The sequence below is a fragment of the Idiomarina loihiensis genome (assembly GCF_024584785.1).
Classification (GTDB): Bacteria; Pseudomonadota; Gammaproteobacteria; order Enterobacterales; family Alteromonadaceae; genus Pseudidiomarina; species Pseudidiomarina fusca.
Genome location: NZ_CP074112.1, coordinates 402,689 through 633,374 on the forward strand (window position 1 = coordinate 402,689; position 230,686 = coordinate 633,374).

Below are 230,686 nucleotides of genomic sequence, written 5' to 3' on the forward strand. Positions count from 1 at the left end.
GGTGATAGTGATGGCAAAAGTTCAGCACATTGATGAAATTAGTAAAGTGTTAGCTGCCGGCGGTAAACCGAAAGAAATTCAAACCAGTGAATTCTTTGGTGACTTTAGTTTACGTGGCAGTCTTAGTTTGGCTGAGGTAGCTAGCTTTTATCCGTTGGGAGAGCTCTCTGACGATTTGGCTGCGCTCACATTAAATGATTATTTTGACCGGAAATTCCACCGTCGTGTGGTGGTAGGTGACGACCTGAAGATTGGCCAAGTGCAATTAACGGTGCGCGAGTTAAATGAACATGGTGAGATCAGCCAAGTAGGGGTGAAGCTACTTGGCTAACTTGAGTTAATTAGCCCAAAACTCTTTGCTAAAACGTAGCTCTTGCTGTTGGTTACCCTGCTTAATAGTAATATAAAAGCGCAGTGTTTCTAGATGTGTGAACTCAACTTGAGTTAGATAATAGACAGCATCACCCTCTATGACCTCTTGAAATTCAAGAGTTTGCTGCATGCTCAACGGGTTCATCACATAACCACTAATAGCAACTTGTTGAGCCGGCTTACCTGCAATATCAGCAGCTAAAACTGCAATATTCACGGTGCCTAGGTACTTACTGCGTTGTAAATTGTACTCTTTAGCCATTTCGGGGCGCAGTAAGGTGGAGTTAAAGGCATTATAGTGAACTTCCCACGGCCCCAGTCGTTTACTTTGCTCAGCTTGGGCTGTTGCGCTTAACAGGGCCAGTAGCCCCAACACGGCAATGCTCAGCAAACGCACCCAGGTACAAGAGCTCAAACCACGGCTGGTACGATGGTAATTCATAATGCAAACCTCTCGATGATTTTTGTACAGCTAGTAATAAGCTTAAATCAGCATGTTACCCAGCAAAATGCGAACAAATTGAATACCTACGATGAGCACTAAAACCGATAAATCAAGCCCGCCAATAGGTGGGATGATACGTCGAATCGGCGCTAAAAAAGGCTCAGTTAACTGCGCGAGCATGGCTGTCATTGGATGATAACCTTGGCTAAACCAGCTCATTAAGGCACGGATCAGCGTGACCCAGAATAAGATCGACAGAAATTGAAACACCACTAAGAACAAACTCCTGATTAATGCTGTGACCACCATAGGTAAAGGCGCATTAATCAGTATTTGTACTAGATAAATCTTGGCTACGGCCACCAGTAACGCCAAGACCACAGCGGCTAAGTCCCACCAACCTATAGTCGGTAATACTGAGCGCAAGGGTAATACCAGCGGATTACTCACTTTGACCACAAACTGGCTCAGCGGATTGTAAAAATCGGCTCTTACCGCTTGCATCCATACGCGAAGAATCACCACCATCAAAAATAAGTCGAAAACAAAATCAACTAAAAAGGTTACGGCATTCATACTCTCAGTTTACCTTGTATTGGTGAGCCGCAACGTCATCGAGCTGCGGCTTTAGGGTCCGATTAAAACAGTTTAGCCATTTCTTGGTTACGTTGCACTGCTGCTTTGACTGCTTGCGCTGAAATCTTGTCAATCTCAGCGGCTTGATAAACCTCGATACCTTTTGCTGTAGAGCCGCCCTTACTGGTCACTTGCTTGCGTAAATCTTCCAACGAAAGCTCGCTAGCAATGGCCATTTCAGCTGCTCCTAGTGCCGTTTGTTGCACCATCGCTCGTGCTTTGTCAGCATCAAAACCTAATGCTGCTGCTGCTTTCTGTAAGCTTGCCATAAATTCAAAGAAGTATGCAGGACCACTGCCAGCTACAGCACCTAGAATGTCTAGTTGATCTTCATCGGCAACCCATAAAGTTGCACCTACGCCATTAAAGGCTGCAGTGATAAAGTCTTGGTCGGTTTGATCAACGCGGTCGTCAGCGACCAAGCCCGACATGCCTTGCCCTACGAGTGAAGGTGTATTAGGCATGACGCGAATCATACGAATCGAGTCACCTAAATACTGTCGATATTTTTCAATACGAATACCGGCGGCGATAGTAACAATCAGTTTGTCGCTAAGGTTAGGTACTTGCTCACGCAGCTGTTGGCAGACTTGCGCCATCAACTGCGGTTTTACCGCAAGCACAATAACATCGGCTTGCGTAGCAACCTGGATGTTATCTTGACTGGTATGAACCTTGAGTTTGTCTTGTAACAGCTGCAGCTTACCAGCGCTTGGGTTGCTAACGTAAATAAGCTCGTTGGAATACCCACTTCGGACCATCCCGCCAACGATGCTTTGGGTCATATTACCGGCCCCAATAAAGGCGATTTTGCGTGGCGTGGTTGTCATCTGTGTCTCCTTGATTATTTGATTGAGTTGGTTCTGGCACCAAAAATAGCGGTGCCAATACGCACCATGGTTGAGCCATGAGCGATAGCAGCCGCAAGATCATTACTCATCCCCATGGATAGTGTATCTATCTGATCATATTGGGTCTGTAACTGTAAAAACAACCGCTGCATGGCGGCAAAGCTATGGGCTTGTTGGTCAGCACTAGCATCGGCTTGGGGAATCGTCATCAAACCGCGCAGCTGCAACTGCGGCAAACTAGCAATCAGCTGAGCCATTTGTTCTAGTTGCGCCGGTGCGATACCCGCTTTACTGGATTCGTCGTCAATATTTATCTGAATCAACACTTGTAACGGCGGGAGATGCGCTGGACGCTGTTGGCTTAAACGACGTGCTATTTTTTCGCGATCAAGGCTATGTACCCAAGCAAAATGTTCAGCAATGTCTTTGGTTTTATTCGATTGAATGGGGCCGATAAAATGCCACGTAAGCGGTAAATGCTGCAACTGCGTAATCTTCTGTACGCCTTCTTGCACATAGTTTTCACCAAAGTCTACTTGGCCGGCGGCATGGGCAGCAGCAACATCAGCGGCTGGCTTAGTTTTGCTAACGGCCAGCAGTTGTACGCTATGCGGCTGGCGCTGGGCAGCTTGAGTTGCTTGCTTTATTTGGTTGCGGACTTCTTTTATCCGTTCAGCTATGTTATTTATCACTTGCTAACACTCACTATAAAGAGGCCGTTCAATGGATATCACTGAGTTACTCAGCTTTGCTGTTAAACATAAATCGTCAGACTTACATTTGTCAGCAGAGTCACCTCCTATGATACGGGTAGATGGTGACGTTCGTAAAATAAATATCCCGGCCTTATCGCACAAGCAAGTGCAAGAGCTGGTGTATGACATTATGAACGACCGCCAGCGTAAAGAGTACGAACAGAATCTAGAATGTGATTTCTCGTTTGAGGTACCGAGTCTGGCGCGCTTTCGGGTTAACGCATTTGTACAAAACCGTGGTGCTGGCGCCGTCTTTCGTACTATTCCTAGCGAGGTTCTCACACTGGAACAACTGGGTGCTCCAGAGATCTTTAAAACGATCTCCGATAACCCTCGTGGACTCGTGTTAGTGACTGGGCCCACCGGTTCAGGTAAGTCTACGACGCTGGCGGCTATGGTGGATTACATTAATGAAAATAAATTTCATCACATTTTGACCATCGAAGATCCCATCGAGTTTGTTCATAAGAACAAACGTAGCTTGGTTAACCAACGTGAAGTGCATCGCGACACCCACAGTTTTAACAACGCATTACGCTCGGCCCTGCGTGAAGACCCTGATGTGATTTTAGTGGGTGAGATGCGTGATTTAGAAACCATTCGGTTAGCCATGACAGCAGCTGAAACTGGACACTTAGTGTTTGGTACCTTGCACACAACCTCGGCCCCAAAAACCATTGACCGGATTGTCGATGTGTTTCCGGGCGATGAGAAACCTATGATTCGCTCCATGTTATCTGAATCACTGCGCGCCGTGATTTCGCAAACCTTGCTGAAAAAGGTGGGGGGGGGGCGAGTTGCCGCTCATGAGATCATGATTGCGACATCTGCCATCAAGAACTTAATTCGCGAAGATAAAATTGCACAGATGTATTCGTCCATTCAAACGGGTGCTGCCCATGGCATGCAAACGCTTGACCAGTCGCTGCAAAACTTACTCAACCAAGGCACTGTAACCCGTGCTGACGCTAAAGCTAAAGCGAATCACAAGGATGCCTTCTAATGTCGGTGTTGGATAAGCTCTTAAAACTCATGGTGGAACGACAAAGTTCAGATTTGTTTATTTCGGCGGGGTTAGCTCCTAGTGCCAAAATTAATGGTGAGCTGCAGTCGTTAGCAGAACAGAAGTTGAGTGATAATGCGGCCTTAGCCATCGTCAAAGAAGCTCTTGGGGAGGATCATTTAGAGCAATTTATTACCCATAAAGAAGCCAATTTCGCGATTTTCCGCGAAGGCATTGGCAGGTTTCGGGTGAGTGCATTCTGGCAACGCCAAAAAGCCGGCATGGTAGTACGCCGTATTGTTACCGAGATACCTACAGTAGAGCAGCTTAAACTTCCTAGTATTCTAACCCAACTCATTATGAGTAAGCGCGGTTTGTTGCTAGTGGTAGGGGGCACAGGTACCGGCAAGTCAACCAGTTTGGCGGCTTTGATTGGCTACCGCAACCAGCATTCAAAGGGGCATATTCTGACCATTGAAGACCCCGTCGAATTTGTGCATGACCACGCTCAATGCATGGTCACACAGCGTGAGGTGGGGCAGGATACAGAATCCTTTGAGGCAGCATTAAAAAGCTCGTTACGGCAAGCTCCCGATGTGATTCTAGTCGGGGAGATACGTTCTCAAGAGACTATGGAATACGCTTTAACCTTTGCTGAAACAGGTCATTTGTGTGTGGCTACGTTGCACGCTAACAATGCCAACCAAGCGATTGAGCGGATCATGCAACTGGTGCCGAAAGAGAAGATTCACAAGCTCATGTTTGATTTATCGCTGAACCTACGTGGTATTGTGGCGCAACAGTTAGTTCCCACTACCGATGGGGGGCGTACTGCAGCCATTGAAATTCTACTCAATAGTCCGATCATTGCGGAGAAGATAGCCACCGGTGACATGGGCGAGTTAAAGGAAATCATGGCGCGTTCGCGTGAATTAGGCATGCAAACTTTTGACCAAGCTCTTTATGATCTCTACAAGGCGGGCCGTATTACATACGATAATGCGATGCGTCATGCAGATGCACCAAATGACTTACGCTTGCGGATCAAACTCAGTGGTGAAAATCACGGTGATGATGACAGTTCATTGAAGGGTGTTACCGTTGATCTAGACTGACATCAGTTAGGCTTTAGGCTAAACTAGGCGCCTTTGGTTTGTAGTTAAAAAGGATAAGATTAGATGCGCGTGCTAGGTATTGAAACCTCATGTGACGAAACCGGAATCGCCATATACGACACTGAACAAGGTCTGCTGGCTCATCAACTCTACTCGCAAGTAAAGTTGCATGCTGATTACGGTGGCGTGGTACCAGAACTAGCTTCGCGTGACCATGTAAGAAAAACCCTACCACTTGTTCAAGCCGCATTGGCACAAGCAAATTTAACCGCAGCTGATATCGATGGGGTTGCTTATACCGCCGGACCCGGACTCGTGGGTGCATTATTAGTAGGTTCTTGTATTGGTCGCAGTTTGGCCTATGGTTGGCAGGTACCAGCGGTAGCGGTACATCACATGGAAGGCCATTTACTGGCTCCTATGTTAGAAGAAGATGTACCTGAGTTCCCATTTGTTGCTTTATTAGTATCGGGCGGACACACCCAATTAGTTCGGGTTAATGGTATTGGTGACTACCAGCTATTAGGTGAATCCATTGATGATGCGGCGGGTGAAGCTTTTGACAAAACAGCCAAATTGATGGGCTTGGACTATCCCGGCGGGCCACGATTAGCAAAACTGGCAACCCAAGGCCGACCACAGCAGTATCAATTTCCGCGGCCGATGACAGATCGACCTGGGTTAGATTTTTCATTCAGTGGTTTGAAAACCTTCGCTGCCAATACTATCGCGGCGTCCGATGGCTCCGAGCAAGCCTTAGCAGATATTGCTCGAGCCTTTCAAGATGCAGTGGTTGACACTCTATTGATCAAATGTCGGCGGGCGTTAGAACAAACCCAGCTTAAGCGTTTAGTGGTTGCTGGCGGGGTTAGCGCAAACCAACATTTACGTGAGCAACTGCAGCAATTTGCGCAGCGCATTGGTGGCAAAGTCTATTTTCCGCGCGGTGAATTCTGTACTGACAATGGTGCCATGATAGCTTTTGCCGGGGCACAGCGCCTGATGGCTGGCGAGCACGCAGATATTGCCATCAAGACCTTTCCACGCTGGCCATTAGAGCAACTTACGGCCATCACTCGCTAATTAAGATCGGTCGTTGTTGACCTCAGCGTTGTCATCAGGTGGCTGTTGTGGCCGCCTAATGCGACGCTCTTCGCCACTTCTAATACGCATAATATTGGATTGATGCCGCCATAGTATCAACAGCGAAATCATAATGACCGGTACTGTGTATTGTGGCTTGATAAAATAAGCAAAGAACGGCGCTAGGCTCACGGTGACGAGTGCCGCCACAGATGATACCCGGCTAATTCGAAACACCAAAATCCAGGTGGCAATCAGCAAGAGAGCCATTTCCCAAGCAACGGGAAACATCGCACCAAGAGCGGTAGCTACGGCTTTACCCCCGCGAAAGTGAAAGTACAACGGAAAGATATGGCCCAAGCAAGCGGCTACTGCAATAAGCCCCAGAAAAAAGGGCTCAATGCCGAGAAAATAAGAACCCCAGACCGGGATCATGCCTTTGAGCACATCAAACCACAGTGTTAATACTGCGGGTAATTTGCCCCCGATTCGATAAACATTAGTAGCGCCGGGATTATGGGAGCCGGCAGTGCGAGGGTCTGGTAAGCCGAACACGCGACATACCAAGACGGCACTACTGATAGAGCCGAATAAGTAAGCTGATAATATCGCCAGTACAATTAATGCACCCATGGTGATTTTTTTCCGGTCCGCTTTCCGTTACTATGCAAAGCCCATAGCATAAGCGCTTTACGCTTAAATTTCTATCAGTTACTGGTATGACAAATCATGGATAAAGTATTCGTAGAAGGGTTGGTGGTTGATGCCTACATAGGAGTGTACGATTGGGAGCATGAAAGCACCCAGCCGTTGGTCTTAGATTTAACTATGGCATGGGATAATGCCAAGGCCGCACGCTCTGAAGATTTGGCCGATGCACTTGATTACGACAGCTTGAGTAAAGCTGTTACTGCGCTCATTCAGCAGCGCCCCAGAGCTCTGATTGAAACCGTTGCAGAAGAGGTGGCTGAGCTTATTTTAACGCATTTCAAGGTGCCGCAAGTGACAGTAAAAGTAGGCAAGCCTCAAGCGGTTAAAGCTGCTCGCCAAACTGCCGTAGAGATCACTCGGAAGGCTTCGTGAGTAGAGTTTTATTAGGTATAGGTAGTAACAAGCAACGGCATCAGCATATTCAGGCTGGGGTGCTGGCGCTGTATCAACATTTTGCATCAGCAACGACGCCGATGCGAATCTCACGAGTATTTGAAAGTGCTGCAGTGGGTTTTGTGGGGCAGCCTTTTTTTAACTTAGTTGCAGAAGTTCAGACCCAGTTATCAGTAGCTGAGGTAAATCAAATCTGCAAAGAGATTGAACAGCAGTTTGGCCACAGCGCGGCAGCACCTAAATACAGTCCACGAACCTTAGATATTGATATGCTGTTGTTTGATGACCTGATAAGTCGAGAGCCAGTGCAACTGCCACGCGATGAGATTTTACATAATGCTTTTGTACTCTGGCCTTTAGCTGAATTGGTAGGCTCCTTGCCACATCCATGTACTGGTTTAACTTTTACTCAACATTGGCAACAATACAGTAGCTCTCAACAGTTACAACCTATATCATTTGACTTTGAGCAACTGCCTCATTTGTATCAGGTGACGCCATCAACCCTGATCACCAATAATTAAGCTATTAGCAAGGAACTAATCCCAGTGGATATTATTGAAGCTATTATTCTGGCCCTGGTTCAGGGGCTAACTGAATTTCTTCCGATTTCTAGTTCAGCGCACCTGATTTTGCCTTCGCAAGTTTTCGGTTGGCAAGATCAAGGTTTAGCCTTTGACGTTGCCGTGCATGTGGGAACCTTGCTGGCGGTCATCTTGTATTTTCGTCAAGAAGTAGGTCAGCTCCTGGTGGGCTGGGTAAATAGCATGCGTGGTCAACACAACGAACACAGCAGATTGGCGTGGTTAATTATTTGGGCCACTATTCCAGCTGGGTTGGCTGGCTTACTGGGGGGGGATTTAATTGAGAACTTTGCCCGTTCAGCGCTCGTGATTGCCACCACCACTATCCTGTTTGGTTTACTGTTATGGTACGCCGATGTGAAAGCTAGCGAGCGCCAAGGGTTAGCCGGATTGACCTTGAAACAAGCTATTTTAGTTGGTTTGGCTCAAGCATTAGCGCTTATTCCAGGTACCTCACGTTCCGGTATAACCATGACCGCAGGTATGCTGATTGGCCTAACCAAAACCGATGCTGCGCGTTTTTCGTTTTTGTTATCCATTCCTGTCATTATTATGGCGGGTGGCTACCAAGGCTTGAAATTAGTGCAACAACCCGCAGCGGTTGATTGGTTAGCCGTATTGACCGGGGTCGGGGTATCTTTTGTCGCGGCTTATTTCTGTATCCATTTCTTTTTACAGATCATTAGCCGTATGGGGATGCTGCCCTTTGTGCTTTACCGCCTAGCGTTGGGTATTATTTTGCTGCTATTTTTTATTTAACAGTAGATAACGTTATCCGCTGGCGAGCTGCCATTCGTTGATCACCTTCGCGTGGCGAGCTGATTGTAGCGCTGCTCCAATTTGAGGGCCTTGTAAAGCTTGGCCCTGAGCTTTGGCCGCGGCAATCACAGCAGCTGCGGATAACTTTTGAGCAGCCTCGAAACTGCGCTGAAAAGCTGCCAAGACGGGTTCCTTAATTCCGACACATTGCCACACCTTGAGCAGGTTAGTAAGCTGTTCGGGTTGCCGCCATAAATCAAACTGTCCCATGTAAGCGAAAGCCGCGTCGGCATTCCAAGTCGAGCTAGCACTGAGTTGCGCGCGACACAACTTGAGCGCCAGTTGACGATAGCTATTGGGAACCTTCAAGCGTTCACACAACTGCTGCGCTCGTTCAGGGTTCAGCGGATACAGGCTTAGGCAAAAGGCGATGAGAGGATCTGGGGTATCCAACTGACTCAAATAATGACGAGTTAACTTGATAATTGAAGCTGGTTGCAACTCGCTGAACCAAGGAGTTAAGGCGTGGGCATCGCTTAAGACCTGCCAGAATACCGCGGGGGTTGCACTGCTGAGTGCTTTTTCAGTTTCGCGCCAAACTCGCTCAGCACTTAAAGTTGCAAGTTCACCTTGGTCGGCTATGGTTCGCATTAACGCCATAGTTTCAGGAGCAACGGTAAAGCCATCAGCAGCAAAGCGAGCGGCAAAGCGCGCCACCCGTAATACCCGTAACGGATCTTCGACAAAGGCTGGAGAGACATGACGCAGTACCCGTTGCTGTAAATCTGCACGACCATGATAGGGATCAATCAACTCCCCGGAGTCACTTTGCGCTATGGCATTAATGGTCAGATCGCGGCGCATAAGATCTTGCTCCAAAGTCACCGACGGATCAGCTGCGATAGCGAAGCCTGTGTAGCCTTGGCCAGTTTTGCGTTCGGTTCTTGCAAGGGCATATTCGGCCTGCGTTTGCGGATGCAAAAATACTGGAAAGTCTTTGCCTACTTGGCGATAGCCTAAAGCCAGCATTTGTTGAGGAGTAGCACCAACTACCACATAATCACGTTCATGCACGGGCTTACCGAGTAACCTATCGCGCACGGCACCACCTACCAAATATATGTTCATGCCATACTCCCTTAATATTCTCGGTGCATCATCGCTAATCACTGGCAGTGATGCAAGTGAGTGGTTACACTGTAGCCATGCTCGACGCAAAACCTTACTTACAACCATCTAATTATAACAATAAGCGCAGCCGGTACGCCTTGGCTACCTTGATTTAATATAGTGATACAGACAGCATGTATTTGAATTATTTTGGTTTACACACAGAGCCCTTTTCGATCGCTCCAGATCCACAGTTTCTCTATTTGAGTGAGCGTCACCAAGAGGCGCTAGCGCATTTAAGTTATGGATTATCAGGTAGCGGTGGATTTATCTTACTCACAGGTGAAGTTGGTACCGGCAAGACGACGGTGTCACGTGCCCTGTTAGAACAATTACCAGAGCACACACAAACGGCATTTATTCTGAATCCGATGCTGAATTCACACGAGTTACTAGCTACGTTATGTGATGAGTTTGGGTTGCAATCAGCTGCTCAGCCAAAAAGCCGCAAAGACTCAGCATCCGGCCCATTAACGGACAAACAACTGACAGACTTGTTGAGTAAGTTTCTCCTGAGTGCACATCAAGCGGGTCAGCAATGTGTGGTGCTGATTGATGAAGCCCAACACCTACAACCCCAAGTATTAGAGCAACTGCGTTTATTAACCAATCTTGAAACCAATCAGCAGAAGCTATTGCGAGTTATTTTAATTGGTCAGCCTGAATTGCAAGATCTGCTGCGCCGTCGCGAGTTACGCCAGCTAGCACAGCGGATAACGGCTCGTTATCACTTATTACCATTACAATTAGCTGATACCGAACGCTATATTAATTACCGCTTGCAAGTTGCCGGAGCACAGCGCGGATTGTTTGAGCGCGCAGCGATACAGCGGGTTCATCAAGCAAGCGAAGGGATCCCTCGACGGCTGAATCTACTTTGTGATAGGGCGTTACTCGCTGCCTATAACGATCAAACGCAAACGGTGACGGTAAAACATATTAAGCAGGCCGTGCTGGAATTGGATGGGGCGCCTGCAGCCACAACCAATTCTCGTAAGTGGTGGATATTGCCGGCAGCAGCAATTCTTGGTGGCGTTAGTGCTTGGCTGGCATTGTATTTAATGAACCAAGTGAACACCCGAGTGAGCACAGATGGCTTAGCAGCGACTCCCATAGAGAGCACCATGGAAGTATCAGCGCCAAGTGTGTCGACACCCGCTGATTCTGCCGCTGTTCCAGCGATTGTGGCATTAACTCAGGTCTGGCAATTACCAGCACCACCAACAGAAGCAGCCGTGTGTAACTGGGTGGAGCAGTTCCAACTGATGTGTGTTACCGGTACCGCACGTATGGACCAACTGAAACAATTAAGTTGGCCATTATTGCTGCAGTTAGATGCTGGTCAGCACCAGTTTGTTGGCAGTATGGCAACCCAACCAGAAGCCGGCTGGAATGGTCGTTTTGTTGCCTTTATTCCGCAGCCACCGGGCTATGCTGATGAAGACTCGAGCCTGTACCAGCAATGGTTAGCGCAACAACTAAAAGAGTCTGGTAGTGCTGGTGTACAACCGCTGGTGCATCAGTTACGCCAGGTTCAAATGGCAGCAGGCTTGCCGGTTACGGGCGCGTTGGATGGTATCACTCTGGCTTGGTTAGCGGCGAACAGTCGGCTAGGCGGCCCGCGATTGCAAGAGGAGCAATAAATGTCTTCAGTATTAAAAGCATTGCAGCGCCAGTCATCGCCACTGGTGCCTCAACCCAATCCCATTTGGTTAGCTAGTGCTACTCAGCCTCGAGGACCTTATACAGGCCTAGTTGCAGTAGTCTTGGCGCTGCTGCTGTTTGTATTAAGTGCAGCTGCAGTTTGGTGGTGGTTACAGGATAATCAGGCACCTACGCAAGAAACATCAGCGCTGACGCCAATCCCCAGCTTAAACCAAGCAGCAACGCCGCCAGCAACGCCAGCGTATCGATTAGGCGAACCTTCGGCTATACGCGTTCCGGTTTGGCCAGAGCCAGTTGCAGTCACAACAGCCGAGCCAGCAACAGTAGCTGAAACCGCTGAAGCAACTGCGCTCATAACAGCTAACGAGGCTAAAGAAAAGGTGATTTCACAAGGGCAAGGATTGGATTTAAACGCGGTATCTCCCGAATTGCTGGCGGCCTTTGAAGATGCCTTAGCAAGTGGAGAGAATTCGGCGCAACAAAGTGTCGTTCCTACCATTTACGATTTAAACCTGAGTATGCAACGGCAAATTGGCAGTTTTAGTTACGATAGTCATCAATATTCATCTGATGCCACCGCACGCTGGATTGTTCTCGATGGGCGACGGCTCTTTGAAGGAGATAGCTTTGGTGCGGTGACGATTCTAAAAATTTCACCAGCTCATGTGGTGATGTCAATGAACCAACAGGCTTTTCAGTTACCAGCCTTAGAAGACTGGACAAGACCCTAGGAGATCTGATATTAAAACACCTGTTTAAATTCGTTGTTTGATTTTTTCTGCCAACTGATTGAGAGAGGTGTGGTCATGGCTGATTATCGTGTACCCCGTGAAGATATGCAGTTTGTACTGCAGGATGTATTTAAAGTTCATGAAGACTGGGCCAAAATTGAGGCCTTTGCTGACGTCGATATTGACACTGCAGTGGCTATTATTGATGAAGGCGCGAAATTGGCAGAAAGCTTGATTGCTCCTAATGCTCGGGCTGCTGATGAAGAAGGCGTGAGCTTCGATAACGGCGTGGTAACCACCCCGCAAGGCTACAAAGAAAACTTCAAGCAACTGGCTGAAGGTGGCTGGGTAGGGGTGACTGCCAATCCTGACTTTGGTGGTATGGGCCTACCAAAATCCGTATCAGCGCAATATGAAGAAATGCTCTGTGCAGCGGATATCTCTTTCTCATTATATTCAGGCTTGACTGCTGGCGCTATCATGACCATCGATCAGCATGGCAGTGACGAGCTAAAAGCCACTTATTTAGAAAATATGATCAGTGGTAACTGGGCAGGTTCGATGTGTCTTACCGAACCTCATGCCGGTACCGATCTCGGTATTATTCGTACCAAAGCCATTCCTAATGAAGACGGTAGTTTTGCTATCAGCGGGACCAAGATTTTTATCACCGGTGGCGAACATGACCTCACTGACAACATCATACATTTGGTGTTAGCTAAGTTGCCCGACGCACCCGCAGGTAGTAAAGGCATCAGCTTATTCTTAGTGCCGAAGTTTCTGGTAAATGCTGATGGTTCTATTGGTGAGCGCAATGGCGTGCATTGTGGTTCAACGGAACACAAAATGGGTATTCATGCCTCTGCTACTTGTGTGATGAATTTTGATGGTGCCAAGGGTTGGCTGGTAGGTGAGCCGCACAAAGGTTTACCAGCGATGTTCACCATGATGAACTATGAGCGGTTAGGTGTAGGTATCCAAGGCCTTGGTGCTGCAGCTCGCTCTTATCAAAATGCGCTAGAGTATGCCCAAGACCGCATTCAAGGTCGTGGCGCTAAAGCTACGCAGCAGCCCGAGAAAGAAGCCGACCCTATTATTGTGCATGGCGATGTGCGGCGCATGCTGCTTACCATGAAAGCTTTCGTTGAAGGTGGCCGAGCATTCTCAACTTATGTGGGGCAACAACTCGATTTAGCAAAATACGCAGCTGATGCAGAGACTCGCCAACGGGCCGAAGCGTTGGTGCAGTTGTTAACTCCAGTTGCCAAAGCCTTTTTAACGGACACTGGGTTTGAAGCCACTGTACTTGGTCAGCAAGTATTTGGCGGTCATGGCTTTATTCGCGAATGGGGACAAGAGCAGTTAGTTCGTGATTGTCGGATAGCGCAAATCTATGAAGGCACTAACGGCATTCAAGCTTTAGATTTATTAGGGCGCAAAGTTGCCGGTAGTCGAGGTGAACTCCTGAAACCACTCCTTGCGGATATCCAAGCGTTATTAGCTGAACCGTTAGCAGGATTTGAAGCAGAATATCAACAGCTTGCTGATGCTACGCAATTGGTACACCAAGTTACCGTGCAAGTATTAAGCAAGGTGATGGATGATGAAAATATCATTAACAGTGTCGCGGTAGAGTACCTGAACTTAATTGGTTACGTTGCTTTTGGTTACGTGTGGTTGCGTATGGCTGCGGCTGCTGCGCCGCAAGTTGCAGAAAAGCCACATCTAGCAAGTAAACTAAAAACAGCTAAGTTCTATATGGCGCGTATTTTACCGCGTATTGAAAGCCTAGCTACCACCATCAAAGATGGTAGCCAGAGCTTGTATCTACATGACTTGGGCGATTTTTAATCGCCCAACGATAGTAGGGTTGCATTGCCACCAACAGCAGTAATGTTGTTGGTGCGCGTTTTTTCAGTAACAAAACGGGTTAAGTAGTGTGGGCCACCAGCTTTTGGACCTGTACCTGACATACCACGGCCACCAAATGGCTGTACCCCTACCACCGCACCAATTTGGTTACGATTAATATAAACGTTACCGACATCAATCCGGCGGGCAATGTCCGCAGCAAAGGTTTCATTGCGGCTGTGAATACCAAAGGTCAAACCAAAACCAGTACCATTAATACTATCGATAACTTGATCTAAGCTGTCAGTGCTATAGCGAATAACGTGCAAGATCGGACCGAAGTTTTCTTTCACTAACTGATTAATAGAGTCAATTTCGATAGCCGTTGGTGCGACAAAAGTACCGCCTTGAGTGTATTCAGGCATCGGAGCACGCGCAATTAAGCGACCCGCTTGGCTAATATCGTTGATGTGCTGCTCAAGATTGTGTTTAGCTACGCCATCAATAACCGGACCTACGTCGGTTTCATGTAGCATAGGGTTGCCAACTTTTAGCTCGGCCATTGCACCTTTAAGCAGATCAATCACGCGATCGGCGATATCGTCCTGTACAAATAAGACGCGTAGGGCAGAACAACGCTGACCGGCACTCTTGAAGGCACTAGCAACGATATCGGTAACTGCTTGCTCAGGCAACGCAGTGGAATCAATAAGCATCGCGTTTTGACCACCGGTTTCGGCAACCAATGGCACTATCGCACCTGTTCGGGCGGCCAAGGCGCGGTTAATTGCTTGAGCGGTGTAGGTTGAACCGGTAAAGCAGACGCCACCGATATCTTCTTGGGAAACTAGGAACGAACCAACCTCGGCACCGCTGCCTGGCATAAAGTGCAACACATCACCAGGAATACCGGCCTCAAGCGCCAACTGCACGGCACGGAATGCAATAAAGCCAGTTTGCTCAGCAGGTTTAGCGATAACACAGTTACCTGTAACCAGTGCTGCAGCCACCTGCCCTAAGAAAATAGCTAGTGGGAAGTTCCACGGGCTAATACAAATAAAGGTGCCGCGGCCTTGCAAGAATAGCTCGTTCGTTTCGCCCGTCGGGCCTGGTAGCGTGGTCCCTTGACCCATGAGTTCACGCGCTTGGACAGCGTAGTAGCGGCAGAAATCGACAGCTTCGCGTACTTCATCAATACCATCTTGTAGACTCTTGCCGGCTTCTAGCGTACACAGAGCAATCAACTCGTTACGATTCGCTTCCATCAGATCAGCGAGCTTCTCTAATGCTTTGGCTCTGACTTCAACATCGGTATCGCGCCAACGTCGATAAGCAGCATTGGCACTGGTTAGTGCTTGTTCCGCAAGAGCTTTGTCGCCCCAGCAAATGGTGCCAATAAGGCGGTCGGTTTGTTGCGGGCTATGGATCGCAACCTGATGATGGGCATCAATGACATCGCCATTAACAATCGGTCCTGCTTGCCATTGTTTGTCTTGGTATTGTTGTACTGCTGCAATAAAGTCATCTGCTTGTGAATGAATGTTCATATTCAATCCTAACGAGTTTTTCCGATCTGCAAAGATCTGCGTCGGCAAAGGAATTTTGGCATTAGCGAAATGGTCATGCTGATGCATGGTCGTTAAAGGGTGCTCAATCAAGTCGGCTACTGGAGTTTCTGGGTCCACTAATTTGTGCACAAAAGATGTATTAGCACCATTTTCCAGTAGGCGGCGCACCAAGTAGGGTAACAAGTCTTTGTGTGCACCAACCGGAGCGTAAATTCGCACGGTGGTATTTTCATCCTGCTCTAAGATGGTGTCATAGAGATCGTCACCCATACCGTGCAAGCGCTGAAATTCTATCCGTCGCTGATACTGCTTATTGAGTTCCCGAATAGCGACAACGGTGTGTGCATTGTGGGTAGCAAACTGCGGGTAAATAGCCCCATCGGTCGCGGCACTCAATAAGTAGTGAGCACAGGCTAAGTAAGACACGTCAGTATTGGCTTTGCGGGTAAACACTGGATAACCAGTTAGACCATTCACTTGGCAAAGTTTGATTTCTGTGTCCCAATACGCACCCTTTACCAAACGCACCGGAATCTCGTCGCCACATTCGCGCGCCAGCGCGGTCACCCAACATAATGTAGGTAATGCACGTTTTGAATAGGCTTGCACCACCAAACCAAAACGTGGCCAGCCTTTACAGACGCCGCTTCGATACACTTTCTCAAATAATTCTAGCGAAAGTTCAAGCCGGTCTGCTTCTTCTGCATCAATGCTGACTCCAACATCGGCCTCTTTGGCTAGTTTAACGAGCTCAGTTAAGCTTTGTGCCAGCTCAGTCATAACGCGCTCGTGATTAGCCACCTCATAGCGCGGGTGTAGGGCTGATAATTTTATTGAAATAGTTGGGCGTGGAGCCTTCGGGTTATTGAAGTTTTCTTTGCCAACTATCTTAATCGAATTGACATAATCGGCGTGATAGCGCTGCGCATCACGCATGGTTAATGCCGCCTCGCCAAGCATATCGTAAGAGTGCGTGTAGCCTTTATCGCGATTAGCACGACTGTTTTTCAGCGCTTCTTCAATAGTACGGCCTAAGACGAACTGGGTGCCCATAATTCGCATCGCTTGATACGTTGCTTTACGAACTACCGGTGTACTTAAACGACGAGTCAGGCGCTTAAATACACCACGAGGCGTTTCCATCGGCTGGCCGGTAGGGTTTATCCGATTGTTAGCAAAGGCGATGCCCCAAGTGCCGGTATTCACTAACCAAGAGGTACTTTGGCCCATATGTTTTTGCCAATCACCACCGGAAAGCCGATCTTGGATTAACGCATCAGCTGTTGTTGCGTCAGGAATACGTAATAAGGCTTCCGCGAGGCACATCAAAATGATGCCTTCTTTGGTATCTAAACTGTATTCTTGCAGGAACGCATCAATACCGCTGTTGTCAGCACGCTCACGAACTTTACCCACCAGTGCCGCAGCAGCTTGGGTAACAGCGTCAATTTGTTCAGGTTGATTCGGTACCAGTGTCATCAACTCACGCAAATAGGCATCTTCATCAACTAAATAGTTGGCGGTAATGGCCTGTTGGAGTCGACCGAGGTCGGCGCCGGAATACTGAGCCGCAAGCACTTCACTCGCTTTAAACATAGATTCTCCTGTAAGACTCAGCCGATGGCTGGCGGGGACATATTTTCGGCGCAAGTATAGGGCTTTTTGAGCGCCAGTAAAGCCCACCCGATCAGAATTTTTGTCGCTTTCTTGCGGGCGTATCAGCGCTACATTTTCGAGCACCGCCGATGGCGCCCACGTTGCATTTTTTAACCGCCAGTGTCAAGCCCTGATCAGTTGACCTGTAAGGAGTCTGCGAGTACCGTATGAGGCCTAACTAATGATGCATAGATGGAACCATTCGTGAGTCACCAACACAGCCAAGAAATAGAACTCAAACTTATCCTTGAGCCGCAGCAACGAGCAGCTGTCTTGCAACTTTGTGAGCAATTGGCCAAAGGTGCTGAGCATGACATTTTTGAACTTAACAATGCCTACTTTGATACCGATGATTTGCGTTTGCGTGAATACGATATGGGATTACGCATAAGGCAGCGTGGTGAGCACTTAGAACAAACAATTAAACTTGCCGGGCAGGTGTTAGGTGGCATGCATCAGCGGCCTGAATACAACAGGGTGATTGCCCAGCCAGTGCCTGATTTGACGTTGTTCGAAGAAGATATATGGCCGGATGACTTTCCGTTGTTTGATATTCAGCGCGAGCTAAAGGAAATTTTTCGTACCGATTTCACCCGCCATCGTTGGCGAATTCCCCAGGGCGATGGAATGATAGAACTGGTGTTCGATGAGGGTGAAATCATTGCCGCTGAGCACCGCCAACCCATCTGTGAAATTGAATTAGAAGTACAAGGTGCAGATACGGCCGCAGCGTATAAATTAGCACGCCGTTTTATTACCCGCGTGAACGCGAGAGTAGGAACCTTAAGCAAGGCAGCTCGGGGCTACTTGTTAGCTGGCAAGTCGGTATTAGAACCCTACACCCATGCTGACTTTGTCAGTCAACAAGGCCAAGACGATGTTGGTCAAGGGTTATATCGAGCATTAACTTACGCCTTGCAATACTGGCAACACAATGATGCCTGTTTAACCCAGCAGCCGTGTGTGCAGGCAGTGGCTGGTATTACTGATGGAATTCGTTTAAGTAAAGTGGTGTTGCAACAATTGGCCTTATTCGAAATTGATGTGAGTGACCATATTTTACGGTTAGAACAGATGCTGGGGCACTTGGGTTGGCTCAGTAGGTTTGATGGTCTCAATGAGCTGATAGCTGAAGATGGAGCTTATCATCGCGCGTTAAAGCAAAATACCAAGCTGTATGAACACATTTTGGAGCAACAGCAACATGCTGTGCAACTTGAGCTGGTGGTAAATTTGAGTAAACGTGATGATTATCAACTGACCTTATTTGAGCTAGGTGAGTTGTGTGCCCAACAACCTCGCCATGAACAACTTATGCAGACCCCGTTAAAGCAATGGGCCGTGCAGCGCTTACGAGATGACTGGCAATGGGTTGCTGAACCTTTCACGCGCGCTGAAGAAATGCGTCCAGAGCAATATCTCAAACAGTTACCGCAGCTGCAAAGTTCATTGCAGCTGGGCTATTGTGTAGGAGCGCTATTTGATCAACAAGATCGTGAGCAATTCCGGGCCCCCTGGTTAGATATGCTGCGCGGCATCCGAGAAATATTGGCGCTAAAACTACTACGAGAAGCCATTAAAGATACGGATGATATTAACACCGAGCGTCTACTTAGTTGGCAAGAGGTACAGTTAGAGTCGTTGCTATATGCCCTGGAACGCTCTCGCCGCTCGGCTATCAAACAAGAACCTTATTGGATTTTATAATGATAGATGCATCGGCCTTTGTCGCCTCAATCAGCCCCTTTATTGCGCGTACACTAGAGCAACAACCGCAAGCTATCGAGTGGCGACAACAGCCGGGATACCCACATCAGGTGGTGCTTCCAGCGCCAGAGAACTATTTGACCCTGGTGCAGCAAGAGTTACAGCAATGTACCGATGAGGCTAGCGCACAGCGTCAACTGCGGCAATTAAGACAACGTTGGTATGCAAGTTTGGCTGCGGCAGACCTGCTGCAGCAAATTAGCTTGGCGGACATGTTGCGACATTTAAGCGCAACTGCCGATGCTTTTATCATCGCCGCCGTTCAATGGCTGCGACCGCGTTTAACTGAGCGCTATGGTGAATTACTGGATAGTCAGGGAGTACCGCAACAGCTGTATGTGATTGGCATGGGTAAACTAGGCGGGGGAGAATTAAACTTTTCGTCAGATATCGACCTTATTTTTTGCTATCCAGAGCAAGCCGAGACACAACATCCGCGACGTCCGCTTGAAGCCAGTGTGTTTTTTACCAAGTACGCCCAAGCTCTTTTAGCCTTGCTAGACACTCCGACTGCTGATGGTCGAGTGTTTAGGATCGATTTACGCCTGCGTCCTTTTGGCCAATCTGGCCCACTGGTAGCCAGCATGGCCGCATTAGAATATTACTACCAAGAACAAGGCCGTGATTGGGAGCGCTATGCTATGGTTAAAGCGCGTTTAATTGGTGCGAGCGAGGTTGCTCAACAGCAATTTAGTGCGCTGCTAAGGCCATTTGTTTACCGCCGTTATATTGATTTTTCAGCGATTGATGCGCTGCGTAAAATGAAGGCGTTGATCACCCAAGAAACCCGCCGTCAGGGCGTTCGGAACAACATCAAGCTTGGTGCTGGGGGTATTCGTGAAATCGAGTTTATTGCGCAAGTCTTTCAGTTGATTCGAGGTGGACAGCAACGTCAACTACAAACCCAATCTTTGTATCAAGCTTATGCCGTGATCAAACAACAACAGTTGCTGGAACCGGCAGTGGTGGATGAGCTGCTACAAAGCTATGAGTTTTTGCGTAAGGTTGAGCATGTCTTGCAGGAACTGAATGACGAGCAAACACAGACATTGCCGGACCAAAATGATCAGCAACAGGCTATGGCGCAGGTATTTAAAGTCAGTTGGCCGGCATTGGTTGATCGAATTGATCAAGCGATGCAAAAGGTTCACCAACATTTTAGAGCCGTTATTGGCGCAACGGATGAAGACGACGAAGAAGCTGGTGAGTTACAACTGTTGTGGCAGGATATGATCGAAGACGACGCTGCCGTTGCTATTCTCATTGATGCTGGTTTGAACGCTGCCAGTGCCCAACAAATGTGGGCGCACATCAGTCAACTTCGTCAAGAGGTTCGGCGCCGTGGGAGCGGCCCTCGAGGACGCCAAGCAATGGCTCGATTAGTCCCCATCTTGATTGAGCAACTACTGGCTTATGAAGACGCTGAAGCAGTCTTAGAGCGCGTATTGCTAGTACTTCGAAAAATTATGAGCCGCACAGCTTACGTGGAGCTACTGGTTGAGAACAAAGGTGCTCGCGAGCAACTGCTGAAGCTATGTCGTGCCAGTTCATGGCTAGCGACACAGTTAGCACAGTACCCACTTTTATTAGATGAATTGATCGACCCTCAGCATCTGTATCAGTTGCCGCAACTGGCCGATTATGGCCGTCTGGTCGATGAATACTTGTTGCGGATCCCCGAGCAGGAGGCTGATTTAGAGGCGCAAATGGATGCACTGCGTCAGGCGCGTCAGGTCTTACAATTACGTATTGCCGCGGCAGATATCAGTGGCGCTCTGCCACTGATGAAAGTCAGTGACCACTTAACTTATTTAGCTGAAGCTATCATTGCCAAAGTTGTTCGTTTAGCTTGGTATCAGATGGCTGAAAAATACGGTAACCCAGCTGGTCAAGACAGTGACAATATGGGGTTTGCAGTACTCGCCTACGGCAAGTTGGGTGGTTTAGAGTTGGGTTATGGCTCAGATTTGGATTTGGTATTTATCGCTGATGCAGACTACGGCGGGGTGACGCAAGGCCCAAGAGAAATCGAGAATCAGCAATTCTATTTACGCCTAGCGCAACGTATTTTGCATCTGTTAACTACCCGAACTATGGTTGGGGTGTTGTATGATACGGATATGCGTTTGCGTCCATCTGGTAAGGCTGGACTACTGGTTACTCGACTAGACACTTACGCTAAATATTTAGCTGAGGATGCGTGGACTTGGGAGTTGCAGGCCTTAGTTCGGGCGCGGCCTGTATTTGGTCGTGAGGAGATACGTCAGCAATTGATTCAGTTGCGCCTACAGCGCTTATGCCAACAGCGCTCAGAAGATGAATTACGCGAACAAGTGGTGAGTATGCGTGAAAAAATGCGTGAGCACACCAAGCTAGCGGTAAACGAACAAGAGTTTGATTTAAAACAGGGCTATGGCGGTATTACAGATATTGAATTTTTAGTGCAGTACCTTACCTTAAGGTATGCTCATGACTACCCAGAACTTGCAACTTACACTGATAATATTCGAATTTTAGAAACTGCAGGCCAATTAAACTTGATGCCGACCGAGCAAGCACAACAATTAATCGAGACTTATATTAGATTACGAGAGCTGTCGCATCAATTGGCATTAGCAGAGCAAAGCAGCAAGACCCATCAAGATGTATCTGCCGCCCGAGCTGTGGTTGAAACAGCTTGGCAGCAATGGTTAGCTGCCAAGCAAGGTTAGATGTTGAACACGCAGAATCGCGTTAGCGGTAGAGGTCAGGATCCGATGAATCTGGGCGTGTCTTGAAGCGTCGATGAATCCACATGTATTGCTCAGGTTTTTGCAAAATAGCATATTCAATCATACGATTAACACGCGTCACATCTGCAACTTGGTCTCCGGTTGGAAACTGCTCAAACTGCGGATAAAACGTCATATCATAACCACTACCATCGTCGCGCCGAAAGCAGGTTACAGGCAGCACCACACAGTTAGCATTTTCGGCAAACAACAAGGTGCCGGTGGTAGTACTTGCTTGCTCTACAGCAAACAACGGGGCAAATACGGTACGCTTGCGGCCGTAATCTTGGTCCGGCAAGTAGCCAGCAATCTCACCTTGGTCTAATGCTTGGAGCATGCTACGTACGTCAGTACGTGGGATCATGTACTTGTTGGAGCGTCCTCTACCACGGGTTTGTAAAAACTCCATAACGGCATTGTTATGAGGTCGATACAAGCCTACGGCGGGTTGCACGAACCCATGCAAGCGGGCATGAACTTCAAGACTAAGAAAGTGAAACAGCAGCAAGAGCACGCCTTTACCCTCGGCGAGCGGGGCTTGAATATGCTCAATGCCATGCAGATGAAGTTTGCGTTTTATACGCCAATCAGGCCACCACCATGCCATACCAGTCTCAAAAAAAGCGATACCAGTATTTTCTAGGTTGCGTTTTACCAACTGCTCGATATCTTCTGCACTTTTATTCGGAAAACAAAGCTCCAGATTACGGCGGGCAGTGTGTGCCCGTTTAGGTACAAAGCGGTAAAACAGGCGGCCTAGGCCGCGACCCATGGCAAGCTGCCATTTGTATGGCAGCCATGAAATACCATATAAAAAGCCGGCGCTGAGCCACGTTAACCAATACTTAGGTGATAGAAAACGTAGCTCAAACTTAGGTTTCTCAATTATTTTCATTCACAAGACTTGCGTTAATGGCGACTAAATCTTGTTCACTGATCAAACCTGATGCCTGTTTAAGAGCAAGATACTGACGGATATAACCATAGCGCGCACTCGATAAATTACGGCGAGCATTAAAGAGGTTACGCGTGCTGTTTAGCACGTCCACAATCGTACGGGTACCCACTTCAAAACCTGTTTGAGTAGCTTTCAAGGCACTTTCAGCAGAGATAACTGCTTGCTCAAAAGCTGTGATAGTAGAAATGGCTGCTACCACGTCATAGTACGCGCTGCGAACTTCGCGTTCGACATTACGGCGGACAAACTCTAATTGCTGACTTGAGGCTACGTAGTTTTCGCGTGCTTGCTCTGCTTGTGAGCTAGTACGGAACCCAGAAAAAATAGGTACGCGCACGTTTAGGCCAATTGAGTTGGTATCCATTCGTGGCAAATTGACAGTAATACCGCGAGTCGTTGATTCGGTATCGTTGGTGCTGTATTCACCAGACAAAGACACGGTTGGCAAATGACCGTTTTGGGCAACGTCAATTTGCTGCTCGGCAATTTCAACAGCGACTCGTTGTACCATCAACATTAAATTTTTGTCTTCGGCCGTTTTCACCCAGTTACTGGCATCTTGTGGATTAGGTGACTCGGGGCTAAATGATTGAGTATTTAACTGGGCAAGGTCGCTGTGATAACGGCCGGTTATTTCCCGTAAACTTTCTTGTGCAACTGATACAGCATTGCGCGCTTGGATTTCCGCTGCAACGGCAGTATCAAATTGAGCTTGTGCTTCGTGCACGTCGGTAATTGCGGTTAAACCAACAGAGAAACGCTGCTTGGTTTGTTCTAGCTGGCGCTCAATTGCTTTCTTTTCTGATTCTGCGAAAGCTAAATCATCTTGCCGTTCAAGTACGGTAAAGTAAGCATTAACTACGCGCATCATCAGCTGTTGACGCTCGCTCAAATAATTTACTTCGGCTTGATAAGCTTGTTTCTCGGAGATCTTTGCTTGATCCCAAACATTCATATCGAATAAGGTTTGGGTGAGTGATAGCCCAGCATTCCAGCCTTTGCTTTCTTGATCAAAAATAACCAAGTCGCCGCTGGTGGTGTCAAATTGTACGCGCTCGGCATCAGAACGGCTGTAGCCTGCGCTAAAGTTTAGCTGTGGCCAAAAGCTGGCTTTGGTGATATCAACACCTTTTTGGGCCGCGCGACGCTCGGCGTCAACACGTTGCAAGGTTGGATCATTTTGCAAAGCTAGTTGAAATACTTGTGCAAGGTCGTCGGCATAGGTGACACTAGAGCTTGCAGCAAAGGTTAAACCTAATAGAGCTGATAATACGTGCTTTTTCATGTTCTGGGGTGTCCTGAATTATTTGAAAGCATCATCATGCAAGTGATAACTGGCAATCATTTTACATACACTGGTGAATGATTACCAGTTTACTTTGTCTTTAACTAAATTTCATCGCAACAGTTGCAACGTTGTTGTTTCAAGTGTAACCAATTATGTGCAAAACGCTCATCTATTTACAATCAAAACTAAGCTAAATAGCGGTTAATTGAGTACAAAGAACGGTGAATCACAAATTATTCAAAAAAGCAGGTAACACGTGCAAAAGTTCTCACTTAAAGATGTCAAAATTATCGCAAAAGAAGTCGTTAGAGAAGGATTTTTAAGTATTTATCAGTACCAGTTGCAGCACCGTCTGTTTGCTGGAGGTTGGTCGCCTACCTTTACTCGCGAGATCATGGACCGTGGCCATGCGGTGGTGGTGTTGCCTTATGATCCCAAACTCGACGCCTTGGTCGTGCTTGAGCAGTTCCGCATAGGAGCGTTAGAGGATCCCCATAGTCCATGGCTGATAGAGTTTGTAGCTGGAATGATGGACCAAGAGGATGAGCAACCCGAAGAAGTTGCCCATCGCGAACTCATGGAAGAAGCAGGTTTAACTACCGATGTGTTGCATCATGCCATCACTTATTGGTCGACTCCTGGCGGCTGCACCGAGCAAATCACCGTCTATGTGGCTGAAGTGGATAGCAGTCAGGCGAGTCGGCACGGTGGCCTAGCTAGTGAACACGAAGATATTCGTGTGCATGTGCTGCCGTTTACTGATGTGGTAAGCTTATTGGAGCAAGGTAAGATCAATAATGCAGCCAGTGTGATTGGTCTGCAGTGGATGCAGTTGCATAAACGTAAGTTTGAGCAAATCTAATGGCTTAAATAGCGACAAGACATTTGGATAAGATAAAGAAAGACGATGATTAGTGATGTAAAGCGAACTCGGTATCAGTTTGATTTAGCTGCGCTACAACGCTTAGCTGCGGTTAACTATGCCTGTTTGCAGCCGTTAGTAAAAACCGCCCATAGGGTCGGGGCTTGGGTCGTGAAGATCAGCCCGCAACTCAGTTTTGTGCTCAGCGTCTTAGAGCAGGCGCCTTACACCACGGAAATTCGGATTCAACAGCAAGCTACCGCTGCTACGGCGCGTTTACCGCGTTGGTCTGAAGTTCAGTTAGATGTGCGTTTGTATCACGATGCACAACTGGCAGAAGTGATCCGTAGCCAAGGAGTAGAGCGGATACAAGCCCGGTATGAACAACCAAACGCAGCGATGCATCAGCGCAATGAAAAACATCAGATCAACCAGTTTTTGCAAGAGTGGTTACAGCTATTGCGACAGCAGGCGGTGGTACCACAGCCGTTACCAGGAGCGCGTTAGTGTTACTTTACATTCATGGTTTTGAAAGTTCACCAGCTTCGTTAAAAGCGCAACAATTGCAACAGTTTTTAGCCCAACACCAAGTTCCAGCAGCGTTATTGCCACAGATGCCTGCAACTATGGCAGCAGCTAAATCGATGCTGGATGAGTTTATTGAACAACAACCTATAACTGCGGTTATGGGCAGCTCTTTGGGAGGTTTCTGGAGCCATTACGTGGCATCACGTCTAGCTCAGCAGCAACGACCTGCTCGCGCTGTATTGATAAACCCAGCAGTGGCACCGCAGCATTGGATGCCCGAGCATCCGATTCAGCGCATACATCCCTGTACCCACGAGTCTTATCAACTAGACGCTGGTGATAAACAAGTGTTACAGCAAGTGGAGCAACAACTTGATAGCGCGCTCGAACTTTTAATTTTACTACAGCGCGGTGATGAGCAACTCGACTATCGTCAGGCACAGAACTTTTATCAATCGCAGCGCATGATTGTAGAGAGTGGAGGAGACCATAGTTTTGTAGATTTTCCGCGTTATCTTCCAGCAGCGCTTGAGTTTCTTAGCGTCCTGTAACAGTATAAGAAAATTGCATAATAATAAGAACGAACCAAGTCCTCATCCTTATCCATGGCGTTCATGAAAAGCGAGATAGAACCACGCATGTCAGATTATAAAGCCGATGCCATAGAGGTCTTAAATGGCCTAGAACCGGTCCGGCGCAGGCCCGGAATGTATACCGACACCACTCGTCCTAACCACCTTGGTCAAGAGGTGATAGATAATAGTGTGGATGAAGCCTTAGCTGGCCACGCTAGAGAATTGACGGTGATATTGCACCCTGATCAATCGCTTGAGGTACAAGATGACGGGCGCGGTATGCCAGTTGATGTGCATCCGGAAGAGGGGGTGCCCGGGGTTGAGCTGATCATGACGAAGCTGCATGCCGGAGGCAAGTTCTCAAACAAGAGCTATAAGTTTTCAGGCGGTCTGCACGGGGTTGGTATCTCGGTTGTAAATGCGTTATCAACGCGAGTTAACGTTACCGTAAAGCGTGATGGTCAGGTCTATCAAATGGCTTTTGAGCATGGCGATAAAGTATCAGACCTAGAAGTTACCGGTACTGTTGGGAAACGTAACACAGGGACCAATATTCATTTTTGGCCGGACCCCAAATATTTTGATTCGGCTAAGTTTTCGGTCTTAAAGTTAACGCATTTATTGCGAGCCAAAGCAGTTCTTTGTCCGGGTTTAAAAATCAACTTTCGCAACCTTGTGGATCAAACTGAACAAACTTGGTTATACGAAGATGGCTTGCGCGATTATTTAGTAGAAGCGGTACAAGAATTACCAACGTTACCAGAAGAGCCTTTTATTGGCGCTTTTGCAGGTAACGAAGAAGCGGTTGATTGGGCCGTTACATGGTTGCCTGAGGGGGGCGAAGGTGTTACTGAAAGTTATGTAAACCTTATCCCTACGCCGCTGGGTGGTACTCACGCAAATGGCCTCCGGCAGGGCTTGCTCGAAGCTATGCGTGATTTTTGTGAGTTCCGTAATCTATTACCGCGCGGCGTACGCTTAACTCCGGAAGATATATGGGACCGCTGTGCTTATATTTTATCGGTGAAAATGCAAGATCCGCAGTTTGCTGGACAAACCAAAGAGCGTTTGAGTTCGCGCCAATGTGCGGCGTTTGTCTCTGGCGTCGTGAAGGATGCCTTTAGTCTCTGGCTCAATGAACACACCGAGCAAGCGGAACAACTTGCTGAGCTTTGTATTAATAATGCCCAGCGCCGCATGCGCGCTAGTAAGAAAGTGGTGCGTAAAAAAGTGACTCAGGGTCCTGCATTACCGGGTAAGTTAACCGATTGCGCAACACAGGATCCAGCTCGTGGCGAGTTATTCTTAGTGGAAGGTGACTCTGCTGGTGGCTCTGCTAAACAAGCTCGCGATCGTGACTTTCAAGCGGTCATGCCATTGCGCGGTAAAATTTTAAACACCTGGGAAGTTGAATCGGATCAAATTCTTGGGTCACAAGAAATTCATGATATTTCGGTCGCGCTAGGGGTTGATCCTAACTCAGAAGATCTGGAGCAACTTCGCTACGGCAAAATCTGTATTCTGGCGGATGCAGATTCGGATGGCTTGCACATAGCAACCCTACTTTGTGCTCTCTTCGTTAGGCACTTCCGTCCGTTAGTAGAGCAGGGGCATATCTACGTCGCCATGCCACCACTTTACCGTATTGATGTTGGTAAGGAAGTTTTTTACGCCTTAGATGAAGGTGAAAAAAAGGGTATTTTAGACCGCATTGAAGCAGAGAAAAAGAAAGGCAAGGTAAACGTTCAACGCTTCAAAGGTTTGGGTGAAATGAATCCACTTCAGCTACGGGAAACAACCATGGATCCCAATACCCGACGTTTGGTTCAGCTTACGGTTGACGATAGCCAAGCGACAGATGAATTAATGGATATGCTGTTAGCAAAAAAACGTTCAGGCGATCGACGTGAATGGCTGGAAAGTAAAGGTAATTTAGTTGATTTAGCAGAGGTGGGCTAAGCCCATCTAGAAGCCTTAATCAGCCCACGCATGTAGGAGAATAAATGCAATGTCGATGGATACTGCAGAACAAATACCGCTAAGAAAATTTACCGAGGATGCGTACCTTAACTATTCAATGTACGTCATCATGGACCGAGCCTTACCGCACATCGGCGATGGTTTGAAACCGGTGCAGCGGCGCATCATTTATGCCATGTCAGAGCTGGGCTTATCAGCATTGGCAAAATATAAAAAATCAGCTCGTACAGTGGGCGATGTTTTAGGTAAATTCCACCCGCACGGTGACAGTGCTTGTTATGAAGCCATGGTGTTGATGGCCCAACCGTTTTCTTATCGCTATCCACTGGTTGATGGACAAGGTAACTGGGGTTCTCCGGATGACCCTAAATCGTTTGCGGCTATGCGTTATACCGAGGCACGTTTGTCGCGCTTCAGTGAGGTGTTGCTAAGTGAGCTCGGACAGGGAACAACCGACTGGACGCCAAACTTTGACGGGACGATGAAAGAGCCGTTGATGCTACCGGCTCGATTACCGCACATTTTGCTGAATGGCGTGACAGGTATAGCGGTGGGCATGGCAACGGATATTCCTCCGCACAATGCTCGTGAAGTAGCGCACGCTTGCGCGTTGTTGTTAGAAAAGCCTAGTGCTAGCTTAGCTGATGTAATGGAACACATGCGTGGTCCAGATTATCCCACAGATGCTGAAGTGATCACCCCCCATGACGACATCGTAAAGATGTATGAATCGGGTCGCGGTACCATCCGGATGCGTGCTAAATTCCATCTGGAAGACGGTGAAGTGGTGGTAACCGCATTACCTCACCAAGCCTCTGGTGCAAAAATACTAGAACAAATTGCTGGCCAGATGCAGGCAAAAAAATTGCCGATGGTTAGTGATCTGAGAGATGAGTCGGATCATGAAAATCCTACACGATTAGTGATAGTGCCGCGCTCTAATCGGATTGACATCGAACAGATGATGCAGCACTTGTTTGCGACCACCGACTTAGAAAAAAATTACCGGGTTAACTTGAACATGCTTGGGCTAGATGGACGTCCACAAGTTAAGCCAATCTTAAGTGTGCTGAAAGAGTGGTTAGAGTTTCGTCAGATCACTGTTACCAGACGGCTTAATTATCGACTAGATAAAGTATTAGCACGGTTGCATATCCTTGAAGGTTTACTGATTGCTTACCTGAACATAGATGAAGTGATTGCTATTATTCGCTACGAAGATGAGCCCAAAGCAGAATTGATGCGGCGATTTGCACTCTCGGATACCCAAGCTGAAGCCATCTTAGAGCTTAAATTACGGCATTTGGCCAAGTTAGAAGAAACCAAACTTACCGCTGAACAAAACGAATTGGAACAAGAGCGCGACCATCTGCAATTACTGTTGAGTTCAGACCGCCGTCTTAAGACGTTAATTCGTAAAGAAATATTAGCTGATGCTGAAAAGTATGGTGATGATCGACGTTCACCTTTAGTAGAGCGTCAAGAAGCGAAAGCCCTTAGTGAAAAAGACTTAACACCGGCTGAAGCTGTTACTGTTGTACTATCCAAAAAAGGCTGGGTAAGAGCAGCCAAAGGACATGATGTCGATGGAGCTAGCTTGACCTATAAAGCAGGTGATGAGTTTTTAGCATCTGCTCAGGGTAAGAGTAATCAACAGGTGGTGTTTATCGATAGTTCGGGCCGCAGTTTTGCCTGTGAAGCCCATTTACTGCCATCCGCCCGAACTCAGGGTGAACCCTTAACTGGACGCTTTAGTCTGGTTGCAGGGGAAACGGTTGACCAAGTGTTAATGGCCGCTGATGAACAAAGATATTTGCTGGCCTCGGATGCGGGCTATGGCTTTGTCTGTAAATTTGGCGACTTAGTAGGACGCAACAAAAACGGTAAAGCGGTGTTGAACTTACCAACCGGAGCTAAAATCCTTAAGCCGGTATTGGTACAAGATGTTGCCAGCGACTTACTTGCGGTTGTTTCAAACGAAGGTCGCATGCTGTTATTCCCGATCAAAGATTTACCAGAGCTAGCGAAAGGCAAAGGGAATAAGATGATAAGCATCCCGGCTTTACGTGCGCAGTCGCGCGAAGAGTATGTGGTAGCAACCGCAGTCGTACCCGCTGATGCGGCAATTACGCTCACTGCAGGTAAACGCAAGTTAACGTTAAAGCCAGCAGATTTAGAGCATTATCGTGGTGAACGAGGGCGTCGTGGTAATAAATTACCCCGTGGTTTGCAGAGAGTTGATGCAATATCTGTCGAAAGTCAAAACTGATCGGACGTTTTTTAAATGATAACAAGGTATAATGGCGGGCATTGAAAAAAGGAGAGAGCATGCTCGCTGTTGTACGTATTTTGCTACTAGGTCTATTCGTTATTATTGGCAGCACTTTATTGCTGCTCATTTGTATTTTTCGTCCTTTTCATCCCAATAACACCCCCTTGGCAGCCCATTGGTATGGTCGTATGCATAAGCTGTTGGGAGTAAAGCTGGACATTCGAATCCCTGACGCTTTAAAAAATTCAGGCCCTTTTGTTTACATTGCTAATCACCAAAATAGCTATGATATCTTTACCTTAGCTCGAGCTATGCCGATGCGGTCTGTCAGTATTGGCAAAAAAAGTTTGAAATGGATTCCTTTTTTTGGCCAACTCTATTGGCTCGCCGGCAACATTTTGATTGATAGAAAGAATACTGGTCGTGCTCGCGGTACTATTGAGCAAGCAGCACTAGCTATTCGTGAAAAGCAAATAAGCGTACTATTATTTCCGGAAGGTACTCGCAGTTACGGCCGTGGCTTACTGCCATTCAAGACGGGTGCATTTAGAACGGCAATGCAAGCTGGGGTAGATATCGTGCCTATTTGTGTGTCAAATTTACATGGCAAAATAAAGCTAAACCGTTGGAACAATGGCACTGTTATTATTGAGATGCTCAATCCTGTTAGAGTTTCGAATTATACCGCAGATTCTGTGCGAGCATTGGTCGCCCATTGTCACGAATTGATGTTGAACAAAATGAGTGAGCTTGATAGCGAGCTGCAAGGACAATCCGCATGAGCAATGATTTGAATGAGTTATTAGTGCAAAGTGATGAAACGGTTCAAGCATTACTTGCAGACGGTGCGCCACAAGACCAAAACTTTGTGATTGAACATCACCTCGCAAGCGCTGATTTTACAAAGTTAGAGAAGGCCGCTGTAGAGCTCGTGAAGGCAGGCTATCATGTTGATGATGCCGACGAATTTGAGCTTGAGGATGATAGCCGTTGGTACGCTTTTGTGGCAGTCAGTGAAGTGGTTCTAGATGCAAAAATTCTAGCATTACAAACCAAAGAAGTAGCAACAATCGCTGATTTAGCAGGGGTAGATTATGATGGTTGGGGCACTTACTTCGGTGATGATGACGAAGAAGAGTAATCTAGTTTTATCATCAAGTAACTCCTATTTATAGAAAAGCCCCGCGTTCACCTTTGATTGGTAAGCGCGGGGCTTTTAGTTAGCCTTATTATAACGCTATTCTACATCTCATAGTGCCGCAATTTTGTCGCGTTGATGCTGCAATTGCTCAAGAGTTTCTTGGCTTTCTTTGAGCTTCGCCTGCTCTTTCTCAATGACTGCAGCTGGCGCCTTGTCTACAAAGTTGCTGTTGCTCAGTTTACCTGCAACGCGTTGATACTCAGCCTTAGCTTTATCTATGGCCTTATCTAAACGTGCGAGCTCTGCGGCGGTATCAATTAAACCAGCCATCGGGATATGAATCTCCATCCGCCCTACAAGCGCTGTTGCACTCGCTGGAATAGCCGCTGCATCATCAACAAACTCGATACTTGTGAGCTTGGCCAACGAACTCAACAAACTCTGGTTTTGCTGTAAACGTTGCATTGCTAAATCATCGGCTTGATAGATTATAATTGGCAATGAGGTGTTCGGAGATAAATTCATTTCACCACGAATATTCCGAATCGCCACAATAACTTGCTTTAACCATTCCATGTCATCACGAGCTCCGCTAAAACGCTCGCTCTGCACCGTTGGGTAGGCCTGTAACATGATACTGCTACCACTTACGCCAGCGAGTGGAGCAACGCGCTGCCAAATCGCTTCAGTAATAAATGGTAGTAATGGATGCAACATGCGTAATAGCTGCTCAAGTACAGTAATGAGGGTATGTCGCGTGCCTCGCAATTGTGCCGCATTACCGTTTGAAAGAACGGGCTTAGTCAGCTCTAGATACCAATCACAGAACTGGTTCCAGGTAAATTCATAGGCAATACTTGCAGCATGGTCGAAACGATAGTTATCCAGCGCTTGGCGGAATTGCGCCAGGGTATCGTTAAAGCGCTCGATGATCCAGCGATCAGCCAGCGATAACTCAAGCTCAGAACCATCAGTACCACAGTCTTCGTTCTCAGTATTCATGATCACGTAGCGGCTTGCATTCCAGAGTTTGTTACAGAAATTACGGTAACCTTCTAGGCGCTTCATGTCCCAATTAATATCGCGTCCGGTTGAAGCTAATGCTGCAAGGGTGAAGCGGAGAGCATCAGTTCCATGTGCACTGATACCTTCAGGAAACTGTTTTTCAGTACGCTTAGCGATTTTAGCTTCTAATTGGGGTTGCATCATATTGGCGGTGCGTTTTCCCACCAGTTCAGACAACGAAATACCATCAATCATGTCTAGGGGATCAAGGACGTTACCCTTTGACTTAGACATTTTTTGGCCTTCTTCATCACGAATTAGACCAGTAACGTAAACCGTTTTAAAGGGTACCTGTGGCTTACCGTTTTCATCTTTGAGGAAGTGCATGGTCATCATGATCATGCGCGCTACCCAAAAGAAGATAATATCAAACCCAGTAACTAGCACGTCAGTTGGATGAAATGTTTTAAGGTCATCCGTTTGCTCTGGCCAGCCAAGAGTCGAAAAAGTCCACAGAGCTGAGCTAAACCAGGTATCTAACACATCTTCATCTTGTCTTAATTCACGGTCACCCAGATTGTGTTGTGCACGAACTTCAGCTTCATCCCGTCCTACGAAGACGTTACCATCATTATCATACCAAGCTGGAATACGATGTCCCCACCACAATTGACGAGAAATACACCAGTCTTGGATATCACGCATCCACGCGAAATACATATTTTCGTATTGCTTCGGCACGAACTGAATGTCACCGTTGGTAACAGCTTGTGTTGCAACCTCGGCTAATGGAGCGACCCGCACGTACCATTGATCGGTTAAGTGTGGCTCAATAGGAACACCACCACGGTCGCCATAGGGTACTTTATTGGTGTGAGGCTCGGTTTTGTCGAGTAAACCCAATTGCTCAAATTCAGCAATTAGCTGCTTGCGTGCCGCAAAGCGCTCTAATCCTTGATACCCCTCCGGTAAGGTACCATCAAACTCTCCAATGGCAGGCAGTGCTTCACCGGTAGGCGTATAGAGCCCTGCCACTTGGCGCACGTGGGCGAGGTCATCAAAAATAGCGATCATAGGTAATTGGTTACGTTTACCTACTTCGTAGTCGTTAAAGTCGTGCGCTGGAGTAATTTTGACACAGCCAGTACCAAATTCTTTATCAACATAAGTATCGGCAATGATTGGAATTCTACGACCCACAATAGGGAGCAGAACCTCTTTGCCAATCAAGTTTGTGTAGCGTTCATCGTCTGGATGAACCGCAACACAAACGTCGCCCAACATAGTTTCTGGGCGAGTTGTTGCTACGACCAAATAAGATAGTCCAGCAGCAGTAGTAACACCGTCAGCAAGAGGATAGCGTAAATGCCAAATGTGCCCTTGTTGCTCTTTGTTTTCTACTTCTAAGTCAGAAATTGCGGTTTGAAGTTTCGGATCCCAGTTAACCAGGCGTTTCCCACGATAGATAAGATTTTCTTGATGCAGGCGCACAAAAACTTCTTTGACAGCATTGGATAACCCATCATCCATCGTGAAACGCTCGCGCTCCCAATCCACTGAGTCACCTAAACGACGCATTTGCTGAGTGATGGTGCCACCTGATTGCTCTTTCCATTGCCAAATTTTATCGATGAAATCTTCACGCCCGATTTCTTGTCGAGTGATACCTTGAGCTGCTAATTGACGCTCCACGACCATCTGTGTAGCTATCCCGGCATGGTCGGTACCGACTTGCCAAAGGGTATTGTAGCCATCCATCCGCTTGTAGCGAGTGAGGGTATCCATAATCGTGTGCTGGAAAGCATGCCCCATATGCAGACTACCAGTCACGTTGGGTGGCGGTATCATGATGCAATAGGACTCACCTTGTCCCGAGGGCTTAAAATAACCTTGTTGCTCCCATTGCTGATAAAGAGCTTGTTCGATAGCGTTTGGGGAATACGTTTTGTCCATAGAAACCTTCATATCGTTCTATTTTCACGAAGAAAACTGCACATCTTTGGCTTGTATTGTAGATAAATTCAAACCTAGACTGCGATATTGTTTAAAGCGTTCACGAGCTAATTGACGACCTTCATCATCACTGGGAACACGCTCAATAATCCTATTTGCACCGTTTAGCGGTGGCATCTCACTCATTAAATTGACGATGACAGCGGTACGCCTATTGGATGCGTTGACACCTTGCCAGCAAATTTCAACGGGGGCCCCCTGAGTGGGGCCCTCGCCAACTAGGTTATGCGGCACAAAGGCATCAGCAGGATGCTGCCATAAGGCTTGATCGAGCTGTTCGGCCAATTGCTGCGTTTGGCACCACACCCTTACGCTGCGATAGTCGCGCCAATGGCTAGCAATATGCTCACAAAAAAATGTAAGTTGCTGCTGTTCGTCTAGACCATCAAGAACGTAAAAGATGCACTGGCTCATATTAATCCTGAGTTAAAGCTTGCGTACGATTGATTATAAACTGAGTAAGCAAAGGTACCGGCCGGCCGGTCGAACCTTTTTTAGCTCCGCCACGCCAAGCTGTTCCGGCGATATCTAAATGAGCCCAGTTATATTTTTTAGTAAAGCGCGATAAGAAACAGGCCGCAGTAATGGTGCCAGCTTCGCGTCCACCTAAATTAGCCATATCGGCAAAGGGGCTATCTAACGATTCTTGGTATTCTTCCCATAGTGGTAAACGCCAAGCTCGATCTCCAGTTTGCTCTGATGCAGATAGCAATTCATGAGCAAGTGGATTATGGCTACTCATCAAGCCACTAGCGTGTGCACCAAGAGCTATCACACAAGCACCTGTGAGTGTTGCTACATCAATTACTGCATCGGGTTCAAATCGTTCAACATAGGTAAGGGTATCACATAATACCAAGCGACCTTCAGCGTCCGTGTTCAATACTTCAACCGTTTGACCACTCATGGTGGTTAGAATATCACCTGGCCGATAAGCTTTACCATCAGGCATGTTCTCGCAACCGGCCAAGGCACCAATTACATTAATAGGTAATTGCAGCTCAGCAATCGCATGCATGGCGCCAAGTACCGCAGCAGCTCCGCCCATGTCGTACTTCATTTCATCCATAGCCGCGGAAGGTTTAATCGAAATCCCACCAGAGTCAAAGGTTAAACCTTTACCAACAAGCACAATAGGGGCTTGGTCTGGTGCGCCACCTTGATAATGCATCAGGCTGAGAATTGATTCATGCTCTGAGCCACGGCCTACAGCCAGATAAGCGTTCATCCCAAGCTCAGCCATTTCTTGTTCGGTGACTGCCGAGAATGTAACATTGTCATACTTATCAGCTAATGCGGCGGCTTGCTCGGCCAAATACTGCGGCGTACAGATATTGGGTGGCATATTGGCGACATCCCGACAAACATGCATGCCTCTGGCTACAGCTAGGCCATGCTGAATAGCTTTTTCGCTTAGTGGTAGTTCACGACGCGTTGGCACGTTGAAGACTAACTTGCGTAACGGTCGACGTGGTTCTTCTTTGCGTGTTTTGAGTTGGTTAAAAGTATATAGGCTTGATTGTGCTGCCTCGACTGCTTGACGGACCTTCCAATAGGTGTCGCGTCCCTTAACATGTAATTCACTCAAAAAACAAACGGCTTCCATTGAGCCAGTTTCATTTAAAGTATGGATGGTTTTTTCAATAATTTGTTTATACTGACGTTCATCGAGTTCACGTTCTTTACCACAACCAACGAGCAGTACTCGCTCGCTGAAAATATTGGGAACGTTGTGCAATAGTAACATTTGTCCCGGCTTGCCTTCTAAATCGCCACGCCGTAGCAGGTTACTTAAGTAACCGTCACTTACTTTATCGAGTTGTTCAGCAACTCCAGATAGGCGGCGTGGTTCATAGACACCGACGACAATGCAGGCAGATCGTTGCTTCTCCGGACTGCCACTTTTTACGTTGAACTCCATAAGTGCTCCCGTTTGCTGCGGTTGACAGCAGATCGCTGCCGTAGAATAATTCTTGTGAAAATGACAAGTTTACTTAAAAATCGCAGTATTTCCAGCAAAAAGCTATGTTAAGAGTGGTCTCTAGTGCGCATATTTCGCTATTTAATCGGTGAAACATTTAAGTCTCAAATCGCTGTGTTGGTGGTTTTGATGACTATTTTCGTCAGCCAGAAGTTCGTTCGGGTGCTGGCTGATGCATCGGCGGGCGAAATTCCAAGCAACATAGTTATTCAGTTACTTGGGTTAAACTTGCCCGCATTGGCTGCGCTAATTCTGCCCTTAAGCCTATTTCTAGGAATCTTGCTAGCACACGGTCGGATCTATGCTGAGAATGAAATGAGCGTGCTGCATGCCTGTGGGGTGAGCGAGTGGTATGTTACTCGTGTCACCTTAGTTGTGGCTGTTTTATTAGCCCTTCTAACCGCTAGCTTGACCTTGTGGTTGGTGCCTTGGTCGCTAGAACAAGAACGTGTCGTGGAAGAAAAAGCACGCAGCGAAACAGGGTTAAGCGTTATCATGCCAGGCCGTTTTCAACAGGCAAGCAACCAGAAAGCAGTGATTTACGTGCAAGGGCTAACCGAAGACGGCAGTTTAGATGAAGTGTTTGTGGCGCAGTCACTGCGAGATGAAAAGGATCAAGTGGTTGGTACTAGTGTCGTTATGGCCGACAGTGGTAGTGTTTTAGCGGCCGCTTCGGGAGCACAAACCTTAGTGTTGAACAATGGTATGCGCTACGCCCAGAGTCATCTAGAAAAAGAGTATCAAGTGATGCAGTTTGACGACTATCAACTGCAAATAAAGGAACAAGAAGGCTCAGAGTATATCCGTAAACTAGAAGCATATAGTACCGCCGAATTGCTGGCAGAAGATAATCCTGAAGCCCATGCTGAATTACAGTGGCGGATTGCTATTCCACTAGCAATGCCGCTGCTTACTCTGATTGCGGTGCCATTGAGTAGGGTAAATCCTCGTCAGGGCAAATTTGCCCGAATGGCACCAGCTTTGTTGATATATCTGGGATACTTTTTGATTTTAATGGCTGCCCGCTCGGCGGTAGCTGATGGTGTTATTCCACCGGTCGTTGGACTGTGGTGGATTCATATCTTATTGCTCTTGTTCGGTGTGATCTTGATTGGTAAAGGTCGGTCGTTAGGGCTCAAGCTCCTCGCTAGCTTACGAGGAGAACGTTAATGTTTTCTATCTTAGACAAATACATCGCTCGCTCCGTGTTAGTTACGTCATTGTTGAGTTTGGCGGTATTGAGTGGGCTATCTAGTCTGATTCGGTTTGTTGAGCAACTCAAATCAGTCGGCAAAGGCACCTACAGTGTGGCAGATGCGGGCCTTTTTGTGCTTTACAGTCTGCCGCGAGATATTGAGGTGTTCTTCCCTATGGCTGCTTTACTTGGTGGCCTGATTGGAATGGGAATGTTGGCGAGCAATTCAGAGTTAGTGGTGATGTTAGCTGCCGGGCGTTCTCGTTTAAATATCGTTGCTTCAGTGATGAAAGCCGCGGTGATTATGATGCTAGCAGTTATGGCTATGGGCGAGTGGATTGCACCGCAATTAGAATCTCATGGTCGAGAACTAAGGGCCCGTGCGATATCAGGCGGCAGCCTAATTTCTGCTCAACAAGGTATTTGGGCTCGCGATGGTCAGCGCTTCGTTAATATTGGAGAAGTTGAAGATACAGGACGGTTACGCAACATCACTGTGTATGAGTTTGACCAGCAACAAGAATTGCAGGCCGTGATGCAAAGTGATTCAGCTATGTATCAGATTGATCGTTGGCGTTTACAAGGGGTTACCACCACCCGTTACGGATTAGAGCAGATTACTACTGAGCGCCGTGGTGAATTGTTATGGCAATCTAGCTTAACTCCGGACAAGTTAGGGGTGGTTACGGTAAAACCTGAGTCACTTTCTATTCGTGGACTGCTAGACTACTTAGACTATCTCACCAGTAATAGGCAAGCATCTGAGCGTTACGAATTGGCGTTATGGCGAAAAGTGCTGGCGCCTGTTACCGTAGCAGTGATGCTGCTGGTGGCGTTATCATTTATCTTTGGGCCGCTACGTTCTACGTCTATGGGCGCCCGGATTTTACTTGGTGTGATAACTGGTTTTGGTTTTCATGTCAGTAATGAGATATTTGGTCCTATGGCGCAGGTTTATCAAATGCCGCCAGTACTGGGGGCTCTATTACCAAGCTTAATATTTGCAATTTGGGCAATTTGGATGATGCAGCGCCGAGGAGCCTAGCATGGCGCTTCACTATCAAAACTAGAGTTCCTTCCAATAATACAACTGGTTAGCTTCTTTGGATAAGGTTACAAGTTCTGTCCCAGCAGCGTAATCATGCCAAGCTCGGCGATGTTTGAAATCTACGAGTACCCAAAGGTTACCTAGGCCAAAGCAACAAGTTAATACTCTAATCAAAGCTTGTTTTTTGGTAATCCGGTGGCCGTTGCGTTGTTGTACTTTTAGACGCCAAGCACGCATCCCAATAGTTTGTCCACTACGCCACCAGAACCAGCCAAAAAAGCCACCAAGCACTAGTAGTAGATAAATTTGATAAAACATGGATTGGTTCAACCAAGCGGCATGGTCCATCCCCGCTGGTAATTCTAACCAACCTAAGCTAGTGAGCAGTGCTGCGCAACCTAATGCTAGTGCAGACGCTAACATGATAATCGCAACCGCGACTAGCACATCATAAATCATGGCTGCAAGACGTCGTAAGAAACCAGCACTGGCAAACTCAGCATGAATTTGAGCAGTCGAGCGCGGTGCATCAGTAGGATTAGCATTAGCGGTATCGGTCATAGCAGTCTCTATTGGTAAATAAACGCTAATCATATTAACTAATATTCATCTCGCTGCCGAGTAAAACTGGTTGATTGGCTAGGATTTAGCCGATTGATTCAAGTTATGAATAAATCACTTGATTGGTTGCGAAGCATCAGTATAATGCGCTGCATACTTCAGTTAGCAACGCTAGCGCAAAACCCAGTGCCTGGGTGGCGAAATTGGTAGACGCAGCGGATTCAAAATCCGCCGTTGGCGACAACGTGTCGGTTCGAGTCCGACCCTAGGCACCATCTATTCAAAGATTACTCCGCGTATAATTTCTCGCTCCATGATGGGCTCGTCCTGCAAGGCTTCCGCCTTTAATTAGTGAAAGAAACTTTCGACACAGACATTATCCCAACAATTTCCTTTTCGGCTCATACTCTGAGTAAGCCCATTTTTTTAGCGCTTGGCAAGAGCTATACCTACGACGGCCACAACCGCCGCGTTAAGGTGGCAGGCAACGGTGATACCCGCTACTATCTCTACAGCCAGTCGGGGCAGCTGTTATTGAGTGAAGACAACGGCGTTCAAACGAACTACATTTACCTTGGTAATAGGCTTATCGCTGAAGACCGCCAGGCAACAACCACCTTTATCCATACAGATAGGTTGGGCAGCCCGGTGGCACGAACCAACAGCACAGGAAGGGTAGAGAGTCGCCGGCATTACCAACCTTTTGGTGACACTTACGAAGCGCCAAACGACGACATCGGATACACTGGCCATAAGTACGATAATGACTTAGGCCTGAGTTATATGCAGGCACGATACTATGATCCAGTTATCGGTCGTTTCTATTCGAATGATCCGGTTGGATTCAAAGATATACATAGCTTTAATAGGTATGCGTATGCGAATAACAATCCATATAAATATGTAGATCCAGATGGAAGGGAAGTATCAGTTGCTGCAAATTTACAAAAGGACTATAACGCAGCTAAAACTTATTTAACTTCAAAATCCAGCATAGCTAAGTCTTACTTCAATAGAATCGAAAGTAGTAGACAAACGGTTAGAATTGAAAGGACAAATGGCGGCTCTGAATCAACTGTTGGTGATCCTGTTATGGGCGACAAAATTGATTGGAACCCTCAAGAGGGATTAATTACAAGTGATGGTTCTCAATCACCAGCTACGGGACTTATTCACGAAATAATACACGTGTTAGTGAACGAAGCTGGAGTTCCGAATGAACAACAGGATCAGACTACAATTTTGAAAGAAAATGCAGTTAATTCACAAACTGGCGAAGGGACAAGGCGAGATCACAATGACGGTACTGTAGAAACTGTAAGTGGCCCGACTTGCAGGTCAACAGAAGATGGAGGCGAGGTTTGTGGTTAGGTTAAAGTATATTATTTTAACAATTATAGTTTTGCTTCAAGGATGTGGCGAATCTGGTCTGGTTGATATTTATTATGACGGATTTTGGACAAAGCATAGGGTTTATCAAAGTGAAGCTCAACTTGAAGAAAGCGCCAAAATAAAAATCACAAAACTAGATATAAAATTACTTTCTGATGAGGCATCAACATATCTTTTTGATAACTTTGGTGTAAACAACAAAGCCAAGATACCGGAAGACATAGTATTTATGGCTCTAATTCGCTCTCTAGATGGAAAATTAGAAAGAAAAATTATTGGAGACAGTATTTATCTTTATGACGTTACTAATAACTTGTTTAAAGTTTTGGACGATGATCAAAAAGATTACTTAAGGTGCTTTTTCACTAAACATGCGAGTGAACCAGTAATTGACGAAAAATTAGAAAGTCATTGTGCAAAGTATAAAATTTGACCTCACAGCCCCTTCGCGGGGCTTTTTTGTGGCCAATCGGAAATTGTTAACAACGCAGAAAGGACTGGCTGGTGTTGTATTCAAGCTTGTGTCTATCTGTGTAATAGCGGTTATATGTGGAAGGTGGAGAGTGTAAAAATATCTGTGTAAATGGCATTCTTAACAATATCGAAGAAGGATATCAGAATGCCAATATCAGACAAACTCATCGACCAGCTGCTTGACGGCTGTGATTCCCCAGAAGACATCTTAGGCGAAGCCGGCCTACTCAAACAGCTTACCAAGAAGGTGGCAGAGCGGGTGCTAGAGGCTGAAATGGAAGCTCATTTAGGCTACGCACCAAATGACTCAGCCGGCAACAACAGCGGCAACTCTCGTAATGGTAAAACCAAGAAAACTGTTCGTAGCATCAATGGCGATGTCGAACTAGATATTCCTCGTGACCGTAACGGTAGTTTTGAGCCCAAGTTAGTTCGCAAAGGCGAACGCCAGCTGAATGGATTTGATGAGCGCATCATAGCATTGTATGCGCGTGGCATGACTACTCGTGACATTCAAGCATACCTTGAAGAAGCCTATGGTGTTGAAGTCTCGCCGACGTTCATTTCTCAGGTGACCAACGCCGTCATGGACGAGGTCAAGGCCTGGCAGCATCGTCCGTTGGCAAAGCTGTACCCAGTTGTTTACCTTGATTGTCTAGTCGTTCGCAGCCGTGATTCTGGTGTTGTACAGAATAAGTCAGTGTACCTAGCGCTTGGCATCAACACTGACGGTGAAAAAGAGCTGCTCGGGCTGTGGATGGCTCAAACTGAAGGCGCTAAATTCTGGCTATCGGTAATGAACGAGCTGAAAAACCGTGGTGTAGACGATATCTTCATTGCCTGCTGCGATGGCCTTAAAGGCTTCCCTGAAGCCATTGAGGCGGTTTACCCGAAGACTCAAGTGCAACTGTGCATTGTGCACCAAATTCGCCACTCTCTGCGGTACGTAAACTGGAAACAGCGCAAGACTATTGCCGCTGATTTAAAACTCATTTATGGCGCGGCTACTCGCGCTGAAGCCGAGCAGGCACTAGAAAATTTCGCCTCGACATGGGACTCTGAGCATCCCACCATCAGCCGCTCATGGCGGGCAAACTGGGAGCGCTTAAGTGTGTTCTTCGACTACCCAGTTGAGATACGCAAGGCCATTTATACCACCAATGCCATTGAGTCGCTGAATGCGTCACTGCGCAAAATCAGCAAAACTCGCCGGTCGTTCCCTAACGACGAAGCCGTCATGAAGGTGCTGTACTTGGCCTTGCATCAGGCTTCAAAAAAGTGGACTATGCCCATACGCAACTGGAAGCCAGCGATGGCACAGTTCGAGATTATATATCAGGATCGGATTTAACAGTGAAATCAGCCATTTACACAAAATCTTTTACAGTCTCTTAACAAAAGGAGAGCGAGTCGCTGACTCGCCTCTTCCACTTATGTTAAAATTTATTTCACTTTTTATAACAATTTTAGTTATTACTGCGTGCGCTCAACAGGTAAGACTTGGTAGTGGGCACGTACTTCGTATTTATGAGAGCGAGATTGAAATCAATTCGTGGTATCGCAACAACGAAGAAAAAATTTTAATAAGTAACCTAAAACATATCCGGCTAGACAGTTTATTCAGCATAAACGCTGAAAATTATAATCTCTCTTTCTATTCTACGAGGGCTATCTCTGAATGCTTCAAGACAGAGGATTCACTAGAAACGAAAGTTGCCTCACTTATATCTGAGCAATTCTCTCCTTTGCTCAACGGACATTCGCTACATGTCAATTTTTTACCCAAGTCAAACTTCGATATAGTCAGCAAAAAAAGGGTAGATAGCCCTGATCCATTAGCCTTTGTGTTTCCAGTAGATATTTCAAAAGAATGTAGTCAATCGCTTATTGCGAGCGCTTTCAAAGATACAATAAGGACAATAGTCCATGAATTATTTCATCTTCACACGTACAAAAATAAACTTCCTTTTAGCAACTTAGAGGGAGAGGTCCTGGCCTACCAAGCTGAGTACTGCAACAATGTATTCGCAGCAAATACTACGCATTTCTATCTCAATGAAGATGGTCAGACCACCCCACAAAAATTGAATAGCAGTTCGATTTCTATTCAAGCTAGCTATATCTTCCAAGATTTCCTTGAAGATACGTACAATCGAGTCTACTCGTTGACCGATGTAAGCGAGCAAGACAAGGTTTCACTCATGATTCAAGAGGTATGTAATAGTGTTACTCAAATGGTCTACTAACTTGTGATCCGTACCAGTACTTTTGGACACCGAGCTAAGTGAGTAAAATCACTTAACGAGGTGAATCATGAAAGCAAATAAAACACGCAAAGTCCACACACAAGAATTTAAAGCAGAAGCCCTGAAATTAGCTGAAAGAATAGGCGTTGCAGCGGCGGCTAGAGAACTAAAAGTCTACGAATCCCAGCTGTACAGTTGGCGGACTGCGGCGCAAAAAAAATCTAGCACGAGCGCCAGAGAAGCAGAGCAAGTCGCTGAAATTACTCGATTAAAACGTCAATTAGCTGAACAGGCAGAGGACCTAGCCATATTAAAAATGGCGGCTACCTACTTCGCGAAGAACCAAAAATAGCCAGATTTGAGTTTATTCTTGAGCACCAGCATCAATTCAGCTTAAAGCGGATGGTGAACGTGCTCAACGTATCGCGTAGTGGGTATTATGCCTGGCGGAAACATGGTCAGACAGTCAATCCTCGAGAGCAGCGTCAAATTGAGCGAGACGAGGCGATTAAGCAGGCATTTATTGACTCGAAAGAGCGCAGCGGCGCTCGGCGTATCCAAGTGGATTTGGCAGAGCTCGACATGACACCCGACATCAAAACTATTCGCAATAGTATGATACGCCAGGGCCTTGTACCTAAGGCTGCACGTGAATTTAAGGTCACCACGGACAGTAAGCACAATCAGCCTGTGGCGCCAAACTTGCTGGAGCAAGATTTTACAGCAAGTGCTCCGAATCAAAAGTGGGTTGGCGATATCACGTATTTATTCACGAGTGAGGGCTGGCTGTACCTAGCGGTAATCATCGATTTATATTCACGCTCGGTTGTTGGCTGGTCGATGAGTAACCGAATGACCGCAACGTTGGTGTGTGATGCTCTGAAAATGGCTTTATTTCGCAGAGGTTTTCCCGAAGGGATCATTGTTCACAGCGACCGAGGTAGTCAATATTGTTCAAACGATTATCGAGATTTAATTAAAAAACATAGACTTACTCAGAGTATGAGCCGAAAAGGAAATTGTTGGGATAATGCCTGTGCCGAAAGCTTCTTTCACTCATTAAAGGTCGAAGCCTTGCAGGACGAGCCCATCATGGATCGAGAAAATATGCGCCGAGCAGTCTTTGAGTACATCGAAGTTGATTACAACAAGACAAGAAGGCATAGTGCTATTGGCTATCTCAGCCCAGAGAACTTTGAATTAACAAATAGTGCTTAGCAAAGTGTCCACTTTTAGTGGTACGGATCAGTGCTGCTGTTGGATTTGCAAGTGAGGTAATACCCCAAATAGCTTCAGGTGGAAGTGTAAGTGATTGGGGAGAGGTAGCCATGCAAACTGGTATTGGCGCTATCTCAGGAGGAACAGGCGGTGCGGCAGGTAAGTTAGCGAGTAAAGCTATCGGTGCATTAACAAAACCAGCTTCGGCAATGGGAAGCGGTGCTTCAAAGGTTGCAACTGAAGGTGATGCGGGAGCGAGAAACCCTTCAGATCCTGCTGCGGGACTATCAAGCTTACCGGCTACAGATCCTGCTGTTAACGGTGGGGCAGCTAGAGGCTCATCCAACATAAGTAACAGCAATAATTGCCCAGCTACAGCTTCTAACTGTTCATAAGGAAATGCTATGAAGATTACTCTGTACTTTTTATTCGCGTTAATGATGATGTCGTGCTCAGAGAACATGCAAATTGACAGTGAGATGGCATCAGGAATCGAGAAGGATTCTATTGAATTACTAGGATTATACCCATCCGAAAATTTTGGCGTAGACATTACGGGTAGCGTTGTGATCAGTGATTTGAATCCTGAAAAAGTTTATGTTTCTGATAAGGGAATTTATATTGTTTTGAATTCTTCGCTAGCTACAGAAAGCGGTATCTATGTACCTAGGCCTGAGGTACAGGTTGATACATCAAATGGTAATGATCCTAGCTATGAACATGTGAGCGGAAGAGTATATAAATACAAAATAAAAGGGTAATAATTCATTCTAAATCCAAAGCCCCACCCTCACCAGTAACTCGGTGTCGGCGGGGCTTTTTGTTACCAAAGCAGACAACACTCTTCAGCAAATTCGCCATCTTTCCACTGGCCGAGAGACTTTTTGCCATCGGGTGTGGTTCGAACAAGGTGATTTGGGTAATCTGGCAGATGCAGCAGTGCAATACGCAACTTCAGGCTCAGTTGACTTAAAACAGTCGTTAATAAGTGGTGCTGTTGGAGCCGTAACGGGAGGACTAACTTCTTTAGCAAAGTCAGGATTAACTGTGGGAGGGAAAGTTGTCGCAACTCAATTTGAAAAAGCAGCTGCTGGAGCATTAGTTACTTCAGGTAGCGCCGTTGCTGGTACAGGCGGCTATGCAGTCAATGAGTCGCTGAACGGAAATACCCCTACTGCTGGGAATACTGCTGTAAATGGATTATTGTCAGCGACTGGCCCCGGTAAGCAAGTAGGCAATGCTATTGGAAAGGTTGCCGATTTTACGAAAGACACATTCCGCTCCCTAGACAATCAAGCTACTGATCTTGCGACTCAAGCAACTTCAGAATTGGCTGGCAAATCAGTTGATGAGGCAATTAAAAAAGATGAATGATTCGACTAAAAAAAGCATCTTTATAAGAGCAATTAAGTTTAGCCTTATATCATCGGTAATTATCATATTACTGGTTATCTACAGGATGCTTACTTCAGACGTTGTTGGAACTCCAACAGAGATAATTATAAGGTTTATTGTTACATGCCTAAGTGTGGTAGGAGCAATGTACATTGTTTTTGTTATCTATCTTTACTTAAATCCTGAGGCAGATAAACCAAGAAACTGATAATTACTTCTGAAGTAAAAAAAGTTTGAATCCAAGCCTCTCCCTCAGGTGATGCTCAAGGACGGGTATATGTCACCACAGACCAGATTTCTGCGGCTGATGCTAACAATGCATTGTTTATGGGGCAAGGTGGAACAAAGGGAACCCATAGAGTTGAAATCACTCCTGACGATAATTTACCATTGCAGGGTGGTACGCAGCCAAACGAATTGATACACCAAGGCTCTATTAGAGATGGGCGTCAAGGAACCATTGAGGTAAAAGAAAATGACTTTTAAGTTATCAACTGACAATTATTACGAGTTATTAGCTCTACATAAAGCTTTATTGGAGTCTAAATTCAATAATGCTCCAAATGATTTTGATGTTTCTAAGAGTCCTATTGTGAATAAATTATATGCTGAGGTTCTCGAAACTCTTCTGCAAGCAGAATTAGAAAAAAATGGGGAAGCTGGAAAAAATAGATGGATTTCATGGTTTCAAATGGACAAAGCCAAACGTGAATGGAGTGTTGCACTTAATACAGTAAAACGCGAACGTTTATGGTCTGATTGGGATAACCAAAAAAAGAAAGACTTTGCAAAAGCAGTTGTCTACCCGTTTCAGCTTAATGAAGAAAACCTGCAAATGTTTATTACAGAAGCAGACAATTTAACCTGTAGCCAGTAATACTGACTTGAATCTAAAGCCTCGCCCTCGCAGTCACAATGAAGGCCAATAATCTTCTCTTTTCAATTCAAATCGTGGCATATTGCTTAAGTAACTAGCGTGACAGTCTTGATTAGCGCGGCTACTATGGAAATCTGTTATAATGCCCGCAATTACCCTGTTGCAACAAGGCTAACATGGGATATCGAGGAATTATGAGCACTAACGACCAATCATCTAATGCAGATACCATTCAATACGAAGTTGAAATCCCTTCTCGTGAAGAGCTTTTACATGCTGTCACAGCTAGATTAAAGCCGATAAGCTTTGATGAACTTGTCAAACATTTTAACTTGGCTGATGAACGGCAACTCGTTGGGATGAAACGTCGCTTGCGCGCGATGGAACGAGACGGCCAATTAATTTATACCAAAGCCAATGCTTATGGTTTACCAGAGCGAATGAGCCTAATTAAAGGACGTATTATTGGTCATCGTGAAGGTTTTGGTTTTTGTCGCCCAGACGAAGGTGGTGCAGACCTGTTCATTCCTCACCACCAAATGTATAACGTTTTGCATGGCGATATTGTGTTAGTGCAGCAGCAAGGAACAGATAGCAAAGGACGAGCCGAAGGACGCATTGTCCGCGTGATTGAACCGCGTTCAGGAGATATCGTTGGGCGTTATTTTGTTGAACACAATATTGGTGTGGTGGTACCAGATGATAGTCGTATAAGTCAGGATCTTATCATCCCCGAAGGCCAAGCAAATGGCGCTCGACATGGGCAAATTGTCGTAGCTGAGGTGACGCAACGACCAACTCGACGGAGTAGTCCAATTGGCACCATAACTAAAGTCTTGGGCGAGCATATGGCGCCTGGAATGGAAATTGAAATAGCCATTCGTGAACATAATATCCCAACGCAATGGTCATCAGCAGTTTCCCAAGAGTTAGAAAGCTTTGGAGAGGACGTGCCAGGTGAAGCTTATCAAGACAGGAAGGACCTGCGTAGCTTACCGCTGATCACAATCGATGGTGATGATTCGCGTGACTTTGATGATGCGGTTTGCGCAGAACCGCATGGTGACGGTTGGAAGCTGTGGGTTGCCATCGCGGATGTGAGCTACTATGTAAGACCTAATAGTGCGTTAGACAAAGATGCCTTAGAGCGGGGAAATTCTGTTTATTTTCCGAACTTTGTCGTACCTATGTTACCGGAGAAGCTGTCTAACGGTTTATGTTCGTTGAATCCTAACGTAGACCGCCTATGCATGGTGGCGGAAATGACAATCAACAAACGAGGCAAATTAACGCACTCAGAGTTCTATCCTGCCGTGATGAAATCCCACGCCCGGTTAACTTATAACAAAGTAGCCGCAATATTGGCTGGGGATCCGACATTACGCTCTGATTATGCTTCAGTTTTAAGCAACATCGAGCATTTGCATGACTTATATAAGATACTTAAGCAAGCACGACAGCAGCGTTCAGCAATTGAGTTTGAAACTCTTGAAACGCGATTTATTTTTAATGCTCAGCGTAAAATTGAATCGATAGAACCTGTTCGCAGGAATGTAGCTCACACCATCATCGAAGAATGCATGATTATGGCGAATGTAGCGACGGCACGCCTGATTGAGGGCGATGATGAGGCGGGTGCACTATTTCGCATCCATGAAACTCCAAGCAGTGAAAAGTTAACGGCATTTCGTGGCTTTCTAGCGGAACTGGGGCTACGCATGAAAGGTGGTGATGAGCCTAGTCCACGAGATTATGCGGAGGTGCTTGAACAAGTTGCTGAACGTCCTGATGCAGAATTGATCCAAACCATGTTGCTCAGATCGATGCAGCAAGCAGTCTATAGTCCTGATAACGTTGGTCATTTTGGCTTAGCGTTAACTGAATACGCTCATTTTACCTCACCGATTAGACGTTACCCAGATTTGATTTTACATCGGGCAATTAAAGCCATATTAAAAAAACAGCAAGGACCTTCGCCCGCCTTGAGCGGTGCTTGGATGTATCCAGACGAGCAATTGGATCATTTGGGTGAGCACTGTTCAATGACGGAGAGACGTGCTGATGATGCTACTCGTCAAGTGGATGAGTGGCTTAAATGCGAATTTATGCGCGACCACGTGGGGACTGAATTTACTGGCGTCATTGCAGCGGTAACTAATTTTGGCTTATTTGTTCGGATTGATGACTTACAAATTGACGGACTAGTGCATATTAGTAACTTGGATAATGATTATTATCACTATGATAGCGCGAAACATTTATTGATAGGGGAAAACAGTCGGCGGGTATTTCGGTTAGGTGATAAAGCTCGCATCCGGGTAAAATCAGTTAACCTTGATGAACGTAAAATTGATTTAGAATTACTCTCGGCGGAGAGCCCAACAGGGGTAACTCGCATGAATGAATCGTCTCCCCGAGCGTCACGAGATGGCACCTTAGGCCCTAACAAAAAAGTCAAAAAAGCAAGAAAAGAGAAAACAAAAGCGCGCATTAAATCCAAGCGCAAACAAAAAGAATCAGCACGTAAGGCGCGCAAACCTCAACGCTGATGGTCCTGTTTTATATCGATGAGTGAGTTATGAGTAAAAAAATAACGATTTTTGGAATGCACTCTGTGCGTGCTATTCTTGAACAACATCCTGAACGACTGGTTGAGGTTTTCGCTACTCGTGAGCGCCAGGATAAGCCTTTACAAGACTTGGTAAGTCAAGCGCAGCGATTGGGATTACGGGTACAGTTTGTGCCCAAAGCAACCCTCGATAAAAAGGCCGACAATGGCAATCATCAAGGTATTGCTATTACCGCTTTAGAAGCTCCACAGTTGACTGAGAATGATCTTGATGCGCTTTGTGCAAAAGCTGGCAAAGCTGCTTTGTTTTTAGTTTTAGATGGAGTAACCGATCCGCACAATTTAGGTGCGTGTTTGCGTACTGCTGATGCCGCGGGAGTAACCGCGGTGATAGCTCCAAAAGATAAATCAGCCTCACTCAACCCGACGGTGCGCAAGGTTGCTAGTGGTGCAGCAGAGACAGTTCCTTTTGTCCAGGTCACTAATCTTGCGCGTACTTTACGTCAGTTACAAGAAAACCAAGTGTGGGTTATTGGCACCGCCGGTGAAGCGAATGATAGTGTCTACCAAGTTGATTACACGGGGCCTGTGGCGATAGTGATGGGAGCCGAGGGCGACGGTATGCGTCGTTTAACTCGTGAAACCTGTGATCAACTGATAAAAATTCCATTGCTAGGTAGCGTAAGTAGTTTGAATGTCTCCGTTGCTACTGGAGTTTGTTTGTATGAAGTAGTGAGACAGCGTCATGTTTAATCGTCGCCGTATTCGTCCCATTATTATTTCGCTAATCATTATGGTGTTGCTGGCGTTGGCTTGGTTACCTACCGGTGACTTGCTCCCTGAACAGCGCAGTAATAAACCATTTTTATTTATCAGTTATAGCACACCAGTGCCGAATAATAATGCGCTACAAGACGTGTTGTTTGATGTGCAGCAGCGTCTTGAACAACGCCATGAATGGAAGCTTATCGATGAGCCGGCAGATTATGCATGGCAATTAACGGTATCCGTTAGCCAACCCGATAATCTTGAATTATTAGGTGAACTTACAGGTCCTAATGCGGATCTTCAACGCTTTAAGATTCAAGGGCGCCCAGAAGCTATGGGAGCATTACCGGAGCAGTATGTAAAAGTATTGATAGATCTAGTAGAAGCCGGAGATAACGCACAATGATGCTTGTGATTGTGTGCTTTTTCGGCTAAGATCCCGCCGCTTAAATCAGTCTGAAGTATTCATTCATCTAAAAAGCGTTCCTTGCTGCTGAGGGTGTGACTGAGCCCGTTAGTAGCTATGAACCATAAGGAGCAGAAATGCGTCATTATGAAATCGTATTCATGGTCCATCCAGACCAGAGCGAGCAAGTACCTGGCATGATCGAGCGTTACAGCGAGACCATCAAAGCAGGTAACGGTACCATTCATCGTTTGGAAGACTGGGGCCGTCGTCAATTGGCTTACCCAATCAACAAGTTGCACAAAGCACACTACGTGTTGATGAACATCGAAGCGACTGCTGAAGTTGTAGACGAGCTAGAAACAGCTTTCCGTTACAACGATGCGGTTTTACGCAACATGATCATGCGCAAGAAAGAAGCTGAATCTGAAGCATCTGTTTTGAGCAAGAAAGATGAGCCGCGTAAAGCTGATAGCCGCAACGAAGAGCAAGACGACAACGACGCAGCGTAAGCTGATAATCGTTGTGTCTACTATTGTGTAGTCTGTGCAAAATCACTTTGTTGTCAGTGGTGCAGTTGTTAAACCACCGCAATTAACCCACAGTCCGGCTGGCATTAGCCACTTGAAATTTGTTTTAGAGCATCGCTCAGAACAAATAGAGGCTGGATTACCACGACGTGCCTATGTACGCATGGTTACCGTAGTGAGTGGGGCATTAGCAACACAATGGGCAAATGAATTAAACGTTGGAAGTGACATACAAGTTTCAGGTTTTTTGAATCGAATAGAAGATAAAAACGGTATTGGTAAACTGGTATTGCATGCCCAGCAACTTGTGAAGATTTGAGGAGACCATCATGGCTCGTTTTTTCCGTCGCCGTAAATTCTGCCGTTTCAAGGCTGAAGGCGTTAAAGAAATTGATTACAAAGATATCGCTACTCTGAAAAACTACATCACTGAGAGTGGCAAAATCGTTCCTAGCCGTATCACTGGCACTTCTGCGAAGTATCAGCGTCAGTTGGCGCGTGCAATTAAACGTGCACGTTATTTGTCTTTGCTGCCTTACACTGATTCACATCAGTAAGCCGGCATTGCGAACGATCTCAAGAACTCAGAGGTAGCGAACAATGGAAATTATTCTGTTAGACAAAATTGCCAACTTAGGTGGCCTGGGTGACCAGGTTTCTGTTAAGTCTGGCTATGCACGTAACTTTTTGTTCCCGCAAGGTAAAGCAGTTCCTGCAACCGCTGCGAACATTCAAGTTTTCGAAGAGCGTCGGGCTGAATTAGAAGCTAAATTAGCTGCTGACTTAGCTGCCGCTCAAGAACGTGCAGAGAAAGTAAATGCATTAGAGCCAGTAGTTATTAGCTCAAAAGCTGGTGACGAAGGTAAACTGTTTGGTTCAATCGGTACTCGTGATATCGCTGATGCGGTAACTGCTGCAGGTGTTGCGGTAGTAAAATCAGAAGTATTGTTACCGAACGGCACGTTACGTGACGTTGGCGAATATGACATCGAGTTGCACTTGCACTCGGACGTATTTGCAACCGTTAAATTGCAGGTTGTTGCTGAAGATTAATTCAGCTGCTGCAAGCAAACTAGAAAAGCTGTCCATTTGGGCAGCTTTTTTTTTTGGTTTTTTATGACGCATTGTAAACCTTACATCAGCAACGTGCGACATACTGATTAACTTAATAAGAATCGCTGTACAAAATACCAAGATAGGATTTCCCGTGACAGCTCAAACTTTAACAGCATCATATTTTGATGACCCGGATGTAAAGCTTGCGCAGCAGGCCGGACAAGGCGATTTGAAGGCGTTTCGTGAAATATATGAACGGCATCATCGGCGTGTTTACGGTTTGGTGATGCGTCTTGCAGGTGATTTGGATACGGCGAATGATGTGACCCAAGAAGTGTTTATTCAGCTATGGAAGCACTTAGCGAGTTTTCGCGGCGAAAGTAAATTTAGTACTTGGCTGTATACCGTCGCTACGCGCGTCGTCATAACTGAGTTGCGTAAACAAAATCGTCGTGTACAGCAGTTGCAGCTGGTCGGAGACGGACAAACTGAATTCGAACAGAACTTGGTACATAGTGATGGGCCAGATTTGGGGCGCCTTGATGGTTTGATTCAGCGACTGCCCTTGCAAATGCGCTGGGTGTTTGTTCTGCATTGCCTAGAGGGAATGCGTCATGAAGATGTAGCCGAAGAGTTAGGAATAGCGATAGGCACCAGTAAAGTTCAGGTGCACCGTGCCAGAGCGTTATTAGAGGAGTGGTTAAGCGATGACAACGCCGAATAATAGTTCAAGCAACGCATTAGATTCGTTGATAGACGAAACGATGCGAAATGGTGGTGAGATAACGCCACCCAAAGACTTGTGGCGTGGCATTGAGGCGAGTATTAGCCGACAACAGCTCGGTTCGCAGTTGCAAGTAAATAATAACAGACGTTGGGTGATAGGTATTGCTGCGTCATTATTCGTTGCTATCGGAGTGTTTATGGGTACTCACCATGTGCAAATGTTGAGTCCAGGTAACAGGTTGCAAACCGAGGCGCAGATGAAATTGCTGACGATGGTAACCCAACAGCACCAGCAACAGCGTGAGTTGCTATTAAGTAATTACCAAGATGCCGGTTTTACGCCCTCATTTAGTGAATTAGAAGTAGAGTTACAACAACTACGTGAAGCAGCAATTAAAGTGACTCAGCAACTGCAGCAAGAGCCAAATAATCTGGAGCTATGGAAGTTTTTACAGTGGTTGCACCAGCAGGAGCTTGAGCTATTGAAAACTATGTATATGCAGCCGCGCACTTATCGGCAGGTTTAAACAAAGCACAACAGAGGAATGTATCAATGAACAAATTAATTCAATTAGCCATGGCCGGCACGTTATTACTATTACCAAATTTAGCTTTAGCCAAAGGTGAACCGATAAACCAGAAACTTGAAATACCTGCCAATACCCGGGTCGTGATTGATACGATGCGCGGCGAGGTTGACGTACGTGGCACTGATTCAAATATCGCCGAGGTGGTAGGTAACCTCGATGAAAGCGCAGAAGAATTTATTTTCGAACTGAATGGCAACACCTTAACTATTCGCGTGAAAATGCCAAACGATGGCAACTTCTCAAACAGCGACGGTAATGATTTGAGAATAACCTTACCGAAGACCGTGAGAGTTGAAGCGCAAAGCGTTTCGGCTGACTTTGTTTTTAATCGTTTTACGGGCAAGGTGATAATTAACAGCGTTAGTGGTGATATTACAACTTCTTATTTAACCGGTGGGGTGAATTTAGAATCGGTAAGTGGTGACATTAAGGGACGAGAATTAGCTGGTGAAATCACCTTAAACAGTGTTAGTGGTGACATAGAAGATCAAGGGAGTGATAGTTCTCGTGCAACATACGCCACTGTTAGCGGTAACGTAAAAGCTAAGACTAATGCTCGTGTAGTGCGTGCTGAAGGGGTATCAGGTGATGTGCAACTAACCCTGGCTTATGTCGATTCACTAGACATTAATAATGTTAGTGGAGACGTTAATGTAAATACAGCTCTAAATGAAAGCGCACGAGTGAATGTAGAAACCGTGAGCGGCGATACGACGATACAATTAGGCAAGGTTATTCATGCCGATATTGAAGTGCGCACAAGCGCCGGTGGTAACATCATTAACCGCTTGAATGGCGTGAAAGCGGCAGAAAGTAAGTTCGGATTAGGACAAAGCCTGAAACTCGAGCTTGGCGAACGCAACAGCACAGTGAGTCTGCACAGTGTCAGTGGCAATATTGTTTTACAAAAGTAAATGAATTAACGCCAATGTCTCAGAGCCAAGCTAAGCAAATCAGTAAATTTATGCTGATTTGCTTTCTTCGCGCTCGCTGATTTTGTATAGTCTCAGGTGAATTATTCATCTTCACTCACTGAGAGATACATGGCAGAAAAGCGCACTACCAAGCAAGCCTGGCAGGGACAGCAAAAGCTCAAAGACGCCAAGCTTGATGCAATAAAAACCCCTCCACATTCCATTGAAGCAGAACAATCCGTATTGGGTGGACTGATGCTGGATAACCAAGCGTGGGATACTATTGCTGGGGAGTTAATTGCCGATGACTTCTATCATCGCGGTCACCGCTTGATCTATCGTGCTATGCATCATTTAGCCGAGCGAAGCCAACCGATTGACTTAATTACGGTATCAGAAGTACTCGAGGCAAATAATGAATTGCAAGATGTGGGTGGTTTTGCCTATCTAGGTGAAATTGCAAAAAACACCCCGAGCGCAGCTAATATTAGGGCCTATGCACAAATTGTGCGTGAGCGAGCGATTTTGCGCGAGATGATCGCCGTTGCAAATGAGATTGCTGAAGCTGGATTTGATACTCAGAATCGTACCAGCGCTGAGTTACTTGATATGGCTGAAACAAAGGTTTTAGCTATTGCTGAGAAGCGTACTAGCGAAAATGATGGGCCCCAAGCTATCTCTCCGATTTTGGCCAGAACTATTAGTAAAATTGAAGAGCTTGGTGCTATTAAGAATCATAATGGCGTAACTGGTGTTGCTACTGGCTTCTTAGATTTGGATCAGATGACAGCAGGTTTGCAACCATCCGACTTAATTATCGTGGCAGCACGGCCATCGATGGGTAAAACAACCTTCGCCATGAATTTAGTCGAAAACGTTGCCATGAGAAACGATAAACCGGTAGTGGTTTTTAGCCTAGAGATGCCTGCAGAACAAATCATGATGCGGATGATGGCGTCCTTAAGTTCTGTCGATCAAACTAAGGTTCGGACCGGCCGGTTGGATGAACAGGAATGGTTGAGAATTGCATCAACAGTCAATATTTTAAAAGAAAAGAATAACATTTATATCGATGATGCGTCTGGCCTGACTCCGACTGAAGTGCGCGCTAGAGCACGACGTATTCACCGCGATCATGATGGTTTAGGCTTGATTATGGTGGATTACTTGCAGTTGATGACGGTACCTGGAATGTCTGAAAATCGGACGCTAGAAATAGCAGAGATTTCGCGCTCCTTGAAATCGTTAGCGAAAGAATTGAAAGTACCTGTCATTGCCTTATCTCAGCTTAACCGTTCACTCGAACAGCGTTCTGATAAACGTCCGGTGAACTCGGATTTGCGCGAGTCTGGCTCAATTGAGCAAGATGCCGACGTTATCATGTTTATTTATCGAGACGAGGTTTATCACCCGGAATCAGAAGAGAAGGGGATTGCCGAAATCATCATAGGTAAGCAGCGGAATGGTCCGATAGGACGGGTTAAATTGAAGTTTAAAGGGCAGTTTTCAAGATTTGATAATTTGGCCAAGATGGATATACCAGACGGGCCAGACTATTAATTGATTGAGCTAGCAGTTGGCAACTGCTAGCTCACGCAATCTCGACAGAGACCATGAGCTTCGATGGTTTGTGAAACGACCACAAACCCTTGGTCTTCTGCTTGTTTACGCAAAGCCTCGTAAACCCCATCTGATTGAATTTCTTGTACCGCACCACATTGCTCGCAAATCAACATCTGCACTGGATGCTGATGATCAAAATGAGAGCACAAAACGTAGCTGTTTGAGGACGTGATTTTGTGCACAAAACCTTGTTCTTGAAGAAAATCAAGAGCACGGTAAATGGTCGGTGGTTTAGCATTAGGTACAGCCGCTTTAAGCTTGTCTAATAAATCGTAAGCTCCGATAGCGCCTTCTTGACCTGCTAAGATTTCAAAAACTTCGCGCCGTGCGGGCGTTAGTCTAGCCCCACGTTGTTCGCATAATTTTTCGGCCTTGTTTATCAGGCGTTGGGTTTCTTGTGTGTTCATGCAACGAAGTTTATCATCGCTTATGGATACGGCAAAGTATAACCTTTCATCAAACGTTTCGTGCTAGGAAAAATCAATGAAAATAATAAGAACATTAAGCACTGCCTTGGCTTTTGTTGCTTTGTTAACGACAGCACAAGTTCTGGCGCATGAGCGGACTATTTCTGATATTCAGGCGGAATTTCAATCGGGTAAGCTCACAAGCGTGGCACTGGTTGAAGAATATTACGCTACCATCAAAAAGCACAACTCCGACGGTGCTGATCTACGTGCTGTGATTAGTTTAATCGATTTAGATACCTTACGAGAGCAGGCGCGGCAGTTGGATAACGAGCTAGCTGCTGGTCATAGTCGCGGTGAATTGCACGGTATTCCGGTATTGTTGAAAGATAATATTGATACCGCAGACGGTCTCGCCAATACTGCCGGTTCGTATTTATTACGTGATCATATTCCCCCTGATGATGCCTTTATTGTGCAACGGCTTAGAGCAGCAGGGGCGATTATTATGGGCAAAGCCAATTTAAGCGAGTGGGCCAACTTCCGCTCCACCAACTCGGCATCGGGTTGGAGTAGTTGGGGCGGCTTAGTTAAAAACCCTTACGATACCAGCCGCACAGCTTGTGGCTCGAGCTCAGGTTCGGCGGTTGCAGTTAGCGCTAATTTCTCAGTGCTGGCCGTAGGAACTGAAACCGATGGTAGCCTTATTTGTCCGGCAGCTATCAATGGAATTGTCACTATTAAACCTACGGTCGGATTGCTTAGTCGCGACGGTATTATTCCTATCTCTGCGAGCCAGGATACAGCCGGGCCTATGGCTCGCAATGTCACAGATGCGGTGTACATGCTTGATGCGATGGTAGGAAAAGATTCGGCTGATAGCGCCAGTTTTGCTCCGACTGCAAATTACAGTCGTCATTTGCGTGTCGATGGCTTGGCTGGGAAACGTATTGGTGTGGTGCGAGAGTTGATGGGCTACAACCAGGCGATGGATGCTATTTTTACTGAGCGTTTAGAACAACTAAAAGAAGCCGGCGCAGTTATAGTGGACGACGTGAAATTTCCACAGGGACGTAACTGGGGTAACGACGAGTTCGCCGTTCTCTTATATGAGTTTAATCAAGGCATGACAGAGTACTTTGCCGCTAGCCCCCATACGCAGTATAGCTCGCTGCAAGACCTGCATGATGCAAACATAGCCCATGCTGAAACGACCATGCCTTGGTTTGGGCAAGAACTCTTTACTATGGCGCTAGCAGCTACGGATAAAGAGGCTTACCTAGCGGCGAAGAAAAATGCACGAGAAAAAGCTGGTAAATTAGCCATAGATGCCGCTATGGCTGACAATGATCTTGATCTACTAATTGCTCCATCGGTGTCGCCAGCTTGGAAAATTGACTTGATCAATGGCGATAACTTTAGCGGGTCAGCCAGTGGTGCTGCAGCTGTCGCTGGTTATCCACATATCACGGTACCCATGGGATTTGTCGAGCATTTGCCGGTAGGAATGAGTTTTTTTGGGACCGCAAAATCTGAACCTATCCTGATTGAAGCCGCCTATGCTTTTGAGCAGTTAAGCCAAGCTCGTCGCGCACCTGTCTTGCGGTAGTAGCAGGCAAAGGGTGCTTCAAGGTATACTATGGGGCTAATGTATTAACAAGAGTTAGCCCCATGTCTGAGCTGTATCACTCGCCTGCTGGTCCATCCCCTGAAGTTGCCAACGCCTATGCGTGGAACCGTCTGGTTTCCGTAGCCCCGATGTTGGATTGGACGGATCGCCACTGCCGTTACTTTCATCGACTGCTAAGTCAGCAGGTGGTGCTCTATACGGAGATGGTGACCACAGGTGCAATCATTCATGGCAAGGGCGATTTCTTACGATACGCTGCTGCTGAACAACCGCTGGTGCTGCAATTGGGAGGTAGTGATCCGGCTGCGATGGCGCACTGCACAGCTGTCGCTGCAGAACGTGGTTATCAAGAAGTGAATATCAATGTTGGTTGCCCATCAGATAGAGTTCAAAATGGTAGTTTTGGCGCCTGCCTCATGGCTGAGCCAGAAACCGTTGCCGCATGTGTTGCAGCCATGCAAGCAGCGGCACCAGAGACGGTGATTTCGGTTAAAACGCGGTTAGGTATAGATGAGCATGATAGTGACGACTATTTACAGCGTTTCTTAGAGCCGGTGATGGCTGCTGGGTGTCAATTTTTCACTCTACACGCCCGCAATGCGTGGTTAAAGGGCTTAAGCCCAAAACAAAATCGAGAAGTACCACCGTTGCGCTACGATCGTGTTTATCGCATGAAAGAGCGCTATCCCCAGTTACATATAACGTTGAACGGCGGGGTAAAGACTGTTGCTGAGATTCAACATCATTTAGAGTTTGTTGATGGTGTGATGATTGGCCGCGAAGCTTATCAAAATCCCACGCTACTTACTGAGTTTGATGCTCTGTGTGGTGACAGCCATCGCCCTGACTTACAACAAGTGATAGCGCAAATGGCTGACTATACTCAAGCCCATGTGGCTGAAGGCGGACGGGTCTGGCATGTTGTAAGGCATATGTTAGGACTGTTTCAAGGTGGCCCCGGTGCTAAACGTTGGCGTCAGGTCTTAAGCCAATACGGGCCTACAGCTAGTGATGCGCATGAGCTGTTGCAAATGGCTCTGCATGAGGTTGAAATAGCTCGTGAAAGAATTGCTCAAAAAATGGCGGATTACGCTAACGGTAGTTAAAAGTTGACATTAATTCTCAGCAAAGGCACTCCATCATCAGGGTGCCTTTTTTATTTATCTTTATAAAATACCTATTAATCATTGGTTTATGATAGTTGGCATGCTCTTTGCTTAAGTCTTAGTACCGAATCGTCGGTTTCACAATGGTACAAAAGGAGATAAGCAATGAAAACTTCAGTAACTATGTTGGTAGCATTAGGTGTCTTAGTAAGCCAGTTCTATGTAGGTGCAGCATCTGCACAAACAGCGGATCAAACCACCGATAATGTAGCGGTCGAACCGTTACTAACTGAATTAGTTCATGCCGATGCACAAGCTGTTAGTAGCTCAGTAAAGCGAGCAGCTGACAACGAACTCTTAGATTGGGTTAATGATATTAAGGTATCCTTGTCATTGCCTGCAATTGTTCGTAGTGCCGCTGATTATGCCAGTGAGATGTTGCCTAGCTTAACTGGTCAGCAGCCAGAATAAGGTGGTGGCATGCAGCAGAGTATCTTAGTTATGTTAATGATTGCGCCGGTAGTTGGTACCGTTGTTGCCGGTGCGGTCGTTACAGTTTCAGCTGCGGTGAGCGCCGGTAAATCTGAGTGATTGGAGATTAGAGCTGTGGTAGGCTGATGTTCCACCGCTCATAATCATAACAACAGAGGATACTGCCGCGTGAATAAATCCGTTACTTTCACTTATAGCTTGGCAGCACTTGGCGTAGCCAGTTTTCTTGGTCTAAGTGCTAGCAGCGCACTTGCACATGATGGTAAAGAAGGCCACAAACATTATACCGCCAGCGCAAAAGCGCATCAGATTGCGCAACAGAATTTAATTATTGATACCCATATTGATGTGCCTTATCGCTTAAAAAAGGATTGGGAAGATGTCACCAAGGCCACGACTCGCGGTGATTTTGATTACCCGCGCGCCAAAGCAGGCGGTTTGAATGTACCTTTTATGTCCATTTACATTCCCGCGAATTTAGAGCGCACTCCCGGTGCTAGTTATCAGCTCGCGCATGAGTTAATTGATAGCATGGAAGCCCTTGCCTATCGAGCTCCAGGTAAATTTGCCCTAGCGGCAAGTGTTGACCAAGTGATGCAGCAGCAAGAGCGTGGCGTTATTTCTATCGCAATGGGGATGGAGAACGGCTCTCCGATAGAGGGTGACCTTAACAATTTGGTGAAATTCTACAACCGTGGCATTCGTTATATCACCTTAGCTCACAGTGAATCTAATCATATTGCTGATTCATCTTACGACATTCGCAAGCAGTGGAATGGTCTTAGCCCGTTCGGTAAAGAATTAGTAACAGCCATGAATGAGATTGGAGTGATGATAGACATATCTCATGTCTCCGATGATGCGTTTTGGCAGACCATCGAGTTATCCAAAGTGCCGGTCATTGCCTCGCATTCCTCCTTACGTAAATACACTCCCGGTTTTGAGCGAAACATGAGCGACGATATGATCAAAGCGCTCGCCGAAAACGGTGGAGTGATTATGATTAACTTCGGCTCATCTTTTGTAACCCAACAAGCCAACCGCTATGGTGCCATGATTCGTGGTCAAATCGAAAAAGTCCAAGAGCAATATGGCGCGGACTCTGATGAAGCCAAGCAGCGTATAGCTGAGCTACGAGGCAAAAACCCTTATCCGTTTGCTACCTTAGAACAGGTACTTGATCATATTGACCATGTGAAAAACCTTGTGGGTATCGACTATATCGGCATAGGTTCGGACTATGATGGGGTGGGTGATTCTCTACCTGAAGGCCTAAAGGATGTGTCGAGCTATCCTAATTTGGTGCAAGGTCTTTTAGACCGTGGTTACAGCGAAGCAGACATCGAAAAGATTCTCTACAAGAATTTTGTTCGAGTATGGCGTGAGGTAGAAGCCTACGCTGCTGCAAACTAACAGCGATGCTCGTTGCTCGTCCGTTTGCGTTGCTCACTGTTCGGGTCTAGTTTTTTTTTCGAACAGCGTGAAACGCGGACGACCAGCGAAGCGCACGAATAACGAATAACGAATAACGAATAAAGAATAACGACGTTGCTTTTTAACTACGAAAGTGTATAATTCGCGGCCACAGTTGATGAACTCCTTGGAGCTCTCGCGACTGTAATTGGTTGCCACAGCAGTCCCGATAGGGGATTGAATGGATTTTCGTTGAAAATACCTCGCCCGGTATGTGCCAGGGTGTAGGTTTTTTTCTGTGCTCTTTTTTAAATGCTCTTTTATTGAGGCTTTGATTTTATTATGGCTAATCAAAGAATTCGGATTCGCTTGAAAGCGTTCGATCATCGTCTGATTGACCAGTCGACTGCAGAAATCGTAGAAACTGCAAAACGCACTGGTGCTCAGGTACGTGGTCCAATTCCACTGCCAACGCGCAAAGAACGTTTTACTGTGCTTATTTCTCCGCACGTAAACAAAGATGCGCGTGACCAGTACGAGATCCGTACCCATAAGCGTCTGATCGACATCATGGACCCAACTGACAAGACTGTTGACGCTTTAATGCGTTTAGATCTTGCTGCGGGTGTAGATGTACAGATCAGCTTGGGCTAAGCGGGCAGTAATAGGATTACACACGAGAGGTTTTAACAATGGCTATTGGTCTAGTCGGTCGTAAAGTAGGAATGACTCGCGTCTTCCAAGAAGACGGCGCTTCTGTACCTGTTACTGTGATCGAAGTGACAGCAAACCGTGTGACTCAGGTGAAAACTGAGGAAACTGACGGTTACCGCGCGCTTCAAGTGACTGCAGGTACTAAAAAAGCAAACCGTGTTACTAAACCACTTGCTGGTCACTTCGCAAAAGCGGGTGTTGAAGCAGGTCGCGGTCTCTGGGAATTCCGCCTAGAGGACGGTGAAGGTGAAGAATACGCAGTAGGTTCTGAAATTACTGTAGAAATTTTCGCAGACACCAAAAAAGTAGACGTTACCGGTACCTCAAAAGGTAAAGGTTTCCAAGGTGCTATTAAGCGCTGGAATTTCCGTACTCAGGACGCTACCCATGGTAACTCGTTGTCGCATCGCGCGCCGGGTTCTATCGGTCAAAACCAGTCTCCTGGTCGGGTTTTCAAAGGCAAGAAGATGGCAGGTCAGATGGGTAACAAACAAGTAACCGTACAAACTCTTGATGTAGTACGTGTTGACGCAGAGCGTGGTTTGTTGCTGATTCGTGGCGCTGTCCCTGGTGCTACTGGCGGCGATGTAATCATCAAGCCAGCAGTCAAGGCTAAGGCGTAACGTCTGAGGAGAATGGTGATGGAATTAACATTAAAAGACGCAAAAGGCGCTCTTGAAGTTTCCGAAGCTACCTTTGGACGTGAGTTCAACGAAGCTTTGATTCATCAGGTAGTAGTTGCCTATGCAGCTGGCGCTCGTCAGGGTACCAAAGCGCAAAAAACGCGTTCTGAAGTATCTGGCGGTGGCAAAAAGCCATGGCGTCAAAAAGGAACTGGCCGTGCTCGTGCTGGTACTATCCGTAGCCCTATTTGGCGCTCAGGTGGTACTACTTTCGCAGCGAAACCACGCAGCCACGACCAAAAAGTAAACAAGAAAATGTACCGCGGTGCAATGAAGAGCATCTTGTCTGAATTAGTTCGTCAAGATCGTCTAATCGTGGTTGAGAGCTTTGCAGTAGAAGCTCCAAAAACAAAAGAATTAGCAGCTAAACTGAAAGCTATGGATTTACACGATGTATTAATCGTGACTAAAGAAGTAGACGAGAACTTGTTCTTAGCATCACGTAACCTACACAAAGTAGACGTGCGTGACGTACAAGGTATCGACCCAGTAAGCCTGATTGCTTTTGAAAAAGTATTGATGACTGCTGACGCAGTGAAGCAAATTGAGGAGGTGTTATCATGATGCGCGAAGAACGTTTGCTGACTGTAATCCTAGCTCCTCATGTTTCTGAGAAGTCTACTATGACTGCAGAAACTGCTAACACTGTCGTGTTCAAAGTAGCAACGACTGCAACCAAAGCACAAATCAAAGCAGCAGTAGAAAAGCTGTTTGAAGTTGAGGTTGATAGCGTTCGTACTGTGAACGTAAAAGGCAAAACCAAACGTACCGGTATGCGCTTCGGTAAGCGTAGCGACTGGAAAAAAGCGTATGTCACCCTGAAAGAAGGTGCGGACATCGACTTCGTCGGCGGCGCTGAGTAACAGGAGGAATTCACATGGCATTAGTTAAGTGTAAGCCTACGTCTCCAGGTCGTCGCCACGTTGTTAAAGTGGTTAACGAAGACCTGTACAAAGGTAAGCCTTACGCCCCATTGTTGGATAAAAACAGCAAAAATGGTGGTCGTAACAACAATGGTCGTATTACTGTTCGTCATATCGGCGGTGGTCACAAGCATCACTACCGTATGGTTGACTTTAAACGCGACAAAGACGGCATCCCTGCAAAAGTAGAGCGTTTGGAATATGATCCAAACCGTTCAGCTAACATTGCATTGATTCTGTATGCAGACGGTGAGCGTCGTTACATTCTTGCTCCTAAGGGCATGAAAGCTGGCGATAAAGTACAGTCTGGTTCAGATGCACCAATCAAAGCGGGTAACGCTTTGCCACTGCGCAATATCCCAGTGGGTGCAGTTGTACACGCAATTGAAATGAAGCCTGGTAAAGGTGCTCAGCTAGCTCGTTCAGCTGGTGCGTCAGTACAGGTATTGGCTCGCGATGGCGCGTACGTAACAGTACGTCTGCGTTCTGGCGAAATGCGCCGAATTCAGGCGGATTGCCGTGCAACCATCGGTGAAGTAGGCAACGCAGAACACATGCTGCGTCAATTGGGTAAAGCTGGTGCGAAGCGCTGGCGTGGTGTTCGTCCTACCGTACGTGGTGTGGCGATGAACCCGGTTGATCACCCGCACGGTGGTGGTGAAGGTCGTACTTCTGGTGGTCGTCACCCGGTTACCCCATGGGGTACTCCGACTAAGGGTTATAAGACCCGTAAGAACAAGCGTACTGATAAGTTCATCGTACGTCGTCGCAACAAATAAGAGTTGAGGATTAGACATGCCACGTTCTCTTAAAAAAGGTCCATTTATCGACCTTCACCTATTGAATAAGGTGGAGAAAGCGTTGGAAGCCGGGGACAAAAAGCCAATTAAAACTTGGTCCCGTCGTTCAATGATTATCCCTGATATGATCGGCTTAACTATCGCTGTTCATAACGGTCGCCAGCACGTGCCAGTATTCGTTTCTGACGAAATGATTGGTCACAAGCTTGGTGAATTTGCACCAACCCGCACTTATCGTGGCCACGCCGCTGATAAGAAAGCCAAGAAACGCTAAGGGAGAGTTGAAATGGAAGCTATTGCTATTCACAAATTTGCTCGCCTATCAGCGCAGAAAGGCCGGTTGGTTGCTGACCAGATTCGCGGTTTACCAGTAGCGAAAGCTCTGGAAATTTTGGCTTACAGCCCTAAAGATGCAGCTGGCCTGCTGAAAAAGGTGTTGGAATCAGCCATTGCGAATGCTGAACACAACGAAGGTGCCGACATCGACGAGTTAAAAGTTGCAAAAGTAATGGTAGACGAAGGTCCTACTATGAAACGCATCATGCCTCGTGCGAAAGGTCGTGCTGATCGTATCTTTAAGCGTACCAGCCACATTACTGTGGTTGTATCGGATAGCTAGGAGATAAGTTATGGGTCAGAAAGTACATCCTAATGGTATTCGCCTAGGTATCACCAAACCATGGAATGCAACCTGGTTCGCGAATACAAAAGATTTTGCTGATAACCTGCACAGCGACCACTTGGTTCGTAAAATGTTGCAAAAAGAGCTGGCGGCAGCGTCAGTTTCTCGCATCGTTATCGAGCGTCCAGCTAAGAGCATCCGTGTAACTATCCACACAGCCCGTCCAGGTGTTGTGATTGGTAAGAAAGGCGAAGATGTAGAGAAATTGCGTCAAGCAGTTTCTAAATTGACTGGCGTTCCTGCGCAAATCAACATCTCAGAAGTACGCAAGCCTGAGCTTGACGCACAACTGGTTGGTGAAAACATCGCAGGCCAATTAGAGCGTCGTGTGATGTTCCGTCGTGCTATGAAGCGCGCGGTACAGAACGCAATGCGTCTTGGCGCTAAGGGTATCAAAGTGGAAGTAAGCGGTCGTTTAGGCGGCGCTGAAATCGCTCGTAGCGAGTGGTATCGTGAAGGTCGTGTTCCATTGCACACATTGCGTGCGGACATCGATTACGCTACTGCCGAAGCAAGCACCACTTACGGTATTATCGGCATTAAAGTTTGGATCTTCAAAGGCGAAGTTCTAGGCGGCATGCCAGTTGCTGAAGAAAAACCAGCAGCTCCAGCAAAACGCCCTAAAGGCCGTAAGTAAGGAGATACGATATGTTACAACCAAAGCGTACAAAATTCCGTAAGGTACACAAAGGCCGCAACCGTGGTCTGGCGCAAGCAGGTAACAAAGTTAGCTTCGGTACTTTCGGTTTAAAATCGGTTGAACGCGGTCGTATGACTGCGCGTCAAATCGAAGCAGCTCGTCGTGCCATGACGCGTCACGTGAAACGTCAAGGTAAGATTTGGATCCGCGTATTCCCAGACAAGCCAATTACTCAGAAGCCACTTGAAGTGCGTATGGGTAAAGGTAAAGGTAGCGTGGAATATTGGGTAGCTCAAATTCAGCCAGGTCGTGTCCTGTATGAAATGGACGGTGTTTCGGAAGAGATTGCTCGTGAAGCATTTACTCTTGCGGCACGTAAGCTGCCATTCAAAACCACCTTTGTGACTCGGACGGTGATGTAATGAAAGCGAACGAACTGAAAGAAAAAACCGTTGAGCAGCTGCAAGAAGAATTGCTAGGTTTGCGTCGTGAGCAGTTTAACCTGCGCATGCAAGCTGCAACTGGCCAGCTGAATCAAACTCACATGTTGAAGCAAGTGCGTCGTGATATCGCACGTGTTAAAACTATTCTGACTGAGAAGGCAGGTGCGTAATGGCTGAAGAAAAACGTATTCGTACTCTGCAAGGTCGTGTAACTAGCGACAAGATGGACAAGTCTATCACTGTTGCAGTAACTCGCCGTGTTAAACACCCGGTATATGGTAAGTACATTACCCGTACCACTAAGTTACACGCACACGACGAAAACAACGAGTGTAAAGCTGGCGATACCGTGATTATTCGCGAAACTCGTCCAGTATCTAAGACTAAGTCTTGGGCATTAGTTGAAATTGTAGAGCGCGCTGAAGTTATCTAATGGGTTGCTCGTTTGAGTGATAAATTGATACTTAAGACGTAATAAACGAAAGCGAAAACGGCTCCATCTGGGGCCGTTTTTTTTGGGCGCGAGAAAATAATATTAAAATCATCTATAATTAAGGCACTTACGAATCATCACGCAAGGAATTGTGTATGCATAGTACGACGCCTGCAAGACTCAATCCGCCGGTCTTCTATTCGGCCGCCGGGCTTATCACCCTTATCTTACTTTTCTCGGCTATTTGGCCTGATATCGCAAATCAGCTCTTTCAAACGGTACAAACAGCAATTATTGATAACGCTAGTTGGTTTTATGTGCTTGCGGTAGCAGTGATTCTATTGAGTGTGGTGTACTTGGGGTTTTCCCGTTTTGGTTTGATAAAATTGGGGCCTGACCATTCCGAACCTGATTACTCAAAAATAACTTGGTTTTCGATGCTATTTTCTGCGGGAATGGGTATTGGCCTCATGTTCTTTGGTGTAGCTGAACCTATCATGCATTTTTTGGCGCCTCCCGTAGCTGAAGCTGGTTCGGTGGAAGCGGCCCGCGAAGCCATGAAGATTACCTTTTTCCATTGGGGCTTACATGCATGGGCAATCTACGCCATCGTGGCACTGATCCTAGCCTTTTTTGCATACCGTCATGGCCTGCCGCTGACCTTACGATCTGCCTTGTATCCGTTAATCGGAGATCGTATTTATGGGCCTATCGGCCACGCGGTGGATGTGTTCGCGGTGATCGGAACCGTATTTGGGGTTGCTACCTCGCTTGGCTATGGCGTAACACAAATTAATGCCGGAATTAATTATTTGTTTGATATTCCTGTGTCAAACTTAGTGCAAGTGTTGCTGATTATTGGCGTTACCTTGTTAGCCGTGATTTCTGTAACAACCGGCTTAGACAAGGGCATCCGCCGCTTATCTGAGTTAAATATGGGGCTGGCAGTGTTGCTGTTAGTCTTTGTTTTGGTTTTGGGCCCCACGGTCTTTCTATTACAAGCTTTTGTACAAAACACGGGTGCCTATGTTTCTGAAATTGTCAGTAACACCTTCAATTTATTCGCTTACCAAAAAACCGATTGGATTGGCGGTTGGACCGTTTTCTACTGGGGATGGTGGCTAAGTTGGGCACCATTTGTGGGCTTGTTTATCGCGCGGGTATCGCGCGGTCGAACCATTCGCGAGTTTGTACTCGGGGTGTTATTGGTACCGGCCGGTTTCACCTTAATGTGGATGACCTTTTTCGGTAATTCGGCTATTGATATGGTGCTTAACCAAGGCGCGGAAAGCTTAGGTAAGGCGGTGCAAGAAGATGTCTCGGTAGCCCTGTTTGTATTCTTAGAGCAGTTTCCATTCAGTACGGCATTATCCTTCATTGCGACCTTGATGGTGGTGGTGTTCTTTGTCACCTCTTCAGACTCAGGCTCAATGGTGGTAGATATGCTTTGTTCAAACGGACGTGATGATACGCCGGTATGGCAACGGATCTTCTGGGCCAGTGGCGAGGGTATTGTGGCGATTATTCTGCTGCTAGCAGGTGGTTTAGGGGCGCTACAGACAATGACCATTGCTAGTGCCTTACCTTTTACCATTGTCCTGATGATAGCCACCTACGGTCTAATTAGGGCGTTGCGTGTTGATGTGCACAAAAAAGACACCTTGCAGAATAACTACCTCACAGCGTCGGCAATGAGCAATAAGAACTGGCGTGAACGATTGCACAATATCATCGATTTCCCTAGTAAAGCCGTGGGTGAACGCTTTTTAGTTCAAGTGATTACGCCAGCCTTTAAAGAGGTTGCTGAGGAGATGCGTGCCAGTGGCTTAACGGTCGTGTTGGACACAAATGAGCAAGGGCAAAAGACCTTTCGAGTTCAGCATGGCGACGAGATAGACTTTATTTACCAAGTGAAATTGGCTGCTCACATACAGCCAGCCTTTTTGCATATGGATGAGGTGAGTGCCACCGCGGCAGCTGTCGAGGTTGCCGAGGAGCAAAAATACTACCGAGCAGAGGTGCATTTGCGTGAGGGCGGGCAAGATTATGATGTGCTGGGTTGGTCGCGCGAAGCGGTTATTGGTGACCTAATAGATCACTATCACAAGCATATGCATTTTTTACATATTCTACGCTAAGGAGAAGTCCCTATGAAACCTACCTCGGTAGCACTAGCGCTAGCAACCCTTGTTAGTTTGAATACGAGTGAAGCTGTTGCACAAGATGCAGAAACAGCGGCTGAATTAAAAGCCGTAATGCAACAGTTACAACAACTGCAACAACGGGTTATTGAATTAGAGCAGAAACTTGCTGAGCAATCAGACTCAGCAGCAACGACTACAACAACAGCAACGACAAATGCCACAGCGAACCAACAAGTAGAGCAAGTGGCGGCGCGTCGACAAGCTAAAAGCTCGGCCTTGGCAGCACGTGTTGAACGTTTAGAAGAGGATGTACAAGCAGCACAGAATGATCCTATCAGAATCGGTGGTGCTGTGCGCATGCAATACAAATGGGAAGATTATAACGATCCTCTTAAAGACCGCGGTGGTGATTTTGAATTTGATTTGGTCCGCATCGACTACAGCGGTGAAATAGGAGATGTCGTGCTGTCAGCACAGTATCGTTGGTTCCAGTACATGGATACGGTGCAACATGCATGGGTAGGTTACAACTTTTCTGAACAGTGGCAGGGACAATTGGGCGTCACTAAAGTGCCGTTTGGGATCACGCCCTATAATTCCAACAGCTACTTTTTTAGCTCGAACTTTTATGTAGGCCTTGAAGATGATCACGACTTAGGTGCCAAGCTACTTTACCGCAGTAGTGATTGGGACTTTGACGTTGCCTTTTTTAAAGGTGACGAAATGGGTGGCGTCAATGGCCTATCGCCAAGCAAAGCCGATCGTTATGCCTACGATGCCTTGGGCGTTCGTCTGGCTGGTGAAGGACTCTACGATGACCCTACTGCACTAGTGGCTGAATCGAATAGTGTGGCCTTGCGGGCGGCGCGTAAATACGACTTAGCCGCTGATAAGTCGGTTGAAATTGGTGCCAGCTGGCAGTTCGGTGATATGAATAACGGAACTGATAATATAGGTGAGCGGCAGGCATGGGCGGTGCACGGTGTCTATAATATCAATCGCTGGACCCTTATGGGGCAGGTGACTCAGTATGATTATGATATGGAGCTAGCTGAACAAGGTATCGTTGTTGGTGCTTATGCTTATTACGATACGATTCCTAGCAAAGCGACTTTGTATAGCGCTAACTTGGCCTATAGCCTTCCGGTGCAATGGGGACCTGTCACAGATCTTACCTTTTACAACGATTTTAGTTTAATGACGAATAAGCGCTTTTATACGGAAGATACGGTGATGAATGTGTTGGGCGTGGCTGTTAGCGCCGGTGGTTTGTATACTTATTTTGATTTAGTTACTGCGCGTAACCAACCGTTTGTAGGTGGCTCTATGAGTGGCGATAGTAAACAGACCAACACCCGTTTCAACGTCAATATAGGCTATTATTTTTAGTCAAAAATGAGTACAGTGGCTTTATTCAAACACTTGTTTAATTAGGGGTTAACGTGACGTCGCCATACACGCATTTATTTCAGCCGTTAGACTTAGGTTTTACTCAGATTAAAAATCGCATTTTAATGGGGTCTATGCATACTGGCCTTGAAGAAGAAAAAAATGGATTTGAAAAACTAGCGGCGTTTTATGCTGAACGAGCTAAGGGTGGCGTTGGGTTAATAGTTACTGGCGGTATTAGTCCGAATTTCCGTGGTCGTATCAGCCCTTTTGGGAGCGAGCTGAGTCGGCCTTGGCAAGTGGCCAAGCATCGAAAAATCACGACGGCTGTACATCAACATGATGGCAAGATCTGTATGCAAATTTTGCATACAGGTCGCTATGCCTATCATCCTTTTTCAGTAGCTCCGAGTAAACTCAAAGCACCGATCACGCCGTTTACTCCGAAAGCGATGACAGAGCGGCAAATCCAAACCACCATCAAGCATTTTGCACGGGCCGCTAAACTGGCACAGAAAGCTGGTTATGATGGGGTTGAGGTGATGGGCTCTGAGGGCTATCTAATCAATCAGTTTATTTGTCCGCGCACTAATCAGCGTAACGATAAGTGGGGTGGCGAATTTGATAACAGAGCGCGTTTCCCGGTAGAAATTATTAAGGCTATTCGTGCTGCGGTAGGTCCTGAATTTATCATTATTTATCGATTGTCCATGTTAGACCTAGTGCCAGATGGTAATCAGTTCGATGAAGTGGTTGAGTTAGGTAAACGGGTAGAACAAGCCGGCGTGAATATTATTAATAGCGGTATTGGTTGGCATGAGGCAAGGGTTCCTACCATTGTGACGTCGGTACCACGCGCTGCATTTAGTTGGATAACCGCGCGGGTACGCAAACACCTATCGGTTCCAGTGGTTGCTGTGAACCGAATTAATACGCCCGAAATAGCCGAACAAATCTTGGCTAATGATGAAGCGGATATGGTGTCTATGGCTCGGCCACTGCTGGCTGACCCCTATTTTGTGAACAAGGCAGCAGCGAACCAAGCTCAACACATCAATACTTGTATTGCCTGTAACCAAGCCTGTTTAGATCATGTGTTTGAGAATAAACGAGCCAGTTGTTTAGTTAACCCACAAGCATGTTATGAAACCGAGTTGGTCTTTAAGCCGGTGCTACAGCCGAAAAAACTTGCGGTGGTAGGTGCAGGCCCAGCCGGACTAGAGTTCGCCTGTCGCGCTGCGGAACGAGGTCATGAGGTGCACCTATTTGATGGTAGTGACGACATTGGTGGGCAGTTTAACTACGCTAAACAAATTCCTGGTAAGGAAGAGTTTTATGAAACCTTGCGGTATTTTAAGCAGCGCTTGCAAACAGCTGGAGTAAACGTGCATTTGGGCCAGCGACAAACTGCCGACAGTTTACAGCAACAAGGGTTCACCGAAGTGGTTTTGGCAACGGGGGTAGTACCTCGTGAAGTAGCAATAAGTGGTAGTGATTCGCCTAAGGTCTTGGGTTACTTGGATGTGTTGCGTGATCATAAACCAGTGGGCAAACGTGTGGCCCTTATCGGTGCTGGAGGGATTGGCTTTGATGTGGCCGAGTATTTAACGACGGCAACATCGCCATCGCTTGATATTAAAGAATGGTCTGCGATTTGGGGCGTTGATGATAGCTATCAACAGCGGGGTGCTCTAGCCGCACCCAAAGCCGAGACAAGTGAACGTGAGGTGTATTTACTGCAACGTAAAACCAGTAAAGTTGGCGCTGGCTTAGGTAAAACCTCTGGCTGGGTGCATCGTGCTACGCTCAATAAAAAAGGCGTTAAAATGCTAGCTGGAGTGACCTATCAAAAAGTCACGGACGAAGGTTTATGGATCGAGCAAGATGGGCAAAGCCAACTACTTGAGGTTGACCACATTGTTATTTGTGCCGGGCAAGTACCTCAGCGAGAACTGCAGCAGCAATTAGAGCAAGCGGGGATGCAAGTACATTTAATTGGTGGGGCCGATGTCGCAGCTGAACTCGATGCCAAACGAGCCATTCGTCAAGGGGCTGAATTGGCTGCTAAGATATGACCCTTTGTTACGATCTGCATTGTCATAGTAATTATTCTGATGGCGGCTTAACTCCTGCGGATCTCGTGGCGCGGGCTCATCACTATGGTGTGACCCATTTGGCGATTACTGATCACGATACCATTGATGCTCTGCCCGCAGCGCGTGCGGCAATAACGCAACAGCAGTTGCCACTGACGTTGGTGAACGGCGTTGAATTAACCTGCCGTTGGCAGCAACATGAAATTCATTTGGTCGGGGTGAATTTTGATGCCGAAGACGATAAGTTACGTCAATTGCTAGCGCAGCAGCAGCAGGTCAGGCGCGACCGTTACGCCGGTATGGTGGCTAAGCTTGCCAAAGCAGGTATTGCAATTGAGCCGCCCCTAGCAGAACAACTGACCATGCCAACGCGCAAGCATTTGGCTGAGGCTTTGCTCGAAGGTGGCTGGGTTAGTAGCTTTGAAGCCGCATTTCGGCGTTATTTAGGCAAAGGACAACAAGCCTATGTTGCAGCTGAGTGGGTTGATTTAGCCACTGCGATTGCGACGATAAAAGCAGCAGGGGGATCCACTGTATTGGCGCATCCTCACGCTTATCAGTTAAGTAACAAGTGGTTGCGGCGGTTATTGCAAGACGCCAAGGCAGATAATCTCGATGCCTTAGAAGTAGCCATAGGCGCACAAAGCCCTGGACACCGAGAAGCGTTGGCAACCTTTGCTAGCGAAATCGGCTTGCTGGCGTCGGCTGGTTCAGATTTCCATAATCCAGGTAGGTGGCGTGAGTTAGGCAAAAATCTTTGTCTACCAGCACACTGTGTGCCAATATGGAATACATGGCAGTAAGTTAATTTAAACCCTCGTAATAAGTTGAAGTGATATGAGCCAGTATTTCAGTATTCATTCAGAAAATCCGCAAGCGCGGCTGATACAGCAGGCTGTACAGATTATTATGCGCGGTGGGGTAGCCGTTTATCCCACCGACTCGGGTTATGCGATTGGCTGCCGTATCGGTGATAAAAATGCGATGGAACGTATCTGTCAAATTCGTGATATCGATAAAGAGCATAATTTCACCCTCATGTGCCGTGATTTATCGGAGTTATCAACTTACGCAAGAGTTGATAATACCGCCTTTAGGTTACTCAAGAATAATACTCCAGGGCGCTACACCTTTATTCTTAAGGGCACCAAAGAAGTGCCAAGGCGCTTACTTAATCCTAAGCGTAAAACGATTGGTATTCGAGTGTCCGATGACCCTATCACGATGGCTTTATTGGAAGCCATGGGCGAACCAATCATGTCGACGAGTTTAGTCTTGGGGCAGAATGAATTTGCCGAGTCGGATCCCTACGAAATTCGTGAACGACTTGAGCGTCAGGTGGATGTGATCATAGATGGTGGACATCGTGGTGAAGAGCCAACAACCGTGATTGATATGGCCGACGATGAAGTTAAGGTAAGCCGGGTTGGTGCAGGTGATATCACGCCCTTTGCAGATTAGTAGGTGTCATGATGCCGGCTGAGCAGCAATCACTCCCGTTGGGTTTTGTTCGTGGTGAACCCGTTATTGAAAAACCGGAAGATCTTTATATTCCGCCAGAGGCACTAGAGCTTATCCTCGAGAGTTTTTCTGGGCCGATGGACCTGCTTTTGTATTTAATTCGGCGGCAGCAATTAGATATTGTCGAACTGCCTATCCTCCCCATAACTCAGCAATACATGGAATATGTGGCCATGATGAAAGAGCTGAAGTTAGAGTTAGCAGCAGATTATCTCGTGATGGCAGCAATCTTGGCCGAGATTAAAAGCCGGATGTTGCTACCTAAGCCGGTTGCTGATGACGATGACGAGATCGACCCACGAGCGGAATTGGTGCGGCGCCTCCAAGAATACGAAGCTATTAGACAGGGAGCTGCGCAGCTTGAGCAATTACCACAGGCAGGGCGCGATTTTTCACCGATACAATTAGCTACGGACGTACGAGACCAGCTTGAATTACCAGAACCTAACGTCAGCTTGGCTGAATTGGCACTGGCCTTTAGTCAAGCATTGGCAACGGCACAATTACAGCATCACCATCAAGTAGAACGAGAAAAGTTATCAACGCGCGAACGCATGAGCCGAATTCTTGATCTCTTACAGACTAAGCCTCGCATTCGACTGCAAGAGGTTTTTACTGCTGCTGAGGGCCGACAGGGGGTAGTGGTTAGTTTCTTAGCTACCTTAGAATTAGTTAAAGAAGCCTTGATTGAGGTGGTCCAAGTGGAACCCTTCAGCGACATCTATCTATCGCAACGAGTAACTGCCGATGCAATTGAGACAGCTTAAGCAAGCTTTGGAAGCACTCTTGTTTGTTACCGAGCAACCGCTGTCTGAACAGCAGTTGTTAGCTTACTTTGCTCCTGAACAAGTGTCTAAAAAACAGTTGCTTGCGGTATTGGACGAATTACGACAAGACTATGCCGAGCGAGGTGTGCAACTGCAACAAGTTGCATCTGGTTATAGATTTCAGACGCGCACCGAATTGGGTGGTATAATAAGCCGTTTGTGGCAAGAAAAGCCGCCGCGGTACTCGCAAGCTTTACTAGAAACCTTAGCACTGATTGCCTACCGACAACCCATTACACGCGGCGATATTGAAGAAATCCGCGGGGTTAGTGTGAGTTCGCAAATCATGAAAACCTTGCAAGAACGCGGTTGGGTTAAGGTAGTCGGGCATCGAGAAGTACCCGGGCGGCCCCAGCTTTATGCCACTACAAGCGAATTTCTGGACTATTTTAGTTTACAGGATTTATCCGAATTACCGGCTATTCCCGACGCTCCGGCGCCGCTCAGGAATAGCGCGCAAGCAGCTCAGATACCCGCTGAGACAGCGACAGATATAGAGTAAATGCTAATGAGTGAAAAGTTACAAAAAGTTCTCGCCCGATCAGGCCATGGTTCGCGTCGCGAATTAGAAGCGAAAATTGCAGCAGGCCGAGTCAGTATTAATGGTGAAGTTGCCACGCTTGGCGAACGTGTTGATGCGGACGCTAAAGTTCGTATTGACGGCCATGAAGTGACAATTAAGCCGCCAGAAGATGTCATTTGCCGCGTGTTGATGTATCACAAACCCGAAGGCGAGCTTTGTACCCGACGTGATCCTGAAGGGCGTCCTACCGTTTACGATAAACTTCCAAGAATGCAGGGCGCACGCTGGGTTGCGGTTGGTCGTTTGGATGTTAATACTTCGGGGCTATTGCTCTTTACTACCGATGGTGAGCTGGCCAACCGGTTGATGCATCCAGGCCATGAAATTGAGCGTGAATATGCCGTGCGAGTGTTTGGTGACGTTGATGATGCAATGTTGCGCAAACTCAAAAAAGGCGTACAACTAGAAGACGGGCCGGCAGCTTTTAAAGAGATTAAACGTGGCGGTGGTGAAGGCATGAACCAGTGGTTCCGCGTGATGTTAACTGAAGGCCGCAACCGTGAGGTACGGCGTTTATGGGAATCACAAGGGGTGCAAGTAAGCCGCCTCATGCGTGTGCGCTACGGTAATATCAAACTCGAACAAGGCTTGCCACAAAGCGGCTGGGGCGAGTTATCCTTAACGCAAATTAACTACTTACGTGAACTGGTAGGATTACCTGCTGAAACGCGTAGCTTTGTTGATCCGCGTCAGCAAGAAACACGGCAGAAGCGCTATTCACGCGCTCGTCGAATGCAGGCACAAAAGCTGGAGCAGAACCGTAAAGGTAGCTCTGGCTCGAAAACAGCTGAGCCGAAACAGCCGACTGCTGCCGCTAAGCCAAAAGGTAAGCCACGCCGTCAAGAAAGCAGAAAAGATGCTTTCAATGAGCAGCAGCAAGAGCGAGCTGGTGGCCGCTCTAGCAATCGGCCTAGTAAAGTACGGGGCAAAGGCACTGGTAAAGCTACCGGCAAACCTAGTTCACGGCAAGGTACTCAGCATCAACAAACTAAGCAATCCGGCAAAGCTCGTAACCAATAAGGATGGGGTTATTAGCTGATTGGCAGCAACAACAGACGCTGTTGTTGCTGTGGCCTTATCGTGATGATGTATGGCGTTTACAAGGGCGACCTGCCCAGCAACAATTGCGGCAATTAGTGCAATTAGCAGCTCCCTATTGCAATATTTTCGTGGGTTGCCATCCTACCCAATTGGAGTATGCTCGCACCCAACTGCCGGCAACGGTCGAGTTGCTAGCGCTGAATTATGACGATGCTTGGGCACGAGATATCACACCGCTTTATACCGCACCGCAGTGGGGCGGTTCCGAGCAATTGTTTGCCCACGGTTTTCAGTTTACCGCTTGGCATGGGCTGTACCCTGATTTTCAGCAAGACCAAGCTTTCGCTAAACAACTGGCACGGCGCTTGTGCCAACGTTTTATCGCTCATGATCTGGTACTAGAAGGTGGCGCGATCACAACGGATGGTGCCGGCACCGCAATCGTACATCAAGCCAGCGTGCAGCGTAACAATCCGCAATGGACACTCGTGGCAATAGAAGCCTATTTAAAGCAGCAGTTACAGCTTCAGCAAATTGTATGGATGCGCTGGGCTAATCCGCTGGATGAGACTGGCGGCCATGTCGATAATCATGCGCAATTTATCGCTCCTGACACCCTTGTCACCAGCTTACCGCAGCCTTCAAGCCCGTGGTATCAGCATTACGCTGCACAGTTAGAGCAATTAAGACAATTAACCAATGTCTGCGGCGAGCCATATCATATTCTGGTGTTACCGCAACCTGCTGCGATTGTCCCAGAGCCAGATGAATTTGCCAGTATCAGGCGCCAACCTGGTGTCAAAGTTCGGGGCACAACTCCGTTATTAGCCAGCTATGTTAATTTAGTTAATCTGACGCAGTGTATGTTAGTGCCACAGTTTGGCTTACCCAGCGATGCTGAGGCGCTACAGATCATGCAGCAGTGGGCTGGTAAACGACCGGTACTGGCAGCCGCTGCCGACGAATTTATCAAAGCAGGAGGTGGTTTACATTGCATGACGGCCACCATTCCAACTTAAGTGACCGCTATAGGTTGGCTGAAATAGATAGCGGCGCCCGTTAGCGTAATGCAAAACTCACGCTTACTCGAGCTTCAATTTGAGTGGTGCCTGGTAGGCTGACATCGGCCATGGCTCTACTTCTAAAGGCCTCAACCGCTTGCGTTTTGACCGCTCTCGGTGCTTGACTATGCTCGCTAATTTGCACCACTTCGCCCAGCTCTGCGCCAGCCGCTGACGCCATCAGTTCTGCTTTTTGTTTCGCCACTGAAATGGCAGCTGCTAAGGCCTCATCATACCGCGCCCGCGCATCGCTAAAATCATACCTAGGCATGCCAACATCGGTCACGCCTTGGGCGAGGGCAAATTCAACAATACTATCGTAGTGATCTGGATTACGGAGCACTATGTTCATTTCACGTGACACAAGATAACCGCTAAGCTCGCGTTTGTTGTTGTCATAGTGATACATAGGTTGGGTAAAGAGTCGGTAAGAACTGATGTCTTGCTTCGCAATATTGAGTTGCTCTAATTGTTGTAAAAGCGCAGCGGTGATAGTGTCTACGGTTTGCTTCAGCTGAACCAGTTGTTGTCCCTCTTGACCAATAGAAAGCGTAAATTGCATGCGGTCAGGCACTTCAACTAAGCTAGCATCACCGCTTACTTGGATCGTACGTGCCGGCGCTGAAGGTGCGTTAGAAGCGGGCTGGCAGCCCAACAGAAAAGTACTGCCGAGCAGCAAGAGAGAAACTTTAGTTAAGTTAGAAATCCGTGACATAGCTTATTCCTTGATAGTTATTTGCTACCATTGTGTGGTTGATTAAATGGTTGGACCGCAACTAAGGCTAAAAGTTGAATTTTTATGACTGATACTAAAAAGACCGCTCAAGAACTTAACCAACAGCAGGCCGAAGAGGTACTGCTGCGACTGTTAGCCCGTCGCGAACACAGTGCCTTAGAGCTGAAGCAAAAACTACGGCAGCGAGGCTTTACCCAGCAACCATTAGAAGCAGCGCTTGCTAAAGCCCAGCAATTGGGCTGGCAAAGTGATCAAAGGTTTACCGAAAGCTGGGTTAAGCAATGCTTAGAAAAAGGCGATGGGGTGCGAAAAATACAGGCGCAAGCCCAACAAAAAGGGATTAGTGAAGCGCTGTTACAACAAGTATTGCTGGCGCACCAGCCAGACTGGCATCAGCAATGCTATCAGCGGCTCATCAAGAAATTTGGTGAGCAGCCTCCGGTGGACCAAAAACAACGCGATAAAATGATTCGCCATTTGTTACAACGGGGTTTTTCTTTTGATAGCATAAAAATTGCTCTGCAACGTCAATCAGACGCTGCGGCAGACTAGGCGTACCCTATGAATCGTGATAGGATTTTGCGCTAACTTTTAATTCATTTACACCCAATTTCTCGTAGGAAGTAGTCAATGAGTATGACCAGTGCCGATATCCGTGAAGCGTTCCTTGCTTATTTTGCCAGTAAAGGTCATCAGCGAGTCGCCTCGGCGTCATTGATTCCTGGCAACGATCCCACGTTGCTATTTACCAATGCTGGAATGGTGCCATTCAAAGATGTGTTTTTAGGTGATGAGCAACGAGATTACGTTAGAGCGACCTCATCGCAACGTTGTTTGCGCGCCGGTGGAAAGCACAACGACCTAGAAAATGTTGGCTATACTGCACGCCACCATACTTTCTTTGAAATGTTAGGTAATTTCAGCTTTGGTGATTACTTCAAACGCGAAGCTATTCAATACGCATGGGAATTTTTGACCGGTGTATTGCAACTGCCAAAAGAGAAATTATGGGTGACCGTCTTTACTGAAGATGATGAGGCTTACGACATCTGGGCCAAAGAAATTGGCGTGCCTACAGATCGTATTTCGCGCATTGGTGCCAAAGATAACTTCTGGGCCATGGGTGATACGGGACCCTGTGGTCCTTGCTCTGAAATTTTCTACGACCATGGTGCTGAGGTGTGGGGTGGCCCACCAGGCACACCAGAAGAAGACGGTGATCGTTATATCGAAATCTGGAACCTAGTATTCATGCAATATAACCGTCAAGCGGATGGCACCTTGCTGCCATTGCCGAAGCCGTCGGTGGATACGGGGATGGGATTAGAGCGTATTGCCGCCGTATTGCAGCATGTTCACAGTAACTACGACATTGATCTATTTCAGGCGTTAATTGCAGCAGCGGCAAAAGTTATCGGTACGGAAGATCTAACCAGCAAGTCGCTGCGCGTTATTGCGGATCATATTCGGTCATGTAGCTTCTTGATTGCCGATGGGGTGCAGCCGTCTAACGAAGGTCGTGGCTATGTATTGCGCCGGATCATTCGGCGAGCAGTTCGTCATGGCAATATGCTAGGTGCCAAAGGGCCATTTTTCTACCGTTTGGTCGCCGAGTTGGTGACGCAAATGGGCCAGGCTTATCCCGAGTTGGTTGATAAGCAAAGTGTGATTGAACAGGCACTGAAGCGCGAAGAAGAACAGTTCGGTAAAACACTTGAGCGTGGTTTAACCATTTTAAACGATGCCTTAGCCGAGTTAGAAGGCTCGGTGTTGCCAGGAGATTTGGTGTTTAAACTGTATGACACCTATGGCTTCCCGATGGATTTGACCGCTGATATGGCGCGCGAAAAAGGGCTGACGGTAGACGAGGCAGGTTTTGCCAAAGCGATGGACGAACAACGTCAGCGTGCTCAGCAAGCGTCTAATTTTGGTATGGATTATAACGAGCGTTTAAAATCCGCGCAGCGCAGTGAATTTACAGGATACGATCAGGTTGCTGGTAGCGCACAGGTGGTTGAGTTGTTCGCTGATGGTGAGCAAGTAGAACATTTAGCCGCCGAGCAACGGGGTATTGTGGTACTTTCGGCAACACCATTTTATGCCGAAAGCGGAGGCCAGATTGGCGATACTGGTAAGCTCATCGTTAATGGTGGCGAATTTATTGTTACCGATACGCAATATATCGGCAAAGCAATTGCTCATCATGGTCACACCACAGCTGCCATCAACCTTGGTGACTCGGTACAAGCCCATATTGATGCTGAGCGCCGTGCTGCGATAAAACGAAACCACTCAGCAACCCACTTATTGCATGCAGCGCTACGTAATCTACTTGGTGAGCATGTGACGCAAAAAGGTTCTTTGGTTACTGCTGAGCGTTTGCGCTTTGACTTTTCTCACTTCGAACCAGTAACCGCAGCTCAATTAGATGCTATTGAGCGCCAAGTTAACGAAGAGATAGTTAGTAATCACGCACTGCAAGCTGAGTTGATGTCAATTGATGCTGCTAAAGCTGCTGGCGCCATGGCTTTGTTTGGCGAAAAATACGATGATCAAGTGCGCGTAGTTCGTATGGGCGATTTTTCGATGGAATTGTGCGGCGGTACCCACGTGGAAAGAACCGGTGATATTGGTTCATTGCGTATTGTTAGTGAAGCAGGTATAGCTTCGGGTGTTCGCCGGATAGAAGCCGTTACTGGTATAGCTGCAAGCCAATACACCTTGCAACAACAACAGCAGCTACGAGCGGCTGCTGGACTGTTCAAAACGGATTGGACGCACTTGGTTGAACGTATCACCCAACAGCAAGAGCGCAGCAAAGGCTTGGAGAAGACCATAACTGAACTGCAGCAACAGCTAGCAGCTCATGCTGGTTCTGATTTAGTGGCTGGTGCCGAAAAAATAAACGATGTTAAAGTGATCGTAGCGCAAGTACATAACGTAGAATCTAAGGCTTTACGCAGTATGGTTGATGATTTGAAAAATCAGCTGCAAAGTGGTGTGGTGGTACTAGCCCTCGCCACCGACGATAAAGTAAGTTTAATCGTAGGTGTCACGTCAGATTTGACCCAACGAGTGAAAGCTGGCGATGTGGTTAACATTGCAGCACAAGCGGTTGGTGGCAAAGGCGGTGGTCGTCCAGATATGGCGCAAGCCGGTGGACAACATCCAGAACAGATCCCAGCTGCGTTAGCCGCGGCTAAAGAGAAGATTACTGAATTATTGCGATAGATGGTCGCGTGAAAATGTTCGGAAACATCCCTGTGCGGGTGTGCAAATAGATAAAGCCTGTTAGAATAAAGAACATCGGTTTATATCCAACTGCACAAAAACGCACAGGGTGCGTGACTATTATAACGTTTGTGATATATTCGATACGACTTTAAGAAAGGCTGAAACTGCGGTGAGGTGTGATGCCAAACCGTCTGGAAATTGGATGTAGGGAAGGAGTGGGCACATGTTAATCTTAACCCGCAGAGTGGGTGAGACGTTAATGATAGGTGACGATGTCACTGTTACGGTACTTGGTGTGAAAGGTAACCAAGTTCGTATTGGCGTCAATGCACCTAAAGATGTCTCAGTACATCGCGAAGAAATATACAATCGAATTCAGGCAGAACATCAAGACGGCGACAAGTCTGAAGAGCCTTAATAGAGTAATGTCTGAAAGCTGGCCCACGGGTCAGCTTTTTTGATTGTGCGATTGCTAGCAAAACACTCTAAATTGGCGGTTGTGTGGAAAATTTGGTCGAGATGCCTAAAAATCCCACAAACGAACGCTGAAATAGAAAAAACTGTTTGACATATTTTTCAAGGTCGCTATCATTCATCGCCACAAGACAAGCGGTGAGGTGGCCGAGAGGCTGAAGGCGCTCCCCTGCTAAGGGAGTATAGGGTTTGTAGCTCTATCGAGGGTTCGAATCCCTCCCTCACCGCCATTTTGTGAAACAAACCAACGCACTCGTAGCTCAATTGGATAGAGTACTCGGCTACGAACCGAGCGGTTGGAGGTTCAAGTCCTCCCGAGTGCGCCATTGTTTCAACAGCAAAATGCAAATCGTCTTATCAGTATGAATGTGCACTCGTAGCTCAATTGGATAGAGTACTCGGCTACGAACCGAGCGGTTGGAGGTTCAAGTCCTCCCGAGTGCGCCACTTCATCTCCTCCTTAGTTATTCCAGAATCATCCCAAAATTATCCCAAAGTTATCCCAAAATTATCCCAAAATTATTCCAAAGTTATCCAAATAAATCTCCAGTACGCAAACATCGCACTCATCTATCCATAAATTCAAACCTAACCCTTCGAATCTGTTGCTTAAAAACCCATAACTCCCGCTTATGACTCGTATAGCCCGTGATAAGTCTCGTAATGAACTACTTTGTGTTATTCTGCTTTTCAGCTAGGATGTTGATATCTTTTTAACAAAAGAGGTAAGTCATGGGAGAGCTCTTTACTGACGCTTTAATGATCATGGTGACCGGTATGGTCACAGTATTTGCGTTTCTGAGCCTATTAATAGGTGCTATGGCGGTGTTACGTAAACTGGCCGATGCGCCGGAAGTAACGACCACCAGCAATACCCCCGCCACCTCTGCGCCGAACGCTGCTGAATATGCTGCGATTGCAGCAGCAGTGCATCAGTACCGTCGCAATCACTAATAAAAGAATAAGAGGACCCCTCGGATGAAAAAACCGTTGCAGTTAACCGAGCTAGTTTTACGTGATGCTCATCAGTCGCTGTTAGCAACTAGAATGCGATTAGATGACATGCTACCGATAGCAGAGAAGCTTGATAAGATGGGCTATTGGTCAATGGAATCTTGGGGCGGTGCAACCTTTGACGCCTGCATTCGTTACCTGGGCGAAGACCCGTGGGAGCGGATTCGCGAATTAAAAAAGGCCATGCCGAAAACGCCACAGCAGATGCTTTTGCGTGGCCAGAACTTATTAGGTTACCGTCATTATGCCGATGATGTGGTAAAGCGCTTTGTCGAGCGAGCCAAAGAGAATGGCGTTGATGTGTTTCGTATTTTTGATGCTATGAATGACGTGCGTAATCTAGAGGCAGCCATTAAAGCTACAAAAGCTGTTGAAGGACATGCCCAAGGTACGCTTTCTTATACCGTGAGCCCGGTGCATACCTTAGATACTTGGGTGACGATGGCGCAACAAATGGCTGATTTAGGCTGTGATTCTATTTGTATTAAGGATATGGCAGGGTTATTGCGTCCGGAGCCAGCATTTGAGCTCATTAGTGCGTTAAAACAAGCCGTAGATATCCCTATCGCCATGCAGTGCCACGCCACGACTGGTTTAAGCACAGCCACCTATCAGAAAGCCATTGATGCGGGCATTGATATGTTAGATACCGCCATTTCGTCAATGAGCATGACTTATGGCCACTCAGCCACTGAAACCATTGTTGCTATGACTGAAGGGACCGACCGTGATACCGGTTTAGCTTTGGATAAGCTTGAAGAAATCGCCAGTTATTTTCGTGATGTGCGTAAAAAGTATGCCCAGTTTGAAGGCTCATTAAAGGGCGTTGATGCGCGTATTTTGTTAGCTCAGGTACCAGGTGGCATGTTAACAAACATGGAGAGCCAACTAAAAGAGCAGGGCGCCTTAGATAAATTTGATCAGGTATTGGCGGAGATCCCGAAAGTACGTGAAGATCTTGGGTTTATCCCATTAGTGACACCAACGTCGCAGATTGTCGGCACCCAAGCTGTGCTTAACGTGCTTAGTGGTGAGCGTTATAAGTCGATATCCAAAGAAACGAAGGGTGTTTTGACGGGTGAATATGGCGCCACTGCAGCCCCGGTAAACAAAGAGCTGCAAGCGCAAGTGCTGCAAGGTAAAGAGCCTATTACCTGCCGCCCAGCTGATTTGCTTGATAACGAGTTGGATAGCTTAGCTGATGAGCTTAACCAGCTTGCACAAGAAAAGGACATTAAGCTTGCTGATGCGGTGATCGACGATGTGCTTACTTATGCGTTGTTCCCACAAATTGGTCTTAAGTTTTTGCAAAATCGCGGCAATCCAGATGCGTTCGAGCCGGCTCCGCAATTGCAAGCACAGGAGCCGTCAGCGCCGGCGGTTGCGAATAATAAGCCAAGTGTAAGTAGTACTGGCGAGGCAGCTAGTTACGATGTCACAGTCGATGGCAAGCGCTTCAAAGTAGAGGTGGCGCCTTCCGGCACTATTACCTCAGCTACCGCTGCTGAATCAACCGCAACAACGGCACCTGCTGCCGCAGCAGATAGCGCTACGGCAGAAATCAAGGCGCCCTTAGCTGGTAACCTGTTTAAGCTGCTGGTCAAGCCAGGTCAACAGGTAGCTGAAGGTGATGTTGTTATCATTCTTGAAGCGATGAAAATGGAAACGGACATTAAAGCCCACCAAGCCGGAACCGTCGCCGATATTCTGGTAAAAGAAGGTGATAGCGTGAGTGTTGGTGATATTCTGGTAACCTTGAGGTAACAGCATGGAGCGCTTATTAGTTCTCTGGGATAGCACGGCAATCTCAGCTTTTACTTGGGGACAAGCGGCGATGATGGCGGTTGGTGCCTTGTTGCTTTATCTTGCCATTAGTAAAAAGTTTGAGCCCTTGTTGCTGCTCCCTATTGGTTTTGGAGCTATTCTAGCCAACATCCCACAGGCCGGCTTTAATGAGCCTGGTGGCTTACTTTACTATGTCTATTACGTTGGCATAGAAACGGGCGTGTTCCCGCTGTTGATTTTTATGGGCGTGGGGGCGATGACGGATTTTGGGCCCTTACTTGCTAATCCACGGACGTTATTGCTTGGTGCCGCGGCTCAGTTTGGTATTTTTGCAACCCTGCTGGGTGCTATTGCCTTAAACTTCATTCCTGGTTTCAACTTTAGTTTAGCGGATGCCTCAGCTATCGCCATCATTGGTGGTGCAGATGGGCCTACCGCTATTTTCCTTGCTTCACGGTTGAGCCCAGACTTACTGGGGGCTATTGCCGTGGCTGCCTATTCCTACATGGCGTTAGTACCCATCATTCAGCCGCCAATCATGAAGTTGTTTACGACGGAAGCTGAACGTAAGATTCAAATGGAGCAATTACGGCCGATTGCCCGCCGCGAGAAGATTTTATTCCCCCTTGCAGTGTTACTTTTAACCTTGCTATTTTTGCCAACGGCCACGCCACTGGTAGGAATGTTTTGCTTGGGTAACTTAATGCGAGAGGCCGGAGTGGTCGAACGCTTAAGTAAAACGGCGCAGAATGAACTGATCAATATTGTCACTATTTTCTTAGGTTTGGCGGTCGGTTCCAAGTTATCAGCCGAAGAATTCTTGTCAGTGCAAACCCTAGGTATTTTGGTGCTAGGTGCAGTCGCCTTTGCCGTAGGTACGGCGTCAGGAGTATTGATGGCCAAAGTGCTGGCGAAGTTTAGTAAAACTCCGATTAATCCACTCATTGGCGCAGCCGGTGTATCTGCGGTGCCAATGGCCGCTCGGGTGGTTAACAAAGTAGGGCTAGAGGCTAATCCTCAGAACTTTTTGTTAATGCATGCGATGGGGCCAAACGTCGCAGGGGTGTTAGGCTCAGCGGTAGCAGCTGGCATTTTGCTAGCATTAGTCGGTTAATGAGCCGATTGGATAATAGGTAACTAACGTTAACTGATAGCTTCCAGCTCATAAGAGTCACGTTTCACGGAACTCTGTGAGCTGGATTCACTTTTATCGACCGGTTAGCCACAGCATTAAGCTATAGAAAAGCGCAATAAAACCGCTAACTATCGCAATATAAATAAAGCCTCGCAGACCTTGCTTGAAGGTCCAGCCATTAACCCGTAAGTAGATAAACCAAGCGATGCTCAGCACCAACGGAATTAAAAATAAGAGGCGGATCATGGCGTGTCTCCATTTTGTTGCTGGTGTTGATGCCACAAAGCTAAGTCGCTAGCAGCCTGTTGTGCTTGTTCAAGCAGGGGATCAAGTTTCACGATTTGGTCAGCAACTTGGTCAATAGCACCTTGCGCCATACTTTCTTCTAGTTGTTTTGCCACCAAATGAATTCTGGTTAAACCTAAGTTCGCTGCAGCACCTTTAAGTGAGTGAAAAAAGCGTCGAGCTTGATCATGTTGCCCTTTACTTAAAAACTCGACAATTTTTTGCGGTGCTTGTTGGTATTCCTCAGTTAACCGCTCCACTAAACTTTGATAAAGCGGAATATTATGTCCGAGGCGGTCTAGCGCGCTAGCAAAGTCGATATCTCGGTGATTGGGATAACGTTGACGGCTGTTGTTGCTTACCGTAGTAGGCGTTGTTGTGGGCTGAGCTGATTGAGCTGCATAATCACCGCGTACACACCACTTATTAATGGCTTGTAATAATCGTTGCTCATCGATAGGTTTGCTAATGTGGTCCTGCATACCAGCGGCTAATGAGCGTTCAATGTCCTCGCTACTGGTATTGGCAGTCATGGCTATAATAGGCAGCTGCTGGTAGGAATACAGTGCGCGAATTTTTTCGGCGGCGGTTAAGCCATCCATAATCGGCATTTGTATGTCCATAAACACCAAGGCATATTGCTTTTCGGCTACCTTAGCAACAGCCTCTTCGCCATTTCTCGCTAAGTCTACGACTAAGCCGGCATGAGTCAGCATTTCTTTGGCAATAATCTGATTAATATCGTTATCTTCTACCAGTAACACAGGTGCATTGCAGAGATCACATGGTACCCCTTGGTGAGGCTGCATGGTGGTTTCCGTTGTAAGTGCTAATGCCGAACATAACACTCGCAGCAGTGCTGAACTGGTGTAAGGTTTAACAATGTACTCAGCCACGCCAAGCTGTTTCGCTTGAGCTATCATGTCTTGAGCATGATAGCTGGTAGCAAGAATTAAGCGAGGTGCTTGTTCTGGTTGGCGCAACACGTTCTGACAGAAGCTTAAACCGTCCATACCTGGCAACTGCCAATCGACAATAACGGCATCAAAGTCTTCTTGTTCGAGCCACTGCAAGGCTTCTTCCGCACTTCTACAGGTGGTTACTGCCACCGCATAACTGCGTAATAGCTCCGTGAGCATTTCGCGGGTGGTTAAATTATCCTCAATGGCCAGAACCCGTTTGCCCTGTAATCGAGCTTGCAAAGATTCATGACCGTTTTGATTAAACTCAGTTTGCATGGGCAGACTCAATTCCAAAAAGAAAGTTGAGCCCTGACCGACACTACTCAATACCCCTAAGCCGTGGTTATTCATCAGTTTTACAATGCGCTGGCTGATTGCCAAGCCCAAACCAGTACCACCATATTGGCGAGTCGTCGAAGTGTCAGCTTGGGTAAAAGCATTAAATAACTGAGCGCGTTGCGCTTCGTTCATCCCAATCCCAGTATCTGTGACTGAAATACGTAGGTAGACATCCTGATCGCTGCGGTCAAGCAGGGTTACAGCTACGACAATTTCACCGTGCTCGGTGAATTTGATGGCGTTACTCACCAAGTTAACTAGCACCTGATTAAGCCGCAGTGGGTCGCCAATCAAACGCTTAGGAATGTTGGTGGGGAGGTTAATAATAAACTCTAGATTTTTATCGTAAGCGCGATAGGCAAACATATCCGCTAAGTTACTGAGTACTTCTTCTAAATCGAAGGGGATATGTTCAATACTGAGTTTGCCGGCCTCTATTTTAGCAAAGTCGAGCATGTCATTAACAATGCCCAGCAAGGTCTTTGACGAGTTTTCAATAGAGCGCAAATAGCCGCGTTGTTGGTCGTCTAAGTCAGTTTTTAAGCAGAGCTGGGTCATCCCCAAGATGGCATTGATAGGCGTGCGTATTTCATGGCTGACATTAGCTAAGAATTCACTCTTGGCTTGGTTGGCTGCCGCTGCTGCTTCAAGTTCTTGCTCTTTAATAGCAATCCGTTCGGCGTCTTGCTGCGTATGAGATGCCGCAGTTACTTTGCGCCCCAGCCGCTTTAGCCAATTCAAAGTTGTCATGGTAGGTTCACCGTATGCGCTACTAGTCTTGGTATGATGCCACGAGTTAGGCACTGTGCCAATGGTGGTAGTTGCTATACTTTCATAGACTAACGAGCGATAAAGCTTTAGTATTTCGGGATGTCGTTCAACCTTATGAGCAAAATTAAACCCAACTGCCGTTGCATGCTTTTCTGCAGGTTTCGTGCGCACACATCGTTGGCTTTAACTTTGCTCGTTTAAGCAAGGCAGGGAATTATTTTGCAGTCACAATTTGCCACTAGCGTCGCACTGTTAGCGACCGCCGAGAACATCGGAACCTTACGCGATATTCAGCGTGGTGTTGAACGCGAAGCATTGCGCATAACCACCCAAGCGAAATTGGCGCCAAGCCCTCATCCATTAGCTTTGGGAGCAGCGTTAACGCATCCACTCATTACTACCGACTACGCTGAAACTTTAATGGAGTTTATTACTCCAGTTAGCACTGATATTGCTATTACCTTGCAGCAACTTGAAGATATTCATACGGTTACCTATCAGCACTTAGCTGACGAGCTGCTTTGGCCATTGAGTATGCCATGTTTTGTGGGTGAAGAAAGCGACATTGTGATTGCTCAGTATGGGCAAAGTCATAGCGGCAAAATGAAGACCTTGTATCGACAAGGTTTGACTCATCGTTACGGCGGTGCGATGCAGATTATTGCTGGAGTGCATTATAATTTTTCGGTACCCGATAGTGTCTGGGAGATCCTTGCTGAGCAAGAGCAGGTGGCCTTAACCAGTGATTTTGTGTCTGCGAAATATTTTGGTTTGATTCGTAACTACAAGCGGATCTGTTGGGTGATCCCTTATCTATTTGGTGCCTCACCTGCCATTTGTAAGTCTTTTTTGCGCCATACCGAAGGCAACATGGACTTTAGTGAAACTGGCAAAGGTACTGTGTATCGGCCTTATGGCACCTCATTACGAATGAGTGACTTAGGCTACACCAATAAAGAACAAGCGGATTTAAAAATCACCTACAACTCGCTGAACGAGTATGTGGCTGGTTTGCGTCGGGCGATTTCCACACCCTCGACGGCATTTGCCAAAATTGGCGTAAAAGATGGAGATACTTATCGCCAGCTCAATGCCAATATTCTACAGATCGAAAATGAGTTTTATTCACCGATTCGACCCAAACGAGTTACTCGTGCTGGTGAGACGCCAACGCAAGCATTAGCTCGAGCTGGGGTTGAATATATTGAAGTTCGTGCATTGGATGTGAACCCCTTTAGTAATGTGGGTATAACCGCAGCGCAAATGCGTTTTTTAGATATGCTACTCATGTATTGCGTGTTAAAGCCAAGCCCGACTATGGATTGGGATGCACAGGTAGTGGCGGATAAGAATTTTAATCGGGTGGTTATGGATGGTCGTAATCCGCGTCTAAGTTTGCTTGATGGTGATTATGAACGCCCGATTGCTGACTGGTTAGAAGATATTTTTGCCGACTTACAGAGCCTAGCTAAGTTATTTGATCAAGCACATGCAACGGATGACTACACGAAGACGGTAGCTGATCAATATCGAGCCGTACTGAACCCTGAACTCACCTTGTCTGGCCAATTTATGGCGCAGTTGTTAGAACAAGGTTTAGATAACATTGAAGTTGGGATGCGCTTGGCGCACGCCTACAAAGCGCAGTTGCTAGAACGGCCGTTACAATATTTTACTGAAGCGGAATTTGAGCGCTTGCGTGAAGCTTCGCTAGATGCACAATTGCAACTTGAACAGCAAGATGAACTCACTAGCTTCAGCGATTTTCTAACGGAATACTTTGCGTCGGCGGCACAAAGTGCTGCACCCCAAGCACAAACGGACGAGATGGCATGAAGGTACGGGTAGCAGCAGGGGTAGTGGCGGCTTTAGTAGCAACTCTGTTAAGTGGGTGTGCTACACCGCCACCGAAAGAACCTGAAAATTTATGTAAGATCTTTTATGAGAATCGAGATTGGTACGATGCAGCCGCTAACATGCGCGACAAGTGGGGCGTTCCGATCCAAGTGCCGATGGCTATCATGTACCAAGAAAGCTCGTTCAAAGCCGATGCTTTGCCGCCTCGAGATTATCTGTTATGGGTGATTCCTTGGGGACGAGTGAGTAGCGCCTACGGTTATTCGCAGGCGAAAACCTTGACCTGGGAAGACTACGTACGAGAAACCGGAAACAGCTGGTCCTCGCGCGATAATTTTGATGATGCGATTGATTTCATGGGGTGGTTTATTCATAAAAGCCACCAAGTTAATGGCGTATCTAAATGGGATGCCTACGCTCAGTATTTAAATTATCACGAAGGCTGGGGCGGCTATAAACGCGGTACCTACCGCAACAAACAGTGGTTAGTTAACACCTCAAAACGTGTCGCTGAGCGGGCCTCGCGTTACGGGGAGCAACTACGAGGCTGTGAAGAAGACTTACAACGTGGATGGTTATGGCGTCTGTTCTTCGGCTAAAAAACGCACCCGCTTAACTAAGCTGTCAGTGCTTTCGACAATCTCAATGGCGTGGCCATTGATGCGTAAGCACAACGGATATTGTGGGATATCGCCCAGCTGCTCAATGATCAGGCCACTCACAGTTTTGGGGCCATCGGTGGGCAGCTGCCAATTCATTTCTTTATTTAAATCACGAATATTGGCCACACCTTCTACCAATACTGAGCCGTCAGCTTGCAGCTGCGCCGTTTCACTCGGTGCCGGTGCGATGCTAGTAGTAAAGTCACCAACGATTTCTTCGAGAATATCTTCTAAGGTCACTAAACCCTGAATATCGCCGTATTCGTCAACGACCAGACCAATGCGCTCTTTGGCGCGCTGAAACTTCAGCAATTGTACGTTGAGTGGGGTCCCCTCAGGGATGTAATAGATATCCCGTGCCGAACGAATAATTTCGGCTTTATCGGTTTCTTGGTTGTTCTTGGTGAGCAGTTGCATGATATCGCGAGCATGCAAAAAACCAATCGCATCATCAATTTCACCGCGATACAGTAACAGTCGAGTATGTTGGCTTTGACTCAACTGTTTGATCATCGATTTCACATCATCTTGCACATCGATACCGGCGATTTCTGCACGTGGTACCATCACATCTTCCACGGTCACTTTCTCTAAATCAAGAATGCTTAATAGCATCTCTTGGTGACTACTAGGAATCATCGAGCTAGCTTCGTTCACTACCGAACGCAACTCGTCTGAACTGAGAGCGTCTTGGCTACCAGCGGCCGCTGGATTAACTCCAAGCATGCGCATAAAACCATTGGTAATAAAGTTTACTGACGCCACTACCGGATAAAGAAGCGTAAGCATAGGCTTGAGTAGCAACGAGCTAGGAAAGGCAACGCGCTCTGGATGGAGCGCAGCAATAGTTTTGGGGGTAACTTCAGAAAAAATTAATACCAGTAAGGTCAGGCCAAAAGTTGCAACAACAATACCGGCATCACCAAAGAGTCGAATACAAAGAATCGTGGCAATAGAAGACGCTGCTATATTGACTAAGTTGTTGCCAATCAGAATCAGGCCAATCAGACGATCAGGACGGTCAAGCAGAAACTGAACGCGATTTGCGCCGGGGTGTCCTTGTTGTGCTAAATGTTTTAGTCGATAACGGTTGACCGACATCATGCCAGTCTCTGAACCCGAAAAATATGCTGAGCAAATAAGTAAAACCGCCAGCATGATGACTAGGGTTGAGGTTGATATTGCGTCCAAAAAAACTTACCTGTTTTTAAAATAATTAGGTCTAATTTAATCACCCCACTAATCAAGTCAAGCAGATAGCGTTGAAATGCGGTGAATAATGCGTATGGGTAGTAAATTTGCGTTAATGATTACATCGAAAGCAGAATATCTCTCACCACGCGGCTACCAAAATAAGCGAGTGTCAGAATACCGCTACCAACCACACTAGCGATAACTAAGCTGCGTCCGCGTACCTTTCTAACACGATGGAAAAATAGCACCATGGCGTAGATGATTAACGCGATGAAGGTAAGGATGGTTTTGTGAGCTTGACCTTGTTCAAACATGTTGTCGAGAAAGATAAAGCCACTGCTAATAGCCAACAACAACATCAAGGTACCGGTCGCAACCAACCGAAAAAAGTAACGCTCTACGGTCATGAGCGGCGGAAAGTAACCTGTTAGTAAGTTACTGCGATGATGTTTGAGTAAATAGGTAAGATAAAGAATTTGTACCGCATATAAACTCGCGAGTACTAGCACTGCGTAGGCCAGTAGTGACAAGACGATGTGAATGGCTAGACCATTCGCAATATCAACGCTAGCACCCCAATTAACCGGGCTAGCTACCATCAGCACCAGACTGACTGCGGCAAAAATGTAAATGATAGGACGCAATAGCAGGCTGTTGGCACGCTTATTCTTAACTAAAGTGAGCGCGCTCAATAAAAACGCTACGGTGCTTAAACTGCTGGTTATATTCAAATGCTCAAAGTCGTCACTTTTCAGGTAGCTCCATAATAAGCCAGCATGACAAAGCAGTGCCGCAAACGGCAATAACCACTGCCAGCGTACCGCTTGAGCACGGGTGAGACCTCGCCAAACCACAATGGCGCTAACCACATAGAGAGCTAACGTAATTAAAAGCAAGATAATCATAGGTATCATCAGCATTGAAACAAGTAAACCTAGTATATGCATTGTTGTTGCTAAACCCAATAGGATCAGGAAACTTTGCTTGAATTAAGATATACTCGGCGCAATATGGTCAACAACCCAGATAGAAAGTGGATGCATTGGCATGTTTGAAAATTTAAGTGAACGTTTATCCCAGTCGTTACGCAACATCAGCGGGCGTGGTCGATTAACGGAAGAAAACATTAAAGAAACCTTGCGTGAAGTGCGAATGGCACTGCTCGAGGCCGACGTGGCGTTACCGGTGGTGCGTGAATTTGTCGCACGGGTAAAAGAACAAGCTGTGGGTGCTGAGGTGAATAAAAGCCTGACGCCAGGGCAAGTGTTCTTAAAGATTGTTCAAAAAGAGCTTGAGCATGCGATGGGGGATGGCAATGTCCCACTTAACCTAGCTACGCAGCCGCCGGCCGTGGTGTTGATGGCTGGCTTACAAGGTGCGGGTAAAACCACCAGTGTGGGTAAGCTAGCGCGCTATTTACGCGAAAAGCAAAAGAAAAAAGTGTTAGTGGTGAGTGCGGACGTCTACCGTCCTGCAGCGATTAAGCAGTTAGAAACCCTAGCAGCGGAAGTTGAAGTTGAGTTTTTTCCATCAGACATAAGTCAGCAGCCTGTTGCCATTGCCGAGGCTGCCATCGCGCATGCCCGCAAAAAGTTTATGGATGTGGTGTTGGTGGATACTGCCGGACGAACCGCAATTGATGAACAGATGATGGCGGAAATCAAACAGTTGCATGCGGCCATCAAGCCAATTGAGACGCTGTTTGTGGTAGATGCCATGACTGGTCAAGATGCGGCAAATACCGCTAAGGCGTTTAGCGAAGCGCTGCCATTAACCGGGGTGGTGCTGACTAAAACAGATGGTGATGCTCGCGGCGGTGCTGCTTTATCGATTCGTCATATTACTGGCCAGCCCATTAAGTTCTTGGGGGTTGGCGAAAAGAATACTGCGTTAGAACCGTTCCATCCTGAGCGGGTAGCTTCGCGAATTTTAGGGATGGGCGATGTGCTCTCCTTGATTGACGAACTTGAACAAAAAGTTGATAAAGCGAAAGCTGAGAAAGTAGCCAAAAAGGTCATGAAAGAAGGTAAGTTTTCGTTAGAAGACTTCCGCGACCAGTTGGCGCAGATGCGTGATATGGGCGGCATGATGGGGCTGATGGATAAATTGCCGGGGATGGGCAATATGTCAGCACAAATGAAAGGCCAACTTGACGATAAAGTAACGGTTCGGATGGAGGCTATCATCAACTCCATGACTCCGAAAGAGCGAGAGCATCCAGATTTAATCAAGGGCTCTCGCAAGCGTCGAATCGCGACTGGGTCTGGTACTCAAGTGCAAGACGTGAACAAATTGCTGAAGCAATTTATGCAGATGCAAAAGATGATGAAGAAAATGAAAGGTGGCGGAATGGCAAAAATGATGCGCGGCCTAGGTGGCATGGGTGGTAAATTACCGCCAGGCATGTTCCCCAAACGCTAGACAAAACTTGCATTTCGTACAAATTTCGGTAAAATTGCGCGGCTCTTCGACCTAGGTCGGAGCTTTTATTATTTACTTAACATTAAAACTGTATCGAGGAACGTAATGGTAACCATTCGTTTACAACGTGGTGGCGCTAAAAAACGCCCATTCTACCAAATGGTAGTTACTGACAGTCGCAATGCCCGCGACGGTCGTTTTATTGAAAATGTAGGCTTCTTCAACCCACTAGCTCGTGGTCAAGAAGAAACCTTACGCGTAGATTTAGATCGTGTTGACCACTGGGTTGGTACTGGCGCGACTTTATCTGAGCGTGTAGCTAAGTTAGTTAAAGACGCTCGCAAAGCGGCTTAATTTTTATTTCGCATTAGGTAGCTATGAGCACAACATCTGAAACAGTAGTACTTGGTCAACTTGGTGCCGTATACGGTGTAAAAGGTTGGCTTAAGGTGCAAAGCTATACCGACGATGCGGAAGCCATTTTTACATACAGCCCTTGGCAAATTGTAATCCAAGGCAAGCAGCAAACAGTCACGGTCGAAGAATGGCGTCGACATAATAAAGGACTGATTGCGAAGTTGGCTGGCATTGAAGATCGGGACCAAGCTCATTTAATGACTGGTGCTGACATCATTATCCCAGCAGAACAATTGCCAGAATTGCCAGCGGATGAATTTTACTGGCGCGACCTTATTGGTATGACTGTAGTGAACACTGACGGTTATAACATGGGGGTAGTTGACCAGATTATGGCCACAGCATCGAATGATGTGATGGTGGTGAAAGCGAACAATAATGATGCGTTTGGTCGCACTGAACGTTTGATTCCGTTTATTCAGAGTCAATATGTGCAGTCAGTAGATAAAACAGCTCAGCGCATTATTGTTGATTGGCCGTCGGATTTTTAATGACTAAACAATTACAGGTAGGGGTGATTAGCCTTTTTCCTGAAATGTTTCAAGCCATTACCGACAACGGTGTGACCGGCAGGGCGGTTCGTGACGGGTTATTGGATATTCATCTGATTAATCCGCGTGATTTTACCCACGACCGGCATCGTACCGTTGATGACCGTCCCTATGGAGGCGGGCCAGGCATGTTAATGATGGTGCAGCCGCTCACTGATGCGATTGCAGCAGCCAAACAGCAGCTTGGGGCCGATGCTAAGGTGATTTATTTATCACCTCAGGGTCGCAAGTTGGATCATGCTGGAGTTAAGCAATTAGCTCAGTATAGCCAACTTATCCTAATCGCCGGTCGCTACGAAGGCATTGATGAACGAGTGATTACTCGTCATGTTGATGAAGAATGGTCGATTGGAGATTACGTGTTAAGTGGTGGTGAATTACCGGCCATGGTGTTAATTGATGCTGTTGCTAGAATGATTCCTGGAGTTTTAGGACATCAAGATTCAGCTAGCGAAGATTCTTTTGCCACCGGGTTGTTAGATTGCCCACACTACACACGACCAGAAGTTTTAGATGGTGAGGCGGTTCCTGCTGTATTGCTCAGCGGTAACCACGAAAATATACGCAAGTGGCGTCTACAACAATCACTAGGTCGTACCTGGTTAAGACGTCCTGAATTAATTAATCACCTAGCTCTGACTGACGAGCAGCGGCGACTTTTAGATGATTTTATTGATCAACAACAAGTTGCAACTGATAACGAATCGGGCAGTTAATCTAGGCAAGTGAGGCTATTATGGCAAAAGTTAGTCAGAATTTGATCAAAGCGATCGAAGACGAGCAATTAAAAACCGACCTGCCGGCGTACGCGCCAGGCGATACAGTGGTCGTTAATGTTAAAGTAACTGAAGGTAACCGTGAGCGCGTTCAGGCATTTGAAGGTGTGGTTATCGCAAAACGTAATCGTGGCTTACACAGCGCAGTAACCGTTCGTAAAATCTCTAACGGTGAAGGCGTTGAGCGTACTTTCCAAGTACACAGCCCAATCATTGATAGCATCGTAGTTAAGCGTAAAGGTGCGGTTCGTCGCGCTAAGCTTTACTACCTACGTGAGCGTTCAGGTAAATCTGCACGTATCCGTGAGAAGTTGTCAGCTAAATAAGCTAGCTCAAGCTTATATCGAAAAACCCGCCGCTGGCGGGTTTTTTTATGGTACAAATAAGCACATGATTCACTCCCCCAATAATGCATGAGGTAGCCTTCCATGTTAGATCCACAGCAGCACTTGCAGCAACTGCGCGAGGCCATTGATAACACCGATAGTGAATTGGTTCAGATCCTTCTTAAACGCAGACAACTTGCAGCAGAAGTGGGGGTGGTGAAACGCCAATTAGGGCAGCCATTGTATGTTCCCGAACGAGAAGCAAGCATGCTGGTAGCGAAGCGCAAACAAGCGGAGCAAGCTGGACTTTCTCCCGATCTTATTGAAGATGTGCTGCGCCGCATTATTCGCGAGTCTTATCAACAGCAGCAAGCGGCAGATGTGCATTTAAATGACAAGACAGTAGTGATAGTTGGAGGTAACGGGGCGCTGGGGCAACTTTTCGTACGTTTATTTAGCTCTGCTGGCGCTAAGGTACTCATACTAGATAAAGACGATTGGCAGCATGCCGAGCATTTTTGCGAGCAAGCAGATTTAGTGCTGATATCCGTGCCTATAGCTCATACCTTGACTGTTATTGAAGCATTACCCAGCTTGCCTCCAGGTTGTATTTTGGCAGATTTAACCAGTGTAAAGCGGCAACCCTTGAATGCCATGTTGGCCAAACATAGTGGCCCTGTTGTGGGCCTTCACCCAATGTTTGGCCCCAAACAAGTCACCCTAGCCAAACAGCTAGTGGTGGCCTGCCATGGTCGTGATGAAGACCAATACCAATGGCTATTAGCAAGCATTGAACGCTGGGGTGCCCATATTAAGGTACTCACAGCAGCAGCACATGACCAAGCGATGGCGTTTGTGCAGGTACTGCGACACCTATCTAGTTTTGTCTATGGTTCGCATTTAGCCGCAGAACAAGCTGATCTGCAGCAGTTATTAGATTTAAGTTCACCAATCTATCGCCTCGAGCTGATGATGGTAGGACGTCTGTTTGCCCAAGATGCCGAGCTGTACGCCGATATATTGCTGGCTGAGCCGAATAATATTGCTATGTTAAGGCGTTATGTTCAGCGTTTTGAAATGGAACTAAAGCGGCTCGAACAAGGTCGTAAAGATGAATTTTTACAAGAGTTTACTCGTGTTCGCGAGTATTTTGGTGAATTTGCCGAGCGCTTTTTAAGCGATAGCCAGCGGCTGTTAGATACCGCTGGCGATAGCCATCAAATCAGATAATTGGGTGGGAGATACCGGTTTAGTCAGCTGATGTTTGATTCCAATTGCTTGGCATTCTGCGCTTATTTCAGCTGTGCTATGGCCACTGATCATGGCTGCTAGAGGGGCGTCATCACCTAACTCTGCAACGATTTTGCAATAGGCTTCAAGGCCAGTAAAATCTGGTAATTCTTGATCTAGGAGAAGCAAAGCAGGCCGTTCAGCTAGTGTTTTAGCAACAGCCTCGGAGCCAGATTGAGCGGTAATAATTTCGACAGAATAATGGCTTAACATAGCTTTGAGTACTTCAAGCGAAATAAAGTCATCATCAACTACCAAGACTTTGGCGGGTGCTGAGTGAGCGTTTGCTGCGGTCATTGGGTACTCCTATGATTGATTGTTGTTACTAGCTATTGAACAAAAGGAAAGAAGAAAATGCAACGGGTAAAAATTTGGGATGTATTCGTGAGGCTTAATCACTGGTTGATGGTCGCTTTAGTGGTAGCGCTTTGGTGGACCGCCGAGCAGGGTGAAATGGAACGTCACTTACAGTTGGCTGGCGTATTGGGCGGTTTAATCGTTGCACGCATACTGTGGGGCCTTTTCGGTAGTGAATCAGCACGCTTTAGTCGCTTTGTAAAAGGCCCTGCTGCAGTCGTTGAGCACTTCAAAGAATTAGGGCAAGGACAGTATCAACCAGGCAATACTCATAATGCAGCTGGTGGCTGGGCGGTCGTTGCTCTACTGCTAGTATTGTTGGTGCAATTTACCACAGGGTTATTTGCCGATGATGAGATTTTCTTTAGTGGCCCGCTGGCGAGTGCAGTAAGCGGTGACATGTCAGATTTTTTAACGGGTATTCACAAAGATAACTTTAATGTGTTGATTGCTGTTGTGGTGTTGCATGTTGTCGCAATTATTCTCTATCGCTTACGCGGCATTAACTTAGTTGCGGCCATGATTCACGGCAAACGAGAAGGGGTAGCAGCGCCGCGTTTGGTCAATGCTTGGTGGGCAATAATAGCGGCAGCCGCACTGGCTACCGCATTTTATTTCTTCATTAACTAAGTATTGGTTTAGTCTTTGTATTGGTCGTGGCAGGCTTTACAGTTTTTCGCCGCGGCCATAAAAGCTTTGCGAATATCACCTTGGTCACCAGACTCCGCTGCCGCAGCTAAGGCTGCAGCGTCTTGTTGAAATGACTCGGCGCGCTGCATAAAGTCGTCCCAATTATCCCAAATGGCAGGTAAAGCATCGCTGTTATTACCTGGCATTGCACCAGTTTGGCTAAAGCCAATCCAAGGCATAGCGCTTAAGGCTGAAAAATCTGCCGCTCGAGCTTTAAAAATTTCACCATCAAATTCCATATCACCTTTCACCATATCGCCAAGGTAAGCAAAGTTATTTTGCATGAGCGAGAGTGCTTTTTGACGATATTCTACGGCTTTATCGGCATCATTAAAGGCATGTTGTGCTTGCACCGGGCTGAAAGATACTGCACCAAACACTACAATGCCGCTTAGACATGACCACAGAGCTGATTTTAAACGCATAATAATCTCCTTGATTTTAGCTATTTAACGTTTGCAGTACGCTTTTCATCCCTAAATGGATTGCACACTGATAAGACTCAATTTACTGTAGCATGATAATAATCACAAAACCTTATTAAGGGGAACCAGATGAAAGGGAATAATCACCTAAGTAAACTGGCGTTGGCACTATGCGCAGCCTTACCGGCTACTGTCATGGCATCACAAACAACGCCAGTACAAGGGTTACACGATCACAGTTCAAGTTTTGTGGCACTGCAAAATGCTACAGTTGTTACTGAGCCAGGAAAACAACTTAAGAATGCCACATTAGTTATCCGCAATGGTAAAATTGAATCTATCTTAACCAATAATCAAGCTCCTGCTGGCGCTCGGGTTGTAGATGCGAGTGGTCACACGATTTATCCTGGATTCATTGACGCCTACAGCGACTACGGTTTGCCTAAAGCGAATGGTGGTGAACGTGCGCCTTATCGCAGTCAACCACCGCAATACAACAACAAGCGTGAAGGTGGTAACGCAGCGAACGATGCAATTCATGCTCAAGTAGATTGGGTGGATTCTTTCGCAACCTCAAGTAAAGATGCTAAAAGCTACATCGAACAGGGCTTTACGGCGGTTCAATCAGCTCGCTTAGACGGTATTTTCCAAGGGCAAGCGACCACTGTGTCACTAGCCGATACGATTGCTAATAATGCCGTGTACAATGCCAAAGCACGACATTTTGGTTCGTTCGATAAAGGCTCATCAAAGCAACAATATCCATCTTCTTTAATGGGCTCTATTGCGTTGATTCGACAAGCTTTGTCTGATGCTGCTTGGTATGAAGACGCAGCCGGCAAACAAGCTTACAACGGCCCGGTAGAATATAATGCCGCACTGGCAGAATTAGCTCCCATAGAGCAAGAAGGCATGGTTTTTAAAGTGTCTGACGATAAAGACTTGCTGCGTGCCTATGATGTCTTTAGTGGATTTAAAGTTCCTGTAACTTTTGTTGGCTCTGGTTTTGAATACGCTCGTTTAGATGCGATTAAAGCAACTCAAGCACCAGTCATTCTTCCTCTTAACTTTCCGGCAGCACCGGAGGTAAAAGGAGTGGATGATGATCTTGATGTGAGTCTTGCTGACTTACGTCATTGGGAGCGTGCGCCGGGTAATGCCGCTGCATTAGCGCAAGCTGATATCGACTTCTCTTTTACGTTACACCAATTAAAGAAGGCTAGTGACTTCTGGCCTAATTTACGTAAAGCCGTAGCCCACGGGTTATCTAGCGACAAAGCCTTGGCCGCGCTAACAACCGTACCGGCACAAATTGCTGGGGTTAGCGATAAAGCAGGAAAATTGGCAGCAGGTTATATGGCCGACTTTGTGGTTGTCGAAGGCGATTTGTTCGTTGATGGAACCATTAAATCAGTTTGGCTACAAGGACAAGAAGTTGAGTTGGAGCCACTGCAACAAGCTGATTTTGCCGGCAACCTCACTCTCAACCTTGCGGATAGTGAGGTAAGTCTTGAACTCAAAGATGGTAAGCGGCCATCTGGCAAGCTCAAAGTAGGGGACGAATCCGTTGCCTTGAAAGATCTTCGTCGCACGGAGTCGACCTTAGAATTCGTAGTCAACACTGCACTGTTGGATCAGACAGGTGCTTGGCGCATTCGTCTCGATCAAACCGCTGCTGATAGCTTTACCGGTGTGGCTATAGCTCCAAATGGCTCTAGCCTACCAATCAGTGCTAATCGTGCCGCTGCAGCAGAGCCCGCTGCAGAAAAAGCAACCACAACTCAAGCGAATTATGTGAGCCGGTTAACCTTCCCGAATGTGGCGTACGGTTTAGATGCTTTGCCTGAGCGTCAGAATGTACATATTAAAAATGCGACCGTGTGGACCGCCGATGAAGCGGGCGTCCTCGAAAATACTGATGTGTTAATTCGTAATGGTGAGTTTTACAAAATTGGTAAAGATCTTGCGACGCCATCCGGGTATACCCTGATTGACGGCACTGGCAAACATGTGACGCCAGGCATTATTGATGAACATTCACACATTGCTATTGAAGGCGGCGTGAATGAGGGATCAGAAGCGATCACTGCTGAAGTGCGAATTGGTGACGTGGTTAATCCAGATGACATCCACATTTATCGCTCGTTGGCAGGCGGTACCACCATGGCGCAACTACTTCATGGCTCAGCGAACCCTATGGGTGGACAGGCGCAAGTTATTAAACTGCGTTGGGGAGCAACGGCCAACGACATTAAATTTGATGCAGCGCCACCAAGCATTAAATTTGCGTTGGGTGAAAACGTGAAGCAAAGCAACTGGGGCTCGGCTTACACCGTACGTTATCCACAAACGCGTATGGGCGTTGAGGCAGTTATGCGTGATGGCTTTATTGCTGCACGTGAATATCAACAACGTCGCGATGCCTACAACAAGCTAAGCCGTAAGGAGAAGGCGCGTACTGCACCACCACGTCCAGATTATCGCTTGGAGACCTTACTTGAAATCCTCAATAAAGAACGATTTGTTCATGCGCACTCGTATGTGCAATCAGAAATCTTGATGTTATTGCGCTTAGCTGAGGAGTTTAACTTCACGCTAACCACCTTTACCCACATTTTGGAAGGCTACAAAGTTGCTTCAGAAATGGCCAAACATGGCGCTGGTGCATCGACCTTTGCTGATTGGTGGGCATTTAAGTTTGAAGTTTATGATGCCATTCCTTACAACGCCTGTCTGATGGCTGACAAAGGCGTGTTAACCAGCATTAACTCGGATAGTAACGATTTGCAGCGGCGCTTAAATACTGAAGCAGCGAAGTCTGTAACCTACTGTGGTATGTCAGAGCATGAAGCTCTACAAATGGTCACTTTGAATCCTGCTAAGCAACTTAAAATTGACCAATACGTAGGTAGTATCAAAACCGGTAAGCATGCTGATTTTGTGATTTGGAGTGGTCATCCATTAAGCGCTTACTCGCACCCAGAACAAACTTGGATCAATGCTCGTAAATACTTTGATCGTGAGTACGACCAGCAGTTGCGGGCGCAGTTGCAGCAAGAAAAGCAAGGCCTGATTCAGAAGGTATTAGGTGCCACTGATGAAGAGCGTCAGGGGAGTGCTAATGGTTACAAACCACAGCAGCCAACCTGGCACTGTGATGACAATCATGATGTCTGGAGCGATGCTTATACCGCTCATGGTGAGCACATCCACATCAACCATTCGCACACTCAGGCTGAATAAGGAGAGCAACGATGAAAAAATTAGTAACAGCGGTAGTTGCCGCCAGTTTAAGCGTTGCTGCATCAGCACACGATATGGTGCCTGGCAAAGCACAGCAACAGCCCATTTTACTGCAAGGTGGCACCTTGCATACAGTGACCAATGGGGTACAGCAAAATACTGATTTGCTGTTTGAAGATGGCAAGATCACAGCCATTGGCAACGATTTAACAGTACCAGCGAATGCTCGTGTGATTGATGTGAGCGGACGTCATGTTTATCCGGGTTTAGTTGCCCTAGATACCACGCTAGGTTTGATTGAATTAGAGGCAGTGCGTGCTACGAACGATATGCGTGAAGTTGGCCAAATCACTCCTGAAGTAAGTGGTCATGTGGCTTACAACCCTGATTCGGAAATTACTCCAACGGTGCGTTTTAACGGCATCACTCATGCCCAAATCGTACCACAAGGTAATTTGATTGCGGGGCGTTCAAGCTTATTGCAAACCGATGGCTGGACTTATGAAGATGCTGCGGAAGCACTCGATGTGGGCGTGCATGTCAATTGGCCACGAGCAGGGCTTAATAATGCTTGGTGGGAGCGCCGTTCAGCTGATGAGCAGCGTAAAGCCAATGCCGAGGCACTAAAAAAATTAAAGCGTGCCTTTACCGACGCGCGGGCTTATTTTGAAGCGAAAAAGGCTGGTCAGCTGAATGGCACAGATGTGCGCTGGGAGGCTATGCTTGGGTTGTTTGCTGGTAGCAGCAAACTGTTTGTGCATGCCCACGACAAACGCCAAATGGAACAAGCACTTGAATTTGCTAAAGAACAAGGCTTTGACTTGGTATTGGTGGGCGCCCGTGATGCGTGGCGTATCGCTGACCAACTAGCGGCAGCTGACGTGACTGTTGTTTACGGCGAACCCTATGGTTTACCAAGCCGTCATGACGAAGCTTATGACCAGGCCTATAGTACGCCTGCATTATTAGCAGCAGCTGGCGTTGATTTTGCCTTGGCTTATTCTACGGGCTTCTGGGATGTGCGTAATTTAGCATTTGCCGCAGGTAATGCGGTAGCTTACGGCCTCGATAAAGAACAGGCGTTAGCAGCTATTACGATAAAACCAGCAGAAGTCATGGGCGTTGCGGATAAAATCGGCTCGTTGGAAGTTGGAAAACAAGCGTCGTTGATTATTTCGCAGGGCGATGTCATGGATCATTTGGGGCAAAAAATTCAGCATATGTTTATTGATGGTGCTGAAGTAGACCTAAACAATCGACATAGACAGTTGTATCAGAAATATCAGCAAAAGCCTTGATTTTAAAGGGCTGACGCATAAAAAAGAGCTCCATCTGTAAAGCTGGAGCTCTTTTTATTTAAATAGCTGTTATGGGTGCGATAAAGTATTGTAATGTGCTGCGCAAGTTGGCAGTATCTTGCTATTCATAACAGTTGAAGAGGACGTGCAGATGCCTTTACATCGCCAATTTGCCAATGATGGCAAAGAACTCATTATTGCCATCAAAGGCAAATTTGACTTCAGTTTAGTGCAAGAATTTCGCCAATCCTATAGCGATATAGGGGACCAACAGCCCACCGTATTTATAGACCTGCGTGAAACTGAATATTTAGATAGCTCAGCGTTAGGAATGCTACTGAATATGCGCAAATCCCTTGGCAAGTCAGTCAAGTCTATCCATGTGATTAACTGTCGACCAGAAGTGCGTAATATTCTTGATATTTCGCGTTTTGATAAGCTTTTTGTAATTGAGTAAGCTCCTTGTATACCAAGGTTATGGCACCGTCCTTGTCAGCAACGAGTGAAATGAATAGCCGCACGAACTCAGCTGCAGCAGCTCCTTTGTGGGTACTGCAGGATGGGTCGGCTAATGCTCAGGCCTTATTGCAGCGTTTACAGCAGCTGGGTTACCACGTGGAGGTCATTCAGCCAGCGCAGTTGTTAACAACAGAGGTTACTGTGGTTCCTTTGGTTGTTATCGTTAATGAAACGCGCGAAGCATTGCTATCTGAGTGGTGGCAACAGGTATCCAGTTACCTGCGTAACTCGGCTTTATTAGTGTCAGATAGCCAGGCCTTGGTACAGAATCATGCACACAAATTTGCGTATGTAGCCTCTTATCACGATGTTGATGACGTGTTGCGGTTGAAAATTCAGTTATTAACTAACCAGAGTTGTTACCGCCAGCAAATAGTGGAGCTCAAACAGGCACTGTCTTGGCATAAGGCGCGGGTAGACCGAGAACATCAACTGGTTGAGCATATCTTTCAGAATGCTCTTAGTCGTAACTACCTGGATTATCCTCACGTAAATACTTATTTAACGCCGGTGTCCAAATTCAATGGCGATCTTTGCTTAATAGCTCCGGGGCCGTTGGGGAATTTGTACATGTTAATGGCGGATTTTACCGGTCATGGTTTAGCACCAGCAACAGGAGCCTTACCGTTGTCGCAGGCGTTTTTTGCGATGTCAGATCGCGGTGTTTCGGTCGCAGAGATGGTGACTGAATTTAACTTTCGGTTAAACCGGTTACTCCCTAACGATATGTTTTGTGCCGCAATTTTACTAGAATTATCAGCCAATGGTGAACGCGTCACTTATTGGAATGGTGGCATGCCAGCAGCCTTGGTCTGTGATCAAGCAGGAACCGTGTTACGGCGCCTAGATCCGCAGCATATGGCGCTAGGGGTGTTAGATGATGATGATTTTGATAGCCGTGTCACCACATTTAGAGCAGCACCACATAGTTCCATCGCCATGTTCACTGACGGTGTGATAGAGTTACTTGGCCATCAGCAAGAGTTTCTTGGGGCTGATGCGCTTGAAAAAATGCTAAGCCAGTATCCTAACACAGAGCGCTTTAATGAGCTGGTCAACGAACTTGAACATTTTCGTGGCGAAACGCCATTACGCGATGACCTATCGTTAGCTATTCTTTATTGCCGTCCCACCGGTTTAGGTGAAGTTAAGCCAGAGCCGGATGTGCAAAGTTTACCTTTCAAATTAACTAGTGAGCTCCACCCTGAGCAGTTACGAAGCATTGATCCGGTCAGTAATTTAATGGCGGCGCTAAGCCAATTACCCCTATTACGACGGCATCGTACCACTATCTATCTGTTGTTAGCGGAAGCCTTTAATAACGCATTAGAGCATGGCTTATTGGGGTTAGACTCGGCACTGAAGAGCCAGCCAGAAGGGTTTGCTGAGTACTATCAACAACGTGCCGATAGGCTCAATGCACTGCAGCATGGCCGTATCTTGGTCACCATAGAGCTTCAAGCGAGTACTAAGCAGCTCAAAATCACCGTGGCTGACAGTGGTGATGGCTTTATCGTACCCCCAAGTGAGCCCTGCGTTAGGGTGGCAACGGAACAGAGTTACGGGCGAGGATTAGAGCTATTACGACAGATGACAACTGATTTACAATGGAACCAGGCGCAGCGCGAAGTCTCTTTTACCTACAGCATGTAGTCGACAAGTTTGCATGGCTTTGCCATTACATCTTATCCAAACTTAACCACCAGCGAATTTAACCTTGTAGCCCTGTTGTTCTAACCACTGTTTGGCGCGCTCACGCTGATCGCCTTGCAGTTCGATCGTGTCCTGCTTTACAGCACCGCCAACGCCGCAATGCTTCCGTAAGGCAGAAGCCATATTGGCCAACAATTCTGGCTGCTTGGGAAGATCTAGAATAACGGTTACCCCTTTACCTTTACGTCCTTTTGTTTGACGTTGCAAACGTAACGGATAATCGCTCGGTTTTACGCTAGTTTCATCGGCTTCTGGATTACTTTCAGCGGCTGTGTCCGTGAGTTTAAACCCCAGCCCCTGTAACTGATCTTGTAAACTACTCACCTTCACCTCGAACTTGTTACTAGTGAAAACTGCCAAGTTGATATATATTTTAGTTATAACGAATGCGGTTATAAAACCTTAAATGCTATGAGGTGTCTATGAAGTTACAACAGCTCCGCTATATTGTGGAGATATTAAACCACAACTTAAATGTTTCAGCGACCGCAGAAAGTTTGTATACCTCTCAGCCGGGTATTAGTAAACAGGTAAGAATGTTAGAAGACGAACTAGGAATTCAAATATTTGCCCGCAATGGCAAGCTGCTAGATGCCGTCACCCCAGCGGGCCAAGAAATTATCAAAATTGCACAGCAAATGTTAGCTCATACGGATGCCATCAAGGCAATTGCGGCAGAATACACCTTACCTAATCAAGGTAAGCTCCATATTGCCACAACCCATACCCAAGCTCGATATGCTCTGCCAACCATGATCAAAGCTTTTACCAAACGCTATCCGCAGGTAACTTTGCACATGCACCAAGGGTCGCCAGAACAAATTAGCGAGGCGGCAGCCAAGGGTAAAGCGGATTTTGCTATTGCGACCGAGGCGTTACACCTCTATCAAGACCTGATCATGTTGCCGTGTTATCACTGGAATCGCTCGATTATTGCCCCACCAGATCATCCTCTAGGGCAACTAGCAGAAGTGACCCTTACTGATTTAGGCAACTATCCCATCATTACCTATGTGCATGGTTTTACTGGGCGCTCCGAGTTGGATAAAGCATTTAATCAAGCGGGTATCAGACCCAACGTGGTATTCACGGCAACCGATGCCGACGTGATTAAAACCTACGTACGAATGGGCTTAGGAGTAGGCGTGGTAGCAAGTATGGCGGTAACTAAAGAGCAAGATAGTGATCTGATATGTTTACCAGCACAGCATTTATTTGCGCCTAGCACCACTAAAATAGGCTTTCGTAAAGGGACTTTTTTACGTAGCTACATGTACGATTTTTTGGAAGGTTTTGCGCCCCATTTGAGTCGCAGTAAAGTGGATGAGGCCATGCAAAAACGTTCACAAGAAGAAATAGATAGAATGTTTTTGCATACCCAGTTACCTACTTGGTAAAGCGTCTGTGCGCAGCATTAAGTGAATTCATGCTGCGCACTATTGAGCTAGTTAGGTTTGGTCATTAGCACTCGATGATATTTACCGCCAAACCGCCGCGAGCCGTCTCTTTGTATTTGGTTTTCATATCATTCCCTGTATCCCACATGGTTTTGATGACTTTATCCAAGGACACTTTATGATCGCCGCTACCACGCAATGCCAACCGCGCCGCATTTATAGCTTTTATCGATCCCATTGCATTACGTTCAATACAAGGAACCTGCACTAAACCGCCGACCGGGTCACAGGTAAGCCCGAGGTTATGTTCCATGCCTATTTCTGCAGCATTTTCTACGGCACTTACGCCGCCACCCATGAGCTCGGCCAAAGCTCCGGCTGCCATCGAACATGCAACACCAACCTCGCCTTGGCAGCCCACCTCGGCGCCAGAAATAGAAGCGTTCTTCTTGTATAGAATGCCAATTGCCGCAGAAGTGAGTAAAAAGCGCACCACGGTTTCTTCATCCAAAGGGGCAATGAACTTGTCGGCATACTTCATCACCGCCGGAATAATTCCAGCTGCGCCATTGGTGGGCGCAGTCACGACTCGTCCGCCTGCTGCGTTTTCTTCATTCACCGCTAACGCAAATAAATCCACCCAGTCCATCGCTTGCATGGGGTCTGTTGATTTTTCATTCTTCAGACGTTGGTAGAGGCCCGGCGCACGCCGACGTACTTTCAAGCCTCCGGGTAAAATGCCTTCGGTGCGGATGCCGCGGTCGATACAGGCATCCATGGTATGCCAAATGTGCATCAAGCCACTACGAATATCGGCCTCACTGCGAAATACTTTTTCGTTTGCCAACATCAGCGAACTAATCCTTAGCCCGTGTTCCTGACATAGCTTGAGTAATTCATCACAACTATCAAATGGATACGGAATAGGTTTGCTTGATTGCTCAATAGCTTCTTCTAAGCTGTCGTCAAAGTCAGCATCTCGGACAATAAAACCACCACCAATAGAGTAGTAGAGATCTTTGTAGATCACCTCGTCTGCGCGATACAGCCGTAGTTCCATTGCGTTAGCATGACGTGGCATGGTTTTGCGACGATGGAAAACAATCGCCCCGGTAGCAGGGAACTTCACCGGATATTTGCCTAGTAAAGCCAATTCTTGAGTGGTTTCAGTTTGTTGTAAAAACTCATCAACTTTGGTGGTATCTACGGTTTCAGGTTGCTCTCCGGCTAAGCCAAGGATCACGGCTTTACCTGTACCATGGCCTTTTCCGGTTTGCCCGAGTGAGCCAAATAGTTCCACCACAATGCCATCCGCTTGTTCGAGGCCTACGGCTTGTTCTGCTGCTAATAAAAATTCGTAAGCAGCCCGCATGGGGCCCACAGTATGAGAACTTGACGGGCCGATGCCAACTTTGTAGATATCAAACACGCTAATCATAAATAGGTTCCATATTTAAAATTTAATCATTTAAAGGGCGATAGAATAACTTACGTTCAGGGTAAATGTGGTCTGCTAACTCACGTAACATACCTGCCGTGGCGCCCCAAATATTTCTTTGTTGATAGGGGATAAAGTATACCTGATCGTAAATAAAACGCTGTAGCCGATACACATAATGTTGATGTTGATGCAGCACATCTTGTAGCGGCACGGTAAAAATTTCCGCAACTTCGCGTTGCTCAGGGACAAAGGGTCGTTGGGGCGTGATCAAGCCTACATAGGGGCGGATCAGAAAATTACTAATGACGGGATAATCTTGTAGTTGCCCCACAATCGTTACATCTTCTGGGTGTAAGCCTATTTCTTCGTGACTTTCGCGTAAGGCGGTGGCCAATAAATCTTGGTCTTGAGGGTCTTGGCGGCCGCCAGGAAAGCTAATTTGTCCCGCGTGATTACGCAATTGCGCACTGCGCTGAGTTAAAACCACATGCAATTGGCCATGCTGTTCTAACAAGGGAATCAGCACCGCTGCCGGGCGTAGTCGTTTGAGCACAGGCCGCTGCAGTGGCTGTCGGTGATGGAGTTGGAAACGCTGCAAAAACTGTTGCCGATTCATGTCTGTGCCTCTGGTTTTGGGAGAGCGCTTAAGACTGGCAAAATTCGCGCAACCTTATCAAAGGTTTCTTGATATTCGCTGGCGCATTCAGAGTCGGCAACTAAGCCGCCGCCGGCCCAGCAATGGATGGTACCGCTATGACTATTACCGGGCTGTGTATGAGTTGCTACTAAGGTGCGTATAGCAATACTGGTGTCAGCTTGGCCATGTTGTGAAAAATAACCAAAGCTACCGCAATAGTAACTGCGCCGATGAGGCTCTAACTCTTCAATAACTTCCATGGCGCGGATTTTGGGCGCGCCAGTAATAGAACCACCAGGAAAGCATTGTCCCAGTAGTTGCAGGCCTTGATTTGCCTGCGCTAACTTACCAACCACGGTGCTGACCAAGTGATGCACAGCAGGGTAAGACTCAATGGCGAATAAGCGAGGCACTTTGACCGAGCCTGGCAAACAACAGCGACTTAAATCGTTACGCAATAAATCGACAATCATGACGTTTTCTGCTCGATCTTTACTGGCTTGCTGTAGCTGGTCAGCTAAGAGCTGATCTTGAGCAGGGTCTGGATGACGTGGCCGAGTGCCTTTGATCGGTTTAGTCTCTACGTCACCCGCAGGTGAAATAGCTAAAAAGCGCTCAGGCGATAGTGAGAGTAGAGCTCCCTCAGGCAACTGCATATAGGCAGAATAGGGAGCATTATTGTGGCTTCTTAAGGCTTGGTACGCAGCCCAAGTTGAGCCTTGAAAAGAAGCGCTAAAACGCTGAGCTAAATTCACCTGATAGCAGTCGCCAGCACGTAGATAAGCTTGTACTTGAGCAAATTTTGTCGCATAGCTAGCGGCGTCCATATTGGCTTGCCAGTCACCCGCCAACCAGAATGATGCTGGAGTTTGCTGTTGGCAATGTTGCTGTGCCGTTAGCCAGAAGTCGCTCAATTGCTGTACTTGGGCGGCTGGCGCTAGCAAGTAAGTATCACCACTACTGCGCTGTTGCATCAGGGCTTGGTGATAAACGCCAACACTCAGATCTGGTAGTTCAATGTCTGCCGTTGCTAAGCTGGGCAACTGTTCTAAAGCGCGGCCACAGTCATAACTCCAAGCCCCAGCAAGGCCCCCTTGAAAGGGTAAAAAATCAGGACCAGTATAGGCTGGTACTTGGGCTAACGCTTGCGCCAATTGCTGCGGCAAAGCCTGGCTATTGGTTACAGTGGTCACCGGTTGACGAAAGATCATATCCCATTGCGCTTGAGCATTATTACAACTATCTAGCAAGAGTGCCCAAGGCTCGCTGGCGCAGTAGCTAAAAAGCTGCGCTAAGGTTAGTTTAATCGGAATTTTTACGGCAACTAACTTCAAACTGATAACTCCTGTAACTTATTCGCCGCTAGCATAGCATAAAGTCGTAGTCTGCAAGCATTAGCAAAACTGGTCAGAGCCGTGACAAAAGGCTATCATACCGTCAACTTTACGTTACCTGCCGCAACTCCGAAGAGTTCCTTGCCCGCGTTCTATTAAGCTAGCTCGAGCAAGGATCAGAGAGGTGGCTATTAGGTATCCCATCTAAGTGACAACCTGAGGTATCCATGGCTATTATTCGTCAGTCTGATTTTATTGAAAGCATTGAAGATGCGTTGCAATACATTTCTTATTACCATCCACTTGATTTTGTTCAGGCATTAGAAAAAGCCTATCACCGCGAACAAAGCGAAGCTGCCAAAAATGCCATCGCACAGGTGTTAACGAACTCCAGAATGTCAGCCCAAGGGCACCGTCCAATTTGCCAAGATACTGGTATTGTTACTTGTTTTGTGAAAGTTGGCATGGGAGTGCAATGGGACAAGACTGATATGACAGTACAGCAGATGGTGGATGAAGGCACACGCCGCGCTTATACTAATCCAGATAACCCATTACGTGCATCGATTGTGGCGGACCCAGCAGGCAAGCGAAAAAATACTGGCGATAACACCCCAGCCGTAGTGCATATTGATATGGTTGCTGGCGATCACATCGAAGTGATGATTGCCGCCAAAGGGGGCGGTTCGGAAAACAAATCCAAAATGGTCATGCTCAACCCTAGCGATAACATCGCTGACTGGGTAGTAGAGACCATGCCTAAATTAGGCGCAGGTTGGTGTCCACCGGGTATGATTGGGCTAGGAATCGGTGGTACGGCAGAGAAATCTGCGGTGCTAGCTAAAGAAGCTCTGATGGATCCTGTTGATATTCAAGAGCTATTAGATCGCGGTGCGCAAACTGCCGAAGAAGAACTGCGCTTAGAAATTTATCATCGCGTGAACAAGTTAGGGATTGGTGCCCAAGGTTTAGGTGGTGTCACCACAGTGATGGATGTGAAGATTAAATCTGCACCAACTCATGCCGCATCAAAACCGGTGACCTTGATTCCGAACTGTGCAGCTACACGGCACGCACACTTTGTTTTAGACGGTTCTGGTCCGGCGGACTTACAACCACCTAAATTAGAAGACTGGCCAGATATTACCTTTGAGCTAGGTGATAACGTACGTCGCGTTAACTTAGATACCGTAACCCAAGCGGATATCGAAACATGGAAGACCGGTGAGACTGTGCTGTTGTCGGGTAAAATGTTAACTGGCCGCGACGCAGCACATAAGCGAATCAAAGATATGCTGGATCGCGGTGAGCAGCTACCGGTGGATTTCCGTAATAAGTTTATCTATTACGTGGGCCCTGTTGATCCGGTAGGTGATGAAGTAGTGGGTCCGGCCGGCCCAACTACTGCAACTCGCATGGATAAATTTACCGACATGATGCTAGAGCAGACCGGTATTCTAGGCATGATTGGTAAGGCTGAGCGTGGGCCAGCAACGGTTGCAAGTATTAAACAACACAAGGCAGTATACTTGATGGCCGTGGGTGGTGCAGCTTACCTTGTTGCTAAGGCGATTAAAAAAGCACGGGTGGTAGGCTTTGAAGATTTAGGAATGGAAGCCATTTATGAGTTTGACGTAGAAGATATGCCAGTGACGGTGGCAGTGGATAGTACCGGTGAAAATGCCCACGAGACTGGGCCAGCCATTTGGCGGGTAAAATTGGAAGCTGCCGATGCTTAACTTGCCGTTATGGCAGATACTAGCAAGTGTTGCTGGTATCGCGGCGATTGGTATGTTGTTAGCTTGGCTCGTCTGGGTGCCGCGTTTGCGCACCCAGCTGCGGCATCAACAACAGCATGCGCAGCAGCAACTGGACTTTGCCCAGCAACAGTTGGCTCAACTGCAACAGCAGTTACAACAGCAACAAAGTGATGCGGAGCAGCGGTTAGCCAAGGCTGAGCAACAGCGTGAGTTAGCTCAGCAACAGGCTCATACTGCGCAAGCTAAGCTGGCCGCCTTAACGGCCGAGTTGCAAGCAAAACTTGCTAGTGCAAAAGAAAAACAACAGCTGCTAGAAGACAGTGAAGAGCGCTTAAAACAGCAATTTGAGCGTTTGGCACAACAGATTTTTGAGCAAAAATCTGAGCGTTTACAGCACACGAGTAAGCAAACGCTAGAAACGACTCTGGCACCTTTTAAGCAGCAACTTGAGGCTTTTAAAACTCAGGTGAGCCAGCAATACGCTGATGAAATAAAGCAACGTTCTGCGTTATCAGAGCAGGTGAACTCGTTGCGTGAACTCAATCAGCAGATGGCGGCCGAAGCTGAGGCCTTAACTAAAGCATTAAAAGGTGATGTAAAAACTCAGGGTAACTGGGGCGAGGTCGTGCTTGAACGTATACTTACCCAATCAGGTTTACGCGAAGGCCATGAGTATGAAACCCAAAGTCATTATCGTGATGACGATGGTAAAAGTTTTAAACCTGATGTGATTGTGCACTTACCTCATGCCAAAGACGTAGTGATCGATTCAAAGGTCTCACTGGTTGCCTACGAGCGTTATTTTAACAGTGATGACGAGTTAGCCCGCGAACAGGCGCTGAACGAGCATGTCACGTCGCTACGAAATCACATTAAAGGCTTGGGTAAGAAGAATTATCAACAGTTAGATGGGGTTCGAACTCTTGATTACGTGTTGATGTTTATACCTATTGAACCTGCTTTTCTATTGGCTGTTGATAGAGATCCTGAGCTGATTCGACTGGCGCTAGACAACAATATTATGTTGGTAAGTCCAACCAATCTGTTGGTGGCATTAAGAACGGTCAACAATATTTGGCAATACGAGTATCAGAATCAAAATGCTCAGAAGATAGCTACAGATGCAGCAAAATTATACGACAAGTTTGTCGGTTTTATTGATGATATGCAGCGAATTGAAGGTAGTTTAGATGCTCTTCGTAAGCATTACGATGGAGCTATGAACAAACTTTCTACGGGGCGTGGCAACTTAGTGGGTAGGGTTGAACAATTCCGTAAGATGGGAGTGCAAACCAGTAAGCAACTTGATCCTAAATTACTACAAAACGAAACTACCGACGATAATGAGTGATGGTTCTATTTGGATGTACAAAAAAGCCCGCTATAAGTAGCGGGCTTTTTATTTGTGACCGTATTAACGGTCAAACCAGAGAACCCCACAAATCGTACTCGTCTGCATGCTCAATGAGCACCTCAACACGGTCGCCAGGTTGTACGTTGTGTTCGCCATTGAGGTAGACCAAACCATCAATTTCAGGGGCGTCTGCATAACTACGGCCAATAGCACCTTCGTTATCAACCTCATCAATCAAAACGGTTAAAGTACGACCAATTTTAGCCTGTAACCTAGCTGCACTGATTTCTTGCTGCACTTGCATAAAACGTTCATAACGCTCTTGCTTAATATGTTCTGGCACAGGGTCAGGTAGATCATTAGCTTTGGCGCCTTCGACATCAGAGTAGGTGAAACAGCCCACTCGATCCAACTGTGCATCGCGCAAAAATTGGAGTAGCTCTTCAAATTCTTCGTCAGTTTCACCCGGAAAGCCAACGATAAAAGTGCTACGAATGGTTAAGTCTGGGCAGATTTTTCGCCAGTTTTGAATACGTTCAAGCGTGCGTTCTGCTGAACCTGGGCGCTTCATTAAGCGTAAAATACGCTTATTGGCATGTTGTAACGGAATATCCAAGTAAGGCAAAATTTTGCCCGCCGCCATCAGTGGAATCACATCGTCTACAGAAGGGTAGGGGTAGACGTAGTGCAACCGTACCCAGATGCCGAGTTTACCAAGGGCTTCGCACAGAGCAAGCATGCTGGTTTTAACCGGTTGGCCATCCCAAAAACCGGTCTTATGTTTTACATCCACGCCGTAAGCACTGGTATCTTGAGAGATCACCAGTAATTCTTTTACACCAGCATTTGCCAGTCGTTGGGCTTCGCTTAGTACATCACCGATAGGACGGCTGACTAAATCGCCACGCATGGATGGGATGATGCAGAAAGTGCAGCGATGATTACAGCCTTCTGAAATTTTTAAATAGGCGTAATGACGGGGAGTTAGCTTAACTCCAGTATCTGGAACTAAGTTCTCAAACGGAACTCGCTCAGGTGTTGGCACGTATTTATGCACATGCCCCATCACTTCTTCATAAGCATGCGGGCCCGTAATAGCTAGCACGTTAGGATGAACTTCACGAATCTCGTCATCTTTGGCACCGAGGCATCCGGTGACAATTACTTTGCCATTTTCAGCCAAGGCTTCACCGATAGCATCTAACGATTCTTGTACGGCTGAATCGATAAAGCCACAGGTATTAACGATAACAAGGTTGGCATTATTATAGCTGTTAACGATATCGTAGCCTTCGGTACGCAGCTGCGTAAGAATGCGCTCTGAATCGACCAAGTTTTTTGGACAGCCTAGGCTAACAAAGCCAATTTTTGCGCCAATATCATTGGCTGTTTCAGGGGTAAAGGTTTCAACACTCATGCCAACACTCTGCAATTTTCATAAAATAGCCGCAGATTATAGCACCCACGGCTATTTGTTGCCTATGGCTACGAACTGATCCGATTAAACTTAATATGATCTACCCATAATGCAGTGGCACCACAGACTGCGACTGGAATCATGATTAAGTTAACTAGCGGAATGGTCGCTAAAAAAGCAACTAAACAGCCAAAAGACAGGCTTTTACCTTGGCGCGCACCCAGTTCTTGGCGCATTGCTTTGAAGCTTATCTTATGATTATCGAACGGGTAATCAGCGTATTGAATGGTCATCATCCAACCACTAAACAAAAACCAAAGAACCTGACCAATAATAGGCACAAATAGTAGCAGTAAGCCAAAGGCTAATGCTCGAGGTATAAAATAAATGATTTTCTGAAACTCGCGACCAATAATGCGCGGGATATCTTTAATCATACCGCTAACGCCGCCATCGACAGGGACAATCCCGGTAAGTTTATATTCTACTTTTTCAGCCAACAGGCTGTTAAAAGGAGAGGCGATAATATTAGCGACACTGGTAAAGGTGAGAGCAAAAATCAAGACCACGCCAATCACGATGAGTGGCCATAGTAAAATTTCTAACCAACGTAACCATTCGGGTAGCCAAGCCACCAATTGCGTAACACCGATACTGGTGTAGTGAAAGGTAGCGTAAATGGCCACAGAAAATAAGAGAATGTTAATGATTAGAGGAATAAGCACATAACGTCTTACTCCCGGCTGAAAAGCTAATTCAAATCCGCGCGCCACGTAGCTGGCACCAAAATCGCTGTAGGCAGTCATTCTTGATCCTTGAGTTGAATTATCCATTGCAGTATATCTTGCCCAATGGCCGTTCTATAGGTCAAATTGTAAGGGTAAGTTACAAGCTTGAAAATAAGTAAATAGATTACAAATAACAGGAATATTTGCTAAGGTTTTGCTTGTATCTTTAACGGGGCCATGTGCACTTGTATGAGCTCACAATATAACGACAATAAATGCGCTTAAAATACATAAAACTCGTTGGTTTTAAATCTTTTGTTGATGCCACTAAAGTTCCTTTCCCACACCAGATGACTTGTGTGGTTGGCCCTAATGGTTGTGGCAAATCAAATGTCATCGATGCGGTGCGTTGGGTGCTGGGCGAGAGTTCGGCCAAAAATTTGCGTGGCGATGCCATGACGGATGTCATTTTTAATGGCTCAACGGCACGTAAACCCGTATCACAGGCTAGCGTTGAGTTGGTGTTTGATAATAGCGCCGGACGGATGCAAGGAGAATATGCAAATTACGCCGAGATTTCTGTTAAACGTCTAGTGACTCGCGATGGCCGCTCTGATTATTTTTTAAATGGGAGCAAATGTCGCCGTCGTGATATCACTGATTTATTTCTTGGTACCGGTTTAGGTCCGCGTAGTTACGCGATTATTGAACAGGGCATGATTTCGCGCCTGATTGAGTCTAAGCCGCAAGAATTACGTGTTTTTCTTGAAGAAGCCGCCGGTATCTCTAAGTACAAAGAACGGCGTCGAGAGACTGAAACGCGCATGCAGCATACTCGCGACAATTTAGATCGCTTAAACGATGTCCGTGAAGAACTGGGCAGTCAATTAGACAAACTGCAACGACAAGCCGCAGCAGCCCGCCGTTATAAAGAACTTAAACAGCAAGAACGACGTTATAAAAGTGAGCTACAAGCATTACGTTGGTTAGCAACGGAGCGTCAAGCCGAACAGTTGCGTCTACAACAAGCTGAACAAACCACAGAATTAGAGCGCTGGCTAACTGAGCAACGAGGTAGTGAGCGAGGCAGTACTGAGTTACGCGAGCAAACGGCACAGAGTAAACAGCAGTTAGAACAGGTACAACATCAGTTTTATCAACTAGGCAATGAGGTAACTAGGCTCGAGCATCAGTTGCAACATCACCAGTTACAACGACAGCAGCGACAACGTCAGCAACAACAGCTACAACAAGAATTAACGCAACTGTCAGAAACGCTGGCGCAAGATAACGATCAACATCAGGTATTGGCCGCGCAATTACTTGAACTTGAACCTGAGCAAGCGCTAACTGACGAACAAGTGGTTGAAGCTCAGCTCCGATTTGAACAACATGAAGAAGCTTGGTTAGCTTGGCAAGATGATTATCAAGCAGCATTGAATCAGGCGCAGCACCAGCTGCAGCAACAACAGCAATTACATTTGCAACACGAACGCCAACGAGACCAAGTAGCTAAGTGTGCAGAAGCGATTGATGCTAATCAGCAGCAACAACAGCAACTGCTAGCTGAACTTGAGCACTATAACCTAGCCGCTACGGATCAACAGCGACAGCAGTTACAGCAGCAGATTAATGCAGCACAACAACAGGTTGCAGCATTATCAGAACAACTGAATGTGCACCAACAACAGTTTGAGCAAGTTGAACAGCAACGCCAGCAGCAGCAAACTCAGCAGCAACAAAACTTAGGCCTGCAAAGTGCCTTGCAACAAGCCCTCAAACAAGGCACGCATGAAGCGACCACCATGGACGTGCAACATTGGTTGCAGCAGCACCAATGCCCAGTGTTGGGGCAAGTGCAACAATTACTGAAGGTTGAACAGAGCTGGCAGTTAGCGCTAGAACAACTGGTACAGCCCTGGCTGGGGGCATGGGTCATCACGCAGCCGTTGCCAGAGTGGCCTCTCTTAGCTGGTGCTCAAGTGGTACAGTTACAAGTAAAGCAGCCCCCAAAGGGGAGTGTGGCAGCGCTAGTAAGCGGACCTTTGCAACAATGGAGCTGGTTGCATTGCATTGCTGCCGTTGATGATGCGGCACAGGCGCAACAGTTGCTACAGCAAAACCAGTGGCTAGGTGCTATCAATCAAGCTGGGCAACTATGGTTAGCTGGAGGGTATCAAGCCAGCACAATGGATGCTGCTGCTAGTAAGCTCTTGCAGCAGCAACAGTTATTGCAGGTAGAAGCAGATCTAACTCGATTACAACAGCAGTTACAAGATTCCAGCCTTCGTAAACAGCAACTTCAGCAGGAGTTAAAGCTCCGGCATCAGGAATTGGATCAGGCCAAACAGACTTTGCACCTCTATCAAGCGGATTTACGTTCGATAGACGAGCGTTTTCAATGGCAACAACATCAGCAGCAGCAATTAGAGCAACGTCTACAGCAAGCCAAACAGCAGCACCAACAGTTGCTACAACAGCTCGTTACCGGCCAGCAGCAACAGCAGCAATTAGCTGAGCAGTGTGAGCAAGCAACGGAGCAGTTGCAGCCACTTGATGAGCAGCATTGGTTAACGCAACGCAATCACTTGCAACAACAACGTCAGCATTTACGTGAGGCATTAACAGCCCTACAACAAAGGCAAATGACGCAAGCAAGTGAGGTACAACAACTGCGCCAACAATTAACGCATTATCAGCAGTTAGCTCAACGAGCACGACAGCAACAGCAACATCTCCAAGCGCAGTTACAGCAATTGAAGCACCCAGAACAGGATGACGATACTGACGTAGAAGTGTTAGCGCTAACGTTAGAAGAAACCTTAGCGCAACGCGAGTTGATTGACGAGCAACGACGCGACTTAGCTAATAAAGTGCATGAATACGAAGAGCAATTACGCCAGTTGACCAGCGGTGCTCAAGGAGTGCAGGCAAAGATTGAGCAAGCAAGGATGCGAGTACAAAGCACGCAAATGGAGCTAGCTGCAGTGCAAGAGCGTAGTCGCAGTATTTTAGCTGTATTAGCTGACCTGCAACAGTCACTTAAACCTATTCTTGAGGGGTTAGCTGAGGATGCTAACGAAACCGAGTGGCAAAGTAAGTTGGAACGCATCCAGCAGGCTATCAGTCGCTTAGGTGCAATTAACTTGGCAGCTATCGAAGAAGCTGAGACACTAGCTGAGCGTAAGCAGTATTTGGATCAGCAGAATGATGACTTAGCGGCATCATTAGCAACGCTCGAGGGAGCTATTCGAACCATAGATAAAGAAACCCGACAACGATTTAAGGCAACCTATGATGCCGTGAATCATGGCTTACAAGAGCTGTTCCCAAAAGTGTTTGGCGGCGGGAATGCGTATCTTGAACTTACTGATGATGATTTACTTGAAACCGGAGTGACTATTATGGCGCGTCCCCCCGGTAAGAAAAATAGTACAATTCACCTGCTTTCTGGTGGTGAAAAGGCGTTAACAGCTTTATCATTAGTGTTTGCCATTTTTAGACTAAATCCAGCGCCATTTTGCTTGTTGGATGAAGTTGATGCACCTTTGGATGACGCCAACGTGGGACGCTTTTGTCGGTTGGTAGAAGAAATGTCGCAAAGTGTGCAGTTTATTTATATCAGTCATAATAAAGTCGCGATGGAAATGGCCTCGCATCTTGCCGGTGTTACCATGCAAGAACCCGGCGTATCGCGCTTAGTTGCTGTAGATATTGAACAAGCTGTAGCATTAACAGAGGCTTAGAGTACGATCCAATGCACCTGAGTGCGAGCAACATACAACAGGAATATCGACATAAATGAGTCACATGTTATGAATACAGTGCTGATTATTGGTGGTTCGTTATTAATTATTGCCATTATTGCTCATGGTATGTGGACCATTCGCAAGAATGAAAAACGCCAGCGTGAGCAAGTAGATGCTATTGCCAACAAACGGCGACAGGTGGATTCAGGGGGCTTTGATGATGATGGCGTAGGAGCGGTTCGGGTTATTGCTAGTGCTAACATGAGCAAGACTACTGCGCCAACAAGCGGCGCCAAAGCGCACCCCAGCGAAGCTAATAAACCAGCTCAAACCAATGAAACCACGCCGACTGTAACTCAGTCAGCAGCCGTGGTAGCGACGGCTGCCGAGGATGCGGCTATCCCTGCGGTGGCGTCCGATACCTCGGCAATTCGTGCTACGGATGATGGATTACCTGACGAGCTGCCTTTGGCGCCGATTCGGCCTGAACATGATGATTTGTTTGCGCGAGGTCAACAGCCAGCGAGCTCGGTTGCGGACCAAGCAACAGCTGCGGTTAAAAAATCCCGAGATTCAGCGCCGGCCGAAACACCGCAAAGTATGGAACTACCGTTACAACATAGTGAGCAGGAGCCGGTCCTAACTGAAGAACCAGAAGAAGTTATTGTGCTGCATGTGGTCGGTCATATTGAAGGCAGCGTGTTGTTGCAACAAATGACCGAGCTTGGATTTAAATATGGAGATTTTGATATTTTCCATCGGCACGTAGATACTGCTGGTACTGGCCCTGTGCTGTTTAGTTTGGCTAATATGTATAATCCCGGCACGTTTAACATAGACACCATAGAAACCTTTACCACAGGCGGGGTTGCCCTGTTCTTAGCGTTGCCGATAAAGAGTAATTCGATGACGGCCTTTACCATGATGCATAACGCCGCAGTCAAATTGGCAGCTGCTATCGATCAAGGCCAAGTGTTAGACGAGCACCGTAATCCGCTCACTCGTCAAGCGACACAGCACATTCATCAGCGCATTCGAGAGTTTGAACGCAAGCGCCTGATAAGTGGTAAAGCTTAAGCAAAATCAGACCAAGACAGTGAGTTATGACCAACGATTTATTTGCTGACCAAGATGCTAGCAACCAGACTAGCGCAACCCATACACAACTGCGCTATCAGCAGCTGGTGCAACTTATCATGCGTTACAATCAAGAATACTATGAGTTGGATCAGCCGAGTGTTCCTGATGCTGAGTACGATCGTCTATTTCGTGAGTTACAGCAATTAGAGGAGCTTCATCCAGAGCTAGCTAGCCCCAGTTCACCCACCCAAAAAGTAGGTGGAAAGGCCTTAACGGCTTTCACCCAAGTGACTCACGAAGTACCCATGTTAAGTTTGGATAATGCATTTGATAGCACCGAATTTATCGCTTTCGCTGAACGTGTGGCTGAACGATTAGATAGTGCAGAGGCAATCAGCTTTTGCTGCGAACCTAAACTTGATGGCGCTGCAGTAAGTATTCTATACGAGCAGGGCCAATTAGTTAGGGCCGCAACTCGTGGCGATGGTCAAACGGGTGAAGACATTACTGAAAATGTTAAAACCATACGTAATGTACCGCTGCAACTGCAAGGGGATTTTCCGCAGCGCTTAGAGGTACGTGGTGAAGTCTTTATGCCGCTAAAAGGCTTTAATTCATATAACCAGCAAGCGGCAGCTGCCAGTGAGAAAGTGTTTGCGAATCCGCGTAATGCGGCAGCTGGTAGTTTGCGGCAATTAGATTCCACTATTACGGCAAAGCGGCCACTCCATTTTTATGCCTATAGTATGGGGGTGGTCAGTGATGAGACACAACTCGCAGGCACTCACTTTGGGCGATTGCAGCAACTACAGCAATGGGGTTTACCCATTAGTGATGAGATTAGAGTGGTTGCTGATGCCCATGGTGTTAGTGCTTACTATCAAGATATTTTGCAACGTCGAGCTGAATTGAGATACGAAATTGATGGGGTTGTGATCAAGGTTGATGATATTGGTCAACAACAAAATTTAGGCTTTGTATCGCGCGCACCTCGTTGGGCAATTGCATGGAAATTTCCGGCTCAAGAAGAGCTGACGCAACTGTTAGGGGTGGATTTTCAAGTAGGGCGTACTGGTGCAATAACGCCGGTAGCAAGGCTTGAGCCAGTTACCGTGGCCGGCGTAGTGGTCGCCAATGCCACCCTGCATAACGCCGATGAAATAGCTCGGCTTGATATCCATATTGGCGACACAGTGATTATTCGCCGAGCTGGTGATGTCATCCCGCAAGTGGTACAGGTGGTGTTAGATAGGCGTCCAGCCTCTGCCCAGTCAATTCAATTTCCACAGCACTGCCCGGTGTGCGGATCGCATATTGAACGTGCCGAGGGCGAAGCAGTTGCCCGTTGTACAGGTGGACTTATTTGTGCAGCACAGAGGCGTGAAGCCTTGAAACATTTTGCCTCCCGAAAAGCAATGGATATCGATGGACTAGGTGATAAGCTAATTGAGCAACTGGTCGACAAAGAGTGGGTGAAATCGCCCGCTGATTTGTACCGTTTAAATACTCGTGAATTAGCTTTCTTACCACGTATGGGAGAAAAATCGGCTGATAAAATAGTAGCCGCTATTGCCGCAAGTAAACTTACGACCTTGGCTCGATTTATTTATGCCCTTGGTATTCGAGAGGTAGGCGAGGCTACTGCGGCTAATTTAGTGGCTCACTTTGCGTCACTCGAGGCCTTGCAACAGGCTAGTTTAGAAGAGTTAGAGCAGGTTAGTGATGTTGGCCACGTGGTAGCAAACCATATTTTTCAGTTCTTTCGAGAGCCGCATAATCAAAAGGTGATTGACGAATTGCTTGAACTTGGCATTCATTGGCCGGCGGTGACTAAACTGAGTAGCAGCGAGGCTACATTGGCAGGTCATACTTACGTGTTAACTGGCACTTTGACCCAATTAACGCGTGACCAAGCTAAGCAAGCTTTGCAGGCGCGAGGAGCTAAAGTTGCGGGAAGTGTATCAGCAAAAACGACGGCAGTGATTGCAGGCGATAATGCGGGTTCAAAATTAGCCAAAGCTGAGCAACTCGGTGTGAGTGTACTCAGCGAAGATGATTTAATTCAGTTAATACAGCCAGATTAACTTTGTGAGCTTAGCCGGGTGACATCAACAAACAGTTTAAGTTGTTGCCCCGGCTGAAGGTATTTACTGCGACTAATTTGGTTCCATTTTTCAATATCCTGAATACTGACATTAAAGCGCGAGGCAATGCGAGCGAGGGAATCACCGGCCCGAACTTTATATTGTACACTGCGGACTACACCGCTAGCTTTTTGTTGTTGCGGTAACCATACCACCAACGTTTTACCTGGGCGCAAAGGGTCGGTTGGCGCCATACCATTCCAGCTCGCCAACGAGCGTAAATTCACTTCGTATTCACGGCTGATATCCCACAAAGTATCTCCGCTGACCACAGTATGCTCTATTTTATAAGCTCCGCGTGTTTGTGCTTGGGTACTTGCTAAACGCTGATCTGCGGACAAGCTGTAATCGTCTAAATCGCGAGTGGCCACCGGCACTAATAAATGATCACCAGCGCGAATAATATGACCATTAATATTATTGGCTTGTTGAATGGCTTGGGCAGTGGTGTGATAACGTTTTGCAATCACCAATAAGCTCTCACCCTGCTTTACCTTGTGGCGTGTCCACTGCACTAGCTCACTAGCATCTGCGCTGTTTAGCCATTGTTGTAACGTTTCTGCTTGTGGTAGCGGTAATAATAAGCGATGCGGGCCGTTAGGATCCGTGGCCCAACGATTATAGGCTGAGTTATAGTGATGGAGGGTGTCTAAATCTATGCCGGCTTGCTCAGCTGCTTTGGCTAAATCGATTTGAGCGTTTGCTTCAACCACCGCCAAAAATGGCATATTGGCAATCGGTAACCAGTGCTGTGCATACTCATCGTGATTGCGTAAAATATCAGCTAAGGCTAACAATTTGGGTACGTAAGCACGAGTTTCACGAGGTAAGTCAAGGGCCCAAAAGTCAGTTGGTAAGCTTTGCTGTTTATTGCGACGAATAGCGCCCGCGACACGCCCTTCACCAGAATTGTAGGCGGCTAAAGCATGCAACCAGTCGCCATCAAAACGTTTTTGTAGTGCATCTAAATAATCTAAAGCAGCGTGAGTTGCAGCATAAACATCACGTCGACCGTCGTACCACCAATTGATCTCCAAGCCATAGTGGCGTGCAGTTCCTGGAATAAATTGCCAAATTCCAGCAGCTCGACCATGGGAGTATGCAAAGGGATCAAAGGCGCTTTCCACAATAGGGAGTAAAGCCAATTCTAATGGCATGTCACGCTTTTCAATTTCTTCCACAATCATGTACATAAAAGGTTCAGCGCGCTTAGCCACTCGCTCCATATACTGTGGATTATTCATGTACCAGTTGCGTTGGCTAATGAGTCGCTGATTTTCTGGAGCTTGCATGGTTAGCTGGCGGCGAATGCGCTGCCACAAATCGGCCTCTTGTTGTGGGCTTAGTTGCTCTAACTCAAACGTTGGCTGATCGGTAAATACCATCAGGGAACTTGTGGTGGTGACAGACTCTGCAGGTTCAGCTACCTCATTGGCTAGGTCTGTGTTTACATTCACAGCAGAGCTAGCTGTTTTGTTATCAGCGGTAAGGCTACAACCTACAGTACTTACTGAGGTTAATGCGCAGAGTGTTAAGGCCAGCCATTTATTCATCTTGTAGTTATTTCCATTGTTAATGCAAATTGCAGTTTACGGTATTAAAAGTTGTCTTTCCAGCGCCTTAATCGAGCAAATTCTGCGACCGACTGAGCTCGCAGAAATGGATTGATTTCCAATTCTTTCCCTAGTTGGCTTGGTAAGCTGCTTAATCCTTGCTGGCGTTGCTGTTTAACCCATCGCTGGTGCATGAGCACTGCTTGATTATCTGGTTCAGCTGCTCGCGCGAAGCGCAAATTTGCCTCGGTGTATTCATGTGCACAATAGACGTTGGTACTAGCTGGTAGTTCAGCTAAAGACTGTAAAGATTGCTGAAATTGCTCAGCGGTACCTTCGAACATGCGTCCGCAACCAGCTGAAAAAAGGGTATCACCGCAGAATAAGTGACCTAGAGTGTAAAAGCATAGGTGATCTAACGTATGGCCAGGTGTGGCAAAGACTTGCCACTGGTTATCAAGCTCAGGGAGACGGAAGAGCTGACCATCATGCAAAGGATCGGTAATGCAGGCAATGGGTGTGGTTAAAGGTGCTGCCATGGCTGGATCTGGGCCGAAGACTGGGATGGGCTGTCGCGGATAAGCCTCCAGCAAAGCTGCGATGCCATCGGTATGATCCCAATGATGATGGGTGATTAATATGGCTGCCAATGCCACTTGTTGTTCTGCAAGCCACGCAAGGACAGGCTCAGCGTCACCAGGGTCAACAATAACCGCAGCCGACCCCACCCGTGCTTGAATAGCCCAAATATAGTTATCATTAAAGGCTGGGATAGCTGAAACTAACATAAAGAATCTCCATCAGGTAAGTCGCATAAGATTACGCTTTCACCAGATTATCGCTTGAATAACTGTTTGATTAAAGTCTACTCTGAATGGAGCCTAACTTAGGAGTATCAATATGTGGTTTGAACCGGCGTTGCGACCTGATATCGCAGCAGGCCCGACTGATTGGCAGCAGCTTGTGCATGGCATTTGGCTGCGCGAACAAATCGAACAGCAACTAGATCCTCATTTGACCAAAATGTTTGGTTACCATTTTGTTCGTGTCGGCCAGTTAGCGCAGCAATTACAACTGACCCAAATACGCATCGGACACGAACTCCAAGCCGCTAAACAGTTGCCAGCAGAAGTGCTGGCTGACACCAATCATTGGCCTTTTGCCGAACATAGTCTGGATGCCATTCTCATGGTTGCAGAGCTTGAATTTGAGCGTGATCCGCATCAAGTACTGCGAGAGATGAGTCGTAGTTTAATTGCAGATGGGTATCTGATATTGGTAGGGTTCAATCCTTTTAGTCCCGCATTATTGCCAGGTCTTTGGCCTGGGCGAGGTGATCGTTTTCCGTGGTGTGGACGTTATTTTAGCAAAGCGCGAATTAATGACTGGCTTGCGCTGTTAAACTTTGAAATAATCACCAGCGAGTATTTTGTTCCAAGTTTATTTATTGAGCGTTTAAACCCAGCTAACAGTGTCTTGCAGCGTCTTTATCAGTGGTTTCCGCAACTGGGTAGCATGTATCTGGTGGTGGCGCGTAAGCGTGAAATGCCGTTGACGCTAACCCGCCAACGGGCACCCTTAAAAGCGAAACTGAAGCAGATGCCAGTGGCAAATAGAGTGGAGTAGTAATGGCAATTTTAGCGGCACTAATTATCGGTTTGAGTTTGGGATTGTTTGGTTCAGGCGGCTCTATCCTTACCGTCCCTGTGTTGTTGTATTTACTTGGTTTTGCTCCAGATATGGCGATTGCCGCATCTTTATTAATCGTTGGAGCGATCAGTTTGGGGGCATCGATACCGAACTTAACCAAACGCATTATTAGCTGGCGTCATGTGGCCTTTTTTGGTATCCCAGGAATGGTAGGAACCTATGCCGGTGCTTGGCTAGGCGGTTTGTTAAACCCAACCATTCAGTTGGTTACTTTTGCGATACTAATGCTGCTAGCAGCGGTCATGATGTGGCGTAAACGAGCTGCCGTAAATCCTGCGCCAGTAGCAATCAATCCTGTAAAAATCATCATTGAAGGCACCGTGGTTGGTATTATTACTGGCTTCGTCGGAGTAGGTGGTGGTTTCTTAATTGTGCCAGCCTTGGTCTTACTTGGCGGACTTAATTTAGTTGCTGCAGTGGCAACAAGCTTGGTGATTATTGCGCTAAAATCTTTTGTAGGCTTTTTCAAATATTACGAAATCCTAATAGCTAAGGGTTTTGAGTTCGATTGGCCAGCTATTACTGTGGTGATTATTGGCGGTATTGTTGGTAGTTATGCTGGTGGTTGGTTAGGAAAACGGATTGCCACTGCACCATTGCAAAAGGGGTTTGCTGTGTTTCTAGTGATCATGGCAGCTTTTGTGCTCTGGCAAAGTTTGTAGGTGACTGAAGCAACTGCTGTTTAGCAAAGACAACAGGGTTCAAAAGAACTCCAAAATAGCTGGTTAAACAATGTACATTATGGAGAAATGATCATGATTAATTCCCAAGATTTGTGTGCACGAGCTCGTGCAAATGTTAAAGAAATCGATGTCCATACCTTGCAACAAAAAATTGCCGAAGGTGCCCGAGTGATTGATGTGCGGGAACCTGCTGAGTATGCCGTTGGCCATATTCGCCAAGCGGTAAACATGCCACGAGGCGTGTTGGAAATGCAAATTAACCAGCATCCGGCTGTAGCTGGCTACGATGATGCCTTACAACGTATTGCAGCTGAACCCTTGTATTTAATTTGTCGTAGTGGTGGACGTTCGGCGCTGGCAGCAGAATCTTTGTTACGGATGGGATTTGATGCCGATAAGGTGATTTCAGTAGCAGGTGGCATGAATGCATGGGAGGAAGCTAAATATCCGCAAGTTGCTGGAGAGTAATAAACGTGAAGGCTTAGCAAAACCCGCGTAAACCCTCGCCCAATCGGGCGGGGATATAAGCAAAACCCGCGTAAACCCTCGCCCAATCGGGCGGGGATATAAGCGGGAAACGCGAAGCGTTTCTAGTCAGGTGTGGCCTGACTTTGTACATATTCTTTCAGCGTTTCAATCGTTGCACCACCTGCGCTACAGGCAAAATAGGAGCGCGACCAGAGCGCTGCGCTCTTGCTTTGCCGGGGTACGTGGGTATTGAGTCTATGTATCCGGCGAGATGAAACCGATTTCAGGTTGTTCACCATAACGCTGATCGCCAGTTTCGGTGGGTAGGCCATCAACAGATGAACATGATCTTCTTCACCGTCCATTTCCAGCAGGTTACATTCCAGTTTCTCGCAAGCAGACTCAAATGCTTCACGCAGCTGCTCAATCATAAAGCCATCGAACAGTTTTCGTCGGTACTTGGTGGTAAAGACCAGATGAACAACCAGCTTGGTGACGCTGTGACGTTTTCTAAGGTAATCTGATAGCAATTCTTTATGATGCACACTCACTTGAAATATGACCTTAATAGCTTATAATGAATGAATTATATCAATGAGCGCTGAAATGTTAAAGGCCACGAAAGTACGCATTTATCCCACACCTGAGCAGGCGGAATTTTTAAACCGCCAGTTCGGTGCTGTGCGCTTTGCGTATAACAAGGCTTTGCACATCATTAGCAGCCAGTACAAGCGTCACGGTCTGAAATTGAAGGCCAAAAAAGACCTCAAGCCGCTGTTGGCTGTTGCGAAGAAATCTCGCAAGTATCACTGGCTCAAAGATTTTGATTCGATTGCACTCCAGCAGGCATGTATCAATCTGGATAAAGCCTTTCAACATTTCTTTGATCCCAAACTGCCTTCTCGTTATCCCAAGTTCAAGCGCAAGCACGGCAGGCAGTCCAGCTATCATTGCATGAGCGTTGATTGTGGTGATGACTGGATTAAAGTGCCGAAGTTAAAGCAGCCCATTAAAGCGCGTATTCATCGCAAGGTTGAAGGAAAACTGAAAAGCATCACCCTGTCCCGCACCGTGACAGGTAAATACTATGCCTCGCTACTGCATGAAGATGGGCAAGAAGCTCCTGCGCCCATTCAAAGCCTGAATGCTGTTCAAGTTCTCGGATTGGATATGGGTTTAACACATATTGCCATAGATTCAAACGGCACGAAAAAACCGAATCCACGCTTTTTGAAGAAAGCCAGTGCCAATCTGCGCCGTAAACAAAAAGCCTTATCACGCTGCAAAAAAGGCAGCAAAGGTCGTGCAAAAGCCCGACTTAAACTCGCTAAGGCGCATCAGCGTCTGGCGAATGCTCGTGCTGATTTTCAGCACAAGCTGTCTCGACACGTTATTGACGAAAACCAAGCGGTAATTGTCGAGACACTGAAAGTCAAAAACATGCTGAAGAACAGGAAATTGTCCAAGCACATTGCCGATGCGAGTTGGTCAGGCTTGATCCAAAAGCTGGAATACAAGGCCAAAGAGCAAGGCAAGCATCTGGTTAAAATTGATCAATGGTTTGCCAGCTCAAAAACCTGCTTTTGCTGTGGACACAAGCTGGAATACTTGTCACTGAACGTGCGTGACTGGCAGTGTCCATCCTGCTCAACACAGCGTGATCGGGACATCAATGCAGCCTTAAATATCAAGGCGCAAGGTATTTTAAAATTAAAGGCCGCAGGACTGTCGGTTTCTGCCAATGGAGGCAAGCGTCAATCTGGTCACGTACCAGTTGCTGCCTGAGAAGTTGGAAGCCTCGCCCGTGGCGCTTTAGCGCTTAGGGCGGGGAGCAGTCACCAATATAGGTTGCCAGCAGTGGGCAGAGCTACGCCTACGACGGCCACAACCGCCGCGTTAAGGTGGCGGGCGATGGTGATACCCGTTACTATCTCTACAGCCAGTCGGGGCAGTTGTTATTGAGCGAAGATAACGGCGTTCAAACGAACTACATTTACCTTGGCAATAGGCTTATCGCTGAAGACCGCCAGGCAACAACCACCTTTATCCATACAGATAGGTTGGGCAGCCCGGTGGCACGAACCAACAGCACAGGAAGGGTAGAGAATCGCCGGCATTACCAACCTTTTGGTGACACTTACGAAGCGCCAAACGACGACATCGGATACACTGGTCATAAGTACGATAATGACTTAGGCCTGAGTTATATGCAGGCACGATACTATGATCCAGTGATTGGGCGGTTTTATTCGAATGATCCGGTTGGATTTGATCCTAACAATATCGATAGCTTTGGCAGATATACCTATGGGAATAATAATCCCTATAAGTACAATGATCCTGATGGAAGAACTGCACACCCCGTAATTGAATTGCCTGACTTAAGTACGATGATGGCTAAAGCATTTGGTTATGAGTCTACTACACAAGGGAACCAAAATTTTGCGAAAGATATGGGAAATGCTGCACAGCAAATAGGAATGGATGTTGCACACGGAACTACTGATATTTTAACTAGTAAACCTGTCCAGAATCTGGTTGATAAACTAGGCTATGTACCAATACCTCAAGCGCAAGCAGTTTCAACGGCTATTAACACTGCGGCTCTAGTTTTTGATGGAGATGCGGCTGGTTTATCGGGTGATTTGGCTGGTAATGCTGCTGGTGTTCAGGCTGAAAAGACTCACGCAGGTAGAGGCGGGAGCCTCAAAGCTCAAGCGTACAATTATGTTGTCGATAAAGCTGTCGGGACTGTTGTTAGTTCAGGGGTTGAAGTACTTCAAAACAATGACGACGAAAGGCAAAAATAGTTATGAGCTCAAAAAAATGGGTTTCACTAATAGCTTCAATTGTATTAGTAGGCCATGCAACTTTAGGACTTATTAATGGCGAGTTAATGCTTAAAGGTGGAGAAACCATTGAGTTTGATGCTGAACCATTATCGTTTTTGGCAATTGTAGCAATAGAAATCGCTGTTTCAATATATGTAGTGTGGGCATTTTTAATCGCAAAAGACGATAGTAGTAAAGAAAAAGAGTAGAGCGCAACATTAAAGTTAAAACATTTGAATCCAAAGCCTCGCCTCGCGGGGCAGGGTAACCGCATGAGTGTACATTAATTCATCATCTCGTTGAAGCCCGCAGATAATACAGCCTCCAGATATTCGGCTTTCATCCATGCTCGCTTTTGTTTGGCCGGGATACTGCCTTTTGATGATTCTGCGCGCAGCATGTTTAATGCCATGTGGTGCAACATGGACCAGTTCTCCGCACCATGGTTCTGGTGGATCTGACAATCATCTTCTCGCAGGGAAACATCCAGGACCCAGTGTAAGCTATTTTCAACAGACCAGTGTGCGCGTACGGCATCGGCCATCTCCCGCTCCGATAGCTCGGCAGAACTGATATGGTAACGATACGTCAGTTCTTCCTGTTTTCCCTTTACTTGGCGGTAACTTACACTCATCCCCAAGGTCTTGAGTCCGGGCCACTGTGGAAAATCCTCGACGATTTGGTCGGCGCTGAGCACGTGAAAAAAGGCATTGACCATGTGAATCGTCGAGTGCTTGTCGCCCCGCTGATATGACCTGCGCAACGTTTTGCCATCAATGGCAATGACCTGCCCCTGAGTGGCTTCGTGTACATCCTGCATCCAGTTCACAAAACATAGTCGGAACTGCTCTGGGTCAATGCGGGAGATGGTGCGCACAAGGTGATGAACAGAATATCTTCCAGCGGATAGGTGACTTTCGCTGATTGACGTGCGTCCGTTAATGCGCCAAAGTGGCTTGTGAAAGCTTCGATATACATGATTTAACTCCCGAAAAAGGGAGTATATGATCACAGGTAACCCAGATCGTCAAACCGATCGTTTTTTGCTCAAAAAACGTTCACGATCTTGCCCTGCTTACCGATATTCTTAGATTATTGTATGCGTATCGTAGTTCATAGGTATTGTGAGCGAAAAACGATTCATCCATAGTATAGATGGATCTTTGAATTCACAGCCTCGCCCTTGCGAGGCTTTGGATTCAAAAACTATTTAGCTAGCATATACATCAAAGGAAATACCATTAACAAACCAATAAAAACAACTCTTAAAGAAGTGCAAACCCAGAGTTTATCGCTCTGATAATATTCATATTTGAATATCCTAAAACCACCGTATATTGCATTTTTGCCACCATAGAAATTTTCAAACATTTCTTTCTTAACATAGCTTCTCGCCAAAACAAATAAAGTAGCACCAGTTACAATTAGAAGAAATGAAATTACTAAAAGCGCGATTTCTAAATAGAGCATTAGTTACCTCCTGTTTTGGCAAAGCCTTTGTCCTCCTCGATAGCGAATCCAACTATAGGCTTTTCAACTACTGCACCTGCATTTATACCAGCTCCAGCTTTAATACCAAACCCAGTTACATCACCATTGTTGTTTACTGATACTTGACCACCACCAACACCAGCCATTGCAGATATCTGATTGTCACTCAACCCATTTTGAACGTCAGCTCTGGATAGGTGTGTTTTAATTAGTAGAGCGCAGCATTAAGTTAAAACATTTTGAACTCAAAGCGCAGAAAGTCAGTAAACCTAAATTCAGGTCAGTTGACTCAAATTTGAACTGTTTCGAAACCCTCATCAACAGCTAAATCGCTACCACTTGCGGCAGTGCGCGCTAATTCATCACAGCGTTCATTTTGTGGATGACCAGCGTGGCCCTTAACCCAGTCCCAGCGCACGTTATGGCGAGCTGCCGCAGCATCTATTAAACGCCATAAATCAGCGTTTTTGACGGGTTTGCGATTGGCGGTTCGCCACCCATTGTTTTTCCACTTGTGAATCCACTCTTCAATGCCTTGTTTAAGGTATTGGCTATCCGTGGTGAGTACCACATCGCACGGTCGCTTTAACGCGTCTAAGCCGATAATCGCGGCTAACATTTCCATTCTATTGTTCGTGGTTAACCGAAATCCAGCAGCAAACTCTTTGCGATGTTTACCGTATTCAATAACCACGCCATAACCGCCAGGGCCAGGGTTACCTAAGCAGGAGCCATCCGTATATATATGCACTGTTTGCATGCTAAAACGTTATCTCTAAGTAATGATTTAAGGCGCAGTTTAGCAGACCTGACAAATAAATGCGTCATAGCAAAGTCAGTATACAGTTGTTAAACTCTAACGATTATTGTTGGTGTGCAGGATTGCTAGCAGTCTTCCACAGGTAAACGTCAGGTTTATCACTGGGCAAGTGATATCAATTTAATTTGGAAAGAAGCACAAACTCTTATGCGGCAAATCGTTTTAGATACAGAAACTACTGGGTTACGCCCAGAAGAAGGCCACCGAATTATAGAAATTGGCGCCGTTGAAGTCATCAAGCGCAAGCTAACGGGGCGTACCTTTCATGTCTATATCAATCCGCAGCGGGTAGTTGAGCAAGAAGCGATTGATGTACACGGTATCACCAATGATTTTTTACAAGATAAACCGGTTTTTGCACAAATTGCGGAAGAGTTCATTGATTTCATCCAAGGTGCAGAATTAGTTATCCATAATGCCCCATTCGATGTGGGCTTTATGGATCATGAGTTTGCTTTATTGCGCAACGGCACGGGGAAGACTATCGACTATTGTAGTGTGCTCGATACCCTCAAGTTATCGCAACAGATGCGTCCTGGCCAACGCCACACTCTAGATGCTTTATGTCGTGCCTACGGGGTAGATAACTCAAACCGGACTTTTCACGGCGCATTATTAGATGCTGAATTATTAGCGGATGTGTATTTGCTTATGACGGGTGGGCAAACCGCATTAGAGTTGCCCGGTAACCGAGCGAACGGAGAACTCAGTAGTGGTTGGACACCAGTGCTCAATAAACCGGCACTTAAGGTAGTGCAAGCATCAGCAGCAGAGCAACAGGCTCACCAACAAAGGTTAGCGTTAATCAATGATGCATTGTGGCAAGAATAGGCCATAGCAGAAGTAAGTGGTAGGGTAAATTGAACAAATTTTGCGGCTTTTGCATTTTTTTTAAGCAAACGATTCAAAAACACAAAAAAAGGGTTGACGGAACATTCCAGCACTCGTAATATTCGCTCCGCATTCAGGGGGACCCAGTCGGGTTGCCCAGAGTTAGGAAAGCGGAGCGGTAGTTCAGTTGGTTAGAATACCGGCCTGTCACGCCGGGGGTCGCGGGTTCGAGTCCCGTCCGCTCCGCCACTTTCCTGAAATTGGTTTCATACCGCTGCGGAGCGGTAGTTCAGTTGGTTAGAATACCGGCCTGTCACGCCGGGGGTCGCGGGTTCGAGTCCCGTCCGCTCCGCCATTTCAGACAAACTTCTTATTTTCTTTTGGAGTGTCGTGCGATGAGTTTGGCTGATGCCTGCTTGACGTGTGGGGCTTGCTGCGCGTCTTATCGTGTGTCTTTTTATTGGGGCGAAGCAACAGGCGCACCCCAAGGTCATGTTCCAAGCGAACTAACCGAATCTTTTCATCCTCATCTTCTTTGCATGCAAGGCACGAATCAACGTGAACCTCGTTGTATTGCCTTAGTTGGCGCTATCGGGGAGCAGGTTAGCTGCAGCATTTACCCGGATCGACCCAGTCCATGTCGAGAATTCGCTATGTCGATAGACGGTAGTAATCCCTACTGTGATAAAGCCCGCGCGAAGTATGGCCTGTTACCACTCATTTCGGTGCATGAAGTAGCCTAACAGGTTAAAACGCAAAGATTGTGCCACGAATAGCTCTTGAGCCTTACTCCTTAGGCAGGTACATTAGTACGGTTAAAGCATTTAACCACAAGGGAGATAAGATTATGCGCAAGAGCCTTATTGCTGTTGCTATCGGTGCGGCCATTTCAGTTGCCGCTTGTTCTGATAAAGACGCTAGCCAAACCACCGTTGAGTCAGCTAAAACTGAGCAGGTTGCGGCTAGTTCACTAAGCCAAAGCAATCCATTCTACGCTGCAAGTACACTTCCATATCAGGCTCCAGATTTTACCAAAATCCGTTTTGAGCATTATCAACCAGCATTTGAAGCTGGTATGGCAGAGCATAGTAAGGAAATTGAGGCTATTGCTAACAACAGCGCAGCACCAACTTTTGAAAACACCATCGTAGCTATGGAAAAAGCAGGTGCTTTATTAAGCCGAGTTTCTTCAGTTTTTTATAACGTTGCTGGATCGAATGGGAACGATGACACTCGGGCTTTGCAAGGCGAGCTCGCACCAAAAATGGCACAGCATCGCGACAATATTATGCTTAATTCAACCTTGTTTGCTCGGGTTAAAGCAGTGTACGACAACCGAGCTGAACTAGAAGGCGAAGCGTTGCGCTTGGTTGAAGATACGTACAAAGGTTTTGTTCGTGCTGGTGCTGAACTAGACGCTGAGGCGCAAACCAAGATCCGTGCAATTAACTCTGAAATGTCTTCATTAACCACAGAGTTTCAGCGTAACCTGATGACGCTAGCTAACGAAAACTTGATCGTTGTTGATAGTGCTGACGAATTAGCTGGACTTAGCGAGAGTGAGATTCAAAGTCTGGCCGACGCTGCTGCGGCTGCTGGTCATGAAGGTAAATATGCCATTCGGATTACCAACACGACCCGTCAACCAGTGTTGGCATCATTAGAGAATCGTGAACTACGTCAGCGTATTTGGGAAGCTTCCGCTTATCGTGGTACTGGTAACACAGCGACAGATAACCGTCCTTTAGTAAAACGCTTGGCTGAACTACGTGCTCAAAAAGCTGAGCTACTGGGTTACGACACTTGGGGTGATTACGTATTAGAAACTAGCATGGCCGCTAAGCCAGCAGCAGCACAAGCTATGTTACGTGATTTGGTACCAGCAGTAGTGAGTAACGTGGCCGCTGAACAAGCTGCAATTCAAGAGATGATTGAGGCAGAAGGTGGCGATTTCGAAGTGCAGCCATGGGATTGGGCATATTATGCCGAAAAAGTTCGGGCAGAAAAATATGCTTTAGATGCTAACGAAGTGAAGCAATACTTTGAGTTTAATCGAGTGGTTGAAGATGGCGTGTTCTATGCTATGAATCAATTATTTGGTATTACTTTCGAAAAACTAGATAACATCCCAACTTATGGTGATGACATCATGGTTTACGAGGTTAAAGACGTTAATGGTGAAACGTTAGGCCTGTTCTATGGCGACTGGTTTACTCGTGATGGCAAGCGCGGCGGAGCTTGGATGAGCTCATTCGTGTCTCAGTCACACTTATTAGATAGCAAGCCGGTTATTTTAAATAACCAGAACATCAAAAAAGCAGCCGAAGGCCCAACGCTGTTGAGTTTTGACGAAGTAAGCACCATGTTCCACGAAATGGGACACGCTTTGCACGGAATGTTCTCTGATGTCATGTATCCATCGTTGGCAGGTACGTCAGTATCACGTGACTACGTTGAATTTCCTTCAACTTTCCAAGAAGATTGGATGTTGAACGAGCAAGTATTAAATAACTTTGCTAAACATTACGAAACCGGTGAACCGATTCCTGCCGAATTACTTGATAAAGTGTTGGCTGCGAAAAACTTCAACATGGGTTATGACACCTTAGAATATATTGCGTCAGCCTTGTTGGATTTGGAATACCACACGCTATCAGCTGATGCTGCTAGCAGCATTGACGATGTGGCGGCGTTTGAAGCAGCCGCGCTTGAACGCAATGGTGTAGCAGTAGCTGCAGTACCACCGCGTTATAAGTCGACTTTCTTTGCGCACGTTTTTGCCGGTGGCTATTCAGCTGGTTACTACGCTTATATGTGGTCTGAAGTGTTAGCCGCTGATGCCTTTGCCTTTATGCAGCAAAACGGTGGTTTGACCCTAGAAAACGGTCAAGCATTCCGTGACACTATCCTTTCTAAAGGGAATAGCAAAGAGCCGATGCAGCAATACATCGATTTCCGTGGTCAAGAGCCTACCGTTGAAGCCTTATTACAACGCCGTGGCTTAACTGCTCCGAAAATTGATTAATAGCTGATTTCGTACAATAAAAGAGGACAGAGCTGGCTCTGTCCTCTTTTTTTTGGTATATAAGCAGGTAAATATTTTGTAACAGCGAGTTTTTGAATGCCTGATGTTTTGTTCGCCTCTCAGCCTATCTACGATCGCCAAGGCAAGGTTTATGCGCATGAGTTACTTTACCGTCACGAACATGGCATTACTGCCTTTGAAGTTGGCGACAGTGTGGCTACCAGTGAGGTGTTATTTAACCTTTGTACTGGCGTCTTAGACTATGTAGAACATCACAAGCAACCAGTTTGTATCAATGTATCCACGGATTTTCTGCTCTCTGGGCAATTTCTGCCGATTGCACCAGAACATGTCATTATTGAACTCGTAGAACGGTTAGAGCCAACAGCAGAAATTATTGAGGCAATAAAAAATTGGGTCGCTAAAGGGTTTCGGTTTGCTTTGGATGATTTTGAATTTCAACAAAGCTGGGATCCACTGCTTGAATTTGCTGCAATCATCAAGGTTGATATCGAGCGAACAGGATTAGAGCTGGCGCAGCAACGGTTGCAGCAGTTGCAGCATCTTGATGTATTGTGGCTAGCCGAGCGGATTGAAGATGAGCTTACGCTTAATCAGTATCGTGAGCTTGGCTTTGATTTGTTTCAGGGGTACTTCCTAGCTAGACCCAAACTGATTGAGGGCACAAAAGTGCGTTCGCCTGCAGCACAGCAATTAACCTTGTTGATTAATCAGCTGTTTGTCGATGAACCCGAGCTTTATGAGATCGTGGCAGCCTTACAAACCGACCCGGTGTTGGTCGTTAACTTGCTCCGAATCGCCAATAGTCCTTATTATGGTTTGACTCGCAAAATTGAATCACTTAAAGAAGTCGTCATGCTCTTGGGTTTAGAGCCGTTGCGAAAGTGGGTGTTGTTGATTTTATCCGTGCAAGGACATACGCCTGAACAAGCGAAATTAGTATTGACTCGGGCCTATATGTGTAGCGAGTTAGTTCGTGCTAAAGACCCTTTTAATCGACTTTCTGGGCCTGCTTTTTTAGCCGGTTTACTGTCTGGTTCTGATATTCTATTAGGGTTAGATAAAACTCAGTTTATTGAAGGTCTTAATATTGCTGATAATGTCCGCGATGCTGTCCTAAAAGGCAAAGGTGAGTTAGGCGTGGTGCTGGCGGCAGTAGAGCGCTTCGAGTACGACCTAGCGATGAAACGACCTTTGCAAAGGCAAGAACAACTGTTTGAAATTTATCAACAATGTCATTTCTTAGTAGAACAGCTGCTAAGCCACGTTGGAGCTAGTCAATAACTCTATACTGGCAATATTCCCTACCAGTTACGACCCTTGTATAAGATGCAGGCGCTAGTGCACGGCGCCTGATCCTGCTATAATCCGCATCACTTTTTAGGCCTGAACTGATGAATAGGAATCACTATGTCGATTGATAGTTCAAAGATTATCTACACAGAAACAGATGAAGCTCCTCGTTTAGCAACGTATTCGTTACTGCCGATTATTCGTGCGTTTACTGATGCTGCAGGAGTCGTGGTGGAAACTCGTGATATTTCTTTAGCGGGTCGAATCATTGCTAATTTTTCAGAATACTTAAAGCCAGAGCAGCGCATCAATGATGCTTTGGCAGAATTAGGCGAGTTAGCCAAAACTCCTGAAGCCAATATTATTAAATTGCCTAATATCAGTGCTTCTATTCCACAGTTAACTGCAGCTATTAAAGAATTACAAAGCCAAGGTTATGCGTTGCCGAATTACCCATTTGAGCCACAAACGGATGAAGAACGCGATATTAAAGCGCGTTATGACAAAATTAAAGGCTCAGCAGTAAACCCTGTCTTGCGTGAAGGTAATTCAGATCGTCGTGCTCCAGCATCGGTAAAAAACTATGCTAAAAAACATCCGCACCGCATGGGAAGTTGGAGTAAAGACTCCAAAACTCACGTGGCGCATATGCATGATGGTGATTTTTACAGTAGTGAGCAATCAACCACCTTTGCTGCCGCAGATGATCTGAAAATTATTCTAAATACTCCAGCTGGCCCAACAGTACTGAAAGAATCCGTTAAAGTGATGGCAGGCGAAGTTGTCGATGCGGCAAGTATGAACGTGCAGGCATTACGCGAGTTTTTTGCCACTGAAACAGCAGCAGCAAAAGAACAAGGTGTGCTGTTATCTTTGCATTTGAAAGCGACCATGATGAAGGTGTCTGATCCCATCATGTTTGGCCATGCCGTAACTGTATTCTTCCAAGATGTGTTTGCTAAGCATGCGGATACCTTCAAGCAGCTAGGCGTAGATGCAACGAACGGCTTTGGTGATGTGTTAGCCAAGATCGCAGATTTACCAGCCGACCAACGCAGCGCTATAGAAGCGGATATCGCGGCAGTGTACAGCGAGCAACCTAAGCTAGCTATGGTGAACTCAGATAAGGGTATTACTAACCTTCATGTGCCTAGTGATGTGATTATTGATGCATCGATGCCAGCGATGATTCGTGATGGCGGCAAGATGTGGGATGCGGATGGTAAAACCCAAGATACAAAAGCGATGATTCCTGATCGCTGTTATGCGGGTGTGTATCAAGCAACGATTGAATTCTGTCAGCAACATGGCGCATTTGATCCAGCCACTATGGGTACCGTTCCGAACGTAGGCCTGATGGCTCAAAAAGCGGAAGAGTACGGTTCACATGATAAAACTTTTGAAATTCCTGCCGACGGTACCGTTGTCGTAGTGAACCAAGCCGGTGAGCAAGTGTTTTCTCATGACGTGCAGAAAGGCGATATTTGGCGGATGTGCCAAGTAAAAGACGCGCCCATTCGTGACTGGGTTAAGTTGGCAGTCAATCGTTCACGCTTAAGTGGTATGCCTGCGGTATTCTGGTTGGATGCTGCACGAGCTCACGATGCTGAATTAATTAAAAAGGTAAATCAGTACCTGCAAGAGCATGATACAGATGGCCTCGATTTACGCATTATGGCACCTACAGAAGCGACCTTGCACACGCTGGCGCGTATGAAAGAAGGCAAGGACACGATTTCTGTTACTGGGAACGTATTGCGCGATTATTTGACTGACTTATTCCCGATTCTTGAGTTGGGAACCTCAGCTAAAATGTTGTCGATTGTACCCTTGATGAACGGCGGTGGTTTATTCGAAACTGGTGCAGGCGGATCAGCACCTAAACATGTGCAGCAGTTTGTAGAAGAAAACTACTTACGTTGGGATTCGCTAGGCGAGTTCTTGGCATTAGCAGCATCGTTAGAGCATTTAGCACAGCGTACTAACAATGATCGCGCGCAAGTGCTGGCTGATGCGTTGGATGCAGCAACTGCTAAGTTCTTAGAGAACGATAAATCACCAGCGCGTAAGTTAGGGCAGATTGATAATCGTGGTAGTCACTTCTATCTTGGCATGTATTGGGCTGAGGCATTAGCTGCACAAACCAAGGATGCAGCGTTAGCTGAGCGATTTGGTAAGTTGGCCGCGTTTTTAACTGAAAACGAAGCAACTATCGTGGCTGAATTAAATCAAGTGCAAGGTACACCGGTAGAAATCGGTGGCTACTATGAACCAAATGCTGATTTAGTTGCGAAGGCGATGCGCCCATCTGCAACGTTAAATGAAGCACTTGAGCGCTTGTAAGTCATAGCAAATAAGAGTCATGAAGAGCCCCGCACTAGTGTTTAGTGCGGGGCTTTTTTTATGGCTAAACATAGATTAATTTGTGATTATTGCGAGGCAAGGTGTTAATCTTGGTGCAAATCAATGACTAACAATGATAAGAGATATTGATTCATGAGCCTGTATCAACACCCTGTACTTGAGGCCTTTCTACGCCAGTTATACATTGCGAACTTAGTTGACGCTGAAGCAGTGATGCAATACACCAAGCAGCCAGGAGGGCATCGTGATCCCTCTACCTGGGATGTCATAGGCATCGAAGATGTGCAGGTGTTAAGTGCGTTGTTAAGCACTCCTGTATTAGCGGAACTCTGGGCAAAGCGGTTACGCCGAACGCCCGCTACCTTAGTTTACCCTGCTGTCGTGTATCGCTTTCGCGAAACCATGGATACTATCATTCCGCAGCGCAGCTTTCAGGACAAAACCGATACCACCAAGGATTGGTTTCGTTGTGCGTTTGAGGTGGCCGAGCGTTTTAAAAGAGTGTTTGAGCCCTTTGTGGAGTTTAAGTTAGGCTGTAAATGTAACGCAGTGACCAGCCCAGAGCACTTTATTGATCTACTTATCCAGTATGCAAGCTCGGGCGACAGTAAATTATTCGCAGAGTTTATAGCGCTTAATCCGCCTCGTAGCTTAGCTGATATAAAAGCTCACATTGAACAACTGGAGCACTACCTCCAAGGGCGTGTATTGGGGCAATCCCATGCTGTACGAACTGTAGTGAGACATGAGTTAGCAAGCGGTTGTATCGATAATGGCCGACAACGAGCTATTTTCACGTTTGTGGGGCCCAGTGGGGTAGGAAAAACAGAGTTAGCACGCAGCTACGCCCATGCATTGAGTGATGCTACCGGCTCGGGGTATCGCTTTCGTGAGTTTAGTATGGAAGCCTACGCTGACGACAAAGCATACATGAAATTGACTGGGTCTGGCTCGTATTATACTGACTCAGCGTTAGGTGACTTAACTCGCCACGTACAGTGTTATCCGCGTTCCGTGATTTTATTTGATGAAATCGAGAAAGCTCATCCTAGTGTGATTCAATCCATGCTTAGCATGTTAGATAGTGGTCGCATGACGGATATCACCTCGAATGAAGTGGCTGACTTTTCGCAGACGATTGTTATTTTTACTTCCAACCTAGGCCAAGCAGAATTTAATAAAGCCACTGGAATGGGAGAGTTAGATGTCTTTGATGTTCTGCGTCAAGCCAAACGTCCGGGCGATAGTCAGCCGGCCTTAACACCAGAATTAGTTGACCGATTAAAAAGTGGGGCAGCAATACGATTTAAGCCGCTCAGTGCCAGTACGCTCTTAGCCATTGCCGAACTGCGTGTGCGGGACTATTTGCAAGCAGGCTTCTCAGTGGTTGATTTAGATTTTACTGTGGATTTTTATGCGGCTTTACTGTTTGCGCAACTACCTAAACCCTCTGCTCGAGGTATTCAGGGTGTTGCCAATAATCTTTTGGCGGGTGCTAAGCGTGACATGTTTAGGCAGTTAACGAGCGCACAGTTACAACAGATTACTCAGTTGCAATTGCATTTAGATGAGAGCTGTTACGAACGTGTGCGCGGCAGCCACAAAGTATTATTAATCAATTGTCCAGCGGCACTGGTTGCACACCTTCAACAGCAGCTGCCGCGTTATGAATGGCAAGCTATATCACTGGTGGCTGCGTTAGAATTAAAACATCAAGTGAGTCAGTACGCTGCGGTATTAATTGCCGCCGGTGTGAGTGCTGATAGTTCTAGTGCCACACCCGAGCTGGCCGAGTTGGCTGCTGCTATTCGTCAATTACACAGATTTGCTGATGGCGTACCCTTATTGATGGTGGCGGAACACACGATTGATGATGATGAATTTGACTTACTCGATGAGGTGATTTCTGCTGCAAGCCTATTGGCAACCCCGACCCGATTGCAACGCTTGATTGAAGTTAATGCAAGGTTGCAGATTGGCCGGCGGCAAGAACAGCGATTTGATTATGACTACCACCTGCAACTCGATAGTAGCCAACTAAAGATAAGTTTAGTAAATCCCAAGTTCACTACCAATGTTAGTTCTTCACGAGTTATCGCTGGGGTGCCAGGCTTGCTGCGCGAGCGGCCGAGCGTGCGTTTAGCTGATGTGGTGGGATTGCAACGTGCTAAAGCCGAGTTACAACGGGTTTTAGGTTGGCTAAAACAACCCGAGTTGTTACAACGACGCCAGTTAGCTATGCCAGCAGGCATTGTGTTAACCGGCCCTCCAGGTACCGGAAAAACCATGTTAGCCAAGGCGGTAGCTGGCGAAACGGAATTACCATTTTTGAATATTAATACCCACGATTTAGTGAGTTCAGTACAACATGGTACCGCCACTAAAATTCAGCAGATTTTTTCTGCTGCGCGTGATATTGCGCCCTGCATTATCTTTATCGATGAGATAGATATGATTGCTGGCCGTCGTGATCGTGCTGGCGCAGACACCTCGGCGGTGAATACGTTACTGACCAATTTAGATGGCCTACAAGCTGCAGCCGAGCCGGTCTTTGTGATTGCTGCCACTAATTATCCCGAGCGTCTAGATCCAGCACTCCTGCGAGCTGGCAGATTAGATGAACCTGTGCACTGTGATTTGCCAGATAGAGCTGCTCGGCAGGCTTTTTTTGAAATGTTTGCTCATCGTTATGGGGTGCAATTGAGCAGCGAGCAATTGGCTGATTTTGCTGAAATGACACAAGGTATGAGTGGAGCGCAGTTAGAAAAAGCAATGCGCTTATGTATGCTCACTGAGCAGGTAGAACAACATGGCGCTGCTGGTCTTACTATTGCTCAACTGCGTAAGGCTGTAACTGCTGCCCATTATGGGGCGCCGCTTACAAGCCTAGGTCAATCACCGCAAGAGAAAAAATTAGTCGCCTATCATGAGGCTGGTCATTTACTCGTATCCCGTCTATTGATGCCGCATTATGACGTGCCTTTTGCCACCATTGAACCGCGCAACAATGCGCTTGGTTTTGTTGTTACCCATAAAGATGCAACTTTAGCGGCAACTACCATGGCAGAGATCAAAGCGAAAATAGCCATGAGTATGGCTGGACGAGAAGCGGAAGCTTACGCTGATTTAGGTGGTGAAGCTAACACTGGAGCAGCGAGTGATATCAGTTATGCCACCCAATTAGCCGAAGCGGCAGTATGTCAATACGGTTTAGATGAGGTATTCGGACCGGTGACACCTGCGGCTTTGCAACAAGTGAAATTAACCGGAGCACAGGCTGACTTGGTGGCCGAACGGATTAAGTTTTGGGTGACCGAAGGGCAACAGCAAGCGGCTGCCTTATTAGCACAACAGCAAGAGTTGTTACATAAAATTGCCGCTGCGTTATATCGCAATGAGTCACTTTATGGCGATGAAATAGATGAGCTATTTGCTGATGCCTAGGTATAATAACCAACGACCCTTCATGGTATTTCAGCCCAGCATAGAGAGAACAGCATGAGCACAACTGAAGATAACATTGAGCAAAGTCCGTTAACGCAAACTTACTCAGCTAATGAGCAGACAGTTACTATTGATATTTATAAAGGTGAGAGTGGTTGGATTCTTGAAATTGTTGATGCCGGCAATAATTCAACCCTGTGGGAAGATGAATTTGCAACAGATCAAGAAGCCCTTGATGAAGCCTTAGCCGCTTTGTCTGAAGAAGGTATCGACTGTTTTATTGGCCCAGCGTAAGCAGGCTTAAGTGCAGTAGCGCAAGAGGATGTTGACATGACATTAGCTTGCGCATACGGCACAATACCCCCCTTGTTTTTGTTTCGCAGCGGAATATGCCACCAGATATGACAGCACCTAGCTTTATTCATTTACGAGTTCACAGTGATTTTTCAATGATTGATGGGTTGGCTAAGGTCAAACCTATCTGTGAAGCTACCGTGGCTAAAGGAATGCCAGCTTTGGCATTAACCGATCAAATGAATATGTGTGGGCTAGTTCGCTTTTATCGTGCGGCCCACGATAAGGGATTAAAACCTATCGTTGGTTGCGATTTGTGGGTATTGCCAGCCGGTTGGTCTCCAGACAGCAAAGAACAGCCGTTCAGATTAACCGCTTTAGCAATGACGAATGAAGGGTATCAGCAACTGACTGTCTTAATTAGTCGTGGCTATTTGGCTGGGCATCGCTGCGGCAAGCCTTGTATTAATAAAGAATGGTTGGCCGATCATCAGCAGGGAATTTTGTTACTCTCGGGCGGCCGAGATGGCGATATTGGCCGTGCCTTGCTGGCCAACAAGCCGGCAGAGGCTGCCCAGCTGCTGGAGTTTTATTCGCAGCATTTTGCCGATCGTTTTTATCTAGAACTGGTACGTACTGGGCGTGCTGGCGAGAATGACTACATTCATGCCGCGGTTAATCTCGCAGCGCAGCAGCAGGTGCCAGTGGTAGCGACCAACGAAGTCGTGTTTTTGCGTGCAGAAGATTTTAACGCACATGAAATCAGAGTTGCCGTATCTGACGGCTATGTACTGAACGACAAGCGCCGACCACGCAATTACAGTGCTGAGCAATATCTCAAGAGCCCAGCAGAAATGGCCGAGCTATTTGCCGACATACCGGAAGCGTTAGCTAATACGGTGGAAATTGCAAAACGCTGTAATGTGACGGTAAAGCTTGATGAATATGTATTGCCTGAGTTTCCAACGGGAGGGATGACCCCAGAAGATTTTTTAGTAAAAAAATCGCAGGAAGGTTTAGAACAACGTCTTATCGATCTGTTTCCAGATGAGCAAGAACGTGCAGTTAAACGCGTGGAATATGACCAGCGTTTAGATATTGAACTTAAAGTTATCAATGATATGGGCTTTCCTGGTTACTTCTTGATCGTGATGGAGTTTATCCAGTGGTCTAAAGACAACAATATTCCGGTTGGCCCCGGCCGAGGTTCAGGCGCAGGCTCGTTAGTTGCCTATGCCTTAAAAATCACTGATTTAGACCCACTTGAATTAGATTTGCTGTTCGAACGATTTTTGAATCCAGAACGGGTATCCATGCCCGATTTTGATATTGACTTCTGTATGGATCGGCGTGATGAAGTTATTGATCATGTTGCTGATCTTTACGGACGTGAAGCCGTTTCTCAGATCATTACTTTTGGCACTATGGCCGCTAAGGCATCGATTCGAGACGTCGGTCGGGTGTTAGGTCATCCCTATGGTTTTGTTGATAAAATCACCAAGTTAGTACCTGGCGACCCAGGGATGACCCTAGCTAAAGCATTTGAAATTGAGCCGCGTTTAGCTGAAATGTATCAGCAAGATAATGATGTTCGCGACATCATCGATATGGCTAGGATTTTAGAAGGGGTCACCCGTAATGCCGGTAAGCATGCCGGTGGGGTTGTGATAGCGCCCAATAAAATCACCGATTTTGCACCATTATATTGCGATGAAGAGGGTAAACAGCCGGTTACTCAGTTTGATAAGAATGACGTAGAAGCAGCAGGTCTGGTTAAGTTCGACTTTTTGGGCTTGCGCACACTAACCATTATTCAATGGGCATTGGATATGGTGAATGCCAATCGTGCTAAAGCTGATCTTGAACCTATTGATATTGCTAAAATTCCGTTGGAAGATCCTGCTTGCTTCGCCTTGCTCAAGAAAGCCCAAACCACAGCGGTGTTTCAATTAGAATCAGCTGGCATGAAGCAACTGATCAAGAAGTTGTTGCCCGATAGCTTTGAAGACATTATTGCTTTGGTTGCGCTATTTCGGCCAGGCCCGTTACAGTCAGGCATGGTGGACAACTTTATTGACCGTAAGCATGGCCGAGAAGAACTGTCTTATCCTGACAAAGACTATCAGCACGAATCTCTGATTCCGATCTTGGAACCTACGTACGGGGTTATCCTTTATCAAGAGCAAGTGATGCAGATAGCGCAGGTGTTAGCCGGTTATTCACTAGGTGGTGCGGATTTACTACGCCGTGCTATGGGCAAGAAAAAACCAGAAGAAATGGCCAAACAACGTGCAGTGTTTGAAGAAGGCGCACGTAAAAATGGTATTGATGGTGAGCTAGCGATTAAAATCTTTGACTTGGTAGAAAAATTTGCCGGTTACGGTTTTAACAAATCGCACTCGGCCGCTTACGCCTTGGTTTCTTACCAAACGCTATGGATGAAAACCCATTATCCAGCAGAATTTATGGCCGCAGTGATGTCGGCCGATATGGATAATACCGACAAAATAGTAACGCTAGTAGATGAATGTGAAAACATGGGGCTCACCATTTTACCGCCCGATGTTAATGCTGGTCAGTACAAGTTTACGGTTGATCACGAGCAGCGTATTGTGTACGGCATTGGTGCCATAAAAGGGGTGGGTGAGGCTCCTATTGAAGCCATTTTGCAGGCGCGCAATGAAGGTGGCGCCTTTACTGATCTGTTTGATTTTTGCTGCCGGGTTGATTTAAAAAAGCTGAATCGCCGAGTGCTCGAAAAACTTATTAAAGCTGGTGCAATGGATTCGCTTGGGCCTCATCGTGCAGCGCTGATGGCAACCTTAGAAAAAGCGATGCGTCAGGCTGAACAGCATGCGCGTGCCGAAGCCCAGGGGCAGGCCGATTTATTTGGGGTGCTAACCTCAGCTGTTGATGATGTGACCATTGAGCACGAGTTCGTGCAAGTACCGCCATGGCGTGAAGTGATTTGGTTGGAGGGCGAACGTGAGACTCTTGGACTATACTTAACTGGCCACCCGATTAATCGTTATCGACGTGAGTTGCGTCATTACGTGCCCTGCGCATTGGCTGATGTGAAGCCAACTGGGCGCGACCAAACCACCACAGTAGCCGGGTTAGTGGTAGATGTGCGTACCATGTTAAATCGTCAGCAACAGCGTTGGGCTATTGTTACCTTACATGATAAAACCGCACGCTTTGATTTTCGGGTGTATGCGAAAGATTACGAAATTTATCAACACTTGCTCGAAAAAGATCAAATATTGGTGGTAAAAGGAGAGGTCAGCTTTGATGATTACTCGTCTGCCAATACAATGACAGCACGTGAAATTATGACCTTGGTAGGTATGCGCGAGCAGTATGCTAAGGCTTTGAAGCTAACGGTTCGACAAGAACAGTTAGCTGGCGCTGGTTTGCAACGTCTAGTGGAATTGATTGAGCCTTATAAACAAGGTAGTTGCCCGCTATTGTTGCAATATCAGCAGCCTCAAGTGCAGGCGCAGTTTCATGCTGCCACTGAGTGGTATGTAACGCCCACGGACGAATTATTATACGAGTTGCAGCAGCAGCTTGGTAAGGATCATGTTGAACTCGAGTTTTAATGGCAAATAGGAGCCATAATGAGTCTTAAATTTTTAGATTTTGAACAGCCTATCGCTGAGCTACAAGCACAAATTGAAGAGCTGAAGGCGGTTGGCGCCAAGGGCGATTTTGATATTTCTATTGAAGAAGAAATTGCTAAATTACAAGAAAAGCGTGAACAGCTGGTAGCTAAAATCTTTGGCGATTTAGGCGCTTGGCAAGTAGCTCAATTAGCTCGGCATCCGTTGCGGCCCTACACGTTGGATTATATTCAGCATATTTTTGAAGACTTTGATGAGCTTGCTGGCGATCGTACTTTTGCTAACGATGAGGCCATTGTTGGTGGTACAGCGCGTCTTAATGGTCAACCAGTGATGGTTATTGGTCATCAAAAAGGTCGTGAAACCAAAGAAAAAATCCGCCGTAATTTTGGCATGCCTAAGCCTGAAGGTTATCGTAAAGCATTGCGCTTAATGGAGATGGCTGAACGCTTTAAAATGCCCATCATTACCTTCATTGATACCCCAGGTGCTTATCCTGGCATCGGTGCTGAAGAGCGCGGTCAGTCTGAAGCGATCGCTCGTAATCTAAAAGTCATGGCCAGATTAAATACTCCAATCATTTGTACCGTTATTGGTGAAGGTGGTTCTGGTGGCGCGTTAGCCATTGGTGTGGGTGATAAAGTAAATATGCTGCAATACTCTACTTATTCGGTGATTTCGCCAGAGGGGTGTGCTTCTATTTTGTGGAAGAGTGCAGAGAAAGCTCCACTAGCCGCTGAAGCTATGGGGGTCACAGCCCAACGGTCAAAAGAGTTAGGCTTAATCGACACTATTATTGAAGAACCTATCGGTGGCGCTCATCGTGACCATGTGCAAATGGCAGAGCGTTTAAAGCAACGCTTAGCAGATGATCTGCAAGCATTGCTAAATCTTGATAGTGCCGAGCGGTTAGAACAGCGTTATCAGAAGTTAATGTCATTTGGATACTGTTAAGCATAACCTATCGGATAGCTGGGCAGAGCAACTCTTCCAGCAGTTTAGCCACCAGTTAGTTGAATTGGCTTTAGTGCCAGGACAACAGCTGGTGGTTTGCCTTGGTGGCGGAGCTGATTCGCAAACCTTATTAGACCTCACCGATCGTTTTCGGCAAACGCATCCGGAATACACCTACCTAGCTATTCATTTAGATCATAGTTTTCATGAAAAATCAGCCGCTTGGGCCGCTGGTTTGGTGGCAGACTGCCAACAGCGGCAATTTCCGTTTATTTGCGAACCGCTTCAGGTTGAACTGGGGGCGCGTATTAGCAAAGAGGCAGCCGGCCGCAATGCACGTTATCAACGTCTGGTTGAATTAACTCAACCGGACGCAGTGCTGTTGTTGGGACAGCATCGCAATGACCAAATTGAAACCTTGTTCTTGCAGCTAAAGCGAGGTGCCGGACCGAAAGGGCTAGCGGCCATGGCTAAATTCATGCAACGGCATCAACGCTATTGGTGGCGGCCACTATTGGGCATCAGTAAAGCCGAAATCTACCAGTATGCGCACGCTCGACAATTGTTCTGGATTGAAGATGATACCAACTACGATGTGAGCATTGAGCGCAATTTTTTACGTCATCAAGTGGTGCCATTATTTGAACAGCGTTGGCCCCATTTTGGCGATGCCGTGCTCCGCAGCACTCAACTTTGTGCAGAAAACCAGCAACTATTAGAACTATTACTAGCAGATCGGGTGGCACCTCATATAGATGCTCAAGGACGTTTAGCTAGTCGTTGGATGGTAGGGCAGAGCGCCGAGTTACAACGCGGTATTCTGCGCTTTTGGTTGCAACAACAACAAGCGCCACTACCTTCTTTTGCACAGCTAGAACAGTTGCGTGAACAGATGCTTAACACAGATAATAATGCACGCCCTAAGGTGGGTTGGGCCGATTGTTTGGTGAGTCGTCACACTGCCGATAACAAAGATCGTTTATTAACTCTTACGCGGGTTAGCAAAAAACGCTAAGCAATCCCCGCAGCACAAGGATAGAGATGAACCAGCGCAAGGCTATTTATCTTGCTTTGATGGCCGTACTGTTATGGTCAACTGTGGCGACTGCGTTTAAATTAGCACTACGGGACTTGTCGCCGTTGCAGCTACTGACCATAGCCAGTATCACTAGTGTAGTTACCTTTGCGGTTATTTTAACCATGCAAGGGCGTTGGCGAGAAACCTTGCGCTTAGGCCGGCAACGTTGGTTATTTTATTTGGGCCTAGGGCTGATAAACCCAACAGCCTACTACTGGGTGTTATTTGCTGCCTACGACCAACTTCCCGCACAACAAGCACAAGCAATTAATTATACTTGGGCTATTACCATGAGTCTGCTTGCGGTGCCTTTCTTGCAACAACGTCTCACTCGCAAAGAACTGATTGCCATGTTATTGGCTTACGCTGGAGTGTTTCTAATTGCCACGGGTGGCCATTGGGATTTGCGTCAAACCAACTGGCTTGGCATCGGTTTAGCGTTAGCCAGCACCTTGTTGTGGGCCAGTTACTGGTTAATTAATACCAAAAATACCGATAAACCAGTACCAGCTTTATTTTGGTGTTTTGCGTTCGGTAGTCTATGGTTAGCCTTATTACATGTGGGCCAATGGTGGTGGCAACCAACTACCAACAGTATCGTTTGGCCCTGGTTTAGCACGGGCTTTTGGGCCGGAATATATGTCGGCTTATTTGAAATGGGAATCACCTTTTTCTTGTGGCTAACGGGCATGCGGTTAGCTACAAAAACCGCACAAATCTCAACTTTAATTTTTCTCAGTCCATTTATTTCGTTAATATTAATTTACTTTGTGTTACACGAGACCATTCAAGTGACCACGCTTATCGGCTTGTCGTTAATTTGTGTGGGACTTTATCGCTTACGGGAGAGCTAATGAATAGCGCGTTCACCGATGTACTCTTGTTACTCGCCATTGCGGTTGTACTAGTGTGGGCATTTCGGCGGATAAAATTGCCGGCTATCTTAGCTTATTTAGTGGCAGGGATTATAGCGGGACCAGATATCACAGGCTGGATCCATGATCCTGATGAATACCATTTTATTGCAGAGCTTGGAGTGGTGTTATTACTGTTCTCGTTAGGGCTTGAATTCTCGCTTCCCAAAATGATTGCTATGCGCAAGTTAGTGTTTGGCTTGGGCGCAGGGCAAGTAGTTCTGTGTACGGCCTTGTTTGCCATCGCTGCTTATTTATGGTTAGGGGATTGGGCTGCAGGTTTCGTGATTGGGGGAACCTTAGCTTTGTCTAGTACGGCAGTGGTGATTAAACAATTAGGTGAATCAGCCCAGTTAACCAGCCGCAAAGGCCAAATGACCGTCGCAGTATTATTGTTTCAAGATATTGCTGTGGTACCAATGCTTATTATTATTCCATTGCTGGCAGCAAGTTCTGATGTGGCTATTTGGCAAAGTCTGGCGATTGCGCTGCTCAAAGGAGCTCTAGTTGTGGCAGTGCTGATGGCAATCGGTAAATGGTTACTGCCGCATGTATTTCGTGAAATTGCTAAGTTAAGAACAGATGAATTATTTGTTTTGGCTACGCTATTGGTGGCGCTAGTTGCTGGTGGAATGACTCAATTGTTTGGGCTATCGATGGCTCTGGGTGCCTTCTTAGCAGGTATGATGCTGGGTGAGAGTAAGTACAAACACCAGTTAGAGGCCGATATTCGACCGTTTCGCGATATTTTAATGGGGTTGTTTTTTACTACGGTAGGGATGCAACTCGATCTCCAAGTATTTGTGAATAACCTCCATTGGATTGCTCTAGGGGTTGTTGCCATTGGTTTAGTTAAACTACTGATTGTGCGTGGTATAGCTGGAGTAATGGGGGAACGAGCAGAAGATGCTTGGGGCTCTGGATTAATGCTGTTTCAGATGGGTGAGTTTGGCTTTGTGCTGGTATCGTTGGCGCTGACGTACCAACTTCTGCCTGCTGAATTAGCTTCGATGATTGTCGGGGTCGGGGTGTTTGGTATGGCACTAACACCACTGGCGATTCAACGTTGCAACTCGATTATTGCGCCATTGCTACCTAAGGCTTCAGCAGCTAATGAGACGTTACCGCCACAACCTAACGGCGATAGTAGCCGGGTGTTGGTGCTTGGATTTGGACGGGTAGGACAAACAGTCGCTCGGTTTCTAGCTACTGAAGGTATTGATTACTTAGCTATTGATCACGACGCTAAGCGAGTTCAAGAAGCTATTGCTGGCGGGGCTAAAGTCTTTTTCGGCAGTGCTAGCCGCCGCGATATCCTAAAAGCAGTTCATGCCGATGAAGCAGAATTAATTATTATCACCTTTGCTGAAGATGAGCGTGCCTTGGAAGTATTAAAGGCTCTTCGTGGCATGAATGAGCACGCAGAAATTATTGTAAGAAGTAGAGACGACGTTCGTCTACAAGCCATGATGGAAGCTGGTGCAACTCAAGTAGTGCCGGATACGTTGGAAGCAAGCTTGATGTTGGTATCACAAATATTGAGCCGCTCCGGCGTTCCTATCCGTAGAATTTTAACCAGGTTAGATCATGCTAGACGCAGCCATTACGGCGATATGCATGGCTTTTATCCTGGCGAAACCACGGATATGGATCCGGAAAAACTAGATCGTTTACAGTTTCTTCATGCAGTTGCTTTACCCGAACATTCGTATGCATGTGGCCAGCAATTAGCACAATTGCAGCTAGATGATTTAAACATCAAAGTAAAATCCGTACGCCGGGCGGAACAAGAGTTTACTGAGGTACATGGCGACTTCACCTTGCAGCAAGATGACGTGGTATTGCTGGCTGGTAGCCCAAGAGCGATTGAAGCAGGAGAAAGTTATTTATTAAATGGGTAAGTGTTAACAACTGCTAACACATTGTTACTAACAGCTTAATAAATGATGCTTCATACTATATAGGTCGATAATTTCTTAATACGGAAGCAACATTCCATGGCATTTAAAAAACGAGCGCTGTTACCCCCGCTGATTATCATCATCGCTATTTTGTTGTTAGTGGCTTTAAGTATGCTGCGCCCGCAGCCGCCGCAACGCTCTATGGAGCGTCCTGCGATATTGGTGGAGGTACTTGAAGCAAAACCTGAAACCATTAACTTTCAAGTGGCTGGGCAGGGCAATGTGATGCCCAAGCATATGACTAATATTGTCAGCCAAGTAAGTGGCCAAGTGGTTGAGGTTTCACCTAAGTTTGTCAATGGCGGCTTTTTTACCGCTGGCGAAGTGTTGATCAAGATAGACCCTGCCGATTACCAAGTAGCCTTACAAACAGCCCAAGCTAATTTAGCTCAAGCAAAAGCAGCTTTGGCAGAAGAAAGTGCACGTGCAAAAGTGGCTAAAGAAGAATGGGAATCGCTGCAAATGGGTGAAATTCCGGCACTAGGTATTCGTGAGCCGCAAGTAGCCAGTGCAGTAGCTGCCGTGCAATCAGCTGAAGCTGCGGTGGCAAAAGCCAAACGCGATTTAGAACGGACCCAGATTAAAGCGCCTTTTGCAGGCATTATGCAAAATAAAGGGGTGGATATGGGGCAGTTCGTTAGCATGAACAGTCAAGTAGCTACGCTTTATGGTTCTGAAGTTGCCGAAATTCGAGTTCCTTTGAGCGATCGCGATCTTGCCTACTTAGATTTACCTGAAGCGAACCATAGTGGCGCTTATCCTGAAGTTTTGCTTACCAGTAATGTTGCTGGTGAAGAATTCAATTGGCGCGGTTCTTTGGTACGAAGCGAAGGTATCTTAGATAGCAACAGCCGAGTGATTTATGGTGTGGTAGAAGTGCCAGATCCATACAATCAAAGTGGCAATAGTCATGCAACGCCTTTACGTTTTGGCCGTTTCGTACAGTTGAAAATTCAAGGTTTGTCGGCTGAACAGGTGTTTGTGATACCGCGCCATGCCATGACTGTGAATGGCAAGATTTGGGTGGTTGATGACGAGCGACGGTTGCAGTCGCGAACCGTTAACGTGCTTCGTAGTGAAGAAAATTCGCTGATTATCAATGAAGGTTTAAAAACCGGCGACCGTGTTATGCTGACGCAGCTACCCAATGCTTTGCCAAGCATGAAAGTGCGTTTAGCGGGTGACCCGTTACCTGCACAGCAAGAAGCCCCGGTGGCTGAAACTGCTCAGGTAAAGGAGTAACACCATGAGTAGTCATTATGATGTAGACCCCAAGAAGGGCTTTATTGCTTGGTGGGCGAATAATAGTGTCGCCGCCAACTTATTGATGGCGCTGATTATCATCACCGGCTTATTTATGGTGGGGCAAGTGCGCAAGCAAATGTTCCCCGAAATTGAACTCAATATAATTAGTGTACAAGTACCCTTTCCTGGTGCGGCTCCACAAGAAGTAGAGCAAGGCGTATTGGTGCGTATTGAAGATGCCATCGAAGATGTTAACGGCATTGAGCGTGTCACCTCTACGGCCCGTGAAGGTAGTGGCTCGGTGTCGATTGAAGTTGAAAGTGGCTACGATGTGCAGGTGGTTATGGATGAGGTGAAAATGCTCATCGATGCCATTCCAAGCTTTCCTCAACAGATTGAAAAACCAAATATTTATCGTATTCGTCCGCAACGCCAAGTGATCTGGATGAGTATCTATGGTGCTATGGATGAATATTCTCAGAAAGAGTTAGCCAAATCGATTCGTGACGAGCTCAAAGATATTGGTGGTATCACCAAGGTTGAGGTAGTGGGTGCACGGGATTATGAAATATCGATTGAAATTTCTGAGGCTGATTTACAACGTTATAACTTAACCTTCCAAGATGTTGTACAGGCGGTTAGAGGCACCTCGATTGATGTGGCTGGGGGCTCAATTCGTACTCCCAATGGCGATATTCTATTACGTGCTAATAACCAAGCCTACGTGGGAGATGAGTTTGAGCGAATCACCCTAATTAATCGCCCCGATGGAACTCGCTTAACGCTTGGCGACATAGCTACCGTAAACGATGCTTTTATTGAAAGCAGACGTTTTACTCAATTCGATGGTGGCCCCGCAACCTTTATCCGGGTCGATTCAGTAGGTAATCAAAACGATTTAAAAATAGCTGAGGTGGTGCGCAACTACGCCGAACGTAAACAGAAAGAGTTACCACCCGATGTCAATATTGCACACTGGGGAGATGCCTCTTATTACCTACAGGATCGTTTAGATCTGATGATTGGTAATATGATTTCTGGCGGCTTTTTGGTGTTCATTATGCTGTCACTGTTTTTGCAACTGCATCTCGCTTTTTGGGTGATGATTGGCATTCCTTTGTGTTTCTTAGGTACCATCGCACTAATGCCGTTACCCATGTTCGATATTTCTATCAACATGATTTCGTTGTTCGGTTTTATCTTAGTGCTGGGGATAGTGGTGGATGACGCCATTGTCATAGGCGAAAGTGCCTATTCGGAAATAGAAGCCAATGGGAAATCGATTGATAACGTGGTGGTAGGAGCCAAGAAAGTAGCTATGCCTGCAACCTTCGGGGTGCTCACCACTATGGTCGCTTTTATTCCGATGTTAATGGTTGAAGGCGGGATGGGGGCTATTTGGGAATCCATCGCTTGGGTCGTTATTTTGTGTTTAGCGTTCTCGTTAGTCGAATCTAAGCTGATTTTGCCAGCTCACATTGCCCATATGAAATTTTCTAAAACGGCGACAGACAAGCAAAATGGCTTTCAGCGGGTACGAAATAAGATCTCAAACGGCTTAAAAGTGTTTGTTGATAAATACTATCGCCCGTTTTTAGCCAAGTGCCTTCATTATCGCTACACCACCTTAGCTAGTTTTATTGCTATGTTTATTTTGGCGATTGGTCTGATCTCAGGTGGCGTGGTGCGGTGGGTATTCTTCCCGAATATTCCGGGCGATTTCATTCAAGCACAAGTGCAGATGCAACCTGGCTCGTCTGAAGAAGCTACCATCAGCGCTTTACAACAAGTTGAGCAGGCGCTGCGCGCAGTTGATGCTCGTGCCGAGGATGAAGGTGGCATGGCTCTTGTTAAACACGTCAATACTTGGATGTCGGGAACCACTGGTGGTACCGTCATGACCGAGTTGGTGAAGGGCGATGACATTAACATTGATGGCTTTAAGTTCATCAATGATTGGCGCCAACAGGTACCAGAAATTGCTGGAGTTAAATCACTCAACTTTCAAGGTAGTGTTGGCGGTGGCGGTGGTTTTGATGTGGAATTTCAGCTAACTGGCGAAAATCTACAAGACTTATCGGCGGCTGCAACCCTACTCAAACAAGAGTTGGGGCAGTTTGACGGGGTGTTCGATATTGAAGACACCTTTGGTGAGGGCAACGACGAAATAATTCTCGAGTTAAAGCCACTTGCGACAGCTATGGGTATCAGTCTGCAAGAACTAGCAGGACAGGTGCGCTATGCTTTCTATGGTGCTGAAGCGCAACGGATTCAGCGGGGCGATGAGGAAGTTCGAGTCATGGTTCGTTATCCGTTAGATGAACGTCAGTCGGTGGGTAATTTAGAGGACATGAAACTGCGCACCGCTGATGGGTCGTTAGTTCCGTTCACTGAATTAGCCAACGTACGTTTTGCTAAAGGCTACAACACGATTACACGTATCAACCGTGAGCGGTCTGTAAACGTTCGAGCTCGTGTCGATAAAGACCGTGTAGAGCCGTTTCAGATTGTACGCCAAGTGATGGCCGAAAAACTGCCTCCGATTTTAGATCAATACCCAAGTGTGGGGTATAAGCTAGAGGGGGCATCGCAAGATGAAGCCGAAGCAACTAATTCATTAGCAATTGGCTTTGCTCTAGCTCTATTTGCTATTTATGCCTTGATGGCAATTCCGTTGCGCTCATACAGTCAGCCGATGATCATCATGTCGGTGATTCCGTTTGGTATGGTCGGTGCGGTGGTGGGCCACTGGGTTATTGGCATGCCTATTTCGATTTTGAGCCTATTCGGTATCATTGCCTTGGCTGGGGTTGTGGTGAATGACTCCTTGGTTATGGTTGATTATGTGAACCGCGCGCGTGCGGATGGCGTGGAGTTGCGTAAAGCCGTTGCGGAAGCTGGCGCAGCGCGTTTCAGAGCCATTATCCTAACCTCGTTAACCACCTTCTTTGGTCTGTTACCTATTGTGTTAGAAACCAGTATGCAAGCTAAGCTGGTAATTCCAATGGCGATTTCATTGGCGTTCGGTATTTTGTTCGCTACCGTGATCACGCTTTTGTTAATTCCATGCTTGTACCTGATTCTTGATGATACCAAGCGTAACATGAGGACTATGTTGAGCTGGTATGGCTTGGCCAAACCACCGGCCCCAAAATCAGCACAACACAATAGTGTCACATAATGTTAAACTATTGGCCGTAAACTGATTCTTGTGCTGGCAACCGTTGTTGCCAGCACTTCAGCACAGGAAAGCCGGTCATGAACCTAGCGATTATTGATCTCGTCGCATTGTTGTTTTTTGTGTCGGTATGGGTAGGCTACACCCAGTTTGCCCGTATTCGCGCACGCAGTACCTATAGTCTTTCGCATATTCTGCGTCAACTCCGAGTTGACTGGATGCGCACCTTAACCCGTAAAGAACACCAAATCGCTGATGCTGCGCTGCTAGGTAATGTGGAGCGTACGGTGACTTTCTTTGCGTCCTCGACGGTACTGGTGTTGGCCGGTGTGCTGACCTTGTTAGCATCCGCTGACAAGGTGGTTGAGGTGATGCAATCCATTCCCTTTACGGCGCCAACTGCGCCTGACAAAGTTCAGTTTAAGCTGGCAACGCTGTCGTTAATTTTTGTTTGGGCATTTTTTAAGTTCACTTGGTCGATTAGACAATTTGGGTTTGTCTCAGTACTGCTTGGTGCCGCGCCACAATATCGCAGCACTGAGTTTACTGACGAGCAACGTGAAACCTTTGCCCGCCAGGCCGCTAAGGTTTTAGATCAAGCCGGACATGAATACAATAATGGGCTGCGTGCTTATTATTTTTCGTTAGCCTTTCTGTGTTGGTTTTTGCATCCCTACTTATTCATTGGGGCCACCACCGTGGTGATTTTTGTCTTGTACCGTCGCGAATATCGTTCACGCGTATTGCGGGCGTTATTAGCAACCAAAGGTTTAGAGCCAGGCCCCATTACGACAGATGGAGAATCATCGTGAGTTTTGACGTATTACGTTGGAGTGTGAGCGCTGCCTTAGCGGAGCGCCCAGATGCCCCGTTAGCGGCACTATTTCAGGGGCCTGCGCAGACAGATCCCATTCAGACCACACAAACCCTAAGCAATGGCACTGACGTAGCCTTTTGGGATTATGGCGTGATTGCCGTAACCCCTCCCGCATCGGTAGCAGCAACCAAAGATGTGGTGATTTCTTGTGCGGTACATGGTGATGAAACTGCACCCATAGAAATGGTGCGGGATATGCTGCAGGATATCTTGGCTGAGCGTTTAGTGCCTAGCCAACGTGTCCTTTTTTTAATCGCCAACCCGGCGGCTATTTTAAATGACTCACGCTTTGTGGACGTTAATATGAACCGCTTATTCAGCGGTGCTCATAGCCAAGGTGATACAGCCGAGCATCAACGTGCCAGCGACATTGAGCGTTACGTGAGTCAGTTTTTTAAACTACAGCAACGTTATCACTACGATTTGCATACGGCTATCCGTGATTCAAAACATGAACAATTTGCGGTATATCCCTTTACCCATGGTGAGCCCTATAGCAAACAGCAACTGACCTTCTTGGCAGAGTGCGGCGTGGATACCATTTTGCTTAATCGGGCACCAACCACTACTTTTAGTTACTACAGTGTGCAGGCCCACAAGGCCCATGCGTTTACCGTGGAGTTAGGTAAGGTGCGTCCGTTTGGGCAGAACGATATGAGTAGATTTGCACAAGCTGATAGCGGTTTGCGTAAACTAATAAGTACAGAGGCGTTAGAACTCCCTGAATTTAGCCCGAGCCGACATCAGGTTTATGACGTATGTAGAACCATTAATCGGCAAGCAGAACAGTTTGCTTTAAATTTTCCAGATGACGTAGCTAACTTTACTGAGTTTGCGCAGGGTCACCTGTTGGCTACCGATGGCGAGATAGAATACCGAGTGGAGCAGCCTGGCGAACGGATTATTTTTCCAAATGCGAACGTGGCGATTGGGCAACGGGCCTTACTTACCGTCGTACCTATCGCTTTAGAGCAATTGAAACTGGTCTGATTTTGCAGTTTTCTGACGTCTCTTGTTTGCATGTCAGTTAACGTAAAGGTAAAGTGAGCGCAATTTTTCTTACAACGAGAAAGTTATGGCTAAAGATAACCAACATCAGTTAGATATTGTCACCCAACCGAAATTTATTGACGGTTCGGCGTTAACAATTCCAATGCTACAGATCTTGAAAGAAGATGGTAGCGTGCAAGCTGGGGCCGACGTGCCAGACATGAGCCAGGAACTAGCACTGAAGATTTTTGACACCATGCAGTTTATCCGCATTCTGGATGAGCGCATGATTGCAGCGCAACGCCAAGGACGTATCAGCTTCTATTTGTCGTCGCTAGGCGAAGAAGCCGCCAGCATTGGCTCGGCTGCGGCGCTGAGCGATAGCGACATGATCATGGGGCAATACCGTGAGCAGGGCGCGCTAGCGTTTCGAGGCTTTACTGTAGAGCAGTTTATGAATCAGCTGTTCTCGAACGAGCGAGACCTAGGCAAAGGACGTCAGATGCCAGTGCATTATGGTACCGCAGCATTAAACTTTATGACCATTGCGTCCCCATTAGCCACTCAAATTCCACAGGCAACGGGTTATGCCTATGGCCAGAAAATGGATAAGAGCGGTAACTGCACCATTTGTTACTTTGGTGAAGGTGCTGCCTCAGAAGGTGATTTTCACGCTGCTTTAAACATGGCTGCCGTGTATAAAGTACCGGTTATCTTCTTCTGTCGTAACAATGGTTATGCGATTTCTACTCCGTCACAGGGCGAACAATATGCTGGCGATGGTATTGCACCGCGTGGTGTGGCCTATGGCATGAAGACCATCCGCGTGGATGGCAACGATTTGTTTGCAGTCTACCAAGCGACTAAGTTAGCGCGTGAGCTAGCAGTTGAACACAACGAACCTGTGTTAATTGAGGGGATGAGCTATCGTATGGCCGGCCACTCAACGTCAGATGACCCAACCGGCTATCGTACTCGCGAAGAAGAGAACGCTTGGCGGGCGAAAGACCCGGTAGTGCGTTTCCAAAAATGGTTAGAGCAGCAGGGTTGGATCACCACCGAGCAGGCGCAGTCGAACTACGATGAGAAAAAAGCCGCGGTGTTGGCTGCATTAAAGGCTGCTGAAACTGTGCCAGTACCGCATATCGATGAAATTATCGAAGATGTCTATGATACTCCTCCGAAACATTTGCAAGAGCAGCTAGAAGCGTTAAAAGCGCACATTCGCAAATACCCAGAGGCCTACCCAAAAACCGCATCGCGTATGGATGGAGGAGATAAGTAATGGCAAAAATGAACTTATTACAGGCCATTAATAATGCGCTTGATATTGCGATGGCTAGCAGCGATAAGGTTTACAGTTTTGGTGAAGATACCGGGGCCTTTGGTGGGGTATTCCGAGCTACTTCTGGCTTGACCGAGAAGTATGGCCGTCATCGCAACTTTAATACGCCGCTGGTGGAGCAAGGTATTATTGGTTTTGCCAACGGTCTTGCCTCGCAAGGCAGCTATGCCGTTGCTGAAATTCAGTTTAGTGATTATATTTTCCCAGCCTTTGACCAAATCGTGAACGAAGCGGCTAAGTTCCGCTATCGTTCAGGTAACGAGTTTAACGTGGGCGGTTTAACCATTCGTACGCCATACGGCGGCGGTATTGCCGGTGGTCATTACCATTCACAGTCTCCAGAAGCTTACTTTGCGCATACGCCGGGCCTGAAAATTGTCATGCCGCGTAATCCATACATGGCCAAAGGCTTATTACTGAGCGCTATTTTTGATCCAAACCCTGTCTTGTTCATGGAACCCAAACGGGTTTATCGTGCCTCTGTTGGCGAGGTGCCAGAAGAAGATTACCGGCTAGAATTAGGTAAAGCGGACGTTGTCAAAGAAGGTAAGGACATCACCCTGTTAGCTTGGGGTGCGCAAGTTGAAATGGCCGAGAAAGCTGCGGAAATGGCAGCTCAAGACGGTATTGATTGCGAAGTTATCGATTTGGTCAGCTTATTACCATGGGATGTTGACACAGTGGCAGCATCAGTGCGCAAAACCGGCCGGTTAGTGATTACCCAAGAGGCGCCTTTGACGGGTGGCTTTGCGAGTGAGGTAGCGGCCACGATTCAAGATCAGTGCTTCTTGTATTTGGAATCACCTATTGCGCGTGTATGTGGATTGGATACTCCTTATCCACTAAGCCATGAAAAAGAATACTTTGTCGATCACCTAAAAGTTTACGAAGCGATCAAAGCTTCGATGACCTATTAAGAGGCCCATGCTATGAGTAAAGATTTTATCTTACCAGACATCGGCGAAGGGATTGTCGAGTGCGAAATCGTTGAATGGTTGGTACAAGAAGGCGATAGCATCAAAGAAGATCAGCCGGTGGTTGATGTGATGACCGATAAAGCCTTGGTACAAATTCCTGCCAAAGAAGATGGCGTGGTGGCTAAGTTGTATTACGCCAAAGGTGATATTGCTAAGGTTCATGAACCATTGTTTGCCATTGCAGGCCATGCTGATAGCGAGTCAGCTAGTGCCGCTGAACCAGCGGCAGCAACAGAAGCACCAGAAGCAGCAGCATCTGCGACTGATAGCAGCAGCGTGACGGACTTTATTTTACCGGATATTGGTGAAGGTATTGTTGAGTGTGAAATCGTTGAATGGCAAGTGCAAGAGGGCGATGTCATTGAAGAAGATCAACCTGTGGTTGATGTGATGACAGATAAAGCTTTGGTACAAATTCCAGCGAAAGAATCAGGAGTGGTTGAGAAGCTTTATTATCAACAAGGTGATATTGCTAAGGTACATCAGCCCTTGTTTGCTATTCGAGTAGCGGGGGGCGCAGCTGCACCAGTAAGTGCAAAGGCAGTAACTGCAGCGACAGCTGAGCTTGGTACTTCAGAGCAAAGCACTTCAGAGCGCAGCATGACTGACAATAACGTGGCGGCACAACGTCCAGGCAAGGCTATCGCCAGCCCTGCTGTGCGACGTCGGGCCCGTGAGTTAGATATTGATATTAGCCAAGTGAAGGGCTCTGGCGCTAAAGGCCGAGTGCTTAAGCAAGATGTAGAGGCCTTTGCCCAAGGTACTGAAAATGCTGCTGCCAGTGCAACAGTAAATGCAACCGCACAGCCAACAGCAACCTCGAGTCAGGCTGTAGGTGGTAAGCGAGTAGAAGCTATTCGAGGCGTTAAAGCCGCAATGGCTAAACAAATGATGCGTTCAGTGAGTACTATTCCGCACTTTACTTATGCGGATGAGTTTGACCTAACTGCAGTCATGGCGCTGCAAAAACAGTTAAAAGAGCGCTACGCTGATCAGGGTGTTCGCATCACCATGATGCCGTTCTTCATTAAAGCTTTATCGCTGGCGTTAAAAGAGTTTCCGGTGATGAATGCCCAGGTCAACGATGACTGTACCGAAATCACTTATTTTGACGACCATAATATTGGCATGGCAGTAGATACTAAAATCGGTTTGCTGGTGCCTAATATTAAACAAGTGCAGAATAAGAGCATCATTGATATTGCTAACGAAGTAACTCGATTAACCCAAGCCGCTCGTGAGGGCCGCGTCGCCCAAGAAGATATGAAAGGTGGAACTATCTCTATCTCAAATATCGGGGTGATTGGGGGCACAGTTGCAACGCCTATTATCAACAAGCCAGAAGCAGCAATTGTGGCCTTAGGTAAGGTGCAAGAATTGCCACGCTTTGATGCGCAAGGGCAAGTGGTTGCACGTAAAATCATGACGGCAAGTTGGTCAGGTGATCACCGTATTATCGATGGTGGAACTATTGCACGCTTTAATAAGCGTTGGCAGGAGTTTTTGGAAGATCCAACCAGCATGTTAGTGCATATGATCTAGCTGGTAGCGCCAGCTTACTCTGAAGACCTTTCCTAAAGGATAAGAGCCGGCCTAAAAGCCGGCTTTTTTTGGATAAAAATTAAACTAGTGTTAGCTAGAAAAGCTTGTGATAACTTATATTGGTTGTCAGCAATTAAAGATTTTGTCATCGTTGCCGATAGCTCGCTATTAGATAATTAACCTTGTAACGGAATTCAAAAAAGGCGGACTATGGAATTTCCTCAGTCGATAAAGCAACAAACCTGCCGGGATTGTTTAAGCGGTAAAACGCTTGGTTTTGAAATTAAAATGGCATTTCAGCCGATTGTAGACTGGCACAAGCAGGCTATTGTAGCTTATGAAGCTTTAGTGCGAGGTCCTGAAGGGCAAGGTGCTGGCTGGGTGTTTGAACGCATCAACGATGATAACCGCTATTACTTTGACCAAGCCTGTCGGGTTAAAGCTATTGAAACAGCTGCACGCTTAGGGTGCCAAGCCTATCTTAATATTAATTTCTTACCTAATGCCGTTTATAGTCCCGAGACCTGTATTAAAGCGACGATAGAAGCCGCCGACTTGTATGGTTTTGATTTAACTAAGCTGGTGTTTGAAGTCACCGAAAGCGAACAGATCATCGATAAAAATCATTTGCAGCGAATTTTTAGTAGCTATTCTAAACGAGGCTTTAAAACGGCCATAGATGATTACGGTTCAGGCTATGCACGGATGGACTGGCTAGTGGATTTGCGGCCTGATATTCTAAAACTGGATATGCAGCTTATACGCGATATTGAGCAGCATCCGGGCAAACAAAAAATGGTCAAACAAGTGGTGCAACAATGCCTGCTACAAGGAACACAAATGTTGGCGGAAGGTATTGAAACACGAGCGGAACTTGATTGTATTTTAGCTTTAGGGATTCATTTGGTGCAGGGGTATTATTTTGCGAAACCAGAGCTGGAACATTTAGCTAGCGTACCTTTTTCTAGTCTTTAACTTGTCGAGTTATTCTTCATGAATCCAGTTCAGCTTTCTGGTTGGCGCCTAGGTTTAAAGCTACTTAGCTTTGGCGTACTTGGCTTAGTTGCTATGGCCGGCGCGCATGGCGCTTCACTCAGTTCGACATCAACCTCACCATCGACACCATCAGCAGCGTTATTAGAGCAGCCTCTAACTGCTAGCGCTATTGCCGAAAAGGCACTGGGGCAGTATGCGGTGCGTACGTGGAATACCCGTAATGGGCTCCCCCATAACTCAGTCAATAAAATAGCCCAAGCTAAAGATGGCAGTATCTGGCTTGCCACGTGGGAAGGCCCGGTACGCTATAACGGCCAGACTTTTCAAATCTATGCTGACACCGCAGAAACTAAGATGCCCGAAGCAGGCGCTCTTGATGTATCTATGTCACCTAATCAGCAGTTGATTCAAGTAGCGGGAACTCGCGGTGCGGTCGTGCGATTTGATGGGCAACGTTGGGATTACGTCAAAGTTGGTGAGGGTTATATTTTTGAAACCTTGATCGACCAGCAACAACACTTTTGGGCAGCCTCGACCGCAGGTCTTTATCAGGTAGATAGTAGTGGCCAAGGGCAACATAAATTGTATACCCAAACCGAGGGGCTACCAGCTGACTTTACCTTTCGTATTCACCAAGCCCCTCGTAGTTATCGCGAAAACGCCGGCGTATGGGCCGGAACGCGCTTAGGCCTCGCCTATTATCATGCTGCTACTGACAGCTTTGTCCAAGAGCCAAGTGTACCGGCTACTCAGGTGCGAGCCATGCTAACTTTGGCCAATGGGACGTTAGTGGTGGCAACCGATGAGGGCGTTTTTTTTCAACGTGCCTTAGGCGAACCGTTTCAACCTTGGCCCGTGCCGATTAAAGATCGCGTCACCAGTTTAGTTGAAGGCCCCAATGGTTGCCTTTGGGTCGGTACCTTTACGCAGGGTTTAGGCAGGTTTTGTCTTAATTCTGAGCAGTGGTTATCGGTAGAAGATGGCTTACCGAACTCACACATCAACGATCTTTTTAAAGATCGAGATAATAATCTATGGATTGCTAGCCATGGTGGCTTGGTGCAGTTGCGCAATACTTTGTTCAGCAGCTATACCCAAACTGATGGTATCAAGGGTAATAATGTTCGCGCTATTGCCGAAGATGCGCAGGGGGCGATTTGGATTGGTACCAATGACGGTATCAGTCGGCAGCAGGGCGACCGCTTTGTCGCTGTTGCGGGGCAATCAGATACCAACAAAGTTTCAGTGTTAAGCCTGGCGCGTGGTTCGGAACAGTTGATGTATGTTGGTTCTTATACCAGCGGTTTGTTGCAATTAAGCCAGCAAGGATTGAGTGCCAGCTTAACCGCAGCAAATGGGCTTGATAGTAACGAAGTTAGAATCGTTAAGGTGTTACCTAGTGGACATCTGTTGTTGGGCACCCCTGAAGGACTCAAGTTAGTTGCCGCAGAGTTCGGTAAGTTAACTGTCTTGGATAGTTTAAATTCCGCGAACGGTTTGCCAGGTGATTTTATCTCATCTATTACCATCGACCCCAATGGTGGAATTTGGCTGGGTTCAACGCTCACACTCATGTATTTACGCCCACAGGTGGCCGATCCACTGGCCCAGCTAGCGACTACGCCATCGTTTAATTTGTGGCAGCCCGAGGCAGTAGATCTACCAGCTTTTACTGGTGCGCGTAACGTCTTTGCTGGCGTGGTCCACCAACAACGTTTATGGTTCGCGACAGATCATGGTTTAATCACGCGACCCTTAGCGAGTGACGACTGGCGCTGGTTGTCGCGTCGTGATGGGCTGCCCTTTGATAAGGCTTTTTCGATTAACTTTGATAGTAACCATCATCTTTGGTTAGGGAGTTCTCAGGGGATCGCACGCTTAAGCCGCCAGACCCTTGATGGTTGGTTGAATAGACGTATCACCAACATAAGTTACCAGCGCTTTTCAGAAGCTGATGGCATGGTTACGCGGCAACTGACTACCGGTGGGCCTGCCTCTTTAGTGAGTGACACCAATCAGTTGTGGTTTGCCTCTGCACTTGGTGTGATTGCTGTAGATCCAGCCCAGGCGCAAGCGAATGATGCTGAGGGTAATAAGCCTGAGCCTGTATTGCTAGAAGCTATTAACGCAGATAAGCAACTGCTGCTAGCGCCGCAATACGACACAGCGCAGTCTGTCGATGACCTACAATTAACCCCAACTACGAAGCGTATTACCTTTTCTTACGTCAGCATGACCTATGCTATGCCGGAGCAGTTAGAATATCAAACGCGCTTGGTTGGTTTTGATGATGACTGGATAAATCGTGGCAGCGCTACCGCAGTGGAATACACCTCGTTACCTCCGGGTAATTATCGCTTTGAGGTGCGTGCACGCTATCTAGGTGGGCAATGGAATGAACCCACGGGTATCAAGTTTAGCCAACAAGGGCGATTCTTTGATCAACGTAATGTGTGGTACGCATTGGTGGTACTGGCATTACTACTTGGTGGGTTATTAGGCTGGCGCTTGACCAGCAAGCGCTGAAGCTTGCTGGTTCATCAAGCTATTTATCGATTGGCAACCATACGACGCACTAGCCCGGGAGCAAAGCGTTGTAACCATGGCGCCAGTTTGGATACGCCTGAGCCCACCACCACCTCAGCTTGTTGCTTAGCGATGGCGGCTAACGAGCGTTTGGCACATTCTGCTGCTGAAATGCCCCCAGCATTATCAGGGTCAGCATGACCCAACTCTGAGCCGTCACCAGTAAGGGAATTGTGCGCCACTTGGGTGTTGATAAAACCAGGTAAAATAGAAGTGACCACCAAACCATGGCTGGTCATTTCAGCCCTTAACGAGTCCATAAAGCCAATCACCCCAAACTTAGCACCATTATAACCACTGCGTAGTTTGGTTCCGACTTTGCCCGCAACGCTAGATACCGTAACTATGTGTCCAGCGCGCCGCTCCACCATCCGCGGTAACACCAATTTGGTTAGCGCAATCACGGCAAAATAGTCAATTTCCATTAATTGCCGATAGACTTTTAAGTCGGTGTCTAGAATCAACGAACGTTGCGAAACACCGGCATTATTGATGAGGATATCGATAACTTGATCACCCAAGGCCGCCTGTGCTTGTGCCGCCACATGCTCCGGCTGATTCAAATCAAGAGCCAAGATTTGGTGGCGCTCTGGATGAGCAAGTTGTTGCCGTACTTGCTCTAATACCTCAGCGCGACGCGAGGTTAGGATTAAATGAGCTCCGGCGCTGGCTAGCTGTTCAGCCATGGCTAAGCCGATGCCTGAGGAGGCACCGGTTAGCCACACGGTTTTACCTTGAAAGTAACTCATACCTGTTAGCCTGCAGGGTAAATGTAGTTAGCTTGAATACCTAGTGGGAAACCAATCATCCAGTAAATGATTAAGAAGGCGGACCACAGGATCAACAAAGTAAAGGTAAAGGGTAGCATCATAGCTACTAATGAACCGATACCAGTACCCTTCACATAGCGCTGACAATACAACACCACTAACGGGAAGTAAGGCAATAACGGGGTAATAATATTACTAACCGAGTCACCTACACGATAGGCAGCCTGAGTTAAATCAGGTGAGTAACCTAATTGCATCAGCATAGGTACAAAAATCGGTGATAACAGCGCCCACTTCGCAGACGATGAGCCCAAGAATAGATTGATAAATGCTACCAGCATGATCAAGCCAACCATGGTGACTCCACCAGATAACTGCAGTGAACTTAAGAACTGAGCACCTTTGATGGAGAGTAGAGTTCCTAGGTTAGAATCGCCAAAGGCTTTAATGAATAACGCACAGAAGAATGCCATGACCATGTAGTAGGCCATGTCTTCCATCGATTTACTCATGGCTTTAATGACATCTTGTGAGTTTTTAAAGTTACCAGAGATATAGCCGTGCACTATGCCTGGTACGATAAAGAGCAAGAAAATCAACGGGACTATCATTTGCATCAGCGGTGCCGCAAAAGATTTTAACTCGCCAGTTGGATCTGCTAATGGAGTATTTTCTGCCGTGGCGGCAAAGAACAGGGCAACTAAACCCAAAACCATGGTCAAGGTAGCAGCATAAAAAGCTTTACGGTCACGAGGCGTAACATCGTCTAGCACTGGCATATCTTCTTGATCACCATCAATTGTGGCGGTCTTCTTTAACCGTGGTTCAATCACTTTATCGGTTAAAAACCAACCCACAGCAACCACCACCAGCGATGATGCAGCGGTAAAGAAGTAGTTATTGAGCGGATTTAACTGAATAGAAGGGTCGTAAATTTGCGCAGCCGCTAAGGTATATCCCTGCAAGAGCGGATCGATAGCGGAAGGTACAAAGTTTGCGCTAAAGCCACCGGAGACCCCGGCAAAAGCTGCTGCAATACCAGCAAGAGGATGGCGTCCTGCAGCGTAGAAAATCACCCCGCCTAACGGAATAACCAACACATAACCGGCATCTACGGCGGTATGGCTGACAATTGCAATAAGAATGAGGACCGGCGTGAGCAGCATTTTTGGCGTGACATTAAGCATCAGTTTAATGGCTACGTTAATAAAACCACTGCGCTCAGCTACACCCACCCCAAGCATCGCAACCAAAACGACGCCTAAGGGCGCAAAACCCATAAAGGTATTGACCATGTTGGCGAGGAAGTCAGCCATTTTGTCGCCCGCCAGCAAGTTTGTGATTTCCACATTATTGCCCGTAAGCGGGTGGATAGCATTAAAGTTAATGCCAGCGAGCAGGTAACTGAGTACCCACACAATCACCAATAAGCCAAAAAACATGACGGCAGGATCAGGTAGTTTATTACCTACCCGTTCAACTTTGTCGAGAATGCGATTAAGCAAGGTAGACGATTCTTGCGAACCAGACATGAGAAAACCCCTTGTTGTATTGTTATTATGATTAAGACGAAAGTATCATACCCCATGTTCCTTCAACAACAAGATGAAAGTTATGATTTGTGGTACTGATGAGGCAGGGCGCGGCCCTATTGCCGGGCCTGTGGTGGCAGCAGCGGTTATTTTAGACCCTGCCAAGCCGATTGTGGGCATTAATGATTCGAAAAAGCTCTCGGAAAAAAAACGTGCAGCTTTGAGTCTCGAGATCAAAGAAAAAGCTTTGTATTGGGCGATAGCGCAGTGTAGTGCTAGTGAAATTGATGACCTTAACATTTTGCAGGCTTCGCTGTTGGCGATGCAACGAGCCGTGGCAGGGCTGCCAGTTGCGCCAAGTATGGTGTTAGTGGATGGCAACCATGTACCGCAGTTACAGGTGCCAGCCCAGGCAGTGATTGGTGGGGATGGCTTACATGAATGTATTGGCGCTGCTTCGATTTTGGCTAAAGTAGAGCGCGACCGACAAATGTTGGAGTGGCACCAGCAGTTTCCTCACTATGATTTTGCCAAACATAAGGGCTACCCAACCCCTGCACATCTGGCAATCTTGCGTGAACAGGGGGCCTGCGTCATCCACCGTCGCAGCTTTGCGCCAGTAAAGCGCGTTTTGGGTAGTGTTAGTTAGACAAAATCTTACATTAAAAGAAATGCTTATAAAAAATCTATCGGCTTTTATTTACACAATATTAACACTTGACTATGTTTAATTTAGCTTCGGCTACATAAACTAAGGAGAGTGTGATGAGAATATCTACAACTTATCAAGGGCTGCAGCAATCGTTAAAAGTGATGGCATGGGTTGCCTCTTTAACGTTACTTGCTGCGTGCTCTAGCGATAGCAAAGATGATGACCCAGTAACCCCACCACCGCCGCCGCCGCCACCACCGGCCAGTTATACTCTGGCTGGCACGGCAACGGGCTTGGCGGGCGCAGTTGAGCTTAGTGCTAACGACGAGAGTCTAACCGTAAGTGAAGATGGCGATTTTGCTTTTACCACCGAATGGGACGATGAAACTACAGTAGACCTAGCGGTAGTAGCAGCCCCAGACGGGCAAGCTTGTACGATTGATCCTGAACAAGTGACCTTTGCCGGGGAGGACATCACCGATTTAGCCTTAACCTGTGAAGACGAGGTGGTAGCTCCAACCTTTGCCATGCAATGTACAGTTGCTGGTAATAGTCGTGAACTAACGCTCAACTACAGCATTAATGGAGAAGCCTACAGTCAAGCGCTTACTACCGGAGATGTGCAGTTAGAGCAGCCGGTCAGCCCAGGTGATCAGGTGCAATTAAGTGTGGATGAATTAGTTGGCCATACCTGTAGTGTTACGCCAGCGGAATTTACTGTAGGTGAAACAGCGCCTTCCATAGAGGTAACTTGTTCAACCTTTGGCTCTGTCTCCGTGTTGGTCACTGACTATCAAACAGCCATGCCAATTGCTGATGCTTCGGTAGAAGCTTATGTATTCAGCGGCGAGGCTGGTGCTGTAATTGAAGACGATAGCGCCTATTTGTTACTCGACAATGTGCAAACGAACAGCGAAGGACGAGTTACTATAAGTGGTGTCGGCTACCAAGAGCGCCTCGTGTTACGCGCTGTTGCTGATGGTTTTGCTAGCCGTTCAGATGTAGCGCGTACCAGTACTGAAAACCCTATTACCAGTACCTCGGTAGCGATGATAGCTGTGGATGCTCAAGTTAATTTTGACGCCGCTGCAGCTACCATGGTAACGGTTACTGATTCACCGATGGCGGTTGATTTGCCAGCTAATGCGTTTGTTAATGCTGCCGGTGAAGTGGTGACCGGCGAGGTGACGGCGAAGTTGACTAATATCGATGCTTCATCGGATCCAGACATCATGCCCGGCGAGTATGAAGCCTATGATCCAGAGCAAGATGTGGTGCAACTGATTGAGTCGTTTGGTGCTATTGACGCTAGTTTTTCTGATAGCAGTGGCGGGGCCATTAACCTTGCTGAAGGTACCCAAGCAACTATCCGCATCCCACTAGCGCAACGGGCGACATCACCGCCGGCAACGATTCCGCTTATTCACTTCAATGAAGTGACTGGTATCTGGGAAGTTGAAGGCGAAGCAACCTTGCAAACGGATAGCAGCAGCGGCGCTCAGTATTATGAAGGTGTGGTTGGACATTTCTCCACCTGGAATGCAGATGTGCTGTTTGATTCGATTCGAGTGAATGGTTGTGTTTTTGAAGAAGATGGTGTGACACCGCGTCGCAACGTTCGGATCCGTGCGGAAGGGGTGAATTATATCGGTCGCTCTTCGGCTTATACCAATGGCGAAGGTGATTATTCGATTCGGGTACGGCCCAATAGTCAGATCCTTATCTCAGTGGATGACGCCAGTGGCATCAGTACCACCTTTCCGTTAGTTACTGGTAGTGAAGATATGACCTTGCCAGAGTGCGTGGTCGCAGTGCCAGGAGCCATGCGTGTTACTTTAACTTGGGGCGAAAATCCACGCGATTTAGACACCCATTTTATGGGACCTACCGTGCCGAATGGCGAGGCCAGCACTGAACGTTTCCGAATCTACTACAGCAATAGCAATCAAACCGTCAATGGTGTCACCATAGATTTAGATGTTGATGATACTTCGAGTTACGGGCCTGAAGTTACTACGGTACCAGCTTTCCCGTATCCTGGTATTTATCGCTATGCCGTGCATCATTACAGCGGCAGTGGCACTGTGTTCCAATCGCCTACGCGGGTAGAACTACAGGTGAACGGTGAGAACTACGTTTTCGCACCCAGCCAAGATGAAGATACCGATGGTACTAATGATACCTGGATCGCGTTTGATCTAGAGGTTGCTGAGGATGGCAGCGTTAGCGTGATTCGAGTGGATCAGTATGTACCTCGTGCTAACTCAGATATTGGCAATGATGGTGCTAATAGCATGATGTTGTTTCCTGAAAAGTCAGTAGACTAAGCGCTATTCTTTAGCACACAGAAAAGCCCGCATGCAGCCATAGTGGTGTATGCGGGCTTTGTTAATTGTGAGAACGGCTCTATAAACAGATGCGTTGAATTAACTCGCGCAATTGATTTTGTGCCGGAGCAATTTCATCAATGCGAATGTATTCATCAGGCTGATGGGCTTGGGCAATGCTGCCGGGGCCCATAATAATGGTCTGACAGCCTAACTCTTGCACAAATGGTGCCTCAGTGCAGTAATTAGCTGGTTCCGCTTGGTTGCCAGTAAGTTGTTGTGCGAGTTGCACAATCGTTGAATCAGGCTCACAGCGATAGCCAGGAATCGGCTCATGCATGTGTTCTAAACAAATAGCGCCAGGATACTTAGCTTTTACTTCGGCTAAACGTTGATCGATGATGCCGTATAAATCGCTGATATTCATGCCTGGTAGCGGGCGCATGTCGAGGTGTAATTCGCAACAAGCACAAATACGGTTAGCCGCATCACCGCCATGAATAGCGCCAAAATTTAGGGTCGGATAGGGCACCACAAAAGTACTATCATGATAGCGTTCGCGAAATTCATGCTGTACGACACGTAATTCCGTGATCACATCGTGCATCACTTCAATGGCATTGATGCCCGCGGCAGGATTGGAACTATGTCCGGATTTACCGGTAACCCTGATGGCCTCGGTTAGATGGCCTTTGTGGGCGGTGACCGGCACCATATTGGTCGGCTCACCAATCACCGCATAAGCGGGTTTTAAGTGGCCAAATGCATCGAGCTCACGAGCCCCAGCCATGGTGGTCTCTTCATCTGCCGTGGCGATAATATAGAGGGGCTGACGTAGCTTGGTTAAATCGATACCTCGCAGTGCTTCTAATACAAAAGCGAAAAAACCTTTCATATCAGCACTACCAAGCCCATATAAACGGCCGTCGGCTTCACGAAGTTTAAAAGGATCGTGAGTCCACCGACCTTCGTCCCAGGGCACTGTATCAGTATGACCAGCGAGCAGTAAGCCGCCGCTGTCGCAGCCGTCGGGTACGTAATGAGCCAACAAGTTAAATTTACCGGCCTGATGGTCGAGTTCATGCACATCGATTTGAAAACCAAGAGCTTCAAACCAACGGGCTAATTTTTCGATAACGGGCTTATTGCTGGTGTCCCAGCTGGTATCAAGACAGGAAACAGAAGGGATCGCAATAAGATCGCGATACATTTCTAAAAAACTAGGAAGCTGTGCCATAAATTGCTCCGTACGTCAGCATCATTCATGCACACAGCATACCTCATATTCTTAAAAAGGGTAGGGGCTAGGCTTAGAAGTGGTAGCTTGCTCGCAAGCGTAAGCCATCACCAAATTCATCATCCTGATAGCCGACACCAACCGACAGATTATTTTGGAGATAATAGTTCACCCCAACTTGATACTGATTGTCGGTACCAGCATCGCTGTAATCTACCCAACCCGCGCCAGCATACACTTCAAATTGGTCAATACGTTGACGCAGAATGCCTTCAACGCCCCAAAAACTGCTATCAACAGGGCCCCAGTCTACGTTACCAGCACGTACTCCAAGATCAGCTGTTAAGCCTTGGCTTAACCAAAAATAACGGGCTAATTTGATGCCGAAGGCATCGTTGCTTCCGGCAGTATCGCTATCAAAATTACGGTAGTAACCACTCACGTAATAAGGACTGCTAAATTCATAACTACCTTGGGCAATGATGCTATCACCACCATCATGATTGGTGATACCAATGCTGCCATAGTTGTATGCCGAATAACGAGGACTCGTTTGGGCATCATTACTGCTCTGAGCAAAGCTAGCTGAGCTGGCCATAACAGCCCCCGTTGCGACCACAGAAAGCATGATTTTATTTAGCAATTTCATCGTGATTCTCCTCACTTTTTTACTGCATTTTTGCTACACTACGAGCCTAACATTAGCAAGCGTAAGGCAACTTACCTAGTGGGTTTACTGAACCTTTACCCAGCCAGCCCCTTGGTTTTAAGTACTTTATTCGTTTAAATCTTGATGACACACCGCTTTGGATAAACAACCGATGAATTCAATACCGCACATTGATATGAGCCTGTATGGGCAAGATTTTGATGCATTTGCACAGCATGTTGGCGCTGGCTACGAGCAACATGGTTTTGTAGCTTTAACTAAACATGGTATCGAGCAACAGTTGATTGATGATGCACTCGATATTTGCCGTGATTTATTCGCGTTACCTGAAGCGGTGAAAAAACAGTACCATATTCCTGGCGGTGGCGGCGCACGTGGTTACACGCCATTTGGAACTGAGATTGCAAAAGATGCTAAACATGTAGATTTAAAAGAGTTCTGGCATGTTGGCCGGGAAATTGAAGGGGTTGCACCGTACAAGCAATTAACGCCGAACGTATGGCCACAAGAGCTTCCTGCTTTTAAAACCAAGATTTTAAAGCTTTATGAAGCACTCGATGCGTTGGGTTTACAGGTGCTTGAAGCTTTAGCCGTGTATCTAAAACAGCCTCGAGATTTCTTTCACGATAAAGTAAATTTTGGTAACTCCATTTTACGTCCGTTGCACTACCCACCCATCATCGATGAGGGCACACCGTCAGTGCGTGCAGGTGCTCATGAAGACATTAACGTGTTAACGCTACTGGTTGGCTCACGTGAACCTGGGTTAGAAGTCTTAGCCAAAGACGGTAGTTGGATTCCGGTGACCATCATCGAAGGCGCTATTATCTGTAACGTGGGTGATATGTTACAGCGTTTAACCAACGGGGTGTTGCCATCAACTACCCATCGCGTGGTGAATCCACCGGCACCATTCAGTGCAAAATCGCGTTACTCCATTCCATTCTTCTTGCACTTTAATCCGGATGTGATGATCACTCCGTTAGCAAGTTGTATTAGCGATGAAAACCCACAGCGATTTGAACCTATCAGCGCCGATGATTATTTGCTTGAGCGGCTGCGTGAAATTGGTTTAATTAAGTAAGCTAAATCTTAACGCTTGGGCATGAGTTGTGGTGTGAGTTTAATCTTAAATGGGAGTGGTAAGTTGATGTTGAAACGTATTGGAATAGGCTTAGTTGGGTTGCTCTTAGCAAGTTGTGCGCAGGTACAACAACCGCAGCCGTTTCAGTTGGCCGTAGCCCATATTAACGACCACCACTCGCACCTGGTGCCAAGACAGCGAACGGCTATCAGTTACAAAGGCGAAGATCACCGCTTGCAAAGTGGTGGTTTTGCCGCTGTGGCAGCTGCTATTGAAGACATTCGGAATAAACATCAGCATGTGTTAACCCTGCATGCGGGAGATGCTATTACCGGCACTTTGTTTTATACCCTGTTTAATGGTGAAGCAGATGCGGCACTCATGAACCATGTGTGCTTTGATGCTTTTGCCTTGGGTAACCACGAGTTTGATAGTGGTGACAAAGGCTTGAAAACCTTCTTGGATTTTTTAGCGATGAGCGACTGTAGCACGGTGGTGCTAGGTGCTAATGTTGAGCCAGAAGTAGGAGTCTCACCGCTTACGCCAAAAACGCGCTGGGACAGCTTTCAGCCCTATACGATTTTCAATGTTGGCGGCGAGAAAGTAGGCCTGATCGGGCTCGATATTGCTGTTAAAACGAAAAACTCATCGCAACCCGATGCAACCACTACGTTTGCTGATGAATACACTACAGCCGCTTACTATGTTGCTGAATTGCAGCGGCTGGGGGTTGAAAAGATTGGCTTGCTAACTCACATTCAATATCGCAACGATTTGACTTTAGCTGAGAAGTTACCTGCTATTGATTTTATTGTCGGTGGTGATTCACACACCTTGCTTGGCGACTACGCACGGTTTGGTTTACCTAGTGTTGGCCCCTACCCGATGCAAACAGTGAATCTTGATGGTGACCCAGTGTGTGTCGTTCACGCGTGGGAATATAGCCAAGTGGTGGGTGAGTTAGTGATAGACTTTAACGGTGATCAAGTAGCGAGCTGTGGCGGTCAATCACACCTTTTATTAAGCCCAGATGCGCCCCATGCATTAGCCCAATTACCGCAATTTTGGGCAAAAGCAGGGGATAGCGAAGTAACTGAGCTGTTAAGCGGCTATCAGGTTCAGTTAGAAGAATTAACCATGCAGGTTATCGCTGACGTACCTGAACGTTTGTGTCTTAAGCGGATGGGTCCAGTACCCGCGCAATGTGGGCCAGGAACTTATTCAGATGCTCACCGCGTTGTCGCTGAGGCTTTTCTAGCAAGTGCGCCACAAGCTGATTTCGCTCTACAAAATGGCGGTGGCGTGCGTAACGAAATTAAATCAGGCCGTTTTACTGTCGCCGATGCCTATGGTCTTTTACCCTTCTCCAACACTTTGGTAGAAGTGCAGATTAGCGGGGCAGAACTGCGTCAGGTACTCGAGCAAGCATTAGCTTATGCCATCTCCGCTGGTGGCTCTGATGGTGCCTATCCGCATGGTGCGGGGGTAAGATTTGCGGTTGATATGAAGCAACCCGAAGGGCAGCGTGTTAGTCAGCTCGCTGTGCAAAATCGCCGCAGCAAGGCTTGGCAGCCAGTACAGCCAGAGCAAACTTATATCATGATCACCAACAGCTTTTTAGCCGGTGGTAATGATGGTTGGAAGTTGCTGGCTGATTTGCAAGCACAAGGCCGCGTTAACGATACTTACGTAAATTATGCGCAGTCGTTTGTAGACTGGGCGCGAGTACAACAAACCATTAAACGACCTAGCGAGCATAGTACTCTTAGCTACCAGCCGGTGCAGTAACATGCCGGTAACCGTATCTAATACAGCACGCTTTGATATTGTGGTGGTGGTGCTGGCGCTACTCACTGCTTTTGGTCCGCTCTCTATTGATATGTATTTACCAGCTTTCGGTGCTATCGCCGAAAGCTACAATACACCGACGAATCGTGTTGAGTTATCGCTAACATCATTTTTTCTCGGCCTCTTTATTGGCCAGTTACTGTACGGAACAGCATCGGATCGGTTTGGTCGAAAGCCACCTCTTTATTTTGGCTTGGCGTTGTATATTGTTACCTCCCTTGCTTGTGCTTATGCGCCCAATCTTGAAAGCCTCATCGTGTTGCGATTTTTACAGGCGATAGGCTCTTGTGCAGGCATGGTTATTGCGCGAGCTATGGTGCGAGATTTGTATACGCCACAAGCTTCAGCCCAGGTGTTTTCGTTTTTGATTTTGGTGATGGGGATAGCACCGATCTTAGCGCCCTTGATGGGAGCTTATGTTACTGCTGCGTTTGGTTGGCAAGCTATTTTTATTATTGTGGCCGCGCTAGCGGTGGCGTGTTTGGCGATAGTTCATATTCGCTTACCAGAAACACGTTTACCCAACCAAGCCGTACGAATCAGATCAAGTTTGCCCATTTATTGGGGCGTTCTGCGCGACCGCAGCTTTTTGCGTTATTCGTTAAGCGGTGGCATAGCCCAATCAGGCATGTTTGCCTACATCACCGCATCCCCCTTGGTGTTTATTGAACACTTTGGTTTGTCGCCCACCCATTACAGTTGGCTCTTTGGCTTAAATGCTGTAGGCATTATTGGGCTATCGCAATTGAATGCGTGGTTATTACGACGTCATGATTCTCGCAAAATTCTGAATAAATCACTGCCAGTATTAGGTTTGATTGCCTTGGTACTGTTTATCGCCGGGCATTATAACTGGGGCTTTTGGGGCGTTATTATTCCACTCTTCATGTATATCAGCACGCTCGGCATGGTGTTTCCAAATGCCATGGCAGGAGCGTTAGCAGAGCAGCAAGAGCGAGCCGGTTCGGCTTCTGCAGTAACCGGAAGTCTGCAATTCTTGATTGCTGGCATTATTTCTGCGTTGGTGAATGTGCTGGGACACTACGACCCGTTAGCTATGCTTTATATGATGGGAGCCTGCGGTCTTACTGCGGTGGTCATGTATCGAGTCTTACGCCGTCCAGCCTAAGGCTCTAGGTAGGGATTGAAGCTATAGTTATCCAACGAAAAAGCCGCTCGAAAGTTCGCGCGGCTTTTTTATGGTTGGGTTGGTATTTTCCCGACAACTTAAGGTGTGTAATACGTAGGTGTTCCCCACCAGCCCACCGGTAGTTCTAGGCCAAACACCCAAATAAAGAAGAAACTTGCCCAACCTAATAAGAAGACAATCGTGTAAGGCAACATCATCGCAATCATGGTCCCAATCCCGGTATCCTTTTTGTAGCGTACCGCGACCGCTAAAATAAGCCCGAAATAGCTCATCATAGGGGTGATGATGTTGGTGACCGAGTCACCAATTCGATAAGCTGCTTGAATGACCTCTGGAGCGTAGCCAATCAACATCAGCATGGGGACAAAAATCGGTGCTGTAATGGCCCACTGTGCCGATGCCGAGCCTAGCATCAGGTTGACGAACGCACACATCAGAATAAACAGAATAAACACCGCAGGGCCGGTTAATCCCACATCCTGTAAGAAGGTGGCACCTTTAATGGCAAGAATGCTACCAAAGTTAGTCCACCCGAAGAAGGCTACAAACTGCGCCGCAAAAAACACCAGCACAATGTACATGCCCATGGTACTCATGCTATCAGACATCGCATCAATTACATCGCGGTCTGTGCGCATGACGTTGGTGATACGGCCGTAAACAAAGCCAGGAATAGCAAAAGTAATAAAAATAAAGGTCACTATGCCTTTTAAGAAAGGTGAGCCAGCTACTTCGCCCGTTTCAGGGTGACGTAAAATGCCCCACTCAGGCACTATGGTTAAGGCCAACAAGCCACCCAGTGCTAAAAAGCTTAAGCCGGCGCCTATCAAACCACGTTTTTCTAGCTTAGAGAGTGGCTCAATCGTTTGTTCTTTTAAGTTGATAGTAGCTTCTTCTGGATCGTATTTGCCTAGTTTAGGTTCGACGATTTTCTCAGTAACCAGCGTACCCATAATGGCAATCAAGAAGGTAGAAGCGAACATAAACATCCAGTTAGCTTCTGGGCCTACATAATAGTCAGGATCAATCAGGTTGGCAGCTTTGGTGGTGATACCAGCTAAGAGCGGGTCGACGGTACCAATCAGCAAGTTAGCGCTATAACCGGCAGATACGCCCGAGAAAGCTGCAGCCATACCAGCTAATGGATGGCGCCCGAGGGAATGGAAAATCATCGCGGCAAGCGGTACCAAGACCACGTAACCTAGCTCGGCTGCGGTATTAGAAATAACCCCAGAAAAGACCACAGCGACGGTAACGACGCGCGGATGAGCGTTCATGACGAGCCCTCGCATTGCTGCTGATAACAAGCCTGAACGTTCAGCAATACCTACCCCAAGTAATGCCACTAATACCGTACCTAATGGGGTAAAACCGGTAAAGTTGGTCACCAAACCAGTAACAATGCGTTGAATACCTTCGGCATTGAGTAAGCTCACCACCTCAATCTCGGCACCACCTGGACGGGGATCAAGAGCACTTAAGCCAAAATAACTGGCAATGCCGCTCAACAGCACAATACCAATGGCAAATAATGCAAAAAGGGTAATGGGGTGGGGCAGTAGGTTGCCCAAATATTCTACCGTATCGAGAAAACGCGTAAAGGCGCCTCTTTTAGTTGCTGTCGAGGATGCTTGCGGCATGCAATAAAAGCTCCTGTTGTTTGTACTTATAGTAGGTTTCGAATCGTTTCAAGCGCTGAATTGTACACATAAAAAAGGCCAATCGCGAGGATTGGCCTTTGATTGGTGCTATTTAAAGCACTCTGACCCCACTCAAGATTAGGCAGCGTCAGCGGCTTTATTCGCTTGAGCTAGGGCATAGTCACGTGCTGCTTTGCCGGCTAATAGGTCTTCGTGAGCAAAATCGTCCACGTTGATCACTCGTAAGCGACCTGCTTCAGCACGTTGTAGCAAGGCTACTTCATCGTCGTTTAATACGCCAAGCTGTTTACCTTGTTCAGCTACTTTATCCAAGAACATAAATGGCAGGCGGCGGTTATCCGCAGCTTTGCGTACTCGATCAAACAACTCTTCAGCAGCAATGATGTCACGCAAGGTTTGCTCTAAATAGCCAAATTGACCTTCTGGTGACAAGAATTGACCTGCGCCAAGACGTTCACGGCTTTCGTTTGGCTTCAGCAAGATTTTCGCGACTTTGCTATCCAGCTTATCCGATGGACGTTTCACCATGCGACCAAATGGATACATCACAGCTTTCATGACCGCACCAACACCACCAAAATTATCTAATAGCGCTAATTGGCTTTCTTGAAGCTTGTACAAGGTATCTTGCAGTGCCCAATGTAACAAAGGTAAATCAGCTTGCTGACGGCCTTCGTCTTCAAAACGCTTCAGTGTGGCAGACGCAATAAACAAGTAGCTCAACATATCGCCTAAACGTGCAGAAATGCGTTGCTTACGCTTCAATGAACCACCTAACACACCCATAGCTACGTCAGAAAGCAGCGCTAAGTTGGCACTGAAACGGTTCATTTGCTTGTAGTATTGAGCAGTACTGTCACCGTATGGTGCGTTACTGAAGCGCCAGAAACCTAAACCAAGTACCAAAGAACGAACAAAGTTACTCATGCCAAAGCCAATGTGACCCCAGATAGCTTTATCAAAGCGTTCTAGGCCAGCTTTGCCGGTCTCAGCTGAGGCTAGCATTTCTTCTAGTACATAAGGATGGCAGCGAATTGCACCTTGACCATAAATCATCAGGTTACGGGTAAGGATGTTTGCACCTTCTACCGTAATAGCTACCGGTACGCCTTGGTAACCGCGGCCTAAGTAGTTATTCGGACCTAAACAGATGGCTTTACCACCATGGACATCCATGGCGTCGTCCATACAGGCACGCAGTTTTTCTGTCATGTGATATTTAGCGATGGCTGAGATCACCGACGGCTTCTCGCCTAAATCAATACCCTTGGTAGAGAAACTGGTGACTGCATCCATCAAGTAGGCGTTACCAGCTAAACGAGCTAGTGCTTCTTGTACACCTTCCATTTTACCAACAGGTAAGCGGAATTGGCGGCGAATGTAAGAATAAGCACCGGTTGCTAACGCGATAGATTTAACCCCACCAGCACTATTAGAAGGTAAAGTAATAGCACGGCCTACCGACAGACACTCAACTAACATGCGCCAGCCTTTACCGGCCATTTTGGGACCACCGATAATGTAATCTAAAGGTACGAACACGTCTTCACCACGAATCGGACCATTCATGAATGGTACGTTGAGTGGGAAGTGACGGCGACCGATATCAACCCCAGCGGTATCACGCGGAATCAGAGCGGCTGTGATTCCTAGCTCTTCTTTATCACCCAATAAATGCTCAGGGTCATACAGTTTGAACGCTAATCCTAACACGGTAGCTACTGGAGCTAACGTAATGTAACGTTTATTAAAGTTAAGCTTAATACCAACGATTTCTTCACCGTTCCACTGGCCTTTGCAGATAACTCCAGTGTCTGGAATAGATCCAGCATCTGAACCAGCCTCTGGGCTTGTTAGCGCAAAACATGGGATTTCTTGGCCATTCGCTAAGCGCGGCAAGTAATGGTCTTTCTGCTCCTTGGTGCCGTAATGTTGCAACAACTCACCTGGGCCTAACGAGTTAGGGACACCTACGGTTGAAGCCAAGATAGTACTTACCCCAGCCAGTTTTTGTAACACTCGAGATTGCGCATAAGCTGAAAACTCTAAACCACCGTATTCTTTCTTGATGATCATCGCGAAGAATTTGTGATCTTTCAGATATTGCCACACATCTTCAGGCATGTCGGCTAGCTCATGAGTGGCTTCCCAGTCATTCAGCATTTTGCAAACTTCTTCACAAGGACCGTCAAGAAAAGCTTGTTCTTCTGCTGACAGTTCGGCTTTTTGAATGCTGTGCAGGTTCTTCCACTTTGGAGCACCACGGAATAATTCACCTTCCCACCAAGTAGTACCGGCATCGATAGCGTCTTTCTCGGTTTCAGAGATTTCCGGCATGACTTTACGGTAAGCACCTAGTAAGGCTTTTGACAAGACGCCACGACGAAACGCCGTAAAGTTAAGCGGAATTAAGATAATAGCTAGTAGGGTCCATAGTACTGGGCCGACAATGTCGAACCAACTACCAATGGCAAACATACCCACCAAGCCTAAGCTGGTGGCTAGCAATGAACTACGAAAATATAAAAAACCACCTAGTACCACTAGGGTGGCTATAACCCATAAGGCGACACTCATGTTTCGACTCCGTTATAATGTTAGAGGTCAGACCAGTAATGATACGACGAGGGTAGTCAATTTGATCACTATTTTCAAGTGAAATTAATGCCTGGCAGCGAACAAGCAGTTAAACTATTGAGTCAAGTATGGGTCTGATTGAGTGTTAACAGCAGCCACTGGTTAAGCTACAGTGGATTAAACTACTCGCAAGCAACGATGAGGAACACAACGATGGCGATTTTGCGCAAGTTGGGCTTACCGATTTACAGCAACACTTTGAGCTACTTTTCTGCAGTTAGTGGCATGGCTCTGTTGTTGTCGTTTTGCATGAGCGAGGCAGTGGCGGCAGAGCCAGACCTGTTGCAGCCTTACGAGGCTAGGTACGAGGTACATCGTGGCGGTAGTCAATATGGTGAAGCAGTGCGCGAACTCAGTTACGATGCTACTAACAACACCTACAGTCTCTACACGGAAACTGAAATCAGTTTATTGTTTTTATCTGATCGGCGCCGGTTTTGGAGCGAATTTGTGCTGCACGAAGGCAAAGTGCAATCGCAATCTATGGAATACAAACGCTCAGGTACCGGGCGCGATAAAGGCTTTGCTGGAACCTTTGATTGGTCGCAACAACAGATTATCGATCAGGCTACACAGCAGCCTCTAAGTCTGCCTTGGTTGGCGCAACGGATTGACGAAGCCTCACATATTGAGCAATTACGGTTAGATGTGGCCGAGGCTGATAATGGGGCTGAATTAACTTACCAAGTATTGGATGAAAAAGGCCAAGCGGATGAGCTTATCTATGCAGTGCAGGCGCGTGAAACCTTGCGTTTACCCTACGGTGATATCGAGGCCATAAAAGTGGTGCGAGTGCGCGAGAACTCGCGGCGCGAAACTGACTATTGGTTAGCGCCTGAGTTGGATTATATGCTAGTGAAGATGACACAGCGCAAAGATGGTGACGAAGTTGCCTCGCTATTACTGAGGCAACTACTGAGGCATTAAGAGAGACAGTAAGAAAGACAGTAAGAGAGCCAATCAGCGCAGTAAGCCATAAGCAACAGGGCAGATTAGTCTTCGGCGTAACCAGCCGGGCCTAATAACTGCCCATCCAGCACCGCACCCGCAGCGCTCAGATGCAACCTGCCGCTACAAAACCAATGCACCACTAACGGATAAATCGCATGCTCTTGCGTATGCACACGAGCTTGCAAATCAGCGGCGGTATCATCAGCAAAAATAGGCACTTTTGCCTGCAAGATCACGGGGCCGCCATCTAACTCTTCAGTAACAAAGTGCACACTCACACCGTGTTCTTCATCACCAGCATCAAGCGCCCGTTGATGAGTGTTTACGCCCTTGTATTTAGGCAACAAAGAGGGGTGAATATTAAGCATACGACCATGGTAATGACGGGTAAAGTCAGCGGTAAGAATTCGCATAAAGCCAGCTAAAACCACTAAATCAGGCTGATAGCTATCTACCAACTGCTGTAACTGGGCATCGTAGAGTTCGCGCGTCGCAAACTCTCGATGAGATAGCACCGCCGTTGCAATGCCAGCAGCAGCGGCTTTTTCTAAGCCTGCCACTTCTGCTTTGTTGCTGATCACAGCGACCACTTGGCCAGCCACTTTGCCGGCCTGACAGGCCTCAACCAAGGCCTGCATGTTGGTGCCAGAACCACTGATTAAAACAACAATGCGCTTCATGAATTAATTTCTACTTGCGCTTCGTTGCCAACGCGAGCTGCAACTTCACCAATCTGCCAGGCATCTTCGCCATGCTCACGTAAGAGTTGAATCGCTAACTCTGCTTTATCAGCCGCCACAGCAATGATTAACCCCACGCCGCAGTTAAAGGTACGATACATTTCTTTGGTGGTCACGTTACCTTGCTCTTGTAACCAGTTAAATACCAACGGCCACTGCCAGCTGCTACCATCGATGACCGCCTTCGCAGCATCTGGTAAGACGCGTGGGATATTCTCCCAGAAACCACCGCCAGTAATATGCGAAATAGCGTGAGCGTCAACCTGCTCCAACATGGCTAGTACAGATTTGACGTAGATTTTGGTAGGGGCTAATAAGTGCTCTGCTAATGGCTTGCCATCAAGCATGGTGGTGCTTGGGTCGGTCTCGCTTACTGCTAGAATTTTACGTACTAACGAGTAGCCATTCGAGTGGGCGCCAGAAGAAGCCAAGGCAATTAACGCATCACCTGGTGCGACTTTAGTGCCGTCAATAATACGGTCTTTTTCGACAACACCTACACAAAAGCCTGCAATGTCATAATCCCCATGCTCGTACATGCCAGGCATTTCCGCGGTTTCACCGCCAATCAAGGCACAACCAGCTTGCACACAGCCTTCACCAATACCAGTCACCACATCGGCTGCTACGTCTACATCGAGTTTACCGGTGGCATAATAGTCGAGGAAGAAGAGAGGCTCAGCACCTTGCACAATTAAATCGTTTACACACATAGCGACCAAATCGATACCTACGGTGTCATGCTTTTTAAGGTCGATAGCTAACCGTAATTTAGTGCCTACGCCATCGGTACCAGAAACTAAAACCGGCTGTTTGTATTTGGTGGGTAATTCGCACAAAGCCCCAAAACCACCAATGTTACCCATCACTTCTGGGCGCTTGGTACGTTTGGTGACGCCTTTAATGCGCTCAACTAAAGCATTACCTGCATCAATATCAACACCAGCATCTTTGTAACTTAAAGAAGGTTTTGTAGTACTCACGGGCGGTCCTCAGCGTAGCAGAATGAGCAACGGCTTGTTACTAGCCCTGAGCATAGCGCTCTCGAGCAGCAACAAGCGTTGCTAAAAATTTGCGCGTTAGTTTATCACTTTCGCCCGGAGGGTGCGACAGGATTATTGCGCGGTGATGGGCACCAAACGCTGTTTTTCGGCTGGGGTTAGGTCTTCCATAAAACCAATTTTAACTACCTGCCCCTTGTTGTTATTGCTGGCATCAAGAGGCACATGAACATGTTCAGGCAGATTGAACATAGCCCCAGTAAGTGGATCAACAATCAACATGCCTGGTAAACCGCCAAACAATAAATTACCAAAATACCAACCATCTAAACTTGCAGTGAACGTATAATCGCGACTGCTATAGCCTTGCATACTTACACTTAAGGTGTATTTTTCGCCTTGAAAATAGCCGGCTGATGAAGGCAGAGTTACAGTTGCTGGCGTAACACCTGAATCGACGCGGACACCCTTGCTGTTAGTTAACACATAGGCAGCGCCGCTTGGAGTTGAGTCGAAATTAACGGGGTAATCTGATTTACTGACAATACTTGAACAACCGGAAGCCATTACAGCCGCCAACATTGCCACCATCCACTTACTTTGATTCATTGCAAATATCCTTATTTTACTTATTTTTTTGTTTATTGAGTGATTGTATTAGCGCTAACTTAAAGCGGATAATAGCGTTAACCAGACACTTAGTTGTGCTTCATTAATAGCGCCGAAAATTTATCAGGTCGGTGTGTTTAGTACAATAAGCTATATGAGCTAAATTGATGAAAAATATACAGAATTATAGTGTCGTTTTACGCCAAGCGACACGCACCGATGTCGCACAACTGAGTCAGATAGAAACGTTGAGTTATACTACCGACCGAATCAGTGCGCGCAGTTTTAAGCGTTTTATCGACCAAGGTGTGGGCGATTTTCAGGTGCTTTGTGTCGATGACCAAGTGGTGGGTTATTTCATTGTGTTGTATCGCCAAGCTACCGAGTTAGCTCGCTTGTATTCCTTAGCGGTACATCCAGAATTCCGCCGTCGTGGCTACGGTAGGCAGCTGTTGCAGGCAGCAGAAGATGCTGCCGATGAGCGCTTCTGCTTATTTATGCGCCTCGAAGTAAAAGTAGACAACATGGCGGCTTTACAGATGTATCACGTAGCTGGCTACTACGATATGGAGATCCGTGCTGAATATTACGAAGATGATAGCGATGCGGTGGTGCTACAAAAATTGTTACCGCAATTTAAGCGTAGTGATTTAGATCAAGAGCAGGCCCGCTTAGTCCCTTATCGCACCCAAACAACCGATTTTACCTGTGGCCCTGCTAGTCTTTTGATGGCTATGGCTTACTTTGACATCGCGTGTGCAGATGCTCATCATGAAGAGTTAGAAATCTGGCGCGAAGCGACGACCATTTTTATGACTTCTGGGCATGGCGGTTGCGGTCCACATGGGCTGGCGCGGGCAGCGTTAAAGCGCGGTTTACAAGTAGAACTGCATGTTAGCGAAGCTGGCCCTTTGCTGTTAGATTCGGTGCGTAGTAGCGATAAAAAGCAGATCATGGCACGTATTCAAGAAGCCGATATCGCCGCTTTAGAACGAGAGCAAGTACCTATTGTTATTGGTGAATACCCAGTAGCGCAACTCATGGCAGATTTACAGCAGGGTAAGTTAGTCATTGCTCTGATAAGTACTTATGTGTTCGATGAAAGCAAGGCCCCACACTGGGTGCTTATATGTGCTGCCGACGAGCATTATGTTTACATCAACGACCCAGACCAAGATACCTTTGCCTGGCAATCGCCCGCAGAACGGCAATACATTCCCATTCCTATCGCTACCTTTAAACGAGCCTTTGGTTTTGGTAAGCGGAAGCAGCGCGCAGCCGTGGTGCTGAGCCGCGCGCCGGGTTAATTGGGAGAGTAGTGATAAAGCTTAAGATTTGCTGCTAGCTTTGGGCTTTTTAACCGTCGCGTTTTTCATGGTTAAACTGTCATCAAGTGGCAGCGATATTAAGCCAGCGCCAGAGCGCAAGGTGACACGGTCGCTATGGCGCTCAAGTACCTTACCGTTAACTTCAAGCTTAAACCGAGGTGATAAAAACCTTGACGAAATCACCACATGGTCAGACTCGATATAGTTACCCATGCGATCGTTAAGGTAGAGCGCTAGGATCTCCTCAAAGCTCTGTTCTAGTGCGCTATGAATGGTGGTATGTTCGGTGTCGTTCATACCATCGGCGATGTCGGCAAGAGGCAGGTGTAACGAGGTTTGATGAGTATAACGACCGCCCCAAACGCTGCCATCAGTTTGCGCAACCTCAACAATTAACGCCGTACCCATACGAAGCATTTCATCCTCATCGCGAACAACCAGAACAAAGGGATGAAAGCTAACCTCTGAGAGTGACGCACAAAATTATCCTTTATTGTTGTTATTATCGACGGCGGCTAGAATACGAGAAAACAAATATCTAACGCAATATGGCGCAGATTTTTATTTACGTTGCTAGCACTTGAAATTGCTGACAGCAGCACCATATCAGTGATAGACTTTGACAAGTTAACCTTAGGGGCTGATCTGGATTCGACGGGATACACGAAACCCAAGGTGCATGCCGAGGTGAGGCTGGCCTCGTAAAAAGCCTCAACATAATAGTTGCAAACGACGACAACTACGCTTTAGCGGCTTAATAACCCGCTGAGTCCGACCCCTAGCGCTTTGTCTGTGAGACTAGGATCAGTCGGTTCACCCCAAAGCAGACTCGCGTGGAGGCTTCGCCCGTAGCCAAAGCGTTAAAACCAATCGGGATCGTCACCTTAAGTAGCCTGTTTGTCGGCGACTTGGTGATTAACTAAATGACAAACTAAGCATGTAGGACCGAGGATGTAGGTATTGCGGACGCGGGTTCAACTCCCGCCAGCTCCACCAATTCCAATAAAAAGCCGCTCATTCGAGCGGCTTTTTTGTTCCTATAGCCCATAGCTTCACTAGGAGTTGACCGCGTCTCATAAATAGGATGTTGTGTTTGGTACTCTTCAATTTTACCGCTTAAATCCGTGCAAAAAATTCTGAGTTTTCTAATGTGAAGGCGAATAAGATCGAGCCCAGTGCTTGGAATAATTTAAAAGCAAAACAGATAAAGTGGTGACAGATGAATCTGTCATGACAGACTCAAAGACATACTCCCGACTTTGGTTGTATGCAGAATTCGGTATCACAGGAGTGATTTTTCTATCACATCACATCACAAAAATGCTAATGAAATCACGTTTCATTAAGCTGGTACTCTGACATCATTAAATAAAGATATTCTAGATTCTTCCAACCAACCCTAAATTGATTCCGCTTTTTGGGCTTCCATCTACCATTAACCAACTTCATGTTCACGCCAGGATCGTAGTAAATGGTGCTGGTGTAGAGCGCACTAAGCAGCTTGTCTAAGCTTGTTCCTTTACCGAGCGTTACCTTAGGTCCGAACTGGTAGTACACCTTTTCTTCTTTAACAGCGGTGTAGGATACAAAACAGGTATTCGAGTGCTTGTTCTTCCAATGCTGAATGATCTTCTCAAACTTCCAACCTGCTGCTAACTCACCGGCGGGACCGCGCAACATCAAGCCACCCTCAGGATCGGTCACTTTGCCTGATTTGGGATCATATCCCTCAAGGCGCATGGTTAGACTAGTTTTGGCGTTTTGTTTGCCGACATCATGACGGCTTGCGAAATCTAGTCGTTCAGGCTGAATACGGGTGCCGTATTGGCGTAAGAACGCCTCCAAATCATCAAGGTAGGTGCCAACATTAGGTTCTGGTGTCATGAGCGTAACAGCGCCGCCTGAGTGTGATTTAATCTCCCAATCCATAAAGTCTGGATCTGGCGAGCCGTTGGGGGTGATGCCGAATTGGGCTTCAAGCGTGTAGCCAGCGCCATTTTGCGCTTTGTATGGAAGTAATTCGCCACTGGCGTTGAGTCGGCAGGATTCAATAGGACCAAGTTCGTAGATTTCTCGCAGCCGCTGTAAAAGCTTTTCTTCACTCGATTGCTGACTAACTTTATATTCGTGAAAAATTGAAGCGACAAGCGTCGTTTGACCGCTTTCAATGAGCGCTTTGGCCTCTCGTTGTATCTCGTCATCCCAGCTTGTGCAAAAAGCCCATATAGAATTTTCGTTGACGCCAAGTATGAGATATCGGTTTGAGCCTTGGCGCTGTGCTCGTTGCTCTGGTGTCGGCGGCTGCATCAAATGGCTTGGTGCAATATCTCGATCGCAACCTCGCATGAATCCCGACATGCGGGTTTCAGGATATTTTGGATAGAGGATAATTTGCGCATATTGCGCTTTTTGCGTTTCACCGCTAGCCGTGACCCAGTAGAAATCCAACGGTGCTTTGAATATAGGGCCTTTTTTACTCACACCATCCGCATAAACATCACCGGATGGGATCGCGCGAATAACCTCGAAATCTGAGCCGAGGTAGATTTGATTCTTCGAATTATCGTTGTTCGCTAGAGCCTTGATTAAAATCCGTTTGGCCCCGCTGAGCTTCATCTGCTCAATAATCTTTGTTAATTCCATCAACGGGATATCCGCAATTTTTATTTACCTGCTGCCTACATTACCAATATGTAAAGATTAAGTGAATAGCAAATAGCATTGTAAGTATTCGCTGAAATAGCACTTTTGGACTGGCGAGATTAACGATTAATTATACACTGTATAAATGATCAGTTTATTGTTGACGTAGTGGAACGATTGTGTGATCTTACATCACATAAATGTCCTAGGGAGCGAGCGTGTACCAGATGAGCTTTAACACAGAAGAACAACAACGGAACGAAATGGCTGATCTAGAAGTCGTTACCAAGTTACTGGAAATATACGACCAAACGTTCCTTGCTGATTATTTAAATCAGCTTCCGAATAATCGGTGGACCCGCGAGACAATTAACCGCTGGGTAAAAGGTAAAGCTGCGCCTAGCTTGACTCATTCAGAGTACCTGCACCTCCTGAAGCTTTTTCCAGAGCCGAAAGTAACACCTGATAATTGTGATTTTCGGTTTATTGACTTATTTGCCGGAATTGGTGGTATTCGTAAAGGCTTCGAAGAACAGGGTGGGTTATGCGTATTCACAAGTGAATGGAATAAATTCGCGGTGCGTACCTATAAGGCTAACTATGCGTGTGACAATGAATATCACCGTTTCAATGAAGATATTCGGGACGTCACGCTAAGCGCTGATCCGTCGGTGTCAGATGAGAAAGCCTATGAACACATTGATTCTGTTATTCCTGATCACGATGTATTGCTTGCTGGTTTCCCATGCCAGCCCTTTTCAATTGCTGGGGTGTCGAAGAAAAACGCCTTAGGTGTGAAGCATGGGTTTGAATGTGACACCCAAGGTACGTTGTTCTTTGATGTCGCTCGCATCATTGCGGCCAAGCGTCCACCGGCTTTTGTGCTAGAGAACGTTAAAAACTTGAAGAGCCACGACCGTGGTAAAACGTTTAAAGTGATCATGAAAGCTTTGGATGAACTTGGCTATGAAGTTGCTGATGCCAACCATGAAGGGCCAAATGATCCTCGTATTATTGATGGTGCGCACTGGGTGCCTCAACATCGAGAGCGAATCGTGTTGGTTGGTTTTCGGCGCGATTTGAATATTCATCAAGGGTTTACCTTAAGAGATTTGAAAAAGCCATCGAAAGCCACAGCACCAAAGCTAGGGGATATTCTTGAGCCTGAGGTTGACGATAAGTACATATTGACGCCAAACCTTTGGGAGTACCTGTTCAACTATGCGAAAAAGCATCAGGAGAAAGGTAATGGTTTCGGATTTGGTTTAGTTGGTCCTAACGATCGTGCGCGTACACTATCAGCCCGCTATTACAAGGATGGTTCTGAAATTCTGGTCGATCGAGGCTTTGACGCGAGCAAGCCATTTGATGATCCGCAAAACATCGCAAACAGACCCCGTCGATTAACTCCGTTAGAGTGTTCACGATTAATGGGTTTTAGCACGCCAAAAGGCAGCGAGTTCGTGATTCCGGTATCAGATACGCAAGCCTATAAACAATTCGGTAACTCGGTGGTTGTGCCTGTGTTTCGGGCGATTGCAGAGATTATGAAATCACGATTGATGATGAACAACCATGTAAACCGTTTTAATAATACCAAGGTTGCATAAGCCAATTCCAGTAAAAAGCCGCTCATTCGAGCGGCGGCAGCGCTCTGAGCAATAGATAACTTCCTCCCAACAGCGTTCCCATTTTTTGCGCCAACTGAATGGGCGTTGGCAAACGGGGCAGACTTTGCTGGGTAAATGTTGTTTCTTAGTCACGAGCCAGCTCTATCAGGTAATCGGCGAGGGCGCCCATACCTGTAGCGGTAACACCAGCGCGCTGTTCAGCGGCTTGGTTATAATTGGTGTTGGTGTTTACGTCGTAGACAAACAACTCACCGGCCGCATTTTCTATGAACTCAATACCAGCCACGTCTATTTGATTCGTATCTAAGAAGCCTTCAAGCTTGGCAATAATGTCGTGGTTGTTGAAGCGCTCGGTAATCGAGAACTTATGGGCTTGCTCGCCGGTTGGGCAAAACTGATCTTCAATAGAGCAGTTATCCGCCGGGCAGAGTTCAAAGCCATCTTCGGTATTGACTTGAACTGTGTATAAAAACTTGCGGCCAATAAATTCGGCGCGGGTAATAAAGGGCTGTTGGGGCTGAATGTATGCTTGCAACAGCCAAATACCATCAAGGGGTTCATCAAGATCGGTACGGGCCAAATAGTTCTTCAGCGTTTCGACAGACTCAAACCGCTGTACGCCCAAGCCTTTACCACCGCGGTTCGGTTTTAAAATAAGCGGCCATTGGTTGAATGCTTGTGCTGCGGCAACAAGGTGCTGTTTGCCAACCACAGCATGTGTGCGTGGCACCTTGAGACCGGCGCGTTGCAAGGCGGCATATTGTGATAATTTGCACACTTCAAACGCTAATACTTGGCTATTGTTTACAACAGTGCGGCCAAAGCTTTCCAGTCGTGTCAGTACCGCACGCGTTAACTCAGGGGCAAAGCGGTGGCCACGGGTGTGTGAGGATGCGCTCATGCGGTTGTAATAAACCGCATCAGCAGGGGCTTCATCAAAAGCGACCGTGCCGGTATCTAAAAACCATTCCATGGCCGTGACTTCGCGCTTGGCAAACTCAGCTCGCAGCGGTACTAACCACTCGTCGTTCTCGTGCAGTATAACTATGTTGCGCATGTAGCTCCCGGCTACTCAATCTGGTGACATTTTGATGTGCTTATTACAGCTTATACCCGGGAAAACGATCAATTCGAAAAAGCTATAAGCCAGACCAAAGAGTTCTAGGTAAGCCAAGTTGCGCAATATAGCTGCAGCAACTGACCTGTTAGTAGCCTCTAGGCACAACAAGTCGCAGCATTATTCGGTCATAGCTTTCGTAGCGTTCCAATTCACGGCGCGCCATTGGCCGTGTTGCTTTTGCAAGACGCCGGTATTGTAGAATCGCTGGGTGGGTTCGGTGCTATCTACGGGAGTAAGAACCAAGGTGAAATTCACCAAGATGGCGTCGCCAAAGCGTTTAAATTCAAAGTTTTCACCGGTGTACCAAGCGGTGACCTCGCTTTCTGCAAGCGGCGGTGCTTCGCTGAAGCCTTGCGCGAGTTCAGGCCAGCCAAAACGTGTGCCGCTTGAGCTGGTGTAGGTTAATTGTTCTGACCAAAAGGCACGGTGCGCAGCGCTATCATTCACACTGGCGCCATACAAAAAGGTTTCAATGGCTTCTTGCACTTCCTGTTGCACTTGCTCAGTTGCATTCGCTTTCGCTGTTGTTTGAGCAAACAGGGGCTGACTATACAAACAACCAAATACTAGGCTAATTATGAGCAGTTTTTTCATGTTCTTGGTCCGATGACAGTGAATAAGGGTGGTTTTACTCTAATAGTTTTACGGAAGTAACACTATCTTTTGCTCTCGATTTCCTTTCTGCGCTTTCTTTTGATGCACAAGAAGCGCTATGATCAGGCTACTCTTATCTGCCTAATTAAAAGAAGTAAAATTATGAGCCTACCCAATTGCCCAAAATGTAATTCAAGTTATGTTTACGAAGACCAAGCATTGTTGATTTGCCCCGAGTGTGCCTATGAGTGGAACCCGAATGAGGTGGCTGAAGAGACTGCGGTTCAAGTGAAAGACGCCAATGGCACGCCGTTGGCCGAAGGCGACAAAGTGACGTTAATTAAAGACTTAAAAGTTAAAGGTTCGTCGTTGGTGTTGAAAGTGGGTACCAAGGCGACAATTAAGCGCTTTGCCGATGGCGATCATGACATTGATTGCAAGGTAGATGGCGCCGGCGACATGATGTTGAAATCGCAGTTTGTAAAACGCCAAAGCAGCTAGTAATCAATGAAGAGAAAACCATGAAAGTAGGCGTGTTTGACAGTGGGGTTGGCGGTTTAACCGTGGCTAAGTCGTTGCAGCAAAGTGGCTTGTTTAGCGAAATCACTTATTTTGGTGATACCGCTCGTGTTCCCTATGGCAACAAAGATAAGGCGACTGTCACGCGCTACGCACTTGAGGCTGTTGAGTTTTTTAACGGGGCCGATGTGGATTGCGTGGTGGTGGCCTGTAATACTGTCAGTGTAACAGCGCTAGAAGCTATGCAGCAGTTTTCTAATAAGCCTGTGTATGGGGTGCTAGAACCTGGTGTGATGGCATTGCAGCAATTAGGGACGGTGACCAAGCAGACCCGGGTATTAATTATTGCGACTCGTTCAACCATAGCCTCGGGTGCCTATCAACATCGTATTCAGGCGCTTGGGGTGGAGCAGATGGATGCTATTGCGACCCCGTTGTTTGTGCCGATTGTAGAAGAAGCTTTATTTGATGGGCCAATTTTGCAGGAGACCATGCGTCATTACTTCAGTTCTTTGACGAAGCCTGATGTGGTGTTATTGGGTTGCACGCATTTTCCGTTAATTGCTGAGCAGATTGCTCAATACTTTGGTGGCGTTGCCACCATTCACTCGGGTGAAGCTATGGTGGCTTGGTTACAACAGCACCTTGAACTACCCAAACAGTACGCACAAACTCCCATCCGCATTTTAGCGTCAGAAAACGTTGAAGCAGTGAAGCGCACGGCCAAACATTGGGGCTTAATACTCTAGCTGGAAGCTGACCATTGAAAAGGGCTGTTAACCAAAGCGATAAAGTCATGTTCGGCGAGGGGGCGAGCAATCACGTAGCCCTGGGCTTTTTCACAGCCTAGCTGTTTTAACAAAGTAATGGCAGCGAAATCCTCAACTCCTTCTGCGGTCACCTTTAGCCCTAACGCATGCGCTAAGTCGATACTAGATTTAACAATTTTTAAGTTGCGGTCGTTGTTATTGATATCGAACACATAGCTACGATCGAGTTTGAGTTCGGCCACCGGAAATTTACTTAAATAGGAAATGGAAGAGTTGCCGGTACCAAAATCATCCACCGCACATTTGATTCCCAACTTGCTGAGCAAAACCCGCGTAAACCCTCGCCCAATCGGGCGGGGATATAAGCGGGAAACGCGAAGCGTTTCTAGTCAGGTGTGGCCTGACTTTGTACATATTCTTTCAGCGTTTCAATCGTTGCACCACCTGCGCTACAGGCAAAATAGGAGCGCGACCAGAGCGCTGCGCTCTTGCTTTGCCGGGGTATGTGGGTATTGAGTCTACGTATCCGGCGAGATGAAACCGATTTCAGGTTGTTCACCATAACGCTGATCGCCAGTTTCGGTGGGTAGGCCATCAACAGATGAACATGATCTTCTTCACCGTCCATTTCCAGCAGGTTACATTCCAGTTTCTCGCAAGCAGACTCAAATGCTTCACGCAGCTGCTCAATCATAAAGCCATCGAACAGTTTTCGTCGGTACTTGGTGGTAAAGACCAGATGAACAACCAGCTTGGTGACGCTGTGACGTTTTCTAAGGTAATCTGATAGCAATTCTTTATGATGCACACTCACTTGAAATATGACCTTAATAGCTTATAATGAATGAATTATATCAATGAGCGCTGAAATGTTAAAGGCCACGAAAGTACGCATTTATCCCACACCTGAGCAGGCGGAATTTTTAAACCGCCAGTTCGGTGCTGTGCGCTTTGCGTACAACAAGGCTTTGCACGTCATTAGCAGCCAGTACAAGCGTCACGGCCTGAAATTGAAGGCCAAAAAAGACCTCAAGCCGCTGTTGGCTGTTGCGAAGAAATCTCGCAAGTATCACTGGCTCAAAGATTTTGATTCGATTGCACTCCAGCAGGCATGTATCAATCTGGATAAAGCCTTTCAACATTTCTTTGATCCCAAACTGCCTTCTCGTTATCCCAAGTTCAAGCGCAAGCACGGCAGGCAGTCCAGCTATCATTGCATGAGCGTTGATTGTGGTGATGACTGGATTAAAGTGCCGAAGTTAAAGCGGCCCATTAAAGCGCGTATTCATCGCAAGGTTGAGGGAAAACTGAAAAGCATCACCCTATCCCGCACCGTGACAGGTAAATACTATGCCTCGCTACTGCATGAAGATGGGCAAGAAGCTCCTGCGTCCATTCAAAGCCTGAATGCTGTTCAAGTTCTCGGATTGGATATGGGTTTAACACATATTGCCATAGATTCAAACGGCACGAAAAAACCGAATCCACGCTTTTTGAAGAAAGCCAGTGCCAATCTGCGCCGTAAACAAAAAGCCTTATCACGCTGCAAAAAAGGCAGCAAAGGTCGTGCAAAAGCCCGACTTAAACTCGCTAAGGCGCATCAGCGCCTGGCGAATGCTCGTGCTGATTTTCAGCACAAGCTGTCTCGACACGTTATTGACGAAAACCAAGCGGTAATTGTCGAGACACTGAAAGTCAAAAACATGCTGAAGAACAGGAAATTGTCCAAGCACATTGCCGATGCGAGTTGGTCAGGCTTGCTCCAAAAGCTGGAATACAAGGCCAAAGAGCAAGGCAAGCATCTGGTTAAAATTGATCAATGGTTTGCCAGCTCAAAAACCTGCTCTTGCTGTGGACACAAGCTGGAATACTTGTCACTGAACGTGCGTGACTGGCAGTGTCCATCCTGCTCAACACAGCGTGATCGGGACATCAATGCAGCCTTAAATATCAAGGCGCAAGGTATTTTAAAATTAAAGGCCGCAGGACTGTCGGTTTCTGCCAATGGAGGCAAGCGTCAATCTGGTCACGTACCAGTTGCTGCCTGAGAAGTTGGAAGCCTCGCCCGTGGCGCTTTAGCGCTTAGGGCGGGGAGCAGTCACTTGTGTGAGTACCTCTAGGGCCCGTTCAGAGTCGTCAATCAAGCCGGTTTCAGTGATTTCAAATTGCAAGCAATGGGCATCAATACCTTGCACTGCCTGTTTTACAAAACTAACAAAGCCCGCTTCAGTTAAATCGCGGGTGGATATATTGACACTCACATGCAGGCCACGCTGACAAAGTTGATGACGTTGCATACTGGCCACCGTTTGTCGAATCACCCAGCGGGTCACTTGTTTAATTAATCCAGATTCTTCAAACAGCGGAATAAACTTGGTGGGCGCAAGCTTAAGCAGAAGCAGTAAAAGCAACCTTTGTGCATCGCTGTAGCCCTTGCAGGCTATCAGTGGCTATGTAGAGCAGCGCTTAGATCAGGCGATTGTGTCGATCATGCAATATGATGAAAGTGACGACAGTTTAAGTTTAATTGCGGGGGCGCAACTCACCACAGATTATTGGCAGGCGTTGCAGCACGTGAAAATTGGGCCTGAAGTTGGCACCTGTGGTAGTGCTGCATACTTACGTCGACCGATAGTGACTGCAAATATCGCCAAAGATAAGCTTTGGATAGCTTTTGCTGGTTATGCGGCTGCTGAAGGGTTGCAGGCCTGCTGGTCGATTCCGGTACTAAGTAACAGTGGGACTCTATTTGGTACTCTCGCAACTTATTATCGACAGCCGCGCGAACCTCAGCAAGCAGAGCTCGAGCTGATGCAGCGTGCCGCAGCCTTGGTGAGTTTGGCCTTTGAGCACCATTATCAAACACTGCAACACGAGTTAACCGATAAACGTTTCCGGTCGTTATTCACGCAGCATCCGGGAGCGGTATTTGAAATAGATACGGACGGTTTTATTCTGGCTGCAAATCATCCGGTCGGGGGCATTAATCAGCAATCGTCACAACAAGCTATTGGTAAGCATTTTTTAGATTTAATTGATGCGAGCCAGCATGAAGCCGCAAAGCAGTCGTTTGCGCAAACCTTGCAAGCAGCCCCAATGGAGTGGTGTTAGCAGACGCACAAGCGCCTGGTATGCCACTGATTTATGTTAATCCAGCGTTAGCGCTATTCGCGATGCGATCCAACAGCATCGGGAGATTCAGGTGACGTTGCGTAATTATCGTAAAGACGGCACTGCATTTTGGAACCAACTCTTGATTGGTCCGGTGTTTGATGCAAATCATCAATGCACTCATTACATTGGTATTCAGCAAGATATTACCCTCATTCGCGAGCAAGAAGACCTGATAGCCAGTCAGCGCACCCATGATTTCCTCACCGGCAGCGCCAATCGACAAACCTTTGAGGGCCGTTTAATTCAGGCCTGTAAGCTTAGTCAGAACGGGCGGTTACCGTTAGTTGTGATGTCTGTAGATCTCGATGGATTCAGGCCGATTAATGATGCGTTAGGGCATGTTGTGGGGGATCAATTGTTGTGCGCCGTGGCTGATAGAATACGGGGGTTATTAACCAAGGAAGACGTGTTGGCACGCCTAGCCAGTGACGAGTTTGCCATCTTACTCACCGATGACGGTGCGCTAGAACGTGGTATTGAGCAGGCCGAAAAGTTACTTGAATTGTTATCTCAGCCGTTTGAGTTAGGCCCTCACAATGTGCACGTGAGCGCCAGTATTGGTATCGCTGATAATAAAGGGCTAACTGGCAGAGCGATAGAAATGATGCACCATGCTGATATGGCGATGTACGAGGCTAAGCGCCAAGGGCGTAACACCTGGCACTGGTATGATGGTAGCGATGCGCAACATGGTGCTGATTATGCACAATTGCGCCATGATCTGATGGAAGCTATTACTCAACACCAGTTTGTTCTGCATTACCAACCGATTTTGGCAGCGCAAAGTCAGACCGTGAGCTCTTACGAAGCCTTAATCAGGTGGCAGCATCCACGCCGTGGTTTGCTTTATCCGGGTGATTTTATTCCGCTCGCTGAACAAACCGGACAAATTGTTGCGATCGGACAGTGGGTGTTAGAGCAGGCAGCTAAAGATATTGCTGCTTTTAATCAACAATCAGCAGGGCAGCAGGCGGTAACAGTGGCGGTGAATATTTCGCCGTTGCAGTTCCGTCGTCAGGGCTTTTATGAAGAACTCAAACGGGTACTTCGAGTATCTGGGCTGGCTCCAGAGTTGCTCGAATTAGAAGTGACAGAAAGTGTGTTAATGATGGGGGCTGACCGAACACGCGGTATTTTGAATGAGATCTGTGAGCTTGGAGTACAGGTGTCTATTGATGATTTTGGTACCGGTTATTCAAGTTTCAGTTATTTACGTGATTTACCGGTGCACACGTTGAAGATTGACCGTAGCTTTATTAGTGATATTCCAGCTAATCAGCGCGATAGCGCTTTGCTGCAAGGGATGATTCAGATGGCTCATCAACTCAGCTTAAACGTGGTGGTAGAGGGCATTGAAACGCTTGAACAATATGAATTTATGCGCCAACATGGCGCCGATTATTTACAAGGGTTTTATTTTGCGCGGCCGGCCCCGTTAACTTGGTAGCCTTGAGTTGGTCGTGATGGCTAGGGATTAACGTGCAGCTCAATGACTTTTATCAGGTGCTACAAGAGTACCGTGAATTTTGGCAATTTAAACCTTTCGCCTATCAACAATGGCCCTGGCAACACACTGATTTGACCGCTAGTTTAGCCCAGCTGCAGTTGCCAGAGATCGAGCTGATTGACAGTGACAAAGAGCGGCAACGGCAGTTTTTCAGTCCTTATTTTCCAGCAGTCTTCAGTTTACCTGAACTCAGTCAAATACCTGCTCCGGTGGAAACGCCACCGTTACCATTTTGGTTAACCAACGGCATTGGTGGGCGCAAATTAGCGCAAATTGAAGCCTTTATCAGCCATTTGCCGCAATCTCAGTTACCTTTGCTAGAGTGGTGTGCAGGCAAGGGCCATTTGGGACGACTGGCTAGTTTTGTACAACAACGCCAAGTTGTCAGTGCCGAGTGGCAACAGAACCTGTGTGAGCAGGGGCAGAAGTTAGCGCAGCAATGGCAGTTACCCCAGCAATTTGTGCCAATTGATGTGCTGTCGGCCGCAGCGGCAAAACTCTTGCAGCCGAAGCAACATGCGGTGGCACTGCATGCCTGCGGGCAACTCCATCTCAGCCTATTGCAACAGGCTGTTACTCGCGAAACCGAGTTCATTAGCCTAGCACCTTGCTGTTACCATCTTATTCATGATTCGCACTATCAGCCGCTCTCGACGCAAGCCCAGCAGCAAAACCTGCACCTAGCTAAGTTTGATCTGCAACTCGCAGTGCAAGGGCAGGTTACCGCTGGGCGACGTATTACGCAGCTACGGCATACCGAAATACAGTGGCGGATGGCTTACCATGCGCTCTACCAGGATCTGCAGCAGCAAGTTAACTATCGTCCGCTGGCCTCGGTGGGTAAGCATTGGTTTAGCGGCGAGTTTGCTGATTTTGCGCAGTGGGCTGCGGCTCAGCATCAGTGGCAGCTACCAGCTAAGGTGGATTGGCCATTCTATTTAGATCGTGGTCGGCAGTTAGCTTTACATGTAGCCCGGTTAGATTTAGTGCGGCACGTATTTCGACGTCCGTTAGAGTTATGGCTGTTGCTAGATAGACTGGTATTCTTGCGTGAGCATGGCTATCAGGCTGAATTAATTGCCTTTTGTGACTATCAGACAACGCCGCGTAACGGTTTAATCACGGCGCAAAAAATAGCTGCGAGTTAACTCGGAAAAATACTTGATGTAGATCAATATTTACTCTGCCAATTACTTCTATCATGACCTTAATAAAACCACACAAGGAGTATGGTCATGAACCTTCTAAAAGAATTTTTTACTGATCCCGTTATCTTTTTCAGCTTTACTGGCTTAGCGATTGTGATTGGTATGTGTATATTTTATGCCATCTTCTTTATTACCAAAGCTGCAGAAGCCGAGGCTGAGCAAAACAAAAATCTTAAGCCAAAAGTTTAAGGCCCCAAAGATTGTCTTGTTGCTTGAGCCAGTGGTAGCCGTGCGCTAACGGATACCGCTGGCTTTTTTTATCTAAATGACGTTGTTACTTGCATCGCTGCGACTCGTACTGTATAAATAAACAGTATTCTATATAACGAGGAATTTCTTCAATGGCTGTAGTCACTCAATTTGTGGTTGTACGCGATGGGGCTGAGAAAATGACGTTTACTTCAAAAGCTGAAGCCGATGCTTATGACAAAATGCTAGATATGGTGGATCGCCTGATGCCGTTATTGGCAGCAAGCGGTGTTGTTACCGAAGAACAGCAACAAGAAGATTTAGCACTTTATATTGCGCAGCAGCGCGAACACATGCTGGTGGCCTTAGGTGCTAAGAAACCGACCAAGCCTAAAGCTGTGAAAAAGTCCGAAGCAGCGTGATCTCCTGCTAGTCAAGTTACGTAGTGAGGTCTATAGTGCTCTTCTCATGCAATGTTAAAAGGCCGTTCTATGTTAACTCGAGTTTCTTTCATTGCTGCAGCTGTTGCTGCGGCTTTTGCTACCCTATCAGTGGGCGCCATAGCAGCCGATCAACCAGCTCAAGCTAATCCTTATGCAGCACCGCAAAGCGCCTCTGCCACAGACTTTATTGAAGTTTTTGCAAAACTAAATGGCAAAACACCAGGTTATCGCAAAGGACATGCGCGCGGAGTCTGTGCTGCTGGTGAGTTTGTACCAAGTGCAGCGGCCCGCCAACGTTTTGCTACCCCTCTATTTGCAGTGGATAAAGCACCACTCATCATGCGTTTTTCGATGGGCGGCGGTAATCCCAATGCTGATGAGCGTCGTGGTGCGCGTGGATTAGGTATTCAATTTCAATTAGATGATAATCAATTTCATCATATTGCGGGATTAACGGTGCCACTCTTTGCGGGTAAGAACCCTCAGCAATTTTTAGGGCTATTGCAATGGAGTGCCAAGATTCAAGCGGGTGAAGCAACCCCAGCTGATCTTCAAAAATACTTTGCAGCCAATCCAGAAATGCAAGCACAACGCGAGTGGTCGCAAGGTCGCCAGGCTTCTGCTGAGTATACCTCATCCAATTATTATGGCATTCATGCCTTTTTCGCCGATCAACCCAATGCCGCTGCACAAGCGTTCCGCTGGCAACTAGAGCCGGTTGCGGGTGAGCAGCAATTAACGGCAGCAGAAGTTGAATCGCTCCCACCAAGCTTTCTTGATGAACGCTTAACCGAACGGCTGAAAAAAGATGGCAAGGTAGTATTTAATTGGGTTTGGACCTTAGCCGAACCGGGTGATGCGACCAATAACCCAGCGCAGCTTTGGCCGGCCGATAGAGAGCAGGTCACGATAGGTACCATCACTGTAACTAGTAGTGGTTCTGATCAATGTGAACCGGTTAATTTTGATCCTATGCGGGTTGCTCTTGGCATCAGTCCTAGCGACGATCCTGTGCTACCGATCCGTTCAGTTGCTTACGCTATCTCGCAAGGGATGCGTTTAAATAATCAGTAACTTGGATTAGTCTTGGTTGCTTGAAGGTTGTTGCAAATCTTCAAGCAACTGCTTAAATACAGGATCATAGCGCAGTAATTCACTCCCGACATGAATCAGTGTATCAGCTTGTTCTTTGTTGAGTGATAAACTGGTTGGGATTTGATTAATAAAGCCCCGCCGTTGCTCCTGTTGCACGCCATCAAAACTAATTTCGATAAAGTAAGGTTTAACCTGTTGGCCAGAGCTGGATAACTCATGACCCCAGCGATCTATCGTGCGGCGCATTAAACTGATAGTAGCAGCGTTGTAGCGGTGCAATTGGGTGTCGGTTACAGCACCTATGGTAGGCTCAATATCGGGAATCTTGTTGGATTGTTCAATGTCATATTGCGGCTTAGTGGATGCATTCACTGAGATCACGACCAGATGCTTGGAAGGCTGGGCACCAAGGCGAGTTAAGAACTTCTCGATACCACCACCAATTTCAACCATTTCATAGAATGCCATGAGCCCTAAATTATCAGTGATACCACCATCAACAAGATGAATATACTGACGTTCATCTTTGGCGGCATAACTGCGCATAGCTGTGATGGTGTCGTGCAGGTGGGGCGATAGTTTGGCCTCTGCAATATCTTCTTCATTAAGTTCGCGCAGGTAGTTCTGGATAGGGTTGAGGCAACCTTTGTGATTTTTCAAAACAACAGGGTTTAGCATCACAGGTACTGCAGATGAAGCAGTAACTGCTCGAGCAATAGGATAGTCAGCGATGTTAGAGCACAGCAGATCAAAATATTCTTGAATAAAAGAAAAGCGAATACCAGCGCCTAAATCACTCGCATTGATAACGATAAAAGGTGCATCTTGACGCTGTTGCAAATCAGCAAAGGTGGCACCGCGGAACAACCGTTGTTCATAGATGCCCGTGGCAATATCAGTGCGTCCTCTATTGGAAAACCATAACAGTGGGCTAAGCACGCCATACACCCACTCGGTGACATAATCGCGGCGCAGAAAATCGTCTTCAAAATCGCTAAAGATTCGTTCGCCATGCAAGCCATAATAGGCTGCGGTAAAGCTGCCGCCGGAGACGGAACTGATCATGTCGACTTCACTCAACAACGAATGCTGTTGACCTTCGAGTTCTAATGGGGTGTCGCGGAGGGCTTGTAACACCCCATAGGACAAAGCCGCGGCACGGCTACCACCGCCAGAGAAAGACATAATGACTGTGACATCATCACGGCCTTTGTGACCACTGTTGTAGTCCAACATCGAATAGTTCTGTTGTCCATCACTGCTGGTTTGTGAGCTATTGTCGATGATGCCGTACGTCGCACAGCCGGAAGTCACCAAGCTTATCCCTAAAGCTAAGGTGATTTTAAAGCGAGAAACAAACCTCAATCTGTGCACGTGATGTCCTTTGGCTAGATCCAATAATAAACAACTGTAAACTTAAGTTATAGCTAAATGTGAACAATATCTGTTCTATCTGGAAGCTACTGGTTATAATGCCACCTAAGACAAAGCCTGGTAAAGCACCCAAAGCCAAACTAACGGCATAAATAAGAACAAAGAGGCAGCTGTGTTAAGTACCCGTTTTCAGCGAGGAACCTTTATGGTAGCAGTGAGTTGTTCACTGTTATTAGCTTTCTTTGCGATTGAGCACTTTCATAGCTTGCATTATCAACAACTCCGCCAACAGCAATTAAGTCAGGCGCAAACTCAATTAGTGAAGTTCCGAGCTAATTTAGAGGCTGAACTTAATGCCGCCTTGTATGCGAGTTGGGGCTTAGTTAATTACCTTACCTTAAATCCGCGCACTAGTCCGCAGCAATGGCAGCCGTTAGCCCAAGGTATAATAGAAAACCATCAGAATATCCGTAACCTAGCCATCGCTCCTGATAATATTGTCCGCTTTGTTTATCCTCTAGCAGGCAACGAAGCTGTGCTTGGCGTTGATTACAGTAAAATTCCTGAGCAATTTGCGATGATTGACGCAGCTCGACAACAACGGCAAATGTTAATTGCGGGTCCCGTTGACTTGGTGCAAGGAGGACGTGGCGTTATTGCTCGAATTCCTGTTTTTTATCGCGCTGAGGATGGTACTGGCGAGCAATATTGGGGTAGTGTAGCCGTGGTTCTTGATTTAGATCAGTTGTTGCAGCGGCAGCAGCTGACGGAGTTAACCGCGCAGTATAAAATAGCTATGCGGGGTACCGATGGTAAAGGCGCTAGTGGCGATATTTTTATGGGTAGTGAAGCCATCTATGCGCAGGCAGACTTTTATGATGCGGTGCAATTTTTAAATGGCTCTTGGTCGATTGCTATCCAGCTTGACTCGCAGCAATTGGGTTCGGTGTGGCAACAGCAGCGGGTTCGCCTAATCGGCTATCCGTATGTAACAGCTTTGTTTTTAATGCTGATGGCATTATTTAGATGGTACCGGCGCACCTACCAAGAGGCTATGTTAGATCCACTCACCGGGGTGGCTAATCGTCGCGCTTTAGATGAGCGTATGCAGGTACTCATGCAAGTGTATGAGCGGCACCAAATTAAGTTTGCCGTGATTGTGGTTGATCTTAATGGCTTTAAGTACGTAAACGATAGCTTCGGCCATCATGCTGGTGATTTGGTGTTACAGCACACCGCACAACGCTTGTTAGTCAATACCCGTGCCACAGATACGGTAGCGCGATTAGGTGGTGATGAGTTTGTACTGGTGTTGATGGGGATTGATAACGAACGTGTTGTTAGTCGGCAAGTCGATAAATTACGTGCAGCATTGAATCAACCCGTGGTGGTTAAAGAACAACAGATTGCGGTTTCTGCTAGTTTGGGATGTGCGTTGTTTCCTATGCACGGACAAACAGTAGAGGCCTTGCTGCAACATGCTGATATTCAGATGTATAAAAATAAGCGGAAAGAATGACCTTAAGAACCCCATTGCGTACCGATAAAACCTTAGCCGAGCTTATTGAAGTTATCCCTGATGCGGCATTGATAGTCAATACCAAAGGGCACATAGTGCTGGTTAACAGAATGCTGGTGAACATGTTTGGTTACCAGCGTCGTAAGGATATGGTAGGGCAGTCAATGAATATTCTGCTGCCTGACCAAGTGCGCCAACATCATGATCAACACATGCGCTATTTTTTCGAACAGGGAAAAAATAGACCCATGGGGAAAGGCTTTAAATTTGCAGGCATCAAGGCAAATGGCGACACCATTTATGTTGATATTATGCTCAGCCATGTCGAGTTTGATGGTAAAAATTTTGCGATAGCTTTTATTCGCGATACCACCAGCAATAAAATCGTTGAAGATAGAATTAGACGAGAGCTTGAGCGCGAACGAAAGCTGGCTATGACTGACCATCTCACAGGGTTGGAAAATCGGCGCGCTTTTGTTGAAGAGCTCGAAGGCAACATTCAAAGCTTAGCAGAGCATGGTTGGCAATTTGCAGTCTGTTTTATTGACCTTGATGACTTTAAGTTGGTGAACGATAACTTAGGCCATCAGATTGGCGATGACGTTTTGCAAAAAGTTGCACATATTCTGAAAGCCAATTGTCGTGGCTCCGATTTAGTAGCACGCATTGGCGGTGATGAATTTGCCACGATTCATGCCGGTGCTAGTTTGCAAGATGCTATGCACGTGTTAGAGCGGGTTCGCAGTAGCATAGTGCAGGAGTTATCAGCCGATAAAATACCTGTAACCTTGTCTATGGGGCTTTGCCATTGCTATGAGCAACAGCGCCATTACAGTGTGTCTGGTATTCTTAGCGCGGCCGATCAAGCTATGTACGAAGCCAAACAACAAGGCAAGAATCAAATCAAGATTGCATGCGTTGACGCTGATTTAGATTCTCAATAAAAGTGACTAAGTTTTTTACTGGCATAGGTCGCGCATACAAATAGCCTTGAAACTCTTCGCAGCCCTCACGTTTTAAGTAAGTAGCCTGTGCATGAGTTTCAACCCCCTCTGCTACAACACGCAGATGCAGCGCTTTGGCCATAGCTAGAATGGTGCGTACCAGCTTGGCATCTTGGCTATTGTTGGTAATATCTTGCACAAAGCTTTGATCAATTTTTACTTCTTTAATCGGTAGTAAACGCAACGTATTCAGTGATGAGTAGCCGGTACCAAAGTCATCTAGGGATACTTGTACGCCTTTGTCATGCAACACTTCAATCACCCGTTTAACCCCTTCTAAATTTATCAGAGCTGCGCTTTCGGTCAGTTCTAACTCAATCACCGACCAATCTCCGGGTAATTCAGCGAGGTTTTTGATAAAACGGTCACAGCTGCCACTGCCATTAAAATCAGTGGCTGATACGTTAAAAGAAACCCTTGGGATGTGTTTGTAGAGGAGCTGATGCTCAAGTAACTCGCGGATGCCTGTTTGCATGACAAAATCGGTGATCTGACAAATTAAACCATGCTGCTCGGCCAGCGGGATGAATTGATCCGGCGGAACTAAGCCACGTTGTGGATGATGCCAGCGAACTAGCACTTCAACGCCGGTGATAGCTTGGGCATCGGTGCAAAATTGTGGTTGATAAACCAAACTTAATTGCCGCTGGCTAATGGCATGTCGTAGATCGTAGAGCAGGAGACTACGTTGATTAGCTAATTCGCCGTAGCTTGGGTCATACACCTTATATCGACCGGGGCCACGACTCTTGGCTTCATCCAGAGCTTTTCCTGCATGGTCGATTAACGCATCGCTATGCTCGCCATCGCGCGGAAACAAGGCTACACCGACACTGCAGCTAAGGCGCAAATCTGGCAGTGCGGCCAACTGAATGGTGGCAATCCGTTGTTGCAAATTATGGATGAGCGGCTCAACGGCATGGGGCCATAAGGCTTCAGGCAGGGCAATAGCAAATTCGTCACCATTAAAACGTGCAATAAAGACCTGTTGATGACAACTGTCACGCAAAATTGCAGCAACTTCTTGTAGGTACTTGTCGCCCGCAGCCAAACCGGCATGAACATTAATTTGTTTAAAGCCGTCAATATTCACCAACAGCACTGCTAGTACCAGTTCATGCTCACGAGCGTAGCTTAATTCGGTATTAAGTTCTTGGCCAAACATGTGGCGATTCAGTAACTTGGTGAGTTCATCGCGTTGGCTAATATTACGTTCGCGTTGTAAGGCTTTGTAGGCAAGAAAATAGAGCAATACAGCCGTGACGATAACGTAGCCAAACCCTTTAAAGGTTTGTAACTCGGTAATGTAATCGCTGGCACCGGCTAGCGAAAAAACGAACTGGTCAGAAAAGCGAATCCATACCAAACCTAACACCAAGTAGATGGCAGCAATAACCCCAGCGGTTTGGCGTGGTGACATAGACGTCTCCTTGCGATGACGTGAACACAGCTATAGTGTGTTCTTTCAACATAGCAAGGAGTACGTTATTTTGCCAGTTAGATGAGCGAATAATCGCTTGTTTTTTAAGCGGCTATCGGTTTAAGTACTGCCCATGAAAGCGAAGATGATCGGCAATAAAGCTGGCGATAAAATAATAGCTGTGATCGTAGCCGGCTTGATAACGCAACTCAGCTACGGCATCCTTTGGTAGCAGCTGTAAAGCTTGCGCCAAGGTTTCTGGTAATAACTGCTCAGCTAAAAAGTTATCGGCGCTGCCTTGATCCACCAAGAGCGGAGGGCAGTGTTTATATTGTTGCAATAGCTGCACAGCATCGTATTCGGCCCAGCTTTGGGCATCCTCACCTAAATACCCGCGCAGGGCTTTTTTACCCCATGGGCATTGGCTAGGATGACTAATAGGAGCAAATGCCGACACACTCTGATAACGTTCAGGGTTGCGCAGAGCAATCACCAAGGCGCCATGGCCGCCCATAGAGTGGCCACTAATACTGCGTTGGCTGGTAAGCGGTAGGTGCTGCTCAAGCAAAGCTGGCAGTTCATCCACAATGTAATCGTACATCTGATAGTGTTGCTGCCAAGGAGCTTGGGTGGCGTTCACATAAAACCCTGCGCCTTTACCGAAGTCGTAAGCACCGTCAGGATCATCGGGCACCTCATCACCACGTGGGCTGGTATCTGGAATAATCAGAGCTATGCCAAGTTCAGCCGCAACGCGTTGGGCACCGGCTTTACTGCTAAAGTTCTCATCGGTACAAGTGAGCCCAGATAGCCAATAGAGTGCAGGTACGGCTTGGTGTTCTGCTTGCGGTGGTAAAAATACACTGAACTGCATCACGCAGTTGAGCACCTTAGATTGGTGCTCAAAGCGTAATTGACGGCCACCGAAGCTTTTAACTTCGTTGACTTTATTTATCATAGTGAATAACCGTCCGAATCGATTTACCTTCATGCATCAAGTCAAAAGCTTCGTTGATATCTTCTAAGCCCATGGTATGGGTGATGAAAGTACTCAGCTCAAACTCGCCTTTAAGGTATCTTTCTACGTAATCAGGTAATTGACTACGACCTTTTACGCCACCAAAGGCGCTACCACGCCAGACCCGACCGGTAACTAACTGGAACGGGCGTGTGGAAATTTCTTCACCAGCACCAGCCACCCCAATAATCACTGATTCGCCCCAGCCTTTATGGCAGCATTCTAGCGCTGAGCGCATGACTTTGACGTTACCAATACATTCAAACGAGAAATCCACGCCGCCGTCAGTCATTTCGACAATCACTTCTTGAATTGGACGGTCGTAGTCGCTTGGATTAATACAATCTGTGGCACCTAGCTTGCGCGCAATATCAAACTTAGATTCGTTAATATCAATGGCAATAATACGGCTGGCTTTCGCCATCACTGCGCCAATGATCACTGACAAACCAATCCCACCTAGACCAAACACAGCAACGGTATCGCCAGCTTGTACTTTGGCTGTATTCATTACTGCACCCATACCTGTGGTGACGCCGCAACCTAACAAACAAACCTCTTCGAGTGGGGCCTCTTTGTTTACTTTGGCTAACGCGATTTCTGGAACAACGGTGTACTCAGAAAACGTTGAAGTGCCCATATAGTGATAAATGGGTTGACCATCTTTAGAAAAACGAGTGGTGCCATCAGGCATTAAGCCTTTACCTTGGGTAGTACGAATGGCTTGGCAAAGATTGGTTTTACCTGATTTACAGAACTTACACTCACCGCACTCGGGGGTGTAAAGTGGAATCACGTGGTCACCCACAGCAACTGAGGTCACGCCTTCACCCACGGCTTCAACAACACCGCCACCCTCATGGCCTAAAATAGCAGGGAAAACGCCTTCAGGATCGGCTCCCGACAGGGTATAGGCATCCGTATGACAAACCCCTGTGGCAACAATGCGTACTAAAACTTCGCCTTTTTGTGGCGGCATTAAATCTACTTCTTCAATTTTTAATGGCTCGCCTGGTGCCCATGCAACCGCGGCGCGAGTTTTTATCATGTCCATACATCATCCTTTTGGGTAGAAAGTAAGTAACTGGTGTCACTATTGTAACGGCTACGCAGCAAAAAAGGAAAAGGCTCAAAAAAAAGCCGCTCACAAGGAGCGGCTAAACACACTTACAACGCAGAACTTAATCAGCTAACGCCTTATAAAGGGTTGCCGTCAGCATCAAGTTTAGTTACTTCGCCTAAGTTAAGCGCACGTACATCGGCTTCGATTTTGCTTAAGTCACCCACGATGACCCAAGTTATACCTTCTGGACGAATCACGTCTTTGGCTACTTGGCGAATGTTGTTCACCTCTAGGCTGTTAACACGCTCACCGTAGTTTTCCAACCACTGCATGTCTTTGCCTTTTTCTAGAGTGCTTACGATAGAGCCTAATAAAGCGCCTTTGGTTTCATAAGCTCCAGGCAATTTCGCCGTTTTGTTAGCTTTAACTTTAGCTAACTCTTCAGCCGTTGCTGGTTTGTCACCTTCGTATTGCTTCAGTTCTTTCACGATTTCTTGAATAGACTCTTTGGTCTTATCGGTCTGTACTGGAGCAATGGCTAGGAACATACCCGCCTCGTTATTGCCAATCCATGAGCTACGCGCACCGTACGACCAACCTTTGTCTTCACGAAGGTTCATGTTCAAACGGCTGGTGAAGCTACCACCGATGATGGTGTTCATCACGTCAATGGCTTCGGCATTATCAACTTTGTCTGATGGTGCTACATGACCAGCAAAGATGGTTGATTGTGGTGTGCCAGGTTGGTCAATCAAGAACACTCGATTCACTGATTGTGGCGCCACGTCGCTAAATTGCTTGGTTGGCTTAGCCGTAGCTGGAGCCTGCCATGCAGCTAAGTACTGCTCTAGCAAAGGTTTGATTTCAGCTTCAGTAGTAGCACCAACAATCACTAAACGAGCATTGTCAGGACGTAACCAAGTGCTGTGGTGAGCGACTAAATCATCTCGCGTGAGCGAGTTGATTGATTGCTCAGTACCAGAACCTGTAAGCGGTTGGCTGTAGGCATGGTTATCACCGAACAACAAGCTTGGCATGATACGTAGAGCTTGGCTGTTTGGTTGCGCTTTCTCACGTTTGATGGTTTCTAACCAGTTGCTGCGCTTACGATCGATTTCATCTTGGGCGAAGGTTGGGTTAAGTAGCATATCTGCGAACATATCTAAGCTTGGTGCTAAGTTCGAAGTTAATGCATCCATGCTGATGCGAGACGTATCTAAGCTAGCGCTTGCATAAAGGCTAGTACCTAGGCTTTCTAATTGACGCGAAAACTCTAACGCATCACGGTTGCTGGTGCCTTCACGCATCATGCTCATGGCGAAGCTAGCAGTACCTACTTTGTTACCAAAGTCGGAGGCATAGCCACTGTCAAAAATCAGGCTCATTTGTACGGTCGGGATGTCGTGACGTTCCGCCAGTGCAACTTCTAAGCCGTTAGACAAAGTGAAGGTGTTGAGTTCTGGCAAATCAAGCTCTGGCAATTCGCCAACTTCTGGTAATTTAGAACGATCAGCAATCTGTGCACCTGGGGTGTAACGAGGTTGTGGTACCACGTTTAACACAAAGGCGCCATCAGTTAGCCAGCGCTGCATTGCGCCTTGGATATCGGCTGCAGAAGCGGCTTGAATGGTTGCTAAGGACTTTTCAAACGACCCAGGGTTGCCGTGATAGACTTCACCAGCTGCCAAGATATCTGATTTACCGCCAAAGCCACCAATACGCTCAGCACCGCGAACAAAGCCAGCTACTTGGCTAAACTTAACCCGCGCTAATTCTTCGGCGGTTGGGCCTTCAGTCATTAATTTATTGAGTTCTTCATCGATGATAGCTTCGATTTTAGCTAATTCAACACCTGGCTTAGCATCGGCAATCAACATGATTTGACCGGCTAACAAGCGCTCGTAGTTAAAACCAGACGCCATGCTCGCGATCTGCTCATCATAGACAAGGCGTTGATACAAACGTGAGTTTTTGCCGCCGGCTAAAATATCTACCATCAGGCTCAGGTATTCTGAGTCATCAGTGCCCATTTCAGCGGTATTCCAAACTTTGTACAGGCGTGCAGCTGGCACGTTGTCTTCCATGGTGGCACGTTTGGTACCTTCACGCTTAGCGACCCAGCTTTCTAGTTTCTGTAGCGGTTTACCGGCTGGAATATGGCCGAAAAATTCTTCCATTTTTTCTTTTGCGGTCGCTACATCGATATCACCAGCTAACACAACCACGGCGTTAGCCGCACCGTAGTAATCATTAAACCACTGGTGTACATCATCTAGAGAGGCGGCATTCAAGTCATCCATCGAGCCAATCACTGACCACGAATAAGGGTGACCTTGTGGGAAAGTTTGTTCAGCTAGGAAACCAAAGGCTTTGCCATACGGCTGTGCTTCGCCTTGGCGTTTTTCGTTTTGTACCACACCGCGTTGCTCATCAAGCTTCTCTTGGGTTACTGCACCTAACAGGTGACCCATGCGATCTGATTCCATCCATAACGCCATATCTAAAGCAGGCGTAGGCACGTTTTGGAAATAGTTGGTACGATCGTTGTTGGTGGTACCGTTCATGTCGGTCGCACCAGCGCGTTCAAATGGACCGAAATACTCGTCGTCGTAGTTTTCGGTACCGTTAAACATTAAATGCTCAAATAAGTGTGCAAAACCAGTTTGGCCTTGTTTTTCGTCTTTTGAGCCAACTGCATACCAAACGTTAACAGCAACAATCGGTGCTTTACGGTCGGTGTGTACAACGACCCGCAAACCATTGTCTAAGGTAAATGATTCGTAGGCGATATCTAAGTCAGGCAGATTTTGTTGCGCAGCTGCAACAGCTTGCTGACGGTTATTCTGAGTTTCAGCAGTTGTTTGACAGCCAGCTAACAATACTGTGGCTACCGCAACTGCAGTGAGGGTTTTGGTAAAACGCATAAGTTAATGTTCCCTGTTTGAGTCTATTGACCAGCCTATCATAGTCAACTTAGCACACAGTTGTAATCCATAAGCGGTGGGAAAAATGTAACAAGATTGGTCAAATTCTCTTAATTCAGTTACAACTTGCTAGGTTACAGCGCTTCCAATTAGCTGCCGAATCAAGGATAATTGCCGGCTGTGGTCGGGCAAAAAGAAAGAAAAACGCGTGGGAAAAACAACTATCATCGCCATCGCTGGCGCTTCTGCTTCAGGAAAAAGCCTCTTTGCATCAACGGTTTATCAAGAGTTGGTGGCAGAGTTAGGCGGTCAAGGTATTGCTATCTTAGCTGAAGATGCCTATTACCGTGACCAAAGCCATTTGAGCTTTGAGCAACGCCAACTAACCAACTATGATCATCCGTCGGCGTTTGAGCATGAGTTGCTAGTTAAGCATTTAGAGCAATTGCGTGATGGTGAAGCGGTTCAAATGCCGCAGTATAGTTACAAAACCCACACCCGGGTGCCCGACACCATTAAAGTTAATCCGGGTAAAGTCATTATGGTAGAAGGTATTTTACTCCTAAATGACCCGAACTTACGGAAGTTGTTCGATATTTCAGTGTTTATGGATACCCCCCTTGATGTATGCCTACTGCGGCGCATGATTCGTGACGTAGAAGAGCGTGGCCGGACTATCCAGTCTGTTGCTGACCAGTACCAAGAAACCGTACGACCAGCCTTTTTCGAGTTTATTTTACCGTCGAAGCAGTTTGCTGATTTAGTCGTGACTCGCGGCGGTCAAAATGAAATCGCAATCGACCTAATTAAATCTAAAATTCGCCAGCTTTTGGCTGAATAAAAAACCACGGTCCTGATATTTATGAATAGTTTTCTCGGCATCGCCATCATTCTTTTTATTGCCTACTTATTCTCGTCTAATCGTAAACAGATCCGCTGGCGCACCGTGGGTGGAGCCTTTGCGATTCAATTAGCCTTAGGTGCTTTTGTGCTTTACGTGCCCTTCGGTCAAGACGTGCTGTATGCGGTGGCATCTGGGGTTGCTAACATCATTGCCTTTACCGATGCCGGTATAGACTTTATGTTTGGCGGTTTAGCCTCAGCTGATTTTGGCTTTGTATTCGCCATTCGAGTGTTGAGCGTGATTGTTTTCTTCTCCTCACTTATATCAGTGCTCTATTACGTGGGCATCATGAAATGGATTATCAAAATTCTCGGCGGTAGCTTGCAGAAGATCATCGGCAGCAGCCGTCCCGAATCTATGTCAGCGGCAGCAAACGTGTTTGTCGGACAAACCGAAGCGCCGATGATGGTGCGCCCATTTATTGCTAGCATGACCAAATCTGAATTATTTGCGGTGATGGTAGGCGGCATGGCCTCCGTATCAGGTTCGGTGCTAGCTGGTTATGCGGGGGTTGGGGTTGAGTTGAAATACTTGATTGCCGCAAGCTTCATGGCAGCGCCGGCGGGCTTGCTGATGGCGAAGATGATCATCCCAGAAACCGAAAAGCCCCGTGAAGATCTCGATAGCATCATTGAAGGCGCTGACATTGAATGTGCCGATGATGAGGTTGAACAGCGTTCGGTCAACGTGATTGATGCAGCGGCTGCAGGTGCTTCTAGCGGTGTTCAGCTAGCTATCAACGTGGGCGCTATGTTGATTGCCTTTGTAGCATTAATTGCTTTAATCAATGGCCTGTTTGGTTGGGTTGGTGGCTGGTTCGGCTACCCTGAACTGTCGTTACAGCTAATCTTTGGTTATGTGTTTCAACCGGTGGCTTATATTTTAGGAGTAAGCTGGGATGAAGCTCAGTTGGCTGGTAGTTTTATTGGGCAAAAGTTAGTCATTAATGAATTTGTGGCTTATCTTGATTTTGTGAATTACCAAGATCAGTTAAGTGAGCATAGCCAAGTGATCATCACCTTTGTGCTTTGTGGCTTTGCTAACTTTAGCTCGATTGCGATTTTATTAGGTGGCTTGGGCGGTATGGCGCCCAGTCGTCGTCATGATATTGCACGCTTAGGCATGAAAGCACTGTTGGCCGCTACACTAGCGAACATGATGAGTGCAGCCATTGCTGGTTTCTTCTTTACCTTAGGCGCAGCTTAAGCAATTGCTGCGCTAGAGACGATAAGCTAGTACCAAAAAAGACCGCGAATAGCGGTCTTTTTTTATGGTCGTAACCCAGGTTTAGCCTATTTTTGTGGGTACTTACGCATCACACCTTCTTGCATGGTAGATGCCACTAGCAACCCCTCACGCGTGAAAATCTGACCTCTTACTAACCCCCGAGCACCGCAGGCACGAGGGCTATCAATGGCGTACAACAACCAATCATCCATCCGAAAATCTTGGTGAAACCACATGGAGTGGTCAATCGTTGCCATCTGTATGTACGGCTGAGCAAAGCTATGGCCGTGTGGCTGCAATGCCGTAGGTAAGAAATTGAAATCAGAAGCATAAGCCAATAAGTATTTGTGCACCCGTGGGTCGTTTGGCATGTCGCCGTTAGCTTTCAGCCAAACATAGCGGCGCGGCTCGTCGACATGAGGTTTAAATGGATTATTGGCGGTGACAAAGCGCATTTCTATCGGCTTTTCACAAATAAATTTGTTGCGAATACTAGCTGGAATTAAGTCAGCGTGTTCGCGATAAATATCAATATCAGACACTAACCCTTCAGGACCTGGCACCTGCGGCATCGCATCTTGATGCTCAAAGCCCGGTTCGTCTATTTGAAATGACGCTGTCATATAAAAAATAGGTTTGCCAAACTGGATGGCTTGTACCCGCCGCGTGGAAAAACTCTTACCGTCACGAATGGCTTCGACATCATACACGATAGGTTTATGCGCATCGCCTGGACGTAAAAAGTAGCTATGTAAGGAATGGATTTTCCGATCTTCAGGTAAGGTTTCTTTTGCTGCGGACAAAGCCTGCCCAATCACCTGACCGCCAAACACAGCACCAAATCCTAAATCTTGGCTTTGCCCCCGGTAAATGCCTTGTTCAATAGTTTCTAAACGTAAGAGGTTAAGCAAATCACTTAATACTTGGCTCATGGTTGGTTCTCTTCCTTAGCGAACTTGTTTAGCGCTTGATCACGAGATAGCTACCGCAACAACATCGGCCTGGCTATCAATTAAAGCAGGTGATTATAGCCCGCAGGGCAACAGGGTAAAAGTAGCTAATAAGCTAATTGAATGCTTTTGTCCGTGCGCTGTTTAGCTTGATACATGGCATTATCGGCATGCTGCAAGAGGTCTTCAAGAGTTTCGCCATGCTGGCCGTACAACGCAATCCCAATACTTGGAGTTACTAGAACGTGCTGTTGCGCTAGGACAAACGGTGATTCAAAGGCTTGGTAGAGGTGCTCAGCGACACTTTGAGCCGCACTGGCATGTTGAATACGATCAGCTAACACCACAAATTCATCACCGCCCATCCGCGCAATTAAATCGTGACTGCGTAAACTCTGCTGAAGGCGTTGGGCAGCTTGCTGGATCAGTTTATCGCCACCAGCATGACCAAATCTATCGTTAATTTGTTTAAAATGATTTAAATCGAGGTACATCACTGCCAGTTGCGCATTAGTACGCAGGCGCTGCTGGGCTTGTTCAACAAATGCACGGCGATTAGCAATGCCAGTAAGGGCATCGGTAGAGGCTAACAGCTCAAGCTGTTGCAGCAGTCGTTCGCGTTCCTCTTCCATCTGTCGCTGCGCAGTAATATCACGTGCCACTGCAACGCGCAGATCACGATCGACAAAATACCGAGCTGACCATTGAATCCATGCCACACTCTGGTCGGCGCGCAGGTAGCGATTAACAAAATGAGTTTGGGCTTCACCACCCATAATTTTCTGCGCCGCCGCGCGGGTGCGCTCATGGTCATCCGGATGAATAAACTTAAACATGGATTGTCCCAACATGTGTTGGGGCGTTCGGCCAAACACGCGTTCAGCACCTTGGCTTAAGTAGACGAATTCACCGGCTCGATTGACCACACAAATGGCATCGAGTAACAAATCCATGTATTCACTGAGTGCTTGAAACGCTTTAATATCGGTAGCCATAAGTTCCTTTGTGAGGCAAACAGGGTTAGTGTGCACCAGTGTTCACACAAGTTACATGTTTATAGGGTATATTTTAGTCGAAGGCAACAGGGCGGTGGTTGATCTTTGTATGAGAAGGTTTCATAGTGAATATCAGTAGCTTAGTTTAAGTGATCGCGCACTGACGTCGACTAGCGTATTCAATCATTTCAAGCTAGGCTTTTAGGATGTTGCAAAAATAACCAGCGAAGCCAACTGAATCGGGGCTTAGCGGTTTTTACAGATAAGGAGTGCCTCATGTCGAGTAACGACAGTTTTAACACCTTAAGTACCTTAGAAGTTAACGGTAAAACCTATCATTATCACAGTCTACCAAAGGCGGCCGCGCAACTCAGCGAGCTCGCAGATATAGACAAGTTACCTAACTCCATGAAGGTTTTATTAGAGAACTTGCTACGCAATGAAGATGGCGAAACCGTAACTAAAACTGATATTGAAGCCATTGCTAAGTGGTTGCACGAACGCAGTTCAGATCGTGAGATTCAGTACCGGCCAGCACGGGTGCTCATGCAAGATTTTACTGGGGTACCAGCGGTGGTTGATTTGGCAGCAATGCGTGATGCTGTTGCTAAAGCGGGGCAGAACCCGAATCAGATCAATCCATTATCGGCGGTAGATTTGGTTATTGACCATTCGGTGATGGTAGATAAGTACGCCTCAGCAGAAGCCTTCAAACAGAACGTAAAAATAGAAATGGAGCGCAACTTTGAGCGCTATCAGTTTTTACGTTGGGGCCAGCATGCGTTTGAGAATTTCCGTGTGGTTCCACCTGGCACCGGTATTTGCCATCAGGTGAATTTAGAATATTTAGCTAAAGTAGCTTGGACCAAGCAACAAGGCGATAAGACCTATGTGATGCCTGACACCTTAGTCGGAACCGACTCTCACACGACCATGATTAATGGTTTGGGGGTACTCGGTTGGGGCGTCGGTGGTATTGAAGCTGAAGCAGCTATGCTAGGTCAGCCTGTATCTATGCTGATTCCTGAGGTGGTTGGGTTTAAATTAACCGGACGCTTACCGGAAGGCGTTACCGCTACCGATTTAGTTCTTACCGTGACGCAAATGCTACGAAAACATGGCGTGGTCGGTAAGTTTGTTGAATTCTATGGCCCCGGTTTGGACCATTTGCCACTGGCTGACCGCGCCACTATTGGTAACATGGCGCCTGAATATGGTGCAACTTGTGGCTTTTTCCCGGTCGATCAAGAAACCTTGCGCTACTTGGAATTGTCAGGGCGTGATGCTGATACGATTGCTTTGGTTGAAGCTTATGCTAAAGCGCAAGGCATGTGGCGTGAAAGTGGTGATGAACCAAGTTTTACCGCCTCTTTGGAACTTGATTTAAGCACGGTAGCAGCGTCTTTAGCAGGGCCTAAACGGCCACAAGATAGAGTTGCTTTACCACAATTAGGTGCGGCTTTTGATTTGTTCTTAGAAAGTAATGGGCAAGCGAGCGAAACGGAAAAATCCCAACCTGTGGCAGGTACCGATTATGAACTTAGCCATGGCGATGTGGTGATTGCTGCTATTACCTCTTGTACGAACACCTCTAACCCAAGTGTGATGATGGCGGCCGGTTTGGTGGCTAAAAAAGCCAGAGAGAAAGGTCTGCAACGCAAACCTTGGGTCAAATCATCGTTAGCGCCAGGCTCTAAAGTGGTCACTGACTACATTGCCAAAGCGGGATTAACCCAATATCTAGATGAACTTGGATTCAATTTGGTAGGCTACGGTTGTACCACTTGTATCGGTAACTCAGGTCCGTTACCAGATAATATTACTGATGCCATCCGTGCTGGCAATTTAACCGTAAGTTCGGTGCTATCGGGTAACCGAAACTTTGAAGGTCGGATCCACCAAGATGTAAAAGCAAACTGGTTGGCGTCACCGCCCTTGGTGGTTGCTTATGCGCTCGCAGGCACTACCCGCATCGATTTAAGCAGCGAGCCCTTAGGGACAGATAACGACGGAAACCCGGTTTATCTGAAAGATATTTGGCCAACCAATCATGATATTGCACAGGCGGTGCAGTTAGTTGATGGTGATATGTTCCGCAGAGAATACGGTGAGGTGTTCAAAGGCGATGAAGAGTGGCGTGCCATTCCTATTGGTGAGGGCGAAACTTATCAATGGAGCGATGATTCAACTTACGTGAAAAATCCGCCGTACTTTACTGCGATTGACCAGCCGTTGGCGGCTATTACGGACATCAACAAAGCGCGAGTTCTCGCTTTGTTTGGTGACTCAATTACTACGGACCATATTTCACCCGCGGGTTCAATTAAAGCTGACTCGCCGGCAGGTAAGTATCTACAAGAGCATGGCGTAAAACCAGCAGACTTTAACTCCTATGGCTCACGCCGCGGTAACCATGAGGTGATGATGCGCGGTACTTTTGCAAATATCCGCATTAAAAACCGTATGCTAGATGGCGTGGAAGGCGGATATACCCGTCATATTCCATCGGGTGAGCAATTATCGATTTATGATGCCGCTATGCGTTATCAACAAGAACAAACACCTTTGGTGGTATTGGCTGGCAAGGAATATGGAACCGGCTCTAGCCGTGACTGGGCAGCTAAAGGTACCACCTTGCTGGGCGTCAAAGCCGTTATTGCTGAGAGCTTTGAGCGTATTCATCGCTCTAACTTGGTGGGGATGGGCGTGTTACCACTACAGTTTGTGGATGGTGAAGGAGCGCAAGCTCACGGATTGGATGGTACTGAGCAAATCAGCATCTTGGGCCTGAGCGATGAGCTAAAAGCCGGACAAATGCTTACTGTGCAGGCAGCAAAAGAAGATGGCAGCACGGTTGAGTTTAAGGTGAAATGTCGCATCGATACCAGTAACGAGCTGCAATACTATCGCAGTGGCGGTATTTTGCATTATGTCCTACGGCAGATGCTAGCGGCATAATAGCTAGCACCTGCAGTTAAGAAAGACGGTGGTAAGCGGCTTAAATATTGAGCGCGCGACCGCCGTCTACTTTTATGGATTCGCCAGTAACATAGGGGTTATCGCGTAAAAAACGTACCGCCGCAAGCATGGGCTCAAGGCCTCCTTCAACTTTCAAAGGCGTTTGCGCTAATACTTTACGACGATGTTCTGAATCATGCTCGGGTAAAAATAAAATAGGCCCAGGCTGAATAGCATTGACTCGTATGTGCGGGGCTAAGTGCTTGGCGAATGCCTGCGTGAGGCTGGCTAAACCCGCTTTCGCCGCACAGTAAGCGATGTAGTCGGTGGCTGGGCTATCCACATAGATGTCGGTGATATTCAGCACCATAGCTTGCTGATTTTGGCTTTGTCGTAATAATGGTGCCAGTTCACGTATGAGCAAATAGGGCGCTGCCGTGTGTACATTTAACACCGCCGTTAAATGATCTAGCTGGTCATCCACAGTGGCGTTGTTGAAAAAGCACGACGCATTATTGACGAGCAAATCAAGTCGCTGGGTGTGTTGCTTAAGTTGCTCAGCTAACGCTAACACTTGGTTTAAGTCTGCTAAGTTGGCGGCCAAACCAACAGCTCCTAATTGTTCGAGCTCGGCAATACCGTCGCGCGAGGTATGATAGTGGGCGAACACTTGGTAGCCCTCGGCTAGTAGTGCTTTGGCTAAGGTAAAACCAAAGCGCCGGCCGGCCCCGGTAATCAAAGCAACGGGTGCTTGAGGAGGAGAGTTAGCTGGCATGGCGTTTTCCTTCATATAATTGCTGCCATTGGCGTTGTAAGTCTGGCACCACATCGGCTAGATAAGCCGGCACTTGTTGCCATACTTGCTGATGCGTTGCTGTGGTTGGTGCTTGCAGTTCACCTAATATATCTAAATCCATCGGCCGATCTTTATGGCTACAGTTTGGGTCGGTGCGGTCTCGACCTAAACTGGTTTCAATCGCATTAAACTGCTGCTTAAGTTGTTCGGGGTTATAACTGGTGCGTAATAGCAGCAACGCATTTAAGAATTCATGGTCGGTTTCAATCGCCACCGGCTGGGTATACAAGGCTGCCGAATACCAAGCCTCGCCTAGGGTGGTTAGCTGCTGCTTGGCTAATTTAAAATTCTGCTCAGGAGCTAAATTGGCCCCCATACTACAAAGATAGATTCGATTCATGCTAATCCTTACGTCACGATTGCTGTGAGCATACCCCAAGTTGCAATGATTTTCTGCACTTGCTAGCCTGTAACAAAGAGCTACGGGAAGGACGAGTGCCGCAACCAACAACCAAGCGCTTTATTATTGAGTTATTTTTCTCTATCACGCTGCTAGCGCTACTATTGTCGCTGATGCAGGCGGGACCCGCCAGTGCTAACTCCAAAGCTAGCCTGCTCGCTGAACCTAACGCCCTTGAGCTCACCAGTGTAGAGATGAGCAAAGAAGGTTATTTTGTGTTGCGTAGTAATACCGCTCCTGCAGCCACAACCTGGCAGTTAGAGCGGTGGTCCGCAGCACCTACCGCTACCCAGTTAAACAACCAGCAACCGCTAACACTTTACCCTTGGCCGGCTAACACCCAACAACTGACCTTGTCTGGCTTTGCCAACGGCACTTACTATTTTCGCTTGCGAGCTAGCAATAACAACTACAGTAACGTGGTGAAGGTACAAGTAGATCACTATCCGTTATGGCAAGCCCTGAGCTTATTCAGCTTGGGATTAGGTCTGTTTGTGATAGTGGTGGTGGTGATTGCAAAGGGAGCCTATCGCTCCGCTAACGCTACCGAGGAGCCTTTATGAGCAGTGCCTATGCACTAACTCCGCAACTCGGCTTAACGCTGGTGGTGCTATTTGGTGCAGGTTGGATAGCTTTCGGCTATTGGTTGGGGCGCAGCAACCGTAGCCATGAAGATTTTGCCTTGGCTGGGCGACAAGTAGGGCTGGCCTTGGCTGCTGCTACCGCCATGGCTACTTGGGTGACCAGTAACACTACTCTGGTAGCACCGCAGTTAACCTATCAGTTTGGGGTGTGGGGCATGGTTGGCTATTCTTTTGCAGCGCTCGGCCTGTTGCTGTTTGCGCCCTTAGCAAAACGGATAAAGCAACTCATGCCCGGTGGTTATACCGCTGGTGATTTTGTTCGCAGCCGCTACGGCAAACCGGCCTGGTATCTATTCTTAGTCATTTCTGCGGTTTATGCCCTTGCCTGGTTGGTCAGTTTGGGCATGGCCGGTGGCATCCTCCTGCAGGCACTCAGCGGTCTTGATTACCATCTGGGGATGACAGCTATTTTGGTGATCTGCGTCGGTTACACCCTGTTTGGCGGTTTTAAAGCGGTGATAGCTACAGATTTTGTGCAAGCAGTCATCATTATTATCGGTGTGGTGGTGGTAGCAGGGCTATTGCTAACCCAAGTGAGCGTTACGAGCGTGCACGAACAGTTAACGCAGCAGCACCCGCAATTATTAGATCTGCTGTTCCCCGCAGCAATCATGTTTTTGTTTAATAATATTTTTTTCGGTTTGGGCGAGATTTTTCACTCAAACGTGTGGTGGACACGGGCACTATCATTCAAGAGTCAGGTTGGCGCTAAGGCGTTCGTATTGGGTGGCTTGTTGTGGCTACCGATCCCCATAGTCACCGGCTTTATTGCCTTAGCGGCGCCACAGCTCGGCATTTTCCCGCCATCGGCAGACATGGTTGGCCCAATGGTAGCAGCGGCAGTATTGGGCAAAGTAGGGGCCGTGGTGGTATTTGTGGTGGTCTTTTCAGCCCTGGCCTCGAGCTTAGACTCCTTGCTTGCCGCTAGCGCAGATTTACTTACTCGTGATGTCTATCAACAGCAACTGCGGCCACAAGCCAATGATCAGCAATTATTAAAGGTTAATCGCTACAGTATTGTGGCCTTGGGTATTTTAACTTGGCTGCTTTGCTTACCTCAGCTAGCTACGTTGGGAGCACTGCTTAATTTTGCTGGCGCTTTTGTTGCCAGCACCATCATGCCGATTATTCTAGGGCTATATCAACCCAAATTAACGGGCAGCTACGCTACTGCGGCCATGCTACTTGGCACCTGTGCTGGTTTAGTAGGTTACCTGCTGATTGGTTTCTATGTAGCTGCGTTACTATCCTGTTTGATATCTAGCAGTATTTGTATGATTGGCGTGATACGCAGCCGCAGCCGATTTGATTGGCAGTTATTACAACAACGACAGGACTAAAGCATCATGTTGATAAGCGCAGAATGGTTACAAGGACTCATTTTAAGTTGCTTGGTGTTAGCCGCCGTAGCGCCCCTAGTACTCTTGTTGCTGTGGGTGCGCGATTGGCGTCAGCAAGGCTTGTGGTAGCCCCAGATTATCTTAAGTTAGGAAGCTAAATTTATGAATACAAATGATATTTCGTTTGAACGTAAGCGGCCGGATGTGTACGGAGATGCTCATCCCAAGGCCTTGCTGAGGGCGATTCAAGAAGATGGCGATTATCTCTTGCAACTGGCCAACCAACATATAGTAGCGGGCGATCAGCTCGATCAGAACACCATGAAGCAACTGTTTCGGCTAGCGGCTAAAATAGAAAGTAATCCGAAGCGGTTTAGCTCTCCTTTGCAAAATAAGATCTTGATTAGTGCCTTTTATGAGCCTAGTACTCGTACGCGGTTAAGCTTTGAAAGCGCTTGGCACCGATTAGGTGGCGATATCATGTCGATTACCGATCGTTCTACAACGGGTATCGCCAAAGGTGAGGCTTTAGCAGACGTGGCCGAGATGTTTAATAACTACGGGGATTGTGTGGTGCTTAGAGATAACCAGCAATCGTCCTTGTATGAAATGATGGATTCGCTGCGCATCCCCATTATTAACGCTGGCAATGGCTTAGATGAACATCCCACCCAAGCATTGGCTGATTTGTATGCCATCTTCAAGTGGCGCCCCGAGCTGTTGGATGCTAATTCGGGTGCCCAAATTAAGATCGGTGTGATTGGGGTTCCTAATAAAATGCGCACGGTGCGTAGTTTGCTTAAAGGCCTCTCCGTATTTGCCCATGCGGTGAGTGAGTTGGTGATTATTCATGATGCCGCCAGCAGCGCTGAGCTTTTTGCGCCGGGGCAACGAGAGCAATTATCGCAACGTGGCATCAAGGTGACCACGAGTACCGAGCTCAACGATTGTTTACCTAGTCTCGATGTGGTTTACATCAATGCTATCTCGTGGGAGGGCGATACTTTTCATACCTACGGTGATGCTTTTCATTTACATGCTAAGTCGCCACTTAAAGCAGATGCGATTATTTTACATCCGTTAGCCCGCGGCGAAGAGCTTTCAACAGAGTTGGATCATACCCCGCACAATTGGTACTTTAGCCAAGCTCGAGGGGCGGTATTTTTACGTATGGCGTTGCTGACCTGTATGGTAGAGCGTGCTGAGCGAGTGATTGATGTTGTCTAACGCAAGGAGAGTTGTATGTGTGGAATAGCCGGAATTTTTAATCAGCATGGCCAAGCACCACAGCCGCAAACCTTGGTCAATATGGCCGCCATCATGCACCATCGTGGTCCTGATGGCTTTGGTTACCAAATTTTAAAAGATACGGGCGTAGGTTTTAGCCATGCGCGGTTGTCTATTATCGACCTCAATGAACAGCGTGGGCGCCAGCCATTTGTCTCTACAGACGGTAACTTGCTATTAGCTCATAATGGTGAATTCTATGATTTTAAAAGAATTCGAGCGGAATTAACTGCAGCAGGGGCTCGTTTTCAGAGTAAAAGTGATTCAGAAATTGTACTGCATCTCTACCAAGCCTATGGTTTAGCTGAAACGCTGACGCACTTGCGGGGCGAGTTTGCTTTTAGTTTGTACGATCAAACCGAAGATTGTCTCTATCTTGTGCGCGACCGCTTTGGCATCAAACCCTTGTATTACACCATGACAGAAACGGGTGTAGTGTTTGGATCTGAGTTAAAAGTGCTGTTTGCCCATCCTGAAGTAACTCGAGAGTTTTCCGACGAAGGCCTGTATCACCAGTTAATCCAAGTGATGGTGCCAGGCACTACGGCCTTTCAAGGGGTCTATCAAGTGCCTCCGGGGCATGTGGTAAAAATCAAACGACGCCATGGGCAACTGGATATTTCTTCGCACTGCTATTGGGATGTGAATTTTCCGCTAGAGAGTGATTATCCGGGCGCTGAGGTGAACGAACAAGAATACATTGATGGGGTTCGCAAGCACTTGCTCGAGGCGGTTCAGCATCGTTTAACGGCAGATGTGCCGGTGGGATGCTATTTGTCGGGCGGGATTGATAGCTGTGCTATTTTAGGCTTATCAGCAGCCGCCAGTCAGCATCCGATCAAGGCTTTTACCATTGGGTTTGACGCCGACGCTTACGATGAAACGCCTATTGCCGAAGAAATGGCCGCCGCCACCGGTGCCGAACATCATATTATGCGGCTAAATAGCGATGATTTGTATGACCATTTTGTCGCCACCATCTGGCATACCGAACGAACCATTTATAACACCCTTGGGGTGGCTAAGTACCTTATGAGCCAGCAAGTTAATCAGGTGGGCTATAAGGTGGTGTTAACAGGTGAGGGCTCTGATGAGTTGTTTGCCGGCTATCCTGCGTTTCGTAAGGATATGTTCTTGCACGGGCTCGATCACCTCCCTGAGTCGGAGCGGCAAGCCTGGCAGCAGTTGTTAGAGAAAAATAATCAACTCTTTAAAGGCGCCATGTTAGCGCGTGAAGAATTCATTAGCCCAGCCTTCAACGCTAAAATGGGCTTTACTCCGAGTTGTGTGCAGCCTTGGTTGAGTTGTGGTGAACAAGCTTTGCCATTAATTGCGGCAGCTAGAAGGCAGCATTTAGAAGATTATGATGCTGGTAAAGCTATTGCTGAGACCTTAGATGAAACCATGTTACAAGGTCGTCATCCACTGGATAGAGCACAATATGTGTGGATCAAGACCATGTTAGAAGGGCAAATTTTAACTTGGGGCGGAGACCGAGTTGATATGGCTCACTCGATGGAAGCACGGCCAGCGTTCTTAGACCATCATTTGGCGGAGTATGCATTCAAGGTACCGCCGCACTTGCGTATCAAAGGCAATAAAGAAAAGTATGTGTTGCGTGAAGCAATGAAGGGACTCTTGCCCGAGGTATTGTATAAGCGCGAGAAATTTGCCTTTATGGCGCCGCCGGCGCACACAGATCCAGCTAAATGGCAGGCGGTATTAAAGCTGGCGCAGCACTATTTATCAGCTGAAGCTATTGCGGAAGCGGGGTTACTGGATTATCAACAGGTACAAGAAGTGTTTCAGCGACACGAATCAGAGCAGGTGCCTATCGATGAAAAAGTACAGTTAGATGCCCTTATTAATCATCTGCTCGGGGTGCAGATCATGCATCATCACTTTATAAAAACTGATGTGCCAGCCCTAGCTCAGCAACGGGCAGATGAGCTAGGCTGGCATGCTTAAGCAGTTAGGTTAGCGTACCAGCTGCAGCAATGCTTGAGCTAACTCGGTGTTGTCTAAATAGCCACGGAAGGCATCGGCACCAGGGCCGGTTGCCATCACCGGAACATCAACCGCGGTGTGACCGGTGGTGGTCCAGCCGGTGCGAGTGTGTTCGCTAATGATTTGCACCAATACCTTACCTAGCGGATATTGCCGATCGCGGCCACGCAATGAGTCGTCAATCTGCACTTGCTCTAGCTGCTGCCATTGTTGTTCCGTTACCGGTAAGTTCAGGATTGGGGCTAGATAATCGCGCCATTGCTCACGCGGTAGTTGCAATAATTGTTTGGTCATTTGCTCTAACGAAGCAGTAATGCCCATAACCTGTTCTGAATGCCACGCGTATTCACCGCCTTGGCCTAGGGTTAAACCACCGGTTGAATGGTCGGCAGTAATCACTAATAGGGTATTTGGGTGCTGCGCCAGGTACTCACGAACAACCTCTACTGCGGCAGCAAAATCGGCCATCTCATGCACCGCACAAGCGATATCGTTGGCATGCCCACACCAGTCGATCATGCTGCCTTCTACCATCAAGGCAAACGGCTTGTTGGTTTGCTGGCTTTGCTCGGTGAGTAAGCGTAAGGCTTGGCTGGTCATGTGAGCAAGGCGGCCAGGCTTATCATCGATGGCGAAAGGTAAGGCTTTGTCAGCAAACAAGCCTAATACCGGCAGTTGCTGTTGTTGATCCAGTTCAGAGGCATCGGTAAGGATACTCAAACCTTGCTGCTGCAACTGCGGCAGCCAGTTTTTATCATCCCGATGAAAATACTGATAGCCGCCACCTAACAACACATCAAAGCTCCAGCCACCGTTGGTGACTTGGCTGGCATAGCTATCGGCAATCTCGTTATATTGATTTCGTGAAGGGTGATGGGTAAAAAAGCTTGCTGGTGTGGCATGGTTGACTTGAACGGTAGCGACAGCACCTGTGCCCCAGCCATGTTCACGAGCTTTTTCCATCAGCGTTTGTTGTGGATTTTTTTGCGCATCAATCCCAATCGCACCATTGTAGCTTTTCACACCTGTAGCAAGGGCAGTTGCGCTGGCAGCTGAGTCGGTTACCCAAGTATCGTCATCAGGATAGGTGGTTGCGGCGCCGGTTAACAGATCATCAAAAGGAGTTGCTGCTAGCTCGCCGGCACCAAGTTCACTCATGGCATAGCGATAGGCTGAAATGTATTCAAACCCCATACCGTCACCAATCATGAAAATAATATTAGGTGCACCGGAGCTTGTAGCCGTTACATTAGCTGCTGCGCTATTGCCGTCAGTTGCTGGCTGGTTAGCACATGCGCTGAGTACCAGGGCGGCGGCAATACTACTGGCAAGGCGACCAAATTTAACCGCGGGGGCCGAAAACTTCATAACAACTCCTAAAAATAAAGCAGGTTTAATAGTAAAGCTTAAAACTTAGCTATGACAGCTTAATGACAAGCTAAGGTTCAGTTACTGGGCGGTGCATTGGCGCTGCGTTCGCTTCCACACTTTGGGTAGCCAATCGTGGCTGTTATCATCGATCACAGCTAACGGATACTGCGCACCAAGATGGTACGTGGTATTGGCAGCCACCTCTAAACTAAAGGTCTGCGTGCGTGGTTGTTGCCTATAACGACGAAAGTCTTTGCTGGCAATTAATTCCATCAGCTCGATTTGATAGGTGCCAGGACTTAATTGCACCACTGCCGTTTGTGCATCAATGCTACGGTTATTAATACGAGTAATTAGCACAGCATACAAGTCGTGTGCGGCTGGTGGTTGTTGAAATACGCTAATGCGTCCACACACCTTGCTTTGGTTAGTGGTAAGGTTGAGCTCATTAAACTGATGATCAACAATCAACCGCCAGCCGGGTATCAAGGTAGCTTGGGCTGGACCCGAGAGGGTGATACTTTGTTGTTGGCGCAGCACTTGTAGGGTGACCTGCTGCTGATGCTCCAAACTTTCGAGATAACCTAACACTGCGTCTAAACCAACCTCCGTCAACACTAAATCATCGACCTGTTGTACGACATCGCCTTGTTGCAATCCTAATTGAGCGGCCATGCTGTTGCTACGCACCACCAAAACGCTACCGTTGGTGCGCAACACCGCACCCCAATCAATATAGCTACGCGGCGGCTCCTGCAATAATACGGCTGGCTGTGAACCATAGAGTTTACTAGCGGCAATAGCGGTATCACGTGCCTGCTGGCGGATCTGTTCTTCGCTTTGCTGGGCCGGTGCCGCGGTCACAGCTGCAGCGCTAAAGTAAACTGGAAATAGCAAAGTAAGGGTAACAACAACCCAGCGATAATAAGCAGTCATCTTACCAAGCGTCCCTAGTCAACATGCTGTTGCGAGCAGCTAAAAGTTGCTCAATGGTGGCGCTGTCGGCCTCTGCCAACACCGCTTGTTGAATTTGCCGATCCATGGTTTCTAGTTGATAGTCGGCAGCCAGCAGCATCGGTTGTTGTGAGCTTGCTGGAGCGGTCGCGGGGATCATTTGTTGATGGTAGGGTCCGGCTAACCAAAACCAGGCCAGTGTGGCCGCAGTCGGCAACAATAACCAGGGCCAGCGAGCTAAGGTAAGTTGGCGCCGGCGTGGCTTAGGCCAAGTCAGGTGCAAATCAGCGGTTTGCTGGGCCGACCATTGGCGTAGTTGTTGCTTCAGCTGTTGCTCTTCACGAGACGTCATTGGGGCCTCCTGTGGGTGCATCGAATTGCTGTGCTTGGCGCAATTTTTCTAGGGCGCGTTGATACCTTTTTCGCACGGTAGCAGCATTGGTATCAAACATGGCAGCTAACTCATTATGATTATAGTCTTCTACTAAGTATAACCATACTAAGCTGCGTTCGGCAGCAGTTAATACTGGCAGAATGTTTTCTAACTCACCAAAACTGTGCCAGTCGGTGGTTTGGCTGGGGTCTGCGTTAGTATCAAGCAGTTGCTGATAGTCGCTGTCGAGGTCTAGATCAAGATGCTGCTTTCTAAGTTGTGCGAGGGCATAATTTATTGCAGACTTTTTCAACCAGCCGCCAAAAGCTTGTGGCTCACGTAGTTGGGGTAGCTTTGCAAAGGCTTGCAGAAAGACTTCTTGCGCCCAATCTTTGGCTTGCTCACGGTCATGACACAAGCCAAACAGGGTTTGCAGTACGGGCCGTTGAAATTGCTCAAATAACTGCCGCTGGGCGGTGTTTTGGCCACGCTGAGCAGCTTGCACCAGCGTGACACTAACCGGTTGACCAAACCCTGTTGCGCTCATGGTTGTTACTTAAAATTGAATATCAGCATACACAGGGTCATGGTCAGAAGCTCGATACGCGGATGGCGCATACCAATGGGCTTGGGTATCAGCGTAACTGTACTGTAGTGCAGTTGGCTCATCAGCGTTGATCGACCAGATACCTTGCATAACTACCCGCGGGTTCAATGCTGCTGATACCAGCAAATGATCAAGACTGCCTGCTTGAGCGTCATACACATAGCTGTATGCTGCTGCGTCAAAGCTATCCAAACGATTGTAGTAACCTTTGCCAAGCAGGGTAGTGATAGGGTCTTCTTTGGCGTACGCGTTAAAATCACCAAGCAGCACTCGTAAGCTATGCCGGCTCAGCTCGGGGTGCTGGTCTAACGTATCAGCTAAGAGTTCAGCCGATTGGGTGCGCGTGGCATTCCAGCAGGCTTGGCCATCGTCTTGATTCGCATCCGGGTGGCTACTATCTTTCGGGCAACTGCCCTTAGATTTAAAGTGGTTAACGGCAACTACTAGATTTTCGACCGTATTAAGTGGTGCAAAACGTTGAATCAGTGGTAACCGGCTACGGCTATCAAACGGAGCCTGATTGATGCTGACAACGGCTCCTTGAGGCTCTACTTTGTCGCTGCGGTAAAGCAAGCCATTGGTGATAGTATCGCTACCAAAACGCTCGTCACCTGCCTGAATAAAACGCCAAGGCTGACCTGTTTTAACTGCTAGCGCCTGGGTTAACTCAACAATAGCGCTGTGCTCAGTGTAGCCATCATTCTCAATTTCCATCAAACCTATGATGTCAGCATTCATCGCTGCCAAGGCGGTCACAATTTTATCGTGTTGGCGTTTAAATTGCGCGGCAGTTTTAGCACCACGTTGAGTAGGGAAAGTTTTCGCGTCGCCTTCGCCGTTAAAATAATTAAGGACGTTAAAAGCCGCCACTCGAATCGTGTTTTGGGCCGGTTGTGGCAGTGCCGCTGGGCGCGGATTACTAGCCTCAAACGTTAACTGAGTGGTTGGTTGCAAGCGGTACTGACGCTGATATTGGCTCATAATACCTACGGCGCCCTGCAGGGTATCGCCACTGCGCAAGGTGTTATCCGCACTTAACTCAGGCGCAGGGTAAGGCACTTGAGCAGGGTTTGGCGCCCGATTGTCATCAATTAGTAATTTCGCCAGTTGGTTTTGCTGTGCAAGTTGCTGGGCATCGGCTCCAGGAGCAACCACTTGGGTTGGGGTATAGAGGCGTTCATGGGCAACTTCAAATTGGCCATGGCGCGCTAACTGATAGTGTCCGTTAACTACTAAATCTTGGGCAAAGGCAACTAACATGCCCTCGTATTGCTCAAAACTATTCGCCTCAGCCTGAGGCAGCTGCAGAGCGATCGGTTCAGGTAACGTTTGTGGCGTACTACAGATGCTGACGTTGCTAACTTGCTGCAGTTGCGTTAATTGTTGCGCTTCAGCAACCACCCCGGTCACATAAACGAAACTACCTGCTGCAGCCGTTGCCGGTAACTCTTCAGTGGCAATAAAAAGTCCTTCAGCAGTAGCTGGGTCTTGATCTTGGTCGGCACTGGTACTTTGGATAAAAAAACCGCCCAGTTGCTCTGTTGCAGTCCAATCAGCGGTAATAATGCCCCGCGTGGTAACCATTTGACCAACCAGCGTAGATCTGTCGCTGGCCCCCTGAATGGTCGCAATGGCGGTGGTGTCAGCAAGACAGGCAGGATTGGTTTCAGTATTAGCACAACTCGCCAGCATCAAGGCTAGTGGCGCAAGTGCAACCGCACGGATTAACTTCTTGGTTGGAATGTTAGCGCGAATTGAATTTTTGTTGTTCATAGCTTCCTACTTCAAGTATCTCGGCTGCATCTAGTTTTTCTGCATCCATCATGGTGGCAATTCGTTGCATCGCTGCCACCAATTGGGATTGTTCCCAATCAGCGAGCGCTTGAAACTTACCGATAAAGTTTTCTTGCAAAGGTCGCGGGGCATCAGCTAAACGGGCCTGACCTGCCGCTGTTAATGTTAATACCACGCGACGTTTATCTAACGTACTGCGTTCGCGGTGAATCAACTGCCGGTGTTCAAGACGGTCAATTACGTTACTTACGGTGGCTGGGCTTAAGGTAATATTCTGTGCAACTGAGCTGGCAGTTATCCCGGCGGGGCAGGCTGCTATCTCACGTAAAATCAGCAGTTGTGGAGCGGTCAGCCCGGTTGTTTTATTCAACTGCTTTGAATACAAATCAGTCGCGCGAATCACCTTGCGCAAAGCTAATAATAATTCTTCGTATTTTTCCATAGATATCTCTCCCTGACTAGCGTCTAGCGGAGCGATCGGTCCGTCTAATTTGTACCACTAAGCCTAATTTAGGATGATCAAAGTAATGGGTTTCGTGACTAATCACTCGGCGTAACTGTTCTAAGCGGTAACTTCGTAAGAACCAATCACTAGTACTTTCAGTTGCTGTTAGCTGTTGCAGTGCCTGCTCAACTTGCGCACTCAATTGACGTTGATTGAAGCGCACTGCTTGCGGTTCGCGCAGCTCTAACTGGCTGTCGATATGCAAATAGTTGCCTACCAAATAAATATGAAGCAAGCCATCAAGTTCCCACACCGCCTCAGTGCGTTGGTTATCTGGCCGGGGCTGGCGCAATGGTGGTGGATTCGGCGTACCCGTATCGCTGTAATTTAATTGTAATTGTTGCTGGTTGGCTTGTTCTAGTAACCAGTTAAGTTCGGTGAATAATTG

General features: G+C 47.0%; 208 protein-coding genes, 6 tRNA genes, 1 other RNA gene and 4 pseudogenes (2 of these 219 cut by a window edge). 150 read left to right on the forward strand and 69 right to left on the reverse strand.

The window, feature by feature from the left end; genetic code table 11:
* Window positions 1–331, forward strand: the 3' end of a protein-coding gene (locus tag KGF88_RS01845) for a potassium/proton antiporter (RefSeq protein ID WP_267463283.1). The gene continues 1,397 nt to the left of window position 1, outside the view; 331 of the gene's 1,728 nt are visible here — the last part of the coding sequence; its start codon lies beyond the left edge, outside the window; the stop codon is at window positions 329–331.
* A gap of 6 nt (window positions 332–337) precedes the next feature.
* Here KGF88_RS01845 and KGF88_RS01850 read toward each other — a convergent pair whose 3' ends face one another.
* From KGF88_RS01850 to KGF88_RS01865, 4 genes are all read right to left on the reverse strand, one after another.
* Window positions 338–814, reverse strand: a complete 477-nt coding sequence (locus KGF88_RS01850; protein ID WP_153827203.1) for a DUF4426 domain-containing protein — start codon at window positions 812–814, stop codon at window positions 338–340.
* Window positions 815–856: 42 nt separating this feature from the next.
* On the reverse strand, window positions 857–1,393 hold the full coding sequence (locus KGF88_RS01855; protein WP_153827204.1) for a YggT family protein: 537 nt from the start codon (window positions 1,391–1,393) through the stop codon (window positions 857–859).
* 62 nt (window positions 1,394–1,455) lie between these two features.
* Window positions 1,456–2,283 carry a pyrroline-5-carboxylate reductase gene (proC, locus tag KGF88_RS01860; protein WP_153827205.1) on the reverse strand — a complete coding sequence of 276 codons (828 nt, stop codon included), beginning with the start codon at window positions 2,281–2,283 and terminating at the stop codon, window positions 1,456–1,458.
* 14 nt (window positions 2,284–2,297) lie between these two features.
* A complete protein-coding gene (locus KGF88_RS01865; RefSeq protein WP_162014596.1) occupies window positions 2,298–2,993 on the reverse strand; it encodes a YggS family pyridoxal phosphate-dependent enzyme in 696 nt (231 codons plus the stop codon).
* A 34-nt stretch (window positions 2,994–3,027) separates the two neighbouring features.
* On the opposite strand from KGF88_RS01865, the gene KGF88_RS01870 reads away from it, so the two are divergent.
* The 3 genes from KGF88_RS01870 to tsaD all read left to right on the forward strand — a co-directional run bounded on the left by KGF88_RS01870 (window position 3,028) and on the right by tsaD (window position 6,260).
* Entirely contained in the window at window positions 3,028–4,062 is a 1,035-nt protein-coding gene (locus tag KGF88_RS01870) for a type IV pilus twitching motility protein PilT (protein WP_153827206.1), read from the forward strand.
* Window positions 4,062–5,177, forward strand: a complete 1,116-nt coding sequence (locus KGF88_RS01875; RefSeq protein WP_110076394.1) for a PilT/PilU family type 4a pilus ATPase — start codon at window positions 4,062–4,064, stop codon at window positions 5,175–5,177. The genes KGF88_RS01870 and KGF88_RS01875 overlap by 1 nt, the downstream gene beginning before the upstream one ends.
* A gap of 63 nt (window positions 5,178–5,240) precedes the next feature.
* Window positions 5,241–6,260 carry a tRNA (adenosine(37)-N6)-threonylcarbamoyltransferase complex transferase subunit TsaD gene (gene tsaD, locus KGF88_RS01880; RefSeq protein WP_153827207.1) on the forward strand — a complete coding sequence of 340 codons (1,020 nt, stop codon included), beginning with the start codon at window positions 5,241–5,243 and terminating at the stop codon, window positions 6,258–6,260.
* Here the strand turns inward: tsaD and plsY are convergent, their stop codons facing one another.
* On the reverse strand, window positions 6,261–6,893 hold the full coding sequence (gene plsY / locus KGF88_RS01885; RefSeq protein ID WP_110076392.1) for a glycerol-3-phosphate 1-O-acyltransferase PlsY: 633 nt from the start codon (window positions 6,891–6,893) through the stop codon (window positions 6,261–6,263).
* A 96-nt stretch (window positions 6,894–6,989) separates the two neighbouring features.
* Between plsY and folB the strand changes: the two genes are divergently transcribed.
* The 3 genes from folB to KGF88_RS01900 are packed head-to-tail and all read left to right on the forward strand — an operon-like array spanning window position 6,990 to window position 8,707.
* The gene (gene folB / locus KGF88_RS01890) at window positions 6,990–7,343 is read left to right on the forward strand and encodes a dihydroneopterin aldolase (protein WP_110076391.1); all 354 of its coding nucleotides are present in this window, start codon (window positions 6,990–6,992) and stop codon (window positions 7,341–7,343) included.
* Window positions 7,340–7,888 carry a 2-amino-4-hydroxy-6-hydroxymethyldihydropteridine diphosphokinase gene (gene folK / locus KGF88_RS01895; protein WP_162014593.1) on the forward strand — a complete coding sequence of 183 codons (549 nt, stop codon included), beginning with the start codon at window positions 7,340–7,342 and terminating at the stop codon, window positions 7,886–7,888. Before folB ends, folK begins: the two co-directional genes overlap by 4 nt.
* Before the next feature lie 24 nt (window positions 7,889–7,912).
* Window positions 7,913–8,707: an undecaprenyl-diphosphate phosphatase gene (locus KGF88_RS01900; protein WP_162014594.1), complete on the forward strand. Its 795-nt coding sequence runs from the start codon at window positions 7,913–7,915 to the stop codon at window positions 8,705–8,707.
* A gap of 12 nt (window positions 8,708–8,719) precedes the next feature.
* Here the strand turns inward: KGF88_RS01900 and KGF88_RS01905 are convergent, their stop codons facing one another.
* Window positions 8,720–9,835 carry a hypothetical protein gene (locus KGF88_RS01905; protein WP_153827208.1) on the reverse strand — a complete coding sequence of 372 codons (1,116 nt, stop codon included), beginning with the start codon at window positions 9,833–9,835 and terminating at the stop codon, window positions 8,720–8,722.
* 176 nt (window positions 9,836–10,011) lie between these two features.
* Between KGF88_RS01905 and KGF88_RS13865 the strand changes: the two genes are divergently transcribed.
* From KGF88_RS13865 to KGF88_RS01920, 3 genes are all read left to right on the forward strand, one after another.
* On the forward strand, window positions 10,012–11,520 hold the full coding sequence (locus KGF88_RS13865; RefSeq protein WP_153827209.1) for an ExeA family protein: 1,509 nt from the start codon (window positions 10,012–10,014) through the stop codon (window positions 11,518–11,520).
* Window positions 11,521–12,273, forward strand: coding sequence for a general secretion pathway protein GspB (locus tag KGF88_RS01915; RefSeq protein WP_153827210.1), 753 nt, complete (start codon window positions 11,521–11,523; stop codon window positions 12,271–12,273).
* A 75-nt stretch (window positions 12,274–12,348) separates the two neighbouring features.
* Window positions 12,349–14,124, forward strand: coding sequence for an acyl-CoA dehydrogenase C-terminal domain-containing protein (locus KGF88_RS01920; protein ID WP_153827211.1), 1,776 nt, complete (start codon window positions 12,349–12,351; stop codon window positions 14,122–14,124).
* Here KGF88_RS01920 and putA read toward each other — a convergent pair.
* Window positions 14,121–17,288, reverse strand: coding sequence for a bifunctional proline dehydrogenase/L-glutamate gamma-semialdehyde dehydrogenase PutA (gene putA / locus KGF88_RS01925; protein WP_153827212.1), 3,168 nt, complete (start codon window positions 17,286–17,288; stop codon window positions 14,121–14,123). The genes KGF88_RS01920 and putA overlap by 4 nt on opposite strands.
* A 264-nt stretch (window positions 17,289–17,552) precedes the next feature.
* On the opposite strand from putA, the gene KGF88_RS01930 reads away from it, so the two are divergent.
* Complete coding sequence (locus tag KGF88_RS01930) at window positions 17,553–19,055, forward strand: inorganic triphosphatase (protein ID WP_257119948.1); 1,503 nt, start codon at window positions 17,553–17,555, stop codon at window positions 19,053–19,055.
* The gene (gene glnE, locus KGF88_RS01935) at window positions 19,055–21,826 is read left to right on the forward strand and encodes a bifunctional [glutamate--ammonia ligase]-adenylyl-L-tyrosine phosphorylase/[glutamate--ammonia-ligase] adenylyltransferase (RefSeq protein ID WP_153827214.1); all 2,772 of its coding nucleotides are present in this window, start codon (window positions 19,055–19,057) and stop codon (window positions 21,824–21,826) included. Before KGF88_RS01930 ends, glnE begins: the two co-directional genes overlap by 1 nt.
* Before the next feature lie 22 nt (window positions 21,827–21,848).
* On the opposite strand, the gene lpxL is transcribed toward glnE, so the two are convergent.
* Window positions 21,849–22,781 carry an LpxL/LpxP family Kdo(2)-lipid IV(A) lauroyl/palmitoleoyl acyltransferase gene (lpxL, locus tag KGF88_RS01940; RefSeq protein WP_153827215.1) on the reverse strand — a complete coding sequence of 311 codons (933 nt, stop codon included), beginning with the start codon at window positions 22,779–22,781 and terminating at the stop codon, window positions 21,849–21,851.
* Window positions 22,768–24,129, reverse strand: a complete 1,362-nt coding sequence (gene tolC / locus KGF88_RS01945) for an outer membrane channel protein TolC (protein ID WP_153827216.1) — start codon at window positions 24,127–24,129, stop codon at window positions 22,768–22,770. Before tolC ends, lpxL begins: the two co-directional genes overlap by 14 nt.
* 259 nt (window positions 24,130–24,388) lie before the next feature.
* Between tolC and KGF88_RS01950 the strand changes: the two genes are divergently transcribed.
* From KGF88_RS01950 to rraB, 7 genes are all read left to right on the forward strand, one after another.
* On the forward strand, window positions 24,389–24,994 hold the full coding sequence (locus KGF88_RS01950; protein ID WP_162014595.1) for an NUDIX domain-containing protein: 606 nt from the start codon (window positions 24,389–24,391) through the stop codon (window positions 24,992–24,994).
* Window positions 24,995–25,039: 45 nt separating this feature from the next.
* Window positions 25,040–25,501, forward strand: coding sequence for a DUF1249 domain-containing protein (locus tag KGF88_RS01955; protein WP_153827217.1), 462 nt, complete (start codon window positions 25,040–25,042; stop codon window positions 25,499–25,501).
* Complete coding sequence (locus KGF88_RS01960; protein ID WP_153827218.1) at window positions 25,501–26,073, forward strand: YqiA/YcfP family alpha/beta fold hydrolase; 573 nt, start codon at window positions 25,501–25,503, stop codon at window positions 26,071–26,073. The genes KGF88_RS01955 and KGF88_RS01960 overlap by 1 nt, the downstream gene beginning before the upstream one ends.
* An 87-nt stretch (window positions 26,074–26,160) precedes the next feature.
* Window positions 26,161–28,056, forward strand: coding sequence for a DNA topoisomerase IV subunit B (gene parE, locus KGF88_RS01965; protein ID WP_110076419.1), 1,896 nt, complete (start codon window positions 26,161–26,163; stop codon window positions 28,054–28,056).
* Window positions 28,057–28,105: 49 nt separating this feature from the next.
* The gene (gene parC, locus KGF88_RS01970; protein WP_153827219.1) at window positions 28,106–30,346 is read left to right on the forward strand and encodes a DNA topoisomerase IV subunit A; all 2,241 of its coding nucleotides are present in this window, start codon (window positions 28,106–28,108) and stop codon (window positions 30,344–30,346) included.
* A gap of 59 nt (window positions 30,347–30,405) precedes the next feature.
* Window positions 30,406–31,131 carry a 1-acylglycerol-3-phosphate O-acyltransferase gene (locus KGF88_RS01975; RefSeq protein ID WP_153827220.1) on the forward strand — a complete coding sequence of 242 codons (726 nt, stop codon included), beginning with the start codon at window positions 30,406–30,408 and terminating at the stop codon, window positions 31,129–31,131.
* Window positions 31,128–31,490 carry a ribonuclease E inhibitor RraB gene (rraB, locus tag KGF88_RS01980; RefSeq protein ID WP_110076375.1) on the forward strand — a complete coding sequence of 121 codons (363 nt, stop codon included), beginning with the start codon at window positions 31,128–31,130 and terminating at the stop codon, window positions 31,488–31,490. Before KGF88_RS01975 ends, rraB begins: the two co-directional genes overlap by 4 nt.
* A 108-nt stretch (window positions 31,491–31,598) precedes the next feature.
* On the opposite strand, the gene KGF88_RS01985 is transcribed toward rraB, so the two are convergent.
* From KGF88_RS01985 to pepA, 3 genes are read right to left on the reverse strand one after another with little or no spacing between them, the layout of a single operon-like run.
* Complete coding sequence (locus tag KGF88_RS01985) at window positions 31,599–34,448, reverse strand: valine--tRNA ligase (protein WP_153827221.1); 2,850 nt, start codon at window positions 34,446–34,448, stop codon at window positions 31,599–31,601.
* A gap of 24 nt (window positions 34,449–34,472) precedes the next feature.
* On the reverse strand, window positions 34,473–34,922 hold the full coding sequence (locus tag KGF88_RS01990) for a DNA polymerase III subunit chi (RefSeq protein WP_153827222.1): 450 nt from the start codon (window positions 34,920–34,922) through the stop codon (window positions 34,473–34,475).
* A gap of 1 nt (window position 34,923) precedes the next feature.
* On the reverse strand, window positions 34,924–36,429 hold the full coding sequence (gene pepA / locus KGF88_RS01995; RefSeq protein ID WP_110076372.1) for a leucyl aminopeptidase: 1,506 nt from the start codon (window positions 36,427–36,429) through the stop codon (window positions 34,924–34,926).
* A gap of 123 nt (window positions 36,430–36,552) precedes the next feature.
* On the opposite strand from pepA, the gene lptF reads away from it, so the two are divergent.
* Together lptF and lptG are read left to right on the forward strand one after the other, a co-directional pair.
* The gene (lptF, locus tag KGF88_RS02000) at window positions 36,553–37,659 is read left to right on the forward strand and encodes an LPS export ABC transporter permease LptF (protein ID WP_110076371.1); all 1,107 of its coding nucleotides are present in this window, start codon (window positions 36,553–36,555) and stop codon (window positions 37,657–37,659) included.
* A complete protein-coding gene (gene lptG, locus KGF88_RS02005) occupies window positions 37,659–38,729 on the forward strand; it encodes an LPS export ABC transporter permease LptG (RefSeq protein ID WP_110076370.1) in 1,071 nt (356 codons plus the stop codon). Before lptF ends, lptG begins: the two co-directional genes overlap by 1 nt.
* Window positions 38,730–38,750: 21 nt before the next feature.
* Here lptG and KGF88_RS02010 read toward each other — a convergent pair whose 3' ends face one another.
* Window positions 38,751–39,293: an RDD family protein gene (locus KGF88_RS02010; protein ID WP_153827223.1), complete on the reverse strand. Its 543-nt coding sequence runs from the start codon at window positions 39,291–39,293 to the stop codon at window positions 38,751–38,753.
* A gap of 188 nt (window positions 39,294–39,481) precedes the next feature.
* Here KGF88_RS02010 and KGF88_RS02015 point away from each other — a divergent pair.
* Window positions 39,482–39,568, forward strand: a tRNA-Leu gene (locus KGF88_RS02015).
* Window positions 39,569–39,572: 4 nt separating this feature from the next.
* On the opposite strand, the pseudogene KGF88_RS13875 reads toward KGF88_RS02015, so the two are convergent.
* Window positions 39,573–39,710 (reverse strand): annotated as a pseudogene (locus KGF88_RS13875) (IS3 family transposase); the annotation flags it as partial.
* On the opposite strand from KGF88_RS13875, the gene KGF88_RS02020 reads away from it, so the two are divergent.
* The 5 genes from KGF88_RS02020 to KGF88_RS02040 all read left to right on the forward strand — a co-directional run bounded on the left by KGF88_RS02020 (window position 39,645) and on the right by KGF88_RS02040 (window position 44,623).
* Window positions 39,645–40,664: an RHS repeat-associated core domain-containing protein gene (locus KGF88_RS02020; RefSeq protein ID WP_324186773.1), complete on the forward strand. Its 1,020-nt coding sequence runs from the start codon at window positions 39,645–39,647 to the stop codon at window positions 40,662–40,664. The pseudogene KGF88_RS13875 and the gene KGF88_RS02020 overlap by 66 nt on opposite strands.
* Window positions 40,657–41,118: a hypothetical protein gene (locus KGF88_RS02025; RefSeq protein WP_153827224.1), complete on the forward strand. Its 462-nt coding sequence runs from the start codon at window positions 40,657–40,659 to the stop codon at window positions 41,116–41,118. Before KGF88_RS02020 ends, KGF88_RS02025 begins: the two co-directional genes overlap by 8 nt.
* Window positions 41,119–41,304: 186 nt before the next feature.
* Complete coding sequence (locus KGF88_RS02030) at window positions 41,305–42,510, forward strand: IS256 family transposase (protein ID WP_257119949.1); 1,206 nt, start codon at window positions 41,305–41,307, stop codon at window positions 42,508–42,510.
* An 82-nt stretch (window positions 42,511–42,592) separates the two neighbouring features.
* Window positions 42,593–43,405, forward strand: a complete 813-nt coding sequence (locus KGF88_RS02035) for a hypothetical protein (RefSeq protein WP_153827414.1) — start codon at window positions 42,593–42,595, stop codon at window positions 43,403–43,405.
* A 67-nt stretch (window positions 43,406–43,472) separates the two neighbouring features.
* Window positions 43,473–44,623 (forward strand): IS3 family transposase gene (locus KGF88_RS02040; protein WP_257119950.1). Its coding sequence is split into 2 segments (ribosomal slippage): window positions 43,473–43,722 and window positions 43,722–44,623, totalling 1,152 coding nucleotides; the frame shifts between segments, so codons are not numbered across the junction.
* Here KGF88_RS02040 and KGF88_RS02045 read toward each other — a convergent pair.
* Window positions 44,586–45,086 carry a hypothetical protein gene (locus KGF88_RS02045; protein WP_153826726.1) on the reverse strand — a complete coding sequence of 167 codons (501 nt, stop codon included), beginning with the start codon at window positions 45,084–45,086 and terminating at the stop codon, window positions 44,586–44,588. The genes KGF88_RS02040 and KGF88_RS02045 overlap by 38 nt on opposite strands.
* Between KGF88_RS02045 and KGF88_RS02050 the strand changes: the two genes are divergently transcribed.
* The 14 genes from KGF88_RS02050 to dnaB all read left to right on the forward strand — a co-directional run bounded on the left by KGF88_RS02050 (window position 45,085) and on the right by dnaB (window position 56,014).
* The gene (locus KGF88_RS02050) at window positions 45,085–45,384 is read left to right on the forward strand and encodes a hypothetical protein (RefSeq protein ID WP_153826727.1); all 300 of its coding nucleotides are present in this window, start codon (window positions 45,085–45,087) and stop codon (window positions 45,382–45,384) included. The genes KGF88_RS02045 and KGF88_RS02050 overlap by 2 nt on opposite strands.
* Window positions 45,385–45,427: 43 nt before the next feature.
* Window positions 45,428–45,997, forward strand: a complete 570-nt coding sequence (locus KGF88_RS02055) for a hypothetical protein (RefSeq protein WP_153826728.1) — start codon at window positions 45,428–45,430, stop codon at window positions 45,995–45,997.
* A gap of 496 nt (window positions 45,998–46,493) precedes the next feature.
* Window positions 46,494–46,895, forward strand: a complete 402-nt coding sequence (locus KGF88_RS02060) for a hypothetical protein (protein ID WP_153826729.1) — start codon at window positions 46,494–46,496, stop codon at window positions 46,893–46,895.
* A gap of 194 nt (window positions 46,896–47,089) precedes the next feature.
* Window positions 47,090–49,444 (forward strand): ribonuclease R, encoded by a 2,355-nt coding sequence (gene rnr, locus KGF88_RS02065; RefSeq protein ID WP_153826730.1) that lies wholly within the window; start codon window positions 47,090–47,092, stop codon window positions 49,442–49,444.
* A 29-nt stretch (window positions 49,445–49,473) separates the two neighbouring features.
* Complete coding sequence (gene rlmB, locus KGF88_RS02070) at window positions 49,474–50,217, forward strand: 23S rRNA (guanosine(2251)-2'-O)-methyltransferase RlmB (protein ID WP_110076171.1); 744 nt, start codon at window positions 49,474–49,476, stop codon at window positions 50,215–50,217.
* Window positions 50,210–50,638: a hypothetical protein gene (locus KGF88_RS02075; RefSeq protein WP_153826731.1), complete on the forward strand. Its 429-nt coding sequence runs from the start codon at window positions 50,210–50,212 to the stop codon at window positions 50,636–50,638. Before rlmB ends, KGF88_RS02075 begins: the two co-directional genes overlap by 8 nt.
* A 137-nt stretch (window positions 50,639–50,775) precedes the next feature.
* Window positions 50,776–51,150, forward strand: a complete 375-nt coding sequence (rpsF, locus tag KGF88_RS02080; RefSeq protein WP_110076173.1) for a 30S ribosomal protein S6 — start codon at window positions 50,776–50,778, stop codon at window positions 51,148–51,150.
* Between the two features lie 34 nt (window positions 51,151–51,184).
* Window positions 51,185–51,487, forward strand: a complete 303-nt coding sequence (gene priB / locus KGF88_RS02085; protein ID WP_110076174.1) for a primosomal replication protein N — start codon at window positions 51,185–51,187, stop codon at window positions 51,485–51,487.
* A gap of 10 nt (window positions 51,488–51,497) precedes the next feature.
* Window positions 51,498–51,725: a 30S ribosomal protein S18 gene (gene rpsR, locus KGF88_RS02090; protein ID WP_006956988.1), complete on the forward strand. Its 228-nt coding sequence runs from the start codon at window positions 51,498–51,500 to the stop codon at window positions 51,723–51,725.
* A gap of 43 nt (window positions 51,726–51,768) precedes the next feature.
* Window positions 51,769–52,221 (forward strand): 50S ribosomal protein L9, encoded by a 453-nt coding sequence (gene rplI / locus KGF88_RS02095; protein ID WP_110076175.1) that lies wholly within the window; start codon window positions 51,769–51,771, stop codon window positions 52,219–52,221.
* Between the two features lie 154 nt (window positions 52,222–52,375).
* Window positions 52,376–52,948 (forward strand): RNA polymerase sigma factor, encoded by a 573-nt coding sequence (locus tag KGF88_RS02100; RefSeq protein WP_162014578.1) that lies wholly within the window; start codon window positions 52,376–52,378, stop codon window positions 52,946–52,948.
* On the forward strand, window positions 52,932–53,477 hold the full coding sequence (locus tag KGF88_RS02105; RefSeq protein ID WP_153826733.1) for a hypothetical protein: 546 nt from the start codon (window positions 52,932–52,934) through the stop codon (window positions 53,475–53,477). Before KGF88_RS02100 ends, KGF88_RS02105 begins: the two co-directional genes overlap by 17 nt.
* A 26-nt stretch (window positions 53,478–53,503) precedes the next feature.
* Window positions 53,504–54,454: a DUF4097 family beta strand repeat-containing protein gene (locus KGF88_RS02110; RefSeq protein ID WP_153826734.1), complete on the forward strand. Its 951-nt coding sequence runs from the start codon at window positions 53,504–53,506 to the stop codon at window positions 54,452–54,454.
* A 129-nt stretch (window positions 54,455–54,583) separates the two neighbouring features.
* On the forward strand, window positions 54,584–56,014 hold the full coding sequence (dnaB, locus tag KGF88_RS02115; protein ID WP_153826735.1) for a replicative DNA helicase: 1,431 nt from the start codon (window positions 54,584–54,586) through the stop codon (window positions 56,012–56,014).
* 26 nt (window positions 56,015–56,040) lie between these two features.
* Here the strand turns inward: dnaB and zur are convergent, their stop codons facing one another.
* Window positions 56,041–56,484: a zinc uptake transcriptional repressor Zur gene (gene zur, locus KGF88_RS02120; RefSeq protein WP_110076179.1), complete on the reverse strand. Its 444-nt coding sequence runs from the start codon at window positions 56,482–56,484 to the stop codon at window positions 56,041–56,043.
* 76 nt (window positions 56,485–56,560) lie between these two features.
* Between zur and KGF88_RS02125 the strand changes: the two genes are divergently transcribed.
* The 24 genes and pseudogenes from KGF88_RS02125 to KGF88_RS02240 all read left to right on the forward strand — a co-directional run bounded on the left by KGF88_RS02125 (window position 56,561) and on the right by KGF88_RS02240 (window position 77,063).
* Complete coding sequence (locus KGF88_RS02125; protein ID WP_153826736.1) at window positions 56,561–58,093, forward strand: amidase; 1,533 nt, start codon at window positions 56,561–56,563, stop codon at window positions 58,091–58,093.
* 62 nt (window positions 58,094–58,155) lie between these two features.
* Window positions 58,156–59,220: a tRNA dihydrouridine(20/20a) synthase DusA gene (gene dusA / locus KGF88_RS02130; RefSeq protein ID WP_153826737.1), complete on the forward strand. Its 1,065-nt coding sequence runs from the start codon at window positions 58,156–58,158 to the stop codon at window positions 59,218–59,220.
* A gap of 165 nt (window positions 59,221–59,385) precedes the next feature.
* Entirely contained in the window at window positions 59,386–59,691 is a 306-nt protein-coding gene (locus KGF88_RS02135; protein ID WP_153826738.1) for a hypothetical protein, read from the forward strand.
* Window positions 59,692–59,880: 189 nt separating this feature from the next.
* Window positions 59,881–61,125: a dipeptidase gene (locus KGF88_RS02140; RefSeq protein WP_257119951.1), complete on the forward strand. Its 1,245-nt coding sequence runs from the start codon at window positions 59,881–59,883 to the stop codon at window positions 61,123–61,125.
* Between the two features lie 342 nt (window positions 61,126–61,467).
* On the forward strand, window positions 61,468–61,779 hold the full coding sequence (gene rpsJ, locus KGF88_RS02145; RefSeq protein ID WP_008488677.1) for a 30S ribosomal protein S10: 312 nt from the start codon (window positions 61,468–61,470) through the stop codon (window positions 61,777–61,779).
* A 38-nt stretch (window positions 61,780–61,817) separates the two neighbouring features.
* A complete protein-coding gene (gene rplC / locus KGF88_RS02150; protein ID WP_110076183.1) occupies window positions 61,818–62,462 on the forward strand; it encodes a 50S ribosomal protein L3 in 645 nt (214 codons plus the stop codon).
* Between the two features lie 18 nt (window positions 62,463–62,480).
* Window positions 62,481–63,086 (forward strand): 50S ribosomal protein L4, encoded by a 606-nt coding sequence (gene rplD, locus KGF88_RS02155; RefSeq protein WP_110076184.1) that lies wholly within the window; start codon window positions 62,481–62,483, stop codon window positions 63,084–63,086.
* Window positions 63,083–63,385, forward strand: a complete 303-nt coding sequence (gene rplW, locus KGF88_RS02160) for a 50S ribosomal protein L23 (RefSeq protein ID WP_110076185.1) — start codon at window positions 63,083–63,085, stop codon at window positions 63,383–63,385. Before rplD ends, rplW begins: the two co-directional genes overlap by 4 nt.
* 14 nt (window positions 63,386–63,399) lie before the next feature.
* The gene (gene rplB / locus KGF88_RS02165) at window positions 63,400–64,224 is read left to right on the forward strand and encodes a 50S ribosomal protein L2 (protein WP_110076186.1); all 825 of its coding nucleotides are present in this window, start codon (window positions 63,400–63,402) and stop codon (window positions 64,222–64,224) included.
* Window positions 64,225–64,240: 16 nt separating this feature from the next.
* Window positions 64,241–64,519, forward strand: coding sequence for a 30S ribosomal protein S19 (rpsS, locus tag KGF88_RS02170; protein ID WP_026860408.1), 279 nt, complete (start codon window positions 64,241–64,243; stop codon window positions 64,517–64,519).
* A 12-nt stretch (window positions 64,520–64,531) separates the two neighbouring features.
* The gene (gene rplV / locus KGF88_RS02175; RefSeq protein WP_110076187.1) at window positions 64,532–64,864 is read left to right on the forward strand and encodes a 50S ribosomal protein L22; all 333 of its coding nucleotides are present in this window, start codon (window positions 64,532–64,534) and stop codon (window positions 64,862–64,864) included.
* A gap of 10 nt (window positions 64,865–64,874) precedes the next feature.
* Window positions 64,875–65,564, forward strand: a complete 690-nt coding sequence (gene rpsC / locus KGF88_RS02180) for a 30S ribosomal protein S3 (protein ID WP_110076188.1) — start codon at window positions 64,875–64,877, stop codon at window positions 65,562–65,564.
* An 11-nt stretch (window positions 65,565–65,575) separates the two neighbouring features.
* Window positions 65,576–65,989: a 50S ribosomal protein L16 gene (gene rplP / locus KGF88_RS02185; protein ID WP_110076189.1), complete on the forward strand. Its 414-nt coding sequence runs from the start codon at window positions 65,576–65,578 to the stop codon at window positions 65,987–65,989.
* On the forward strand, window positions 65,989–66,180 hold the full coding sequence (rpmC, locus tag KGF88_RS02190; protein WP_110076190.1) for a 50S ribosomal protein L29: 192 nt from the start codon (window positions 65,989–65,991) through the stop codon (window positions 66,178–66,180). Before rplP ends, rpmC begins: the two co-directional genes overlap by 1 nt.
* Window positions 66,180–66,443, forward strand: a complete 264-nt coding sequence (gene rpsQ / locus KGF88_RS02195; protein ID WP_110076191.1) for a 30S ribosomal protein S17 — start codon at window positions 66,180–66,182, stop codon at window positions 66,441–66,443. Before rpmC ends, rpsQ begins: the two co-directional genes overlap by 1 nt.
* A gap of 155 nt (window positions 66,444–66,598) precedes the next feature.
* On the forward strand, window positions 66,599–68,581 hold the full coding sequence (locus KGF88_RS02200) for a BCCT family transporter (protein ID WP_153826739.1): 1,983 nt from the start codon (window positions 66,599–66,601) through the stop codon (window positions 68,579–68,581).
* Window positions 68,582–68,593: 12 nt separating this feature from the next.
* Window positions 68,594–69,976 carry a carbohydrate porin gene (locus tag KGF88_RS02205; protein WP_194928197.1) on the forward strand — a complete coding sequence of 461 codons (1,383 nt, stop codon included), beginning with the start codon at window positions 68,594–68,596 and terminating at the stop codon, window positions 69,974–69,976.
* Between the two features lie 53 nt (window positions 69,977–70,029).
* On the forward strand, window positions 70,030–72,051 hold the full coding sequence (locus KGF88_RS02210; protein ID WP_162014579.1) for an NADPH-dependent 2,4-dienoyl-CoA reductase: 2,022 nt from the start codon (window positions 70,030–70,032) through the stop codon (window positions 72,049–72,051).
* Window positions 72,048–72,875, forward strand: a complete 828-nt coding sequence (locus tag KGF88_RS02215) for a PHP domain-containing protein (RefSeq protein WP_153826740.1) — start codon at window positions 72,048–72,050, stop codon at window positions 72,873–72,875. The genes KGF88_RS02210 and KGF88_RS02215 overlap by 4 nt, the downstream gene beginning before the upstream one ends.
* Before the next feature lie 34 nt (window positions 72,876–72,909).
* Window positions 72,910–73,533 (forward strand): L-threonylcarbamoyladenylate synthase, encoded by a 624-nt coding sequence (locus KGF88_RS02220; RefSeq protein ID WP_110076195.1) that lies wholly within the window; start codon window positions 72,910–72,912, stop codon window positions 73,531–73,533.
* An 8-nt stretch (window positions 73,534–73,541) separates the two neighbouring features.
* On the forward strand, window positions 73,542–74,360 hold the full coding sequence (locus KGF88_RS02225; RefSeq protein WP_416380904.1) for a segregation and condensation protein A: 819 nt from the start codon (window positions 73,542–73,544) through the stop codon (window positions 74,358–74,360).
* Complete coding sequence (scpB, locus tag KGF88_RS02230) at window positions 74,341–74,922, forward strand: SMC-Scp complex subunit ScpB (protein ID WP_110076197.1); 582 nt, start codon at window positions 74,341–74,343, stop codon at window positions 74,920–74,922. Before KGF88_RS02225 ends, scpB begins: the two co-directional genes overlap by 20 nt.
* A 6-nt stretch (window positions 74,923–74,928) precedes the next feature.
* Window positions 74,929–75,744: pseudogene (gene rluB / locus KGF88_RS02235) on the forward strand (23S rRNA pseudouridine(2605) synthase RluB); the annotation flags it as partial.
* Window positions 75,745–76,025: 281 nt separating this feature from the next.
* Window positions 76,026–77,063, forward strand: a complete 1,038-nt coding sequence (locus KGF88_RS02240) for an agmatine deiminase family protein (RefSeq protein ID WP_153826742.1) — start codon at window positions 76,026–76,028, stop codon at window positions 77,061–77,063.
* Between the two features lie 40 nt (window positions 77,064–77,103).
* On the opposite strand, the gene KGF88_RS02245 is transcribed toward KGF88_RS02240, so the two are convergent.
* Window positions 77,104–77,820, reverse strand: a complete 717-nt coding sequence (locus KGF88_RS02245) for an SIMPL domain-containing protein (RefSeq protein ID WP_153826743.1) — start codon at window positions 77,818–77,820, stop codon at window positions 77,104–77,106.
* Between the two features lie 84 nt (window positions 77,821–77,904).
* On the opposite strand from KGF88_RS02245, the gene KGF88_RS02250 reads away from it, so the two are divergent.
* The 9 genes from KGF88_RS02250 (at window position 77,905) to KGF88_RS02290 (ending at window position 85,462) form a co-directional block, all read left to right on the forward strand.
* Window positions 77,905–78,393 carry a regulatory protein RecX gene (locus KGF88_RS02250; protein ID WP_153826744.1) on the forward strand — a complete coding sequence of 163 codons (489 nt, stop codon included), beginning with the start codon at window positions 77,905–77,907 and terminating at the stop codon, window positions 78,391–78,393.
* A 78-nt stretch (window positions 78,394–78,471) separates the two neighbouring features.
* Window positions 78,472–81,072 carry an alanine--tRNA ligase gene (gene alaS / locus KGF88_RS02255; protein ID WP_153826745.1) on the forward strand — a complete coding sequence of 867 codons (2,601 nt, stop codon included), beginning with the start codon at window positions 78,472–78,474 and terminating at the stop codon, window positions 81,070–81,072.
* Window positions 81,073–81,298: 226 nt separating this feature from the next.
* Window positions 81,299–81,493 carry a carbon storage regulator CsrA gene (gene csrA, locus KGF88_RS02260; RefSeq protein ID WP_110076203.1) on the forward strand — a complete coding sequence of 65 codons (195 nt, stop codon included), beginning with the start codon at window positions 81,299–81,301 and terminating at the stop codon, window positions 81,491–81,493.
* A gap of 193 nt (window positions 81,494–81,686) precedes the next feature.
* Window positions 81,687–81,779 (forward strand) — tRNA-Ser (locus tag KGF88_RS02265).
* Between the two features lie 19 nt (window positions 81,780–81,798).
* Window positions 81,799–81,875, forward strand: a tRNA-Arg gene (locus KGF88_RS02270).
* Between the two features lie 44 nt (window positions 81,876–81,919).
* Window positions 81,920–81,996 (forward strand) — tRNA-Arg (locus tag KGF88_RS02275).
* Between the two features lie 285 nt (window positions 81,997–82,281).
* Window positions 82,282–82,503, forward strand: a complete 222-nt coding sequence (locus KGF88_RS02280; protein ID WP_110076204.1) for an OadG family protein — start codon at window positions 82,282–82,284, stop codon at window positions 82,501–82,503.
* Between the two features lie 24 nt (window positions 82,504–82,527).
* Complete coding sequence (gene oadA / locus KGF88_RS02285) at window positions 82,528–84,327, forward strand: sodium-extruding oxaloacetate decarboxylase subunit alpha (protein ID WP_153826746.1); 1,800 nt, start codon at window positions 82,528–82,530, stop codon at window positions 84,325–84,327.
* Window positions 84,328–84,331: 4 nt separating this feature from the next.
* Window positions 84,332–85,462 carry a sodium ion-translocating decarboxylase subunit beta gene (locus KGF88_RS02290; RefSeq protein ID WP_110076206.1) on the forward strand — a complete coding sequence of 377 codons (1,131 nt, stop codon included), beginning with the start codon at window positions 84,332–84,334 and terminating at the stop codon, window positions 85,460–85,462.
* 93 nt (window positions 85,463–85,555) lie between these two features.
* Here KGF88_RS02290 and KGF88_RS02295 read toward each other — a convergent pair whose 3' ends face one another.
* Both KGF88_RS02295 and KGF88_RS02300 read right to left on the reverse strand, forming a co-directional pair.
* Window positions 85,556–85,729, reverse strand: coding sequence for a hypothetical protein (locus KGF88_RS02295; RefSeq protein ID WP_181394933.1), 174 nt, complete (start codon window positions 85,727–85,729; stop codon window positions 85,556–85,558).
* Window positions 85,726–87,819: a response regulator gene (locus KGF88_RS02300; RefSeq protein ID WP_153826747.1), complete on the reverse strand. Its 2,094-nt coding sequence runs from the start codon at window positions 87,817–87,819 to the stop codon at window positions 85,726–85,728. The genes KGF88_RS02295 and KGF88_RS02300 overlap by 4 nt, the downstream gene beginning before the upstream one ends.
* Before the next feature lie 240 nt (window positions 87,820–88,059).
* Between KGF88_RS02300 and gshA the strand changes: the two genes are divergently transcribed.
* Together gshA and KGF88_RS02310 are read left to right on the forward strand one after the other, a co-directional pair.
* Window positions 88,060–89,676, forward strand: a complete 1,617-nt coding sequence (gshA, locus tag KGF88_RS02305) for a glutamate--cysteine ligase (RefSeq protein WP_153826748.1) — start codon at window positions 88,060–88,062, stop codon at window positions 89,674–89,676.
* Window positions 89,673–90,296 (forward strand): hypothetical protein, encoded by a 624-nt coding sequence (locus tag KGF88_RS02310; RefSeq protein WP_153826749.1) that lies wholly within the window; start codon window positions 89,673–89,675, stop codon window positions 90,294–90,296. The genes gshA and KGF88_RS02310 overlap by 4 nt, the downstream gene beginning before the upstream one ends.
* On the opposite strand, the gene KGF88_RS02315 is transcribed toward KGF88_RS02310, so the two are convergent.
* Window positions 90,273–91,550 (reverse strand): HlyC/CorC family transporter, encoded by a 1,278-nt coding sequence (locus tag KGF88_RS02315; RefSeq protein ID WP_110076210.1) that lies wholly within the window; start codon window positions 91,548–91,550, stop codon window positions 90,273–90,275. The two genes, KGF88_RS02310 and KGF88_RS02315, sit on opposite strands and share 24 nt — an antisense overlap.
* Before the next feature lie 119 nt (window positions 91,551–91,669).
* Window positions 91,670–92,458 carry a cytochrome C assembly family protein gene (locus KGF88_RS02320; protein WP_153826750.1) on the reverse strand — a complete coding sequence of 263 codons (789 nt, stop codon included), beginning with the start codon at window positions 92,456–92,458 and terminating at the stop codon, window positions 91,670–91,672.
* 142 nt (window positions 92,459–92,600) lie between these two features.
* On the opposite strand from KGF88_RS02320, the gene ffh reads away from it, so the two are divergent.
* The 6 genes from ffh (at window position 92,601) to tyrA (ending at window position 97,274) form a co-directional block, all read left to right on the forward strand.
* Window positions 92,601–93,974, forward strand: a complete 1,374-nt coding sequence (gene ffh / locus KGF88_RS02325; RefSeq protein ID WP_110076211.1) for a signal recognition particle protein — start codon at window positions 92,601–92,603, stop codon at window positions 93,972–93,974.
* 105 nt (window positions 93,975–94,079) lie between these two features.
* Complete coding sequence (gene rpsP, locus KGF88_RS02330) at window positions 94,080–94,328, forward strand: 30S ribosomal protein S16 (RefSeq protein ID WP_110076212.1); 249 nt, start codon at window positions 94,080–94,082, stop codon at window positions 94,326–94,328.
* 23 nt (window positions 94,329–94,351) lie between these two features.
* The gene (rimM, locus tag KGF88_RS02335; protein ID WP_110076213.1) at window positions 94,352–94,882 is read left to right on the forward strand and encodes a ribosome maturation factor RimM; all 531 of its coding nucleotides are present in this window, start codon (window positions 94,352–94,354) and stop codon (window positions 94,880–94,882) included.
* Complete coding sequence (gene trmD / locus KGF88_RS02340; RefSeq protein WP_110076214.1) at window positions 94,882–95,658, forward strand: tRNA (guanosine(37)-N1)-methyltransferase TrmD; 777 nt, start codon at window positions 94,882–94,884, stop codon at window positions 95,656–95,658. The genes rimM and trmD overlap by 1 nt, the downstream gene beginning before the upstream one ends.
* A 20-nt stretch (window positions 95,659–95,678) precedes the next feature.
* Window positions 95,679–96,044: a 50S ribosomal protein L19 gene (rplS, locus tag KGF88_RS02345; RefSeq protein ID WP_110076215.1), complete on the forward strand. Its 366-nt coding sequence runs from the start codon at window positions 95,679–95,681 to the stop codon at window positions 96,042–96,044.
* A gap of 102 nt (window positions 96,045–96,146) precedes the next feature.
* A complete protein-coding gene (gene tyrA, locus KGF88_RS02350; RefSeq protein ID WP_153826751.1) occupies window positions 96,147–97,274 on the forward strand; it encodes a bifunctional chorismate mutase/prephenate dehydrogenase in 1,128 nt (375 codons plus the stop codon).
* On the opposite strand, the gene KGF88_RS02355 is transcribed toward tyrA, so the two are convergent.
* Window positions 97,239–97,631 carry a response regulator gene (locus KGF88_RS02355; RefSeq protein ID WP_153826752.1) on the reverse strand — a complete coding sequence of 131 codons (393 nt, stop codon included), beginning with the start codon at window positions 97,629–97,631 and terminating at the stop codon, window positions 97,239–97,241. The two genes, tyrA and KGF88_RS02355, sit on opposite strands and share 36 nt — an antisense overlap.
* Window positions 97,632–97,688: 57 nt before the next feature.
* Here KGF88_RS02355 and KGF88_RS02360 point away from each other — a divergent pair, with 57 nt between their 5' ends.
* On the forward strand, window positions 97,689–98,321 hold the full coding sequence (locus KGF88_RS02360; RefSeq protein WP_153826753.1) for a cytochrome b/b6 domain-containing protein: 633 nt from the start codon (window positions 97,689–97,691) through the stop codon (window positions 98,319–98,321).
* Between the two features lie 8 nt (window positions 98,322–98,329).
* Here KGF88_RS02360 and KGF88_RS02365 read toward each other — a convergent pair whose 3' ends face one another.
* The gene (locus tag KGF88_RS02365) at window positions 98,330–98,806 is read right to left on the reverse strand and encodes a c-type cytochrome (protein WP_110076219.1); all 477 of its coding nucleotides are present in this window, start codon (window positions 98,804–98,806) and stop codon (window positions 98,330–98,332) included.
* Window positions 98,807–98,935: 129 nt separating this feature from the next.
* Between KGF88_RS02365 and KGF88_RS02370 the strand changes: the two genes are divergently transcribed.
* From KGF88_RS02370 to KGF88_RS02385, 4 genes are all read left to right on the forward strand, one after another.
* Window positions 98,936–102,049: an amidohydrolase family protein gene (locus tag KGF88_RS02370; RefSeq protein ID WP_153826754.1), complete on the forward strand. Its 3,114-nt coding sequence runs from the start codon at window positions 98,936–98,938 to the stop codon at window positions 102,047–102,049.
* A gap of 11 nt (window positions 102,050–102,060) precedes the next feature.
* Complete coding sequence (locus KGF88_RS02375) at window positions 102,061–103,347, forward strand: amidohydrolase family protein (RefSeq protein ID WP_153826755.1); 1,287 nt, start codon at window positions 102,061–102,063, stop codon at window positions 103,345–103,347.
* Between the two features lie 151 nt (window positions 103,348–103,498).
* Window positions 103,499–103,804, forward strand: coding sequence for an STAS domain-containing protein (locus KGF88_RS02380; RefSeq protein WP_110076222.1), 306 nt, complete (start codon window positions 103,499–103,501; stop codon window positions 103,802–103,804).
* 50 nt (window positions 103,805–103,854) lie between these two features.
* The gene (locus tag KGF88_RS02385; protein ID WP_162014580.1) at window positions 103,855–105,519 is read left to right on the forward strand and encodes an ATP-binding SpoIIE family protein phosphatase; all 1,665 of its coding nucleotides are present in this window, start codon (window positions 103,855–103,857) and stop codon (window positions 105,517–105,519) included.
* A gap of 42 nt (window positions 105,520–105,561) precedes the next feature.
* Here KGF88_RS02385 and KGF88_RS02390 read toward each other — a convergent pair whose 3' ends face one another.
* Window positions 105,562–105,903, reverse strand: coding sequence for a translation initiation factor (locus KGF88_RS02390; RefSeq protein ID WP_257119952.1), 342 nt, complete (start codon window positions 105,901–105,903; stop codon window positions 105,562–105,564).
* A 98-nt stretch (window positions 105,904–106,001) separates the two neighbouring features.
* On the opposite strand from KGF88_RS02390, the gene cysB reads away from it, so the two are divergent.
* Complete coding sequence (gene cysB, locus KGF88_RS02395; protein ID WP_110076224.1) at window positions 106,002–106,976, forward strand: HTH-type transcriptional regulator CysB; 975 nt, start codon at window positions 106,002–106,004, stop codon at window positions 106,974–106,976.
* A gap of 64 nt (window positions 106,977–107,040) precedes the next feature.
* Here cysB and KGF88_RS02400 read toward each other — a convergent pair whose 3' ends face one another.
* Genes KGF88_RS02400 through pabB form a run of 3 tightly spaced genes read right to left on the reverse strand, consistent with a single transcriptional unit; the run spans window position 107,041 to window position 110,394 of the window.
* The gene (locus tag KGF88_RS02400; RefSeq protein WP_153826757.1) at window positions 107,041–108,414 is read right to left on the reverse strand and encodes an L-serine ammonia-lyase; all 1,374 of its coding nucleotides are present in this window, start codon (window positions 108,412–108,414) and stop codon (window positions 107,041–107,043) included.
* Window positions 108,415–108,436: 22 nt separating this feature from the next.
* Window positions 108,437–109,033: a CoA pyrophosphatase gene (locus KGF88_RS02405; RefSeq protein ID WP_153826758.1), complete on the reverse strand. Its 597-nt coding sequence runs from the start codon at window positions 109,031–109,033 to the stop codon at window positions 108,437–108,439.
* On the reverse strand, window positions 109,030–110,394 hold the full coding sequence (gene pabB, locus KGF88_RS02410) for an aminodeoxychorismate synthase component I (protein ID WP_162014582.1): 1,365 nt from the start codon (window positions 110,392–110,394) through the stop codon (window positions 109,030–109,032). The genes KGF88_RS02405 and pabB overlap by 4 nt, the downstream gene beginning before the upstream one ends.
* 221 nt (window positions 110,395–110,615) lie before the next feature.
* Here pabB and KGF88_RS02415 point away from each other — a divergent pair, with 221 nt between their 5' ends.
* Both KGF88_RS02415 and rmuC read left to right on the forward strand, forming a co-directional pair.
* A complete protein-coding gene (locus KGF88_RS02415; RefSeq protein WP_110076228.1) occupies window positions 110,616–112,127 on the forward strand; it encodes a fumarate hydratase in 1,512 nt (503 codons plus the stop codon).
* The gene (gene rmuC / locus KGF88_RS02420; RefSeq protein WP_228759530.1) at window positions 112,120–113,499 is read left to right on the forward strand and encodes a DNA recombination protein RmuC; all 1,380 of its coding nucleotides are present in this window, start codon (window positions 112,120–112,122) and stop codon (window positions 113,497–113,499) included. The genes KGF88_RS02415 and rmuC overlap by 8 nt, the downstream gene beginning before the upstream one ends.
* Window positions 113,500–113,569: 70 nt before the next feature.
* On the opposite strand, the gene rimO is transcribed toward rmuC, so the two are convergent.
* Together rimO and cysZ are read right to left on the reverse strand one after the other, a co-directional pair.
* Window positions 113,570–114,919, reverse strand: a complete 1,350-nt coding sequence (rimO, locus tag KGF88_RS02425) for a 30S ribosomal protein S12 methylthiotransferase RimO (RefSeq protein ID WP_110076230.1) — start codon at window positions 114,917–114,919, stop codon at window positions 113,570–113,572.
* 68 nt (window positions 114,920–114,987) lie between these two features.
* A complete protein-coding gene (gene cysZ / locus KGF88_RS02430) occupies window positions 114,988–115,725 on the reverse strand; it encodes a sulfate transporter CysZ (RefSeq protein ID WP_110076231.1) in 738 nt (245 codons plus the stop codon).
* A gap of 197 nt (window positions 115,726–115,922) precedes the next feature.
* Between cysZ and smc the strand changes: the two genes are divergently transcribed.
* From smc to ligA, 3 genes are all read left to right on the forward strand, one after another.
* A complete protein-coding gene (smc, locus tag KGF88_RS02435) occupies window positions 115,923–119,393 on the forward strand; it encodes a chromosome segregation protein SMC (protein WP_153826760.1) in 3,471 nt (1,156 codons plus the stop codon).
* Window positions 119,394–119,462: 69 nt separating this feature from the next.
* Window positions 119,463–120,473, forward strand: coding sequence for a cell division protein ZipA (gene zipA / locus KGF88_RS02440; RefSeq protein WP_153826761.1), 1,011 nt, complete (start codon window positions 119,463–119,465; stop codon window positions 120,471–120,473).
* Between the two features lie 26 nt (window positions 120,474–120,499).
* The gene (gene ligA, locus KGF88_RS02445) at window positions 120,500–122,560 is read left to right on the forward strand and encodes an NAD-dependent DNA ligase LigA (protein WP_153826762.1); all 2,061 of its coding nucleotides are present in this window, start codon (window positions 120,500–120,502) and stop codon (window positions 122,558–122,560) included.
* Here the strand turns inward: ligA and KGF88_RS02450 are convergent.
* Window positions 122,557–124,173 (reverse strand): LysM peptidoglycan-binding domain-containing protein, encoded by a 1,617-nt coding sequence (locus tag KGF88_RS02450; protein ID WP_153826763.1) that lies wholly within the window; start codon window positions 124,171–124,173, stop codon window positions 122,557–122,559. The genes ligA and KGF88_RS02450 overlap by 4 nt on opposite strands.
* A gap of 44 nt (window positions 124,174–124,217) precedes the next feature.
* A complete protein-coding gene (gene gloB / locus KGF88_RS02455; RefSeq protein WP_153826764.1) occupies window positions 124,218–124,961 on the reverse strand; it encodes a hydroxyacylglutathione hydrolase in 744 nt (247 codons plus the stop codon).
* A gap of 112 nt (window positions 124,962–125,073) precedes the next feature.
* On the opposite strand from gloB, the gene KGF88_RS02460 reads away from it, so the two are divergent.
* The 3 genes from KGF88_RS02460 to KGF88_RS02470 all read left to right on the forward strand — a co-directional run bounded on the left by KGF88_RS02460 (window position 125,074) and on the right by KGF88_RS02470 (window position 127,034).
* On the forward strand, window positions 125,074–125,799 hold the full coding sequence (locus tag KGF88_RS02460; protein ID WP_153826765.1) for a class I SAM-dependent methyltransferase: 726 nt from the start codon (window positions 125,074–125,076) through the stop codon (window positions 125,797–125,799).
* Window positions 125,800–125,801: 2 nt separating this feature from the next.
* On the forward strand, window positions 125,802–126,545 hold the full coding sequence (locus tag KGF88_RS02465) for a sulfite exporter TauE/SafE family protein (protein ID WP_110076238.1): 744 nt from the start codon (window positions 125,802–125,804) through the stop codon (window positions 126,543–126,545).
* A gap of 93 nt (window positions 126,546–126,638) precedes the next feature.
* Entirely contained in the window at window positions 126,639–127,034 is a 396-nt protein-coding gene (locus KGF88_RS02470; protein WP_153826766.1) for a rhodanese-like domain-containing protein, read from the forward strand.
* 122 nt (window positions 127,035–127,156) lie between these two features.
* Here the strand turns inward: KGF88_RS02470 and tnpA (KGF88_RS02475) are convergent, their stop codons facing one another.
* Complete coding sequence (tnpA, locus tag KGF88_RS02475) at window positions 127,157–127,585, reverse strand: IS200/IS605 family transposase (protein WP_257119953.1); 429 nt, start codon at window positions 127,583–127,585, stop codon at window positions 127,157–127,159.
* A gap of 43 nt (window positions 127,586–127,628) precedes the next feature.
* On the opposite strand from tnpA (KGF88_RS02475), the gene KGF88_RS02480 reads away from it, so the two are divergent.
* The 3 genes from KGF88_RS02480 to KGF88_RS02490 all read left to right on the forward strand — a co-directional run bounded on the left by KGF88_RS02480 (window position 127,629) and on the right by KGF88_RS02490 (window position 130,074).
* A complete protein-coding gene (locus KGF88_RS02480) occupies window positions 127,629–128,819 on the forward strand; it encodes an RNA-guided endonuclease InsQ/TnpB family protein (protein WP_257119954.1) in 1,191 nt (396 codons plus the stop codon).
* A gap of 116 nt (window positions 128,820–128,935) precedes the next feature.
* Window positions 128,936–129,844, forward strand: coding sequence for an RHS repeat-associated core domain-containing protein (locus KGF88_RS02485; RefSeq protein ID WP_257119955.1), 909 nt, complete (start codon window positions 128,936–128,938; stop codon window positions 129,842–129,844).
* 2 nt (window positions 129,845–129,846) lie between these two features.
* Window positions 129,847–130,074, forward strand: a complete 228-nt coding sequence (locus tag KGF88_RS02490) for a hypothetical protein (protein WP_153826960.1) — start codon at window positions 129,847–129,849, stop codon at window positions 130,072–130,074.
* A 74-nt stretch (window positions 130,075–130,148) separates the two neighbouring features.
* Here KGF88_RS02490 and KGF88_RS02495 read toward each other — a convergent pair.
* From KGF88_RS02495 to rnhA, 4 genes and pseudogenes are all read right to left on the reverse strand, one after another.
* Window positions 130,149–130,843, reverse strand: a pseudogene (locus KGF88_RS02495) (ISAs1 family transposase).
* 228 nt (window positions 130,844–131,071) lie between these two features.
* The gene (locus tag KGF88_RS02500) at window positions 131,072–131,335 is read right to left on the reverse strand and encodes a hypothetical protein (protein WP_153826961.1); all 264 of its coding nucleotides are present in this window, start codon (window positions 131,333–131,335) and stop codon (window positions 131,072–131,074) included.
* Complete coding sequence (locus KGF88_RS02505; protein ID WP_153826962.1) at window positions 131,335–131,502, reverse strand: hypothetical protein; 168 nt, start codon at window positions 131,500–131,502, stop codon at window positions 131,335–131,337. The genes KGF88_RS02500 and KGF88_RS02505 overlap by 1 nt, the downstream gene beginning before the upstream one ends.
* 143 nt (window positions 131,503–131,645) lie before the next feature.
* On the reverse strand, window positions 131,646–132,116 hold the full coding sequence (gene rnhA / locus KGF88_RS02510; protein WP_153826963.1) for a ribonuclease HI: 471 nt from the start codon (window positions 132,114–132,116) through the stop codon (window positions 131,646–131,648).
* 207 nt (window positions 132,117–132,323) lie between these two features.
* Here rnhA and dnaQ point away from each other — a divergent pair, with 207 nt between their 5' ends.
* From dnaQ to KGF88_RS02620, 23 genes are all read left to right on the forward strand, one after another.
* Window positions 132,324–133,007 (forward strand): DNA polymerase III subunit epsilon, encoded by a 684-nt coding sequence (gene dnaQ, locus KGF88_RS02515; protein WP_110075434.1) that lies wholly within the window; start codon window positions 132,324–132,326, stop codon window positions 133,005–133,007.
* Window positions 133,008–133,179: 172 nt separating this feature from the next.
* A tRNA-Asp gene (locus KGF88_RS02520) sits at window positions 133,180–133,256 on the forward strand.
* A 29-nt stretch (window positions 133,257–133,285) separates the two neighbouring features.
* Window positions 133,286–133,362 (forward strand) — tRNA-Asp (locus tag KGF88_RS02525).
* Between the two features lie 40 nt (window positions 133,363–133,402).
* On the forward strand, window positions 133,403–133,750 hold the full coding sequence (locus KGF88_RS13905) for a YkgJ family cysteine cluster protein (protein WP_110075433.1): 348 nt from the start codon (window positions 133,403–133,405) through the stop codon (window positions 133,748–133,750).
* A gap of 104 nt (window positions 133,751–133,854) precedes the next feature.
* On the forward strand, window positions 133,855–136,032 hold the full coding sequence (locus KGF88_RS02530) for a M3 family metallopeptidase (RefSeq protein ID WP_153826964.1): 2,178 nt from the start codon (window positions 133,855–133,857) through the stop codon (window positions 136,030–136,032).
* Between the two features lie 96 nt (window positions 136,033–136,128).
* Window positions 136,129–137,337: an EAL and HDOD domain-containing protein gene (locus KGF88_RS02535; protein WP_153826965.1), complete on the forward strand. Its 1,209-nt coding sequence runs from the start codon at window positions 136,129–136,131 to the stop codon at window positions 137,335–137,337.
* 126 nt (window positions 137,338–137,463) lie between these two features.
* Window positions 137,464–139,689, forward strand: coding sequence for an NADP-dependent isocitrate dehydrogenase (locus KGF88_RS02540; RefSeq protein ID WP_153826966.1), 2,226 nt, complete (start codon window positions 137,464–137,466; stop codon window positions 139,687–139,689).
* Between the two features lie 153 nt (window positions 139,690–139,842).
* Window positions 139,843–143,154 (forward strand): AAA family ATPase, encoded by a 3,312-nt coding sequence (locus KGF88_RS02545; protein ID WP_153826967.1) that lies wholly within the window; start codon window positions 139,843–139,845, stop codon window positions 143,152–143,154.
* A gap of 54 nt (window positions 143,155–143,208) precedes the next feature.
* Complete coding sequence (locus tag KGF88_RS02550; RefSeq protein WP_153826968.1) at window positions 143,209–143,448, forward strand: hypothetical protein; 240 nt, start codon at window positions 143,209–143,211, stop codon at window positions 143,446–143,448.
* A gap of 107 nt (window positions 143,449–143,555) precedes the next feature.
* Window positions 143,556–147,050, forward strand: a complete 3,495-nt coding sequence (dnaE, locus tag KGF88_RS02555) for a DNA polymerase III subunit alpha (RefSeq protein WP_153826994.1) — start codon at window positions 143,556–143,558, stop codon at window positions 147,048–147,050.
* Window positions 147,051–147,068: 18 nt separating this feature from the next.
* Entirely contained in the window at window positions 147,069–148,025 is a 957-nt protein-coding gene (gene accA / locus KGF88_RS02560; RefSeq protein ID WP_110075427.1) for an acetyl-CoA carboxylase carboxyl transferase subunit alpha, read from the forward strand.
* Window positions 148,012–149,040, forward strand: a complete 1,029-nt coding sequence (gene tilS, locus KGF88_RS02565; RefSeq protein WP_153826969.1) for a tRNA lysidine(34) synthetase TilS — start codon at window positions 148,012–148,014, stop codon at window positions 149,038–149,040. Before accA ends, tilS begins: the two co-directional genes overlap by 14 nt.
* Window positions 149,041–149,066: 26 nt before the next feature.
* The gene (locus KGF88_RS02570) at window positions 149,067–149,957 is read left to right on the forward strand and encodes a DMT family transporter (RefSeq protein WP_153826970.1); all 891 of its coding nucleotides are present in this window, start codon (window positions 149,067–149,069) and stop codon (window positions 149,955–149,957) included.
* On the forward strand, window positions 149,957–151,918 hold the full coding sequence (locus KGF88_RS02575; protein ID WP_110075424.1) for a monovalent cation:proton antiporter family protein: 1,962 nt from the start codon (window positions 149,957–149,959) through the stop codon (window positions 151,916–151,918). Before KGF88_RS02570 ends, KGF88_RS02575 begins: the two co-directional genes overlap by 1 nt.
* 96 nt (window positions 151,919–152,014) lie before the next feature.
* Entirely contained in the window at window positions 152,015–153,220 is a 1,206-nt protein-coding gene (locus KGF88_RS02580) for an efflux RND transporter periplasmic adaptor subunit (protein WP_153826971.1), read from the forward strand.
* Between the two features lie 4 nt (window positions 153,221–153,224).
* Window positions 153,225–156,404: an efflux RND transporter permease subunit gene (locus KGF88_RS02585; protein WP_153826972.1), complete on the forward strand. Its 3,180-nt coding sequence runs from the start codon at window positions 153,225–153,227 to the stop codon at window positions 156,402–156,404.
* A gap of 77 nt (window positions 156,405–156,481) precedes the next feature.
* On the forward strand, window positions 156,482–157,213 hold the full coding sequence (locus KGF88_RS02590) for a DUF599 domain-containing protein (protein ID WP_110075421.1): 732 nt from the start codon (window positions 156,482–156,484) through the stop codon (window positions 157,211–157,213).
* Window positions 157,210–158,268 (forward strand): succinylglutamate desuccinylase, encoded by a 1,059-nt coding sequence (gene astE / locus KGF88_RS02595; protein ID WP_257119956.1) that lies wholly within the window; start codon window positions 157,210–157,212, stop codon window positions 158,266–158,268. The genes KGF88_RS02590 and astE overlap by 4 nt, the downstream gene beginning before the upstream one ends.
* Window positions 158,269–158,353: 85 nt before the next feature.
* Window positions 158,354–159,553, forward strand: coding sequence for a thiamine pyrophosphate-dependent dehydrogenase E1 component subunit alpha (locus tag KGF88_RS02600; RefSeq protein WP_110075420.1), 1,200 nt, complete (start codon window positions 158,354–158,356; stop codon window positions 159,551–159,553).
* The gene (locus tag KGF88_RS02605) at window positions 159,553–160,530 is read left to right on the forward strand and encodes an alpha-ketoacid dehydrogenase subunit beta (RefSeq protein ID WP_153826973.1); all 978 of its coding nucleotides are present in this window, start codon (window positions 159,553–159,555) and stop codon (window positions 160,528–160,530) included. The genes KGF88_RS02600 and KGF88_RS02605 overlap by 1 nt, the downstream gene beginning before the upstream one ends.
* A gap of 12 nt (window positions 160,531–160,542) precedes the next feature.
* The gene (locus tag KGF88_RS02610) at window positions 160,543–162,132 is read left to right on the forward strand and encodes a dihydrolipoyllysine-residue acetyltransferase (RefSeq protein WP_153826974.1); all 1,590 of its coding nucleotides are present in this window, start codon (window positions 160,543–160,545) and stop codon (window positions 162,130–162,132) included.
* A gap of 210 nt (window positions 162,133–162,342) precedes the next feature.
* Entirely contained in the window at window positions 162,343–163,107 is a 765-nt protein-coding gene (locus tag KGF88_RS02615; RefSeq protein WP_153826975.1) for an EAL domain-containing protein, read from the forward strand.
* Window positions 163,108–163,125: 18 nt separating this feature from the next.
* On the forward strand, window positions 163,126–165,654 hold the full coding sequence (locus KGF88_RS02620) for a ligand-binding sensor domain-containing protein (protein ID WP_153826976.1): 2,529 nt from the start codon (window positions 163,126–163,128) through the stop codon (window positions 165,652–165,654).
* A 23-nt stretch (window positions 165,655–165,677) separates the two neighbouring features.
* On the opposite strand, the gene KGF88_RS02625 is transcribed toward KGF88_RS02620, so the two are convergent.
* Together KGF88_RS02625 and KGF88_RS02630 are read right to left on the reverse strand one after the other, a co-directional pair.
* Window positions 165,678–166,463 (reverse strand): SDR family oxidoreductase, encoded by a 786-nt coding sequence (locus tag KGF88_RS02625; protein WP_153826977.1) that lies wholly within the window; start codon window positions 166,461–166,463, stop codon window positions 165,678–165,680.
* Between the two features lie 5 nt (window positions 166,464–166,468).
* Complete coding sequence (locus KGF88_RS02630; RefSeq protein ID WP_110075414.1) at window positions 166,469–168,016, reverse strand: AbgT family transporter; 1,548 nt, start codon at window positions 168,014–168,016, stop codon at window positions 166,469–166,471.
* A 73-nt stretch (window positions 168,017–168,089) separates the two neighbouring features.
* Here KGF88_RS02630 and rnhB point away from each other — a divergent pair, with 73 nt between their 5' ends.
* Both rnhB and KGF88_RS02640 read left to right on the forward strand, forming a co-directional pair.
* Window positions 168,090–168,665, forward strand: a complete 576-nt coding sequence (gene rnhB / locus KGF88_RS02635; protein WP_257119957.1) for a ribonuclease HII — start codon at window positions 168,090–168,092, stop codon at window positions 168,663–168,665.
* Between the two features lie 116 nt (window positions 168,666–168,781).
* Window positions 168,782–170,995: a YfaP family protein gene (locus KGF88_RS02640; RefSeq protein ID WP_153826978.1), complete on the forward strand. Its 2,214-nt coding sequence runs from the start codon at window positions 168,782–168,784 to the stop codon at window positions 170,993–170,995.
* Window positions 170,996–171,074: 79 nt separating this feature from the next.
* Here the strand turns inward: KGF88_RS02640 and argE are convergent, their stop codons facing one another.
* Window positions 171,075–172,232, reverse strand: coding sequence for an acetylornithine deacetylase (gene argE / locus KGF88_RS02645; RefSeq protein ID WP_153826979.1), 1,158 nt, complete (start codon window positions 172,230–172,232; stop codon window positions 171,075–171,077).
* Window positions 172,233–172,305: 73 nt separating this feature from the next.
* Window positions 172,306–172,881 (reverse strand): hypothetical protein, encoded by a 576-nt coding sequence (locus tag KGF88_RS02650; protein ID WP_153826980.1) that lies wholly within the window; start codon window positions 172,879–172,881, stop codon window positions 172,306–172,308.
* Between the two features lie 172 nt (window positions 172,882–173,053).
* On the opposite strand from KGF88_RS02650, the gene KGF88_RS02655 reads away from it, so the two are divergent.
* The 3 genes from KGF88_RS02655 to KGF88_RS02665 all read left to right on the forward strand — a co-directional run bounded on the left by KGF88_RS02655 (window position 173,054) and on the right by KGF88_RS02665 (window position 176,963).
* A complete protein-coding gene (locus KGF88_RS02655) occupies window positions 173,054–173,986 on the forward strand; it encodes an isopenicillin N synthase family dioxygenase (RefSeq protein WP_110075409.1) in 933 nt (310 codons plus the stop codon).
* Between the two features lie 66 nt (window positions 173,987–174,052).
* Entirely contained in the window at window positions 174,053–175,774 is a 1,722-nt protein-coding gene (locus tag KGF88_RS02660; protein WP_228759551.1) for a 5'-nucleotidase C-terminal domain-containing protein, read from the forward strand.
* 1 nt (window position 175,775) lies between these two features.
* Window positions 175,776–176,963: a multidrug effflux MFS transporter gene (locus KGF88_RS02665; RefSeq protein ID WP_110075407.1), complete on the forward strand. Its 1,188-nt coding sequence runs from the start codon at window positions 175,776–175,778 to the stop codon at window positions 176,961–176,963.
* Between the two features lie 98 nt (window positions 176,964–177,061).
* Here the strand turns inward: KGF88_RS02665 and KGF88_RS02670 are convergent, their stop codons facing one another.
* Both KGF88_RS02670 and fadE read right to left on the reverse strand, forming a co-directional pair.
* Complete coding sequence (locus tag KGF88_RS02670) at window positions 177,062–178,624, reverse strand: AbgT family transporter (protein WP_153826982.1); 1,563 nt, start codon at window positions 178,622–178,624, stop codon at window positions 177,062–177,064.
* A gap of 138 nt (window positions 178,625–178,762) precedes the next feature.
* Window positions 178,763–181,222 (reverse strand): acyl-CoA dehydrogenase FadE, encoded by a 2,460-nt coding sequence (fadE, locus tag KGF88_RS02675; protein ID WP_153826983.1) that lies wholly within the window; start codon window positions 181,220–181,222, stop codon window positions 178,763–178,765.
* Between the two features lie 213 nt (window positions 181,223–181,435).
* Here fadE and KGF88_RS02680 point away from each other — a divergent pair, with 213 nt between their 5' ends.
* Window positions 181,436–182,209 (forward strand): DUF3108 domain-containing protein, encoded by a 774-nt coding sequence (locus KGF88_RS02680; RefSeq protein ID WP_162014599.1) that lies wholly within the window; start codon window positions 181,436–181,438, stop codon window positions 182,207–182,209.
* Window positions 182,210–182,274: 65 nt separating this feature from the next.
* Here KGF88_RS02680 and purN read toward each other — a convergent pair whose 3' ends face one another.
* The 3 genes from purN to KGF88_RS02695 all read right to left on the reverse strand — a co-directional run bounded on the left by purN (window position 182,275) and on the right by KGF88_RS02695 (window position 184,583).
* On the reverse strand, window positions 182,275–182,913 hold the full coding sequence (gene purN / locus KGF88_RS02685) for a phosphoribosylglycinamide formyltransferase (protein ID WP_110075403.1): 639 nt from the start codon (window positions 182,911–182,913) through the stop codon (window positions 182,275–182,277).
* Window positions 182,910–183,956, reverse strand: a complete 1,047-nt coding sequence (gene purM, locus KGF88_RS02690) for a phosphoribosylformylglycinamidine cyclo-ligase (RefSeq protein WP_162014600.1) — start codon at window positions 183,954–183,956, stop codon at window positions 182,910–182,912. The genes purN and purM overlap by 4 nt, the downstream gene beginning before the upstream one ends.
* Before the next feature lie 132 nt (window positions 183,957–184,088).
* Window positions 184,089–184,583, reverse strand: coding sequence for a hypothetical protein (locus tag KGF88_RS02695; RefSeq protein WP_153826985.1), 495 nt, complete (start codon window positions 184,581–184,583; stop codon window positions 184,089–184,091).
* Between the two features lie 167 nt (window positions 184,584–184,750).
* Between KGF88_RS02695 and KGF88_RS02700 the strand changes: the two genes are divergently transcribed.
* Entirely contained in the window at window positions 184,751–185,890 is a 1,140-nt protein-coding gene (locus KGF88_RS02700; protein WP_153826986.1) for a peptidase C39 family protein, read from the forward strand.
* Window positions 185,891–185,911: 21 nt separating this feature from the next.
* Here KGF88_RS02700 and KGF88_RS02705 read toward each other — a convergent pair whose 3' ends face one another.
* Window positions 185,912–186,328 carry a hypothetical protein gene (locus KGF88_RS02705; protein WP_153826987.1) on the reverse strand — a complete coding sequence of 139 codons (417 nt, stop codon included), beginning with the start codon at window positions 186,326–186,328 and terminating at the stop codon, window positions 185,912–185,914.
* Between the two features lie 219 nt (window positions 186,329–186,547).
* On the opposite strand from KGF88_RS02705, the gene ssrA reads away from it, so the two are divergent.
* Window positions 186,548–186,907, forward strand: a transfer-messenger RNA (tmRNA) gene (ssrA, locus tag KGF88_RS02710).
* A gap of 336 nt (window positions 186,908–187,243) precedes the next feature.
* Here the strand turns inward: ssrA and KGF88_RS02715 are convergent.
* Entirely contained in the window at window positions 187,244–188,554 is a 1,311-nt protein-coding gene (locus tag KGF88_RS02715) for an MvaI/BcnI family restriction endonuclease (protein WP_153826988.1), read from the reverse strand.
* Between the two features lie 227 nt (window positions 188,555–188,781).
* On the opposite strand from KGF88_RS02715, the gene dcm reads away from it, so the two are divergent.
* Entirely contained in the window at window positions 188,782–190,164 is a 1,383-nt protein-coding gene (gene dcm, locus KGF88_RS02720; RefSeq protein ID WP_153826989.1) for a DNA (cytosine-5-)-methyltransferase, read from the forward strand.
* 27 nt (window positions 190,165–190,191) lie between these two features.
* Here the strand turns inward: dcm and KGF88_RS02725 are convergent.
* The 3 genes and pseudogenes from KGF88_RS02725 to KGF88_RS02735 all read right to left on the reverse strand — a co-directional run.
* Window positions 190,192–190,317 (reverse strand): annotated as a pseudogene (locus KGF88_RS02725) (DUF2256 domain-containing protein); the annotation flags it as partial.
* Window positions 190,310–191,242 (reverse strand): ATP-grasp domain-containing protein, encoded by a 933-nt coding sequence (locus KGF88_RS02730; protein ID WP_153826990.1) that lies wholly within the window; start codon window positions 191,240–191,242, stop codon window positions 190,310–190,312. The gene KGF88_RS02730 and the pseudogene KGF88_RS02725, both read right to left, overlap by 8 nt.
* Before the next feature lie 180 nt (window positions 191,243–191,422).
* Window positions 191,423–191,899, reverse strand: coding sequence for a nuclear transport factor 2 family protein (locus KGF88_RS02735; RefSeq protein ID WP_153826991.1), 477 nt, complete (start codon window positions 191,897–191,899; stop codon window positions 191,423–191,425).
* A 162-nt stretch (window positions 191,900–192,061) separates the two neighbouring features.
* On the opposite strand from KGF88_RS02735, the gene KGF88_RS02740 reads away from it, so the two are divergent.
* Both KGF88_RS02740 and murI read left to right on the forward strand, forming a co-directional pair.
* Window positions 192,062–192,400 (forward strand): zinc ribbon domain-containing protein YjdM, encoded by a 339-nt coding sequence (locus tag KGF88_RS02740; protein WP_055438699.1) that lies wholly within the window; start codon window positions 192,062–192,064, stop codon window positions 192,398–192,400.
* Between the two features lie 20 nt (window positions 192,401–192,420).
* The gene (gene murI / locus KGF88_RS02745; RefSeq protein ID WP_110075394.1) at window positions 192,421–193,167 is read left to right on the forward strand and encodes a glutamate racemase; all 747 of its coding nucleotides are present in this window, start codon (window positions 192,421–192,423) and stop codon (window positions 193,165–193,167) included.
* Here the strand turns inward: murI and KGF88_RS02750 are convergent.
* Window positions 193,164–193,514, reverse strand: coding sequence for an EAL domain-containing protein (locus KGF88_RS02750; RefSeq protein ID WP_153826992.1), 351 nt, complete (start codon window positions 193,512–193,514; stop codon window positions 193,164–193,166). The genes murI and KGF88_RS02750 overlap by 4 nt on opposite strands.
* Window positions 193,515–193,573: 59 nt before the next feature.
* Window positions 193,574–194,002: an IS200/IS605 family transposase gene (gene tnpA, locus KGF88_RS02755; RefSeq protein WP_092593751.1), complete on the reverse strand. Its 429-nt coding sequence runs from the start codon at window positions 194,000–194,002 to the stop codon at window positions 193,574–193,576.
* 43 nt (window positions 194,003–194,045) lie between these two features.
* Here tnpA (KGF88_RS02755) and KGF88_RS02760 point away from each other — a divergent pair, with 43 nt between their 5' ends.
* Window positions 194,046–195,236, forward strand: a complete 1,191-nt coding sequence (locus KGF88_RS02760) for a transposase (RefSeq protein WP_257119958.1) — start codon at window positions 194,046–194,048, stop codon at window positions 195,234–195,236.
* 27 nt (window positions 195,237–195,263) lie between these two features.
* Here the strand turns inward: KGF88_RS02760 and KGF88_RS02765 are convergent, their stop codons facing one another.
* A complete protein-coding gene (locus KGF88_RS02765) occupies window positions 195,264–195,599 on the reverse strand; it encodes an EAL domain-containing protein (RefSeq protein WP_162014486.1) in 336 nt (111 codons plus the stop codon).
* Window positions 195,600–195,621: 22 nt separating this feature from the next.
* Here KGF88_RS02765 and KGF88_RS02770 point away from each other — a divergent pair, with 22 nt between their 5' ends.
* The 6 genes from KGF88_RS02770 (at window position 195,622) to KGF88_RS02795 (ending at window position 200,783) form a co-directional block, all read left to right on the forward strand.
* Entirely contained in the window at window positions 195,622–196,299 is a 678-nt protein-coding gene (locus KGF88_RS02770; RefSeq protein ID WP_153826004.1) for a GAF domain-containing protein, read from the forward strand.
* 55 nt (window positions 196,300–196,354) lie between these two features.
* A complete protein-coding gene (locus KGF88_RS02775; RefSeq protein WP_257119979.1) occupies window positions 196,355–197,809 on the forward strand; it encodes a putative bifunctional diguanylate cyclase/phosphodiesterase in 1,455 nt (484 codons plus the stop codon).
* Window positions 197,810–197,841: 32 nt separating this feature from the next.
* The gene (locus KGF88_RS02780; protein WP_257119959.1) at window positions 197,842–199,017 is read left to right on the forward strand and encodes a methyltransferase; all 1,176 of its coding nucleotides are present in this window, start codon (window positions 197,842–197,844) and stop codon (window positions 199,015–199,017) included.
* An 87-nt stretch (window positions 199,018–199,104) separates the two neighbouring features.
* Complete coding sequence (locus KGF88_RS02785; protein ID WP_153826006.1) at window positions 199,105–199,266, forward strand: DUF3149 domain-containing protein; 162 nt, start codon at window positions 199,105–199,107, stop codon at window positions 199,264–199,266.
* 152 nt (window positions 199,267–199,418) lie between these two features.
* The gene (locus KGF88_RS02790) at window positions 199,419–199,688 is read left to right on the forward strand and encodes a YebG family protein (RefSeq protein ID WP_110075389.1); all 270 of its coding nucleotides are present in this window, start codon (window positions 199,419–199,421) and stop codon (window positions 199,686–199,688) included.
* Between the two features lie 69 nt (window positions 199,689–199,757).
* Window positions 199,758–200,783: a catalase family peroxidase gene (locus KGF88_RS02795; RefSeq protein WP_162014487.1), complete on the forward strand. Its 1,026-nt coding sequence runs from the start codon at window positions 199,758–199,760 to the stop codon at window positions 200,781–200,783.
* Between the two features lie 6 nt (window positions 200,784–200,789).
* Here the strand turns inward: KGF88_RS02795 and KGF88_RS02800 are convergent, their stop codons facing one another.
* The gene (locus KGF88_RS02800) at window positions 200,790–202,178 is read right to left on the reverse strand and encodes a patatin-like phospholipase family protein (RefSeq protein WP_153826008.1); all 1,389 of its coding nucleotides are present in this window, start codon (window positions 202,176–202,178) and stop codon (window positions 200,790–200,792) included.
* Window positions 202,179–202,383: 205 nt separating this feature from the next.
* Between KGF88_RS02800 and KGF88_RS02805 the strand changes: the two genes are divergently transcribed.
* Complete coding sequence (locus KGF88_RS02805; protein WP_162034527.1) at window positions 202,384–203,697, forward strand: diguanylate cyclase domain-containing protein; 1,314 nt, start codon at window positions 202,384–202,386, stop codon at window positions 203,695–203,697.
* Window positions 203,694–204,641, forward strand: a complete 948-nt coding sequence (locus KGF88_RS02810) for a sensor domain-containing diguanylate cyclase (RefSeq protein ID WP_110075385.1) — start codon at window positions 203,694–203,696, stop codon at window positions 204,639–204,641. Before KGF88_RS02805 ends, KGF88_RS02810 begins: the two co-directional genes overlap by 4 nt.
* Here the strand turns inward: KGF88_RS02810 and KGF88_RS02815 are convergent.
* The 4 genes from KGF88_RS02815 to KGF88_RS02830 form a co-directional block, all read right to left on the reverse strand.
* Window positions 204,601–206,121: a putative bifunctional diguanylate cyclase/phosphodiesterase gene (locus KGF88_RS02815; protein WP_153826010.1), complete on the reverse strand. Its 1,521-nt coding sequence runs from the start codon at window positions 206,119–206,121 to the stop codon at window positions 204,601–204,603. The two genes, KGF88_RS02810 and KGF88_RS02815, sit on opposite strands and share 41 nt — an antisense overlap.
* 112 nt (window positions 206,122–206,233) lie before the next feature.
* Window positions 206,234–207,079: an S-formylglutathione hydrolase gene (gene fghA, locus KGF88_RS02820; protein ID WP_153826011.1), complete on the reverse strand. Its 846-nt coding sequence runs from the start codon at window positions 207,077–207,079 to the stop codon at window positions 206,234–206,236.
* A complete protein-coding gene (locus KGF88_RS02825; protein ID WP_153826012.1) occupies window positions 207,069–208,193 on the reverse strand; it encodes an S-(hydroxymethyl)glutathione dehydrogenase/class III alcohol dehydrogenase in 1,125 nt (374 codons plus the stop codon). Before KGF88_RS02825 ends, fghA begins: the two co-directional genes overlap by 11 nt.
* Before the next feature lie 143 nt (window positions 208,194–208,336).
* A complete protein-coding gene (locus KGF88_RS02830) occupies window positions 208,337–211,126 on the reverse strand; it encodes a M16 family metallopeptidase (protein WP_153826013.1) in 2,790 nt (929 codons plus the stop codon).
* 208 nt (window positions 211,127–211,334) lie between these two features.
* Between KGF88_RS02830 and udk the strand changes: the two genes are divergently transcribed.
* Entirely contained in the window at window positions 211,335–211,967 is a 633-nt protein-coding gene (gene udk / locus KGF88_RS02835) for a uridine kinase (RefSeq protein ID WP_162014488.1), read from the forward strand.
* Window positions 211,968–211,988: 21 nt separating this feature from the next.
* Complete coding sequence (locus KGF88_RS02840) at window positions 211,989–213,236, forward strand: NupC/NupG family nucleoside CNT transporter (RefSeq protein WP_153826015.1); 1,248 nt, start codon at window positions 211,989–211,991, stop codon at window positions 213,234–213,236.
* 86 nt (window positions 213,237–213,322) lie between these two features.
* Here KGF88_RS02840 and tesB read toward each other — a convergent pair whose 3' ends face one another.
* Window positions 213,323–214,189, reverse strand: a complete 867-nt coding sequence (gene tesB / locus KGF88_RS02845; protein ID WP_153826016.1) for an acyl-CoA thioesterase II — start codon at window positions 214,187–214,189, stop codon at window positions 213,323–213,325.
* A 125-nt stretch (window positions 214,190–214,314) separates the two neighbouring features.
* Window positions 214,315–215,202, reverse strand: coding sequence for a sensor domain-containing diguanylate cyclase (locus KGF88_RS02850; RefSeq protein WP_153826017.1), 888 nt, complete (start codon window positions 215,200–215,202; stop codon window positions 214,315–214,317).
* 276 nt (window positions 215,203–215,478) lie between these two features.
* On the opposite strand from KGF88_RS02850, the gene acnA reads away from it, so the two are divergent.
* Window positions 215,479–218,160, forward strand: a complete 2,682-nt coding sequence (gene acnA / locus KGF88_RS02855; RefSeq protein ID WP_153826018.1) for an aconitate hydratase AcnA — start codon at window positions 215,479–215,481, stop codon at window positions 218,158–218,160.
* A 40-nt stretch (window positions 218,161–218,200) separates the two neighbouring features.
* Here acnA and KGF88_RS02860 read toward each other — a convergent pair whose 3' ends face one another.
* Window positions 218,201–218,935, reverse strand: coding sequence for an SDR family oxidoreductase (locus KGF88_RS02860; protein WP_110075375.1), 735 nt, complete (start codon window positions 218,933–218,935; stop codon window positions 218,201–218,203).
* Window positions 218,925–219,356: a 2-amino-4-hydroxy-6-hydroxymethyldihydropteridine diphosphokinase gene (locus KGF88_RS02865; protein ID WP_110075374.1), complete on the reverse strand. Its 432-nt coding sequence runs from the start codon at window positions 219,354–219,356 to the stop codon at window positions 218,925–218,927. The genes KGF88_RS02860 and KGF88_RS02865 overlap by 11 nt, the downstream gene beginning before the upstream one ends.
* Before the next feature lie 95 nt (window positions 219,357–219,451).
* Between KGF88_RS02865 and KGF88_RS02870 the strand changes: the two genes are divergently transcribed.
* The 5 genes from KGF88_RS02870 to asnB are packed head-to-tail and all read left to right on the forward strand — an operon-like array spanning window position 219,452 to window position 224,655.
* Window positions 219,452–219,979, forward strand: a complete 528-nt coding sequence (locus KGF88_RS02870) for a hypothetical protein (RefSeq protein ID WP_153826019.1) — start codon at window positions 219,452–219,454, stop codon at window positions 219,977–219,979.
* Window positions 219,976–221,400, forward strand: coding sequence for a sodium:solute symporter family transporter (locus KGF88_RS02875; protein ID WP_153826020.1), 1,425 nt, complete (start codon window positions 219,976–219,978; stop codon window positions 221,398–221,400). The genes KGF88_RS02870 and KGF88_RS02875 overlap by 4 nt, the downstream gene beginning before the upstream one ends.
* Window positions 221,401–221,406: 6 nt before the next feature.
* Window positions 221,407–221,529, forward strand: coding sequence for a hypothetical protein (locus tag KGF88_RS02880; protein WP_257119960.1), 123 nt, complete (start codon window positions 221,407–221,409; stop codon window positions 221,527–221,529).
* Window positions 221,530–221,562: 33 nt separating this feature from the next.
* On the forward strand, window positions 221,563–222,627 hold the full coding sequence (locus KGF88_RS02885) for an aspartate/ornithine carbamoyltransferase family protein (protein WP_153826021.1): 1,065 nt from the start codon (window positions 221,563–221,565) through the stop codon (window positions 222,625–222,627).
* A 15-nt stretch (window positions 222,628–222,642) separates the two neighbouring features.
* Entirely contained in the window at window positions 222,643–224,655 is a 2,013-nt protein-coding gene (gene asnB, locus KGF88_RS02890; RefSeq protein ID WP_153826022.1) for an asparagine synthase (glutamine-hydrolyzing), read from the forward strand.
* Between the two features lie 9 nt (window positions 224,656–224,664).
* Here the strand turns inward: asnB and KGF88_RS02895 are convergent, their stop codons facing one another.
* The 7 genes from KGF88_RS02895 to KGF88_RS02925 all read right to left on the reverse strand — a co-directional run.
* Window positions 224,665–226,062 (reverse strand): alkaline phosphatase, encoded by a 1,398-nt coding sequence (locus tag KGF88_RS02895; RefSeq protein WP_153826023.1) that lies wholly within the window; start codon window positions 226,060–226,062, stop codon window positions 224,665–224,667.
* 81 nt (window positions 226,063–226,143) lie between these two features.
* Window positions 226,144–227,001, reverse strand: coding sequence for a PDZ domain-containing protein (locus KGF88_RS02900; RefSeq protein WP_110075368.1), 858 nt, complete (start codon window positions 226,999–227,001; stop codon window positions 226,144–226,146).
* Window position 227,002: 1 nt separating this feature from the next.
* On the reverse strand, window positions 227,003–227,371 hold the full coding sequence (locus tag KGF88_RS02905) for a hypothetical protein (RefSeq protein ID WP_110075367.1): 369 nt from the start codon (window positions 227,369–227,371) through the stop codon (window positions 227,003–227,005).
* Window positions 227,358–227,939: an RNA polymerase sigma factor gene (locus tag KGF88_RS02910; RefSeq protein WP_153826024.1), complete on the reverse strand. Its 582-nt coding sequence runs from the start codon at window positions 227,937–227,939 to the stop codon at window positions 227,358–227,360. The genes KGF88_RS02905 and KGF88_RS02910 overlap by 14 nt, the downstream gene beginning before the upstream one ends.
* A gap of 9 nt (window positions 227,940–227,948) precedes the next feature.
* Window positions 227,949–229,772 (reverse strand): ExeM/NucH family extracellular endonuclease, encoded by a 1,824-nt coding sequence (locus KGF88_RS02915; protein WP_153826025.1) that lies wholly within the window; start codon window positions 229,770–229,772, stop codon window positions 227,949–227,951.
* The gene (locus tag KGF88_RS02920) at window positions 229,744–230,235 is read right to left on the reverse strand and encodes a MarR family winged helix-turn-helix transcriptional regulator (RefSeq protein WP_110075364.1); all 492 of its coding nucleotides are present in this window, start codon (window positions 230,233–230,235) and stop codon (window positions 229,744–229,746) included. The genes KGF88_RS02915 and KGF88_RS02920 overlap by 29 nt, the downstream gene beginning before the upstream one ends.
* 16 nt (window positions 230,236–230,251) lie before the next feature.
* On the reverse strand, window positions 230,252–230,686 hold the final stretch of the coding sequence (locus KGF88_RS02925) for a CsiV family protein (protein ID WP_153826026.1). Its footprint extends 792 nt past the window's final position; only the last 435 of its 1,227 coding nucleotides appear in the window; the start codon falls outside the window, past its right edge; it ends in the stop codon at window positions 230,252–230,254.

What these genes read in the sequence shown, in the direction of transcription:
- KGF88_RS01850 (WP_153827203.1), bottom strand. Translation starts at nt 814, where the DNA reads ATGAATTACCATCGTACCAGCCGTGGTTTGAGCTCTTGTACCTGGGTG.
- KGF88_RS01855 (WP_153827204.1), bottom strand. Translation starts at nt 1,393, where the DNA reads ATGAATGCCGTAACCTTTTTAGTTGATTTTGTTTTCGACTTATTTTTG.
- proC (WP_153827205.1), bottom strand. Translation starts at nt 2,283, where the DNA reads ATGACAACCACGCCACGCAAAATCGCCTTTATTGGGGCCGGTAATATG.
- KGF88_RS01870 (WP_153827206.1), top strand. Translation starts at nt 3,028, where the DNA reads ATGGATATCACTGAGTTACTCAGCTTTGCTGTTAAACATAAATCGTCA.
- KGF88_RS01875 (WP_110076394.1), top strand. Translation starts at nt 4,062, where the DNA reads ATGTCGGTGTTGGATAAGCTCTTAAAACTCATGGTGGAACGACAAAGT.
- tsaD (WP_153827207.1), top strand. Translation starts at nt 5,241, where the DNA reads ATGCGCGTGCTAGGTATTGAAACCTCATGTGACGAAACCGGAATCGCC.
- plsY (WP_110076392.1), bottom strand. Translation starts at nt 6,893, where the DNA reads ATGGGTGCATTAATTGTACTGGCGATATTATCAGCTTACTTATTCGGC.
- folB (WP_110076391.1), top strand. Translation starts at nt 6,990, where the DNA reads ATGGATAAAGTATTCGTAGAAGGGTTGGTGGTTGATGCCTACATAGGA.
- KGF88_RS01905 (WP_153827208.1), bottom strand. Translation starts at nt 9,835, where the DNA reads ATGAACATATATTTGGTAGGTGGTGCCGTGCGCGATAGGTTACTCGGT.
- KGF88_RS13865 (WP_153827209.1), top strand. Translation starts at nt 10,012, where the DNA reads ATGTATTTGAATTATTTTGGTTTACACACAGAGCCCTTTTCGATCGCT.
- KGF88_RS01915 (WP_153827210.1), top strand. Translation starts at nt 11,521, where the DNA reads ATGTCTTCAGTATTAAAAGCATTGCAGCGCCAGTCATCGCCACTGGTG.
- KGF88_RS01920 (WP_153827211.1), top strand. Translation starts at nt 12,349, where the DNA reads ATGGCTGATTATCGTGTACCCCGTGAAGATATGCAGTTTGTACTGCAG.
- putA (WP_153827212.1), bottom strand. Translation starts at nt 17,288, where the DNA reads ATGTTTAAAGCGAGTGAAGTGCTTGCGGCTCAGTATTCCGGCGCCGAC.
- glnE (WP_153827214.1), top strand. Translation starts at nt 19,055, where the DNA reads ATGATAGATGCATCGGCCTTTGTCGCCTCAATCAGCCCCTTTATTGCG.
- lpxL (WP_153827215.1), bottom strand. Translation starts at nt 22,781, where the DNA reads ATGAAAATAATTGAGAAACCTAAGTTTGAGCTACGTTTTCTATCACCT.
- tolC (WP_153827216.1), bottom strand. Translation starts at nt 24,129, where the DNA reads ATGAAAAAGCACGTATTATCAGCTCTATTAGGTTTAACCTTTGCTGCA.
- KGF88_RS01955 (WP_153827217.1), top strand. Translation starts at nt 25,040, where the DNA reads ATGATTAGTGATGTAAAGCGAACTCGGTATCAGTTTGATTTAGCTGCG.
- parE (WP_110076419.1), top strand. Translation starts at nt 26,161, where the DNA reads ATGTCAGATTATAAAGCCGATGCCATAGAGGTCTTAAATGGCCTAGAA.
- parC (WP_153827219.1), top strand. Translation starts at nt 28,106, where the DNA reads ATGTCGATGGATACTGCAGAACAAATACCGCTAAGAAAATTTACCGAG.
- KGF88_RS01975 (WP_153827220.1), top strand. Translation starts at nt 30,406, where the DNA reads ATGCTCGCTGTTGTACGTATTTTGCTACTAGGTCTATTCGTTATTATT.
- rraB (WP_110076375.1), top strand. Translation starts at nt 31,128, where the DNA reads ATGAGCAATGATTTGAATGAGTTATTAGTGCAAAGTGATGAAACGGTT.
- KGF88_RS01985 (WP_153827221.1), bottom strand. Translation starts at nt 34,448, where the DNA reads ATGGACAAAACGTATTCCCCAAACGCTATCGAACAAGCTCTTTATCAG.
- KGF88_RS01990 (WP_153827222.1), bottom strand. Translation starts at nt 34,922, where the DNA reads ATGAGCCAGTGCATCTTTTACGTTCTTGATGGTCTAGACGAACAGCAG.
- pepA (WP_110076372.1), bottom strand. Translation starts at nt 36,429, where the DNA reads ATGGAGTTCAACGTAAAAAGTGGCAGTCCGGAGAAGCAACGATCTGCC.
- lptG (WP_110076370.1), top strand. Translation starts at nt 37,659, where the DNA reads ATGTTTTCTATCTTAGACAAATACATCGCTCGCTCCGTGTTAGTTACG.
- KGF88_RS02010 (WP_153827223.1), bottom strand. Translation starts at nt 39,293, where the DNA reads ATGACCGATACCGCTAATGCTAATCCTACTGATGCACCGCGCTCGACT.
- KGF88_RS02030 (WP_257119949.1), top strand. Translation starts at nt 41,305, where the DNA reads ATGCCAATATCAGACAAACTCATCGACCAGCTGCTTGACGGCTGTGAT.
- KGF88_RS02035 (WP_153827414.1), top strand. Translation starts at nt 42,593, where the DNA reads ATGTTAAAATTTATTTCACTTTTTATAACAATTTTAGTTATTACTGCG.
- KGF88_RS02050 (WP_153826727.1), top strand. Translation starts at nt 45,085, where the DNA reads ATGCAAATTGACAGTGAGATGGCATCAGGAATCGAGAAGGATTCTATT.
- KGF88_RS02045 (WP_153826726.1), bottom strand. Translation starts at nt 45,086, where the DNA reads ATGTTCTCTGAGCACGACATCATCATTAACGCGAATAAAAAGTACAGA.
- KGF88_RS02060 (WP_153826729.1), top strand. Translation starts at nt 46,494, where the DNA reads ATGACTTTTAAGTTATCAACTGACAATTATTACGAGTTATTAGCTCTA.
- rnr (WP_153826730.1), top strand. Translation starts at nt 47,090, where the DNA reads ATGAGCACTAACGACCAATCATCTAATGCAGATACCATTCAATACGAA.
- rlmB (WP_110076171.1), top strand. Translation starts at nt 49,474, where the DNA reads ATGAGTAAAAAAATAACGATTTTTGGAATGCACTCTGTGCGTGCTATT.
- KGF88_RS02075 (WP_153826731.1), top strand. Translation starts at nt 50,210, where the DNA reads ATGTTTAATCGTCGCCGTATTCGTCCCATTATTATTTCGCTAATCATT.
- rpsF (WP_110076173.1), top strand. Translation starts at nt 50,776, where the DNA reads ATGCGTCATTATGAAATCGTATTCATGGTCCATCCAGACCAGAGCGAG.
- rpsR (WP_006956988.1), top strand. Translation starts at nt 51,498, where the DNA reads ATGGCTCGTTTTTTCCGTCGCCGTAAATTCTGCCGTTTCAAGGCTGAA.
- rplI (WP_110076175.1), top strand. Translation starts at nt 51,769, where the DNA reads ATGGAAATTATTCTGTTAGACAAAATTGCCAACTTAGGTGGCCTGGGT.
- KGF88_RS02105 (WP_153826733.1), top strand. Translation starts at nt 52,932, where the DNA reads ATGACAACGCCGAATAATAGTTCAAGCAACGCATTAGATTCGTTGATA.
- KGF88_RS02110 (WP_153826734.1), top strand. Translation starts at nt 53,504, where the DNA reads ATGAACAAATTAATTCAATTAGCCATGGCCGGCACGTTATTACTATTA.
- dnaB (WP_153826735.1), top strand. Translation starts at nt 54,584, where the DNA reads ATGGCAGAAAAGCGCACTACCAAGCAAGCCTGGCAGGGACAGCAAAAG.
- zur (WP_110076179.1), bottom strand. Translation starts at nt 56,484, where the DNA reads ATGAACACACAAGAAACCCAACGCCTGATAAACAAGGCCGAAAAATTA.
- KGF88_RS02125 (WP_153826736.1), top strand. Translation starts at nt 56,561, where the DNA reads ATGAAAATAATAAGAACATTAAGCACTGCCTTGGCTTTTGTTGCTTTG.
- dusA (WP_153826737.1), top strand. Translation starts at nt 58,156, where the DNA reads ATGTCTGAGCTGTATCACTCGCCTGCTGGTCCATCCCCTGAAGTTGCC.
- KGF88_RS02135 (WP_153826738.1), top strand. Translation starts at nt 59,386, where the DNA reads ATGAAAACTTCAGTAACTATGTTGGTAGCATTAGGTGTCTTAGTAAGC.
- rpsJ (WP_008488677.1), top strand. Translation starts at nt 61,468, where the DNA reads ATGGCTAATCAAAGAATTCGGATTCGCTTGAAAGCGTTCGATCATCGT.
- rplC (WP_110076183.1), top strand. Translation starts at nt 61,818, where the DNA reads ATGGCTATTGGTCTAGTCGGTCGTAAAGTAGGAATGACTCGCGTCTTC.
- rplD (WP_110076184.1), top strand. Translation starts at nt 62,481, where the DNA reads ATGGAATTAACATTAAAAGACGCAAAAGGCGCTCTTGAAGTTTCCGAA.
- rplW (WP_110076185.1), top strand. Translation starts at nt 63,083, where the DNA reads ATGATGCGCGAAGAACGTTTGCTGACTGTAATCCTAGCTCCTCATGTT.
- rplB (WP_110076186.1), top strand. Translation starts at nt 63,400, where the DNA reads ATGGCATTAGTTAAGTGTAAGCCTACGTCTCCAGGTCGTCGCCACGTT.
- rpsS (WP_026860408.1), top strand. Translation starts at nt 64,241, where the DNA reads ATGCCACGTTCTCTTAAAAAAGGTCCATTTATCGACCTTCACCTATTG.
- rplV (WP_110076187.1), top strand. Translation starts at nt 64,532, where the DNA reads ATGGAAGCTATTGCTATTCACAAATTTGCTCGCCTATCAGCGCAGAAA.
- rpsC (WP_110076188.1), top strand. Translation starts at nt 64,875, where the DNA reads ATGGGTCAGAAAGTACATCCTAATGGTATTCGCCTAGGTATCACCAAA.
- rplP (WP_110076189.1), top strand. Translation starts at nt 65,576, where the DNA reads ATGTTACAACCAAAGCGTACAAAATTCCGTAAGGTACACAAAGGCCGC.
- rpmC (WP_110076190.1), top strand. Translation starts at nt 65,989, where the DNA reads ATGAAAGCGAACGAACTGAAAGAAAAAACCGTTGAGCAGCTGCAAGAA.
- rpsQ (WP_110076191.1), top strand. Translation starts at nt 66,180, where the DNA reads ATGGCTGAAGAAAAACGTATTCGTACTCTGCAAGGTCGTGTAACTAGC.
- KGF88_RS02200 (WP_153826739.1), top strand. Translation starts at nt 66,599, where the DNA reads ATGCATAGTACGACGCCTGCAAGACTCAATCCGCCGGTCTTCTATTCG.
- KGF88_RS02205 (WP_194928197.1), top strand. Translation starts at nt 68,594, where the DNA reads ATGAAACCTACCTCGGTAGCACTAGCGCTAGCAACCCTTGTTAGTTTG.
- KGF88_RS02215 (WP_153826740.1), top strand. Translation starts at nt 72,048, where the DNA reads ATGACCCTTTGTTACGATCTGCATTGTCATAGTAATTATTCTGATGGC.
- KGF88_RS02220 (WP_110076195.1), top strand. Translation starts at nt 72,910, where the DNA reads ATGAGCCAGTATTTCAGTATTCATTCAGAAAATCCGCAAGCGCGGCTG.
- KGF88_RS02225 (WP_416380904.1), top strand. Translation starts at nt 73,542, where the DNA reads ATGATGCCGGCTGAGCAGCAATCACTCCCGTTGGGTTTTGTTCGTGGT.
- scpB (WP_110076197.1), top strand. Translation starts at nt 74,341, where the DNA reads ATGCAATTGAGACAGCTTAAGCAAGCTTTGGAAGCACTCTTGTTTGTT.
- KGF88_RS02240 (WP_153826742.1), top strand. Translation starts at nt 76,026, where the DNA reads ATGGGGTTATTAGCTGATTGGCAGCAACAACAGACGCTGTTGTTGCTG.
- KGF88_RS02245 (WP_153826743.1), bottom strand. Translation starts at nt 77,820, where the DNA reads ATGTCACGGATTTCTAACTTAACTAAAGTTTCTCTCTTGCTGCTCGGC.
- KGF88_RS02250 (WP_153826744.1), top strand. Translation starts at nt 77,905, where the DNA reads ATGACTGATACTAAAAAGACCGCTCAAGAACTTAACCAACAGCAGGCC.
- alaS (WP_153826745.1), top strand. Translation starts at nt 78,472, where the DNA reads ATGAGTATGACCAGTGCCGATATCCGTGAAGCGTTCCTTGCTTATTTT.
- csrA (WP_110076203.1), top strand. Translation starts at nt 81,299, where the DNA reads ATGTTAATCTTAACCCGCAGAGTGGGTGAGACGTTAATGATAGGTGAC.
- KGF88_RS02280 (WP_110076204.1), top strand. Translation starts at nt 82,282, where the DNA reads ATGGGAGAGCTCTTTACTGACGCTTTAATGATCATGGTGACCGGTATG.
- oadA (WP_153826746.1), top strand. Translation starts at nt 82,528, where the DNA reads ATGAAAAAACCGTTGCAGTTAACCGAGCTAGTTTTACGTGATGCTCAT.
- KGF88_RS02290 (WP_110076206.1), top strand. Translation starts at nt 84,332, where the DNA reads ATGGAGCGCTTATTAGTTCTCTGGGATAGCACGGCAATCTCAGCTTTT.
- KGF88_RS02295 (WP_181394933.1), bottom strand. Translation starts at nt 85,729, where the DNA reads ATGATCCGCCTCTTATTTTTAATTCCGTTGGTGCTGAGCATCGCTTGG.
- KGF88_RS02300 (WP_153826747.1), bottom strand. Translation starts at nt 87,819, where the DNA reads ATGACAACTTTGAATTGGCTAAAGCGGCTGGGGCGCAAAGTAACTGCG.
- KGF88_RS02310 (WP_153826749.1), top strand. Translation starts at nt 89,673, where the DNA reads ATGAAGGTACGGGTAGCAGCAGGGGTAGTGGCGGCTTTAGTAGCAACT.
- KGF88_RS02320 (WP_153826750.1), bottom strand. Translation starts at nt 92,458, where the DNA reads ATGATTATCTTGCTTTTAATTACGTTAGCTCTCTATGTGGTTAGCGCC.
- ffh (WP_110076211.1), top strand. Translation starts at nt 92,601, where the DNA reads ATGTTTGAAAATTTAAGTGAACGTTTATCCCAGTCGTTACGCAACATC.
- rpsP (WP_110076212.1), top strand. Translation starts at nt 94,080, where the DNA reads ATGGTAACCATTCGTTTACAACGTGGTGGCGCTAAAAAACGCCCATTC.
- rimM (WP_110076213.1), top strand. Translation starts at nt 94,352, where the DNA reads ATGAGCACAACATCTGAAACAGTAGTACTTGGTCAACTTGGTGCCGTA.
- trmD (WP_110076214.1), top strand. Translation starts at nt 94,882, where the DNA reads ATGACTAAACAATTACAGGTAGGGGTGATTAGCCTTTTTCCTGAAATG.
- rplS (WP_110076215.1), top strand. Translation starts at nt 95,679, where the DNA reads ATGGCAAAAGTTAGTCAGAATTTGATCAAAGCGATCGAAGACGAGCAA.
- tyrA (WP_153826751.1), top strand. Translation starts at nt 96,147, where the DNA reads ATGTTAGATCCACAGCAGCACTTGCAGCAACTGCGCGAGGCCATTGAT.
- KGF88_RS02355 (WP_153826752.1), bottom strand. Translation starts at nt 97,631, where the DNA reads ATGACCGCAGCAAACGCTCACTCAGCACCCGCCAAAGTCTTGGTAGTT.
- KGF88_RS02360 (WP_153826753.1), top strand. Translation starts at nt 97,689, where the DNA reads ATGCAACGGGTAAAAATTTGGGATGTATTCGTGAGGCTTAATCACTGG.
- KGF88_RS02365 (WP_110076219.1), bottom strand. Translation starts at nt 98,806, where the DNA reads ATGCGTTTAAAATCAGCTCTGTGGTCATGTCTAAGCGGCATTGTAGTG.
- KGF88_RS02370 (WP_153826754.1), top strand. Translation starts at nt 98,936, where the DNA reads ATGAAAGGGAATAATCACCTAAGTAAACTGGCGTTGGCACTATGCGCA.
- KGF88_RS02375 (WP_153826755.1), top strand. Translation starts at nt 102,061, where the DNA reads ATGAAAAAATTAGTAACAGCGGTAGTTGCCGCCAGTTTAAGCGTTGCT.
- KGF88_RS02380 (WP_110076222.1), top strand. Translation starts at nt 103,499, where the DNA reads ATGCCTTTACATCGCCAATTTGCCAATGATGGCAAAGAACTCATTATT.
- KGF88_RS02385 (WP_162014580.1), top strand. Translation starts at nt 103,855, where the DNA reads ATGAATAGCCGCACGAACTCAGCTGCAGCAGCTCCTTTGTGGGTACTG.
- cysB (WP_110076224.1), top strand. Translation starts at nt 106,002, where the DNA reads ATGAAGTTACAACAGCTCCGCTATATTGTGGAGATATTAAACCACAAC.
- KGF88_RS02400 (WP_153826757.1), bottom strand. Translation starts at nt 108,414, where the DNA reads ATGATTAGCGTGTTTGATATCTACAAAGTTGGCATCGGCCCGTCAAGT.
- KGF88_RS02405 (WP_153826758.1), bottom strand. Translation starts at nt 109,033, where the DNA reads ATGAATCGGCAACAGTTTTTGCAGCGTTTCCAACTCCATCACCGACAG.
- KGF88_RS02415 (WP_110076228.1), top strand. Translation starts at nt 110,616, where the DNA reads ATGGCTATTATTCGTCAGTCTGATTTTATTGAAAGCATTGAAGATGCG.
- rmuC (WP_228759530.1), top strand. Translation starts at nt 112,120, where the DNA reads ATGCTTAACTTGCCGTTATGGCAGATACTAGCAAGTGTTGCTGGTATC.
- rimO (WP_110076230.1), bottom strand. Translation starts at nt 114,919, where the DNA reads ATGAGTGTTGAAACCTTTACCCCTGAAACAGCCAATGATATTGGCGCA.
- cysZ (WP_110076231.1), bottom strand. Translation starts at nt 115,725, where the DNA reads ATGACTGCCTACAGCGATTTTGGTGCCAGCTACGTGGCGCGCGGATTT.
- smc (WP_153826760.1), top strand. Translation starts at nt 115,923, where the DNA reads ATGCGCTTAAAATACATAAAACTCGTTGGTTTTAAATCTTTTGTTGAT.
- zipA (WP_153826761.1), top strand. Translation starts at nt 119,463, where the DNA reads ATGAATACAGTGCTGATTATTGGTGGTTCGTTATTAATTATTGCCATT.
- ligA (WP_153826762.1), top strand. Translation starts at nt 120,500, where the DNA reads ATGACCAACGATTTATTTGCTGACCAAGATGCTAGCAACCAGACTAGC.
- KGF88_RS02450 (WP_153826763.1), bottom strand. Translation starts at nt 124,173, where the DNA reads ATGAATAAATGGCTGGCCTTAACACTCTGCGCATTAACCTCAGTAAGT.
- gloB (WP_153826764.1), bottom strand. Translation starts at nt 124,961, where the DNA reads ATGTTAGTTTCAGCTATCCCAGCCTTTAATGATAACTATATTTGGGCT.
- KGF88_RS02460 (WP_153826765.1), top strand. Translation starts at nt 125,074, where the DNA reads ATGTGGTTTGAACCGGCGTTGCGACCTGATATCGCAGCAGGCCCGACT.
- KGF88_RS02465 (WP_110076238.1), top strand. Translation starts at nt 125,802, where the DNA reads ATGGCAATTTTAGCGGCACTAATTATCGGTTTGAGTTTGGGATTGTTT.
- KGF88_RS02470 (WP_153826766.1), top strand. Translation starts at nt 126,639, where the DNA reads ATGATTAATTCCCAAGATTTGTGTGCACGAGCTCGTGCAAATGTTAAA.
- KGF88_RS02480 (WP_257119954.1), top strand. Translation starts at nt 127,629, where the DNA reads ATGAGCGCTGAAATGTTAAAGGCCACGAAAGTACGCATTTATCCCACA.
- KGF88_RS02490 (WP_153826960.1), top strand. Translation starts at nt 129,847, where the DNA reads ATGAGCTCAAAAAAATGGGTTTCACTAATAGCTTCAATTGTATTAGTA.
- KGF88_RS02500 (WP_153826961.1), bottom strand. Translation starts at nt 131,335, where the DNA reads ATGCTCTATTTAGAAATCGCGCTTTTAGTAATTTCATTTCTTCTAATT.
- KGF88_RS02505 (WP_153826962.1), bottom strand. Translation starts at nt 131,502, where the DNA reads ATGGCTGGTGTTGGTGGTGGTCAAGTATCAGTAAACAACAATGGTGAT.
- rnhA (WP_153826963.1), bottom strand. Translation starts at nt 132,116, where the DNA reads ATGCAAACAGTGCATATATATACGGATGGCTCCTGCTTAGGTAACCCT.
- dnaQ (WP_110075434.1), top strand. Translation starts at nt 132,324, where the DNA reads ATGCGGCAAATCGTTTTAGATACAGAAACTACTGGGTTACGCCCAGAA.
- KGF88_RS13905 (WP_110075433.1), top strand. Translation starts at nt 133,403, where the DNA reads ATGAGTTTGGCTGATGCCTGCTTGACGTGTGGGGCTTGCTGCGCGTCT.
- KGF88_RS02530 (WP_153826964.1), top strand. Translation starts at nt 133,855, where the DNA reads ATGCGCAAGAGCCTTATTGCTGTTGCTATCGGTGCGGCCATTTCAGTT.
- KGF88_RS02535 (WP_153826965.1), top strand. Translation starts at nt 136,129, where the DNA reads ATGCCTGATGTTTTGTTCGCCTCTCAGCCTATCTACGATCGCCAAGGC.
- KGF88_RS02540 (WP_153826966.1), top strand. Translation starts at nt 137,464, where the DNA reads ATGTCGATTGATAGTTCAAAGATTATCTACACAGAAACAGATGAAGCT.
- KGF88_RS02545 (WP_153826967.1), top strand. Translation starts at nt 139,843, where the DNA reads ATGAGCCTGTATCAACACCCTGTACTTGAGGCCTTTCTACGCCAGTTA.
- KGF88_RS02550 (WP_153826968.1), top strand. Translation starts at nt 143,209, where the DNA reads ATGAGCACAACTGAAGATAACATTGAGCAAAGTCCGTTAACGCAAACT.
- dnaE (WP_153826994.1), top strand. Translation starts at nt 143,556, where the DNA reads ATGACAGCACCTAGCTTTATTCATTTACGAGTTCACAGTGATTTTTCA.
- accA (WP_110075427.1), top strand. Translation starts at nt 147,069, where the DNA reads ATGAGTCTTAAATTTTTAGATTTTGAACAGCCTATCGCTGAGCTACAA.
- KGF88_RS02570 (WP_153826970.1), top strand. Translation starts at nt 149,067, where the DNA reads ATGAACCAGCGCAAGGCTATTTATCTTGCTTTGATGGCCGTACTGTTA.
- KGF88_RS02575 (WP_110075424.1), top strand. Translation starts at nt 149,957, where the DNA reads ATGAATAGCGCGTTCACCGATGTACTCTTGTTACTCGCCATTGCGGTT.
- KGF88_RS02580 (WP_153826971.1), top strand. Translation starts at nt 152,015, where the DNA reads ATGGCATTTAAAAAACGAGCGCTGTTACCCCCGCTGATTATCATCATC.
- KGF88_RS02585 (WP_153826972.1), top strand. Translation starts at nt 153,225, where the DNA reads ATGAGTAGTCATTATGATGTAGACCCCAAGAAGGGCTTTATTGCTTGG.
- KGF88_RS02590 (WP_110075421.1), top strand. Translation starts at nt 156,482, where the DNA reads ATGAACCTAGCGATTATTGATCTCGTCGCATTGTTGTTTTTTGTGTCG.
- KGF88_RS02600 (WP_110075420.1), top strand. Translation starts at nt 158,354, where the DNA reads ATGGCTAAAGATAACCAACATCAGTTAGATATTGTCACCCAACCGAAA.
- KGF88_RS02605 (WP_153826973.1), top strand. Translation starts at nt 159,553, where the DNA reads ATGGCAAAAATGAACTTATTACAGGCCATTAATAATGCGCTTGATATT.
- KGF88_RS02610 (WP_153826974.1), top strand. Translation starts at nt 160,543, where the DNA reads ATGAGTAAAGATTTTATCTTACCAGACATCGGCGAAGGGATTGTCGAG.
- KGF88_RS02615 (WP_153826975.1), top strand. Translation starts at nt 162,343, where the DNA reads ATGGAATTTCCTCAGTCGATAAAGCAACAAACCTGCCGGGATTGTTTA.
- KGF88_RS02620 (WP_153826976.1), top strand. Translation starts at nt 163,126, where the DNA reads ATGAATCCAGTTCAGCTTTCTGGTTGGCGCCTAGGTTTAAAGCTACTT.
- KGF88_RS02625 (WP_153826977.1), bottom strand. Translation starts at nt 166,463, where the DNA reads ATGAGTTACTTTCAAGGTAAAACCGTGTGGCTAACCGGTGCCTCCTCA.
- KGF88_RS02630 (WP_110075414.1), bottom strand. Translation starts at nt 168,016, where the DNA reads ATGTCTGGTTCGCAAGAATCGTCTACCTTGCTTAATCGCATTCTCGAC.
- rnhB (WP_257119957.1), top strand. Translation starts at nt 168,090, where the DNA reads ATGAAAGTTATGATTTGTGGTACTGATGAGGCAGGGCGCGGCCCTATT.
- KGF88_RS02640 (WP_153826978.1), top strand. Translation starts at nt 168,782, where the DNA reads ATGAGAATATCTACAACTTATCAAGGGCTGCAGCAATCGTTAAAAGTG.
- argE (WP_153826979.1), bottom strand. Translation starts at nt 172,232, where the DNA reads ATGGCACAGCTTCCTAGTTTTTTAGAAATGTATCGCGATCTTATTGCG.
- KGF88_RS02650 (WP_153826980.1), bottom strand. Translation starts at nt 172,881, where the DNA reads ATGAAATTGCTAAATAAAATCATGCTTTCTGTGGTCGCAACGGGGGCT.
- KGF88_RS02655 (WP_110075409.1), top strand. Translation starts at nt 173,054, where the DNA reads ATGAATTCAATACCGCACATTGATATGAGCCTGTATGGGCAAGATTTT.
- KGF88_RS02660 (WP_228759551.1), top strand. Translation starts at nt 174,053, where the DNA reads ATGTTGAAACGTATTGGAATAGGCTTAGTTGGGTTGCTCTTAGCAAGT.
- KGF88_RS02665 (WP_110075407.1), top strand. Translation starts at nt 175,776, where the DNA reads ATGCCGGTAACCGTATCTAATACAGCACGCTTTGATATTGTGGTGGTG.
- KGF88_RS02670 (WP_153826982.1), bottom strand. Translation starts at nt 178,624, where the DNA reads ATGCCGCAAGCATCCTCGACAGCAACTAAAAGAGGCGCCTTTACGCGT.
- fadE (WP_153826983.1), bottom strand. Translation starts at nt 181,222, where the DNA reads ATGAGTGTCGCCTTATGGGTTATAGCCACCCTAGTGGTACTAGGTGGT.
- KGF88_RS02680 (WP_162014599.1), top strand. Translation starts at nt 181,436, where the DNA reads ATGGCGATTTTGCGCAAGTTGGGCTTACCGATTTACAGCAACACTTTG.
- purN (WP_110075403.1), bottom strand. Translation starts at nt 182,913, where the DNA reads ATGAAGCGCATTGTTGTTTTAATCAGTGGTTCTGGCACCAACATGCAG.
- KGF88_RS02695 (WP_153826985.1), bottom strand. Translation starts at nt 184,583, where the DNA reads ATGAATCAAAGTAAGTGGATGGTGGCAATGTTGGCGGCTGTAATGGCT.
- KGF88_RS02700 (WP_153826986.1), top strand. Translation starts at nt 184,751, where the DNA reads ATGAAAAATATACAGAATTATAGTGTCGTTTTACGCCAAGCGACACGC.
- KGF88_RS02705 (WP_153826987.1), bottom strand. Translation starts at nt 186,328, where the DNA reads ATGCTTCGTATGGGTACGGCGTTAATTGTTGAGGTTGCGCAAACTGAT.
- KGF88_RS02715 (WP_153826988.1), bottom strand. Translation starts at nt 188,554, where the DNA reads ATGGAATTAACAAAGATTATTGAGCAGATGAAGCTCAGCGGGGCCAAA.
- dcm (WP_153826989.1), top strand. Translation starts at nt 188,782, where the DNA reads ATGAGCTTTAACACAGAAGAACAACAACGGAACGAAATGGCTGATCTA.
- KGF88_RS02730 (WP_153826990.1), bottom strand. Translation starts at nt 191,242, where the DNA reads ATGCGCAACATAGTTATACTGCACGAGAACGACGAGTGGTTAGTACCG.
- KGF88_RS02735 (WP_153826991.1), bottom strand. Translation starts at nt 191,899, where the DNA reads ATGAAAAAACTGCTCATAATTAGCCTAGTATTTGGTTGTTTGTATAGT.
- KGF88_RS02740 (WP_055438699.1), top strand. Translation starts at nt 192,062, where the DNA reads ATGAGCCTACCCAATTGCCCAAAATGTAATTCAAGTTATGTTTACGAA.
- murI (WP_110075394.1), top strand. Translation starts at nt 192,421, where the DNA reads ATGAAAGTAGGCGTGTTTGACAGTGGGGTTGGCGGTTTAACCGTGGCT.
- KGF88_RS02760 (WP_257119958.1), top strand. Translation starts at nt 194,046, where the DNA reads ATGAGCGCTGAAATGTTAAAGGCCACGAAAGTACGCATTTATCCCACA.
- KGF88_RS02785 (WP_153826006.1), top strand. Translation starts at nt 199,105, where the DNA reads ATGAACCTTCTAAAAGAATTTTTTACTGATCCCGTTATCTTTTTCAGC.
- KGF88_RS02790 (WP_110075389.1), top strand. Translation starts at nt 199,419, where the DNA reads ATGGCTGTAGTCACTCAATTTGTGGTTGTACGCGATGGGGCTGAGAAA.
- KGF88_RS02795 (WP_162014487.1), top strand. Translation starts at nt 199,758, where the DNA reads ATGTTAACTCGAGTTTCTTTCATTGCTGCAGCTGTTGCTGCGGCTTTT.
- KGF88_RS02805 (WP_162034527.1), top strand. Translation starts at nt 202,384, where the DNA reads ATGGTAGCAGTGAGTTGTTCACTGTTATTAGCTTTCTTTGCGATTGAG.
- KGF88_RS02810 (WP_110075385.1), top strand. Translation starts at nt 203,694, where the DNA reads ATGACCTTAAGAACCCCATTGCGTACCGATAAAACCTTAGCCGAGCTT.
- KGF88_RS02815 (WP_153826010.1), bottom strand. Translation starts at nt 206,121, where the DNA reads ATGTCACCACGCCAAACCGCTGGGGTTATTGCTGCCATCTACTTGGTG.
- fghA (WP_153826011.1), bottom strand. Translation starts at nt 207,079, where the DNA reads ATGATAAATAAAGTCAACGAAGTTAAAAGCTTCGGTGGCCGTCAATTA.
- KGF88_RS02825 (WP_153826012.1), bottom strand. Translation starts at nt 208,193, where the DNA reads ATGGACATGATAAAAACTCGCGCCGCGGTTGCATGGGCACCAGGCGAG.
- KGF88_RS02830 (WP_153826013.1), bottom strand. Translation starts at nt 211,126, where the DNA reads ATGCGTTTTACCAAAACCCTCACTGCAGTTGCGGTAGCCACAGTATTG.
- KGF88_RS02840 (WP_153826015.1), top strand. Translation starts at nt 211,989, where the DNA reads ATGAATAGTTTTCTCGGCATCGCCATCATTCTTTTTATTGCCTACTTA.
- tesB (WP_153826016.1), bottom strand. Translation starts at nt 214,189, where the DNA reads ATGAGCCAAGTATTAAGTGATTTGCTTAACCTCTTACGTTTAGAAACT.
- KGF88_RS02850 (WP_153826017.1), bottom strand. Translation starts at nt 215,202, where the DNA reads ATGGCTACCGATATTAAAGCGTTTCAAGCACTCAGTGAATACATGGAT.
- acnA (WP_153826018.1), top strand. Translation starts at nt 215,479, where the DNA reads ATGTCGAGTAACGACAGTTTTAACACCTTAAGTACCTTAGAAGTTAAC.
- KGF88_RS02860 (WP_110075375.1), bottom strand. Translation starts at nt 218,935, where the DNA reads ATGCCAGCTAACTCTCCTCCTCAAGCACCCGTTGCTTTGATTACCGGG.
- KGF88_RS02865 (WP_110075374.1), bottom strand. Translation starts at nt 219,356, where the DNA reads ATGAATCGAATCTATCTTTGTAGTATGGGGGCCAATTTAGCTCCTGAG.
- KGF88_RS02875 (WP_153826020.1), top strand. Translation starts at nt 219,976, where the DNA reads ATGAGCAGTGCCTATGCACTAACTCCGCAACTCGGCTTAACGCTGGTG.
- KGF88_RS02880 (WP_257119960.1), top strand. Translation starts at nt 221,407, where the DNA reads ATGTTGATAAGCGCAGAATGGTTACAAGGACTCATTTTAAGTTGCTTG.
- KGF88_RS02885 (WP_153826021.1), top strand. Translation starts at nt 221,563, where the DNA reads ATGAATACAAATGATATTTCGTTTGAACGTAAGCGGCCGGATGTGTAC.
- asnB (WP_153826022.1), top strand. Translation starts at nt 222,643, where the DNA reads ATGTGTGGAATAGCCGGAATTTTTAATCAGCATGGCCAAGCACCACAG.
- KGF88_RS02895 (WP_153826023.1), bottom strand. Translation starts at nt 226,062, where the DNA reads ATGAAGTTTTCGGCCCCCGCGGTTAAATTTGGTCGCCTTGCCAGTAGT.
- KGF88_RS02900 (WP_110075368.1), bottom strand. Translation starts at nt 227,001, where the DNA reads ATGACTGCTTATTATCGCTGGGTTGTTGTTACCCTTACTTTGCTATTT.
- KGF88_RS02905 (WP_110075367.1), bottom strand. Translation starts at nt 227,371, where the DNA reads ATGACGTCTCGTGAAGAGCAACAGCTGAAGCAACAACTACGCCAATGG.
- KGF88_RS02910 (WP_153826024.1), bottom strand. Translation starts at nt 227,939, where the DNA reads ATGAGCGCAACAGGGTTTGGTCAACCGGTTAGTGTCACGCTGGTGCAA.
- KGF88_RS02915 (WP_153826025.1), bottom strand. Translation starts at nt 229,772, where the DNA reads ATGAACAACAAAAATTCAATTCGCGCTAACATTCCAACCAAGAAGTTA.
- KGF88_RS02920 (WP_110075364.1), bottom strand. Translation starts at nt 230,235, where the DNA reads ATGGAAAAATACGAAGAATTATTATTAGCTTTGCGCAAGGTGATTCGC.